This window comes from Acinetobacter sp. Ac_5812 (assembly GCF_013072695.1).
In the GTDB taxonomy this organism is placed as follows: Bacteria; Pseudomonadota; Gammaproteobacteria; order Pseudomonadales; family Moraxellaceae; genus Acinetobacter.
Genome location: NZ_LXUK01000008.1, coordinates 1 through 230686 on the forward strand (window position 1 = coordinate 1; position 230686 = coordinate 230686).

General features: G+C 42.1%; 212 protein-coding genes, 5 tRNA genes and 1 riboswitch (1 of these 218 cut by a window edge). Of the genes, 106 read left to right on the forward strand and 111 right to left on the reverse strand.

All coding sequences use genetic code 11. The features are described 5' to 3' along the window. Window positions 1–71: 71 nt before the first annotated feature. The 3 genes from A7P55_RS05980 to rlmJ are packed head-to-tail and all read right to left on the reverse strand — an operon-like array spanning window position 72 to window position 2879. Window positions 72–1133, reverse strand: a complete 1062-nt coding sequence (locus tag A7P55_RS05980) for a DUF6670 family protein (RefSeq protein WP_171551448.1) — start codon at window positions 1131–1133, stop codon at window positions 72–74. A gap of 16 nt (window positions 1134–1149) precedes the next feature. Then, window positions 1150–1983, reverse strand: a complete 834-nt coding sequence (gene pssA, locus A7P55_RS05985; protein WP_171551449.1) for a CDP-diacylglycerol--serine O-phosphatidyltransferase — start codon at window positions 1981–1983, stop codon at window positions 1150–1152. A gap of 38 nt (window positions 1984–2021) precedes the next feature. Then, the gene (rlmJ, locus tag A7P55_RS05990; RefSeq protein WP_004802589.1) at window positions 2022–2879 is read right to left on the reverse strand and encodes a 23S rRNA (adenine(2030)-N(6))-methyltransferase RlmJ; all 858 of its coding nucleotides are present in this window, start codon (window positions 2877–2879) and stop codon (window positions 2022–2024) included. A 442-nt stretch (window positions 2880–3321) separates the two neighbouring features. Here rlmJ and A7P55_RS05995 point away from each other — a divergent pair, with 442 nt between their 5' ends. Next, window positions 3322–3948, forward strand: coding sequence for a 2OG-Fe(II) oxygenase (locus A7P55_RS05995; RefSeq protein WP_171551450.1), 627 nt, complete (start codon window positions 3322–3324; stop codon window positions 3946–3948). Window positions 3949–4010: 62 nt separating this feature from the next. Next, complete coding sequence (locus tag A7P55_RS06000) at window positions 4011–4538, forward strand: hypothetical protein (protein ID WP_171551451.1); 528 nt, start codon at window positions 4011–4013, stop codon at window positions 4536–4538. Between the two features lie 22 nt (window positions 4539–4560). Here the strand turns inward: A7P55_RS06000 and A7P55_RS06005 are convergent, their stop codons facing one another. The 4 genes from A7P55_RS06005 to A7P55_RS06020 form a co-directional block, all read right to left on the reverse strand. Beyond that, the gene (locus tag A7P55_RS06005) at window positions 4561–4803 is read right to left on the reverse strand and encodes a DUF2789 family protein (protein ID WP_004802586.1); all 243 of its coding nucleotides are present in this window, start codon (window positions 4801–4803) and stop codon (window positions 4561–4563) included. 156 nt (window positions 4804–4959) lie between these two features. Continuing rightward, window positions 4960–5946, reverse strand: coding sequence for a malate dehydrogenase (locus A7P55_RS06010; protein WP_004655942.1), 987 nt, complete (start codon window positions 5944–5946; stop codon window positions 4960–4962). Between the two features lie 167 nt (window positions 5947–6113). After that, entirely contained in the window at window positions 6114–6782 is a 669-nt protein-coding gene (locus A7P55_RS06015; RefSeq protein ID WP_171551668.1) for a ribonuclease I, read from the reverse strand. A 45-nt stretch (window positions 6783–6827) separates the two neighbouring features. Beyond that, window positions 6828–8735: a lytic transglycosylase domain-containing protein gene (locus A7P55_RS06020; protein WP_171551669.1), complete on the reverse strand. Its 1908-nt coding sequence runs from the start codon at window positions 8733–8735 to the stop codon at window positions 6828–6830. 300 nt (window positions 8736–9035) lie between these two features. Here A7P55_RS06020 and miaB point away from each other — a divergent pair, with 300 nt between their 5' ends. From miaB to A7P55_RS06040, 4 genes are all read left to right on the forward strand, one after another. Further along, window positions 9036–10487, forward strand: a complete 1452-nt coding sequence (miaB, locus tag A7P55_RS06025; protein WP_171551452.1) for a tRNA (N6-isopentenyl adenosine(37)-C2)-methylthiotransferase MiaB — start codon at window positions 9036–9038, stop codon at window positions 10485–10487. A gap of 39 nt (window positions 10488–10526) precedes the next feature. Further along, complete coding sequence (locus A7P55_RS06030; RefSeq protein ID WP_004655946.1) at window positions 10527–11603, forward strand: PhoH family protein; 1077 nt, start codon at window positions 10527–10529, stop codon at window positions 11601–11603. A 67-nt stretch (window positions 11604–11670) separates the two neighbouring features. Continuing rightward, window positions 11671–12156, forward strand: a complete 486-nt coding sequence (gene ybeY / locus A7P55_RS06035; RefSeq protein WP_171551453.1) for an rRNA maturation RNase YbeY — start codon at window positions 11671–11673, stop codon at window positions 12154–12156. 11 nt (window positions 12157–12167) lie between these two features. Continuing rightward, the gene (locus A7P55_RS06040; protein ID WP_171551454.1) at window positions 12168–12467 is read left to right on the forward strand and encodes an antibiotic biosynthesis monooxygenase; all 300 of its coding nucleotides are present in this window, start codon (window positions 12168–12170) and stop codon (window positions 12465–12467) included. 72 nt (window positions 12468–12539) lie between these two features. Here A7P55_RS06040 and A7P55_RS06045 read toward each other — a convergent pair whose 3' ends face one another. Next, window positions 12540–14690: a TonB-dependent siderophore receptor gene (locus tag A7P55_RS06045; protein WP_171551455.1), complete on the reverse strand. Its 2151-nt coding sequence runs from the start codon at window positions 14688–14690 to the stop codon at window positions 12540–12542. Window positions 14691–14977: 287 nt separating this feature from the next. Next, the gene (locus tag A7P55_RS06050) at window positions 14978–15865 is read right to left on the reverse strand and encodes a TonB family protein (protein WP_171551456.1); all 888 of its coding nucleotides are present in this window, start codon (window positions 15863–15865) and stop codon (window positions 14978–14980) included. 240 nt (window positions 15866–16105) lie between these two features. Between A7P55_RS06050 and A7P55_RS06055 the strand changes: the two genes are divergently transcribed. From A7P55_RS06055 to A7P55_RS06065, 3 genes are all read left to right on the forward strand, one after another. Then, window positions 16106–16786, forward strand: coding sequence for a hypothetical protein (locus A7P55_RS06055; RefSeq protein WP_171551457.1), 681 nt, complete (start codon window positions 16106–16108; stop codon window positions 16784–16786). A gap of 195 nt (window positions 16787–16981) precedes the next feature. Beyond that, a complete protein-coding gene (locus tag A7P55_RS06060) occupies window positions 16982–17686 on the forward strand; it encodes a DUF3108 domain-containing protein (RefSeq protein WP_171551458.1) in 705 nt (234 codons plus the stop codon). A gap of 88 nt (window positions 17687–17774) precedes the next feature. Then, window positions 17775–18350 (forward strand): xanthine phosphoribosyltransferase, encoded by a 576-nt coding sequence (locus A7P55_RS06065; RefSeq protein WP_004655958.1) that lies wholly within the window; start codon window positions 17775–17777, stop codon window positions 18348–18350. A gap of 49 nt (window positions 18351–18399) precedes the next feature. Here A7P55_RS06065 and A7P55_RS06070 read toward each other — a convergent pair whose 3' ends face one another. Then, window positions 18400–19224 (reverse strand): YwqG family protein, encoded by an 825-nt coding sequence (locus A7P55_RS06070; protein WP_171551459.1) that lies wholly within the window; start codon window positions 19222–19224, stop codon window positions 18400–18402. A 159-nt stretch (window positions 19225–19383) separates the two neighbouring features. Between A7P55_RS06070 and thyA the strand changes: the two genes are divergently transcribed. The 5 genes from thyA (at window position 19384) to msrA (ending at window position 23069) form a co-directional block, all read left to right on the forward strand. After that, complete coding sequence (gene thyA, locus A7P55_RS06075; protein WP_171551460.1) at window positions 19384–20226, forward strand: thymidylate synthase; 843 nt, start codon at window positions 19384–19386, stop codon at window positions 20224–20226. A 25-nt stretch (window positions 20227–20251) separates the two neighbouring features. After that, a complete protein-coding gene (locus A7P55_RS06080; RefSeq protein ID WP_171551461.1) occupies window positions 20252–20761 on the forward strand; it encodes a dihydrofolate reductase in 510 nt (169 codons plus the stop codon). A gap of 18 nt (window positions 20762–20779) precedes the next feature. Next, window positions 20780–21835, forward strand: coding sequence for a DUF4105 domain-containing protein (locus A7P55_RS06085; RefSeq protein ID WP_171551462.1), 1056 nt, complete (start codon window positions 20780–20782; stop codon window positions 21833–21835). 125 nt (window positions 21836–21960) lie between these two features. Next, window positions 21961–22437: an META domain-containing protein gene (locus tag A7P55_RS06090; RefSeq protein WP_171551463.1), complete on the forward strand. Its 477-nt coding sequence runs from the start codon at window positions 21961–21963 to the stop codon at window positions 22435–22437. Window positions 22438–22544: 107 nt separating this feature from the next. Beyond that, window positions 22545–23069 carry a peptide-methionine (S)-S-oxide reductase MsrA gene (msrA, locus tag A7P55_RS06095; RefSeq protein ID WP_171551464.1) on the forward strand — a complete coding sequence of 175 codons (525 nt, stop codon included), beginning with the start codon at window positions 22545–22547 and terminating at the stop codon, window positions 23067–23069. A gap of 51 nt (window positions 23070–23120) precedes the next feature. Here the strand turns inward: msrA and A7P55_RS06100 are convergent, their stop codons facing one another. The 5 genes from A7P55_RS06100 to A7P55_RS06120 all read right to left on the reverse strand — a co-directional run bounded on the left by A7P55_RS06100 (window position 23121) and on the right by A7P55_RS06120 (window position 26798). Further along, a complete protein-coding gene (locus A7P55_RS06100) occupies window positions 23121–23525 on the reverse strand; it encodes a biopolymer transporter ExbD (RefSeq protein WP_004802569.1) in 405 nt (134 codons plus the stop codon). A 1-nt stretch (window position 23526) separates the two neighbouring features. Then, entirely contained in the window at window positions 23527–24147 is a 621-nt protein-coding gene (locus tag A7P55_RS06105) for a MotA/TolQ/ExbB proton channel family protein (protein WP_171551465.1), read from the reverse strand. A 42-nt stretch (window positions 24148–24189) separates the two neighbouring features. Then, the gene (locus A7P55_RS06110) at window positions 24190–24939 is read right to left on the reverse strand and encodes an energy transducer TonB (RefSeq protein WP_216077980.1); all 750 of its coding nucleotides are present in this window, start codon (window positions 24937–24939) and stop codon (window positions 24190–24192) included. Between the two features lie 208 nt (window positions 24940–25147). Then, window positions 25148–26011, reverse strand: coding sequence for a formyltetrahydrofolate deformylase (gene purU, locus A7P55_RS06115; RefSeq protein ID WP_216077981.1), 864 nt, complete (start codon window positions 26009–26011; stop codon window positions 25148–25150). Window positions 26012–26099: 88 nt separating this feature from the next. Next, window positions 26100–26798 (reverse strand): TetR/AcrR family transcriptional regulator, encoded by a 699-nt coding sequence (locus tag A7P55_RS06120; RefSeq protein ID WP_004802563.1) that lies wholly within the window; start codon window positions 26796–26798, stop codon window positions 26100–26102. A 121-nt stretch (window positions 26799–26919) separates the two neighbouring features. Between A7P55_RS06120 and A7P55_RS06125 the strand changes: the two genes are divergently transcribed. The 4 genes from A7P55_RS06125 (at window position 26920) to A7P55_RS06140 (ending at window position 30888) form a co-directional block, all read left to right on the forward strand. After that, window positions 26920–28374 carry a coniferyl aldehyde dehydrogenase gene (locus tag A7P55_RS06125; RefSeq protein WP_151715499.1) on the forward strand — a complete coding sequence of 485 codons (1455 nt, stop codon included), beginning with the start codon at window positions 26920–26922 and terminating at the stop codon, window positions 28372–28374. A gap of 168 nt (window positions 28375–28542) precedes the next feature. After that, entirely contained in the window at window positions 28543–28779 is a 237-nt protein-coding gene (gene rpmB / locus A7P55_RS06130; protein ID WP_004649871.1) for a 50S ribosomal protein L28, read from the forward strand. A gap of 12 nt (window positions 28780–28791) precedes the next feature. Further along, a complete protein-coding gene (gene rpmG, locus A7P55_RS06135) occupies window positions 28792–28947 on the forward strand; it encodes a 50S ribosomal protein L33 (protein ID WP_003654787.1) in 156 nt (51 codons plus the stop codon). A gap of 225 nt (window positions 28948–29172) precedes the next feature. Beyond that, the gene (locus tag A7P55_RS06140; protein WP_171551467.1) at window positions 29173–30888 is read left to right on the forward strand and encodes a cation:proton antiporter; all 1716 of its coding nucleotides are present in this window, start codon (window positions 29173–29175) and stop codon (window positions 30886–30888) included. 54 nt (window positions 30889–30942) lie between these two features. On the opposite strand, the gene A7P55_RS06145 is transcribed toward A7P55_RS06140, so the two are convergent. Together A7P55_RS06145 and A7P55_RS06150 are read right to left on the reverse strand one after the other, a co-directional pair. Next, on the reverse strand, window positions 30943–31221 hold the full coding sequence (locus A7P55_RS06145) for a hypothetical protein (protein WP_171551468.1): 279 nt from the start codon (window positions 31219–31221) through the stop codon (window positions 30943–30945). Window positions 31222–31324: 103 nt separating this feature from the next. Next, complete coding sequence (locus tag A7P55_RS06150; RefSeq protein ID WP_171551469.1) at window positions 31325–31828, reverse strand: DUF6586 family protein; 504 nt, start codon at window positions 31826–31828, stop codon at window positions 31325–31327. A gap of 190 nt (window positions 31829–32018) precedes the next feature. Between A7P55_RS06150 and A7P55_RS06155 the strand changes: the two genes are divergently transcribed. Next, window positions 32019–32363 (forward strand): EF-hand domain-containing protein, encoded by a 345-nt coding sequence (locus tag A7P55_RS06155; protein ID WP_171551470.1) that lies wholly within the window; start codon window positions 32019–32021, stop codon window positions 32361–32363. Between the two features lie 12 nt (window positions 32364–32375). On the opposite strand, the gene A7P55_RS06160 is transcribed toward A7P55_RS06155, so the two are convergent. From A7P55_RS06160 to A7P55_RS06200, 9 genes are all read right to left on the reverse strand, one after another. After that, window positions 32376–32738 carry an ASCH domain-containing protein gene (locus tag A7P55_RS06160; protein WP_171551471.1) on the reverse strand — a complete coding sequence of 121 codons (363 nt, stop codon included), beginning with the start codon at window positions 32736–32738 and terminating at the stop codon, window positions 32376–32378. Between the two features lie 6 nt (window positions 32739–32744). Further along, entirely contained in the window at window positions 32745–32990 is a 246-nt protein-coding gene (locus A7P55_RS06165; RefSeq protein WP_004802550.1) for an RNA-binding protein, read from the reverse strand. 64 nt (window positions 32991–33054) lie between these two features. Continuing rightward, on the reverse strand, window positions 33055–35034 hold the full coding sequence (locus tag A7P55_RS06170; RefSeq protein ID WP_171551472.1) for an ATP-dependent helicase: 1980 nt from the start codon (window positions 35032–35034) through the stop codon (window positions 33055–33057). A gap of 119 nt (window positions 35035–35153) precedes the next feature. After that, window positions 35154–35726 (reverse strand): HdeD family acid-resistance protein, encoded by a 573-nt coding sequence (locus A7P55_RS06175; protein ID WP_171551473.1) that lies wholly within the window; start codon window positions 35724–35726, stop codon window positions 35154–35156. Between the two features lie 178 nt (window positions 35727–35904). Beyond that, window positions 35905–36690: a hypothetical protein gene (locus A7P55_RS06180; RefSeq protein ID WP_171551474.1), complete on the reverse strand. Its 786-nt coding sequence runs from the start codon at window positions 36688–36690 to the stop codon at window positions 35905–35907. 1 nt (window position 36691) lies between these two features. Next, window positions 36692–37519: an NYN domain-containing protein gene (locus A7P55_RS06185; RefSeq protein WP_171551475.1), complete on the reverse strand. Its 828-nt coding sequence runs from the start codon at window positions 37517–37519 to the stop codon at window positions 36692–36694. A gap of 27 nt (window positions 37520–37546) precedes the next feature. Beyond that, complete coding sequence (topA, locus tag A7P55_RS06190; protein WP_171551476.1) at window positions 37547–40186, reverse strand: type I DNA topoisomerase; 2640 nt, start codon at window positions 40184–40186, stop codon at window positions 37547–37549. A 33-nt stretch (window positions 40187–40219) separates the two neighbouring features. Continuing rightward, window positions 40220–40669: a hypothetical protein gene (locus A7P55_RS06195; RefSeq protein WP_004802536.1), complete on the reverse strand. Its 450-nt coding sequence runs from the start codon at window positions 40667–40669 to the stop codon at window positions 40220–40222. 157 nt (window positions 40670–40826) lie between these two features. Next, on the reverse strand, window positions 40827–41189 hold the full coding sequence (locus A7P55_RS06200) for a winged helix-turn-helix transcriptional regulator (RefSeq protein WP_171551477.1): 363 nt from the start codon (window positions 41187–41189) through the stop codon (window positions 40827–40829). Between the two features lie 99 nt (window positions 41190–41288). Here A7P55_RS06200 and A7P55_RS06205 point away from each other — a divergent pair, with 99 nt between their 5' ends. Beyond that, complete coding sequence (locus tag A7P55_RS06205; protein WP_171551478.1) at window positions 41289–42299, forward strand: zinc-binding alcohol dehydrogenase family protein; 1011 nt, start codon at window positions 41289–41291, stop codon at window positions 42297–42299. 58 nt (window positions 42300–42357) lie between these two features. Here A7P55_RS06205 and A7P55_RS06210 read toward each other — a convergent pair whose 3' ends face one another. Next, window positions 42358–42603, reverse strand: a complete 246-nt coding sequence (locus A7P55_RS06210; protein WP_004656007.1) for a SlyX family protein — start codon at window positions 42601–42603, stop codon at window positions 42358–42360. A gap of 32 nt (window positions 42604–42635) precedes the next feature. On the opposite strand from A7P55_RS06210, the gene A7P55_RS06215 reads away from it, so the two are divergent. Then, window positions 42636–44537 (forward strand): ATP-binding cassette domain-containing protein, encoded by a 1902-nt coding sequence (locus A7P55_RS06215; protein WP_171551479.1) that lies wholly within the window; start codon window positions 42636–42638, stop codon window positions 44535–44537. Window positions 44538–44615: 78 nt separating this feature from the next. On the opposite strand, the gene A7P55_RS06220 is transcribed toward A7P55_RS06215, so the two are convergent. From A7P55_RS06220 to fae, 4 genes are all read right to left on the reverse strand, one after another. Next, a complete protein-coding gene (locus A7P55_RS06220) occupies window positions 44616–45977 on the reverse strand; it encodes an MFS transporter (protein WP_023270858.1) in 1362 nt (453 codons plus the stop codon). Window positions 45978–46101: 124 nt separating this feature from the next. Further along, window positions 46102–47541 carry an NAD-dependent succinate-semialdehyde dehydrogenase gene (locus A7P55_RS06225; protein WP_171551480.1) on the reverse strand — a complete coding sequence of 480 codons (1440 nt, stop codon included), beginning with the start codon at window positions 47539–47541 and terminating at the stop codon, window positions 46102–46104. 1 nt (window position 47542) lies between these two features. Then, window positions 47543–48571, reverse strand: coding sequence for an aldo/keto reductase (locus A7P55_RS06230; protein ID WP_171551481.1), 1029 nt, complete (start codon window positions 48569–48571; stop codon window positions 47543–47545). Window positions 48572–48582: 11 nt separating this feature from the next. Continuing rightward, window positions 48583–49098, reverse strand: coding sequence for a formaldehyde-activating enzyme (fae, locus tag A7P55_RS06235; protein WP_171551482.1), 516 nt, complete (start codon window positions 49096–49098; stop codon window positions 48583–48585). Window positions 49099–49326: 228 nt separating this feature from the next. Here fae and A7P55_RS06240 point away from each other — a divergent pair, with 228 nt between their 5' ends. From A7P55_RS06240 to A7P55_RS06250, 3 genes are all read left to right on the forward strand, one after another. After that, window positions 49327–50502, forward strand: a complete 1176-nt coding sequence (locus tag A7P55_RS06240; protein ID WP_171551483.1) for a hypothetical protein — start codon at window positions 49327–49329, stop codon at window positions 50500–50502. A gap of 190 nt (window positions 50503–50692) precedes the next feature. Further along, entirely contained in the window at window positions 50693–51580 is an 888-nt protein-coding gene (locus tag A7P55_RS06245; protein WP_171551484.1) for a LysR family transcriptional regulator, read from the forward strand. 128 nt (window positions 51581–51708) lie between these two features. Next, on the forward strand, window positions 51709–52644 hold the full coding sequence (locus A7P55_RS06250) for a lauroyl acyltransferase (protein WP_171551485.1): 936 nt from the start codon (window positions 51709–51711) through the stop codon (window positions 52642–52644). Between the two features lie 59 nt (window positions 52645–52703). Here the strand turns inward: A7P55_RS06250 and A7P55_RS06255 are convergent, their stop codons facing one another. Then, entirely contained in the window at window positions 52704–54248 is a 1545-nt protein-coding gene (locus A7P55_RS06255; protein ID WP_171551486.1) for a PT dipeptide repeat lipoprotein, read from the reverse strand. Between the two features lie 135 nt (window positions 54249–54383). Here A7P55_RS06255 and A7P55_RS06260 point away from each other — a divergent pair, with 135 nt between their 5' ends. Genes A7P55_RS06260 through A7P55_RS06270 form a run of 3 tightly spaced genes read left to right on the forward strand, consistent with a single transcriptional unit; the run spans window position 54384 to window position 57287 of the window. Continuing rightward, window positions 54384–55625, forward strand: coding sequence for a cupin-like domain-containing protein (locus tag A7P55_RS06260; RefSeq protein ID WP_171551487.1), 1242 nt, complete (start codon window positions 54384–54386; stop codon window positions 55623–55625). 49 nt (window positions 55626–55674) lie between these two features. Beyond that, on the forward strand, window positions 55675–56556 hold the full coding sequence (locus A7P55_RS06265; protein ID WP_171551488.1) for a DUF6502 family protein: 882 nt from the start codon (window positions 55675–55677) through the stop codon (window positions 56554–56556). A 2-nt stretch (window positions 56557–56558) separates the two neighbouring features. Further along, window positions 56559–57287: a hypothetical protein gene (locus A7P55_RS06270; RefSeq protein ID WP_171551489.1), complete on the forward strand. Its 729-nt coding sequence runs from the start codon at window positions 56559–56561 to the stop codon at window positions 57285–57287. 316 nt (window positions 57288–57603) lie between these two features. Here A7P55_RS06270 and A7P55_RS06275 read toward each other — a convergent pair whose 3' ends face one another. Further along, the gene (locus tag A7P55_RS06275) at window positions 57604–58728 is read right to left on the reverse strand and encodes an endonuclease/exonuclease/phosphatase family protein (protein ID WP_171551671.1); all 1125 of its coding nucleotides are present in this window, start codon (window positions 58726–58728) and stop codon (window positions 57604–57606) included. A 188-nt stretch (window positions 58729–58916) separates the two neighbouring features. Here A7P55_RS06275 and asd point away from each other — a divergent pair, with 188 nt between their 5' ends. From asd to truA, 5 genes are all read left to right on the forward strand, one after another. Then, the gene (gene asd / locus A7P55_RS06280) at window positions 58917–60035 is read left to right on the forward strand and encodes an aspartate-semialdehyde dehydrogenase (RefSeq protein WP_005200318.1); all 1119 of its coding nucleotides are present in this window, start codon (window positions 58917–58919) and stop codon (window positions 60033–60035) included. Window positions 60036–60176: 141 nt separating this feature from the next. Beyond that, on the forward strand, window positions 60177–61634 hold the full coding sequence (locus tag A7P55_RS06285; protein WP_171551490.1) for a FimV domain-containing protein: 1458 nt from the start codon (window positions 60177–60179) through the stop codon (window positions 61632–61634). 61 nt (window positions 61635–61695) lie between these two features. After that, window positions 61696–62949, forward strand: a complete 1254-nt coding sequence (locus tag A7P55_RS06290) for a FimV domain-containing protein (RefSeq protein WP_171551491.1) — start codon at window positions 61696–61698, stop codon at window positions 62947–62949. A gap of 44 nt (window positions 62950–62993) precedes the next feature. After that, window positions 62994–63962: an asparaginase domain-containing protein gene (locus tag A7P55_RS06295; protein WP_171551492.1), complete on the forward strand. Its 969-nt coding sequence runs from the start codon at window positions 62994–62996 to the stop codon at window positions 63960–63962. A 15-nt stretch (window positions 63963–63977) separates the two neighbouring features. After that, window positions 63978–64775 (forward strand): tRNA pseudouridine(38-40) synthase TruA, encoded by a 798-nt coding sequence (gene truA, locus A7P55_RS06300; RefSeq protein WP_171551493.1) that lies wholly within the window; start codon window positions 63978–63980, stop codon window positions 64773–64775. Window positions 64776–64822: 47 nt separating this feature from the next. Here the strand turns inward: truA and A7P55_RS06305 are convergent, their stop codons facing one another. Further along, window positions 64823–65830 (reverse strand): AraC family transcriptional regulator, encoded by a 1008-nt coding sequence (locus tag A7P55_RS06305; RefSeq protein ID WP_004656037.1) that lies wholly within the window; start codon window positions 65828–65830, stop codon window positions 64823–64825. Between the two features lie 229 nt (window positions 65831–66059). Between A7P55_RS06305 and infA the strand changes: the two genes are divergently transcribed. Beyond that, window positions 66060–66281: a translation initiation factor IF-1 gene (infA, locus tag A7P55_RS06310; RefSeq protein WP_001284370.1), complete on the forward strand. Its 222-nt coding sequence runs from the start codon at window positions 66060–66062 to the stop codon at window positions 66279–66281. A gap of 62 nt (window positions 66282–66343) precedes the next feature. On the opposite strand, the gene A7P55_RS06315 is transcribed toward infA, so the two are convergent. Next, window positions 66344–66715 carry a lysozyme inhibitor LprI family protein gene (locus tag A7P55_RS06315; protein WP_171551494.1) on the reverse strand — a complete coding sequence of 124 codons (372 nt, stop codon included), beginning with the start codon at window positions 66713–66715 and terminating at the stop codon, window positions 66344–66346. A gap of 175 nt (window positions 66716–66890) precedes the next feature. On the opposite strand from A7P55_RS06315, the gene A7P55_RS06320 reads away from it, so the two are divergent. Beyond that, window positions 66891–67289: a hypothetical protein gene (locus A7P55_RS06320; RefSeq protein WP_171551495.1), complete on the forward strand. Its 399-nt coding sequence runs from the start codon at window positions 66891–66893 to the stop codon at window positions 67287–67289. A 54-nt stretch (window positions 67290–67343) separates the two neighbouring features. On the opposite strand, the gene leuB is transcribed toward A7P55_RS06320, so the two are convergent. From leuB to leuC, 4 genes are all read right to left on the reverse strand, one after another. Next, the gene (gene leuB / locus A7P55_RS06325) at window positions 67344–68423 is read right to left on the reverse strand and encodes a 3-isopropylmalate dehydrogenase (protein WP_171551496.1); all 1080 of its coding nucleotides are present in this window, start codon (window positions 68421–68423) and stop codon (window positions 67344–67346) included. Window positions 68424–68469: 46 nt separating this feature from the next. Further along, window positions 68470–69045, reverse strand: coding sequence for a hypothetical protein (locus tag A7P55_RS06330; RefSeq protein ID WP_032859189.1), 576 nt, complete (start codon window positions 69043–69045; stop codon window positions 68470–68472). 136 nt (window positions 69046–69181) lie between these two features. After that, entirely contained in the window at window positions 69182–69832 is a 651-nt protein-coding gene (leuD, locus tag A7P55_RS06335; protein WP_171551497.1) for a 3-isopropylmalate dehydratase small subunit, read from the reverse strand. Window positions 69833–69844: 12 nt separating this feature from the next. Then, window positions 69845–71263, reverse strand: coding sequence for a 3-isopropylmalate dehydratase large subunit (gene leuC / locus A7P55_RS06340; protein WP_216077982.1), 1419 nt, complete (start codon window positions 71261–71263; stop codon window positions 69845–69847). A gap of 342 nt (window positions 71264–71605) precedes the next feature. Between leuC and A7P55_RS06345 the strand changes: the two genes are divergently transcribed. Both A7P55_RS06345 and A7P55_RS06350 read left to right on the forward strand, forming a co-directional pair. Continuing rightward, complete coding sequence (locus tag A7P55_RS06345) at window positions 71606–71812, forward strand: DUF2061 domain-containing protein (protein ID WP_004656050.1); 207 nt, start codon at window positions 71606–71608, stop codon at window positions 71810–71812. 53 nt (window positions 71813–71865) lie between these two features. Beyond that, window positions 71866–72729, forward strand: coding sequence for a LysR family transcriptional regulator (locus A7P55_RS06350; RefSeq protein ID WP_033133252.1), 864 nt, complete (start codon window positions 71866–71868; stop codon window positions 72727–72729). A gap of 8 nt (window positions 72730–72737) precedes the next feature. Here the strand turns inward: A7P55_RS06350 and A7P55_RS06355 are convergent, their stop codons facing one another. The 4 genes from A7P55_RS06355 to A7P55_RS06370 all read right to left on the reverse strand — a co-directional run bounded on the left by A7P55_RS06355 (window position 72738) and on the right by A7P55_RS06370 (window position 76623). After that, a complete protein-coding gene (locus tag A7P55_RS06355; RefSeq protein ID WP_171551499.1) occupies window positions 72738–73523 on the reverse strand; it encodes a hypothetical protein in 786 nt (261 codons plus the stop codon). Between the two features lie 72 nt (window positions 73524–73595). Then, complete coding sequence (locus A7P55_RS06360) at window positions 73596–74342, reverse strand: sporulation protein (protein ID WP_171551500.1); 747 nt, start codon at window positions 74340–74342, stop codon at window positions 73596–73598. A gap of 58 nt (window positions 74343–74400) precedes the next feature. Continuing rightward, window positions 74401–75834, reverse strand: coding sequence for a DUF2252 domain-containing protein (locus A7P55_RS06365; RefSeq protein ID WP_171551501.1), 1434 nt, complete (start codon window positions 75832–75834; stop codon window positions 74401–74403). Between the two features lie 138 nt (window positions 75835–75972). Next, a complete protein-coding gene (locus A7P55_RS06370) occupies window positions 75973–76623 on the reverse strand; it encodes an HAD family hydrolase (protein ID WP_171551502.1) in 651 nt (216 codons plus the stop codon). Window positions 76624–76806: 183 nt separating this feature from the next. On the opposite strand from A7P55_RS06370, the gene A7P55_RS06375 reads away from it, so the two are divergent. Both A7P55_RS06375 and ptsP read left to right on the forward strand, forming a co-directional pair. Further along, window positions 76807–77283: an RNA pyrophosphohydrolase gene (locus A7P55_RS06375; protein ID WP_004656060.1), complete on the forward strand. Its 477-nt coding sequence runs from the start codon at window positions 76807–76809 to the stop codon at window positions 77281–77283. Window positions 77284–77376: 93 nt separating this feature from the next. Next, window positions 77377–79671, forward strand: coding sequence for a phosphoenolpyruvate--protein phosphotransferase (gene ptsP / locus A7P55_RS06380; protein ID WP_171551503.1), 2295 nt, complete (start codon window positions 77377–77379; stop codon window positions 79669–79671). 78 nt (window positions 79672–79749) lie between these two features. Here ptsP and A7P55_RS06385 read toward each other — a convergent pair whose 3' ends face one another. Beyond that, entirely contained in the window at window positions 79750–80199 is a 450-nt protein-coding gene (locus A7P55_RS06385) for a hypothetical protein (protein WP_171551504.1), read from the reverse strand. Window positions 80200–80831: 632 nt separating this feature from the next. Between A7P55_RS06385 and A7P55_RS06390 the strand changes: the two genes are divergently transcribed. The 3 genes from A7P55_RS06390 (at window position 80832) to A7P55_RS06400 (ending at window position 83289) form a co-directional block, all read left to right on the forward strand. Continuing rightward, window positions 80832–82352 carry a catalase gene (locus A7P55_RS06390; protein ID WP_171551505.1) on the forward strand — a complete coding sequence of 507 codons (1521 nt, stop codon included), beginning with the start codon at window positions 80832–80834 and terminating at the stop codon, window positions 82350–82352. A 92-nt stretch (window positions 82353–82444) separates the two neighbouring features. Further along, a complete protein-coding gene (locus A7P55_RS06395; RefSeq protein ID WP_171551506.1) occupies window positions 82445–82885 on the forward strand; it encodes a DCC1-like thiol-disulfide oxidoreductase family protein in 441 nt (146 codons plus the stop codon). Beyond that, a complete protein-coding gene (locus tag A7P55_RS06400) occupies window positions 82882–83289 on the forward strand; it encodes a DoxX-like family protein (RefSeq protein WP_171551507.1) in 408 nt (135 codons plus the stop codon). The genes A7P55_RS06395 and A7P55_RS06400 overlap by 4 nt, the downstream gene beginning before the upstream one ends. On the opposite strand, the gene A7P55_RS06405 is transcribed toward A7P55_RS06400, so the two are convergent. Next, a complete protein-coding gene (locus A7P55_RS06405; RefSeq protein WP_171551508.1) occupies window positions 83276–84328 on the reverse strand; it encodes an MBL fold metallo-hydrolase in 1053 nt (350 codons plus the stop codon). The two genes, A7P55_RS06400 and A7P55_RS06405, sit on opposite strands and share 14 nt — an antisense overlap. Before the next feature lie 392 nt (window positions 84329–84720). Between A7P55_RS06405 and A7P55_RS06410 the strand changes: the two genes are divergently transcribed. Next, window positions 84721–85629: a LysR substrate-binding domain-containing protein gene (locus tag A7P55_RS06410; RefSeq protein WP_171551509.1), complete on the forward strand. Its 909-nt coding sequence runs from the start codon at window positions 84721–84723 to the stop codon at window positions 85627–85629. Between the two features lie 64 nt (window positions 85630–85693). Here A7P55_RS06410 and A7P55_RS06415 read toward each other — a convergent pair whose 3' ends face one another. The 4 genes from A7P55_RS06415 to A7P55_RS06435 all read right to left on the reverse strand — a co-directional run bounded on the left by A7P55_RS06415 (window position 85694) and on the right by A7P55_RS06435 (window position 88732). After that, window positions 85694–86302 carry a glutathione S-transferase family protein gene (locus A7P55_RS06415; RefSeq protein WP_171551510.1) on the reverse strand — a complete coding sequence of 203 codons (609 nt, stop codon included), beginning with the start codon at window positions 86300–86302 and terminating at the stop codon, window positions 85694–85696. A gap of 52 nt (window positions 86303–86354) precedes the next feature. Beyond that, window positions 86355–87053 (reverse strand): YafY family protein, encoded by a 699-nt coding sequence (locus A7P55_RS06420; protein ID WP_171551511.1) that lies wholly within the window; start codon window positions 87051–87053, stop codon window positions 86355–86357. Window positions 87054–87128: 75 nt separating this feature from the next. Further along, window positions 87129–87803 (reverse strand): HAD-IA family hydrolase, encoded by a 675-nt coding sequence (locus A7P55_RS06425; protein WP_171551512.1) that lies wholly within the window; start codon window positions 87801–87803, stop codon window positions 87129–87131. Continuing rightward, a complete protein-coding gene (locus A7P55_RS06435) occupies window positions 87800–88732 on the reverse strand; it encodes an RluA family pseudouridine synthase (RefSeq protein ID WP_216077983.1) in 933 nt (310 codons plus the stop codon). Before A7P55_RS06435 ends, A7P55_RS06425 begins: the two co-directional genes overlap by 4 nt. Before the next feature lie 432 nt (window positions 88733–89164). Here A7P55_RS06435 and A7P55_RS06440 point away from each other — a divergent pair, with 432 nt between their 5' ends. The 5 genes from A7P55_RS06440 to A7P55_RS06460 all read left to right on the forward strand — a co-directional run bounded on the left by A7P55_RS06440 (window position 89165) and on the right by A7P55_RS06460 (window position 95344). Beyond that, a complete protein-coding gene (locus A7P55_RS06440) occupies window positions 89165–89311 on the forward strand; it encodes a hypothetical protein (protein ID WP_004637771.1) in 147 nt (48 codons plus the stop codon). Window positions 89312–89520: 209 nt separating this feature from the next. Next, window positions 89521–92862 (forward strand): Rne/Rng family ribonuclease, encoded by a 3342-nt coding sequence (locus A7P55_RS06445; protein WP_171551514.1) that lies wholly within the window; start codon window positions 89521–89523, stop codon window positions 92860–92862. Window positions 92863–93056: 194 nt separating this feature from the next. After that, window positions 93057–94898 carry a long-chain-acyl-CoA synthetase gene (locus A7P55_RS06450; protein ID WP_171551515.1) on the forward strand — a complete coding sequence of 614 codons (1842 nt, stop codon included), beginning with the start codon at window positions 93057–93059 and terminating at the stop codon, window positions 94896–94898. 174 nt (window positions 94899–95072) lie between these two features. Next, a tRNA-Lys gene (locus tag A7P55_RS06455) sits at window positions 95073–95148 on the forward strand. Between the two features lie 120 nt (window positions 95149–95268). Next, window positions 95269–95344, forward strand: a tRNA-Lys gene (locus tag A7P55_RS06460). Window positions 95345–95466: 122 nt separating this feature from the next. Here A7P55_RS06460 and hemW read toward each other — a convergent pair. Further along, the gene (gene hemW / locus A7P55_RS06465; protein WP_171551516.1) at window positions 95467–96621 is read right to left on the reverse strand and encodes a radical SAM family heme chaperone HemW; all 1155 of its coding nucleotides are present in this window, start codon (window positions 96619–96621) and stop codon (window positions 95467–95469) included. 141 nt (window positions 96622–96762) lie between these two features. Here hemW and A7P55_RS06470 point away from each other — a divergent pair, with 141 nt between their 5' ends. From A7P55_RS06470 to A7P55_RS06485, 4 genes are all read left to right on the forward strand, one after another. Further along, window positions 96763–97224: a DMT family transporter gene (locus A7P55_RS06470; protein ID WP_171551517.1), complete on the forward strand. Its 462-nt coding sequence runs from the start codon at window positions 96763–96765 to the stop codon at window positions 97222–97224. A 30-nt stretch (window positions 97225–97254) separates the two neighbouring features. Then, window positions 97255–98613 carry an MATE family efflux transporter gene (locus A7P55_RS06475; RefSeq protein WP_354667318.1) on the forward strand — a complete coding sequence of 453 codons (1359 nt, stop codon included), beginning with the start codon at window positions 97255–97257 and terminating at the stop codon, window positions 98611–98613. Between the two features lie 197 nt (window positions 98614–98810). Next, window positions 98811–100103: an AarF/ABC1/UbiB kinase family protein gene (locus tag A7P55_RS06480; RefSeq protein WP_171551518.1), complete on the forward strand. Its 1293-nt coding sequence runs from the start codon at window positions 98811–98813 to the stop codon at window positions 100101–100103. A 578-nt stretch (window positions 100104–100681) separates the two neighbouring features. Further along, a complete protein-coding gene (locus A7P55_RS06485; protein ID WP_004656092.1) occupies window positions 100682–100936 on the forward strand; it encodes a type B 50S ribosomal protein L31 in 255 nt (84 codons plus the stop codon). 91 nt (window positions 100937–101027) lie between these two features. On the opposite strand, the gene A7P55_RS06490 is transcribed toward A7P55_RS06485, so the two are convergent. From A7P55_RS06490 to A7P55_RS06500, 3 genes are all read right to left on the reverse strand, one after another. Beyond that, on the reverse strand, window positions 101028–101357 hold the full coding sequence (locus A7P55_RS06490) for a DUF190 domain-containing protein (RefSeq protein ID WP_171551519.1): 330 nt from the start codon (window positions 101355–101357) through the stop codon (window positions 101028–101030). A gap of 16 nt (window positions 101358–101373) precedes the next feature. After that, complete coding sequence (crcB, locus tag A7P55_RS06495) at window positions 101374–101754, reverse strand: fluoride efflux transporter CrcB (protein ID WP_004802433.1); 381 nt, start codon at window positions 101752–101754, stop codon at window positions 101374–101376. A gap of 132 nt (window positions 101755–101886) precedes the next feature. After that, a riboswitch (Fluoride riboswitch) is annotated at window positions 101887–101953 on the reverse strand. A 79-nt stretch (window positions 101954–102032) separates the two neighbouring features. Continuing rightward, on the reverse strand, window positions 102033–102884 hold the full coding sequence (locus A7P55_RS06500) for a DUF2071 domain-containing protein (protein WP_171551520.1): 852 nt from the start codon (window positions 102882–102884) through the stop codon (window positions 102033–102035). 139 nt (window positions 102885–103023) lie between these two features. On the opposite strand from A7P55_RS06500, the gene A7P55_RS06505 reads away from it, so the two are divergent. Further along, window positions 103024–103356, forward strand: a complete 333-nt coding sequence (locus A7P55_RS06505; RefSeq protein WP_171551521.1) for a HopJ type III effector protein — start codon at window positions 103024–103026, stop codon at window positions 103354–103356. 67 nt (window positions 103357–103423) lie between these two features. Here the strand turns inward: A7P55_RS06505 and A7P55_RS06510 are convergent, their stop codons facing one another. Further along, complete coding sequence (locus A7P55_RS06510) at window positions 103424–104167, reverse strand: SDR family oxidoreductase (protein WP_171551522.1); 744 nt, start codon at window positions 104165–104167, stop codon at window positions 103424–103426. A gap of 212 nt (window positions 104168–104379) precedes the next feature. On the opposite strand from A7P55_RS06510, the gene A7P55_RS06515 reads away from it, so the two are divergent. Then, window positions 104380–105015, forward strand: coding sequence for a TetR/AcrR family transcriptional regulator (locus tag A7P55_RS06515; RefSeq protein ID WP_171551523.1), 636 nt, complete (start codon window positions 104380–104382; stop codon window positions 105013–105015). 74 nt (window positions 105016–105089) lie between these two features. Here A7P55_RS06515 and A7P55_RS06520 read toward each other — a convergent pair whose 3' ends face one another. The 5 genes from A7P55_RS06520 to A7P55_RS06540 form a co-directional block, all read right to left on the reverse strand. Beyond that, window positions 105090–105692, reverse strand: a complete 603-nt coding sequence (locus A7P55_RS06520) for a flavin reductase family protein (RefSeq protein WP_171551524.1) — start codon at window positions 105690–105692, stop codon at window positions 105090–105092. Between the two features lie 18 nt (window positions 105693–105710). Next, a complete protein-coding gene (locus A7P55_RS06525) occupies window positions 105711–106121 on the reverse strand; it encodes a GFA family protein (RefSeq protein ID WP_171551525.1) in 411 nt (136 codons plus the stop codon). Between the two features lie 117 nt (window positions 106122–106238). Next, window positions 106239–106898, reverse strand: a complete 660-nt coding sequence (locus tag A7P55_RS06530) for a hypothetical protein (RefSeq protein ID WP_171551526.1) — start codon at window positions 106896–106898, stop codon at window positions 106239–106241. A gap of 58 nt (window positions 106899–106956) precedes the next feature. Next, on the reverse strand, window positions 106957–108144 hold the full coding sequence (locus A7P55_RS06535; protein WP_171551527.1) for a TIGR03862 family flavoprotein: 1188 nt from the start codon (window positions 108142–108144) through the stop codon (window positions 106957–106959). Then, window positions 108137–108781, reverse strand: coding sequence for an SAM-dependent methyltransferase (locus A7P55_RS06540; RefSeq protein ID WP_171551528.1), 645 nt, complete (start codon window positions 108779–108781; stop codon window positions 108137–108139). The genes A7P55_RS06535 and A7P55_RS06540 overlap by 8 nt, the downstream gene beginning before the upstream one ends. A gap of 91 nt (window positions 108782–108872) precedes the next feature. Between A7P55_RS06540 and A7P55_RS06545 the strand changes: the two genes are divergently transcribed. After that, the gene (locus A7P55_RS06545; RefSeq protein WP_171551529.1) at window positions 108873–109064 is read left to right on the forward strand and encodes a DNA gyrase inhibitor YacG; all 192 of its coding nucleotides are present in this window, start codon (window positions 108873–108875) and stop codon (window positions 109062–109064) included. A 268-nt stretch (window positions 109065–109332) separates the two neighbouring features. After that, window positions 109333–111069 carry a hypothetical protein gene (locus A7P55_RS06550; protein ID WP_171551530.1) on the forward strand — a complete coding sequence of 579 codons (1737 nt, stop codon included), beginning with the start codon at window positions 109333–109335 and terminating at the stop codon, window positions 111067–111069. A gap of 53 nt (window positions 111070–111122) precedes the next feature. Here the strand turns inward: A7P55_RS06550 and A7P55_RS06555 are convergent, their stop codons facing one another. The 5 genes from A7P55_RS06555 to A7P55_RS06575 all read right to left on the reverse strand — a co-directional run bounded on the left by A7P55_RS06555 (window position 111123) and on the right by A7P55_RS06575 (window position 115562). Continuing rightward, window positions 111123–111767, reverse strand: a complete 645-nt coding sequence (locus A7P55_RS06555; RefSeq protein ID WP_171551531.1) for an MBL fold metallo-hydrolase — start codon at window positions 111765–111767, stop codon at window positions 111123–111125. A 29-nt stretch (window positions 111768–111796) separates the two neighbouring features. Then, window positions 111797–112813 (reverse strand): ferrochelatase, encoded by a 1017-nt coding sequence (gene hemH, locus A7P55_RS06560; protein WP_171551532.1) that lies wholly within the window; start codon window positions 112811–112813, stop codon window positions 111797–111799. Between the two features lie 70 nt (window positions 112814–112883). Continuing rightward, the gene (locus tag A7P55_RS06565; RefSeq protein WP_171551533.1) at window positions 112884–113912 is read right to left on the reverse strand and encodes a DUF4062 domain-containing protein; all 1029 of its coding nucleotides are present in this window, start codon (window positions 113910–113912) and stop codon (window positions 112884–112886) included. A gap of 95 nt (window positions 113913–114007) precedes the next feature. Next, window positions 114008–114895 carry a glutamate racemase gene (murI, locus tag A7P55_RS06570; protein WP_171551534.1) on the reverse strand — a complete coding sequence of 296 codons (888 nt, stop codon included), beginning with the start codon at window positions 114893–114895 and terminating at the stop codon, window positions 114008–114010. 43 nt (window positions 114896–114938) lie between these two features. Beyond that, the gene (locus A7P55_RS06575) at window positions 114939–115562 is read right to left on the reverse strand and encodes a DUF1285 domain-containing protein (RefSeq protein WP_171551535.1); all 624 of its coding nucleotides are present in this window, start codon (window positions 115560–115562) and stop codon (window positions 114939–114941) included. A gap of 186 nt (window positions 115563–115748) precedes the next feature. Between A7P55_RS06575 and A7P55_RS06580 the strand changes: the two genes are divergently transcribed. From A7P55_RS06580 to A7P55_RS06590, 4 genes are all read left to right on the forward strand, one after another. Then, window positions 115749–117461: an electron transfer flavoprotein-ubiquinone oxidoreductase gene (locus A7P55_RS06580; RefSeq protein WP_171551536.1), complete on the forward strand. Its 1713-nt coding sequence runs from the start codon at window positions 115749–115751 to the stop codon at window positions 117459–117461. A gap of 230 nt (window positions 117462–117691) precedes the next feature. Further along, complete coding sequence (locus A7P55_RS22550) at window positions 117692–118402, forward strand: hypothetical protein (protein WP_252727835.1); 711 nt, start codon at window positions 117692–117694, stop codon at window positions 118400–118402. A gap of 35 nt (window positions 118403–118437) precedes the next feature. Beyond that, the gene (locus A7P55_RS06585) at window positions 118438–118938 is read left to right on the forward strand and encodes a trypsin-like serine protease (RefSeq protein ID WP_252727836.1); all 501 of its coding nucleotides are present in this window, start codon (window positions 118438–118440) and stop codon (window positions 118936–118938) included. Window positions 118939–118940: 2 nt separating this feature from the next. Continuing rightward, window positions 118941–119378, forward strand: coding sequence for a hypothetical protein (locus tag A7P55_RS06590; protein WP_171551537.1), 438 nt, complete (start codon window positions 118941–118943; stop codon window positions 119376–119378). Window positions 119379–119447: 69 nt separating this feature from the next. Here the strand turns inward: A7P55_RS06590 and tusA are convergent, their stop codons facing one another. After that, the gene (gene tusA / locus A7P55_RS06595; protein ID WP_004656127.1) at window positions 119448–119705 is read right to left on the reverse strand and encodes a sulfurtransferase TusA; all 258 of its coding nucleotides are present in this window, start codon (window positions 119703–119705) and stop codon (window positions 119448–119450) included. Window positions 119706–119880: 175 nt separating this feature from the next. On the opposite strand from tusA, the gene A7P55_RS06600 reads away from it, so the two are divergent. Both A7P55_RS06600 and lnt read left to right on the forward strand, forming a co-directional pair. After that, the gene (locus tag A7P55_RS06600; RefSeq protein WP_004656129.1) at window positions 119881–120720 is read left to right on the forward strand and encodes a CBS domain-containing protein; all 840 of its coding nucleotides are present in this window, start codon (window positions 119881–119883) and stop codon (window positions 120718–120720) included. Further along, on the forward strand, window positions 120717–122276 hold the full coding sequence (gene lnt, locus A7P55_RS06605; protein ID WP_171551538.1) for an apolipoprotein N-acyltransferase: 1560 nt from the start codon (window positions 120717–120719) through the stop codon (window positions 122274–122276). Before A7P55_RS06600 ends, lnt begins: the two co-directional genes overlap by 4 nt. A 1-nt stretch (window position 122277) precedes the next feature. Here lnt and A7P55_RS06610 read toward each other — a convergent pair whose 3' ends face one another. Then, entirely contained in the window at window positions 122278–122616 is a 339-nt protein-coding gene (locus A7P55_RS06610) for a tRNA-binding protein (protein ID WP_023270886.1), read from the reverse strand. 244 nt (window positions 122617–122860) lie between these two features. On the opposite strand from A7P55_RS06610, the gene A7P55_RS06615 reads away from it, so the two are divergent. Further along, complete coding sequence (locus A7P55_RS06615) at window positions 122861–123124, forward strand: DUF2798 domain-containing protein (protein WP_016660484.1); 264 nt, start codon at window positions 122861–122863, stop codon at window positions 123122–123124. Window positions 123125–123179: 55 nt separating this feature from the next. Here the strand turns inward: A7P55_RS06615 and A7P55_RS06620 are convergent, their stop codons facing one another. The 3 genes from A7P55_RS06620 to gspF all read right to left on the reverse strand — a co-directional run bounded on the left by A7P55_RS06620 (window position 123180) and on the right by gspF (window position 125609). After that, the gene (locus tag A7P55_RS06620; protein WP_171551539.1) at window positions 123180–123524 is read right to left on the reverse strand and encodes a hypothetical protein; all 345 of its coding nucleotides are present in this window, start codon (window positions 123522–123524) and stop codon (window positions 123180–123182) included. Window positions 123525–123786: 262 nt separating this feature from the next. Continuing rightward, a complete protein-coding gene (gene gspG / locus A7P55_RS06625; protein ID WP_289847013.1) occupies window positions 123787–124386 on the reverse strand; it encodes a type II secretion system major pseudopilin GspG in 600 nt (199 codons plus the stop codon). 17 nt (window positions 124387–124403) lie between these two features. Beyond that, window positions 124404–125609, reverse strand: coding sequence for a type II secretion system inner membrane protein GspF (gene gspF / locus A7P55_RS06630; RefSeq protein ID WP_171551540.1), 1206 nt, complete (start codon window positions 125607–125609; stop codon window positions 124404–124406). 146 nt (window positions 125610–125755) lie between these two features. Between gspF and A7P55_RS06635 the strand changes: the two genes are divergently transcribed. From A7P55_RS06635 to A7P55_RS06660, 6 genes are all read left to right on the forward strand, one after another. Beyond that, on the forward strand, window positions 125756–127996 hold the full coding sequence (locus tag A7P55_RS06635) for a primosomal protein N' (protein ID WP_171551673.1): 2241 nt from the start codon (window positions 125756–125758) through the stop codon (window positions 127994–127996). 122 nt (window positions 127997–128118) lie between these two features. Then, on the forward strand, window positions 128119–129939 hold the full coding sequence (locus A7P55_RS06640; protein ID WP_171551541.1) for a cation:proton antiporter: 1821 nt from the start codon (window positions 128119–128121) through the stop codon (window positions 129937–129939). Window positions 129940–130056: 117 nt separating this feature from the next. Beyond that, window positions 130057–130932 carry an Hsp33 family molecular chaperone HslO gene (locus tag A7P55_RS06645; RefSeq protein WP_171551542.1) on the forward strand — a complete coding sequence of 292 codons (876 nt, stop codon included), beginning with the start codon at window positions 130057–130059 and terminating at the stop codon, window positions 130930–130932. 118 nt (window positions 130933–131050) lie between these two features. Further along, a complete protein-coding gene (locus A7P55_RS06650) occupies window positions 131051–131662 on the forward strand; it encodes a LysE family translocator (RefSeq protein ID WP_171551543.1) in 612 nt (203 codons plus the stop codon). Window positions 131663–131804: 142 nt separating this feature from the next. Continuing rightward, a complete protein-coding gene (locus A7P55_RS06655) occupies window positions 131805–132749 on the forward strand; it encodes a DnaJ C-terminal domain-containing protein (protein WP_171551544.1) in 945 nt (314 codons plus the stop codon). Between the two features lie 11 nt (window positions 132750–132760). After that, complete coding sequence (locus A7P55_RS06660) at window positions 132761–133087, forward strand: chaperone modulator CbpM (protein WP_005278624.1); 327 nt, start codon at window positions 132761–132763, stop codon at window positions 133085–133087. Window positions 133088–133114: 27 nt separating this feature from the next. Here the strand turns inward: A7P55_RS06660 and A7P55_RS06665 are convergent, their stop codons facing one another. From A7P55_RS06665 to rpsO, 4 genes are all read right to left on the reverse strand, one after another. Next, on the reverse strand, window positions 133115–134338 hold the full coding sequence (locus A7P55_RS06665) for a magnesium transporter CorA family protein (protein WP_171551545.1): 1224 nt from the start codon (window positions 134336–134338) through the stop codon (window positions 133115–133117). Window positions 134339–134478: 140 nt separating this feature from the next. Continuing rightward, entirely contained in the window at window positions 134479–135801 is a 1323-nt protein-coding gene (locus tag A7P55_RS06670) for a dicarboxylate/amino acid:cation symporter (protein ID WP_004802372.1), read from the reverse strand. A 260-nt stretch (window positions 135802–136061) separates the two neighbouring features. Continuing rightward, window positions 136062–138149: a polyribonucleotide nucleotidyltransferase gene (gene pnp, locus A7P55_RS06675; protein WP_171551674.1), complete on the reverse strand. Its 2088-nt coding sequence runs from the start codon at window positions 138147–138149 to the stop codon at window positions 136062–136064. A 254-nt stretch (window positions 138150–138403) separates the two neighbouring features. Further along, on the reverse strand, window positions 138404–138673 hold the full coding sequence (rpsO, locus tag A7P55_RS06680; protein WP_004656162.1) for a 30S ribosomal protein S15: 270 nt from the start codon (window positions 138671–138673) through the stop codon (window positions 138404–138406). Between the two features lie 240 nt (window positions 138674–138913). Between rpsO and A7P55_RS06685 the strand changes: the two genes are divergently transcribed. After that, the gene (locus A7P55_RS06685; RefSeq protein WP_171551546.1) at window positions 138914–140212 is read left to right on the forward strand and encodes a serine hydrolase; all 1299 of its coding nucleotides are present in this window, start codon (window positions 138914–138916) and stop codon (window positions 140210–140212) included. 698 nt (window positions 140213–140910) lie between these two features. Here A7P55_RS06685 and recD read toward each other — a convergent pair. The 3 genes from recD to A7P55_RS06700 all read right to left on the reverse strand — a co-directional run bounded on the left by recD (window position 140911) and on the right by A7P55_RS06700 (window position 150147). Next, window positions 140911–142662, reverse strand: coding sequence for an exodeoxyribonuclease V subunit alpha (recD, locus tag A7P55_RS06690; protein ID WP_354667319.1), 1752 nt, complete (start codon window positions 142660–142662; stop codon window positions 140911–140913). 99 nt (window positions 142663–142761) lie between these two features. Then, window positions 142762–146475, reverse strand: coding sequence for a UvrD-helicase domain-containing protein (locus A7P55_RS06695; protein ID WP_171551548.1), 3714 nt, complete (start codon window positions 146473–146475; stop codon window positions 142762–142764). A 3-nt stretch (window positions 146476–146478) separates the two neighbouring features. Beyond that, complete coding sequence (locus A7P55_RS06700; RefSeq protein ID WP_171551549.1) at window positions 146479–150147, reverse strand: exodeoxyribonuclease V subunit gamma; 3669 nt, start codon at window positions 150145–150147, stop codon at window positions 146479–146481. Between the two features lie 183 nt (window positions 150148–150330). Between A7P55_RS06700 and A7P55_RS06705 the strand changes: the two genes are divergently transcribed. Together A7P55_RS06705 and A7P55_RS06710 are read left to right on the forward strand one after the other, a co-directional pair. Next, window positions 150331–150837 carry a hypothetical protein gene (locus A7P55_RS06705; protein WP_005200454.1) on the forward strand — a complete coding sequence of 169 codons (507 nt, stop codon included), beginning with the start codon at window positions 150331–150333 and terminating at the stop codon, window positions 150835–150837. A 188-nt stretch (window positions 150838–151025) separates the two neighbouring features. Beyond that, window positions 151026–152318, forward strand: coding sequence for a tricarballylate/proton symporter TcuC (locus A7P55_RS06710; protein WP_171551550.1), 1293 nt, complete (start codon window positions 151026–151028; stop codon window positions 152316–152318). A gap of 28 nt (window positions 152319–152346) precedes the next feature. Here A7P55_RS06710 and A7P55_RS06715 read toward each other — a convergent pair whose 3' ends face one another. Beyond that, complete coding sequence (locus tag A7P55_RS06715; RefSeq protein WP_171551551.1) at window positions 152347–153765, reverse strand: phosphate--AMP phosphotransferase; 1419 nt, start codon at window positions 153763–153765, stop codon at window positions 152347–152349. A gap of 210 nt (window positions 153766–153975) precedes the next feature. Here A7P55_RS06715 and A7P55_RS06720 point away from each other — a divergent pair, with 210 nt between their 5' ends. The 17 genes from A7P55_RS06720 (at window position 153976) to A7P55_RS06800 (ending at window position 171533) form a co-directional block, all read left to right on the forward strand. Then, window positions 153976–154683 (forward strand): hypothetical protein, encoded by a 708-nt coding sequence (locus A7P55_RS06720; RefSeq protein WP_171551552.1) that lies wholly within the window; start codon window positions 153976–153978, stop codon window positions 154681–154683. A 205-nt stretch (window positions 154684–154888) separates the two neighbouring features. Beyond that, window positions 154889–155830, forward strand: a complete 942-nt coding sequence (gene ubiE, locus A7P55_RS06725; protein WP_171550398.1) for a bifunctional demethylmenaquinone methyltransferase/2-methoxy-6-polyprenyl-1,4-benzoquinol methylase UbiE — start codon at window positions 154889–154891, stop codon at window positions 155828–155830. 10 nt (window positions 155831–155840) lie between these two features. Continuing rightward, window positions 155841–156521: a hypothetical protein gene (locus tag A7P55_RS06730; RefSeq protein WP_171551553.1), complete on the forward strand. Its 681-nt coding sequence runs from the start codon at window positions 155841–155843 to the stop codon at window positions 156519–156521. 12 nt (window positions 156522–156533) lie between these two features. Further along, the gene (locus A7P55_RS06735) at window positions 156534–158153 is read left to right on the forward strand and encodes an AarF/UbiB family protein (RefSeq protein WP_171551554.1); all 1620 of its coding nucleotides are present in this window, start codon (window positions 156534–156536) and stop codon (window positions 158151–158153) included. Window positions 158154–158389: 236 nt separating this feature from the next. Further along, window positions 158390–158989 carry a cytochrome b/b6 domain-containing protein gene (locus A7P55_RS06740; protein ID WP_171551555.1) on the forward strand — a complete coding sequence of 200 codons (600 nt, stop codon included), beginning with the start codon at window positions 158390–158392 and terminating at the stop codon, window positions 158987–158989. A gap of 134 nt (window positions 158990–159123) precedes the next feature. Beyond that, window positions 159124–160440 (forward strand): NAD(P)/FAD-dependent oxidoreductase, encoded by a 1317-nt coding sequence (locus A7P55_RS06745; RefSeq protein ID WP_171551556.1) that lies wholly within the window; start codon window positions 159124–159126, stop codon window positions 160438–160440. A 12-nt stretch (window positions 160441–160452) separates the two neighbouring features. Continuing rightward, a complete protein-coding gene (locus tag A7P55_RS06750) occupies window positions 160453–160839 on the forward strand; it encodes a VOC family protein (RefSeq protein ID WP_171551557.1) in 387 nt (128 codons plus the stop codon). A gap of 39 nt (window positions 160840–160878) precedes the next feature. Continuing rightward, the gene (locus A7P55_RS06755) at window positions 160879–161301 is read left to right on the forward strand and encodes a hypothetical protein (protein WP_171551558.1); all 423 of its coding nucleotides are present in this window, start codon (window positions 160879–160881) and stop codon (window positions 161299–161301) included. Between the two features lie 81 nt (window positions 161302–161382). Further along, a complete protein-coding gene (gene hisIE, locus A7P55_RS06760; protein ID WP_171551559.1) occupies window positions 161383–162150 on the forward strand; it encodes a bifunctional phosphoribosyl-AMP cyclohydrolase/phosphoribosyl-ATP diphosphatase HisIE in 768 nt (255 codons plus the stop codon). A 9-nt stretch (window positions 162151–162159) separates the two neighbouring features. Continuing rightward, entirely contained in the window at window positions 162160–163662 is a 1503-nt protein-coding gene (locus A7P55_RS06765; protein WP_171551560.1) for a UvrD-helicase domain-containing protein, read from the forward strand. A 24-nt stretch (window positions 163663–163686) separates the two neighbouring features. Then, the gene (locus A7P55_RS06770) at window positions 163687–165069 is read left to right on the forward strand and encodes an AAA family ATPase (protein WP_171551561.1); all 1383 of its coding nucleotides are present in this window, start codon (window positions 163687–163689) and stop codon (window positions 165067–165069) included. A 254-nt stretch (window positions 165070–165323) separates the two neighbouring features. Further along, a complete protein-coding gene (locus A7P55_RS06775; protein WP_171551562.1) occupies window positions 165324–168176 on the forward strand; it encodes a monovalent cation/H+ antiporter subunit A in 2853 nt (950 codons plus the stop codon). Beyond that, window positions 168169–168537 carry a Na+/H+ antiporter subunit C gene (locus A7P55_RS06780; protein ID WP_004656199.1) on the forward strand — a complete coding sequence of 123 codons (369 nt, stop codon included), beginning with the start codon at window positions 168169–168171 and terminating at the stop codon, window positions 168535–168537. Before A7P55_RS06775 ends, A7P55_RS06780 begins: the two co-directional genes overlap by 8 nt. Next, window positions 168537–170348 (forward strand): monovalent cation/H+ antiporter subunit D, encoded by a 1812-nt coding sequence (locus A7P55_RS06785; protein WP_005314962.1) that lies wholly within the window; start codon window positions 168537–168539, stop codon window positions 170346–170348. The genes A7P55_RS06780 and A7P55_RS06785 overlap by 1 nt, the downstream gene beginning before the upstream one ends. Continuing rightward, complete coding sequence (locus tag A7P55_RS06790) at window positions 170348–170875, forward strand: Na+/H+ antiporter subunit E (RefSeq protein ID WP_171551563.1); 528 nt, start codon at window positions 170348–170350, stop codon at window positions 170873–170875. The genes A7P55_RS06785 and A7P55_RS06790 overlap by 1 nt, the downstream gene beginning before the upstream one ends. Next, complete coding sequence (locus tag A7P55_RS06795) at window positions 170872–171147, forward strand: monovalent cation/H+ antiporter subunit F (RefSeq protein WP_004656203.1); 276 nt, start codon at window positions 170872–170874, stop codon at window positions 171145–171147. The genes A7P55_RS06790 and A7P55_RS06795 overlap by 4 nt, the downstream gene beginning before the upstream one ends. 11 nt (window positions 171148–171158) lie before the next feature. Then, window positions 171159–171533 (forward strand): Na+/H+ antiporter subunit G, encoded by a 375-nt coding sequence (locus A7P55_RS06800; protein ID WP_004802326.1) that lies wholly within the window; start codon window positions 171159–171161, stop codon window positions 171531–171533. 52 nt (window positions 171534–171585) lie between these two features. Here A7P55_RS06800 and A7P55_RS06805 read toward each other — a convergent pair whose 3' ends face one another. The 9 genes from A7P55_RS06805 to tpiA form a co-directional block, all read right to left on the reverse strand. Then, window positions 171586–171987 carry a ribosome-binding factor A gene (locus A7P55_RS06805; RefSeq protein ID WP_004774100.1) on the reverse strand — a complete coding sequence of 134 codons (402 nt, stop codon included), beginning with the start codon at window positions 171985–171987 and terminating at the stop codon, window positions 171586–171588. After that, window positions 171987–174701, reverse strand: coding sequence for a translation initiation factor IF-2 (infB, locus tag A7P55_RS06810; protein WP_004802324.1), 2715 nt, complete (start codon window positions 174699–174701; stop codon window positions 171987–171989). The genes A7P55_RS06805 and infB overlap by 1 nt, the downstream gene beginning before the upstream one ends. A gap of 10 nt (window positions 174702–174711) precedes the next feature. After that, complete coding sequence (nusA, locus tag A7P55_RS06815; protein ID WP_004802322.1) at window positions 174712–176196, reverse strand: transcription termination factor NusA; 1485 nt, start codon at window positions 176194–176196, stop codon at window positions 174712–174714. Between the two features lie 37 nt (window positions 176197–176233). Next, window positions 176234–176758, reverse strand: coding sequence for a ribosome maturation factor RimP (gene rimP, locus A7P55_RS06820; RefSeq protein ID WP_004802320.1), 525 nt, complete (start codon window positions 176756–176758; stop codon window positions 176234–176236). 201 nt (window positions 176759–176959) lie between these two features. Then, window positions 176960–177036, reverse strand: a tRNA-Met gene (locus A7P55_RS06825). Window positions 177037–177123: 87 nt separating this feature from the next. Continuing rightward, window positions 177124–177200 (reverse strand) — tRNA-Met (locus A7P55_RS06830). Window positions 177201–177244: 44 nt separating this feature from the next. Next, window positions 177245–177329, reverse strand: a tRNA-Leu gene (locus tag A7P55_RS06835). 57 nt (window positions 177330–177386) lie between these two features. After that, on the reverse strand, window positions 177387–177716 hold the full coding sequence (gene secG, locus A7P55_RS06840; RefSeq protein WP_004802318.1) for a preprotein translocase subunit SecG: 330 nt from the start codon (window positions 177714–177716) through the stop codon (window positions 177387–177389). A gap of 12 nt (window positions 177717–177728) precedes the next feature. Further along, on the reverse strand, window positions 177729–178520 hold the full coding sequence (gene tpiA / locus A7P55_RS06845; RefSeq protein WP_171551564.1) for a triose-phosphate isomerase: 792 nt from the start codon (window positions 178518–178520) through the stop codon (window positions 177729–177731). A 371-nt stretch (window positions 178521–178891) separates the two neighbouring features. On the opposite strand from tpiA, the gene pilB reads away from it, so the two are divergent. From pilB to coaE, 4 genes are read left to right on the forward strand one after another with little or no spacing between them, the layout of a single operon-like run. Further along, window positions 178892–180604 carry a type IV-A pilus assembly ATPase PilB gene (gene pilB / locus A7P55_RS06850; protein ID WP_171551565.1) on the forward strand — a complete coding sequence of 571 codons (1713 nt, stop codon included), beginning with the start codon at window positions 178892–178894 and terminating at the stop codon, window positions 180602–180604. 24 nt (window positions 180605–180628) lie between these two features. After that, window positions 180629–181858 (forward strand): type II secretion system F family protein, encoded by a 1230-nt coding sequence (locus A7P55_RS06855; RefSeq protein ID WP_171551566.1) that lies wholly within the window; start codon window positions 180629–180631, stop codon window positions 181856–181858. Between the two features lie 12 nt (window positions 181859–181870). Then, a complete protein-coding gene (locus tag A7P55_RS22790; protein WP_171551567.1) occupies window positions 181871–182731 on the forward strand; it encodes an A24 family peptidase in 861 nt (286 codons plus the stop codon). A gap of 1 nt (window position 182732) precedes the next feature. Further along, window positions 182733–183338 (forward strand): dephospho-CoA kinase, encoded by a 606-nt coding sequence (gene coaE, locus A7P55_RS06865; RefSeq protein WP_171551568.1) that lies wholly within the window; start codon window positions 182733–182735, stop codon window positions 183336–183338. On the opposite strand, the gene A7P55_RS06870 is transcribed toward coaE, so the two are convergent. The 3 genes from A7P55_RS06870 to A7P55_RS06880 form a co-directional block, all read right to left on the reverse strand. After that, entirely contained in the window at window positions 183335–184246 is a 912-nt protein-coding gene (locus A7P55_RS06870; RefSeq protein ID WP_171551569.1) for a DMT family transporter, read from the reverse strand. The genes coaE and A7P55_RS06870 overlap by 4 nt on opposite strands. Before the next feature lie 30 nt (window positions 184247–184276). Continuing rightward, window positions 184277–185026 (reverse strand): 23S rRNA (guanosine(2251)-2'-O)-methyltransferase RlmB, encoded by a 750-nt coding sequence (gene rlmB, locus A7P55_RS06875; protein ID WP_004802304.1) that lies wholly within the window; start codon window positions 185024–185026, stop codon window positions 184277–184279. Between the two features lie 130 nt (window positions 185027–185156). Continuing rightward, a complete protein-coding gene (locus A7P55_RS06880; RefSeq protein ID WP_004802302.1) occupies window positions 185157–185483 on the reverse strand; it encodes a pyrimidine/purine nucleoside phosphorylase in 327 nt (108 codons plus the stop codon). A gap of 496 nt (window positions 185484–185979) precedes the next feature. Here A7P55_RS06880 and recN point away from each other — a divergent pair, with 496 nt between their 5' ends. From recN to ruvX, 3 genes are all read left to right on the forward strand, one after another. Further along, the gene (recN, locus tag A7P55_RS06885; protein ID WP_171551570.1) at window positions 185980–187638 is read left to right on the forward strand and encodes a DNA repair protein RecN; all 1659 of its coding nucleotides are present in this window, start codon (window positions 185980–185982) and stop codon (window positions 187636–187638) included. Between the two features lie 114 nt (window positions 187639–187752). Next, window positions 187753–188307, forward strand: a complete 555-nt coding sequence (locus A7P55_RS06890; RefSeq protein ID WP_004802298.1) for a YqgE/AlgH family protein — start codon at window positions 187753–187755, stop codon at window positions 188305–188307. Continuing rightward, entirely contained in the window at window positions 188300–188743 is a 444-nt protein-coding gene (gene ruvX, locus A7P55_RS06895) for a Holliday junction resolvase RuvX (protein ID WP_171551571.1), read from the forward strand. The genes A7P55_RS06890 and ruvX overlap by 8 nt, the downstream gene beginning before the upstream one ends. A gap of 110 nt (window positions 188744–188853) precedes the next feature. Here the strand turns inward: ruvX and A7P55_RS06900 are convergent, their stop codons facing one another. From A7P55_RS06900 to A7P55_RS06910, 3 genes are all read right to left on the reverse strand, one after another. Next, window positions 188854–189855 (reverse strand): HlyD family secretion protein, encoded by a 1002-nt coding sequence (locus tag A7P55_RS06900; protein ID WP_171551572.1) that lies wholly within the window; start codon window positions 189853–189855, stop codon window positions 188854–188856. A 65-nt stretch (window positions 189856–189920) separates the two neighbouring features. Continuing rightward, the gene (locus A7P55_RS06905) at window positions 189921–190127 is read right to left on the reverse strand and encodes a DUF1656 domain-containing protein (RefSeq protein ID WP_004802293.1); all 207 of its coding nucleotides are present in this window, start codon (window positions 190125–190127) and stop codon (window positions 189921–189923) included. Continuing rightward, window positions 190120–192213, reverse strand: a complete 2094-nt coding sequence (locus tag A7P55_RS06910; RefSeq protein WP_171551573.1) for an FUSC family protein — start codon at window positions 192211–192213, stop codon at window positions 190120–190122. The genes A7P55_RS06905 and A7P55_RS06910 overlap by 8 nt, the downstream gene beginning before the upstream one ends. A gap of 430 nt (window positions 192214–192643) precedes the next feature. Here A7P55_RS06910 and A7P55_RS06915 point away from each other — a divergent pair, with 430 nt between their 5' ends. Beyond that, on the forward strand, window positions 192644–193423 hold the full coding sequence (locus A7P55_RS06915; protein WP_171551574.1) for an IclR family transcriptional regulator C-terminal domain-containing protein: 780 nt from the start codon (window positions 192644–192646) through the stop codon (window positions 193421–193423). A gap of 216 nt (window positions 193424–193639) precedes the next feature. Here the strand turns inward: A7P55_RS06915 and pgsA are convergent, their stop codons facing one another. From pgsA to lpxO, 5 genes are all read right to left on the reverse strand, one after another. Continuing rightward, window positions 193640–194227, reverse strand: a complete 588-nt coding sequence (pgsA, locus tag A7P55_RS06920; RefSeq protein ID WP_004802289.1) for a CDP-diacylglycerol--glycerol-3-phosphate 3-phosphatidyltransferase — start codon at window positions 194225–194227, stop codon at window positions 193640–193642. A gap of 103 nt (window positions 194228–194330) precedes the next feature. Next, a complete protein-coding gene (locus A7P55_RS06925) occupies window positions 194331–195128 on the reverse strand; it encodes a thioesterase family protein (protein ID WP_171551575.1) in 798 nt (265 codons plus the stop codon). 104 nt (window positions 195129–195232) lie between these two features. Then, window positions 195233–197032, reverse strand: coding sequence for an excinuclease ABC subunit UvrC (gene uvrC / locus A7P55_RS06930; RefSeq protein WP_171551576.1), 1800 nt, complete (start codon window positions 197030–197032; stop codon window positions 195233–195235). Between the two features lie 103 nt (window positions 197033–197135). Then, window positions 197136–197555, reverse strand: coding sequence for a PH domain-containing protein (locus tag A7P55_RS06935; RefSeq protein ID WP_171551577.1), 420 nt, complete (start codon window positions 197553–197555; stop codon window positions 197136–197138). Between the two features lie 90 nt (window positions 197556–197645). Then, the gene (lpxO, locus tag A7P55_RS06940) at window positions 197646–198560 is read right to left on the reverse strand and encodes a lipid A hydroxylase LpxO (protein WP_004802281.1); all 915 of its coding nucleotides are present in this window, start codon (window positions 198558–198560) and stop codon (window positions 197646–197648) included. Between the two features lie 394 nt (window positions 198561–198954). Here lpxO and fadB point away from each other — a divergent pair, with 394 nt between their 5' ends. From fadB to A7P55_RS06955, 3 genes are all read left to right on the forward strand, one after another. Beyond that, entirely contained in the window at window positions 198955–201108 is a 2154-nt protein-coding gene (gene fadB / locus A7P55_RS06945; RefSeq protein ID WP_171551578.1) for a fatty acid oxidation complex subunit alpha FadB, read from the forward strand. A 12-nt stretch (window positions 201109–201120) separates the two neighbouring features. Continuing rightward, window positions 201121–202293, forward strand: coding sequence for an acetyl-CoA C-acyltransferase FadA (fadA, locus tag A7P55_RS06950; protein ID WP_004802276.1), 1173 nt, complete (start codon window positions 201121–201123; stop codon window positions 202291–202293). Window positions 202294–202461: 168 nt separating this feature from the next. Further along, on the forward strand, window positions 202462–203085 hold the full coding sequence (locus A7P55_RS06955) for a PH domain-containing protein (protein ID WP_171551579.1): 624 nt from the start codon (window positions 202462–202464) through the stop codon (window positions 203083–203085). A 51-nt stretch (window positions 203086–203136) separates the two neighbouring features. Here the strand turns inward: A7P55_RS06955 and A7P55_RS06960 are convergent, their stop codons facing one another. Continuing rightward, entirely contained in the window at window positions 203137–203646 is a 510-nt protein-coding gene (locus A7P55_RS06960) for a hypothetical protein (RefSeq protein WP_171551580.1), read from the reverse strand. A 241-nt stretch (window positions 203647–203887) separates the two neighbouring features. Between A7P55_RS06960 and A7P55_RS06965 the strand changes: the two genes are divergently transcribed. Both A7P55_RS06965 and A7P55_RS06970 read left to right on the forward strand, forming a co-directional pair. Beyond that, the gene (locus A7P55_RS06965) at window positions 203888–204604 is read left to right on the forward strand and encodes a hypothetical protein (protein ID WP_171551581.1); all 717 of its coding nucleotides are present in this window, start codon (window positions 203888–203890) and stop codon (window positions 204602–204604) included. Between the two features lie 81 nt (window positions 204605–204685). After that, on the forward strand, window positions 204686–205384 hold the full coding sequence (locus tag A7P55_RS06970) for a hypothetical protein (RefSeq protein WP_171551582.1): 699 nt from the start codon (window positions 204686–204688) through the stop codon (window positions 205382–205384). 41 nt (window positions 205385–205425) lie between these two features. On the opposite strand, the gene A7P55_RS06975 is transcribed toward A7P55_RS06970, so the two are convergent. Beyond that, complete coding sequence (locus A7P55_RS06975) at window positions 205426–207231, reverse strand: ABC transporter ATP-binding protein (protein WP_171551583.1); 1806 nt, start codon at window positions 207229–207231, stop codon at window positions 205426–205428. 56 nt (window positions 207232–207287) lie between these two features. Continuing rightward, window positions 207288–208037, reverse strand: coding sequence for a hypothetical protein (locus A7P55_RS06980; protein WP_171551584.1), 750 nt, complete (start codon window positions 208035–208037; stop codon window positions 207288–207290). 177 nt (window positions 208038–208214) lie between these two features. Here A7P55_RS06980 and A7P55_RS06985 point away from each other — a divergent pair, with 177 nt between their 5' ends. From A7P55_RS06985 to A7P55_RS07000, 4 genes are all read left to right on the forward strand, one after another. Beyond that, complete coding sequence (locus A7P55_RS06985) at window positions 208215–208910, forward strand: DsbA family oxidoreductase (protein WP_171551585.1); 696 nt, start codon at window positions 208215–208217, stop codon at window positions 208908–208910. Window positions 208911–209500: 590 nt separating this feature from the next. Further along, window positions 209501–210922, forward strand: coding sequence for a hypothetical protein (locus A7P55_RS06990; RefSeq protein ID WP_171551586.1), 1422 nt, complete (start codon window positions 209501–209503; stop codon window positions 210920–210922). 226 nt (window positions 210923–211148) lie between these two features. After that, the gene (locus A7P55_RS06995) at window positions 211149–212267 is read left to right on the forward strand and encodes a hypothetical protein (RefSeq protein WP_171551587.1); all 1119 of its coding nucleotides are present in this window, start codon (window positions 211149–211151) and stop codon (window positions 212265–212267) included. A gap of 134 nt (window positions 212268–212401) precedes the next feature. Beyond that, entirely contained in the window at window positions 212402–213298 is an 897-nt protein-coding gene (locus tag A7P55_RS07000; protein ID WP_171551588.1) for a selenocysteine synthase, read from the forward strand. A gap of 92 nt (window positions 213299–213390) precedes the next feature. Here A7P55_RS07000 and htpG read toward each other — a convergent pair whose 3' ends face one another. The 5 genes from htpG to A7P55_RS07025 form a co-directional block, all read right to left on the reverse strand. Further along, window positions 213391–215310: a molecular chaperone HtpG gene (gene htpG, locus A7P55_RS07005; protein WP_171551589.1), complete on the reverse strand. Its 1920-nt coding sequence runs from the start codon at window positions 215308–215310 to the stop codon at window positions 213391–213393. Window positions 215311–215424: 114 nt separating this feature from the next. Then, the gene (locus A7P55_RS07010; RefSeq protein WP_171551590.1) at window positions 215425–215775 is read right to left on the reverse strand and encodes a hypothetical protein; all 351 of its coding nucleotides are present in this window, start codon (window positions 215773–215775) and stop codon (window positions 215425–215427) included. A gap of 132 nt (window positions 215776–215907) precedes the next feature. Next, window positions 215908–216492 carry an OmpW family outer membrane protein gene (locus A7P55_RS07015; RefSeq protein WP_171551591.1) on the reverse strand — a complete coding sequence of 195 codons (585 nt, stop codon included), beginning with the start codon at window positions 216490–216492 and terminating at the stop codon, window positions 215908–215910. Between the two features lie 418 nt (window positions 216493–216910). Beyond that, window positions 216911–218332, reverse strand: coding sequence for a Na+/H+ antiporter family protein (locus A7P55_RS07020; protein ID WP_171551592.1), 1422 nt, complete (start codon window positions 218330–218332; stop codon window positions 216911–216913). Window positions 218333–218453: 121 nt separating this feature from the next. Further along, window positions 218454–219329 (reverse strand): alpha/beta fold hydrolase, encoded by an 876-nt coding sequence (locus A7P55_RS07025; RefSeq protein WP_171551593.1) that lies wholly within the window; start codon window positions 219327–219329, stop codon window positions 218454–218456. 113 nt (window positions 219330–219442) lie between these two features. On the opposite strand from A7P55_RS07025, the gene A7P55_RS07030 reads away from it, so the two are divergent. Further along, entirely contained in the window at window positions 219443–219928 is a 486-nt protein-coding gene (locus A7P55_RS07030; RefSeq protein ID WP_171551675.1) for a DUF4442 domain-containing protein, read from the forward strand. Between the two features lie 62 nt (window positions 219929–219990). On the opposite strand, the gene A7P55_RS07035 is transcribed toward A7P55_RS07030, so the two are convergent. The 6 genes from A7P55_RS07035 to rplJ form a co-directional block, all read right to left on the reverse strand. Continuing rightward, complete coding sequence (locus A7P55_RS07035) at window positions 219991–220350, reverse strand: YMGG-like glycine zipper-containing protein (protein WP_004802240.1); 360 nt, start codon at window positions 220348–220350, stop codon at window positions 219991–219993. Between the two features lie 384 nt (window positions 220351–220734). Then, window positions 220735–221100 carry a hypothetical protein gene (locus A7P55_RS07040; RefSeq protein ID WP_005200545.1) on the reverse strand — a complete coding sequence of 122 codons (366 nt, stop codon included), beginning with the start codon at window positions 221098–221100 and terminating at the stop codon, window positions 220735–220737. A gap of 163 nt (window positions 221101–221263) precedes the next feature. Further along, window positions 221264–225457, reverse strand: coding sequence for a DNA-directed RNA polymerase subunit beta' (gene rpoC / locus A7P55_RS07045; protein WP_171551594.1), 4194 nt, complete (start codon window positions 225455–225457; stop codon window positions 221264–221266). A gap of 154 nt (window positions 225458–225611) precedes the next feature. Further along, window positions 225612–229700: a DNA-directed RNA polymerase subunit beta gene (rpoB, locus tag A7P55_RS07050; RefSeq protein ID WP_171551595.1), complete on the reverse strand. Its 4089-nt coding sequence runs from the start codon at window positions 229698–229700 to the stop codon at window positions 225612–225614. Window positions 229701–230009: 309 nt separating this feature from the next. After that, a complete protein-coding gene (gene rplL / locus A7P55_RS07055; protein WP_004802232.1) occupies window positions 230010–230375 on the reverse strand; it encodes a 50S ribosomal protein L7/L12 in 366 nt (121 codons plus the stop codon). 48 nt (window positions 230376–230423) lie between these two features. Then, window positions 230424–230686, reverse strand: the 3' portion of a protein-coding gene (gene rplJ / locus A7P55_RS07060) for a 50S ribosomal protein L10 (RefSeq protein ID WP_004802230.1). 244 nt of this gene lie beyond the right edge of the window; the window shows 263 of its 507 coding nt (coding positions 245–507); the start codon falls outside the window, past its right edge; its stop codon occupies window positions 230424–230426.

Here is a 230686-nt window from a genome sequence, read left to right on the forward strand (position 1 = left end):
TGCATTCTACAGTATTTCAGATCCAACACAACCCCCTTTTTCAAATTATCTTAAATTATTAAATCAAACGATTATTTTTTACACAAATATGGCTGAAAATGTGCAACTTGGTCGATTATTTGCTCAGTTTTATTTTTTTCTTGCCAGTGTAAAGGCCGACAATCGATATATTCACAATATCCAGAACCTTGATAGCTTTGTTTGTTCCACAATAATTGATAATTAAAACTTCCTACATAACCCGCAGCTAGGCCAAATTTATAATCCCCTCGGCTTTGAGCGTGTAGTTGAAAGACCACTTCTCCCTTTTCTGAATATTGCCAAATAAATTCCCGCGGCAAATACATCTCCCGTCCATTTGGGGTCTGTACTTTCGGGTAAACACGCGTCACATCTAAAATGACTTGATGATCATAGAGTATTGAATTTTGCTCATTCGACTGAATTTCAATACGAGAAAAAATAATGTTATTCCACTGATTTCTAAGTTCAGACAAGATGATCTGAAAGTCTGCACTGACCTGAATAATTTGATAGGTAAAAAAATGAAAGGCGATAAAAGGTAAGTAGATCGCTCTGGCATGTTTCAAAATGCCCTGCGCTTGGATTTGATATTTTTGTTTTTTATAAATGATTTCACCTTCACATTGGCAACGCACATACCAATAATCCCCTACTCCCCATTGCAAAGCTGAATGGTTTTCAATGTCAGTTCCAATATTCACTTTGAGTTGGCAACTGAGTTCTTCATCATCACGCTGAAAATAATAATTGGGGAAATCAACCTGGATTTGATCTACATCTAAAAACTGATAACGATCTTGCTCTAATTGACACTGCTCTTTGGCGCTATAACTTTTGAGATGTCCGACTGTCGATAAGCTACTGGCAACTAAAACCGTCGCAGTATCAATTGCCGTCGTGGTAATGGCACTGGCGTTATAACAAATGGGGATACGAGGTTGGCCGATTAGACTAATGAAATTTAAATAATGAAACGGTTCAGGCAAATTAGGCAAGATCAAAGCTTGATAGACGATCTTAAATAAACCTTTAGGCGGGTGAAACGTTAAGGCATCTGACTTATTGAGGTTCAGCTGCTTTAATTGATTGTTATTCATCAATATTGGCATACTGAACCTCCGTATTTTAACTTGTTATTTTGGCATCATTTTTTTTGGCAAATAGTGTCGTCACAAATCCTGAAAGGACATAGAGGATACAGACAATCAGTATCCCTACAGGAATGTTGTACGTGATTGCAGCAAAAATCAAGACCACCGGTAACATCACGACGAAAGGTACACGCTTACGATCCATTTGTTTAAATGAATAGTATTTGATATTGGAAATCATCAATAAACCCACGGCAACCATGACCACTGAATTAATCACCTGAATCACAATATCTTGTAAATCAAAGATAAATGGATAATCACGACCGACCCATACCAATGAAATAACAGTCACTGCCGCAAGCGGGCTGGCGATACCAATAAAGTAGCGCTTATCCACCACACCAATTTGTACATTGAAACGAGCCAAGCGGAAAGCGGCACAAGCCGTATAGATAAAACAACATGCTAAGCCGATACGTCCAAGATCATGCAAGCTCCAGCTATACATCAAAATAGCGGGTGCAACACCAAACGCCAACAAGTCAGAAAGCGAATCATATTGCTCACCGAATGCACTTTGTGCACCAATGGCACGAGCCACACGACCATCCAAACCATCAAGCAATGCAGCCAAGAAAATGGCATAGATCGCTTGATTAAAGTTTCCATTCATACTGGCAATAATTGAATAAAAACCAGAAAGAAGTGCGGCTGTTGTAATTAAATTCGGCCATAAATAAATACCACGGCGTTTCACTTTTTGTCCTTCGTGCGTATGCTCTTCTTCTTCTACTTCAAAAGTGATTCCATCAAAAGAATGATCTTCTTTATTCAAATTAGAATCAGGTTTAAGAGAATTTGTCATTATTTTCAATTCCTCGAGAATATTTGGACATTGATGGGTTATTCACCCACCAACCAACGCACAGCAGCATGTCCACCATTTTCACTCATGCGCAAATGTGGAAACAACCATTGTAATGCTTGATCCGCATCTTCTGAGAACTTCCAAGGTGGGTTAATTACCAATAAACCACAACCATTTAATCCAACTGGTGTGTCATCTGGCCATACACAAATTTCACAAATGAGCTGACGGCGAATCCCCGTTTTCATCATTTTCTTTTCAAAACGCTCAATCATGGCGCGATCTTTAATTGGATACCACACAGCAAATACACCGGTTGGCCATTTTTTATGTGCGGCTTGGAGTATTTCAACCAATTGCGGGAAATCTTTACGCTCAATTTCGTAAGGAGGGTCAATCATGACCAATCCACGCTTTTCTTTAGGCGGAATGACACCCATCAAGCCTTCATAGAAATCACGCTCATGCAAACCCGCACGTTTATCGCGAATATTAAAATACAATTGCTGAAATACATCACGCTGCATTTCAAATATAGTCGCTTTATCAATATCACGCATGCCTTCAAGTGCAAACCAAGGTGAACCTGGATAAGCACCTTTACCCGAACCTGCACGCATATCTTCAACAATTTTAAGATATTGTTTTACACCTTCAGGCGCATTACGTTTAATCGAATCGTCAAGCTTGACCAAACGATGGATACCCGTTAAGAATTCACCTGATTTTTGTGCTTCCGACGTAGATAAATCATATTTACCTGCACCACCATGGGTATCGATATATCGATAAGGTTTATCTTTAGCATTTAAACGAGCGAGCAGTTGAAGCAAAAGTACATGCTTCATAACATCGGCAAAGTTACCCGCATGGAAATGGTGACGGTAATTCATGTTGACAATTTATTCCTCAATTCAGCAGGTAGTTTAACATGAAAATAGGGGCCGATGACATTTCACCTTGCGAGCTCTAGCTCTCATTGCGACTGTAGACATTTTTTAGCTGATACAAGGCATGGTTTACGAAATTTAGTATCCTAAATGAGAAAAACATAACGCTGTAGCAGCAAAAAATGTCACAGTCCTTGAGCTTCGCCTTGCGCTGCAATCAAAGCAATGCTTTGCTTTTGCTCAGGGTTATAGCTAAAACCACCCTAAACTTCGTTATGAAACTTGACAAGGGAATCGCCATTGCCTACGTTCCATGCCTCGTTTATGTCGTTTTAACTTATAACGCAAAGCATGGTTGAAACGTCAGCAGCCCCTAAATTATTCTTTAGCGTTGATGTGATCGTCTAAAATTGCCCTATAACCGAACCTAAGTCACTGGAGTACTATGCAAGCAACAACTCTCCCATCCGCATTAAATCTTCAGTCTTGGAATCTGGATCAAGTGCTGGATAATCTAAATGAATTTGGCTTTGCCTTGATTGATCAAGTGTATTCAGATGAGTATATACAAGCACTTGCACATGAATGTAGCACTCATCTTGCAGAATTCAGAGCAGCTGGCATACAAAATGGGGTGGTCAGCCATATCCGTAGTGATCATATTTTATGGATTGATGGGCAACTACCCATTGCACAACAGCATTTACAGACCTTAGAGCACCTATCTCAAGCGTTGAATCAGGCTTTCTATTTAGGCATTAAAGAAGTCGAAGCACATTTCGCCTGTTATAACGCAGGTGAGTTTTATGCCTTACACCGAGATAACCCACAGCAAAAAAATGATCGTATGATTTCGACGGTATTCTATTTGCATGAAAGTTGGCAAGAGGATTGGGGTGGTCAATTACGATTGCAGGATAAGCATGATCAATGGCATGTCATCCAACCGCAACCGAATCGTCTGGCGATTTTTCAAAGCGATATCTTGCACGAAGTACTGCTCTCTAAACAGCAACGTTTATCAATCACGGCATGGCTACGCAGTGGCAGTTCAATTTGGAATAAAGCTTAAACCCTTTAAATTCCTAAAAACACCCTTATATACCCCGCATAACTGACGATTTTGGATCCATAATGTCGAATGAAACTCAACAAGTGATTGCTCGAATTGGTGAAACAGACCAACTCTATTTAGACAGCAATACTCCCGAACTTGCTCTAGAGCGTGCTGACCTACGTTTGCAATTAGTGGTACTGAGTCATATTCGTCAGGAACAATTGCATTTCTTGCAAGAAGCAATCGTGCTCATTGAACAAGCTCGTGTTGAATATGATGAAATGCCATTAAGCTTGTATTTGAATTTGTCTTTATGTTTAGCCAAAGCCTATATGATTTACTTTGAGCTCACTAAAGAGCAGCGTTTTGCTTTAATTACACAACAAATTCTTAAACCTTTGGCATATACAGAACACTTAGATATTTATTTCTTCTTGGCTTACGCTTCAGCTGCTAAGCAAGAACTAGCACTAACACGGCATTGGCTAACGAAATACGTATCTTGCTTGGATCATGATTTAGAGTTATTACAACTCCACCCTGCATTTAATGCCATACGCCAAGAAGATTGGTTTAAAACCTTGATTCAAAAAAAAGCTCACTAATGTGAACTTTTTTTATATTTGACTATCTTGTGCTATCGACATGCAGTTGTTGATTCAACTCATCAATCACGATCGCCCACTCATCATCTTTATCCCAGTGACTTTTGAGAAAATCACGCTGTCCTGCACTCCAGAACTCAGCTTCATGTAACTTTTGATCAGCGGGTAGTTGGTGGGTTTTCACAAAGTTTTCGATTGCTGCCTCATCAGCCCCAAGCCCGAGTTGTTCAAATAAAAGCTCAAGTGTCGGTTGCTGTTCAAACATTGTTATTCTCCAAATCATGTCCTTTATCAAAATAATCTAACAGCAAATCACCTTGGTATGCAGCGATAGGTCTATCTTTTCTTGTTGTTTTTTGTGTTTATTGGCATAAAAAAAGCACTCTCGAGGAGAGTGCTTTCAATTTATCAAAAAGATAAATTATTTTACCATGTCAGCAATTGCTGCACGCTCTTCTTCAAGCTCATTCAGCGTGAAGTTAATACGTTCACGGCTGAACTCATCAATTTCTAAACCTTGAACGATTTTGTATTCACCGTTTTCAGTCGTTACAGGGAAACCAAACATTACGCCTTCTGGAATACCATAAGAACCATCAGATGGAATACCCATAGTTACCCATTTGCCGTTTGTGCCTAATGCCCAGTCACGCATATGGTCGATTGCAGCATTTGCAGCTGAAGCAGCTGAAGACAAACCACGTGCTTCGATGATCGCAGCACCACGTTTACCAACAGTTGGAAGGAACACATCTTTGTTCCATGCTGCATCGTTGATTTTGTCTTTTAAGCTTACGCCATTTGCAGTTGCAAAACGGTAGTCAGCGTACATAGTTGGAGAGTGGTTACCCCAAACAGTCATGTCTTCGATGTCAGAAACTGCAACACCTGCTTTTTGAGCAAGTTGAGTTAATGCACGGTTGTGGTCAAGACGTAACATTGCGGTAAAGTTTTTCGCTGGAAGATCTGGAGCAGATTTCATTGCGATGTATGCATTGGTGTTTGCTGGGTTACCAACAACCAATACTTTAACGTCACGGCTCGCAACTTCGTTAAGTGCTTGACCTTGGCCGATAAAGATTTCGCCATTCACTTTCAACAAGTCAGCACGTTCCATACCAGGACCACGTGGGCGAGAACCAACTAATAACGCATAGTCAGCATCTTTAAATGCAACTTTAGGATCATCAGTCCCGATCATGCCTGCCAATAATGGGAAAGCACAGTCATCAAGTTCCATCATCACGCCTTTAAGCGCTTGTTGAGCTTTCTCAAAAGGAACTTCAAGCAATTGTAAAATTACTGGTTGATCTTTACCTAGCATTTCACCGCTTGCGATACGGAATAATAAGCTATAACCAATTTGACCAGCAGCGCCTGTAACGGCTACACGAACGGGTTGCTTCATGTGATATTCTCCAATGAGATGCGTTTGCACGATTGAACGCTATTATTATTCAATCGAATTATCATAAACGGCAAAGATTGTACTCTAAAGCGAATACAGATGCATGTAAAAGAGAATGAATTTCAACGAAAGTCTAATAGAAAATACAAATCAAACTAGGTAAATACCTAGTAACTGCCTTTAATGGTAAATTCACTTGGACAGCCCGTCACAATATGGCTTGCGCATTGTTTATATTGACCATTTTTCTGATAACAAACGCGTATTTCAGTTAAGACTGAATCAAATCTCGATGACTGGCAAGTAAAGCGAATTCCATTCGGCGGTAATGAAGGATTGAGCTTGGTAAATTGCTGTCTTAAACTTTCCTTTTGCACTTCAATGGTATTCGGGCTGGTCAAATCTGCAGGAATTTTTAAGCGCTCTGCAAAGTTAATAACGGTTCTAAAATATTGACTGGCATTCATTGGCATACACCCACCCACATCCTGCCATAACTGCACACGGGCATTTTCATCTGGCATGACACGCGCCACCACCTTGGCTTGTAAAGGTGAGAGTTTGGCAGATGTTTTAGTTGAGCAATCTCGGTTGAGCGGTACTTCAGGCAATAAACTTGCAATCGTGAGGGAATAGCCTTCCAGACATTTACGTTGCTTTTGTCTTGATGAATCAAAAGAGCAAGCAGCAGGTGTCATTTGTACATGCATGACATAGCCTGCAACGTCTAGATTACTCGCAGCATGTAATGGAGCACTGAAAGAGAAGACCAAGTAACAAGCGAATGCCTGTAGCGATCTCATCAACTGCCCTTTGAGTAATTCGATTGGTTTCATCAAATGCAAAAACTTCATTGTTTCACTTAAACATCTTGCTGTGTCTTAAGGCCCACTACGTACAGGAATCGTGCTCATTCGCTTTTCTAACGATTGCGATCCCTGCCCTAATACCACACCATAATGTGTAGCGTTGGTCATGACATGTTTAACATAGTCACGTGTTTCCAATAATGGAATGGTTTCAGTGTATTGATCTGCTGCCATATTCTGAGCATCAGGTTGCCAACGGCGTGCACGATTTGGGCCCGCGTTATAACCCGCTGTTGCCAATACCGCATTACCACTCAACTGACTTTGAATCATTGAAAGATAATAGGTCCCGTATCGAATATTGGTGTTCATTTCACTCAATGCCGCAGGATTATAAGTTTCACCCATTTGTCTTGCGATCAGTTTTGCCGTGTTTGGCATAATCTGCATTAAACCACCTGCCCCAACATGGGAACGTGCAGAGGTGACAAAACGACTCTCTTGGCGCATTAAACCATAGGCCCATGCTGGATCAATACCTGCATTGTAACTATGACTGGTGACATTGCTACGATGTGGCGTGGCATAGCGATAAGTGTCGTTATGTCGAGACGTGGTACGATCCGCTGCATAGATTGCACGATCATACCAACCGACATCATGCGCGCGTTTCGCGGCAGCTAAAAGCAGACCATCGTCGTGTTGCAAATAGGCTTGGCGAACCGCCCAGTTCCACTCACGATTGGTATAATTGGCAGGTGCATTGACATCTCTTAATGCAAACGCACGTCTAAAATGGATATTTTGATTCAGGCGTTGAATATCCTGAGTACTTGGCTGTTCATTATATGGCTGATGATTATAACGTTCACCTAGGCGATCTTTCGCCAACAAGTTATGGTAGTCATCCCCAGCTTGTGCCAATTTGCGATAGATCTGCTGTGCAGCCTGTTTAGAGCCGCCATCTGAACGCTGTTCCGATGCACGTGCCAACCAATACTGCCAACGATCTTCCTGCTTTTGTGTCACCGACATCGCATCAATTGCACGAATCACACTTTCCCACGCCCCGAAACGAATCGCCTGACGCGCATAAATTTCAGCTTCTTCAGGGCTAAATGGATAACCATAACTTTGATCATAAGCATTTAACACTTCACGATTAAAGCCATTTTTCATCACAGTCGTACCGCCGACATAACCAATGGTGCGATATAAATATTGTTGTACGGGTTGTGGTACATCTTGAACAGCACGCTGCACATTGCCCAAGGCATTGGTTAAATCGCTATCTGCAACACGTCCCAAGGCAAAGATCAAATAAGCATAATCGGCATCATTCGACTTCGGTGCACTCCACAGATAACCCAATGGATTGGCTTGAATTTGGTTAAACTGTGCTAAAGAAAGGTTTAAGCCCATGGTTTGAGCGGTGGCAATCGCGGGACCAGATTGGCCTGCACGTAATTGTCCCCATAAGCGTTGTTGACGGTCTTGTGCAGTCATTAGTGGACTAGACAACATCAAACGCCCCAAACCATTACATGATTCAGGCTGAGAATTGGTTGCTAACCAAATGTCTTTATATTCTGCAAAAACTAGACTATCGCCTGTTTTTGCACGAACTTGTGCAACAGCACAGCTTTCTTCTTGATCTGGATTGGTGACATAACTCAGTACAGGCTTAGCATCAGCAAAGCTTCCGAGTTTGACTTTTTCTTCCACGTAATCGGCAGAGAGTTTTTCCGCCATCGCTGATTGTGGATAGCGTTGCGCAAAGCTAATAATCGAAGATGCAGGTTGAAAACCGAGATTGGTGTTCAGTTTCCAATATTCTGGATAATAACCCAAAGCATCATTTTGCATGTCAGATTGGTACTGATCGAGCAAAGCAGTATTGCTTGCATTGGCAGCACGCAAAGCATCATTAAATTGTTCATCTAAAGCATAGACAGACGAGCATGCGATCATTCCTCCCATTGCAATAAAACAACGGAAGCTCTTCTTGTTATTCAATTTATGAGTTACGGTTGTTCTAAAATCACGCTGCTTTTTCATCTTCATCAATATCTATGCCCAATTTTGCCCTGCCATTATAGTGTAATAAGTCTGGCCTTCCACTATTGTTGTGTTATGTAAATTACTGATTCATATTCATTAAAATTCACGCAATTTTATTCACAAACTGTCCATTTTTGTCAGTTTTTTATTCTCTGCGTTCGATCTAAAATACTGCTATAATCCGCCGTTTATTTAAATCCACCTTGTTTAGGAGCCTGCATGACGGTTCAAACATTCACTCCCAGTGCTGTAAAAGCTGCTTCAGAAAACACTGTTACCCAGCCAATGCACACCACTGATGTTTCGATCAAGAAATTGTTTATTGAAACTCAAGGGTGTCAGATGAATGAGTATGACAGTCATCGTATGGCAGATTTGTTAGGTGATTCACATGGCTATGTGCTCACTGACAATCCAAATGAAGCAGACATTCTGCTCATGAATACCTGCTCGATTCGTGAAAAAGCGCAAGAGAAAGTATTCAGTGGTTTAGGTCGCTGGCGCAAACTGAAAGAACAAAACCCAGATCTCATCATTGGTGTGGGTGGTTGTGTTGCATCGCAAGAAGGTGACAACATTCAAAAACGTGCGCCTTATGTGGATATGATCTTTGGCCCACAAACGCTGCACCGTTTGCCGCAAATGCTAGATCAGCATCACGCTCAAATTGAAAAACCAAAGAAAGAAAAAATCAAATTGGTTGATATTTCTTTCCCAGATATTGAAAAGTTCGACTTTTTACCAGAACCACGTGTGGAAGGCTTCAAGGCATTTGTTTCCATCATGGAAGGTTGCTCGAAGTATTGTTCATTCTGTGTGGTCCCTTATACCCGTGGCGAAGAAGTGTCTCGTCCGTTGGATGATGTGTTGGCAGAAATCGCTGGCTTGGCTGAAAAAGGCGTACGTGAGATCAGCTTACTCGGTCAAAACGTCAATGGTTATCGTGGCGAAACCTTTGAAGGTGAAATTTGTACTTTCCCAGAATTGTTGCGCTTAGTGGCAGAAATTCCAGGGATTGGTCGTCTACGCTATACCACTTCTCACCCGCTTGAATTCTCTGAAGATTTAATTCAATGCTACCGTGATTTACCGCAAATGGTTTCGCACTTGCATCTGCCCGTACAAAGTGGTTCAAACGATGTCCTTCAAGCGATGAAGCGTAACCATACGATTGATGTCTATATTGATAAAATTGCCAAATTACGTAAAGTCCGTCCAGATATGCATTTATCTAGCGATTTCATTATTGGTTTCCCTGGGGAAACAGATGCGCACTTTGCTGAAACCCTACAATTCATTAAAGATCTAGATTTCGATCACTCTTATAGTTTTGTTTACTCTAAGCGTCCGGGTACGCCTGCATCCGACTTACCAGACAGTACGCCTGAGCAAGTGAAAAAAGATCGTTTGGCTCAAGTACAAGAAGTGATTAAACGTTCGAGTATTGATAAAACGGATGCCATGCTCGGTAAAATTGAGCGTGTGTTGATTGAGAAGGTTTCTGATAAAGATCCAAATGTTTTGATCGGTACAGCAGACAATACACGTTTAGTGACATTTATCGGTGATGCCACGTGGATTGGGCGTTTCGCAGAGATTGAGATCACGGAAATTAAAACTTTAAATTTAGTTTACGGAGAACTCTTGAATCTTGAACCTGACGTGGCGTAATGTAAGGGTATTCCTACAGAGCAACAAAAAGGGTTTATCTTGACTGCAGCGATTCGACGTACAGTAACGTTCCCTGAGATTCAATTGGAACGTTTGAAAAGCATGCTCGGTGCGTATAACGGGCATTTAAAACAAATCGAACAACGTTTAGATGTCAAAATTACTCACCGTGGCGATGCCTTTTATCTCGATGGTGATATAGAAGCGGTCGAAAGAGCCGAAGCACTACTGCAACGGCTCTATCAAGAATCAGAAATTTCCTCACAAATTAGTGCCGATGTCATTCATTTGATGATCCAAGGTTCACAGACAGATCGTGAACTGATGGATGATTCAGATCAAGAACATACAGGCCTCGATAGTGTTTGGTTACAGACCCGCAAAGGGCGAATTAACCCACGTGGCGCTAATCAAAAACGCTATGTGCAACGTATTTTACAAAGCGATATTTCCTTCGGTATTGGCCCAGCAGGGACTGGTAAAACCTATCTGGCGGTTGCTGCTGCAGTTGATATGCTGGAACGTAACGAAATTCAACGTATCTTGCTGGTTCGCCCAGCGGTAGAAGCCGGCGAAAAACTCGGTTTCTTACCTGGTGACCTCACCCAAAAAATCGATCCCTACTTACGTCCACTTTATGATGCCCTGTATGAAATGCTGGGCTTTGAAAAAGTGGCTAAATTGATTGAACGCCAAGTGATTGAAGTTGCTCCGCTTGCCTACATGCGCGGACGTACCTTGAACCACTCATTCGTCATTTTAGATGAAGCACAAAACACCACACCTGAACAGATGAAGATGTTCTTGACCCGTTTAGGTTTTGGTTCACGTGCCGTGATTACAGGTGACGTTACACAAGTTGACTTACCGCGTGGACAGCAATCGGGTTTAGCACAAGCATTACGTGTACTGGAAAATGTTCATGAGATTCATATCACCCGTTTCCATTCACGTGATGTGGTTCGACACCAATTGGTACAAAAAATTGTTGAAGCTTACGAAGGTTGGGACAGTGAACAGCAACGCCTGTCTGCTGAAGCTCGTGCCGAACGTAAAGCCAAACAAGAAGCACTGATTGCAGAAAATGATTCTGCAGCAGATGCGCAACACATTTAGAAAAATCCCCCCACTCCCCTTAAGATGCTTTAGTCTCATCTTAAGGGGACGATTTTAAGGATCTATTTTGAAAATCAATTTAAGTCTTCAACAAGACTTTCAAGCTGCGGAATTGCCACTCAAACGTGGTCAAATCAAAAAAAATATCGAAACTGCACTGCGTCATGTCGGTTTTGATGTCAATTGTGAAATTGGAATTGCCTGTGTTGATCTCGCTGAAAGCCATGAGCTCAATCTGCAATATCGCGAAAAAGATAAACCGACCAATGTATTGTCTTTCCCAAGTGATATTCCTGAGGAAATGCTGAGCTTACTCGATGCAGAGCCTCTAGGTGACTTGGTGATTTGTATTCCTGTGGTTTTACAAGAAGCTGCAGAACAGCAAAAGACGCCAAGCGATCATTTCACCCATTTACTGGTTCACGGCGTTCTACATTTGCTTGGTTTCGACCATGAAACCAGTGAAACTGAAGCCGAAGAAATGGAGGCTTTAGAAATTGAGATTCTGAAAAAATTGGGGATCGCCAATCCTTACCAAGCCGACGAAAGCTAAACCAAGGTCCTATGTATATCGTTATTTTTAAAGCCACCATCAAACAACTTGATGCAACTTACTCAGAAATGGCACAAAAGCTGAGACATAAAGCCTTGAGCCAATTTAACTGCATCAAGTTTGAAGCGTGTAGTGAAAATGGTTTTGAAATTGCATTGTCTTACTGGCATGAGCTTGAAGATATCAAGCAATGGCAACGCGATGCAGAACATCTGGTTGCTCAGCGATTAGGCAAAGAAAAATGGTATCAGGATTTTAGTGTCGAAATCTGTACAGTTGAACGTGCTTATTCGAGTCAAAATGGCTTGTGAATAAGCGCGAACTTATCCACATGTTGAATAAAAAAACGGCTAAATTCAGCCGTTTTTTATTTCTCAAGAGAATTAGAATTGATAACGTAACGTCAAAGTCACGTTACGAGGTGATCCATAAACCATGCTGTTATTCCCGATGCCTGAATAATATCTTTTATCAAATACATTATTCAAATTAATCTGCGCTTTGATATTTGAATCAAAATCATAGCCCACCATTAAGTTTGTTAAAGCATACGCATCTTGGCTAATACGTTGACTGCCTTCTCCAGTATAAAATTTACTCTTATAGTTTAGCCCGCCACCAACACTCCATTGATCCCAGGTATATTTGGTAAAGAGATTGGCACTGGTTCTTGAAGACATGGTTTGGACTTCATCCCCTTTTGCATCTTTGGCATTGAAATGTGCAACACCAAAACTCAAGTTCCAGTTGTCTCTAATTTCACCGTCTAATTCAAACTCAACCCCTTTGCTTTCAACGCCATCTACACTACGGTAGGCTTTTTCAGTCGTTGGGTTACCATTGACATCAGGTACAAAAACACCATCAATCTCTTCTGCAACATTATCCTGCTGGGTTTTAAATACCGACAAAGCCGCATTCAATTTGCCGTCTAAGAACTCACCTTTTAAGCCAGTTTCATAGCTTTTACCTTCTCTTGGATCAAGATATTGGCGATTTGCATCTCGTTTATCTTCTGGTTTAAAGATACTGGTATAACTGGCATACCAAGAGTATTGATCCAGAAAATCAAAAACTAAGCCTGCATAGGGTGTAACTTCATTATTAAATTCCCGATTACCTTCACCATTGTCACTTTCATATTTCCAGTTTGATAAACGTACCCCTGTAATTAACTTCAATGGCTCCAATAAGCTGAACTTGCCTGCAAGATAAGCGCCTGTTTGTGTGGTCTTATTTGGAGGTTGATACAAGTTATTATTCTGAATTGCACCAATTAATGGAATATTGGGATGATCAAAATCGAGCACAGCACCTGATGCAATCGGAGGCGTTCCCGAGTACCATTTATCTTTCTTGCTTTGGTTATACATAAAACCTGCAACAACTTCCTGCTTTAAACCACCCAACATAAAAGGTGCTGAGAGATAGGTATCAATATTATTTTCTTTGGTCTGGGTGGCATCAGACCAAGTCATGAAAGAGCCGAGTGTATTGGTTGCTCTATCTAACTTCCCCCATGAATAGAGTAAAGCCGTGTCTTGTTTTACTTCTCGGTACGCATAGTTCACATTTAAATCGATATCGTTAAATAGATTCTGCTTCAATGTCGCAAACGCCGTGGTGGTATCGGTATTCCAGTAGGTCCAATCCGAACTCACCGATTTAGAACGATCGAAATGAGTCCGTGTGCCATCGGTGTAAAATGCGGGCAATCCGCCCCAACGTACCCCATCCCGCTCTAAATTCTGATAGCCTGCCCCCACTGAAAGGTACGTCTTGTCAGTAATATCTGCATCTACAACCGCATAGACAACATTATTGGTTTTTTCGTAGCGATCCATATAAGAATCCGTATCCTCGTGTTTCACCACGATACGACCACGGACACTGCCATCCGCATTTAATGGCGTTGAAATATCTGCAGAGCTTGACCATGCATTCCATGAGCCCAAAGAAGTGCTCACATTCCCCGTCAACTCTTTAGCGTTGGCATGTTTTCGAATCATGTTAATTGCAATTGCAGGATTCCCAGCACCTGTCATCAAGCCATTTGCACCTTTCACCAGTTCAACTCGATCATACATGGTTAAATCAGGATCATTGGCTTCCATCCCCACATTGCTTGGAACACCATCAAACAAATAATAGTCGACGTCAAAACCACGCGCTGTTGGATATTGACGTTCATCCCACTGATTCACAGTCACGCCCGTGACATTATTTAACATGTCCTGAAACGATGTAATATTGGCATCATCCAAATACTCACGGGTGAGAACTTTGACCGATTGTGGTGTTTCTCGAAGCGATAAATTGAGTTTGGTCGAGGTATTGGTACTTTTAGCGGTATAGCTTTTCTTTCCTTCCGTTACAGCCAGAGCCCCTTCTTCTGCTTTTACTGTAATCGTTGGCAATTTTGCATTTTGTTTAGCCTCATCTTCTGCAAATACCAATGTCGGCAACAAGATCGCAGCCATTGCCAATACGAGTGGGCGGGCTTTAAACAGATTTAAAGTTGGAGGTTGATGCATGAAATATGTCCTTATTGCAAGGGAGCGGTCTTGAAAACATGCACCTCATTCCCCCGATAAATTTTAAGAAGGATGCATTCATTTTCAAAAGGAGAGTTAACCAAAAACACATTGCAAATGATAATTGTTTTTATTATCAATTCAAGTTTTAAACAATAAATTTAGTTGACTGTTTTTATTGAATTTAACAACAAATCCTAGACTGCAAAAAAATAATTAAATGATTTTTATAAATATTTAATTTTTAGTTTATCCATCATTATTTTCCAATAAGAAGTACACCTTCATTAGTGCACTTCAAATTCAGCATCGACCGGATCAAAACGCCAAGTCCGAATGATACGTAACTCAGAGATTTCCTTTTTCATCGTGGCATCAAATGGACCAAAGGGTGCGCCACGGCGCACCGAAGCTTTGGCTGCCTCATCTAAAATCGCATGCCCAGAACTTTCAATGAGACGAATCGCTCGGATTCCTCCTTCAGCATTCAAAATCACCATTAAGCGCACTTCACCCGCCAAGCGTTGTTGTTTGGCTTGATCAGGATAATAGCGATTGCCGTATAACTCGACTTTTTGGCGAAATTTATCTAGGTACGCAGCAGATGCATCTTGTTTGGCCTGAATGCCATCGACCGTTTTAATCCGTTGTTTACGGCTAAAATTTTGTTGGCGTTGTAAATATTGTGCTTCTAAGCTTGCCACCATGGCAGCTTTGGCTTGAAACTGACTTTGTAGATCATCCAAGGTCTTTTTTCGTTCGCTCTGCTCGGCTTGCTTTTGCCAACTCAAAACCGTCATGAGCACTTTTTCTTCGAATTTTAACTCTCGTTTTTGCTGTATTTTTTCTAGGCTCTCTAACTCTTTTTCACCTGTGGTCGCATCGGCTTGCATCGGTGCAGGCAGATCGCTCGACATCCGATGTGCTTCACGGAAATCGCCCGAACCTTTTTGATCCGCTTGCGCCAAAAAGTCTGCATCTTTTACTTTTTCAGTACTTGGACGAACGGTGACGGCAATTTCTTTGGTGGAAGTGTCGGATGGTGATGGCATGGTAAATTGAATCGCCAACACAACCCCATGCAAAAGCATCGCCAAAGCCACTGCCCCAACAAAAATTGGATCTTGCCACCAATAAGGAGACAGTTCTGAACGAAAATTTATTTTATTCCACATGGTATTCAAGCGACAAAATGTCCCATCCCCAACGGCATAACCGTATAAAAACCCAACCAATATTCAAAATTTTACAAAAATGTGATCCACTTATAGTTACAGTGTTTCCATACCATCATTTTATGAAAATGTAGCAATTAATTTTGCTACACTGCAAGTCAGAAATTTATTTTTATTTTTAGTGAATACAAAGATTGTGGCATTGCTTTACTCATCAATTCACTTTCTGGAACAACTTTTATGCAAACGCTAATTTCATCTGTAGTTAAACGTCTACGTAAAGTTTACCAAAAAGCAGAAGAATTCATCGAAGAAGAAAGAGAGTTTTCACTTTCACAAGTGTTTGTGAATGCCACCATGGAACGTTATGTCACCGAAAATGTGGGCATTATGCAAGACCTGCACGCCGACCTATATGATGGTTGGTTACGCTTGTACACCACTCTCGATGTGAAAGGTTTGCACACCACTTTATCGGTTGATTTAAAGTTGATTCAAATGGAAATGAATCAAAATGTGCAACTGATGGTTTTTGAGCAAATCAGCAATACCCAAGTGATTGAAGCCAAATTCAAAAACATCTTTCAAAAATGGGGCTTTTATGTGGCAATTTGGTACTACCAAAAATTCCGTGAAGAAGATCCACTTGGCAAAATCCTAGAACATTTTGAAGTGGTCAAAGTTCAAGATGATTTACTTTATCTTGATTTAAATCGTTGGCTAGGTAAAAAAGCCAGCATTATCGAAACTTTGAGTAAAGTACATGTCAATCGGGCGCGTGTCCGCCCCGCCGAGCTGATTGTTTGGGGCAATGTCAATCTCGCCGCAATTTTATCTCCATCAACTGATGATGATTTTGATGAAGAGGATCTGGATGATACCGAAGTGACTCCGATTCAGCAAAAAGACAACAAAAGATAAATACATTCAAATCAGGCGGCATATCATTGTAAATGAGATGCCGTAGCAATACACATCTTCATGATTTATACGAAAAATTAACACGCGCTTAGTAAAAAACCTGATCTTTTCTTCATAATCTACAGGCATAATATCTCTAAATCGTAATGATAAATGAGTGGTTCACTTATCACATCACTCAAAGGATATAGTGTTATGACAAAGAAATTATTGAAAGTACTGGGTCTTAGTTCGGCTGCCATTTTCAGTGCAAGCATCTCTAGTCATGCCTTGGCCATGGCGCCTTTCCAAGCCAGCTATCAATTCAGCTACAACAATAAAAACCTCGGTTCAGCAACGCGTACACTGTCTCAACAAGGCAACAACTGGACCTATCAATTCAGTGCTAAAGCAGGTGGTATTGCTTCTGCATCTGAAACCAGTCAATTTAGTTTTGCCGACAACAAAATCAACTCACAGAAATTTAGTCGTAGCAGTAAAATATTGATTCACAACAATACTATGAGTATTAACTTCAATCCGAACACTAAGGTTGTGAACACCAAAAAAGATGACACGGCACGCTCATTTGCATGGCAAGCAGGTGCTTTGGATGAACTCAATGCTGAACTGCAAATCCGTGAGGATTTGAAGAGCAATTCATTGAAAACCAAGTATCTGATTGCAGATGCGAAAGCCATCGATGAACGTCGCTTTGTGAAACAAGGCACTGAGAACATCAAAACCCCTTATGGCACATTCAGTACCATCAAAGTGGTGATGCAGCACGATAAACCAGAGCGTAATACCGTGTTCTGGTTAGCCCCGAAACTCGATTACCTTCCTGTAAAAATGGCACATAATGATGGAAAATCATCATATGGTCTGCTATTAACAGGCTATTCGGGTAAAACAAACTAAGCATCTGGTCAATTTTGGCTTGCATTTTTTTCGATGCTTTTTAAAATATGCCTTTGCTTGAACAAGCATCCGTTTAGAGGATTCTCCCGTGTACGCTTTAGAACAGAAAATCTTAAATGAAGGTATCGTTCTATCTGATCAGGTTTTGAAAGTTGATGCTTTCTTAAACCACCAAATCGATCCTGTGTTGATGCAGTTGATTGGTAAAGAGTTTGCCGCTCGCTTTAAAGATGCAGGTATTACTAAAATTATTACCATCGAAGCCTCTGGTATTGCACCTGCAATCATGGCAGGTTTAGAACTTGGCGTTCCTGTTATTTTTGCGCGCAAATACCAGTCATTAACATTGAAAGACGACCTTTACCGTTCTAAAGTGTTCTCGTTTACCAAACAGACTGAAAGTACCATTGCGATTTCAAACAAGCACATTAGTTCAAGTGATAAAGCACTTGTCATTGATGACTTCTTGGCCAATGGTCAAGCGGCGCTCGGTCTCATCGACTTGATTCACCAAGCCAAAGCAGAAGTGGTTGGGGTGGGTATCGTGATTGAAAAATCATTCCAACCAGGTCGTGATGTGTTGCTTGAAAAAGGTTACCGCGTTGAGTCGTTAGCGCGTGTTAAATCTTTGGAAGATGGCAAAGTTACTTTTGTTACTGAATAAGATTCAGCACCGAGAAAAAAGCGGATGAACACTCATCCGCTTTTTTTATTTAACAACAATCCCAGTTATATAGCACTTTGGAAAAGTCTCGTTTCTTTAAATCTTCTGGATGAATAAAGAAATTCCCCACCCCTGAATCACCCCACATAATCTCGTTTTCCGCATCATCGGTATCAAGCTGAAAAAGCAGCACGTAATCTTGAACTTTTTCATTATATTGACGTGGATCAGTTTGAGTAAAATAAGGATAACCACCTAAACGATGCCCACTTGCGGAAGCCAATTCATCATAAGGCTCGATAAAATCATCTTCGAAATCCCCACCTTCAAATTGATCTTCAAAATCATAAAGGTCTTCAACCCCTAAAATTTTCGGTGCAAAAGCGAAATCACCCAAACTGATCGGCTGAGTGCTTAAAGCAAACTCAATCGAGTATTGTCCGGTAAATGGCAAATAATCATCTTCACTCAGCTGAACTTCAGAAAAGTCCTGTTTTAATTGTGAAGCATCTTCAATGACATGCTCGAAGTACAACACTTTAAATCCAGATTGCTGTTGTTGGTCATCAAAGTTCATTCCATACAGATCATCGGCCGCGATATAGAACTGTAAAATTCCTTGGTCTGGAAAATGAGCTAAATTGGGGATTTCGGCAAAATTAAACTGCGCCAATAAAGCCAACGGATTGCCATTCGAGTCAACTGGATAAGCAACATCCAAAGGCAAATAGGGTTGTCCCCCAATTTTACTTTGCCATAAAGTTAATTCATCACTCGGTGTTAGTTGCATGCTAACGGTTGGCAGAACAGTCGCTGAGATTTTTTCTAGGTATGGCTGCACACTGTTCGGCAAAGTTTCTGGTTTAAAATTCATTCTACTGGTTATCCCTCTACTTATTTATAGAATCTAATATAAAACAAGCAAATAAATTCAGATAGTGGCTAAACATCCTTCTGCGACAATAACTGACGCTCAATTGCAGCATTATTTCTGATAAGATGAGCCCAGGCAAAATCTGCGGTAGGAATGAGAATGCGTACATATTTAGACCTTTTACAACATATCCTTGACAATGGCGGCGACAAAGGTGACCGCACAGGCACAGGTACACGTTCAGTATTTGGTCATCAGATGCGTTTTGATCTTTCCAAAGGCTTTCCACTGCTCACCACCAAGAAAGTCCACTTCCGTTCGATTGTGATTGAGCTGCTTTGGTTCCTCAAAGGCGATACCAACGTTCAGTATCTCAAAGACAATAAAGTTTCCATTTGGGATGAATGGGCTACCGCAGAACAAACAGCACGTTTTGGCCGTCCAGAAGGTGAACTTGGTCCAGTTTATGGTCACCAATGGCGTAACTTTGGCGCAACCCAAAATGAAGATGGCAGCTATCAGCAAAATGGTTTTGATCAGATCAAATGGTTGATCAATGAAATTAAAACCAATCCTAATTCACGTCGTTTGATTGTGTCAGGCTGGAACCCAAATGAAGCTAGCAAAGTGGCATTACCACCTTGCCATACCCTGTTCCAATTTTTCGTACAAGACAACAAACTGTCCTGCCAACTGTATCAGCGTAGTGCAGATGTGTTTTTGGGTGTCCCATTTAATATTGCCAGCTATGCCCTACTGACCCATATGATCGCTCAAGTCTGTGGTTTAGGCGTAGGTGACTTTGTTTGGACAGGTGGAGATACGCATTTATATGCAAACCACTTTGAACAGGCGCAATTACAGCTTAGCCGTGAGCCGCTACCGCTGTGTCAATTAAAACTCAATCCTGAGATCACTGATATTTTCGATTTTAAATTTGAAGATATTGAAATTATTGGGTATGAATCACACCCAGCAATCAAAGCACCTGTCGCAGTTTAAATTGATTAGTTAGAGAGAATATAAAATGGCATGGCAAGGCACTGAAGTTGTCCACGTAGTTGCAATGGATAAAAATCACTGTATCGGTAAAGGCAATGCTTTGCCGTGGCATATCTCTGCTGACCTAAAGCACTTTAAAGCCATTACCCAAGGCGGTGTGGTGATTATGGGGCGTAAAACCCTCGAATCTATGGGGCGTAGCCTACCGAATCGTGTCAATTGGGTCATTACCCGTGACCCTGAATGGCATTTTGACGGGGTTAAAGTCGCGCATAGTATCGAAGATGCACTCAATGCTGCACTTACAGATGCACAACACGCTGAAAAAGCATCCTTATTTATTATTGGGGGTGGAGAGATTTTTACCCAAACGCTCGCTATTGCTGATCGTTTAGAATTAACTCACGTTGATCTCGATGTTCAAGGTGATGCGCATTACCCAAAAATCTCCGATGACTTTCGCAAAGTAAACTCGGAACAGCATACTGATGAGAAATCAGGGGTTAATTTTGAGTTTGCGACCTACCAAAAATAAAAATGGATCGCGCTTGCCATGCACAATATTGGATCACGTGAGTTTTTCATCGCTTTAGGCATCGGGCTTTTACACAGTCTGTTTACCTTGTGCGTGATCCTTTCAAGTGTCTGGCTCTGTCTTGCTTTATGGATTCAACAACCCTTAGGCAGTTTTTTCAGTCGAGCCGTCATTGCGCTATGGGCCTTATTTGCACTCAGCTTAATTGGCGTCTATGTCAGCGGCCATCTAGTGAGTCGCCGCACCGATATCATTATTTATTGTGTCGCCTTTGCGTGCGCCTTAGTCTGGTATTTTTCCTTAGAGGCAAGACAAGATCGGGATTGGAATCCTGAAGTTGCAGAACAACTGAGTTATGAAAAGAATGGGGATCTGGTCAAGCTGCATAATGTGCGAAATTTTGACTGGCATGCCGATGGCAGTTATGACATTCATTGGGAAGATCGCAGCATTGATCTGAATAAAATTACGGGCATCAATGTCATTACCTCCTACTGGATGGGTCCACAAATTGCCCACACCTTAGTGAGTTTCGATTTTTCTGATCAAAAACCGTTGGTGTTCTCGATTGAAATCCGTAAGGAAAAAGGCGAAGACTTTTCTGCAATTGGTGGCTTTTTCCGTAAATACGAACTCAGTCTAGTGGCTTCCGATGAAAAGGATCTGATCTATACGCGCAGTAATGTTCGTCATGAACAAGTCTATTTATTCCCGATTAGAATGCCTGCAACTGAGCGCAAAGCCCTGTTTATTGAATATCTGCATAAAGCAGATGAACTCCGTGCAGAAGCCAAATGGTATAACACGCTGACCAGTAACTGCACCACACTGGTCTTTGATATGGTTCAGGCAATTAATCCGCAGCGCTTACCCAAAGATTACCGCCTATTGGCCTCAGGTTATTTACCGAACTATCTCTACGATCTAAAAGCCCTCAATCAAAATTACAGCATGAATGAATGGTATCGCTTGGCACACATCAATCCACGTGCCGAACAATATGAACAACAGCCGAACCAAAGCAGTGAATATTTCTCTCAAATCATACGTTCAGGCCTTCCCAAAACTGAGTGATTTTTCCACTCATTTTATTAAAAACACCTGAACATTTACAAAAGGATACGCAATATCCTGCTCCAGTCCATGTTGTTTTACTCTAATACCGAGCATAGAAACACAATGATTTGGACTTAAATTTTATGTTAAAACCTTTTTTAACAACATGTACTTTGGCAATCGCCGTAGCAATGACCGGTTGTTCAACCACAGAATCTCTCCAAACCTCACCCAATGCGTCTCAAAAAGAAAGCATCAACCTCTATGGCCGTAACTGGATTGCTACTCATATCAATGGTGTCGAGGTCAAAAGCAATGATCTTTCTAGCAAGCGCCCTGCAATTCAATTTGATGCCAAAGGCAAACGTTTCTTTGGTGCAGATGGTTGTAACCAAATTCAAGGTAGCTTTGAAAGCCAAGGTTCTATCTTACGCCTCGGCCCAATTGCTTCAACCATGATGGCGTGTATTGGACAAGATAACAGTGCGCTCTCACGTCAATATAGCAATGCATTGGCAAGCACCACCAACTATGAACTCAAAGGCCATGAGCTTAAATTCATGGATGCATCTGGCAAAGTACTGGTCAGCTTCGCTACCGTAATTCAGCCGCTTCCGTAATTTACAGATCACAAAAAAGTAAAAGCTCGTTTCGAACACGGGCTTTTACTTTTTCAACACTTCGTTTACTTTAGTAGCATATTTAAAATTAAAAATTGGGGAGTCTCATGCAACAAGCACTCATTGGTGGTGGATGTTTTTGGTGTGTCGAAGCGGTATTTCTACAACTCAAAGGTGTAGAAAAAGTCGTGAGTGGTTATGCAGGTGGGATTAGCCAAAACCCAACCTATGAACAGGTCTGCCAAGGTACGACTCAACATGCTGAAGTTGTCCTGATTGATTTTGATGAGCAACAGATCAGCTATACGCAATTGTTAAATGTGTTTTTTACCACACACGATCCAACAACACTCAATCGTCAAGGTAATGATATTGGCACACAATATCGCTCTGTTATTTATTACTTCAACGAAGAGCAAAAGCAGCAGGCTGAACAGGTCATTCACAGTTTGGAAGATGAAGGACTGAATATCGTAACTGAGCTCAGCCCAGCACCCACCTTTTACCCTGCTGAGGAATATCACCAAAACTTCTTTGCACGCAATCCATCACAAGGTTACTGCAATTTCAGCATTCCTCCTAAGCTGTCTAAATTACGTGCTAAATATCTCGATCTCCTCAAAACTGACTAGGCATAAAAAAAGCAACTCTAAGAGTTGCTTTTTTCTTTCTAACACGCTGTTTTAGTTTTCACTGACAAACGCGATATCACTTAAGCCTGCTTCGCTGGCACGAGACATCACTTGTGCAACCGTATCGTATTTTGATTCTTTATCTGCACGTAACTGCACAGTCGGTTTAGTCGCAGCCTGACCCGCCTCTTGGAAACGCTTCTCTAGCTCTTCTAAGCTAATAATCTGCGCATCCCAAGCCACTTCACCTTTGTCATTAATACTAATGGTGATCGCTTTTGGTGGCGGATCGACAATTTCAGCGGTGGTTTTTGGTAAACTTAATGGAATTGATGGGTTAGCAACCGTTGCTGTGACTAAAAAGATAATCATCAATACCAACATAATGTCGATCAGAGGAATGAGGTTCATCTCATTCATGCCACTGTCGTGGTCTTCACCCAATTGAAAGCCCATTTTAAGCTTGACCTCCAACTAAACTTTGTTGAGTCGCTTTAGTTTCTGTCTTTGCTGCACTGTCTTGCTGCAACATGGTATCGATTAACAAGCTATGTGCTTGATCTTGTAAATCATGTGCCAAGCCACGATTAAAACGTACACAGATGTTATACGCCATCACCGCTGGAATCGCGACTGCAAGACCAAGACCCGTCATGATCAGTGCCTCACCCACAGGGGTTGCAACTTGAGCTAAACCAGCTTGACCACTTTTACCCACTGCCACAAGCGCGTGGAAAATACCCCATACTGTACCGAATAAACCCACAAACGGTGCAAGTGAAGCAATTGTTCCAAGAACTGATACACCTTTTTCTGCTTGCGATTTTTCAGCAGAGATTTGGCGAAGCAATGCTTGCTCAGCTACAGCTTTACGTTGTTCAAACGATAAAGGCTGTAACTTTGATTTAAGTGTAGCCAAAGCTTGAACAAGTTGAGTATAAGCTTGTTGTTTTAATTGGCGTGTTCCTAATAGGCGCAGAATGAAAATAGTCCACGTCGCAATCGACATTGCTAAAAGGATGAAATACAGTGTTTTACTTACTGCATCTGCATGTTGCCAATAAACTGAAAAGTTCATATACGAACTCCTGATTTAATCTGTCGCAAGGACTCAAATTTATTAAGGACTAAGATCAAACGGCTGCTCTGCTCGAATCGGGTAAGCAACACCATTTTCCATATACGGTTTAAATTTCGCACTTCTTACAGCACGTAAAACTTTTTCATCGAGATTCGGTATACCACTACTACGTGTAACACGCGCATTGGTAATTTTACCCTTCTCATCAGCTTCAATCAGTACCATCACTGAGCGTGTTTGGTTATCTAAATCTTTTGCTGTCACAGATAATTTCGGTGAACGACTCCATTGAACTCCTGAACCACCAATCGATACACGTTTTGGTGATGGATCAGCAGCAGGTTGAGGTTTCACGACTTCCTGAACAGGTTGCGGTTTTTCAACCACTTTTTCAGTTACAGTGGTCACGACTTTGGTCTCAACCTTAGGTTCAATTTTTTGTTCGGTTTTTTGAAGAACAGGTTTTGCTGCCTCTTTGACCTGTTGAACCTTTTCAATCTTTTTCGGTGGAGGTAAAGGTTTTTCAACGACCTTAACTTCCTTCACTTCTTTTTTAGGTTCAGGTTTCGGCTGTTCTTTTGGTTTAGGTGGTTCTGGTTTAGGTGGTTCCTTAATTTTAACGAACTTCACCTTAAGCGGTTCTTTTTCGATTGGTCTTAACTCAATCGTTTTCATGTGGCTAACCGCCCACAAAACTCCTACATGTCCAATCACAACGGCAGCTAATGCAGTGATGATTTTCTTTTTCATCGGGTGTGGCGTATTGAATGTGGCAGGAGATTGACTCATAAGAATCTAAGTACCTAATAGATGGTCAAACCTTTAAAAAAACGATTTCACTCATCGGATAGAACAATGAAAGTGCCGTAATAATAAATGAGAAGTGTTTTCATTTGCAACTGTTTTTTTATTGTATATTCGCTAACCATTGAAAAATAGGCATAAAAAAACATGCCTTTCGACATGTTCTCTTTACATACTGAAACAATGCGATGATTTAGAACACTACTGTTTTGTTTCCATCCACAATAATACGGTCTTCCAAATGCCATTTCACAGCACGTGCCAATACGTTACGTTCAACGTCTTCGCCTAATTCACGTAACTGCTCTACGTTGTAGTCATGGCTCACACGTTCAACATCTTGTTCAATGATTGGGCCTTGATCAAGATCAGCTGTCACATAGTGTGCGGTTGCACCAATCAGCTTCACCCCTTTCTCATAGGCTTGCTTATATGGGTTTGCTCCCACGAAAGCGGGCAGGAAAGAATGATGAATATTGATGATCTTCATTTCCCACTTGGCAACAAAGTCTTCACTCAAAATCTGCATATAACGCGCCAAGATCAATAGATCATTGCCCTGCATCATTTCATCAATTTGGGCATAAGCTTCAACTTTATTGTCTTTATTGACGGGTACAACATGGAATGGAATACCAAAGTTTTCAACCGATTCACGCAAATCTGGATGGTTTGAGATGACTTGGGTAATTTCACATGGCAATGAACCACGCGCATGACGCCATAACAATTCCAATAAAGCATGGTCCACTTTAGAAACTAAAATACCGACCTTTTTCAACTCACCAACAAAAGTCAGCTTCCATTGCATCTCATAACGTTCAGCAACATTGGCAGCAAAGGTCTGCATCAACGCTTCTTTACGAGACTGCAAATGATCAATCTCAAACTCAACACGCATGAAATAACGCCCGCCTGAAGCTTCTGTTGCGTACTGATCAAGTGCGGTAATGTTTGCTCCCTGATGATACAAAAAGCTCGATACGGCTTGCACGATCCCCGGCTTGTCTTCACAAGTAATCAGTAATCGCGCTGTGTGGGCTGTAGTCGTGTTCATTTGGTTAATATCACTTATTCGAATCAAATTAAAATCAAGCCGAGCATTCTAACCCTTTTTTGCTATTGACTAAATAGCTGCTGACGATCTATTCATCATCATTTTTAAGATTAGACAAACTCGCGAACAAGTCTGATGGTCCAAGTGATTTCAGTAACTGTTCATAGGTTTGGCGACTTTCACCCATTAAATATGGGCCTTCTAAGAACACCATTTGTCGCAAGGCTTGCCAAACCCACTTTTCTTCCAGACGATTGTTATCGCTGATATGGCCCGACATATATAAGAAGTTGGTCCAGTTAGTCAGCACAATCCACAAGTTGATGATCAAAGCTTCAATTTCTGAATCGGTCATTTTCATCAAACCCGCATCCACGAAGGCACGATAAATTCTTTGCCCCTGCTGCATCACCTGTCCAGCAAAACGTGGATAGATTTTTCGGAAGTCTTCATTATTTTCGACCAGATGATAGACATCACGATGAATAAAACGATAGGCCCACAACTGATTGCTGAGTACTTGGAAATAGCTAATTTTATCATTGGCATTTAATGGACGATCTGTTGGCAATGCCAACATTTCCAAGGTTTCAGCCTGATATTGCTGTGCCAGTTCTTTAATAATTTCCTGTTTGTTACGGAAATGATAATACAAGTTGCCTGGGCTAATCCCGAGTTCAGCCGCGATGTGGTTGGTTGTGACCGAACGCTCTCCACGCTCATTAAACAACTGCAAACTGATTTGCAGAATTCGATCTTTTGTTTTATTCGGTTTAGCGTGCGACATTGATTTTAACCATCTATAACATAATCAATAGGTTATAAAACAAACCTATAAAGCGACTTGACACTTTAGAGTATTTACTCTAAAAATTAAAAAATAATAAGCTTTCTTTTGGTCCACTCCTATGAACAGTCAAACAAAAACAACCGCTATGACACCTCATGTTGATGTGAAACGGCTACATGATTTGCTTGAGCAGCAAAAAGCAGCTTACCAACGCCATCCTGTGCCAAGCGCCAAAGAACGTATTGAACGCTTAGCTCGACTTAAAAACATCTTGATAAAGTATCAAGATCAATTTGCTAACGCAATTAGTCAAGATTATGGCAACCGTGCCATTATGGAAACCAAAATTGGCGAAGTTCTGACTTGTCTAGAACATATCAAATACTACAGCAAAAACTTAACTGAATGGATGAAACCATCTAAACGCCATATCAGCATGTTACACCAACCAGCAAAAGGCTGGGTAGAATATCAACCGCTGGGTGTGATTGGAGTGATTGCACCATGGAACTACCCTTTATTACTTTCAGTCGGTCCATTGATCTGTGCTTTGGCTGCGGGTAACCACACCATGATCAAAATTTCGAGTGCTTCTTCAAATTTTGGTTATGTGCTTGAAAATGCCCTTTCTGAAGCATTCCCACAAGAGTTGGTTGCTGTCGTAAATGGTGGTGGCGTTATTTCAGATGCATTCAGTCATCTCGCTTTTGATAAAATGATTTTCACAGGTTCAACCTCTGTCGGTAAAACTGTCATGGCAGCGGCAGCAGAGAATCTTGTTCCAGTGATTTTAGAGCTTGGCGGAAAATCGCCTGCATTGGTTCATTCAGCCATGAATATTCGCGATGTGGCACAACGTATTGCTGTGGGTAAGCTATGGAATGCGGGGCAAACCTGTGTTGCGCCAGACTATATGTTCCTGCCTAAAGGTAAAACAGCAGAGTTCACCAAGCACTACAACGACTTTGTGACCACCATGTACCCAAGCTTGCGTGACAATAAAGACTACACCTCTATTGTGAATGACAAGCAATATAATCGTCTGCAAGGTTATTTAGAGGATGCACGTGACCAAGGTGCAACGATTGTTGAACTAAATGCCAAGAATGAGTCTTTAACTGAAGTTCGTAAGATTGCGCCGACCTTATTAACGGGCGTGACCACTGAAATGGAAATTATGAAGAATGAGATCTTTGGTCCAATTCTGCCTATTTTAGAATACGACCATATCGATGATGCGCTTCAGTTCATTAATAGTCGTCCACGTCCATTAGCTTTCTATTACTTCGATATCGATAGTGCACGAGCAGATTATGTCGCAGGACGTACCCATTCAGGACATTTTGGTATCAACCAAGTTCTTACTCACGTGGCGCAGGATGATCTGCCATTTGGGGGTATTGGTGCATCAGGTATGGGCAAATATCATGGCAAAGAAGGTTTCTTTAGCTTCTCACATGAACGTTCAATGATGTCGAACCCAGTGAGCCCTAAACTTTACAGTTTAAAATTCATCCTACCGCCTTATAATAAAGCAACACATAAACTGCTTTTAAAAACACTATTTCGTTAAGCTGGTTAAGGCATGAGCTATCACACCAGTTCATGCCTTGTTTTTACCAAATTCGCTTGTCTTTTAATCGTATTTTTGGTATAAAACGCCCCTTGAATGATTTCATCCGTTTACTTGAATGGCTAGTTGCACGAAACAGTGCTATATAAACTAGCAATGGAGTTCACCATGTCTAAGGTTTGCCAAGTTACCGGCAAGCGTCCTATCGTTGGTAACAACGTATCGCACGCAAACAACAAAACCAAACGCCGGTTCGAGCCGAACCTGCACCACCACCGTTTTTGGTTAGAAAGCGAAAAGCGTTTTGTACGTCTTCGTCTAACTACTAAAGGTATGCGTATTATTGATAAATTGGGTATTGAGAAAGTTGTTGCTGATCTCCGTGCTCAAGGTCAAAAGATCTAAGGAGTCTGAACAATGCGTGATAAGATTCGCCTCGTTTCTACAGCTGGTACTGGTTATTTCTATACCACTACTAAGAACAAACGTACTATGCCGGAAAAAATGGAAATCAAAAAATTTGATCCAAAAATCCGTCAACACGTAATCTTCAAAGAAGCTAAAATTAAATAATTTTAGCTCTTTAAAAAAACGACTTCACTTGAAGTCGTTTTTTTTGGCCTAAAAAATGGTCATCATAAAAAAGAAAGGAAACGATGGTTTACATGATTTTTTTTGATAAATAAAAAAATTGTCATCAACAAATTCGATTTTACTTGTTACACTTTATTCGCTGTTTTCTTGGCATGTTTTATGCTCATTTATTTTTCCCTTAACCGCAACGATTAAGGAACCGCAATGCCACATGATGTTGATTTAATTATATTACTTGCTGTTGGTTTTGGTATGGCCCTTATTTTTGGCTATATCGCAGCACGTCTACGTCTCCCTCCTTTGATTGGTTATTTAGTTGCAGGCATTATTATTAGTCCAAATACGCCTGGCGTGGTCGGTGATATGCAGCTCGCCAATCAGCTGGCTGAACTCGGGGTAATGTTCCTCATGTTCGGTGTGGGAATGCATTTCTCCCTCAAAGATTTACTGCAAGTACGTCGTATTGCTGTGCCTGGCGCAATTTTGCAGATTGCGGTTGCAACCTTATTGGGGATCGCAGTTTCTATGTTTTGGGGCTGGAGCTTTGGCTCCGCACTAATCTTCGGCTTAAGCTTATCTTGTGCCAGTACCGTTGTTCTGCTCAAGGCATTGGGTGATCGTGGCTTACTGGACTCCGTGAATGGAAAAATTGCTGTCGGCTGGCTCTTAGTTGAAGACCTCGTGATGGTTTTAGCCTTGGTCCTTCTACCCGCAACAGCAGTATTACTCGGTGGACAAGCGCTACCTGGGACAGATACATCGCAAAGCATCTGGATCACGATTGGCATTACCCTGCTCAAAGTGACAGGCTTTATTGCCTTCATGCTGATTATTGGTAAACGACTTGTACCAATGATCATGCAATTCGTGGCACGTTTAGGTTCTCGTGAGCTGTTTACACTCACTGTTGTTGCAGCTGCAGTTTCGATTGCATACGGTTCTTACGCGGTGTTTGGCGTATCAATGGCGCTTGGCGCATTCTTTGCCGGTATGGTGGTAAAAGAGTCCGACTTTAGCCACCGTGCAGAAGAAGAAACTCTGCCATTACGTGAAATTTTCGCGATTTTGTTCTTTGTTTCAGTGGGTATGCTATTTGATCCGAGCATTTTGGTCGAAGAGCCGTTACGTATTCTGGCTGTCGTTGCCATTATCATGGTGGGCAAGACCCTAGCAGCTATGGCTTTGGTATTGTTCTTCCGCTACCCAATCAATACCGCCTTAACCGTAGGCGCAAGTTTGGCGCAAATTGGTGAGTTCTCCTTTATCTTGGCGACACTCGGCTTATCCCTCGGTTTACTCACACCTGATGCACAAAACCTGATTCTTGCAGGGGCACTGTTCTCGATTACCCTGAACTCATTTGTGTTCTCTGCGATTGAACCTGTGCAACGCTGGATTCGTGAGCGCTCGCATTTGGCCCGTATGTTAGAACGTAGTGGTGACCCACTGGCCATGTTGCCAGATGAGGTAGATCAAGCTTATCTACGCGATCAGGTGGTGATTATTGGCTATGGTGGTGTAGGCCGTCGTATCAGTGAAAACCTGATGGAGCAAAACATCAAAGTGGTGATTGCTGAAGAAAATCGTGAAATTGTTGAGAAACTACGTAGCCAAGGCATTGCTGCGGTCAGTGGTGAAGCAACTGAACCCAATGTATTGATTCAGGCACATATTCAACATGCCCGTTTACTGGTCATTTCACCGATGGATATCCTAGATATTCATCGTATCGTGGACATCTCCAAACAACTGAATCCTGAAATTCAGGTGCTTATTTGTGCAGAGAGTAAAGAAGAAGCGGTGGTAATACGCCAAGAAAATATTGGTGAAGTGTTCTACGCCAAAGAAGAAATGGCAAAAAATATGAGCCATCATATTCTCAATCAAATCGAACTGGCGCATCAATCCGAAGCCCACTAAATATGTTCAAAAATAAAAAAGCGTACTTAAAGTACGCTTTTTTATTTTGTGAGATTAACTCAAGTGTGGAGGTTGCTCATCGATGACTTCGGCTTGCCACTCGTTCATCTGCTTTTCTAACAGACCAAACAAAGCTGCTTGAATCATGTGCTGTGCGACAGTTGCTGTTTGATCACCAAGTATGGCTTTGACCTCATCACTAAACTGTATCTTAACTAAAGGCTCATTTTCAGAACCCGCATTGCGCAAAGCCAGCTCACCACCTTCGAGTTGAACCAACTCAAGAACTGCTTCTTGATTACCAAATAATTCTTTTAACTGTTGCATTGACATAAATTTTCTCCATGCTTCAACATGGTGGCAAAGTATTTTGCGCTCACGTCTTATTTATATAAGTACTGTTGGCATAGATTTCAAGTCGCTTTAAACATTCGACCTAGAACTCAACCATTTCATTACGGAAACCATCAATTAAATGACTCAATTCACGATGCCACTCACGTAAAATTTTGGCATCGGGCAACCAAGCCTGCGGGCTTTGGGTTACCTTGATGATCAGGTTTGAGGAAGTCTCATTTTCAGGTTCGGGTGCTGTTGGCTCAGGCGCATATTGACACATACGGTATGCACGCTTTAACTCTGCCACAAAACCCTCTTTGGCCAATTGTTGCAAAACTAAAACCTCAGGTGAAACCTGCCCTTTATCTGCCATATGCTCTTCAATCGATTTAAAGGTCGGCTGTAAATCATTGAGACGGTAATAACGCACTAGTTCCTGCAAGAAAGCTAAAATTGCACCATGCAAATGGAAAACCGCAGCTTCGCGATAAGCCTGTGCTTGCTGAATATGTTCAGTTTGCTCTGCTTGTTGACATGCGAGACGAGCAAAATATAGTTTTTGATTGGTGCGATCAGCATGATAACGAGCAACACGGGACATAATATTTTCCTTCAAGATCCTTTCGCTTGGTTTAGGGGCTATTGAGATTACACCTTACGAGCGATAACGCTGATTGTGCTGCGATCAAAGCAGTGCTTTACTCTTGCTCAGGGGTACAGCTGAAATATCAATAGACCCTACCTAAGATTAAATGCTTTAATGATAAAATCAATATCTTTTGAGCCTACCCATGCGTCATATTCAACAAGCCATACTGAGCTTAATATGCTGTATGGTCATCCCGTCCACTTATAGCTGTGAACCCGCTGGCTTAGATTGGGAAAAGCTCTATACCGATTACGATCTGAATCGTGATCAAATGATTGATCTAAATGAATGGAAAAAACTGATCCAGTTACAAGACCAACCCGTTGCTTGGCAAAAACAGGTCCTTACACTCGATTCCAAAAGAATAAAGATCTTTAAAGCCTTAGATCTTAATCATAATGGTTTGATCGATCAGCAAGAAATGATCAATATCTATCAATATTTTTCGAACCCTTGTCAGGGCTGGGGACAAACATGGGGTAAATAAGGTTGAGACAAGCTAATCGATGCCCAGTTCTAACAAATAGAGCTTTCGCTTGGCAATGACTTGAATCGGTGGATCAATCGGACGAATATTACGAATGACCCAAGCCAAATATCCTTCAGCCCAATACGTTGCACAAGCTGCGTCAACTTCATCAGATTGCCATGGATGCACTGATTCAATATCTACCAGTGCAACGGCAAAACCAACGTCTTCATCCCCATCATTCAAAAGAAAATTTTGATTCTCTACAATCATCAAATCTTTCAATGGCAACATTTCAGGTTGCCATGAGCGAACTTCAAGCGTTTTAATTTTCTTCGCTATTCGCCCAGCATTTGGCGCAACAATTGATAAAGCCGTATATTGCTTTAACATTGATAATTAAGCTTTATCATCCGCAGCTTTGACACGAATGCCCTGGCTTTTTACTTTCAAGGTATTTAAACCTTTAATCGCTTTAATCGCTTCACGCGGGTTTGGCATTTCAACAAAACCGAAACCTTTCGATTTCCCCGTTGCTTCGTCTTTGACCACGACACAAGACTCAACTTTTCCATATGCTTTGAATAAGTCGAGAATTTCCGCATCAGTCACATTACGGTCTAAATTACGAACTAAAATTTTCATGCTAAAACCTAAAAGATGATTCATTGTAGAATCAATGAATCAAAAGAAATTGAATCTGCCTAGTTTAATCGAAATCAATCCCAAAACCTAAATTGATTGCAGCAGCACGAGAACGATTGCTTTGACCATAGCCACGTGGAATATCTCGATGAATCTGAACATCGACTAAATGTTGAGGTAAATCATTGAGGAAGTAACTTTCTATTTTTCTTCCTAACTCATCATATTGCTCTTGTGACCATAAATTTAAATTCTGTTTGGTCAAAATCAATTCATCTTCTGCACGTGTTAAAGCCACATAAAGAACGCGACGTTCTTCTTCGACATCATCAAAATCGCCTTGTGCACGTGCATGAGGATATTGATTTGGAGAAACATGTGGGACATAACAGACTTTTTGTTCAGCACCCTTCGCTGAATGGATGGTAATCAGCGTCACTAAATCCTGGTCAGGCGTTTTATCAATTTCTGAGATCGAAATTGGATCAAGTACATATTCCTCCAAGAACTCCCCAAGAGCACTGTGTTTACGTGCCAATTGCTTGACCAAATCAAAGTCTTTAACACGGCGTGACCAATCTTTAGTTTTATAATTATTTTCCAATTGTTCATTCAACGCATCCAGTGCGAGGCCAATACAAGCTTCGACATGCTGCTGCAATACATCGAGCTGCATCAAAATTAAAATCGCTTGTTGCGGTACTTTGCCATGTCGCTCCAAACGTTGGCAACGGGCTTCGATATCAGGTAGTTGAATCAGTTCTTGCGCCAACTTACTGGCACCCACATCACCCACGCCATCCCAAAGCGTCAGGAAACGCATCCAGGCTAAATCATCCTGTGGGTTAACACTGACCCGAAGTAAGCTCAATACATCTTTAACATGTGCAGACTCAAGCAGTTTTACCCCACCAACAAAACGATAAGGAATATTGGCTGTAATCAAAGCACCTTCCAAATAACGTCCACTAAAACCTGAGCGCAGCAACACCATATGTTCTGCCCAAGCCGCACCTTGCATATGACGACGATTCAAATCCTGAATAATCCAATTGGCTTCTTCAAACTCATTACTCAAGATATGCAGTTGTGGCTTTAAACCTTTGCCCCGATAAGCCTGTAGATGCTTATCATATTCAATTTGGCTCTGCTCCAGCAGCCAATTGGATAAATCTAAAATACCTTGGGTCGAACGATAATTCATTTCCAAAGTCAACACTTCGGCATCGGGTACACGTTCTTTAAAATGATGAATATTTTCAAAATCTGCACCACGAAAGCCATAAATGGATTGTGCATCATCCCCTACGCAAAATAGTTTCACTTTGCCAACTAAAGGCTGAAGCAAAGCCCATTGCAGTGGATTGGTATCCTGCATTTCATCAACCAATAAGGCAGAACAAAAACCAGTGACCCATTTCACTAGCTCTGGCGAACTTTGCAAATGCACGGCAACAATAGACAGGATGTCATCATAATCCAGAAAATTGCGTTCTTGTTTGCGTTGCTCATAGGCTTTCATCAATTCAGCAATTTGAGCTTTATACTCCACCGCTTGGGGTAACTGCTCAACCAATGCATCCGACAATTTGGTTTTGGTATTCCGCGCATAAGAATACAGATCGCATAACTCCGCAGCCTTCGGCAAGACATTGCCCTTATCTTTACCACGCAATAGGCGGAACATCAGCAACTGATCATCTCGATCAATAATACTGAACTGGGTCAAACCAAAAGCGCGTGGGTTACGGCGCAATAGATACATACAAAAAGTATGAAAGGTTGATGCGCGTAAGCCCTTGGCCTGTGCCCCCATATGCTGCTCAACACGTGTCACAATTTCACTTGCTGAACGTCGGGTAAAGGTCAGAATCTGAATTTGTTGTGCAGCTAAACCTTGATCAATTAAGTATGCTGCTCTTGCCACGATGGTTTTGGTTTTACCACAACCGGCTCCAGCCAAGACCAGACAATTTTGTGCTGTCGTTGTGGCTGCTTGTTTTTGTTGTGGATTCAGTTCATCAATTAGCTTGGCAAGCGTCATACAATCGGTCAATTAAAAACGAAATGCTATTTTAGCAGACTCAAGCCATTGAAATGTTTCCGACTACAAAAACAAAAAGAGCATGTAGAATACATGCTCTCGCTCTCAGCCTTGACCCGTTAGACTGTAGTTGCGCTATGTGGTAACTGCTTAATTGCACCAGCAAAAGTTAAGTAATTAATGCCTTGGAACAAAATATCAATCGAAAGGAACATCCCCAATACCCAGAACGGCGAATCAGGTGATGACAGGATCAGAATCCCGGTGAATAGGGTTAATATGCCTGAAAACAGCACCCATCCCCAGCCTGAAATTGGTCTAAGGATAAAGGCGTTCACGGTACGGATAATCCCTGCAATAATTAAGGCAACCGCCAAGAAACTGGTGAGCACCACCGCGGTAATCACGGGTGTGGTAAACGCAAAGTAACCTGCTGCCAGATACAGCACACCAAACAAGGCCCACAACCAACGTGTGCCGCCTTTAAACACCATAAATGCGGCAACAAAATGCAAGATACCCCCCAACATCATCAACACACCGAACAACAACACGGCAGATAATGTTGCAAATGGTAAAGCCGCTAAAAGAACAAGGCCAAAAATAACCAATAACACGCCCAATAACAAATACCATTTACGATCAGCATGCAGCTGATTGCGAATCAGATCGTTACCCACTGTTTTCATCATTATTTACTCTTTTATCATCAATGTTATATCTCTATATTGATCGCGTTTTTCACTGAGTTCTGTATAAGGCATGTTGAAAATTAATGACGGAATGTCAGAAAATGGATGTTTTCTTTGATCTTTTTAAGTTGTGTCATTATTTTTTAAAGATATGGATAAGTCGGAACTTATCCACAATTTATTTGATCCAACCTATTTCTTGTGCGGTCAAGACACTGATTACTGTTTGTTCTAAATCGTTGGGCATTTTACTTTTGTGTTCGGACAATGGAATCCGTCCACCCATAATTTCAGCTTCGGTTTGCGGATACAGCGGCTGTTTATCTGCCTGTGCATAGCCAATCGGGAAAATAGGTTCACCATTGGCTAAGTTATATTTATCGGTCGCGCCAAAACCATGTAATAACTCATGTACCAATACCACATTGTTTTGCTGTGTCTGTTTAGCTGAGGCAAACAGATTGACTGAACCAATGCGTCCACGTTCCAGTGCAGTTGAGTGCTTGAGTTCCCGACTTTGCTTCGGATCATAGAAATTCAGATATAGAGTTAAACTCGGTGAACCATCAATCGATTGATGCTGCTTCCATGCATAAAATCGAAACTTTAGACTCCATAGAATATTATTCAGAATATTTGACTGCTCAGACATCTTCGGCGGTGCTTGCTGCAGTTCCCGCCCAATCTCGATCATAAAGTAACTGCTTTGCCCTCGATATTGCTGGCTATTTTTTTCCAGATAGTGCTTCACCTCAGCAAAATCATCTTGCTGTAATTGTTGAATATACTGCTGTGTTGTAGGCAAACTATCAGCATTAATCGGATGCAACAGCACATTAATCGGCTGATTCCAATCCTGATTTTGATCACGATAAGCATTGATCGCAACGATCAACAACACCAGTAGTAAGCAAGCGACTCGGATATTTTTCCAAAATGATTTTTTTTGAGAGGCTTTAGCCATTTCATGTACCCGTTTTCTTCTTCTTTTTTAAATACATCTGACTATCCTCTATTTTTGTTTCAAAGAGGTTTAGCATCTTAATTAAACCAGATAGTTTTGCACGCCCATAATTTCTAGAATCAAAATCTGGTTTAACAGCCGTAATATATTGTCCAACTATTGATAAGTTAGCCCAACCATTATCTTCAGTATTATCTTTCACAGCTTTATAAATTAGGTTTAAAGTAGCTCGATCAATGACAGAAACATCTCTTTTTTCATCAGAGTTAGTGATTATTCCAGTAGGAATAACTTCTTCTTTTTGAATATTATTCTGCTTGTTGTTTTGTCTAACGATTAAATCAGAAGTTTCCAAACTAGCTTCAGTATTACTTCCAACACGTTCCTGCTCATCAACTAAATTTTCTACATAAATAAATTTATCACATGCTCGAATAAATGCCTCTGGGGTTTTACTACGTCCAAAACCATATACTATTAAGCCACTTTCGCGAATTCTTGAAGCTAAGGGCGTAAAGTCACTATCACTGGATACAATACAAAAACCATCTAATGCACCACTATATAGCAAGTCCATTGCATCAATGATAAGGATCATATCCGTAGCATCTTTACCTTTTGTATAGGCAAATTGCTGTACTGGTGTTATGGCATGAGGTAACAATACATCACGCCATTTTTTTAAAGTATCACTACTCCAGTCACCATAAACCCTTTTTACACTTGCAATACCATACTTTGCAACTTCCTCTAGAACTGATTCGATTGAGTTCACCGAGGAATTATCCGCATCAATAAGCACTGCAAGTTTTTTAGGTTTTAAGTCCATTTACTTAACCTTTGGTCAAAAGATTATTTAGCCTTCAACCCATTTCCCATCTTGGAACACCAGACTCCACTTGGTTTGTTTCCCTTCAGCGGTCTCAGAACCCACATATTGTGCTTGGTTCTTACGGCTAAATTTCACTACCGTTGGATTGCCTTCAGGATCGACATCTGGTGCTTCTAACAAGAACTGGTATTTCGGATCAAGCTGCTCAGCAACACTGCGTAATTCAGCGACTTTCGGTGCACGCGTCTCACGAATTTTAGGGAATTTGCTGGCAGCCAAGAACAAACCAGCCGCACCATCACGTAATACAAAGAAGTCATCGTGTTTGGCTGAACGTAGATGTTCCATTTTGATTGGATCAACACGCGGCGGCGCGGGTTGACCGCTCTTTAATACTTTACGGGTATTGTCACAGCTTGAGCAGGCAAAGTAAGGACCAAAACGACCTGTCTTTAACTGCATTTCGCCATCACATTTATCACATGGAATGGTTGGACCGTCATAGCCCTTGATCTTGAACTCGCCTTCCTCGACTTCGTAACCATCACAATCTGGGTTATTACCACAGACATGCAATTTACGACCACCATCGACCACATAACTGTCCATTGCTGTACCGCATTTAGGACAACGGTGTTTCGACATCAAATCAGCAGTTTCAGCACCATCATCATCCGACAAAGCCGCCAAAGACTCGACTGGTGTTAAGTTGAGTGTGCCTTTACAACGTTCTTTCGGTGGCAGGTTATAACCTGAACATCCTAAGAATACACCCGTTGTTCCAGTACGAACTTGCATTGGGCGCGAACATTCAGGACAAGATACATCCGCCACTTCGACAGGCTGATTACGGCGCATGCCGCTTTCACCCTGCGCATTGGTCAAACGTTTCTTGAAATCGCCATAGAAGGTATCCAGTAACTCTTTCCAGTTCCGTTCACCCATTGCAACACGGTCTAATTGACCTTCTAAATCAGCGGTAAAAGCATAATTCATCAGGTTATTAAAACTTTCATCCAAACGGTCTGTAACAATCTCACCCATCTTCTCTGCAAAGAGACGACGGTTTTCGAGCTTCACATAACCACGTTCTTGAATGGTCGAAATAATTGCAGCATAAGTCGATGGACGACCAATCCCTTTCTTCTCTAATTCTTTTACCAAAGACGCTTCAGTAAAGCGTGCAGGCGGCTTGGTAAAATGCTGACTCGGATCAAGTTTTTCTAACTTAAGCACTTCACCAACTTTCACCGCAGGCAATAAAATATCATCATCAGATTTATTGGCACCACGAACACGGGTAAAACCATCAAATACCAGTGTGCGGCCTTTCGCCTTTAACTCAACATTTGACGCTTCAACAGTCAACGTCGAAGATAAATATTCTGCAGGTGTCATTTGACAAGCAACAAATTGACGCCAAATCAAATCATATAAACGCTGTGCATCACGCTCTACGCCCGCAAGTTTATCGCCAGTCAAACCAACATCTGAAGGACGAATCGCTTCATGGGCCTCTTGTGCACCCGCTTTATTGCCATAGCGATTTGGCTTGGCAGGGACGTATTTTTCACCAAAATTTTGTTGAATATGGTTACGCACCATATTCACAGCGTCATCACTCAAAAAGGTAGAGTCTGTACGCATATAGGTAATAAAACCACCTTCATACAAACGCTGCGCCAGCATCATGGTTTTCTTCACAGAAAAACCTAAACGCGTACTCGCCGCTTGTTGTAAGGTTGAAGTGATATACGGGGCGCTCGGATTAACTTTGGTTGGTTTATCTTCACGCAACGCCACTTTATATTCAGCATCTTTCAATACACTGAGTAAGGCATCAGTTTCGGCTTTATTTTTAAGCTTAAGTGTTTTACCTGCTTGCTTAACCGCTTCTAAGCGAATGTCTTCTTTCTTTGAAATGGTATCTGCAAAAACTTGCCAGTATTCTTCTGGAATAAATGCACGGATTTCACGTTCACGTTCAACCACTAGTTTTACAGCAACGGACTGCACGCGTCCTGCCGATAGACCACGGGCAATCTTTTCCCAGAGTAATGGCGACACCATAAAGCCAACCACACGGTCGAGGAAACGACGCGCCTGTTGAGCATTAACACGGTTCAAATCAAGTCGTGTTGGCTGTTTAAATGCTTCTTGAATAGCATTCTTGGTAATTTCGTTAAAGACCACACGATGGTAGCGACTATCATCCCCACCAATGACTTCTCTCAAATGCCAAGCAATCGCTTCCCCTTCTCTATCCAAGTCCGTTGCGAGATAGATTGCATCTGCATCTTTGGCGAGTTTTTTCAGTTCGGCAACCACATGTTCTTTGCCCGGAAGCACTTCATAGTGTGCAATCCAATCATGCTCTGGATCGACACCCATACGATTGATCAGTGCAGACTGTGCTTTTTCGGCTTTCTGTTGATCCGTTAATTTGGCACGGGTTGCGGGCTTCTTTTCAGTGGATTTCGCCCCGCCTCCTGTCGGTAAATCACGCACATGACCGACAGATGACTTCACCACATATTGTGAACCCAAATATTTATTAATTGTTTTCGCTTTTGCAGGCGACTCCACAATCACTAAGGCACGTTTCTTTGCAGCAGATGCGGAAGCTGCTGTGCTTTCTGAAGCAGAGCGTGGAGTATTCGCCATAATAAATCGTTTTTCCTATGATCAATCAGAGAGTTAGCGCTGTGCTAAATCATGTAAATAAGCTTTTATCTGTTCAAGCTGTGTGGCTCTTAGGTCAGTTTCTTCATCCCAATACAGTCCGACACAGTTTGCCTGCATATCAATAGCATAAACTCCTTTTAATGCAATGGTTAAATCATTAAATTTCTGATCCCCTTGCACAACCTGAAGCTTGCCATCCACCACCCGCGCGCGCATTAACGCCAAGCGAGCATCTGGAATCAGCACACTATAATAAGCCACCATACTGGCACGTTTTTCCGATGCCATTGGAATCTTGGTCCATTCTGGCGCAACAATTAAACGCGGATGCAATCCCATTTTGCGCGCCTGATCACGCATCATACCCAATGCCTTTTCTCGTGGACTGACACGCAAGCCAAAAATCGAGCCAAGTACAAACAGTACAATCGCAACCGTGATCCAAATTCCAATATTACTCATAAAGTAGCCCAAAACTTTCTTTTATTAGCGTTACATAAGTTGAATCCAAAAGGCAAGTTTCAACGTAAAAAATAATCTTGTATTCAACTGTACCCTTTAAAGCACCCCTTTTCAGACTCTCAAAAGCATAATGCCAAATGCTTTTAACCCACTTACTTTATTCAACTAGGGTTAATTTTCCGAATTGATCAAGATGTGTATCGCCCCAATTCTTTAATGCAACAATAATCTGTTCCAGACTACGACCTAAATCAGTTAAACAATATTCAACTTTTGGAGGAACCTGAGGATAGACCTCTCGATGCAGAATGCCATCTTGTTCTAATTCGCGTAGCTGATTGGTGAGCATTCTCTGGGTAATATTTGGTATACGCTTACGAATTTCATTAAATCGCAAGGTGCCCTCATTCAATAAATGCCAAAGAATGACACATTTCCATTTACCATCAATCAGACTGATCGCAGCTTCAACTGAACAGCCAGGGGAGCAATCAAAACTCGAATGTCGCATTTTTGCCATTTTACAGTATCCTTTTTGACACTATGAGCGTTATTTGTCTGTAGTCACTAAAATTAAGCTTAAGTTATGCTGAGATTCCAATCAAGTGGAAGCAAAACCATGAAAGCTGTGGCATATCAAAAGGCAGGTGCAATTCATTTAGACGATGCGCTTGTAGACATTGAGATCGACTCACCTGTTGCACATGGACATGATTTACTCGTTCGTGTGCAAGCTGTTTCAGTCAATCCAGTCGATACCAAAATCCGAAACAATAAAAGCGCAGAAGATCATAAATGGAAAATTCTGGGCTGGGATGCGGTTGGTGTTGTTGAGGCGATTGGTGAACACGTCACTCAATTCAAAATTGGTGACCACGTCTGGTATGCAGGTGCACTCAACCGATCAGGCAGTAATAGTGAATTACAATTGGTTGACGAGCGTATTGTCGGACATAAACCCAAGTCACTCGATGCTAGCGAAGCGGCAGCGCTCCCTTTAACCGCAATTACCGCATGGGAAATGCTGTTTGATCGATTACAAGTTCCGCGAGCTGCGGCTCAGAACACTTCGATCCTCGTCATTGGTGGTGCTGGTGGGGTGGGTTCAATCACCATTCAATTGCTCAAACAATTAACCAATTTAACCGTTATTAGTACCGCATCTCGACCAGAGACTTCTGAATGGGTAAAACAGCTGGGTGCTGATTATGTCTTAGACCATCGCCAAGCTTTAGCCCCACAAATTCAGCAGCTCGGCTTAAATGCGCCTTTATATGTGTTTTCAACCACACAAACCGATCAGCATCTCGCTGATATTGCAGAACTGATCGCAGCACAAGGCCATTTCGGTTTAATTGATGACCCTGAGCAACTTGACATTAAGCCCTTTAAATCAAAGTCTGTTTCGGTTCACTGGGAGTTTATGTTCACGCGCTCTATGTACCAGACTGAAGATATGATCCAACAGAGCCAACTTTTGAATCAAGTTGCAAGCTTAGTTGACGAGGGAAAGATTAAAACCACAGTGAGTCAGGTACTTTCGCCAATCAATGCAGAAAACCTAAAACGTGTACACCAACAAATTGAAAGTGGCACGACCAAAGGAAAAATTGTCCTGCATGGTTTTTAAATGCAATTATGCAACCTAGATCTTGCAGTCATGCCACTCAGCATTGCTGCAAGATTTATTAATAATGCGGTGGTTTATCATTTATCGGATCAAAAGCTGCAATTCCTTCGGATAAATCTGAAGATTCAACCCGACGATATAAAAATTGCATTTGTTTTTTTAAATCAGCAATTTCCTGCGTTTGAATTGCCAGTTGCTGATTCAATTGTTCAACTAAATCATCTAAAAATGCAATTCGGACTTGCAAATCTTCAATGGGTGCGGAGAATGACGCGTGATTATCAAAATTTTGTGGTTTAGTCATTTCAGACCTCATCTGAACTTTTAGGAAACATTATGGCCTATATTACTTTAAGGGATGTCCATCTCGCATTTGGCGGACCTGCCTTACTCGACGGCGCGAACTTTAACCTGGAACGTGGCGAGCGAGTCTGTTTAATTGGTCGTAATGGCGAAGGTAAGTCTACTTTATTAAAACTGATTGAGGGAAGCTTGTTACCCGATAACGGTGAAGTTTCGATTCAAAATGGTTTAACTGTTTCAATGTTAGCCCAAGATGTCCCGATGGACTCGGGCAAAGTTGCAGATATCGTTGCCGATGGTGCAGGCGAAGCTGCCGCTGTCTTGAAAGAATACCACGAAGCAAGTGATGCCTGTGTCTTAGGTGATATGGATGCTTGCGACCGCATGGGCATGCTACAGCACAAACTCGATCAGTTGGATGGTTGGGCATTAGAAAACAAGGTCAACTCAATTCTGAGTAAAATGGGACTTGATCCCAATGCTGATCTAGCTGATCTCTCTGGTGGTCGTAAACGTCGTGTACTCTTGGCACGTGCCCTACTGACTCAACCAGATGTGTTGTTACTGGACGAACCAACCAACCATTTGGATGTGGAAAGTATCGAATGGCTAGAAAAGTTCCTGCTCGATCAAAACAATCTGACTTTATTGTTTATTTCGCATGACCGCTCATTTGTCGACAGTATCGCCACCCGTATCGTCGAGCTAGATCGTGGTATTTTACGTGGCTACGAAGGTAATTATTCGCGCTATCTCGAACTGAAAGCGCAGCAAATGGAAGCTGAAGAAAAACAAAATGCTTTATTTGATAAAAAGTTAGCGGAAGAAGAGGCTTGGATTCGTCAAGGCATTAAAGCGCGCCGTACCCGTAACGAGGGTCGTGTCCGTGCTTTAAAAGACTTACGTGAACAATCTAAAGCACGTCGTTCACAACAAGGCAAAGTCAGCATGGCAACGCAAGAAGCCAACCGCTCTGGTAAGATGGTGTTCGAGATTGAAAACTTAAGTGTCGGCTACGACAACAAAGTTCTGATTAATGATTTCTCTGCAATCGTGTTACGTGGCGACCGTATCGGTTTAGTCGGTGACAACGGTGTCGGTAAAACCACCTTGATCAAAGCCATTTTAGGCGAGATCGAACACGGCGGGACAGTGAAAACTGGTACGCAGCTAGAAGTTGCCTATTTTGATCAGTTGCGTAATGCACTCGACTTGGAAAAAACCGTGATGGCCAACGTGTCTGAAGGTTCCGACTTTGTTGATGTGAATGGTAACCGTCGTCATATCTATAGTTATCTGCAAGACTTTTTATTCTCACCAGAACGTGCCCGTACACCGGTTAAAGCTTTATCAGGCGGTGAGAGAAACCGTATTCTGTTAGCAAAACTGTTACTCAAGCCATCAAACTTGATCGTGATGGATGAGCCAACCAATGACTTGGATATGGTGACACTTGAGTTGCTTGAAGAAATGCTGTCTGACTACAAAGGCACGTTGTTACTGATCTCACATGACCGTGCTTTCATGGACAATGTCGTGACTTCAACTTGGGTGTTTGATGGTAAAGGTCAGATTGATGAATACATCGGTGGCTATCAAGATTACTTGGAACAGCGCCCTGACCAAAAAGTGGTTGACCAAAAAAGTGATGTAAAAAAAGCGCAAGCCAAAGCTGAAGCAGCGGCTGCCGCAGCAGCACCGAAAAAAGTGAAGCTCAGTTATAAAGATCAGCGTGAGCTTGAACAACTGCCTGCTGAAATTGAAAAACTGGAAACTGAACAAGCAGCATTATCAGAAAAATTGGCGGATGGCTCATGGTTTGTTTCAGATGCCAATGCTGCAACTGCAGCCAGCCAACGTTTAGCAGAAATTGAAGAATTGCTGTTGGAAAAGCTAGAGCGCTGGGACATTTTAGAAAATATGTCGAAAGGCTAAATATGCGTAGATAAAAGGCTCCTAATGGAGCCTTTTTCTTATTCAGTATCATGTAAAATCCAATCGAATAGACTGCATTTATCGTAGCTCTTTTGAAGCCGTATAAGTCTTTATTTCATCAACTTCGGATGCCTCGACCAAAGATAGATTCTTGGTTTCAGGGGCCCATAAAATCGAAATAATAGTTCCAAACACAAGAATACACACCAGTATTAGCATCGTGGCAGTCATGCCGATCTGCAACAGACTGATCGGAAGAATAAAGGTACTTGCTGCCGAACCAAAGCGACTCACCGCTGTGGCGATCCCAATCCCACTAGAACGCACTTCGGTCGGAAAACTTTCTGCGGGAAAAACACCAACTAAATTACTCACTGCAGATAAAATCATCGTAAAAGCAGCGAACAAGAGTACCAAGGCCCAATTCAAACTTGCAGGCAATATTGTAATCAACAACAAACTGACTGAAAGCAGCACAAAGGCATAGATTAAAAAACCGCGGCGGGAAAATTTGTAGGTACAGTAAATACCGATCACGGCACCGAGTAGCAGCATCAAATTGAGGATCGTTTCAGTGGTGAAATCATTAGATAACTGCATTAACTCTAAAATCATCGGCAGAAAGGTATAGATTGCAAAATACGGCATCACAATGCAGGTGAAAAAGATGCAGTTAAACAAGGTCCGTTTAAGGTATTTTTGACTAAACAATAATTTAATACTGGAGAAATTATTTTGCTGTGCCACCTGATCTGTTTCACTCTCAATCGTGACATGTGCTCCAAAATATTTATGCACAATGGCTTGCGCTTCTTCTTTTCGTCCATGTTGCATCAACCACCGCGGCGATTCAGGTGTGCCGATTCGCGCAATTAAAATAATTGCAGCAGGGATAGCTGTCGAGGCGAGTAAATAACGCCATGTGTCAGGTCCAAGATCTAAATCAATTACAAATTTTGCAATGAATGTTGCCAATACATAGCCAAATGTCCACACCACACTAAATGAGCCTAAAATTGCACCACGACTTTGTTTAGGTAAAAATTCCGCCAACAATGCATGTCCAACGGTATAGTCCCCACCCAGCCCAATCCCCATGAGCACGCGACACAGAAACAGTTCTAAAGGCGTAGAAGCATAGAACTGGGCAATCGAACCAATCAGAACTAAAATGAAGCTAATACAAAAGATCTTCTGCCGACCTAATTTATCTGAAATAAATCCAAAAAATAAACTTCCGACAAATAACCCAATTAGAACAGCACTTCCGATTGCCCCCTGCCAAAAGGAATCTAGCTGCATCAGTGGGGTAATTAAAGTGAAAACCATTCCAATCAAACCAATGATATAACCATCGGTTAAATGTGCGCCGAAAGTTAAAGCCGTTATTTTCAAATGAAATTTGTTCAATGGCACATTATCAATATTTACGGTATTCATATACGCTCCCATTCCATGGAGTAAAATTGAATAATTCTTCTATCCAAACATTTAAAAAGTGATGCTGACTCCAGCAAAGCTAGATCCCAATCCAATTCGATTGAGTTCTAGCCTGATGAGCTGATCAAGCAAGGCCACCCAGCAAGATGTACTTGATGTTTTGATATTCTTCTAAACCATACTTTGAGCCTTCCCGACCAAAGCCAGACTCTTTTACACCACCAAAGGGTGCTACCGCAGTCGAAATAATGCCCTCATTAATGCCCACCATACCGACTTGTAGTTGCTCGGCAACCCACCATGTTCGTTTCAGATCCTTGGTATAGAAATATGCAGAAAGTCCATATTGAGTATTGTTGGCCAGAGCAATCGCTTCTTCATCTGATGCAAAGGAGAAACATACTGCGACAGGCCCAAAAGTTTCCTCATGCGCAACCAGCATTTGGTCATTGGCATGCTGAATAATCGTGGGTTCATAAAAGAGCCCACCGAGCTGATGTGGCTTACCTCCCGTCACAATTGATCCACCCTTAGCAACAGCATCATCAATATGACGCTGTACTTTGGTAATCGCAGCCTGATTAATTAATGGCCCTTGCGTTATCCCCTCTGCAAAGCCCTGACCGACTTTGAGTTTCTGAACCTCTGCCGTGAGAAGTTCAATGAAAGATTCATAGACCTTTTCATGAATATAAAAGCGATTGACACAAACACAGGTCTGCCCCGTATTTCTATATTTTGATGCCATTGCACCCTGAACCGCCGCCTCTAAATCAGCATCTTCAAACACAATAAAAGGTGCATTTCCACCAAGTTCAAAAGAGGTTTTCTTTAAGGTATCTGCTGCTTGGCGCATGAGTAGCTTTCCAGTCGCAGTTGATCCTGTAAAACTAATTTTCTTCACTTTTTCTGAGCTTTGTAAGGTTTTCCCAATCTCTCTAGCATCACCAGAAACAACATTAAATACGCCTGCTGGAACGCCTGCTTGCTCTGCCAAAACAGCAAGTGCAAAAGCTGAAAGCGGTGTTTCTTCCGAAGGTTTTAAAATCATGCTGCATCCTGCTGCCAATGCAGGAGCGACTTTACGCGTGACCATGGCCAAAGGAAAATTCCAAGGGGTAATCGCGGCGACCACACCGACAGGCTCCTTGGTGACCATGATTTTGGTTTGTGCCTTAAATGTGGGGATAATATCGCCGTAATTACGTTTCGCTTCTTCAGCAAACCACTCAAAGAAACTGGCTGCATAGGCAACCTCACCTAAAGCCTCAGCCAGTGGTTTGCCTTGTTCTTCAACAAGAATCTCAGCCAATGGCTGTCGATATTCAAGCATCAATTCGCCCCAGCGTTTCAAGACCTGAGCACGTTCGGCAGCCAATGTTATTTTCCATGTCGCCAAAGCTTGGTCAGCCGCTTGAATCGCTTGTTGCGTTTCTTCTGCTCCACAATTTAAAACTTGGGTAATGCATTGTGCAGTTGCTGGATTAAAAACGGGATAACTATTCGCTTGACTCGCTAACCATTGACCATTAATAAAACTGGTATTTTTCTTTAAATTTAGCATGTTAGACCCCTGCATCTACAAAACAACCTTGAGCCGCACGCGCAATACGTGGAATCCGTTTCTCACTGGTATAATCATTAATCAGATCGCAAGGGGTGTAGTTACGATCAATTTCATATAATTCATCTTCGTTAAATTGGGTCTCTAAGGCTTGGATTGCGGTTTTAAATTGATCCACGTTGTCGGCTCCCACCAGCATGCTATGGATACCACGGCGCTGCAGTACCCAAGCCTGTGCAACCTGTGCCATTGTTAAATTCTTGTTTTGAGCCACTTTGCTCACCGATTTTACAATTTCAAAGCTTACAGCGTCGTTATACATCTGCTGGGTAAAGAAATCGGTGCTATTGCGGGTTGAACTCATTTCACCACTTAAAATGCCACGGGCTAAGGGACTGAATACTGAAACGCCAATCCCTTGATCAATACAGAAAGGAATCATTTCCCGTTCTTCTTCGCGATAGGCACAATTCAATTGCAATTGCATATTGATCGGTTTGACAAAACCATTGCGTTCACATGAAATCAAGATTTTTGCCAACTGCCCAACCGTCATGGTTGAAACACCAAAATAACGTGCTTTTCCAGACTTGATAATTTGATTCATGGCAGCAAGCGTTTCATCTACTGGGCTATCGACATCAAAAAAGTGCAGCATATAAATGTCGACATAATCCGTACCAATGCGTTTTAAAGATTGATCGATACTACTGAGGATATTCTTTCTAGAATGTCCTGTTTGATTGATGCCCCCACCTGTTCCATAGCCAACTTTTGTGGTGATCACCACCTCATCACGATTGACCAGTTTATGAATAATTCCACCAACAACTTCTTCGCCTTTTCCTGCCGAATAAAAATCAGCAAGATCGATAAAATTGACCCCTGAATCCAGCGCATATTTAATAATTGGAGCACTTTGCTCAGCATTAAAAATCCAGGGTTTCCAAGAAGATGAACCCATATTCATGGTGCCTAAACATAGGCGCGAAACTTTTAAACCTGAATTGCCTAAATTGATATATTCCATGGTCTTAAACCTTAATTTTTAGGGGTATAAAATGGATTTTTGATTTCTTTAAGTACGACTAAATCATTCTTTAGCGGTAAATGATTCAATGCGGCATGAATGGCCCGAGCACAGGCCTTGTAATTATTGCGATACACTTCATCCAAATCATTGCAGTTTGGATTGACCCAGTTCGCAGTGATAATGGCCCACTCATCTTCAGCTTCTACAGGAAAAACGCCTGACAAAAGTGCTTCATTGATGGCCTTAGCAATCCCTGCCTGTGAGGCGCCCCATGTTGCATTTGCATGAATGTCCCCTTGGATTTCCGCTTTATTGACATACAAGGTCATCGGTTTTACGGGGATGTTCGGTTGTGCAATCACCATAAATGGACAATGACCTTGAGATGGTGAAGACAGACTATTTGCAAAAGCCTGTCCCACAGGACCACCACGCGGACCAATTAAAATATTGATATGTGATGCATTGACTCCATCACCTTCAAATCCCTCACCGATATAAACCTCAGCAGTTAACTTATCCATGTACTTTCCTTGAGCAAATAAACTGCTATTACCATCCCTTGTTTTAAATAAAAATAAAATGCAAATTAATTCACAGTACTATTAAAAAATCTAATATCAAAAAAACTCACACCGCTGTGAATTAACTTCATAGCAAGCATGCAATATTTATTATAAATAACAGTAAAAATATGATTAATTAATCCAAAACAAGGAAATTAAAATTTAATTTATTTTCAAGGATAGAAAATGTTAAAAATAAAATCAGCACAAATTAAAACCCTACTCTTTATAGGTAGTTTAGTGCTAAATCAAACCATTTATTCTGGTATAAAATTTGGCGAACCCACTTCGAACTTGGGGCAGTTAAATATTGGTGGTGCAATCCGTGGTAAGTATGTCTATGACCATGACACCAACCCGAGTAGTAGTAAATTTTCTTTTAGTGATGTCATCTTACGTCTTGATTATGACTCGCCCAAGCTCATTGGCGCGCTAGATTATCGCATCTATGAATATTATGGTCATGTTGGTGATGCAAGCTGGTTAACGGATGCTTGGATCGGATACAAACTAGACCATCACCACAAGATCATTGCAGGTTTGAATCCAGTCCCATTTGGATTGGATCGGTATTGGGGAAATACCTTTTTTCTTGGCATTGCCAACGTGATGGGGCTGGAAGATGTCCATAATGTTGGAATAAAATATCAATTCAAAACCGATAAAAATCAATTGTCTTTGGCTTTCTATCCAATCGATGGCGGCAATTTTAGAGGACATTCAAAAGATGCGCGACGCTTCAGTATTAATATGATCAATGCAGATGATTATGTTGAGAATGGAACCAATACCCAAGAAAAAAATATGGTCATGACGCGTTATTCGCATCACTTTGACACTGAACATTTAAACGCTCAAATTGGTGCATCACTTTGGTATTCAAGCATTGAAAATAAAAATTATTCCAGCACAGGATCACGTCAAGTATGGTCTATTTTTGGCGATTTTAATTATCAAAACTGGAATAGCAAATTGCTGTTTGGTCATCAAGATATTGCCAATAAAGACCGCTTGAGTCCTGATCATATTAGCTTAGGCGGATTTGACTATTCCTATAATTCAGCAACGCAAGGAGACTTTTTTTCTACAGAATTGAGCTACTTATTCCCATACAGTTTTGAATATGTACAATCCATTCGCCCCTATCTCAATATCAGTGGTTATATCAATAAAAAGTATAGCGATACTGATAGTTATAGAGTTATCTCAGGTATTTCATTTAAACTTAAAGACCTTAGCATTCAAGCAGAGCATTTAGTCGGCAAATATGATCCCTACCTTGGTGATCAAAATGGTTTAGCACAAGGATCAAATAATAACTGGAATCAAAAAACATATATTTCACTTGCTTATTATTTTTAATTAACCAACATAATATGCATTCCTTATTTAAATTATAAAAATTATTTTTATAGCTAAAAGCACCTCATACAAAATATACGCTATGCTACACTGAGCACAATAAATTGTGATGAATATGAAACACCTCTTCAGGACAAGAGTGGTCGTATTCATCTGATAAAAATCAAGGATATGATAAAAGGACGTATGGATGCGACAATTACCTCCCATGAACGCTTTACGCATCTTTGAAGAGGTGGTTAAGCATTTAAATTTCTCTCGTGCAGCCCAGTCGCTCTGCCTAACGCATGGGGCTGTCAGCAGACAAATCAAATTACTAGAAGAATATTTAGGCGTTCAGCTTTTTCTGAGATCGCCCAAAGGAATCGAACTCACCTCTCATGGCCTCGAGTTCGCAAATGATATGCAGATTGTGTTTGATCAAATTGAAACATCCGCACTCAAATTTAGAGCAAAAAACATCCGTAAAAAACTCAATCTTGAGGCCCCACCAACATGGTGTAATCGAATTCTCTCGCCAAATTTAAAAAACTTTTTGCTCACCAACCAAGACTATTCATTTACAGTGAACTACACTCAGGATGCTGAAAGTCATGAAGTTGCTGTAGATACAGATATTCGAATTCGCTTTGGTCTCGCCCCCTCCAACCATTGTCAGAGCAGTCTACTTTTAAAAGAAGACTATGTGATGGTGGCCAGCCCACAACTCTTTAAAGAGGGGCTCGCCCCGAATATTCAAGATTATCCGCTCATTCATGTCTTATATAATCGTAAAAGGCTAGATACATGGCAGATCTGGTTACAGCAAAACCACGCTGTTAATTTAATCGATTCACATTGCGCCATTGAGTTTTCAACCACAGAGCAAGTTATTCAAGCTGCTGTTGCGGGTTATGGTATCGCCATCATTGATAAACCCATGATTCAAAATGAACTGCATACTGGTCTGCTCAAGGCAATGATCGAGACTGGAATCCAAAGCAAATATGGTTACTGGATTGATATTCCCTTGAACAAAGCCACTCTTCCCAAAGTTCAAATTTTCAAATCTTGGTTAGAAAAGTTATTGATGCAATAAGTTTCCAAGCCATTCTAACGGCGACGCTTTATTGCTAAACACCCTATGTTTTATTTTAGTTTTAAAGTCGCCACCTACACTTCATGCTACACTGCTGCAAAATTCAACGTTATTCATTTTTCGAATTTATGAGTCAAAAACAGCCTTATACCTCTGGCGAGTTTCAATGGAAATTTCTATTACCCAAATACTGGAAAATTTGGATCGCCATTCTCTTTCTTATGCTATTGGCTATCTTACCTTGGGCCATTCAGTGGCGCTTGGCACATGGTTTAGCCGCTTTATGCTGGCACTTGCTCAAATCACGCCGCAAAACCACACTTCGGAATTTAGAGCTGTGTTTTCCAGAGTGGTCGCCTGCCGAGGTTGAAGCACAAGCCAAACAAGTTTTTGTGGATATGATGCTAGGTGTGTTTGAAACCCTCAATGCTTGGTACTGCCCGAAATGGTTTAAAGGCCGCCATAGTATTGAAGGCTTAGAACATCTCACCGATGCAAAAGCACAAGGTAAAGGCGTGTTATTACTCGGCACCCACAGCACCTTACTGGATGCAGGCGGTTATATCTGTTCTCAATATTTTGAACCCGATGTGGTGTATCGCCCACAAAACAATCCGCTGTTGGATATGCTGATTTATCGCTGTCGTGCCACCATTTATCAACATCAAATTGACCATGATGATATGCGTGGTTTGATCCGTCGACTCAAAGATGGCGGTGCAATCTGGTATAGCCCTGATCAAGATTTTGGTTTAAAACAAGGGGTGATGGCGCCCTTCTTTGGTGTTCCTGCGGCAACCGTGACGGCCCACCGTCGTTTACTCAAAATTTCGAAAGCGGTTGCAATCCCGTTGTATTTCTATCGTTATGGCGATGTTCGCAATCCACAATATAAAGTACTGATTGAGCCAGTTGTGGACAATATGCCAAGCGAAGATGAAGTCGAGGATGCGATTCGTGTGAATAAAATTATTGAAGCTCAACTTCGTATTGCACCTACGCAATGGATGTGGTTCCACCGTCGTTTTAAAACCCGTGCTGAAGGTTACAACAAAATTTATTAAGCTAAAAAAGCCGCCTCATTAAAGAATGAAGCGACTTTTTTCTAAAGCAATAACAACAATTAATTCGGGAAAATCACCCCGGTGCTTAAGTCAAAATAAGTTGGGGTATTACTATACACAGAACCCAATTTAACATTAATGAACCAGCCTAAATTGCCCTGATCTTGTAAACGGTTTTGAATCTCGCTCGGTAGATCAAGCTTATAGATCGCATCTTCTTTAAAGACTTTTGATTCGATACTGGCTGTACTTTCACTATCACGTTCAAATAAATAACCTTGTTGTAGCACACCGAATCCAATCGAATTATCTTTATCAATCAAATGATAACCTTCAGCAGCTTGCTGTTTCAGCAACGCATCTAGTTTGGTTGGATTATCCTCAAAAAATCCTGCTTCCGTTTTTGGCATATCAAAATAACGATAGCTATAGGTTCCATTATGGGTGCTGCTATTTACACAAGTTGGGATGTAATACATGTCATCCTTAGTGCCATTGGTTGTGAAGTCTTCACCCGCAAAGATTAATTTACAACCTTGTGCGCCGAGCTCATTGAATGCAGCAAGAATACTTGCTCTGGTTTTATTGGTTAAGAAACGATTGTCATAAGTATAGGTTGCGGGTTTCTTATCATTTTTCACAAATAAATATTTATAGGTATTGCTTGGATCCTCTCTCAAGAACGACTTATAAATAAAGCCAGACTGACCTTGTTTTTTCATTTCAGCTAATTTGAGCACATATCTATTTGCAATCACATTGGTGGTGATGTCAGCAATTTTATAGCTATAGGTATCGGTTGAAGCATTATTTTTTACATATAAGTTTTTAGGTTCAGGGAAATCGCTATTGGCTTTTTTCACATCCAAAGAACTGCCCGCTAAGGCAAAACCTTGACTACCCTGCTCATTGGCTTGCGCCAAGAAATTGGCCCAAGACGTTTGATTATCGAGTAGACGATAACTTGCCGTTGCTTTACTCACAGTCGGCTTCAATAAGCTATAGCCTTCGACATTAGTACGGGTATAACAAGTGACAACTTTAGATGGATCGACTGAATCCATATACGTTTGAATATCTTTGATACTCGCTGTTTCACTCACAGCACACATGCCATCGCCTTTAAAGGCATATGCTGAAGCAATCCCATTTGGTCGATAGCGATCACTATATTTCACTCGGTTGGCCGTGGTTGTACCGCTGGTTTCAGTCGCTGCAATCTCGCTAATCAGTGCATCATCCGATGCAACATCGTAATTTTTAATGATTGCACCGGTACAATCCTCTTTTTCAAATTGACGGGTTTCAATGGTAAAGCGAACGCTGTTTTCGGACGCTTTGTGTACCGTTAAATTGGTTCGTGCTCCCTTATGGCAGAAGCCACCCAACCATGAACCCACAAAACGATCAGCCACGACCGGAGTTGGTGTAGGTGTTGGAGTCGGTGTAGGGGTTGGAGTCGGTGTAGGGGTTGGGGTCGGTGTAGGCGTAGGAGTCGGCGTAGGCGTAGGAGTCGGTGTTGAATCTGAATCATTATCAGATCCACAGCCCACCAAGATTGCGCAAGTTACGCTAAGTGCTAGTTGAGTCCATATATTTTTCATTGCATCACCCTCTGTGTGATTTTTTCACATATTTGTGTATGTGAAAATTTAACACTTTTATTCTTGAGTGCAAATATGTTTATGCGTAAATTAATAACGAAAGGTAAAATCATTTTTTATTAATGGTTCGAAGGTATGGATGCTCAAGAAAACTTAGCAAGACAATTCAGTGCTTTACCGAAAGAATGGCAGGCATGGTTAGAGGAAAATTTAGAGCGCGGTTGTGCTCCAATTGATTTAGCCAATATTCTGTTGCGTGAAGGTTTAATTGACCTGAATAAAGATTTTTCTGCTCCGATATACGCTGAAGAACAACACTACCGAGAACTTGAACAGGCAGCAGTTGTAAAACAAGCTCAACACAGCAGTACATTTACGCCAGAACAAAAAAAATGGTTGGCTCACATGCTACTGGATGGTTTAAGCAAAGCTGAGATTTATCAGTCATTGATAAAGCAAGGATTAAATGAAATCGATATTGCATTCGAATGGGTACAATTAAAGCAGCATCCTTATTTTCAAATCGCCGAAGAGCAGCACTTCCTGCTCAAAAAACGTAATTGGCTGCTGCATACTTTAGATCGTTTTGCCCGTTTAAATCCTGAATATCAGCAGATTAAGCGAATTTCAAAACCTGATTTTGCAGATTTTATCCAACAGTATTACAGCCGAAATTTACCTGTGATTTTGACTGATGCTATCCAGCATTGGCCTGCTTTACACAAATGGTCACCACAATATTTCAAACAGGCTGTCGGTACACAAGAAATTGAAGTTCAGTTCAATCGTGAACAAGACCCTTTATTCGAACGTAACTCGATTCAACATAAAACCAAAATGCGGATGAGTGATTTTGTTGATTTAATCGAACAAACCCCGTATTCCAATAATTTTTATATGACAGCGAACAATGCCAAGGCCAGCCAATCCAGTCTGGCTGCATTGTTTCAAGATATTGATCATTTTCATGGCTATACTGACCACGCCCAAGTCTATGATCGTAGCTTCATCTGGTTTGGCCCTAAAGGTGCATTTACCCCCTTACACCATGATTTGACCAATAACTTTTTAGTACAAATTTATGGACGGAAAAAAGTCACCCTGATTCCTGCAATGCAAACGCCACACCTCTATAATGATGTCGCCGTATTTAGTAAAATTGGCGATCCTCATCGTCCTGATATAGTGAAATCATTTCCAGATTTTGCCCATAGCAGCAAAATCGAATGTATCCTGAATGAAGGCGAGGCCTTATTCATTCCGCTAGGCTGGTGGCATTGTGTCGAAAGTTTAGACATTTCCATGAGTGTTTCCTTTACTCATTTCAATATCGACAATGCGGGCGCTGAATCCTTTCCTTCACTAAGCGGGCATTAAAAATTGTGTCAGCCAATGACTTAACCGAATCCGTTCTTAAGGTGTTCTAATGGTAAAACCAACAGACCAAGTCATCATCAACACAGCGTCATCTGAATTGAATGCACAAGGCGTGATTCCGCAAGATGCAGAAACCACATTGGATAGTATTTATCCCATGATGCAGCATATCGCACGTTGGTTAATCCATTCAGGTGTTGGCTATACCGATTTCGTGGCTGCGCTAAAACCAATTTTTTATGAACAAGCCTTGGTTGAATTAGAACGAATCAAACAGAATAAAACCGATTCAGCAGTCAGTTTATTATCGGGACTACATCGTAAAGATGTCAGCGCTTTTCGACAGCAAGCCAATCAAGTCACCAATGAGGCTCCTAATTTTGCCATTAGTGTGCCTGCCCGTGTCATTGCCCGCTGGATTGCCCTTGATCTCCCCCATCAAATTCCTGTTTCCGGTGAGGAAAATAGTTTTGAAGCCTTGGTTAAACATATTTCAACAGAAAAACATCCGCGCTCGATTTTGTTTGAATTACAGCGTTTAGGTGTGGTTGTTCAAATCGATCAAGAGGTCGTATTACAACAACATAGCTTTACCCCGGATAACCAAATGCAAGAAAGTAAAGCCCTCTTTTCTGCCAATCTCAGTGACCATTTGGCTGCAGGGATTGATAACTTTATCAGTGAAAAACCCTTTACCCATCTCGAACAAGCGGTACATGCTGAAAAATTAACAGCACAATCTGTTGAGGCACTTCGGCAGTTGAGTATTACACTTTGGCAAGATATGGCAAAACAACTTTTAAATGCCGCGATTCAGCATTGTGATCAAGACCAAGAAAAAGATGATGCACATTATCAATTTCGCTTTGGTGTCTACCAGTACGATACTCAGATAAAACTACAAGTGCCTTATATTTTTAAGGATAAATAACAATGAGAAGCTTATTGCTCGCGACAGTTTCTTTCATTTCAGTGGTTGTCTTAACCGCCTGTGGAGAAAACTTTTCTGTTGCCAATGTGAGTCTAGGTGGTAGTGGCTCTGGAACACAAAAACCATTACCCGGTGGGGGAAATCCACCTGTCACTGGCGATAAAGGTAAAGATGATGAGGAGGAAGATCAATATGATTATTTTGTTACCTTCCCTGATGCCGTAAATGATGAATGTACTGGAATACAACGTAGTATCTATTTCATTGATGCTGGGACTAAGCATCCTCAGATTGTTGGAGCCCAGCAAAATAGTCCCTCACAAACCGTTCAAATCAACATTAAAAATACAACGCCAAATTATATATTTGAAAAAATTCCTCAATGTCATCAAGTAGAATTTTGGGCAATGTCAGGGAAATTACATTTCCTTCCTGATCAATATTTAAGATGTTCGGCAGAGCAATATACTGTGCAAGTTTTACAACCTTATGAAGTTAAAACTTATGAGTTTGACTTTAAAATTCCACAAGGTGATGACATTTTATTGCTTCGCTACCCAACACAATACTCATCTAATTTGCCCGATGCCCAAACCCATTGGAGCAATTGTCCAACCTTAGACATACATCTTCCAGTCACCCAACAGTTGATCCCTAAATCAGGTGAAAAATTACCACCATCAAAACCAGATCTTAGCGAACTACCCTCTGGCGGAAAGCCACAACAATAAGTCATATACAATCGGGCTAAAAAATTAAAACCCGAGTTCTGCATCCTGCAAAACTCGGGCAAATGAGGTTGTGCTTTCAAACTACTTTTATTATCCTGCGTCCATCGCATGCATCATATCCATGATGACTTTTCCATCTCAGCGTCGCTATCCTTAAGCGGAAATCCATTCCTGCGTCCTTGTGCTGATGTATTTAGAATAAACCTTTTAACGATGTCCGACTATTCGTTGCAGACTTAAATCTATGTACGAAATAACGTACATTGATTAGGTAAACTTTAAAATCAACCAATTGCGCACACATCCTCTTGCTGAATCAGTTTTCCATTTGCTGTTTATGTGGTTGGGCTAAAGGATCAGTTACCGCTTTCTCTTCCTGCTCAGCCTTTTCAATGCCCTCCTGTATTGCTTCTTGAGCTTCCTGCTCGTCCTCAACAGTCTGCTCTAACGCTTGCTGCTGCTGTTCAAACACCCGTCCTGTTTGTAAGACCACATACACCGGAAAATGATCTGAACCTATATGAGCCACGCGTTTCATTTCCACCAAGCCAAAATCAGTGCTATGAAAGATATGATCCAATGACCATCTTAAAAGAGGATAATCCGCATGAAAGGTATTCATAAAATAGCGCCCGACTCGTGGATCAAGCAAACCACTAATGCGCTGAAATAAACGCGTTGTTCTCGACCATGCCACATCATTCAAATCCCCCATCACGATACAGCTCTGATCAATATCTTTAATCTGATCCCCTACAATCAGCAACTCTGCATCTCTTAAAGTTGAGTCTTTGGCTTCTGTTGGACTTGGTGGTTTGGGATGTAAACAATACAACTGCACTTGTACGCCAGAAAGTAATGTCACTGTGGTATGAATCGATGGAATTTCATCACTCAGGATAAATTTAACTTCAGTATCATTTAAGGGCAAACGACTATACAGATGCATGCCATATAGATTTTCTAAGGGTACTGCCACACGAAAGGGATAATCTGCTTCAATTGGGCTCAGCGCTTGCTGCCATTCAGCATTCGACTCCAGCGTAAGCACCAAATCTGGCTTTAAAATTTCAATCTGTTCCAGTAACAGATGATATTTGTGATTAGGCGTCAATACATTCGCAACCAATAAGGAAATTTGTTGCTCAGGATTGAGTTGCGCCTTTTTGACTGTTTTGACTTGCTTGCGCCATAACGGCGTATAAGGCAACACCATTTTAAGCTGATAGGCAATTGCCGCCACTAAGCCTATGAACAGCAACTCGGTACTCAAGCTCCAATCGGAAAGCACAAATAACATCGCAAAAAATGTGATGATCCCGAGTGCTAATATTTGTAATCTCGGAAAGTCTGCACCCCGAAACCACCATTCATCTCTGGGGATCAAAGACCAAAATGAAAGCCATATCACCAGCGCTGCGCAAATCTGAATCCATATCATGTTCATTTTTCTCTTTGGGGTAGCATAGATTTACAATAAAGTTTTCGCTTTATCAATTTTCTATCTAATATAAACAAGATATTCCACTCAATAAACGCACTGTTTTATTTCAGTAAAGCTTGCAGTTGTGGGCACTTTTGATACACTCAAACCCCTTTAAATTTTTTTACATACCGAGGCACAATGACATGAAAGTAGGTCTGGTCGGTTGGCGTGGGATGGTTGGTTCTGTCCTGATGCAACGTATGGTTGAAGAGAATGATTTTGCTCATATCGAGCCATTCTATTTCTCTACCAGTAATGCAGGTGGCGAAGCACCTTCATTTGGTGGTAAGACTGCCCCAGCACTTATGGATGCAACAGACATTAACAGTCTGAAGCAAATGGATGTCATTTTAACCTGCCAAGGTGGTGATTATACCTCTGAAGTTTTCCCAAAACTTAAAGCTGAAGGTTGGGATGGTTATTGGATTGATGCTGCATCTACGCTACGTATGGCAGATGACGCAATCATCGTTCTTGATCCAGTCAACTTAAACGTGATTAAAGATGGTTTAGTCAACGGTACTAAAACTTTCGTTGGCGGTAACTGTACCGTTTCATTGATGTTGATGGGCTTAGGTTCACTGTTCCAAAATAATTTAGTGGAATGGGCGACTTCAATGACCTATCAAGCAGCGTCTGGTGCGGGTGCGCAGAACATGCGTGAACTGATCACTGGCATGGGTTATTTGTATAACAATACTAAAGCGTTATTGGATGACCCTAAATCTGCAATTCTTGATATTGACCGTCAAATCGCAGAATTACAACGTGGCGAAGGCTTCCCGAAAGCAAACTTTGGCGTGCCATTGGCGGGTTCATTGATTCCGTATATCGACAAACAACTCGAAAGTGGTCAATCGAAAGAAGAATGGAAAGGTCAGGTTGAAACCAACAAGATTTTAGGTAATCAACAAATCGTTCCGATTGATGGTCACTGTGTGCGTATTGGTGCAATGCGTTGCCACTCTCAAGCAATCACATTGAAATTGAAAAAAGATGTACCACTTGATGAAATCGAAGACATGATTCGTAACTCTAGCCAATGGGCAAAAGTAGTTCCGAATACTCGTGAAGCCTCTATGACAGATCTTACCCCTGTTGCAGTCACAGGGACATTAACTGTTCCTGTTGGTCGTTTACGTAAGCTCAATATGGGTAAAGAATATCTTGGCGCATTCACTGTGGGTGACCAACTGCTTTGGGGTGCTGCTGAGCCATTACGTCGTATGCTTCGTATTCTGGTGGAATACAAGAACGCTTAAGCAAAAATTCCTAATAATCAAAAGCCGATCACATTTGATCGGCTTTTTTATTGCGATGAAAGATGAATAATTTACAATTCATTTACATCACGGTAATGTATACTTTTTCCAGACCATAACATCACTTTTTCATGGATCGAGATGACTGTTTATAACAAATTAAAAATTGCCATTTTAGCCATCATTTCTTCGCAACACCTTTATGCAATTACGCTTGATCCAATTCAAATCCAGTCTGCGCCTGGTGAACTTCTTTATGCCGAAATGAGTTTCCACCAAGCCGATGCCAATTCCAAATTAGACGTCAGTTTGGCCACGCCTGAAGATTTATTGATGCTTGGCGCTGCACATCAGCCCCCCGCTAATCTTAATTTTTTTACACGCCGGAACAATCAAGGTGAAGGCGTGATTGTGATCACTTCATCACGCCCCATGACCGATGCTGAACTGAATATTATTTTAAAAATTCAGGAAAACGGTGCATCACATTTAAAGCATATTCGCCAACCAATGCGCCAAGTCGCGAAAGCACCTTTAGCGAAGAATGCCAATGAAAAATCACTAGCACCCAAGTTTATTGTCAGTGAAAAAGATATCGCTTTAAATCTACCTGAAAGCACACGCTTTAATGCTACAAATGCAAATTCACAAGGGCAAAACTTAAAACAAGAAACACTCCTCAATGCGCCGTTTACCCTTCCACCGGTATTAGAAACATCAAAGCCAAGTACGACAACAACAGCTGCCAGTGCAGTTTCAATCGCTCCGCCCGTGAAAGTAGAAACAGCAGCAGCGACCTCAGTTCCACAGCCGGCAACGCCTATCGCAGAAAAAGGACCACAGCAGCCAAAAACAGTGCCTGTCAAACAGGAAAGCACTCAAACTGTGAATACAGCCACGACTAAGCAAAGTACTGCATTGGATGAGGAACTAAAAGTAGCTGAACTTAAACCGATTGAAACCAAAGAAAAAGCCAAAACACCTGATCCAGCGAAAGAAACAGCCCAAGCGGCCAAAAAGAAGCTCCCGACAAGAACAGCAGTAAACGACGACAAAGCCCAGCAGCATGTGGTGCAACGTAATGAATCCTTATGGAGTATTGCACAACACATTGCAGGGCAAACGCAGCAGCCCGTTGCTCAGGTCATGAATCAAATCAAAGCACAAAATGAACATGCCTTTATTGGGGGGAACGCCAACCGCCTTAGACAGGGTTCACATTTAAACTTTAATCTTACGGCAACGTCCGCGCAGCAAAATAAAAATACCCAGCAAATTGCGGCGCAAACACAACGTCCTGTCACAGGAAAAGCCAAATATCGTTTGCAGCAAGCTGAAATGTCTCTGGTGGCTGAGAGTAATCAAGATTCCAGTACTGGAAGTGCCAAAAAAGACACATTACAGCAAAAAACCAGTGCCGATTTATCATTAAAAGTTATGACAGCACGAGAAAAAACCGTTACATTACAAAGAAACGTAACACAGTTAGAATTGGCACTACGTCAGAAGGAACAACGTATTCAGCTGTTAAATGCTCGGCTTGCTGAACTGCAAGATCAGCTGAAAGCGCAACAGGACACTAAAAAGCCAACACGCTAGGTTACGAGAATATTCTCATAAATTTGCATAAAAGCGGCTCTATCTTTAAGGGGTATAGATCATGTCAACTATAATCATTGTACTGCTGGTCATTGTACTGATTGTCGCCATCGTTTTAAAAAAACGTGAAAGCAATCAAGCCAATGCTGCACCGAAAAAAGGTGCCAGCAAAACGGCAAAAAAAGCAGCGACACGATCTGCTTCACGAACCACATTAGTCCGTGAGGAACAGGAATATGCCCCTCCAACCACGACTGAAATTTCTGAAAGTTTGCGCCAGAAACTTGAACAACAAATTCAAAACGGTAATTTCCAGTCTGCCGAAGCACAAATCAATCAGGCCCTAAAGCAAGATAACGCTCAACACGAACTGTATCTGTATTTACTTGATATTCATTTAAAGCAAAAAGATGATTTGGCAATTGATCAATTGATCAAACATATTCACGCCTTGAAACTTGAAGATATTGCCCAAGCAGCTGAAGCTAAACATCGTGAATACGAACAAAATAAACAACCTGATCCCATTGATTTTAATTTAGCATCTCATCATTTTCAGCAACCATCTGCAGCTGCTGAGCCTCAAATTCAAAATAATGTTGCGGACTTTGATGCACTGGTTCAAGCCCCAGCGGCACAATCATTTGATGACTTGCAATCAGAATATGCTGCGCCGACAGAAGAAGCTAAGCCTGTAGAAACTGCAGCTGAAGTTCAACCTTTAGACTTTAATTTCTCGTTTGAACAAAAACCTACGGATGACACTGTACCGTCTCCTGCCCCAGTTGCAACACCTGAGAGCAAAGAACAACAGCCACCGCTTGAGTTTTCGTTTAACTTAGAACCAACACCAGCAAGCATTGAAGAAGCAAAAACTGAAGACCTAAAACCTGAGCTTGACTTTAACTTTACTCATTTAGAAGTTGCATCTCAGCCCGTTGAAGAAAAAGCACCTGTAGAAGAAGCGGCACCAAGCTTAGATTTTAATTTTGAACCTACCGTAGAAAAAACTGAACAACCTGCACCACTTGAAACCACAGCGTTTTCATTTGACATTGCAGAGCCAGCTGCAGTTGAAACACAAGCTGAATTGATCACTCCTGCTGCAACAGCGATTACAATTCACGACCCATTGGCCCAGTCTTTCCCAGATCTGCAACAACTTGATGAAGCACAACTGAATTTAGAACTTGCAGAGCAATATATTGAACTAGGTGCCTATGATTCTGCACGTGAGTTGTTAAAAAACAATCAGGCATTCAATGCAGAACAACAACAACGTTCAGAAAATTTACTGAATAAAATAGCTTCCTGAATTTGATCAGTCTAATATAAGCAGTCTCTCAGGCTGCTTTTTTTATGATGAAAACAATCGCTTTAATTTATATGGGTGGGACGTTTGGTTGTATTGGTGAACCATTGATACCAATGCCAGAACAGGATTTTTTACCTTTATTAGCGAAGGTGATTCCACCACATTTACAGGTTGAATGTTTCGCTGCCGCTAGCATTAAAGACAGCAGTGCCTGTACCGCAACCGATTGGTTAATGCTGGTGCAGCAAATACAACAATTACAACTCAATGGCTTTCAGCATTTTGTCATCATTCATGGTACGGATACTTTAAGCTATGCCGCTGCAACGCTAGCACGTTTTTTAGGCCATTCTTGCCACGCCATCATTACGGGCAGCCAATACCCATTATTGAATATTGAAGGCAATGATACCCGCGAATTCACCGATGCAATCGGCAATCTGTATTTAGCGCTGGAACAAGTCCTTGCTTTGCCAAGTGGTGTTTATCTTGCCTTCCATGAGCAAGTCTTTCATGCACAAAGCACTTTAAAAGCTCATACCACTGAATTAGATGCCTTTGTTGGTATTAAAGCAGACCAAAGCTGTGACACTACAGCAGATGCGCTTATTGTCCAAAATGAACAGATTGATCAAGCCGCTCAACTCAGTGTCTTGAATTTGATGTTACAGCCGATTGCGAAACAACAATTCATTTTACAATTAAAAAATCTTCTACTTAGCCCTCCTCACTTTTTGGTTCTACAAGGCTTTGGTACAGGTAATATCGCAGTCAATGATGAAATTCTGGCCCTGTTTGAACAACTTTATCAAAAACAATGTTTGCCGATTATCAGCACTCAAGTGACCTTTGGGCAACTTGATCAACGCTATGCGGTTAGCTCATGGATTCAATCTGCCAAAGTTTTAGTCAATGATTGTCATAGCCATGCCGATTTATATGCAAAAGTCTTGCAAATGTATTTAAAATATCCGACCCACGAACAATGGTTCGCGCATTGGCATCAACATTAATTCTGAGGTTAGAACATGCAACGTTATGCAATCGGTATTGAATTTTGCGGTACTCAATACCGTGGTTGGCAAACCCAACAGGCTGGCGTTATCACTGTTCAGGAAACCCTAGAAAAAGTGCTAAGTCGTATTGCCAATCAGCCGATTATGTTACATGGTGCTGGACGAACGGATGCTGGTGTCCATGCGACCAATATGGTGGCACATTTCGACACCGAAGCCATTCGCCCAGAACAAGGTTGGATTCGTGGTGCCAATAGTCAATTGCCCAAAGACATTTCAATCCAGTGGATTAAATGTATGGATGAAAATTTCCATGCCCGTTTTAAAGCTGTGGCTCGTCGTTATCGCTATGTGGTGTATAACGCCCCGACTCGCCCTGCCTTGTTATATAAACAGGTCACCCATCTTTATCAAAAGCTTGATGTGCAAAAGATGATTACAGCAGCGGCAAAATTCGAGGGTACGCATAATTTTGAGACTTTTCGTGCCGCAGCCTGTCAATCGAATCAACCTATACGCCATGTAAAACACTGTCGCTTATTCGAACATGGCCGTTATCTGGTCTTAGATATTCAAGCGGATGGCTTCTTGCACCATATGGTACGTAATATCATGGGCTGCCTGCTTGAAATTGGGCAAGGGCAGTATGAAATTGACCATATTGATACCATGTTTGCCGCAGAAGATCGCACTGCTGCTGGCATTACCGCCCCACCTGATGGTTTATACTTTATTCAATCTTATTACCCAAATGAGTTTGACTTACCGCAGTTGCCTTTGGGTCCACACTGGTTGAATTTAGCTGAATAATAAAAAAGCCTTATCACGATGATAAGGCTTTTTTTACTTAGAACCAATTAACGCTGTTTACGCTTGCGATACTCAACTGGCGTTTCATTGGTCCAACGCTTAAAGGCACGATAGAAAGTACTTGGTTCAGAGAAACCTGTTAAATACACAATACGCTCAACACTTTCATTGGTATTCGCCAACAGCTTTTTCGCTAAACGGCAACGATAGTCCGAAAGAATTTGTTGGAAGCTGGTATTGGCCTCACTGAGTTGGGTTCTTAAACGACGTGGCGTGATATTCAACTGCGCCGCGACCGTCTCCAGCGTCGTTTCACCACTTTCGAGAGTTGAGCCAATGGCACGGCGAACTTCACCCACCAGATCATAACGCGCCAGTTCTTGTAATTTTTCAATCGCCAATTGCTCATGCAATTGCAGTAATTCAGGTTCTGCTTGCCATAACGGATAATCCAGTACGGCTGCATCAAAATAAAGGCGGGTTTCTTTTTGCCCCAAACTCACTGGGCAACCATAGACTCTAAAGTATTCGTCATCGGCAGCACCCTCATTGAAGTTAAAATCAATATAAATCGGGTGAAACTGACCTTCGGTAATGAATTTAAAGAAACGTAAAATGCCTGACATGGCGCATTCAGAGAAGTGACGGTTGACCAGATTATCCGGCCAATACTGCTCGCCATTGCTCAAGTAACAACGACCATCTTCAATCACCAGTTTGGCATCGAAAGCATCACTAATCAGACGTTGATAAGCCAAGGCACGCTTTAAGCCTTCACCAAAGGTTTCACTACTAATAAATAAATGTTCAATCACTTGCCCACGATAAAGTGGTAAATGTTCACCGAGATGAAGTCCGATATCAGGATCGTTACTCACATCCTGTGCAGCGATCCAGAACGCATTTTGTGCACTTAGTGGCGTTCTTGCATTGGTATCCACTTGATTTAATGCCACGCCGGCCTTTGTTAAAATCTCTTCAGTTGGTAATCCTGCTTTACGAATTGCCTGATAACCAAAGCGCAATACAACTGATGCATCTGTTAGCTGACCCACGCTGTGCCCTTCCCTGTAGATACGTTATTATGACAATGAACAACAATTTTAGATTAACGTTGATTGACCAAACTGACAACAATATTCTGCTTATTTTGTTAAAAAAAATCGCGAATTGTCTGACAGTTCCTTTCGGTTAATATCTGACAGCCTCGAACAGACTTGATCTTGTAAATTTTAAATAAATTGACTATAATTTGCGCCTTCCCAATTTGATCTCAGGTAGGCTATGGCCAATAAAGAGGAACTCATTGAGTTCGAAGGCGTTGTCACCGAAACGCTTCCTAATACGATGTTCCGTGTACGTTTAGAAAACGGTCACGAAGTTATTGCTCACATTTCTGGTAAAATGCGTAAACACTATATCCGTATTTTGACAGGTGACAGTGTTAAAGTTGAAATGACACCTTATGATTTAACTAAGGGTCGTATCACTTATCGTGCGCGCTAAGTCAGATTAGTGAATGCAAAAAAGCCACATTATGTGGCTTTTTTTATTGCTCAAGCGAAAGTCTATTCACTCAGGCGTGTGGTTTTACAGCCCACCGTCTGACATTCACGGATACGCTCTTGCAGCCAGTTGTTGCGTTCTTGCGTTGCATTCAATTGGCATTGCACATAAACCGTACTCTTGGAATCATCACTACATTCTGCATCACGATGACGAATCCACGCCAGTTGTGATTTTTTTAAAATTTTTTGTTGTGTATCGCTCAGCTGTTTGCGTAATTGCTGATAGTTTTTATTTAAATCAGCATCTGCACTGGCAAAAATTTTATTGGTACAATAAATATCATCATAAGTATTACGGGCATTTTCGCAGTTATCCGCATAGCTCAACGTCGCCATTGCCCCACAGATCAAGCCAAATATTATTTTGTGCATGAAGTTGTCCAAATCGCTTAATTATCACCATTATCTAAGCATATTTTTCTGGGCTTGAACATTGTCCAAAAGTAGACAAGATTGTATATTTTTAGCAATTCACATAAATGCTCTCGACACCCCTGTACTTTTACCCTTGAATAAAAAAAGATCAAAGAGATAAAGGATGATCATAATGAAAAATTATAAGTGCCTGTTGTTCTGTACGCTTCTCGGTTTACAAAGTTGTGCGACATCAAACCAACCAAATATCAGCCTGCCCGACTATCTACAACCGTTTATTGGGCAATCAGCGAACACCATACAGCAACAGCTCGACTTAAAACCCTTAGGTTTCCAAACACAGACCCAACCAGTTAAGCAAAATAATCAACTGATTTATACCGTGATTCGTCCCGTTCGTATCCCGATTCCGATAGCACAATCAACCGAACTTGGCGCTCAGAATATTCCGATTCAAAGTGCGGGCAATGCAGGCAGTGCTTATGATCTGAACTTAAAATGCCATATTATTTTTGAGCTGGATCAACAACAAGTTGCGCAATCAATTCGTTATGAAGGTAAGGCCTGCTAAGCCATCAAATAAAAAAACGCAGCTTATGCTGCGTTTTTTTATAGCCTGCAATGCTTAGTTCAATGCTGCTACCACAGCCTCACCCATCGCATCTGTACCGACCTTATTCATGCCTTCCGACATAATATCGGCAGTACGTAAACCTTGGTCTAACACCTGACCAACCGCATCTTCAATTGCCTTCGCAGCAGCTTCTTCACGGAAGGTATAGCGCAACATCATCGCCACTGAAAGCACTGTTGCCAATGGATTGGCAATATTCTGACCTGCGATATCTGGCGCTGAACCATGACATGGTTCATACATGCCTTTGCCATTTTCATCTAAAGACGCAGATGGCAACATTCCGATTGAACCTGTCAACATCGCTGCTTCGTCAGAGAGGATATCACCGAACAAATTACCGGTAACGATCACGTCAAATTGCTTTGGAGCGCGAACCAATTGCATTGCCGCATTATCCACATACATATGCGACAACTGAATATTTGAATACTGTGCTTGCTGCAAGTCAGTGACCGTTTGCTTCCACAACTCCGTTACTTCAAGAACGTTGGCTTTATCCACCGAACAAACCTTACCACCACGCAATCCAGCTAACTCGAAAGCGACTTTGGCGATGCGTTTGATTTCACTTTCTGAATAGACGTCAGTGTTATACCCCTGCTTTTCACCATTTTCGAGTTCACGAATACCACGTGGCTGACCAAAATAGATCCCCCCCGTTAATTCACGAACAATTAGAATATCAAGACCAGCAACGATTTCAGGTTTTAAGCTCGATGCATCCGCCAATTGTGGATACAAAATCGCAGGGCGTAAGTTCGCAAATAAATTGAGTTCACTACGAATTTTTAACAAGCCACGTTCAGGACGAATTGAACGCTCAATGCTATCCCACTTCGGACCACCCACTGCACCTAATAAAATTGCATCAGCTTTTTTTGCCTGTTCACTGGTCACTGTTGGGTACGGTTCGCCATGCGCATCAATTGCAGAACCACCAAGCAAACCATGTGCCCATGTCAAACCTAAATTAAATTTATCATTGACCTTGGTTAAAACCTTTTCAGCAGCTGCTACGATTTCAGGACCAATGCCATCACCCGCTAAAATTAAAATATGCTTCGACATTTATTTTTCCAATTTTCCTATGTGCAGCGATAACACTGCGAGCCAATTAAACCTTTTTCTCAACAAACTCACCCAGACCTGTACTGACATCAAATGGACGACAGAAACGGCGAATGGTGTGTTGCTCTTGCTGTAAATCTACGCACAATGGATCAGGTACAGAAACATTAAGTAAACTGCCTGAACGACGTGTTCGGTCTCGGTACATTTTAAAGGTATAGCGCACATGCGGTTTAAATGCATGAATCACATGGAAAGTTTCGGAACGGTCAGGAGAAATCGGATAAAAACGAATGACGACTTCATATTGCTTGGCTGGCACACTTAAATAGACCTGCTGTTTGCGGCTAAATACTGAACCATGTAAGCGTACAATGCCGCGTTCCATCGCCTGTTGGCTAATCCGATGAGTTTTTGCGTCAATGACCGCAATATCACCAATTCGTTCAAACTCACAATTCTCAACACCTGAACAATATAAAGTTGTGTTGTCCGCCTTACTTTCCAATGTGTTCTGTGCAATACGAACCTGATCCACCACATTGGGTGCATTTTGACACGCAGTCAAAGTCATCGTAGCGCCTAGACACAGTAAAATACTGCGAGCGAGTCTTCTTTTCATTATTCAAGCCCAGTCCTCATGTCTTGTTAACATGTAAGCAAAATATTATCCGCTAGCATGTTAACAAGAGTTCAATCTCTGCGCTATGCCTATGTTAAAAATGTCTAAAACCCAATCTGGTTTCTTGCACCCAAACTTATGCTTGGATGTCTTGAAACACCCAAGGACGCGCTTGTTTCGCCTTGGCTTCAAAAGCGCGAATATCATCTGCCACTTGTAAAGTTAAGCCGATATCATCCAAGCCATTCAATAAGCAATGTTTACGGAATGGGTCAATTTCAAATTTAAATGCTTCACCTGTTGGAGTACGCACTTCCTGAGCCTCTAAATCGATGGTCAGTTGATAACCCTCATTCTCAGCACATTCCTTAAATAACTGATCCACCACCTGTTCAGATAAAATCACAGGTAACATGCCATTTTTAAAACAGTTATTAAAGAAGATATCGGCAAAGCTTGGCGCAATGACGGTACGAAAGCCATATTCATTCAATGCCCAAGGCGCATGCTCACGGCTAGAACCACAACCAAAATTGGTCCGTGCCAATAAGATACTTGAACCTTGATAACGCGGTTGATTCAACACAAAATCAGGATTTTTCAGGCGCTTGCTAATGTCTTGACCTAAATAGCCTTCATCCAAATAACGTAACTCATCAAATAAGTTATCGCCGAAACCTGTGCGTTTAATCGACTTTAAGAACTGTTTTGGAATGATTAAATCGGTATCGACATTGGCGCGGTCTAAAGGTGCAACAACACCTTGCTCTACAGTGTATTTTTCCATGATATTGCTCCCTTAGAATGAACGAACGTCAACAAAATGGCCTGCAATTGCAGCTGCCGCTGCCATCGCTGGGCTGACCAAATGGGTACGTCCGCCGTTACCTTGACGACCTTCAAAATTACGGTTCGAGGTCGAAGCACAATGCTCACCCGGCTGTAATTTATCTGCGTTCATCGCTAAGCACATCGAACAACCTGGTTCGCGCCATTCAAAACCTGCTGCCAAGAAAATTTGATCTAAACCTTCTTGTTCAGCTTGCTGTTTCACCAAGCCCGAACCCGGCACGATCATCGCCTGTTTGATGCTCGACGCAACCTTACGGCCTTTTACCACATCGGCTGCTGCACGAATATCTTCAATCCGCGAGTTGGTGCATGAACCAATAAACACACGGTCTAACAGAATATCAGCCAAAGCTTGACCCGCAGTTAAGCCCATGTATTGATAAGCACGGGTCCAGTCATTGCGTTGTACATCATCTTTGGCTTGTTCTAAGGTTGGTACAGCCTGTGAAACAGGAATAACCATTTCAGGAGAAGTTCCCCAAGACACTTGAGGCTCAATCTCTGCACCATTCAAGACCACTACGGCATCAAATACGGCATCTTCATCCGAATGCAAGGTATCCCAGTATGTGACTGCTTGATCCCACTGCTCACCTTTTGGTGCATAGTTACGGTCTTTTACATAGGCAATGGTTTTGTCATCGACTGCAACCATGCCCACGCGAGCGCCCGCTTCGATCGCCATATTACATACGGTCATACGACCTTCAATCGACATATCACGGAACACTTGGCCACCAAACTCAATGGCATAACCTGTACCGCCTGCGGTCCCAATCTTGCCAATAATGGCTAACACCACATCTTTTGAGGTCACGCCTGTCCCTAATACGCCATCAACACGCACCAACATGTTTTTCGACTTCTTCTGTACCAAGCATTGTGTAGCCAATACATGTTCCACTTCTGACGTCCCGATACCATGTGCCAAACAGCCGAAAGCACCATGTGTTGCAGTATGTGAATCACCACAGACCACAGTCATACCCGGTAAAGTCAAACCTTGCTCTGGACCAACCACATGGGCAATGCCTTGACGGATATCATTAATCCCAAACTCAACGATATTAAAGGTTTTACAGTTGTCATCTAAGGTTTGTACTTGAATACGAGAGGTATCATCTTCAATCCCTGCAATACCCTGTTCACGCTCTTTTTTAGAAGTTGGCACGTTATGGTCAGGTGTTGCAACGTTAGCACTTAAACGCCAAGGTTGGCGATCGGCAAGCTGTAAGCCTTCGAAAGCCTGAGGACTGGTCACTTCATGTAATAAATGGCGATCAATATAAATTAAGCTCGAACCATCATCGCGTTGTTTTACTAAATGGTCATCCCATAATTTGTCATATAAGGTCTTGCCTGCCATGTCTTCGCCCTCCATCGTGCTTGCCATTGGTCTGGGTATTTTTCATCTTGAATTGATTATAGCAATCGCTTCACATAAATCTAATTTATCATTTTTATAAATTAACAAACTTTTAGGAATGATAAATTGAAATTTTAGATCTTGATCATCTCATTAAATTAAAAAAATTTAAATCATCTTCGCTGAGCACATTTCATACGCACTCTGGCTTTGAGCAGCTGATGTTAAATTAATCACCTCACGATTTATAAATCCAATCGTGCTGAATTGAAATTTCCTTTTTACATTTTAAATGATAATGATTATTATTTAATTAAATAGAGATTTTGTAGGGTGAAACAGATGTCAAATATTCAACAATTCGTCATGAACAATAGTCGGACTTTGAAAAAAACCTTGAGTTATTACATCATGCATATTAGTGTTGCGATGATCGTTGCTTACCTTATTACAGGCAATTGGCTCATGGCAGCAACCTTAAGTTTAATTGAACCAACGGTACAAGCCTTTGCTTTTTTCTTTCATGAAAAAGTATGGAATTATTTCTAATTCAAACATACTGCTTATAAAACTAATTTTAAAATCTCCTTGGACAAGCTTGTATGAACCTCGCTGCTTTTGAAGCATTTGTAAAAGTGATGGAAACCGGTTCAATTTCCATCGCAGCAGAACAATTATTTATTACCCAACCCGCGGTCACGAAACGGATTCACAGCTTGGAAGACTACTTTGGGGTTAAGCTGTTTGAATCTGCAGGTCGGGGCATTCAACCTACTCATGCCGCACATTCTCTATTACCTAAAGTCCGGACTTGGCTGAATGAATTAGGGGAAATTCATCATACTTTGAGTCATGAACAAGCACAGGTCCAAGGCCGCTTAAAGATTGGTACCAGTCATCATATTGGTTTGCATCATTTGGCTGAACCGCTGAAAAACTTTGTGCAGCATTATCCTCAAGTGACCTTGGATGTGCATTTTGTCGATTCAGAACAAGCCCATGAACTGGTTTTGGCCGGTGAGCTGGAACTGGCATTTTTAACCTTACCGCCAGCTGGGGATGATCGCCTGAATTATGTGACCATCTGGAATGATCCATTGGTGTTTGTGGCTGCGCCCTTCCACCCTTTGGCACAGCAACCCCAACTCAAACTTGAAGACCTGATTAGCTACCCAAGTTTGTTACCTGCTGCACAAACCTATACCAGTCAGATCACTTTGTCTGAATTTGAGCGGAATGGCTTAAAACCGAAAATCACGATGAGCAACAACCCTTTGGAATCCATTCGAATGTTGGTCTCAATTGGTCTCGGCTGGTCAGTGTTGCCAAAAACCTTGGTCAATCAGGATTTAAAACAGCTCGATTTAAAACTGGATATGCAGCGTCAACTCGGTATGGTTTGGCATCCTGCACGAATTCAGTCTAAAGCGGCTGAGGAATTGATCCGTATGATGCATGTCGGTTAATCTCAGGATTAGTCTCCCCCACCGCCACCACAACTGCTGCAACTACTACAGCTATTGCTACTACTGCTGCAACTTGAAGAGGATGACGAAGATTGTGCCTGTATATATTGCGCATAATCCTTGGTCATCAATTCTAAATTAAAATACTGCCCATCCTGCCAGTTTAAGGCCTGATCAATGGCAAATAGTCTCGGTAACAACGTGGTATTCCTTGGCTGATAGGCATGTAAACCACAACTGTTTCGCCACGCCGCAAATAACTGTTGTGTTTGCTGCGTGGACGTTGTACTGGCATCATAGGGACTATGCTGTAACTGCCGACCGAGTATCTGTTCACATAAGTCTTGATACTGCTTTGGAAACTCCAGCATGACATGCCATAACGAATCAACTGCATGTGAAGGCATGGCATAGGCTTGTTTTTGCATGACATGCAAAGCCAAGTAATCCTTAAATCCAGCTTCGATCAATTGTCGTTGTTTTAGACCCAGTTCTGGATAATAGAATCTGAATTTATTCCAAAAAATCGGATCGAATTTGAATTGCTCAATCTTTTGTAATTTTTTAGATTTAGAACGCGCAATCAGGGTCAGATTCAGCACAATCACTGACCATATAAAGGGCAAGATCACCCAAGCAGTAAACAGCTGTTGCTGCCAACTGTACATCAAAATCAATAGCAAGATCGGGAGCGCGATCCATCGCATTTTGATCATCGGTTGTTGTCGTTTTAATTGCAATAATGTATCGAGCAAGATGGAAGTCTGAGCTTCCTGATTTATTTTTATTTTCATGGTTTGATCTTAAAAATAAATGATGACAGTAATATGACAAAAAAACCTCCCCAAAGGGAGGTTGAATCTGACTTATCCAATCTGCAATAAACGGCGAATTTGCTGGGCCATCTGAGCGACATCTAAGAGATGATGCGGAATGGTCATCGACAATAACTGATCTGAGCGGAAACGACGGTCAATCTCAAGCATGACATGGGTTTGATGCGCTTCAGCAACAAAAGACACTTCCACCTCATTAAAACCACTGAACATAGTTGAAGATACAAACTCTAGTTCTTGGTAGCAGCCAATCGTCGATCTAAAGTTCTGTGCAGTCAGTTGGCCTTTTTCTACATCCACGGTGGATAATACAAATCCGCATTGCTGCATGGCTTGTAAAAACATTTGCATGGCAGGTGTTGGCAAGATTCTTAAATAATCACGATCCGTTGCATCCACGCCCCAATCCACATCCAGACGGGTATTGATCCAGACCCGTGTTGCATTACGGCGGCAAGAAACTTCGGTAATCGGTGTTTCATGTGGGATTTCCATGGTGAAAGGAACATGGTGCGATTGATGTGCCGGCAATGAAAAATTAGAACTGATTAACCATTGATCCAAAACCAACGGTTGATTAAATTCATGATCGCCGGACTCGACCTCCGCCATGGTCATCAGTTGCAAATACAGACCTTTAATTTCTTTATCGGTTGAGCCACCTTTAAAGTTAATCTCGCCGCGTAGCGTTTCCCCGGCTTGTAAGGTTGAATTAAACAAACGAGTTTCAACAGTGGCACCTTGCAGGCCCAAACCTGACATAATTTTGCTAAACATTTTGTCTTTTTTCTCTCAAATCATGACTATTTTTATGTCTGTACTCACAGACCAATTATTAAAGGGCATCATCGCCAGCGAGCTGAATCTTAGCATCTGCTACCGCATTCATGAATTGCTGATAGTCATTTAAATTACGCTCAGCTGACTGAGTCGCATAATCCTGTAAAACCTCAACGATGGTACTGCCTTCACCTAAATAGCCCATCAATACATCGGCATTGCCGGCTTTGGCATGTGCATGGGCTAAAGCGAGACCGCAACTTTCCGCATATTCATAGAAATATTCATCATCCATATCGGCAAGATCAACCGAAATTTTCATATCTCGTAACTGACGCACATGGAAATCCTGTTGCAAGCTGGAAAAGCCCAAAAAAATATCGCTGGCCGCTTGCATCAGTTGTTGACCATGAATCACTCGCTCACCTTCGTGCTGAACTTTGTCTTTAAACAGCGGGCTCAAAATCGAAGGATTGGCTTCTTTCATTTGTAAGATTAATGGTTCACGGTCTGCATCTTCAAATAAAGCAATTGCTGAACGGGTTCCAACACTGCCGACCCCTACCACTTTCAGTGCCACATCGGTACGCTGATAGCGATCAAACAATACCTGTCGATCAAATTTCAATGAATCGCGATAGTGTAGAAAGAATTCATCGACTTGCTCAGCAAAAGGCTCATCCGCTTTGGGGTGCCACAGTAAAGGCGCATCATCAATAAAATGTCTAAACCCAGTTTCAGCATCTTGTTGGGTTAGCTTGGGTAACACCGAATGCGCATTGCGCTTTTGGGCTGAATCTAGATGCTTGGCACGTTTCTTTCTGAGTTTCCGGCATTCGGTATTTTCTAATAAGGTGCTGGCATCGACCTTTTCATACCACACCTGCAATGGGGATAAGGCCATATTTTCAAGCAAGTGTTTGCGATAGCTATTCAGCATGGTTTTAATGGCTTTTAAGCCGCTGCGCTCTCCCAAGCCAATGTCTTTGGCCGCAATCACAAAACTGGTCACTAAACGTTTTAAATCCCACTCGAATGGCGCAACCAAGGTTTCGTCGAAGTCATTAATGCCAAATAACAGGTTACGTTCAGGACTGGCAAAACCACCAAAGTTGCTTAAATGGCAATCGCCACAAATTTGCTGAAACAAACCTGAGTTGTGTTGTTCCCATGCTTGATCAAATAGCATGAGCGCGGGCATACCACGATAGAATGTAAACGGCGAGACACTCATCCGCTTGGCACGAATCGGCTGTAATTGTGCTAGGCGTCCTTGATTGCTCCAATCATAAAGCGTTAAGGCCGTGGTACCTTTGGGACGTACTGAAAGTTGAGCCAAGTTTTCACGTGGAACTTTTTTTCGTTGTGTCTTACCTAATTGAAAGCCTTCGCTTTTGCTCAATAACTTGCCTTGATAGCGATGTCGTGTGAGATCAATACTCTCTGCGGTCCAGAGTTGTTTTGGTAATTTGATTTGTTGTTTTGTCATAACACCCCCTATAAATCCAGTAGTGTTATAGCAATAATTTGAGTGAATAGGATAATGATTTTTTTAATTTTTTAGCGTGATGAAAGCACTGCCAAATATTCCATTTCAGCCGGACATATTTGGCAGCAAATCAAAACTTTAAATCGACCAGTCTTGAATATCCCAAGCCTGTTCCTGCGCTAGCTTTTCTAAACGATCATCTGGATTGACCGCAATCGCATGGGTGGCATATTCCAGCAAGAAACGATCATTGATTGAATCAGAATACGCCCATGACTCAGTCACTGATCGGCCAGCCAACCACTGATCCAGACGCGCAAGCTTGCCTTTTTGATAGCATGGAATCCCTGTGACCTTGCCCGTATATTGTCCATCAACCACTTCTGCATTGGTGGCAATAATCTCGGTAATGCCAAATTCACGGAAAATCGGTGCGGTAATAAAATCACTGGTCGCTGTAATTCCAACCAGCTCATGCCCTAGCGCTTGATGCTTTTTAATCGCCTCGAAACCTTTAGGACGCATCTGCGGACGGATAACCTTCTGCATAAACAACTGATGTAACTCAGTTAAATAATGATTATCGTGCTTGGTCAAGAATTGAAATACAAATTCATTATAAGCAATCGGGTCAAGTTGCCCTGCTTTATAGTCTTCGTAGAATTTGTCATTCATTTGACGATGATGAACTGGATCGACTAAACCTTCATTGACTAAAAATTCACCCCAAGAGTGATCAGAATCAGTATTTAACAGGGTGTGATCTAAATCAAACAAAGCCAATTGCATAGAATTTCTCGTTTAAACTGAAAATTAAGAAAAAAAATGTAAATCTATCACCGCTAGTCGATAGAAATTCGTTAAGATCATAGCAATTTTAAACATTTTACTTTGACCTTTTTCGAGTTGGACAAGAAGAGTGACTGTCCCCGAGATCAAAGTCAACGATATAGACAAAATTTAGGTAGCCAAATGATCGACTCAGAAGGTTTCCGACCCAACGTCGGGATCATTTTGGCAAACGATGACGGACAAGTTTTATGGGCAAAACGCATTGGTCACAATGCTTGGCAATTTCCACAAGGAGGAATCCAATTTGGAGAAACCCCTGAACAGGCACTTTTTCGTGAACTGAGAGAAGAAGTCGGTTTATTGCCCGAACACGTCCAAATTATAGCGCAAACAAAAGGTTGGCTGCGTTATCGTTTGCCACATCGGTACATTCGGTCAGATTCAGATCCGGTATGTATTGGACAAAAGCAGAAATGGTTTTTACTGAAGTTAACGGCCTCGCCGCATCATATTCAGTTAAACCTATCAGACCCACCCGAATTCGATGAATGGCAATGGGTGAGTTACTGGTACCCATTGGGTCAAGTGGTCAACTTCAAACGCGATGTTTACCGTAAAGCTATGATGGAATTATGTTTACAACTACCTCAGCGCTAATTGTCATGAAATCATCATTTTAAGCAATGATTTTTGGCAACAGAGCTGTTATAACTAGGCCTATAACGATTCAATAAATTGGAGTAAACATCCATGTCAAACATGCAACTCGACACGCTTAGACGCATTGTGCAAGAAATCAATGCGTCCGTCAGTTTGCATGATTCCTTGGACATTATGGTCAATCATGTGGCCGATGCCATGCATGTGGATGTCTGTTCAATTTATTTATTGGACGAGCGTAATCGTCGTTATGTACTGATGGCGTCTAAAGGATTAAAACCAGAGGCGGTTGGCACTGTATCGCTCAGTGTTGGTGAAGGTTTGGTTGGCTTGGTCGGTCAACGTGAAGAAATCGTCAACTTAGACAATGCCCCTAAACATGAGCGCTTCGCCTATTTACCTGAAACAGGTGAAGAGCTGTTCAACTCCTTCCTTGGCGTTCCAGTGATGTATCGTCGCAAGGTAATGGGGGTGCTGGTTGTTCAAAATAAAGAGTCTCAAGACTTTAGCGAAGCCGCTGAATCATTTTTGGTCACACTTTGTGCACAGCTCTCAGGTGTAATTGCTCATGCACATGCTGTGGGAAATATTGATGTGTTCCGTAAACCCAGCAATGGCCCAAGCTATAAAACCTTCCAAGGGGTGTCTGGTGCAGGTGGTGTGGCCTTAGGTCGTGCCATCGTGTTGTACCCTCCTGCTGACCTTGCTGCGATTCCAGATCGTGAAGCCGAAGACATCAGTGACGAATTAGAATTATTAGATCAAGCCATTGCTGCAGTACGTTTAGAGATTCAGTCCCTAGACGAAAAAATGCAAGATTCACTCATGTCGGAAGAACGTGCCTTATTTAGCGTGTTTTTACGTATGTTAGATGAAAATGCGCTGCCGAGTGAAATCAAAGACCATATTCGTGCTGGCAGTTGGGCACAGGGTGCGGTACGCAAAGTCATCGACAAACATGTCGCGTTATTTGCACAAATGGAAGATGACTACCTGCGTGAACGTGTTTCTGATCTGAAAGATCTTGGGCGCCGAATCTTGGCTTGCTTGCAAGAAAACGATACCAGTCATCGTGAACTCAGCCCAGACAGCATTTTGATTGGCGAAGAGATCAGCACGGCAGCCTTGGTGGAATTGCCCGTGGATAATATCGCAGCGATTGTCACTTCAGAAGGCGCCGCCAACTCCCATATGGTGATTGTTGCACGTGCTTTGGGCATTCCAACTGTGGTCGGGGTCACCGAGTTACCCATCACCACACTAGATGATATCGAAATGATTGTGGATGCCTATCAAGGCCGTGTTTTCGTCAATCCACCGCGTCGTCTACGTCAACGTTATAAAGAAGTGCAAAAAGAAGAAGAGCAAATCGCCAAAGATTTGAAGCAATACGAAACCAAAGATGCAATTACCCCAGATGGCATCTCTATTCCTCTATTCGTCAATACCGGTTTGATGATTGATGTGGTGCGTGGTGTACAACGAGGTGCCAAAGGCGTTGGCTTATATCGTAGTGAAATTCCGTTCATGCTACGTGAGCGCTTCCCTGGCGAAGAAGAACAACGCGCCATCTATCGCCAACAACTCAGCCATTTTGCCAACAAGCCTGTGATTATGCGCACCCTCGATATTGGTGCGGACAAGGACTTACCGTATTTCAGTATTGAAGAAGAAAACTCAGCATTGGGTTGGCGTGGCATACGCTTTACCCTTGACCATCCTGAAATTTTCTCTGCGCAAATTCGTGCGATGCTCAAAGCCAGTATTGGTCTAAATAATTTGCATATCTTGTTGCCAATGGTGACCAGTGTCAGTGAAGTTGAAGAAGTGCTGTATCTGTTAGAACGTGACTGGATTGCGGTACAAGAAGAAGAGCAAGTCAAAATCACCAAACCTAAAATCGGGATTATGGTTGAAGTACCAAGTGTACTTTTACAGATTGATGAATTTGCCGAACTGGTTGATTTCTTCTCGGTGGGCTCAAACGATTTAACCCAGTATTTACTGGCTGTAGATCGGAATAACCCGCATGTGGCTAACGTCTATTCGCATTTCCATCCATCGGTACTACGTGCACTAAAACGTTTGGTTCAAGACTGTCATATCCATCAAAAACCAGTCAGCGTCTGTGGTGAAATGGCGGGCGACCCATTGTCTGCAATTTTATTGATGGCGATGGGTTTTAACACCCTTTCGATGAGTTCAAGCAACATTCTCAGAGTACGCAAAGCGATTTGTCATGTCCCAATGACTGATGCCAAAAAACTGTTGGATGATGTGCTGCAAATGAACAACCCACTGGTGATTAAAAGTTGGCTTGAACATTATTTCAAGACCCACGGTCTTGCCGACATGGTCAAATCCAATCGTATGCTGAATGTCTAAACGAGACCTTTCGATATAAGACCAAACATAAAAAAGGGCGATACTTTCAACAAGATCGCCCTTTTTCAATACATATGCTTATTTTGCTGAGCGCAGGTAAATCTGTTGTTTGCCGCCATTCAACGTCACGTTCGGAAATTGACGATCATAATCAATCACAATCGCATCTTTGCCAGTTAAATTCTTGGCATCCGATTCCCAAGTCACATAGTATTTGATTTTCGCATCATCCCGAACCGAGGGCTGAATAAGCTTACGGTGATCTGCAGGCACAGTAAAATCAACCACAAATGGGACCTGAGAGATTTGAACTTTTTTCTGCTGAATCAAAGTCGCTGGAACATCCGCGATCTGGCTGTCCACGGCATATAAGCTTACTGTACCCTGTTGTTGCGTTACCGCATAATTTCCTTGCCCAACAAACTCAACCTTCAAGGAATTTGCTTTAGTCTCATCTTTTTGTGGCATGGACGTACAACCTGCTAAAACAGTTAAAGATAACCCGAAACTCAACGCTAACTTTTTCATTTTTTTAATCTCTTCAAAGATAAGCACAAAATAACATAGCAAGCGTAAAAATCTTAAGGGCTTACATATTTACTACTGAGCATCTGCTTTTAGATAACAAGAAAAGTATGCTGAATAAATTCAGTCGTTTTCACTGTGCTCACTGAGTACATTCATCAATTTTAAGACACATCAAAAACCATGAGAGAAATCAATTTAGGACTCTTTACAGAACTCCAACAGGTAAAAACAGGCCCTTTTATACAAGAACTGATGTCTTTCTCACTTTCCAAAACAAACACTAGATTCAATTTCAACTAAAACCGAGCAAAGCAGTAAGTCTTTATTTTTTCGTTATCTTTTATCTTTTTTTAACAAATCTAACATTCAAAAAAGTACAGTTCATGTTTAAGATTTAGACAGCTTCAATCGAATAAAGCATTTATGACATCAACTTTAATCCATTGGAAAAAAAGCTTTCATCAACCTAGAGTAAAAATACAAAGGATGTGAACTTGATCATTATAAATCGCACTTAGGCATCCGAAATTTCGATACCCAATTTGCGCATGAGACAGTTAAACATTCATATCTTTGAACGGTCAAACAGTTGAGGTGACCTCACTCACGGGTCATCTTGATGGAGATAGAATATGAGCCAAGACGATAAAAAATGTCCTTATAGCCACTTAACCACTGATTTTGGTGCACCTGTGGTTGATAACCAAAATAGTATGACCGCTGGCGCTAGAGGACCGTTATTAGCCCAAGATTTATGGCTAAATGAAAAACTTGCCAACTTTGTCCGTGAAGTCATTCCTGAGCGCCGTATGCATGCCAAAGGTTCAGGCGCATTTGGTACATTCACCGTGACCCATGATATTACTCAATATACCCGCGCTAAAATTTTTAGCGAAATCGGTAAAAAAACTGAAATGTTTGCTCGCTTTACCACAGTTGCAGGTGAACGTGGTGCAGCAGATGCGGAACGAGACATCCGTGGTTTTGCTTTAAAGTTTTATACTGAAGAAGGTAACTGGGACATGGTCGGGAACAATACCCCTGTGTTCTTCTTACGTGATCCACGTAAATTCCCAGATTTAAACAAAGCGGTAAAACGCGACCCTAAAACCAATATGCGTAGTGCAACCAACAACTGGGATTTCTGGACATTACTTCCAGAAGCATTACACCAAGTGACGATCGTGATGTCTGATCGTGGTATCCCTTCAAGCTACCGCCATATGCATGGTTTTAGTAGCCATACTTATAGTTTTATTAATGCTGCCAATGAACGTTTCTGGGTAAAATTCCACTTTAGAACTCAGCAAGGGATTAAAAATTTAACCGATGCAGAAGCGGGCGAATTGGTGGGCCAAGATCGTGAAAGTCATCAGCGTGATTTATTTGATGCGATTGAACGTCAAGACTATCCAAAATGGACACTTTTTGTACAAATCATGCCAGAGCAAGATGCAGAGAAAGTTCCGTATCACCCATTCGATCTAACCAAAGTATGGCCTCACGGTGATTATCCACTGATTGAAGTTGGTGAGTTTGAACTAAATCGGAATTCTGAGAACTTCTTCTTGGATGTTGAACAATCTGCTTTTGCACCAAGCAACTTGGTACCAGGCATTAGTGCTTCACCAGACCGTATGTTACAGGCACGCCTGTTTAACTATGCCGATGCTCAACGCTATCGCTTGGGTGTGAACTATCAACAGATTCCAGTCAATGCTGCACGCTGCCCTGTACACAGTAATCACCGTGATGGCCAAGGTCGTACCGATGCCAACTATGGCGGCTTACCACACTACGAACCAAACAGCTTTGGTCAATGGCAAGAGCAACCTCAGTACAAAGAGCCCCCATTGAAAATTAATGGCGATGCTGATTTCTGGGATTATCGTGAAGATGACAATGACTATTTCAGCCAACCACGTGCATTGTTTGAATTGATGACACCTGAACAACAACAAGCACTGTTTGGTAATACTGCACGTGCGATGGGCGATGCTTTAGACTTCATCAAGTATCGTCATATCCGTAACTGCTATGCCTGCCACCCAGCTTATGGTGAAGGTGTTGCCGCCGCACTAGGGCTTAGCGTTGCGGATGCTCAGGCAGCACGTGAAACCGATCCAGCCCGCCATTTACCAAGCTTCCTATAAGCTTTGAAATGCTAAAACAAAAGTCATCCTCGGATGGCTTTTTTTATGCAATTGGGTGACAATTTATTCAAAACAACATCAGAAAAATAACCATGCCAAAACCATTACAGCAGTTGATTCAAAGCCATGACATCATCTTGTTTGATGCTGAGTGTGTGCTGTGCTCAGCATGGGCTGACTTTATGATCAAACACGATGTTGAGTATCTGTTCAAACTGGTCTCTGTTCAATCCAAGATTGGACAGCAGCTCCTCGCCTATTGTCATCTCCCTACTGATCATTTTGAAACCATGGTCTTACTGGAAAATGGTCAATGTTATACCGAATCGACCGCCTTTCTACGCATCGTTCAACGTCTAGACTCCCCTTATGCCAGTTTAAAATATGCGCGTGTTATTCCTAAAGTGATACGTGATTTTGCTTATCGTCGTATTGCGCTTAATCGTTATCGCTTATTTGGTCAAACCGAACAATGCTATCGAGTGACACCTGAAACTCAACAGCATTTTCTATTGGATGAGTTCTTAACATGAATGGAGAGAACCAGACGATTCAACAGATATTAAGATTTTGTCAGTTAATTATTGCCATTCTTTGGATTTATCAGGGGTTGATTCCCAAACTGATATTTCAGGTTGAAGGTGAATACTATGTCTGGCAACAACTCAATATTGTAGCCCCCTATATTCCGTGGATGATTTCACTGTCGGGCATTGCCGAGATCATTTTTGGTAGTTTATTTTTATTTTTAACTCACAAGTATTTACATTGGCTCAGCATTATCAGCCTGATTGGGTTATTTATTTTCGTTTTGTGTATTTATCCCAATCATATCTATCAAGCCTTTAATCCTGTGGTCATGAATATTGCACTTGCGAGCCTGTCTGTGATTTCACTGTGGTGTATCAAAGCACTACAACATGCTAAGCCCGAATAAAGTGCCCCTCGCGAATACAATAAAACGGATTCACCAATTTTGAAGAAGACTTCATGGCCTGCTGCAGTTCATGTTCAGGCGCATCGCGATCTTCATCGGTCAGCTGGAAAGTTCGGTAATGTATTGCCAAAGAACGATGGGCGTGCAAATCTAAATGCGCATGAAAAGCATCTTGCGGATTCATATGCACATAGCGCATCAGCATGCGTGGTTCATAAGCACCTATCGGCAATAACGCTACACGCGCATCGCCATAACGCTCATGGATTTGTTTAAAGTGCGTGGAATAGCCCGTATCCCCAGCAAAGAAACAATGGCCTGTTTTAGCAAGCAAGGAAAAACCGCCCCACAGTGCTCTATTTTGATCACGCACTCCACGTCCAGAAGTATGCTGCGCAGGTGTATACGCGATCTTCAACTCATCATGAAACGGAATCTCCTGCCACCAATCCATTTCAATCACATGTAAGTGCTTTGGCAGATAATAGCCATTGCCTAAGCCCGTATAAATTGGCATTTCAAACTTTTGATGTAACCATTCTAAAGTCGCCAAATCCATATGATCATAATGATTGTGGCTCAATAACACCCCATGAATGGTTGGAAGATGTTCTAGGGCAATTCCCGCAGGACAAACACGTTGTGGACCATTGCCCTGCTTCGGACTGACATATTCACACCAAACTGGATCGGTTAAAAAGTTATAAGGACCGATTTGAATGAGAACCGTTGCATGACCCACAAACCAGATTTGCCAATCATTCATATCTATATGCGGACGGTTCTGCGGAAGTTCCAACATGTGATTCCGCATATTCCATTCATGCGAACGATCGACCGTCCACGTCGATGATTGTCGTGTCGCCAGCCATTTGAGCAAACCTTTACGATCAAATGGTGTTAAGGGTTTCTGTAAATTATAAAAACGGTCAATGCCACAATGATCAGAAGCCTCATGCGGAAAAGGAGGTTTCCCCCAAGTATGGCTCAAGCAAGATTGTGTCGGCAATTGGTAGGTTAATGTCGGCTTATCTTTCATGTAGGTCTTCTTTGGTGGAATCTCATCGCATGAGGTGAATGGTTTGGTATACCGTTTAGGTCATGGACTATTTTTTAATGCGATCGCCTTTCAAATCGTAATGATTTTTTTAGGATTCTCGTCTTATTCCAAATCACTATAATCGGTCTTTGATCCTAACATAAGCTTGTTAGTTATGCTGATTTTCTCTGGCAGAGTCAACACAATTTTACCGAACTAATAACGCACAATGACAATTCAAGCCAAGGGCTAAACCTCAGCTTTTGCGCTATTTCTTATATTTTAGAAAAAAGCATATTGTATATAAAATAAGCTCAGATATAATGCGCCAACAACATGATATTCCCATCATGATAACTAAAATAATAGTAAGACACTCTTGGATCAGTCTTATGGAATTACGTCATTTACGCTATTTTATTACCGTTGCTGAAGAGCTCAGTTTCAGTAAAGCGGCACTTAAATTACACACGTCTCAACCTTCACTCAGCCAGCAAATTAAAGATCTCGAAGATGATGTGGGTGTACAACTATTGCATCGGACCAAGCGCAAAGTAGAGCTAACTGACGAAGGCCAAGTTTTTCTGGAACAAGCACGTTTAACCCTCACTCAAGCAGACAAAGCTATTACCATGGCGCGACAGGTTGCTGCAGCCAAAGTACAATGTTTAAAAATTGGTTTTGTGCCCTCTGCTGAAATTCGCATTTTCCCTTATATTTTGCCGCGTTTAAGAGTTCGTCTACCCAAACTGCAAATTCGTACGCTTAACCTTAAAGAAAGTGATCAAATCAATCTGCTGAAAAAAGGTGATTTAGACCTGATCTTTATTAATCAAAAATTTGAAAATGAAGCATTTACAAGTCAATTGATACTCAAAGAACCCTTAGTGTTTATGCTACCGAAACAGCATCCTTTGGCACAGCATGCACAGATCAACATTGCCCAATTACAGGATTTACCCCTGACCATTTTAACCCACAAGCTGTCTCAGCCTTTGGCACGAATCATTACCCAATACATTAAACAGCAGCAGATTCATTTTCAAAGCATTGATGAAGCCAGCAATATTGCAGATGCGATTCAAGCAGTACATTCTGGGCATCGTTGTGCCATTTTACCTGCCTATATCCAAGCCTTAGCCACCGACCAAATTGTCGTCAAATCATTAAATTATCCGCTGCCCTGTCTCGATGTTTTTATGGGTTACCCAAAAAATGAATCGAACCTTGCCACACAGCAATTCCTGGAAGAAATTCGACATATATTCGGCTTAGATAGCGCCCATTTGAATTCGCACTGAATTCCTCATAAATAAAAAAGCCGAATCAATCGGCTTCCTTATTCTTTAAGTAAAGCCTATTGGCTTAGGCATTACTAAAAAATTCAGCAAATTTCTGATAACTTGGTCGCTGCTTAATGTTTTCTAAATAGCGCTCAATCGCAGGATGAGACTGAATATCTCCCATCTTCAGCTGCCAAAATAACATCGCAGCAACCGTGACATCCGCAGCAGTAAACTGCTCACCACATAAATAGGGATCAACATCATTGAGACCTTGCACAAAGGCGTTATAGGCATCTTGATAATCACCATACCCCACAGAGCCTTTCTGATCGGGCTTCACCTCAACACCGAGCATTTTATTGGTTGAAGCCGCTTCCCAAGGCCCAGAAATAAAGAATAACCAACGATAATAAACACCACGTTTTGGATCATTCAGTGCAGGTGCCAAGCCTTTGTCTGCAAATTTATCAGCCAGATAAGCACAAATTGCATCCAGTTCATAAACCACAATATCGCCATCGACCAATACGGGTACTTTGCCAAATGGATTGATTTTTAAATACTCAGGTGCTTTCATCTCAGTTTGAAAAGCAACCTCAATACGTTCGCATTCAATGCCAAGCTCGATCAGCAGCCAGTCAACAACGACGCCACGCGAAAAACTATTGGTATAAAGTTTAAGTGCCATTTTGATATTTCCTTGGTGAGTTATTCTTATTTCAATGTAATTGTTTTGATTGTCAGTTTTTGTCAGTAGTCTCACGGCACATTTCCTGTGCCCACCATTGTTGAAATAATTGCTGTTTGAATTGCGGATACAGCTCCTGACTCAAGCTCAACGCTCGAATCCGATCAATACGGAAGTGACGAAAACCTTTACGTAGCTCACACCATGCCGCTAACACAATCCGATCATTAAAATAACCTAGCGCAAATGGCCACAAAATACGAGAACTTACCCGTTGTTGTTCGTCGGCATAATCTACGGTAATTTTTAACTGCTGACGGATGGCCAAACGCACTTGTTCCACCAAAGTTTCATCGACAGGTAACCAGACATTGATGGATCTTAAAGTGGTATGTTCAAGTTGATGCTGACAATGCTCAGGCAGTACCGCATTGAGCTTTGCCAACACCGAAGTTGAAGCCGATTTCAAAGCCAAATCAGGAATATCGCTCAACCAATTCAGCGCTAAAAAAATTGCTTCGATCTCGGTTTCATTCAGCGTCATCGGCGGAAGCAGGAAATCTTGTTTCAGTTGAAACCCTAATCCAGCGGCAGCATCAATACAAACACCCTGCTCACGCAAGGTTTCGATATCACGATAGACACTGCGCTGACTAATCTGTAAACGCTCTGCCAACACCTGCGCGGTCACAGGATAGCGATATTCTCTAAGCAGCTGTAATAGATTAAGCAAACGGATTGAACGACTCATAGTGTCCCTATTGTTATTATGGATGATGGGAATGCAAACACTCCCATCATTGTCGTTTCGTATGATTTGAATTGATTAACTCTCGGTTAAGGCATCCATATTCAGCACACTTTGCAAATAAGCATGTAGATCCTGCACATTGTGCGCAATGGCCAAGGGTTGATATTGCTGCAAGGTTTCAATGCTATGCACACCATAACTCACCCCAATACGCGGCATATTCAGATTTTGAGCCATTTCTAGATCATAACTGGTATCCCCCACCATCACAGCACGATCAGCAGCGACATCCAGTTCAGTCAAAATTTCCTGCAACATCAATGGATCAGGTTTAGATTTGGTTTCACTGGCTGCACGGGTAATATCAAAGATTTCATCGCTATTGGTTTGTGCCAAAACCCGATCTAAACCTTTACGACTTTTGCCTGTTGCCACAGCAAGCTTTAAACCTTGCTGTTTTAAATCAGCGAGCAACGCTGCAACACCGCTAAACCACGCATCCCCTTTGGAGTTTGCCACATAGTGATCCGCATAACATTGCAAAATATCTTGCTGTAAATGCGGAACTTGTGGAAACAAGATTTGCATGACTTCAGGTAAACCTAAGCCAATAATGCTTTTTGCAGCTTCATCCGTCAGGGGTTGTTCAAATTGCTGTGCTGCATATTGCAAGCTTGCTACGATTTGCCCAACCGAATCGAATAAGGTGCCATCCCAATCAAAAATCACCAGTTCGATATTTTGACTCATTTCTGCTTTCTCAACTGATCGATCACCTGTTGCATATCTTCAGGCATTGGCGCTTCAATGCTTGGATAGTTGGGAATGTCTAAACGCATGGCATGTAGGCACAAACGACGTGCTTCAGGGCCTGTATATGCCGTATTGTGTCCATATTTATCATCCCCAACTAAAGGATGACCAATACTGAGACCATGTACACGGATTTGATGGGTTCGGCCCGATAACGGTGATGCATGGACCAAAGTCGCGGCTTTAAAACGTTCAACCACTTTCCAATCAGTTTTACTCGGCTTACCGTCTTTGGTGACACGGACACGACGTTCGCCATTGGCCAGTTCATAACGCAATAAGGGTGCATCAATCAATTGCTGATCCAAACTGACTTGTCCTTTGACAATCGCCGTATAAGTTTTTTGAATTTTGTGCTCACGCAGTAAATCCTGTAGCAGCTTTAAAGTACTGCGCTTTTTACTGATCATGACCAAGCCTGAAGTATCACGGTCAATACGGTGGATCAGTTCCAAGTATTTTTTACCTGTCGCAGCACGCAAGGCTTCGATTAAGCCATAGGCCACACCACTACCGCCATGCACCGCAATCCCTGACGGTTTATTAACGACCAATAGCCCTTCATCCTCATACACCACACGGCTGAGTAGACTTTGTGCCACACCATCACTCACTGGTGCCGCGGTTTCATCCTTTTGTTCATAGCGGATTGGTGCGACACGAATCTGGTCGCCAATCTTCAAACGTGTCTCTGCTTTTATTCTTTTTTTATTAACGCGTACTTGTCCTTCACGAACCAAACGGTAGATTCGACTCTTTGGTACACCTTTTAATCGGGTAAATAAAAAATTATCTATTCGCTGCCCGTCTTGATGCTCATCCACGTCAAACCAAGTGACACTTTGCCATTGTTGTGTAGAATTCATACGCTCGATTAATCCAAGATTTGCTAAATATGATTAAAAAATGATCATTTAGCTAAGTTATTTCACAAGAAACCTAAACTTAGCCCATAGGCAGATGCCGCAAGGTTTGATATATTCAGCGCACGGATACCACCGTAAGTGAGCATCAAATCAGAAATTTTATTTAGATAAAATTTTTAATCGATGAGATATTCACCAACAACTCGGATAGGTCCTAAAGAATTATGCCGACGCCGAAGGCTTATTATATCGGCAAAATGGCAAACTGTTGCGTTTAATTGTGCATATGCACATACAGTTTGTTCAGAAAAAATATGTCGCCAGCAATTTGCTGGTTATTAAACGTAAACTGATCCACATCAGACAATTTGCTCCCTGATGTCGCATTCAGGCTAAAGCGTTGATGCATTGGAACTGCTAAGCAGAGATACGATGATCATTCCGTATCAAGACTTCCAGATGGATCGACTTCAATGCTTAATGACAGTGAAAGTCACCATCCAATGCACCGCTCACCCGCCAGTGAAGCGTACAGGAAACTTTGATTATGTCGGATCTAGTGATATTTCACAGATGTAAGACATACATGAAATATCAACGGATTCAAGATTGAAGCAGTATTGCCGACATCGAAATAACCGTATCAAAACCCCAGCTGGATATTTACAGTCAGTGGTTTCAGAGCTTCCTACACAAAGTTGCTTCTGAGTTTTGATCGCGCCAATTTGATGTTTGCTCAAAAATATTGGGCTTGTTGTCTGTGTGCATCACTATTAGGTGTCACACCCATGAAACGTATGTTGATTAATGCAACCCACGCCGAAGAAGTTCGCGTTGCACTTATCACTGGTAATCGTCTTTACGATTTCGATTTAGAGAATCGTACTCGCGAACAAAAAAAATCAAATATCTATAAAGGTCATGTCACTCGCGTTGAACCGTCTTTAGAAGCGGTTTTCGTTGAGTACGGCGCACAGCGTCAAGGCTTTTTATCGATGCGAGAAATTGCAAACTCGTATTTCAAAGCAGACCCTCGTCAAACTTCAAATATTCGTGAACTCATCACTGAAGGCACTGAATTACTGGTTCAAGTTGAAAAAGAAGAACGCGGCAACAAAGGTGCTGCCCTGTCTACTTTTATCTCACTTGCGGGTCGTTACTTGGTCCTCATGCCAAACAATCCAAAAGGTGGCGGTATCAGCCGTCAAATTTCGGGTTCAGTGCGTGAAGAACTGAAAGAAATTTTAGCTTCGTTAAATGTACCGCGTGGCATGAGCGTGATCGTTCGTACCGCGGGTATTGGTCGTACCCAAGAAGAGTTACAACTCGACTTACAACACTTACTCGACCTTTGGGCTCAAATCCAAGGTTCAGCAGGTTCTGGTCCATCACCAATGTTGGTTCATCAAGAGGCTGGTGTGGTAACACGTGCAATCCGTGATTATTTACGTGATGATGTGGCTGAAATCCTGATTGATAGTGAGCAAGCCTATAACGAAGCCTATAACTTCGTAAAAGCAGTGATGCCACGTCAGTTAGACAAATTAAAAACCTATACCTTGAATGAGCCACTATTTGCTCATTTTGGGATTGAAAGCCAGATCCAAACGGCTTATGAACGTGAAGTGAAACTTCCTTCTGGTGGTTCAATCGTCATCGACCAGACCGAAGCTTTGGTTTCAATCGATATTAACTCGGCGAAATCAACCCGCGGTCATGATGTTGAAGAAACGGCGCTCAATACCAACTTGGAAGCAGCCGAAGAAATCGCACGTCAACTTCGTTTACGCGATATTGGTGGCTTAGTGGTAATCGACTTCATCGACATGACCAAAGACCGTAACCAGCGTATGGTTGAAGCGAAATTACGTGAAGCAACGCAAAGTGATCGCGCACGTATTCAGTTCGGTCAACTGTCACGTTTTGGTCTGATGGAAATGAGCCGTCAACGTTTACGCCCTTCGTTAGAAGAAGCGACTGGCTACGTTTGCCCACGCTGTCATGGCACGGGTATGGTGCGTGACTTACGTTCACTATCACTTTCAATTATGCGTAAGGTTGAAGAAATTGCTTTACGTGAACGTCAAGGTGAAGTTCAAGTCGAAGTGCCTGTTGAAATCGCAGCCTTCTTATTGAATGAAAAACGTCACAGCCTAGTTTACTTAGAGCAAACGTCGAATGTACGTGTCACTGTGCTGCCTCACCCGCACTTGGAAACACCACATTACCAAATCCAGTTCAATCCAGATGGTTTCGCCCCTTCTAGTTATGAACGTACTGAAGCCACCCGTTCTAGCGAAAAAGAACTGGGCTATGAATCTTCAGACTGGCATTTAGAAGATGCAGAGCATCACCATGCACCTGCTGCACAAAACCAAGCTGCTGCACCACAGAAGAAAGCGGCTCAGCAACATGCTGCGCAAGCTAAACAAACTCAAGCAAGCACACAAAAGTCAGCAAGTCCTTGTGCTTGGTTAGAGAACTTATTTGTTCAAAAACAAGCACAAACCACCGATCAATCTCGTTCTGCACAAAATGCAGCAGCCGCGATTGAACAAATGGTGAATAACGGTGCGGTGAGCCGTGGTCAGTTTGGCCAAGTAAATACACCAGCAATCGCTGAAGTTACTGCGCCAACTGCAAACAATGCTTATATTTCACAGAACCCTGTGAAACAAGAAACACGTGAAAGCTTTGAGAAAGACGAGAAATCACATCGTCCAAACCAAAACCAGAAGAAGCGCAAGCACAAAGAGCAACGTGAGCAACATGCACATGCGCATGAACAACAAGCTCAAGTGCATGAAGAAGTCGTTCAACTATCACGTCAAGAACAGCGCCATGAGCAACGTGAGCTAAAACGTCAACAAAAACGTCAACAGCCACAAGAATCTCAAAACCAGCAACAGCATCATGATGCTGCTCAAGGCAATGAGTCTGCGCCTTTACCACGCCGTGACCGTAACCAACAACGTCCAAATCGACCAAACCGCCATCGTGACCAGAGTGTGTTAAATGAAGCACCGACGGCTGCACCTGAAGCTGTGGTAAATCCACAACAAGTCAAAGTGGATGTAGTCGATGCACCTCGCAGCGAACCAATGAACACAGCGCTCGTTGTGAATATTGATCAAGGTCAAAGTGAAATTGTTGCATTAAATCCACAACAGACAACAGCGCCAGCTGCTAAAGCAGAAAAAGCAAAACCTGTTGTAGAAAAAGTTGAAACACCTGCGCCAGCTCCAGTAGAACAAGCGACTACTGAAAAGGTAGCTGTTGAAGAAACTGCACAAGCACCTGCACAACGTGCCAGCAATGATCCACGTTCACGTCGTCGTCAGCGCAACCACCAAACTGCACCGAAAACGGCTACAGTAAAAGTTGCACTGTCGCAAACACCTACGTTGGGACAATATACGTTGGGCAGCTTGATTCGTCATGTCTATGGTGATGATTGCACAATCCTGATAGAGCAATTCGGCTTAGTCACCACCTTCAACCGCGCTTTACAAAAGTTCGCTGAACAATATGCAAGTAGTTTAGTGACTGAAACCGTCGTTAAAGAAGACAAGCGTCCTGTCACACGTGATGCTGAACTTCCGACTCAGAAGCCAACTGAAGAAGCTGAACCTGCACCCGTGTTAGCATTAACACCACCGGATGCAGCGGCAGTTCGTGTTGCTAATGACCCGCGTGAACGTCGTCGTTTAGCAAAAATGGCTGCGGAGCAGGCAAAAGAAGCACATGTTGCCTCAAATGCAACGCCAGCTCCTGTAGAAACGACTGAATCGAAAGAAGAAGTGAAACAAGCAGATGATGCGGTAGTCGTTGAAGCAGCAACTGCACCAGAGCAACAACCTTTAGAACTTGCCAGTACAGAGACTGTAGCAGAAGTTGCACCAGTTGAGGTTGAAGCAGTCGAACCTGCTGTGGTTGCTGAAGTTGAAACCGTAACCGAAGCTGTTGCAGAAGTTACTGAACCTGCTCAAACTGTTGAAAAAGCTGAACAAGCGACAACTGCGACAGAAGCAGAATTGGATGATGAAGCAGCGAAAGCGGAAAAAGAGAAATCAAACCGCCCGCCTCGCCGTCCACGCGGACGTCCACCAAAAAAGACCACAGCTGAGTGAGTAATTTGCTAAATTGCACTCAATAAGGCGAAGCCTAGTCATTTCGATGACTAGGCTTTTTTGTTATTTTGTCAAATTAGGTTGATTGCTCTAGGCACTTACCATTACAAAACAGCATTAACAAAATGGTGTGAATGGTTGTGTTCTAACGGATAGCCATTTCTTGGATTGATCGAAAAATAAATAGGATTGATATGAGCCAAACTACGCAGACCGATATTATTACCCTTGGTGATGTCGCTACTCGACTTCCTAACTTCATCACTAAAGTACCTCATATCCTCAATGGTCTTAAACAAGCATATTTGCGAACGCCAACATCTCCTGCTGGTTTAGGCATTGCCTTTGAAAAAGCAGTCAAGCGTAACCCTCAAGGCATCGCATTGTTATTTGAAGATCAAAGCTATAGTTACCAGGCACTCAATGAGTGGGCAAACCAGATTGCACATTACTACTTATCGCTTGGGGCAAAGAAAGGTGATGTGATTGCAGTGATGGTTGAAAACCGTCCTGAACTGATTGCCTCGATCGTTGCTTTGGCAAAAATTGGGGTCACGATTGCGCTTGTGAATACCTCACAAGTCGGTAAGGTACTTGCACACAGTATTAATCTGGTCAATCCAATTGCGGTCATTGCAGGTGAAGAAGTTCGCGCTGCAATTGATGAAGCGCGCCAAGATTTAAAGGTCGCTCAAGATCGTTTCCACTGGTTTGCGGATCAAGAAACGCGTAAGCATGCAGGTACAGCACCGCAAGGCTATGTGAATCTTGCCCAACAAATTGACCAGTTTCCAAAATTCAATCCATCCACCACACGTACCGTGACAGGTAAAGATGGACTGTTCTATATCTATACCTCAGGCACTACGGGCTTACCAAAAGCAGTTATTTTCACACATAGTCGCTGGACGCTCGCTTATGGCACCTATGGTCATATCCTGAATCTAGGCAAAGATGACGTGATGTATGTCACCCTTCCGCTTTACCATGCAACAGGTGTCGTCGTGTGCTGGTGTGGTGTAATTGCAGGCAGTGCCACACTTGCGGTACGTCGTAAGTATTCAACCAGCGCATTCTGGAAAGATGTACAGAAATTCAATGCCTCTGCGATTGGTTATGTCGGTGAACTGTGTCGTTACCTCATCGATGCACCCGTGACCGAAGAAGATCGTGCACATCGTGTGACCAAGATGATTGGTAATGGCATGCGCCCAAATATCTGGGGAAAATTCAAAGAGCGTTTTGGTGTTGAAGAAGTACTTGAACTTTATGCATCAAGTGAAGGCAACGTTGGTTTTAGCAACATCTTCAACTTTGACAATACGGTTGGCTTCTCTCCAACGCCATATGCGATCGTTGAATTCGACAAAGAAAAGAATGAACTGGTCCGCGATAAGAAAGGTCACTGCAAGAAAGTAAAGACCGGTGAAGTGGGCTTGCTGATTGGCAAAATCACCAGCCGTTCACCTTTCGATGGCTATACTGACCCAGAAAAGAACAAATCGGTGATCTTGAAAGATGTGTTTACTCAAGGTGATTCCTATTTCAACACCGGTGACTTGGTTCGTGATATTGGTTTCCGCCATGCGCAGTTTGTGGACCGTCTGGGAGATACTTTCCGTTGGAAAGGTGAAAACGTTTCAACCACAGAAGTTGAAAATATGGTCTGCGAATATGAAAAGATCGTAGAGGCTGTAGTTTATGGCGTGGAAATTCCAAATACCAATGGTCGCGCAGGTATGGCAGCGATTACTTTGGTTGATGGTGCAGAACTCAATGAAGTAGATTTAAGCGACATGGTCAATGTGTTTAAAAAGTGCTTACCGTCTTATGCCATTCCTGTTTTCTTACGTGTTCAAGAGAAAGTTGAAACCACAGGTACATTTAAATACCAGAAGAATAAACTGAAAGAAGACGGCTTTAATCCAAGCAAAACTTCTGAACGTTTACTGGTTTTATTACCAGGTGCAAGCAGCTATAGTGATGTAAATACTGAGATCTTTGATAATATTCAAAGCTATCAATACCGTTTCTAGTTTATTTTTTAGCTAAACAAGAGGAAATCGTGCTTTTTATAAACAATCATGCACATGTTTTTAAATTTCCTCTTGTGTTAGCTGAATAAGTTGCTAGAATACGCAACATCAAAACGAAGACGCATTTAGAACAAATTAGTTTTAATTGTGTGGCATGTTTAAACACTTGCTTATGGGTCGTTAGCTCAGCTGGTAGAGCAGCGGACTTTTAATCCGTTGGTCCCGCGTTCGAATCGCGGACGACCCACCATATAATGTTTTGATAGTTTGTAAAATGTATTTTACAAATGCCTGTAAGAGGTTAAGCTACAGAAAATCATAGATTTTCTCTTGCGCTCAGGTAAAACGTTGTTTTACTTATCCTCGCTCAGGGTCGTTAGCTCAGCTGGTAGAGCAGCGGACTTTTAATCCGTTGGTCCCGCGTTCGAATCGCGGACGACCCACCAAATTCTAAAAAGCCTCATCATTGATGAGGCTTTTTTATTGTCTGCTCAATTTCTTTCAGAAAAATGACAGACTCATTTGAATTGCTTTAAGCATCCTTGCTTAAAGCATTACAATCATTTAATTATAAAAATTTCTCTAAAACCGAGTTTAAAAAGATATGCCCCTGCTCAGTACAGGCAATTCGATTCATATCTGCCAGCAATAATTTTTTCTCACGTAACTGATCCAGTGTATCGCTCAAATCATCCAATTCAAGTCCAGTGCGCTGAGTATAAGTGTCAGCAGCTACACCTTGATTTAAACGCAAAGCATTCATCATAAATTCAAAAGGCAATTCATCTGCTTCAATCCGTTTCATTTGCACATGTTCAGCAGGCACTTTGGCTAAATAATCTTTCGGTAAACGGGTTTTCTGAAAACGATAAATCCCGTCTGGTCGGGTGACTTTGCCATGCGCCCCTGCACCAATCGCCAAATAATCACCAAATTGCCAATAATTTAAGTTATGCGCCGATGGCTGTTCTTTGCGCCATGCTGAAACTTCATAATTCACATAACCATTGGCTTTTAAATATGCTTCACCTTGTTCTTGAATATGCTCCAAAACTTCGTCTTGTGGCAATACTGGTTGTGTTCTAAAGAAAACAGTATTCGGTTCAATGGTCAGTTGATACCAGCTAATATGCGTTGCACCCTGCTCCACAGCCAATCTCAGATCGGTTAAGGCCTGTTCTTCACTTTGTTGGGGTAAACCATGCATCAGATCGACATTAACGCGCTCAAAGCCCGCCTGACGCGCCTGTTGAATTGCATCCAGTGCATTATTGGCTGAGTGGATACGACCAAGACGCTGTAAGTGGTCTGGATCAAAACTTTGCACGCCCAACGATAAACGATTAATCCCCACTGCCAGATAATCGGCAAATGGATCATGTTCCACCGTACCCGGGTTGGCTTCCAGTGTAATTTCACAGTCGGCTTCAAAGTCTAAACGTGCTTTGAGTTGATCAAATAACCATTGATAACCTTGTGCAGAAATCAGTGACGGCGTACCCCCACCAATAAACACACTATGAATCGATCGGCCTTGTGCCATTTCAACCTGTGTCTCAAAGTCAGCCACCAGTGCAGCCAAATATTGCTGTTCCAAATCCAGTGATAATTGCCCATCAGGAACGGCGTGCGAGTTAAAGTCACAATAAGGACATTTACGTACACACCACGGCATATGGATATACAAGGACAGTGGGATATTTGCAGGATTTAACAGACTCAAAATACAAGCTCAATGATAGAACCTGACTATTTTAACATGACTCGACTCGGTACAGTTGCAGCTTCAATACGGGATACAACTTATCATCCCCTACGGATTCAGTTAGACTGAAAAAACATAAAGAACAATTAGACCGATAATATGATGAAAATTTCCAGCCAATTGCTATTTATTCTGCCGCTTGCTTTAGGGATTGGAATTGCAATGGCCTTTCAAACGGCAATCAATGCACAACTTCGCGAGTATCTGAATTCTCCCCTACAAGCCGCCTTACTTTCCTTTTTGATTGGGACGATTATTCTAGCCCTGTTGGTTTATTTCCAAGGTGCAGAAAAACCCAGTTTAACTGAACTTTCACAAATTCCATGGTTTCTCTGGTTAGGCGGATGTCTTGGGGTTTATGCAATCAGTATGAGCATTTATACTGCACCCAAACTCGGATTTTTAACTTTTTCAGGTTTAGTGATTTTTGGACAATTGGTGATTTCCATGCTCATCGACCACTTTGGCTGGTTAGGTACAGACAAAACACCAATTAACTGGCAACGCCTACTCGGTAGTATTGTGATTTTTATTGGTGTGTTATTCACACTACAACGCTAATTCTCCCTCATTTTAATAAGAGTATTTTTTGTGTCCCATGCCACAACCAAGCGCTTTGAACTCAAACAGCTATTTCATTTGATGTTTCCAATTCTAATTACACAGTTTGCCCAAGCTGGATTAGGTTTAATCGATACCATTATGGCAGGTCATCTTTCTGCTACGGATCTGGCTGCGATTGCAGTCGGTGTTGGATTGTGGATTCCCGTCATGCTGCTCTTTGCTGGAATCATGTTGGCCACCACACCTTTGGTTGCTGAGGCGCGTGGTGCAAGAACACCCGAAAAAATTCCAACCATTGCCCGTCAGTCTTTATGGGTTGCGGTGATTCTCGGTATCGTTGCGATGCTAATTCTACAATGTATGCCCATGTTTCTCCCCCTGCTTGGTGTGCCTGAAAGCTTAATCCCGAAAGCAAGTCTGTTCTTACATGCGATTGGCTTTGGTATGCCTGCAGTGATGATGTATGCCGCACTACGCAGTTATTCTGAAGCATTGGGGCACCCACGTCCTGTCACAGCCATTAGCTTGATTGCCTTACTGGTCTTGATTCCGCTGAACTTTATCTTTATGTATGGCTTTGGGCCAATTCCTGCACTAGGCAGCGCAGGTTGTGGTTTTGCAACAGCAATCTTGCAATGGTTGATGTTTATCACTTTGGCGATTTATATTTCCAAAGCCAAAGCCTATCAACAGGCGCCGATCTTCACCAAGTGGGAAAAACTTGATCCCGAGTGGATCAAACGCATTTTAAAACTAGGTTTACCGATTGGCCTCGCCGTATTCTTTGAGGTCAGTATTTTCAGTACTGGGGCGATTGTACTGGGTCCGCTCGGTGAAAATGCCATTGCAGCCCATCAGATTGCCATTTCAGTCACCTCACAGCTGTTTATGATTCCGCTGTCCTTAGCCATTGCCTTGACGATTCGTGTTGGCATGTATTATGGCGAACAAAACTGGCACGCGATGCGACAAGTACAAATCGTGGGATTGATCACCGCTACGATCTTTGCTGCCTTCACCATGACCTTGATTGCGCTTGCACGTCCCTATATCGTGGCGATTTACACCACGGATATCGATGTGATTCCAGTGGCGATGTATCTGCTTTGGTTCGCGATGGCTTATCAGCTGATGGATGCTTGGCAGGTCAGTGCCGCAGGTTGTTTACGTGGCATGCAAGACACGCAAGCGCCAATGTGGATCACCTTAATGGCGTATTGGGTGGTAGCCTTCCCGATTGGTTTGTATCTGGCTCGCTATACGGCTTGGGGCGCTGCGGGTGTCTGGCTCGGCCTGATTATCGGTTTAAGCATTGCCTGTGTACTGCTAATCGGCCGTTTATATTTGAACAATAAACGTTTGGCACAGCGTGCCCTCAATACATAAAAATTAACTCGCATTGAGCGTTATTGATTCAGGGCAGCATGGATGCTGCTCTCAAACTCATCCTCTCATTCAATACCTCCATTTCCCCCCTTCACAGCATACTTACATCACTTAACATTTTGGTATAGGCAATTTAAGTTTTGTCGCCTATGATCAAAGCATCACGTTGAAACTGGATCACCCGAGGTCAAGTCCATATGGCAAAACATGCAAGCTCTCCCAGTAAGCGTTTTTTAAAACTGGCTGGTATGACCGCAAGTATTGCCAGCAAAAGCGTTGCCAACTCCATTCGTAATCTCACCGCAGATGAAGAACAAAAAAATGCTGCTCGCAGCAAATTGTTCCAAGACATCGGCTTACAAATTGCCGACACCTTAGGTGAGATGAAAGGTGCGGTGATGAAAGTCGGGCAAATTGCTTCGCAATATAAAGACATCTTCCCACCAGAAGTCGCGAAGGCGATTGCCAAACTGCAACGTCAAGCCCCTGCCATGCCTTTTGCTGCAATTCAGCAACAAGTTGAAAAAGAGTTGGGCAAACCGTTAAACCAGATTTTTAGCTCGTTTGAGACTGAACCTTTTGCTGCTGCCTCGATTGGTCAGGTGCATCGTGCAGTACTGCCAGACGGTCAGGCTGTGGTGGTGAAAGTGCAATATCCTGGGGTGGATCAAGCCTGTGAAAGTGATTTAAAACAGGTTCGTCTGGCTTTACGCTTAATGGGTGTATTGAAGATTGATAAGAAGCTGCAAGATCAATTGTTTCAGGAAATCCAAGACAGCTTATCGGCCGAACTAAATTATGAAATCGAAGCACAAAACTTAGAAGTGTTTAAAACCTTCCATGAAAAGCTGGATGATCAGATCATCATCCCAACTGTCTATAAAGACTTTTCATCACGTCGGGTACTCACGCTCAGTCTTGAACAGGGTGAATCGATTGAAACTGCCAGCACATGGTCAGTTGAAACGCGTAATCAAATTGGTCGTCGTCTGATTCGTGCTTTAGGACAGGAAATGTTTTTCTTGAAACGTTTCCATTGTGATCCACATCCCGGCAACTTTGCGTTCCGTGAAGATGGCAGCGTGATTATTTATGATTATGGCAGCGTTAAAACCCTTTCACCTGAAATCATTCAGCACTTCAAAGCACTGGTCAATGCAGCCCGCCAAGAGGATATTGCTCAGGTTGAAGATCTACTGGTCGAACTGCATTCGATTGCTGAGAAACAAAAATTCCCAACTGAACTGTATACCCAATGGATTGAAATCCTGTTGCGTCCATTAAGTACCCATTATGACTTTGCCAAGAACTCATCACATCACGATGGCATGCTATTAGTGAAAAAATCCCTGAAATACTGGGATGTGTTTAAGCCTTCTCCAGATACCTTAATGGTTAACCGAACCATTTCAGGACATTACTGGAACCTGATTCACCTCAAAGTGCATGACAATCTCAACGATTTATTTGAAGAATTGGTCCCGAACTAAATGTCATAACAATGCCAATCAAATGATTGGCTTTTTAACTGTTCATCTATGTTTAGTTAGTCAATTTGCACTGTATAAGGATAATCTGCACTCTCCTGATTTTCATCCACGTTAAGGATGACTTTTCCCTTGTCCTTTTCACCATACAATTTCAAATGATAAATGTATGTATTTTTAGTTTTATGGTCATTAAACAGAACTGTAGATTTATAGATTTTATAATCTGTGATATGTCCAAATTTCGCTAAAATCTCAAGATCATTTTTAAGGATAGGCTCTATTCGATTAATATTCGATTCAGAGTAAGTACATTTATACATTAAAGCGAAAAATGCAATAAAAACAATGAATGCGGGAATGAAAAAAGGCGAGTCAGAATTAATCCTCATTGTTATTTTTGCTCATACTCGATATCTCCCTGCTAATTTAACAAATCAAATGGCTTGTACAAAGCTCCATTTTCCATACTCGCTGATACATTGCTTACAAATAAATTCCAAAAAAACTTGAAATGAATAAGATTGACGGCATATATTGTTATGTTATAACATTTCTATTAATAATAGGAGTCATTCAAAATGCGTAAAGATATCCACCCGGCTTATCAACAGGTCTTGTTTCACGATACCAATGCCGATGCTTACTTCTTGATTGGTAGTACGCTTCAAACCAAACAAACTAAAGAATATCAAGGTCAGGTCTATCCTTACGTTACCCTTGATATTTCCAGTGCTTCGCATCCGTTTTATACAGGTGAAGTTCGTCAAGCCAGCAATGAAGGTCGTGTCGCAAGCTTTAACAAACGCTTTGCACGCTTTAACCGTAAAGCTTAATTTTCATTTAAGTTTCACACATTAGGCTGTAAGCATTAGAAGTCTAAGGCTATCTCTCCTCCACTTAGACTTCTTTTTTTATGCCTCACTTTCAAGAATCCGGCTTGGCCTGCCCCACCACCCCAAATTCAATCGGTGTTTTGACATAAAACAAAGAAATTTCTTTGTCATTTAAATAGTCCAATAGTTCAGTCGCCTGTTGATTGCTTACCGCAAACTGAATCTGCACAGGTCGATCCGCCAATTCAAAAAAACTAGCCGAATGAAATAAGCCGTGATGATCAACTCCTTCCATGCCTGCCAATACTGTCGCACCAAGTAAATTCATCTGCTTCGCCACGGCCAACAACCATTCACTCATCGGTTGTCCCTGATAAGTCCGATTTTGTGCCGTATAAAAACTCAGTAAAAATCCATTCATTGTCATCACTCCAAAGCTATGCAGCACTCAGCCATTGATGCAAGCTCATGCCTAAAATGGTAAACAGTAATGAGCCAATCACATGAATCAGAATCGCTGCACAGGCATAACCCAACTTACCACTTTGTAATAAAGCAATAATCTCGGCAGAAAAGGTCGAAAAGGTGGTTAATGCACCGCAGAAGCCTGTAATCACAAATAGTTTGTAATTTGGACTCAGTGAACTTTGAGAAAAATAAGAAATTGCAAAACCAATAATAAAGCCACCAACAAAGTTAACGGTGACTGTACCTAAAGGAATATTGGGAAAAATTGGATTGAGTTTTAAACCCAAGAACCAACGCAACCATGCGCCGAGAACCGAGCCAAGCGCGATTGAGAGTAAAGGATAATACATGGCTTACTCCACACATCGCGCAGGAGATAAAGCGACATTTAACATGGATAGATCAACGTTTTTTTGATTATTTTTCATCTGCGAACTCCAAAATTGGAACAGAGCACGCACGAACCTACGCCCCCTGTTCAGGGTAACGTAGGCATCATTAGCCACAGTGGCGGTTTGTAATAGGAGGAATGCCATCTCCTTTGTTCTAAAATAACATAATTTTTAGACAACTCAACTGCGTTTTTAAGCTGCAAGCAACTGTGTATAAACATAAAGTTATCCACAATTTATATCGTTTTAAATAAAACTTGCTCGCCAAGCACATCAAAATCCAGTGCTGGAATCACAAAAGCAAAAGCTTCTGCATCATGATCTAAACCGAATTGTTGCAACAATTGAGGAGCCTGCAAGCTCAAAATCTTAGCCGCTTGAATGTGCTGGAACTGTACAGGCATCTGAATATCTCCCTGCGACATTCGAGTTGGTTGGTCCACCCATTCCGCCCATGCATGGTCTTGATCGACCAAGAACTCAACAGCATCATCCCAAGAGCAAAATAACGGCTGCCATGCATCAGGTAATTGCTTTTCCTTGATCATCTGCACATCACTGCTCAAGGAATAATCCTCATCAACACTCATTTCAGTATGAATCAGGTGCTCTGCCCGTTGATGCTGAAATGTCGATGCATATTGTGCTGGCATTACATCGCTGGCCAGACGACCACCGAAAACATACAATGCTTGGTCAACCATGACCTGTTCAAAGATCACGGTCTTTGGCTGTGAGTGATCCAGATAAAAACGCCAGTTACTTTGTCTGGGTGAAGGCATTAATTTACGTAATTTGCCCAAGAAACTGAATCCAAAATGCTGATGCTGATAAGTCAAAATGGTAAAGATGGTTTTTCCCTGCTTTTCCCATAAAACAACAGGGCTTGGATAACGCTGCCGGACTTGTTCGACATCGACCAACCAAGATAAATACACCACATTGCGGACCTGACTCTGTAAGCGCAGAAAAGGAAGCCGTCGCATGATCATACGACGCAGTCGTAACAGCAAACCACAACTTAAAATAGGCGCTAAAAGGCGAAGTAAAGCGTTGGAAGTTGATAACTTTAAACGATGTCTATTCATTATTATTCAATAGATTAATGTTCTGTTTGAGCATAAACCGCTGAGTCGACGACGTCTAGTTCAAATCGCTCCCAGCTTCTATTCTGTAGTTTCAATGTTATGATGCTGACATTGATACACTCAACATGGAATTTTAAAAATGGCTCAAAGCTTATTGGCACAACTGAAAGATGGCACGGCAAAATTTGCAGATGTATTGGCATTTATCGAAGCACGTTATCAACATACGCCAACCGCCTTTCAGAATGGCGCACAATTGAATGCTGCGACTGAAAATCAAGGCAGTGCCAAAGTACTCAGCTTTGCCAAAATTGAAGGCTTGAATCAAGCGGATACGCTCAGTTTATTTGCGGAGCATTATGCGTCTGTATTGGCAACGCCAGAAGCCACCGACCATCAAAATATCCGCCAGTTTATGCAACATGGCTGGAATGGCGTTAAGTTTGAAGGTGAAGCACTTACTGCAAAATAAGAAAAAGGAGGTTTAACCTCCTTTTTTTATCGCTTTGATTTATCAAAATTCTTTCTATGTCGCCTGTTCAGGCATTAAAACCCCCATCCACATCAATCACTGCACCTGAAATATAACGCCCGCTTTCACCCACCAGATGAAGCACAGTTGCGGCAATATCATCGGGATGCCCATAATCAGCCAATGCCAAAGTCGCTCGTGCGGCGTCAGCATGTGATCCATCAGCAGGATTCATATCGGTATCGGTTGGTCCTGGTTGGACAAGATTGACTGTAATGCCGCGCTTGCCCAGATCTCGTGCAACCCCCTTAGTCAAACCCACCAAGGCAGCTTTACTGGTTGCATATAAACTGATCCCTTCACGACTTGCCCTTGATGCAAGACAGCTGCCAATCGAAATAATGCGCCCATCATCAGGCAAATACTTGCTTGCCTGCATGGTCGCAGCAAACACTGCACGTAAGTTGACAGACATGGTCTGGTCATAATCATCAAGTGTGAGCTGATCAATCTGCCCCGTCAGAAAATTACCCGCGTTGTTGACTAGAATATCCAATCGTCCAAGTCTGCTCACAGTGGTATCAACTGCAGCTATAACCTGTGTTGCATCAACGGCGTCCGCTGTAATCACTTCAGCACGTCGACCCAATGCACGAATTTCTGTAGCGACAGCCTCAGCTTGTTGCTCCGAACGACTATAAGTAATCGCCACATCTGCACCGTGTTTCGCAAGCATACGAGCAATAGCTGCACCAATACCTCGACTTCCACCAGTAACCAGTGCAACTTTTCCTGTGAGTGTCTTATTCATTATGAAAATTCCTATTTTAGGGTTAAACGGGGATTCAGCGATCTACAAACTCATTGATATCAATCCACAAGCACCAAAAGCACCAATGAGATTAAAAGACCTAAGCACCCACCAACATATGTATCGATCGATATAAATGTAAGCCTCCCTAGAAACCTTGTCAACGACTTTTGTATCGACTAGTATATATATCATTAAAAGAGGAGTTCCAAATGGCACAAATGGGCCGACCTAGGACCTTTGAACGTGATCAAGCAATTCAGCAGGCCATGCATCTATTTTGGCAATACGGATATGACTCGACATCCTTAGCCCTACTCAAAGCCAATATTGGCAGTGGTATCAGTGCTCCTAGCTTCTATGCTGCCTTTGGTTCCAAAGAGGAATTATTCCGAGAAGTCATTGAGTATTACATCGCAACGCATGGTCAGGTCACGAACAGTCTCTGGGATGAAAGTCTTGCAGCAAGAGAAGCAATTGAACGGACCCTGCGCCAATCCGTGAAAATGCAAACTGAATCCAGTCATCCAAAAGGTTGTTTATTGGTTGTTTCAACGGCGACCTGTTCCCCCGAAAATATCCATATTCAACAACTCTTAACCCAGCATCGCCTAACAACTCACGATAGATTTACGCAATGCGTTCAACGTGCTGTGGATACAGGTGAATTAACAGCTGATACGAATATCGATGCTTATGCGACTAGCCTATATAGCTTTTTACTTGGCATATCCGTACTAGCGCGTGATGGAGTTTCTGGTGATTGTTTAGATGCAGCAGTAACAGAAATCATGTGTCACTGGGATTCACGCGTTGTCACATCACAAGTCAAACTTCATCATGATTAAGTCTTTAGCTAAAGCGATTATTACAAAATAAAAAGGAGGCTTAATACCTCCTTTTTTCTTTCATTTTTTAAGATTCAAGGACGCGACAATTTTCGTAAATCTGTCGTTAAACTATAAAAATCTCCACCCATTTTGCCGACACTCTGAAGTTGCTGCTGATCAATCATTTGACCATTCCACAAACGGTCATCGACATAAATTGATTTCACATCCAGCAAAGCCACTGTTCCACCTAATGGAAGCGTACTCAGTTGAATGACTTCCCTTAACTGGCATTCGTAGCGAACAGGCGCATGCTTTACCGCTAACGCTGCAACTGCATGGCTGGGTTCAGATTCAATCTCAGCAAAATCAAATTCGCTTTGCTCAGGGGGCAATAAAGCACAGGATAAATTCATCTGTTCCAATAAGGCTGTATTGGCAATATGCACCACACATTCTTTGGTCGCAATTAAATTTCTGATGGTATCTTTATCCTGCCCATTTCTTGGATTCACTTGTGAATACCACAGAATAGGTGGATTACAGCTGGCCACATTAAAGAAGGAATATGGGGCAATATTGGCAACCCCATCTGTCGACAGGGTACTGATCCATGCGATCGGTCGAGGGGTAATCCCCCCAACCAACAAGCGATAGATTTCATTGGCATCTAAATCAGACGTTTCAAAAATCATGATAACAACACGTCCAATTTAGGGACGTTCAGCATATTGCGGTAAATCATCGGCAATACAATCCCATTCGGCTTTAGAAGCCGCAAAAATATGCATGCTCGGTTTTTGCTGCAAAGGCGTATCCAGAGTCCCGATTCTTAAACGATGTAATTCTGGCTGCGCATCCCGCGAACTGATCAGCGGGGAGCCACATTCGCCACAAAACCAGCGATACACGCCCGATGCAGCAAATTTTTTAACTAGATGCTCACCCTGAGTAATTTTAAAATCTGCACTACTGATTGGTGCATTGGTTGCATAAGCCGTACCATTGGCTTTACGACAGCGCTGACAATGGCATTGTATGATCTCACCGATTTCACCATGAATTTCATAATGAATCCCATCACATAAGCAGCTACCACGATATACGGGTGAAGCTTGAGACATATCCCTATTCCAAATGAACATTTACTCAAAATTAGCATTTTTAAACGCTGCATAACAAGGCAAATCTGCTTAAGAAATATGACGAGATTTGAGGAAAATTACACAGCCCTTTTCAACTCAACTGATGAGGGCAGTAAATGCGCCAATGATTAAAATATAGAAAAAGATCGGCAGACCTAAAAACCAAAACTTTGCCCATCCATTGGTAAGAAACACTTGTGTAGCCCCGTGATAACTCACCCAACACGACAAGAATAAAAATGGAACTGGAATAAATCCTAAAATTGTAGATTGGTTATAGGCTTCAAAATAATTTGGATATAAAAATGTTTGGATCGCCGTTGTAATCACAATCGGCAATACAAAGACCAAGGATTGCAGTACATACACGTGTCGAGCAAGTTGTGGATCAGCCTCTTTGGCACCTGAAAACTGCAATCTTTTTTTATACCACCAACCCTGAATCAACCACGCAATCGCTGCTGAAATAATACCGGCAACCAACACCCATAACCAGTAACTCAACCATGATTCCGTAATCCAGTCGATCAATGGCCTAATGCCACTTGTTTCTGCATTTAATAATTTTTGATCTACCCGATCCATGACCGCAACGATACCAATCAGATAAGCTGCAAAAATAATACTTCTATGATGGTAAACCGTAGACTGAGAAAAGAATTTTTTCGGTTGAAAAAACAAATGAAATAAGTTGCTCAGTTGAAATGGTTTGATGATCTCGTTGTCTTTTGTTTCTACAGTCGGCTCAATATTCATATGCCCTCTTCATAAATTAATTTAGATTATTTTTATGCAAGTATTTTAACTAATTTTATCATTTGATAAATATATTGACCCCTTCTCCCGCTGCACGCCCCGTCGCGAAACAAGCCGTCAGCAAATATCCCCCTGTTGGTGCATCCCAGTCCAACATTTCACCACAGCAAAAGACATAAGGATTGGACTGCAATTGCAGTTGTGGTGATACAGCGCTTTGCTTGACCCCACCTGCACAGCTAATCGCCTCTTCGATTGGACGGAAGCCATCTAAAGCAATACTGAGTTGCTTCATCTGCTGTGCCATGTATTTGGCATCAGACCATAGGCTTTTTGCAACAACTTCACGCAGCAGATTAATTTTGACCTGATCTAAACCCGCTTTACGCCAAAGATTGGTGAGAGATTGCTTTTTATTGCCCTGTAATTTTTGTTGTAATTGTTCAATACTGACATCGGGCAGTAGGTCCAGATGTAATTGTAGATTCCGCTGTTGCGACAATTGTGCTCTTAAATCACGACCGAGTTTATAAATCACACCACTTTCTAAGCCGTAGTGAGTAATGATGATATCGCCATGTGTTTGCTGTTCGGATTGCACCCATGCATTGACTCGCTTCAGCGGCTGACCGAAACACGCTTGCATGAACGGCGACCATGTTTTAAGCACGCCAGCATTACTGGCTTGGAAAGGCTCAATCGCACCTGAAGCCAGCCATTGCTGCCATGCACCATCACTGCCTAACTGCGACCATGATACTGCGCCACAGGCCAAAATAATCGCATCATAAGCTGCACTAAAGCGCTGGGTTTGGTTCTCAATCGTGAGTTGATTTTCAGATAAATCCACACAACGATGACGATAGTGGAACTTCACCCCATCGGTCATTAAGCGTTTTAACCATGCACGAAGTAAGGGTGCAGCTTTCATTTCAATCGGGAAAATTCGACCAGAGCTACCGATATAAGATTCGATCCCAAGTCCTTGCATCCAGTTCTGAATCCACTGCGCATCCCATTGCTTCACCCAAGGACCCAGCCATTCTGCCTGATCATAACGTTGTATAAACCTATCGACAGGCTCAGCATGTGAAATGTTTAAGCCTGTTTTGCCCGCCATTAAAAACTTACGTGCCGCCGAAGGCTTTTGTTCAAACACATCAATTTCATAGTCATATTGGCTTAGAACTTCAGCAGCCATTAATCCTGCTGGGCCTGCACCAATAATCGCAACACGCTTAGGCATCAGCTTGCTCTTGAGCGTTTTGACCTTGTAACGGTTCAAAATCATCAAAGCGGGTTGCATAGCCTTCTGGTTTTCGAATGATCAACTGTTGGCACAACTCACCGCGCTCTAAATACTTAATTTCAAAATGCGTTCGGGCAGAATCCGCTGCAATTTTTTGCTTTTCATGCGGTAGTTTCCACAATTCAATCAACTGCTGTTCCGCTTCATCGATATATTCAGGGATATTACTTGCCAGTGTAATCGTACCATTCGGTTGAAGACGGGAAAGTAGAAACTCGAAGAAAGGCATATTGAGCCAACGCTGCGCTGGATTATGCGGTTCTGGATTTGGATAGAGAATAAAAAATTGTTCAACTTGTGCAGGGAATAAGGCATGCACTACCCAAGGGAGTGCATCTGCATGAATCGGATTTAAATGCTCGCGTGGTTCTAATTGATGCTGTTTCTGCATTGCCACAAATTTTTCTTTGGTTCGCTCAATTGCATACAACGTGGTGTGCGGATTTTGCCCAGTAAACATTAAGGCATGTTTACCTTTTCCTGCTCCAATCTCAACGCAAATCGGCGAATTGGGAATGGCTATAAAATCACGAGGGGCTTGCATACGTTGTGCTTGAAATTGACGAATCGACATAATCTCATCAAACTATCTAGAAATCGGCATAAGTCTAACAACTCACCTTACTTTTGCCTAATCTATTTGCTCTTTGTTCTAGGAATTTTCTATGCCACGTACATTCCCCTGCCCGCGTTGCGCTGAAGCCAGCACTTGGGAAGGCAATCAATTTCGTCCTTTCTGTTCAGAACGCTGTAAGTTGATTGATCTCGGTGCTTGGGCCAGTGATGAATACAAACTCCCGACTCAGGATGCGCCACAAGCAGATCAAAAACGCAATGAAGATGATTATGAGGATTAATCATCTTCATTCTTTCCACCATTAGAAAGTTTTCCCCCAATCCAGATTGATGCATTTTAATAAAAATTTACACATTTTAGATATGTGAATTACATCACAGTAATTTACTTTTTTTTGACCTTATGCAAACCTTAATCCAAACATTGTAATGAATAAAAATAGCAAATAACTCACGACAACTTATATCTCATACTGGTCCAACCTTAATCAAAATTTTATAGGGATCAGTTTGTTTAATAAAAATATTTAGACTTACTAGGATGTAATAATGAATCAATCTATTCCTTATCAGCTCAGGGTTTTAGTCACTCAAATAGATCCAAATTTAGATGCCAATTGGCAGCTAAGTTTACAAACACTTTTTTCCACCTGCGTTGCTGAAGACCGTGAAAATATCTGTCAGCAGATTTTGCAACTCAAAAAGATTCACTGGAATCGAAAAGAGCAAAGTTTTTCTTATCTTGCCAAGCATGACATCCACCTATTGGCAGAAAAAATTCAAGATGCACCCATGAAAGTGTTCGTCAGAACCATTGCCAATTCTTTGGAAAAATTAGAACAATACCAAGATATTTATGCCATCTCCGACTATTTAGAGAATATGCTCGGTCAGATTAACTGCATCAATACAGAAGATGATTTTGATCTACAAGAACAGAAAAAACAGGTGTTAAAAGAATTTATCTATGCCTCTGCACAAATTATTTTACAGAAAGAAATTATTCAATTGCCTGCCAATCAAAGACATATCAATACGGGTGTCATCAAAACCTTTATTACTGAAGTATTTTTGAAACAACAGCTACTTAAATATTCCTTTAACATTATTCGTTCTCATCAGTTACGTGAAGAAAAGCCACATATTCTTAAATATTTTTTATACCAACAGCAAAAAACAAAACAACTTGATATTGTTAAAACGTCTCAATATATCTTTGCACTCGCACCGAGCAAAGAAGGTATCGCAAATACTTTTTCGATTCGACGCTTTTTGCAGGAAGAAAAATTTGAAGCCTGTGAAAATATTTACTTCAATGCTGCTTTTTTAGCTTTAGAGCAAATCGAAGATGAATCACAGCATCAGCAATTCCGATGGCAAATGGATCACATCATTACTATTGATAAACAGGTCAATCACTATGTCTCTGATATTGTTCGTCATATCGAGCTTTATGTCAATAAAACCCTGATTCCCTTTTTGATGGAACCGCTCAATCCCCACGGCGTCTTTATTGAAAAGCTCATTGAACAACGACTGATTGATTTTGAACAGAAACTCTGTCGCAATATTCTTGAACCGATCGCAGATGCGTTAAAACATGCAGTACATCATAGTGATGAATGTCATTACCTTTACATTAGCGTCAAACAAACCTTGGATGATCTGATTAGCCATTTTATTGCCTTTCAATCACAACCTTCAATTATCTTAAATAAACAGGTCAATCTATTTATCGCGCGACTTAAATCCTACGCCACCTTATTGCAAAAACGCCATAGCGATGTATTTACCGTGTTTTCTTATGATGACTGGAAAAAGCACCATACAGCAGCACTAGAGCCGACCAATATCCTCAAAGACTTAAGCATTAGTTGTTTGCAAGAATATAAAGATGCATTTTCAGAGTTAAAAGAGAATCAGCGTCAACTGAAACAAAGCGTGTCTTTTCTCAGTAAGCTACTCAATAAACCACAGAAAATAAAAGATAATATTATTCAGTTAAAAGAGAAAACCTCACAAATCAAAAGACATGCGCATCAAGAAATTATTCGCATTCAACGGCGCTTTCCATCATTGATTATATATTTAGAATTTGAATCACTGATTTCAATCAATCATAAAGAACGGCACTATGCCTTCCCGACAGGAGACAATGGTATTACCCGTCTACCGATTTTGATTCAGATTCCAGAAGATAAAGCATCTTTTGATTTACAAAGTATTTGTAATAGTTTGAATTTTGATGTGAATCTTGCCAATCAAAAATGGCTAGAAGCAATTTAAACTGCAAGCTTCTGTATAACCGCGAATACTTATACAGAAGCTTAAATCAAAGATTAACCCGCTTTGCTTGCCACAAAAGGATTGAATTGCTTTTCATAACCGATGGTGCTCATCGGTCCATGACCTGAGATAAATTGCGTTTCATCTGGCAGGCTAAAGCATTCGCGTTGAATCGAATCTAACAGCTGTTGGTGATTGCCTTTTGGAAAGTCAGTCCGTCCAATCGAACCTTTAAACAGTACGTCACCCGTCCACAACAAGCCATGCTTGGCGTTATAGAACATCACATGCCCTGGGGTATGACCTGGGGCAAAACGAACCTCAAATTCATCCTCACCCAGCTTTAATACTTCGCCACCTTCAAGCCATTGATCAACTTTTACAGGCTGTGGGATTGGAAAACCATAACGTGCCGAGACTTCCTGAATCATATCCAACCAGAACTGATCTTCTTTATGTGGACCAATGACTGGTATTTTCCATGTCTCCGCCAACTCACCGACTGCACCGGCATGGTCAAGATGTCCATGGGTTAACCACAATGCTTTGACCTTTAAGCCCAAGGTTTCTACTTCTTTTTTAAGTACCGCAGCATCACCACCCGCATCAATCAAAATCGCTTCTTTGCTTTCACTGTCCCACAGGATTGAGCAGTTTTGGGCAAATGCAGTAACAGGGACAATTTTGACTTGTAGCATAGAAACCTCTGGCGAAATAAAGCGTCGATTTAACGATGGGCTAAGGTATGAGTGAGTGCATCAAGATTAGCCTGAACCAGACTGGCAAGCAAATCTATATGCGCCTGATCTGCATTCAAGGCAGGAATATAGGCATAGTCGCCACCACCTGCATGCTGGAAAATCTCTTTATTTTGCATTGCCAACTCTTCCAGCGTTTCCAGACAATCGGCTGAAAATGCAGGGCTAATTACTTGTACTGACTGTACTTTTTGCTCAGCCCATTGTTGTAATAGCTGGTCGGTATACGGTTTGACCCACTCTTGCTTGCCAAATCTTGACTGGAAGCTAATCGCCCATTCATGCTCTTGCAGATGTAAAGCCTCCGCAACGAGACGCGCGGTCATTCGACAACGATCAGCATAAGGATCACCTTTATCGGCATAAGGCTGGGGAATACCGTGGAACGACATGAGTAATTTTTCAGGTTTCCCATGCTGCAATTGATAGTTTAATACGCTATCTACCAATGCCTGTATAAACAGAGGATGCTGATAATAATCCTTAATCAAGGTCATGCCGGGCAGATGACGTTGCTGTGGAATCCATTTGGCAAAGGCATCATATAAAGGTGCAGTTGAAGTCGCAGAATATTGTGGGAACAATGGTAGTAAAATGACGTGCTCTTGTGGTATTTGCGCCAGTTGATCAAGTACATCATGAATACTGGGTTGACCATAGGTCATTGCAGGGACAACGGTCAGCTCAAACTGATGATTTTCTTCTTGTAGACGCTGCTTAATCAGCAGTGTTTGTTCTAATACAATTTCACGCATGGGCGAGTCATTTGACCAAACCGAAGCATAAGCTTCAGCCACACGTTTTGGACGGAAAGTCAGGACAAATAAGTGCAGGATGATCCACCAAAGTAACTTGGGAATCTCAATCACCCGCGTATCTGACAAAAATTGCTTTAGAAAGCGTCTTACTGCTGGCACAGTGGCTGCATCTGGTGTACCAAGATTGGCCAGAATCACAGTCACTTTTGGTTTTTGTGTCGCTAACATAGACCGCATCCGCTTTTCATTGAGTTCATTCAATTACTTTAGCAGTTTTAAGGCTTTTTTCTAAATTGGATTAATGCATGGTCTTAAATTGAAAAACCCGATTACTGTCCAAAACATTACTTTCCAATAATTTCTGCCCTTTTGCCGTCAATTGCCACAGCATACGCTGACGATCATCGCGTCCAGTCGGCATGATCCATTCATTTTGACGCATCTGCAATTTAATCTCATGCAATGCCCGAATATTGACTTGAGCACGAGAAACCGCATGTGCTCTTGGCATCTCTTTACGCGCATCCTCCAAACCCGTTTCATTTAAATATTCATTCATGCGTTTAGAAAAATATTCTTCAGGTGTTGGGATAACAAAAGCCGAGCCCAATACATTCAGTAATTGTGCCCACGTCATTTTACGATGCGGTTTAACTTCTTTGAAATTACCATCCTGATAAGCATGCATGCGATACTCAAAAGAGTACAGTTCATGCATCGAGACTTTAGCAACATTGGTCAAAGGATCTGTTTCACGATTACCAAGCTCTGTTTCCAGCTGTTTGACTTTGGCTCGCAATGCATCAATTTCATCGCGTAGTACCTGTGTGTTTTGCGGACGTACCCAACCCACGACAGGATAACGCTCTAACATCTGCGGCATACTTGAACGAACAGCGAGTTCTAAATCTCTTAATGTGCGATAACAAAAGACTTGATCGACTTCATGTTGAAGCTGTTTTCTAAACTCTTTAAATTTTTCTTTTAATTCAGATTTGTGATCATGTAGTTTTGCATCACGTGATTCGGGATCTTCATGCATAAACACAATCACGGGCTTCTGTTTGGTCATCGCATATATGTATTCCAGATGCATATAACCCACACCTGAAACCGACTGCTCGCCATATTGGCTACCCAAAAGAATCACCACATAATCACAATCATCAATTTGACGACGGGCAATTGATGTACTTAAAGGCGTACGTTGCTCTAAACCCCAAGACAGGAATCCCATTCCCACAAGAGTTTGTGCCAAAACCGCTCGCTCTGGTTGCATTTCATTGCCAGAGGTAGAAATAAAGACTTGATAACGAGTATCTTGCATAGGCGAAGCCCCAATTCATTTATCAATAATATCAAGTATGCATCTTGATTTTTATTAACAGCTAACCCCAATAAAATATATAAAACTGGCTCAATTTAGATATGAGAGACACCTAGATCGTCCAAATTTCTAACTTTCCATGTTAATTGTTCTGGTATAAGGTGCTGAAGGACTGGTTGCAGCGCGACAGCATTGTTACCACTGACATAACATTCAATACGTGTAATATTATGACGCAATTTGTCACATAATAACCCATTTTTAATTAAAATATAGGTTGTTTGTCGTGCAACTGCTTGTCCAGAATCAATTAATTTTAATTTTTCTGCAAAAATCTGATGAATCGCTTGTTTTAGAAATGGATAGTGCGTACATCCCAACACTAAATAATCAGCTCCCTGCTCAACCACAGGTTGAAGTATCTGTTGCAAGACATTTAAACACGCCTGACTCATCTCCTGACCTGCTTCTACAAACGGCACCAATTCTAAATTTGTCACTGTTAGAACATTAACCCCAGCAGGTTCCGCAAATTTAGAGATGACATCTTTAATCAACTGACCGCGAAAGGTTGCAGGTGTCGCCAGTACTGCTACAACTTTTGACTGGGTTTGAATCACTGCGGGTTTCAATGCAGGGACTAAACCAACAATTGGAAACCGTTCACCATAATGGTCACGTAAATAATCCAAGCTAAATGCCGAAGCTGTATTACATGCGACAACTGCAATTTTGCAGCCTTGACGATACAACCATTCAATCGCTTGAGCCGTGAGCTGGCGGATTTCCTGATCACTACGTGCCCCATACGGGACATGTGCCGTATCTGCATAGTAGATAATCTGTTCATTGGGTAAATGTCGGGCAATCTCCTGCGCGACCGACAATCCACCTACCCCTGAATCAAAAACACCAATTGGAGCATCTGATGACGCATGTGGCATAGGATTGAGTAAAAGAGGCATCGATTGAACAGCTGTCATACACACTTAGGCATTGGTTTATTCGCTCTTTTAAGCTTAAACCTCAGGTGCTCAAATGCAAGACCAAATCACCACTTTTTAGTGTTAAAACCGTCTCACCCTGCGCATTTTCAGACAAACTGCCGTAGTTCACGAGATGATAAAAACTCTGACGCTGAATCAAGGCATTCATACCAAAGCGAACATGCACATAGGGTCTTAACTCACCGCCATATTCACGCATAAAAATGGGATGTTGCTCATCAACAATCACCACATCCTGATTGATCGTCGTCAGTTGTAAATAGGTTTTACCCTCTATTTCCACCTGATCTGCCTGATTAACGAGCAAAGGCTCATCTTCGACTTCAATTTCAATCTGTTCAACAGGGGTTTTGAGATAGAATTTACCATCTTCTTTCCACAAGACTTTGCTAAACAGGTCGAGTAGCGCTTGTCGTTTGACCAATTGACCTTCGTGCCACCATTCGCCATTGGCTTTTATGCGTAGATCCATTTTACCGCAATGCTTTGGATGCCACTGGTCCAATGGGGGAATTGACCTTTTGTGACTTTGCTGTACATCTTTTATGTATTGTGCAATGTCGATTAAGTTTTTATCATCAGAAAACATGATTTTTCCCTGATTTTCTAAAGGGTTTTGTGGAGAATCATTTTCATTTATCATAGTTTATGCCTTGATGACGAGAAAATATGACCGCTCAGCCAATTGGCGAGACCAAGGTTTAAAACTATACTAGCCCAAACGTTTGCGAGCACATACTACCATTTGTGTTCGGCAATTCAGAACACTCATGGCAGCACCGAATCGCAATATTACGGTTGCCACCCTTAAAAATATGAGGAGTCCTACATGGAACACATCGAACGTGAAGCGATGGAGTTTGACGTAGTGATCGTTGGCGCAGGACCTTCGGGTTTATCTGCTGCGATTAAAATTCGTCAATTAGCGATTGAAAACAACCTACCTGATCTTTCTGTATGTGTTGTTGAAAAAGGCTCTGAAGTAGGTGCGCATATCCTTTCCGGTGCTGTACTTGAACCACGTGCCATGAACGAATTATTTCCAAACTGGAAAGAAGAAGGTGCGCCACTGAATGTCCCTGTAACGGGCGACGAAACATATTTCTTACTGTCTGATAGCAAAGCACAAAAAATGCCGCATTGGATGGTGCCGAAATCAATGCACAACGATGGAAACTATGTGGTTTCTCTTGGTAACGTTGTTCGCTGGTTAGGTCAAAAAGCCGAAGAACTTGAAGTTTCAATCTTCCCGGGTTTTGCTGCTGCTGAAGTGCTTTATCATGAAGATGGTACGGTAAAAGGCATCCAAACAGGTGATATGGGGATTGGCAAAAATGGTGAGCCAACACATAACTTCACGCCTGGCTATGAACTACATGCCAAATATACTTTATTTGCTGAAGGCTGCCGCGGTCACCTCGGTAAGCGTCTGATTGCCAAATATAATCTAGATAAAGATGCTGATCCGCAACATTACGGTATCGGGATTAAAGAACTTTGGGAAATTGATCCTGCAAAACACAAACCAGGTTTAGTGATGCATGGCGCTGGTTGGCCTTTGTCTGAAACAGGTTCTACTGGTGGTTGGTGGTTATATCACGCAGAAAACAATCAAGTCACCATGGGCATGATCGTCGATTTATCTTATGAAAATCCACACATGTACCCATTCATGGAAATGCAACGTTGGAAAACACACCCAACCATCAAGCAATTCCTTGAAGGTGGCAAACGTATTTCTTACGGTGCTCGTGCAGTAGTCAAAGGCGGCTTTAATGCATTGCCTAAACTCACTTTCCCAGGCGGTTGCTTGATTGGTGATGATGCTGGTTTCTTGAACTTCTCAAAAATCAAAGGCTCACACACTGCAATGAAATCAGGCATGTTGTGTGGTGAAGCAGTGTTTGAAGCGATTGCAGCGGGTGTTGCCAAAGGTGGTGATCTTGCGATTGCACGTGTACTTGAAGGCGAAGACCACTTTGACAAAGAGCTCACTGCTTATACCGATAAATATAACAATTCTTGGTTAAAAGAAGAGTTATATAGCTCGCGTAACTTTGGTCCAGCGATGCACAAATTCGGTCAATGGATTGGTGGTGCATTTAACTTTATCGATCAAAACATCTTTAAAGTGCCATTCACGTTGCATGATCTTAAACAAGACTTTGCCGTGCTTAAAACGGTGGATGCTTCAACGTTTAAACCAAACTATCCAAAACCAGATGGCAAGTTGACTTTTGACCGTTTATCTTCAGTCTTTATCTCAAATACCGTACATGAAGAAAATCAGCCAGCTCATTTGAAGTTGACTGATCCATCTATTCCAGTGGATGTAAACCTACCAAAATGGGATGAGCCAGCTCAACGTTACTGCCCTGCTGGTGTTTACGAAATCATGGAAAATGATGATGGCTCTAAACGCTTCCAAATCAACGCAGCCAACTGTGTCCACTGTAAGACTTGTGATATCAAAGACCCATCACAAAACATTACGTGGGTAACGCCTGAAGGCGGCGGTGGTCCGAACTATCCGAATATGTAATTCCTTGCGACCCACTAAGACACTGTTTTGGTGGGTTTTATCTTTGGGGCTTTAGCCACTTCAATATTCAAATATATTTTAAGCATCAGATATAACTGACAAGGCCTGAAATAAAACAATAAATATTTATAAAATCGGCACCATATGATTAAATTTAATGTATAAAACGTAAAATAATTAAAATCTTAATATGATAGTTTCAAACCTTAAAATAATTTTAAAGGTTAAATATGAATAATTTTAAGAAGTGTATATTTTTACCATTTATAGCTTTATGCTCTTTTCATACTTATGCAGCTAATTCTCCATTAGCCCAGGAATTAAAAGCACAATCGAATGAGTATATAAAAGATCATCGTGTAAGCTTACAAGAGGCTCAAAAAAGGTTAGCAATACAAGATGCAAAAGCTCCTTTAATAGAGCAAATAAAACAAAACTATAAAGAACGTTTGGCTGGGATTTATGTTGAGCATGACCCAACCTATAAAATTATTGTTCGACTAAAAGGTGGACAACCTGTACAAAATTTTAGAGCTAAAGTACAAAGCACTCTTCCTTCTTTTATTAATATAGATTTAAGTATCCCTATTGAGTTTCAAACAGGTGCTAATGAGACTCTTGATGAAGGCTTAAGTAGATTAAAAGCGAATATTCCTAGTTTGAAAAAAATTTTCCCTGATTTACAAGCAACTTGGTATGATGAAAAAAGTGGAGAAATTGGTTTATTAGTTTATACAGATGGAAGTCTTAATAAATCCATTTTACAGCAGAAGTTAGCAACGCTATCAAGTAAAAATAATGGTTTACCCTTTAACATAGAGTTTACTAATCAAAAAATGTCTGATGCTGCAAGTATTCGAGGCGGTGCTTATATCTCTTCTCCCTCATCCTACTGTACGTCAGGTTTTGGTATAAAAACAGTGCAGGGACCAGATTTATAACAACAGCTGGTCATTGTGACAATAACTTAAAGGATATGGATAGTGGCGTAGCACTTAATTTTGTTAATGAAGCACGCAATGCAAATCAAGATGTACAATGGCACTCTGTTACTTCTGGAAATACTGTTGTACCAGAGTTTTATGCTGACTCTCAAACAACCCCTCGTACTTTAACAGGCCGAAGAACACGAGCAAGTACGACTCAAGGCGATAATGTTTGTCATCAGGGTAAAACGACTGGATATAGTTGTGGTTATGTAGCTCAAACTAATTATGCCCCCACTTATTCCAATGCATGCAATGGTCAAACCTGTAACCCTGTCTGGGTAAGAGTAAAAGGCACTGCATCAGGAACAGGAAATGGAACGTTAAAATGTTATCAAGGAGATAGTGGCGGTCCCGTTTTCGCATCTCAAACCGCATTTGGCTTGTTAAAAGGGACACTAGCTTCTGGTACTGGCTCAGGCGAATGTACAGAATATTATTATATGTCTACGGATGAACTTTATAACCTAGGATTTTCTTTAGTCTATTGATCATGAATAAAAAAATTAAACTATTTAGCTCATTCATTGGGTTCATCTGTATTCTTTATGGATGTAACAACCCTAACCAAGAGACTAAAAGCTCTCAATCTACAGTCATTATTCCTCAAATAAAATATACCGGTGAAGGAGACAATGCAAGTTATAGCGAGGCAACTATAAAAATTGAAGGGTCATGTTTATATTTTGAGAATAGGGAAAATAGAATTCTTCCTATTTTCGCAACTCAGGAAGCTTATTGGGATTCTAAAAAAAATGTTTTAGTGGTTGATGAAAAAGAATACAAAAATAGGGAGTTAATAGCATATGGAAGTGGAGAGCCTTACGCTATTGATCTTAATACCGACAAGTGGATTATTAAACCAGCAAATTCTTGTAGTTTAAAGAAAGGCATTATTATTAATAAATTAATAAAACCTTTAATTAAATAGCTTAAATCACGATAACGTTAATAAAATCAATTTAGTCGTGATTTAAGCTTTTATATTTAAAAATGATCCTTAACCCTTCTGGACCAAATAACGATATTCCGTATTGCTGTTTTCATCCAAACTTTCTTCTTTTAATACCAACTCGTGTCCGAGATGCATACAAAATTTTGGAATATCCCATGAGGTAGACGGATCTGTGGCAAGCACCTCAACAACATCACCTGACTTGGCTTTGCGAATAGCTTGATGCAGCATCATCACAGGTTCAGGGCAACGTAAACCTCGCGTATTAATTTGAACAGCGGGAAGTTTGGGTTGTTCAGACATCATTAAACTCAAATATTCGAATTGTCATATTTTAGCATAAACGGCTCAGATGAAAATCATCAGCAGCATTTTGAAAAACTGTACGTTTTTTACATAGTTTTATTGATGCATATCCGCTTTATCTTCGGTATGATGAAAATCATCTAATTGATATAGAGAGTCTTTAGGAAAGATCATGGTCGAGGAATCCAGTCCGTCGTGGGGTATGCGTGGCTTAAGAAAATGGTTAGGCACCGCACCTGAAACCCGCGATGAATTACTCAAGTTAGTTCAAGACTCACGTCGCTTTTTAGAGCCAGATACTGTTGCTATGCTTGAGGGTGTTCTCGATCTGCCAGCAACCAAGATTCGAGAAGTCATGACACCGCGTACAGCGATTATCAGCTTACAGGAAGACGATCAATTACTTGATATTCTGCATGTACTGATTGATTCGGCACATTCACGCTTCCCTGTATTTTCAGCAGATCAAAGTGACAATGTGGTCGGCATCTTATTGGCGAAAGATCTTTTGCCATTTTTAACTGAGCGCAATGTCAAAGTCGATATTCGTTCATTGATGCGTCAGCCTGTTTTCGTACCTGAAAGTGCACGCTCAGACCAAGTGCTACGCATGTTAAAAAATACCCAGACCCATATTGCCATCGTGATTGATGAATATGGCTCAACCTCGGGTTTGGTTACCCTCGAAGACATTCTTGAAGAGATTGTGGGCGAAATTGAAGATGAGCACGATATTGCAGATGAAGAAGCACTGTATATCGTACCAGACAATGACCCAACCACAGCCAATACTTGGATAGTGCAGGCACTTACACCAATCGAACACTTCAACACTATTTTAGATGCAGATTTTTCTGACGATGAAGTTGAAACTATGGGCGGCTTACTGCTGCAAGAGATTGGTTTAGTGAGCGATTTACAAGGTCAAACCATTGAACTTGGAGATTGGCAATTTACCATTATTGAAGCAGATGCACGCACTATTCATCTGATTCGAGCTGTCCGTCAATGAGAACCTATTTTGAGAAGCTGCTAAATCCATCTCAAGCACACACTCAGCTTCCTTTTATATTTCCCCTTTTGATTGCACTGATTTCAGGTGCAATCTTTAGTTTGGCTTTAGCCCCATATTATTTTTGGTGGCTCGCGATTTTATCGCCTGCACTATTGTATGCGGTATTACGTCAACGTAGCCCACGCCAAGCCTTTGCGCTGGGTTGGGCATATGGTTTTGGTTTATGGTTTGTCGGCGCGTTCTGGCTCTACACCTCGATTCATACCTATGGCGATACCAATGCCTTTCTAAGCATTTTGATGATTGTCTTTATGGCAGCCGCAATGGGCTTATTTACGGCGTTTCAAACTTGGTTGTATCGTCGCTTCTTCCCAGAAACACCATTAACTTTCGCGCCACTTTGGGTACTCTTTGAATGGGCCAAGACATGGGTGTTCACTGGTTTCCCATGGTTGTTTGCAGGTTATGCCTTCACTGAACGTCTGCTCGATGGCTATGCGCCGTTATTTGGCGTTTATGCCGTTTCATTTGTCGTGATTGTGCTGGCCTGTGCTTTAGTTGAGATTCTAAATCGTCGCTGGTTCTGGGCAATTCCATCTACCCTACTGATACTGGGTGCTTGGGGCGCTGGATTGATTCAATTCGTTCAACCTAAAGCAGCCAAACCACTCAGCGTTTCCTTGGTTCAGGGCAATATTCCGCAAGACTTGAAATGGCTGACCGAATACCAGATCAAAACCTTAGAGATTTACGCCACACTGACTCGTGCTGAATGGGGGCGTGATCTGATCGTCTGGCCTGAGTCATCTATTCCGATGTTCCAGACCGATATTCCAGAATTCTTGGATGCGATGGCCGCGCAAGCCAAGAAAACCGATACTGCTTGGGTCACAGGTATTCCTTATTGGGATCTACCTAAATCACAGCAAGTGGGTGAGCCGTTGTATTACAACAGCATTATGGCATCGGGTAGTGATTCCTTTGGCTTGTATAAGAAACAACGTTTAGTACCCTTTGGCGAATATATTCCATTGTCAGGCATGCTGAAATGGGTACTTCCCGCCATGCAGAATGATGTCAGCATGAGTGGTTTTTCACGTGGTGAAGCCGATCAAAAACCGCTTACGGTGAAAGGTCATGCACTGGCAGCCGCCATTTGCTATGAGGTGGCTTATCCAAACCTAACCCGTCGTAATGCATCTAATAGTGACTTCTTAATCACCGTGTCGAATGATGCATGGTTCACGGGGACGGCTGGACCTTGGCAACATCTGCAAATGGTACAGATGCGTGCCAAAGAAAATGGTCGTTGGTTCATTCGTGCAACCAATACAGGTGTGACCGCATTTATCGATCAGCATGGTCATATCGTTAAACAAGCGCCAATAGATCAAGAAGCCGTGTTACGTGGTGAATTACCTGCCATGCAAGGGCAAACACTATACAATCGTTTAAGCGATTACCCGATCTTGATTTTCTCATTGCTTTTATTAATCGTAGGCTGGATCTATCGTCCACGTAAAGTTGATATCAGCTTCAAATCACGTCGATAAATTACAGTAACTTTGTGCCCAGAGGAACATCAAACTCTGGGACACAAAGCGCGACATCTCCGTCTGCATTATGAAAACCCGTCACCAGACATTCAGACTGAATCGGCCCGATCTGCTTTTTCGGGAAATTCACCACAGCAACCACCAATTTTCCAAGCAAATCTTCAGGTTGATATAGCTTGGTAATTTGCGCACTGGATTTTCTGATCCCCAGTTCTTCACCAAAATCTACCTGCAAAATATAAGCGGGCTTTCTCGCTTGTTGAAACACCTCTGCCTGAATAATTCTACCCACACGTAATTCAACCTTAGTAAAATCATTCCATTCGATCTGTTGCATGCTTTTTCCTTTTTGCTCTTTTAAGCCCAGTTGCAGCATAGCGAATCTATCCAACTCAATAAATACGCTTATTTTTATTTTCTATTTAGCGACTTCATGCTAAATTAATTGTGCTGATTATAAAGCCGTAAACGTTTACGTCAATCAACGTGCCAACATATCTCCAACAAGGCTTGGAGCTATTTTATCTAGATATTTTTATCTTGGATAAGGCACTGGCGTTTGTTGGTTTACGGAGTCAAAAATGCAGAATTCAAAATCTTCTACTTTTAATTTTCAGAAAATTCCAAATCGTTACGCATCCATTGTTTTACCCTTCTTTTTATCCATTATTATGACTTTCATCGTGTCTTGTATAAGTACACTGAGAAGTATGGGTTTTGAGCAGTTCTCTTTCGCAACGTGGATGTCAGCGTGGGGAATTTCATGGCTAATTGCTTTCCCTGTGCTGCTCTTGGTCTTGCCTGTCGTGCGTAAGTTAACCCTGCTCTTGGTTCGACCAGTTTAACTGCAGACCATAAAAAACGTAGATCTTTGGTCTACGTTTTTTGAATATCTTCGGCTTAGAAATTAATCGATAATTGCACCGATAAATAAGCCACCAGACTGGATAAAAACAGCATCGGAATATATCGATAGGCTTTAAATACAAGCTGCTCATATTTAGAAATCAGTTCTTGGTTATCCCAGACACTGGTTTTTAAGGCACTTAAAAAACACAATACAAGCCATGCACTCAACATACTCAGTGCAAAAAAGCCGATCATGATTTGACTGCTTCCTTCTGAAGCTTGCCACAAGCTTAAAGCACCTTCACTAAAGGGTAATAGGCTTAAGATGAGCAATACAGATTTAAGCATTGCCCAATGAAACTGATTCAGTTCATCCAACATAAAGAATGCTTTCATCTGATTTCTCCACATCTTTTTTTCAATGGCTTGAATTTATTATGCAAAGCTTTGATCTAAAGAAATAGTCTATTTTTCTGCATAATTTCTTTTTCTTGTAACTATCAAATATGGGAATAATTCTTATTATAACTCTCACATATTCAATATTTTATTCATTTTATATTTTTCAAATAGTTATGTTGTTTTATTGAATTAAGAAACATTATCACTTCACTCTCTATTTATTTAATTCAAAAGTGAAGTGATATTTTATTCAACATTATGGCTGATAATAAATATCCGCATCATTGCCTTCACCACCTTCTTTACCATCCGCACCAAACGAATATAAATCAAATGGACGACCTTCACGACCTGGGATCACATATTGTAAATCATTTTCCCAACTGTCTTTTGGATAGCCACCTTTGACATAACCACCTGGTAACCAGTTTTTAGCTGTTGCGGGTTGGTTCACCAATGCATCTAGACCACCATCTTGCATGGATGGGTAACGACCATTGTCTAGCTTATACTGATCCAACGCACCAGCAACCCCTTTTAAGGTAATACTGGTGGTATCGACTTTGGCCTTTTCACCACGGCCCATCACATTCGGAACAATCAGTGCTGCCAAAACACCAAGAATTACAATAACAACCATCACCTCAATGAGTGTAAATCCTGAGGCACGATTCATTCGAGCAACGCTCGAACGTGCCGCAAGAGAAGAAGCTAGGCTTCGAGTGCGAGGATAAGCGCAAGACGAAGAGCTATGCTCTGAGTTGCAAGATTCCACAAGAGAAGAAGCTATGCTTCGAGTACGAGCATTCAAGCTACGTCCAACATTTTGTTTATCCATTGAATTATTCATATTCATCTCTTACATGTCACTCATTAGATCATATTGTTCATATTAATAATTGGCAACATTACTGCAATAACAATCACCAATACAATTGCTGCCATAAAAATCAGCATCAAGGGTTCGAGTAACGCCAGTAATGTGGAAATAAAGGTGGTGACCTCACGATCTTGCATGGTGGATGCGCGATCCAACATACGATCTAGCTCGCCTGATGCTTCACCGCTTCGAATCATTTGTACCATCATTGGTGGGAAATAACCGCAACGCTCTAACTGTGTTGCCAAATTACCACCTTCTGTTACACGCTCCATCGCCACTTCAATCGCATCACGAATCACCCAGTTATTACTGACTTCAGCACCGATACGGAGAGCTTCAACCAAAGGCACCCCTGAACGGGTCAGAATCGATAAGGTACTGGCAAAACGTGCCGCATTTATACCACGCGAAAGTTTACCAAATAGTGGCAATCTGAGTGTTAATCGGTCAAATGCATAATGTCCCGCGGTGGTTCTTAAAAAACGGGTAAACAAGATCACCGCGATAAAGGCCAGAATGAGCATGCCCAACCACGTATGTCGAATAAAGGCACTGGCTTTCATCAAAGCAACTGTGATCCAGGGCAAGGCTTCTTTGCTTTGTTCAAAGGTCTTTACGATTTCAGGCACGACGTAGGTCATCAGCCCCATCACGATCCCGAAAGACATCAACATCAGTACGATCGGATAGATCATCGCACCCTGCACTTTCTTCTGCATGGCAAAACGGTTTTCGGTGTAGTCCGACAACTGATCTAAGATTAAATCAAGATGGCCTGAGCGCTCGCCTGCTGCAACTGTTGCAATATACAGTTCGGGAAATCGTCCCGATTGCTGCATACTTTTTGCCAGTGAATGCCCTTCCAAAACCTTGGACCGTACCGCGATTAATAAGTTTTGGACATGTGATTTTTCACTTTGTTTACTCACTGCACGCAGTGCTTCTTCAAGTGGAATACCTGCAGCGACCAAGACTGAAAGCTGTCGGGTCATCAAGGCCAAATCATAGGCACTAAAGCTTTTTTTAAACCATGAGCGTTGTTGCTGTTTGTCTTTTTGCTCAACCGCATCGACCGCAATGGGTGTCCATGCTTTATCGCGTAACTGTTGACGAATTTGGCGTGCAGAATCCCCTTCCAGCACACCTTTATGTTGCTTTCCTGAGGCATCAAGCGCGGTAAATTGATAAGCAGGCATGGTTCTGTTCTAATTGTCCCAAAATAGTTGTTGTTACAGTTGCATCCGTGTTTGAAGTGAAACCTGAGCGTTTCACAAGAAATTCATCGACATAACACTTCGCACTTTAGCATAATTCCATGACATACAGTCATGCCATTTTACCCATGAATGAAGCCTATATGCCTACCGAAAATTCTAACGCTATTCTCTACCGTATTCGAGTCGCGATACCCGTCTATGTGTATGACACCTTTGACTATACAGTCAGTGCTGAGCAATATGCACAGGCACAAATCGGTGCACGCGTTGCCATTTCTTTTGGGCGGCAAAACCTCGTGGGAATTATTACTGAAAAAGTAGATCCTAACGAAGTATTTATAGGACAATTCAAACTTAAGGCCATCACAGAATTACTTGATCAGGAAACGATTCTAGACCAACAAGTTTTAACTTTGTTGACATGGTCAGCACAATATTACCAATTCCCGATTGGTGAGGTCATGCAAAGTGCCTTGCCTACCTTATTAAGACAAGGGCGTGCCTTAGATATCCTATTTCATTTATGGAAAATCACACCGCATGATGACCCCAATGCCTTATTAAAACGTTCACAAAAACAATATGATGCTTATCAGGTTTTAAAGCTTCATCCTCACGGTGCTACTGAGAATGTGCTCAATCTCAGTGGTGTAGAAACCTCAACTTTAAAGGCATTAGAAAAAAAGGGCTTGGTTGAATGCTGTCTAGAACCGCATGATTTCACCCCAACGCCTGTGCAACTGGCACAAGTCCCTTTGACGCCCAACGAAGATCAAAAGAAAGCAATTCAACAGATCCTCAAAGCACAGTATCACTATCAGGCATTTTTACTCGATGGTTTGACTGGCAGTGGCAAAACTGAAGTTTATTTGCAAGTCATGCATGAGGTGTTAAAACAAGGCAAACAAGTATTGGTACTGGTGCCTGAAATTGGTCTAACCCCGCAAACGGTCGCCCGTTTTAAGTCACGGTTTCATTGCGATGTGGCCTTGCTTCATTCCGGTCTAAACGATTCGAAACGCTTACAGGCTTGGCAACATGCGCAAACGGGCAAAGCTTCCATTATTATTGGTACACGCTCTGCAATCTATACCCCACTGCCGCATCTAGGCTTAATCATTCTAGATGAGGAACATGATCTCTCCTTTAAGCAGCAAGAAGGTTTTCGTTACCATACCCGCGATGTGGCTTTATATCGTGGTCATTTACAGAACTGTCCTGTCATTCTCGGTTCAGCCACCCCAAGTATTGACAGTTATCACTTGGTGGAATCGGGCAAGTTACATCTGCTTGAGTTGAATCAGCGTGCAGGCGTCGCTGTACTGCCGAAAATGTATGTGGTGGATTTAAAAGTCGCAAAAAAGAAGCATGGTCTGAGTCAAACCCTGATCGAACAGATCAAACATACTTTAGAACGTAAAGAACAGGTGCTGATCTTTTTAAATCGACGCGGTTATGCACCCATCCTGATGTGTGAAAGCTGCGGTTGGCAAGCCAACTGCCCACATTGTGATGCGCATTTTACTTTGCATTCACAGCCCTACCATTATTTACATTGTCATCACTGCGGCACCATCAATCGCCTGCCTGATCATTGTCCTGCCTGTCAGAAGCAAAGCTTAAAAACCATTGGTGCAGGTACAGCAAAACTTGAAGAACATTTACAAGAGCTGTTCCCACATAATGAAGTTATTCGAGTCGATCGGGACAGTACCAGTCGAGTCGGTAGCTGGCAAAAGATCTATGATCGCATTCAGCAAAATAAGCCGAGCATTCTGTTGGGTACGCAAATGCTGGCCAAAGGTCATCATTTCCCGCATGTCACTCTTGTTGCGATTTTAGATATTGATGCTGGCTTACTCAGTGTCGACCCACGTGCACCTGAGCGAACCGCGCAGCTGATTGTTCAGGTCGCCGGACGTGCTGGTCGTGGTGAGCATAAAGGCAGTGTTTATTTACAAAGCCTGCGCCCTGATCACCCGATGTTGACCACCCTGATTGAGCATGACTACCGTACTGTCGCAAAACAAATGCTGGCTGATCGCAAAGTTGCCCTGCTGCCGCCTTATCGTTATGCAGTATTGGTTCGGGTCGAATCTAAAGATCGCGACTATAGTCAGCAATTCTTAGCGGATATTGCACAACAATTACGGACAATGGCTGGCGAGATTGTCGACATTTGGGGACCCATTCCTGCACCGATGGAGCGTAAAGCAGGCCGTTATCGTGCACATATGGTGATTTTGTCTAGCGATCGAGCAAAACTGCATTTTTATTTACGCCAGTGGTGGCAACACGTCGTACACTTACCTCGCCAGCATCTACTGAGGCTATCGATTGATGTTGACCCGCAAGAGTTTAGTTAGAAGCTTAGCCTGAGCTTGTTCAAGTTATCGAACGTTTTCCAATATCATCTGTTAAGATCATATTTTTACAGACGACTCATTTGAGTTAGTCTAGACAAAATAGAAAAAATTTGAGGCATTCAATGTCTTTACTGCTACCGATTATTTTTTTAATGGCTGCGACTTTAATTTTTGTTCCATTAGCAAAACGTTATGCCGCCAATACTGTTCTGGGTTATCTGATTGCAGGACTTTTACTTGGCTCCAGTGTTTCGGGCCTGATTGAAGACCCTCAGCTCATCAAGCAGTTGCTACATTTTGGTATGATTGCAGTCATGTTCTTTGTCGGTTTTGCTTTTCGTCCCCAACAACTTTGGCTCGAGCGTAGAGGCATTCTAAAAAACAGCGGATTACAACTGCTAATCATTACTCTTGTTCTGATTGGCGCATGTTTTTTACTGTTTAATGATGTGCTAACCAGTCTGATTCTCGGATGTGCTTTAGCGCTTTCCGCTGTGATCTTACCGCAACAGCTTTTACAACAAAAACAGCAACTCAACAGCAAACTAGGACAAGCGACTTTAGCAACCTTACAATTTCAAGCCTTTGTTGCCGTCATCTTGATTGTATTATTTCCATTACTCGAAGACACGGCTTCTACACGGCATGGCATTGCCTATTTTGCAGCCATCATCGCGACGTTTTCAGGATTATTCTTAGCCAGCCGTTATTTAGTTCGTCCAGCATTCCGTTTCTTAGCACGGAAAAATAGTATCCACCTCATTGCTGTACTCAGTTTATTGGTCTTAGTTTCTGTCATCCTCATCATGGATATTTTAAATATTCATATTCTAATTGGTGCATTTCTGGGGGGCTTATTACTCGCAGAGACAGAATTTAAAAGTGAAGTTGAACGCATTCTTGAACCCTTTAAAGATGCTGCAACAGGACTATTTTTTCTGGCCATCGGCTTGGGTCTTTCACTGCAACCACTTGTCCAAACACCATTATTGATCATTACATCAATCTTTGGTTTAGTTGTTATCAAGGCCGTTGTGATTGGTGCAATCAGCTATTACCAACAGCGCCACGCCAAACTCAGTACCCTGTTTGCAATTACCTTGGCGCAAAGCGGCGAACTCAGTTTTATTCTGCTTAAGCTGGCAGAAAGCGAAAATTTACTCGGCAAAGACTTATTAGAACCAGCCTTTCTCATTATATTCGGGTCGATGCTTTTAACTCCGCTCCTGTACGAACTATTTGATCGAAAAATTTTGCCAATACTGCTAAAGAATAAAGTCGCTGTAACTGATGCTGATGTCCCACAACATCCAATTCTCATCATTGGATTTGGCCGTTTTGGACAAGTCATCGCACGGGCCTTACACGCTCAAGGCAAACAATTCAGTGTAATTGATAGCAATCAACCCGATGCTGATTTTATCGAACAATATGGACATCGTTTCTTTGATGCCGATGTGACTCAAGTCGAGAACTTACGTGCTGCAGGCATTGAATATTGCAAATTACTGATTGTTGCAATTGATGATGTTGAAGACAGTATGAATCTGGCGCGGCATCTACGTTTGAACTATCCAGACTTAAGCTTATTCGTCCGCGCCCGTGACCGCCATCATGCGCATTTACTCAGTGATTTAGGGGTACAGCATATTTGGCGTGAAACCTATGCTTCATCGTTAAATATGGCACAACAGGCTTTGATTGAAACAGGCCTCTCCATTAAAGACGCACATATTCAAATTGAGCGCTTTAAACAGGAAGATGAACAGCTACTCATGCAGCAACAATGGGCACACGATCAACAAGAAATACTTGAAAGCTATCCAAATGCCATGGCAGAACTTGAGTATTTATTTGCAAATGCCAAAACTTTGCATACAGATCGTGTGAGCAATGATCAAAACACACAAAGTGATGCAAATTCACCCAATGAAGCATCTTGAGTTTTGGCAAATTGACACCATTATTGACTGCATACTTGCACCTTTTTATAAAGCCCGAAGTGCTTTTCAAAGCAAGCTATTGCTTTGTTTCCCCTTAGAGGGGTACTGGAGAAAAATATGTCTGATTTACGCCAACGTTTTTTTATCGAAGACTGTCCTGTACGCGGTGAAGTAGTGCATTTGGAAGAAGCGCTTCAAACCATTTTGGCGCAACGTGAATATATGCCTGCGGTACAAAGCCTGTTGGGTGAAATGCTCAGTGCAACAGCCTTACTTGCCAGTACACTCAAGATTCGTGGCCGGATTAGTTTACAGATTCAAGCGACAGGTACATTCAAATGGGCGATGGCTGAATGCAACCATTTAGGTGAAGTACGTGCCTTGGCCGATTACGAAGAAGATCCTCGTTTCGTTGAAGGTGGCGACAGTCGTACTGTGCTTGCGGCTTTAAGCAATCCAGTGCTGTTCATCAACATTGAACCTGAACACGGCGAACGCTATCAAGGGATCGTCCCACTTGATCAACCGACCTTGGCAGGTTGCTTGACACAGTATTATGATTTGTCTGCACAGATCCCAACCCACATTGTATTGGCAACCAATAACCAACGTTCGGGTGGTCTATTGATTCAGCTACTTCCTCGTAATGATGAAGAAGAGCAAAAGTTGGTTGATGAAGATCTATGGCCTCGTTTGACCATGCTCACTGAAACCCTGAAACCCGAAGAGTTAACCGATCTTCCTGCAAATGAAATCCTCTATCGTTTGTATAACGAAGAAGAAGTGCGCTTACCTGAAGTTGAGCAGTTAAAGTTTGGCTGTACGTGTTCTAAAGAACGTTGTGCCAATGCCTTGATCCAAATCGGCGTGACTGCCGTTCATGAAACACTGGAAGCTCAAAACCCAATCCAAATGGATTGTCAATTCTGTAATACACGTTATGAATTTACTGCAGAAGAAGCTTTGGGCTTGTTCGGTGAACATTTAAGTTAATTGACTAAATGTTAAAAATAAAAAAAGACGGGCTTCCGTCTTTTTTTATTTTGTATTAAGGTCTATGCGATAAAACAATTTTCAAATCTCCCAAGAACATAGACCTTAATTTTGCCTTATGAATTACTTCGAATACTTGCTGTTTATCGTCAGTGTAGTTGTACTGATTGCTACCCCTGGTCCTGTGATGATTTTGGTGGCCAGTGCTGGCCTTAAGGGAGGCTATAAAAAAGCACTAGAGACGATTTTTGGAACCAACTTCGCCTCTTTAATCCTGATTTTTATTTCCGTACTGATTCTCAAGGGTTTTCTCACCATTGATGAAAACTACCTCAAAGCCATTCGTATATTCGGTTGCCTTTATATTGCTTATCTGGGCTATAGCATTATTAAAGAAGTGCTTCAGGCACCACATCCAACCGCCATCCAAACCGTGTCTGCACAAAGTAGTGGCTTTAAAAAAGGCTTTTTGGTGGGAATTTCCAATCCGAAAGATATTATTTTCTTTTCGGCTTTTTTCCCGCAATTTATTAACATCTCACCGAGTATCAATTTCAGTTTAAGTCTACTCACAGTGACCTGGATTATTTTGGACTTTCTCACCTTGTCTTTGGTCTATCTATTCTTCCGCAGCCTTTCTCAAAGCCGTATTTATCCAAAGATTCTTGGTCTATGTGGTGTTTTATTGGTCTTGATTGCGCTCTATGGACTGGTCGATACCTTTATCTAAAATCGACCTCAAGTCCACATTAAAAGCCATAGCGACCTACATTTTTAGCCAAACAGAACAAGTCTTATACAATCGAATCCATTGAAATCTCTTGGATTCGTTTCATAATGAAATAAACACATCATTATATTTATTATAGATCATGGCAAAAAATTATTATGAAGAGCTTGGTGTTTCAAGAGACGCCACAGCAGATGAAATCAAAAAAGCCTATCGTAAATTGGCACGTAAATACCATCCTGACATTAGCAAAGAAACTGATGCTGAAGCTAAAATGCAGGCGATTAACGTCGCCTATGACACTTTGAGTGACAGTACTAAAAAAGCAGAATATGACCAAATGCTGGATCATCCTCAGGGCTTTTCTAATGCGGGCCAAGGCCAGCATAGTGGTTTTGACGGTTCACAGTTCTATCGTCAAAGCTCAGGTGATGGCGCTGACTTTAGTGGCTTTGAAGACTTATTTGGTCGCTTTGGCTCAGGCTTTGGTGGCGGGCAACAGCGCTCTCAACGCCAGCAACGCAGTTATCGTGGTGAAGATCAGCACGCCAGTATTCAGGTCGATGTAGACATTGCCTACCATGGCGCAACTCAACAGATCACCTTACAAATTCCGACCTACAATGTGTATGGTGAACCTGAAGTGCAACGGAAAACCCTAGAGGTTAAGATTCCAAAAGGCATGAAGGAAGGTCAGCAAATCCGCCTCAATGGTCAAGGTCAAAGTGGTGTTAACGGCGGAGAAAATGGTGATCTGTATATCGAGATTCAATATAAAGATACCGAACGTCTTCGAGTCGAAGGTGCTGATGTCTATCAAACCATTGATGTCAGCCCTTGGGAAGCTGGTTTGGGCCAAAGCATCGAGCTGAGCACGCCTGCTGGGCAACTCAAAGTGAACTTACCGAAAAATGCCAAGAATGGGCAACAGTTACGCTTAAAAGACAAAGGCATTCCCAACAAAACTGCCGGGCAGTTATACCTGATTATTAATATTGTTTTACCACCCGTACATAATGAGCAAGAGCAACAGGCTTATCAACAATTTGCCGATGCCTTTGCTTCATTCCGACCTCGCGCCTCATAAGGAGTAAGATCATGACAACCATTCAATACAAAGAAATTCAATATGACGGTCACAGCCAAGTTGAAATCATTGATGAACAATTGGCACTTGATCTCGAGCACTTCGCTGAGGCATGCGGTCAAAGCACCGACTGGGTGTTAAAACTGATTGATTATGATATTTTGCAGATCACGGTTGAACCGCAAAGCTATCAGTTTATTGGTGAAGATGTGAGTCGGGCTAGGCGTGCTTACCGTTTACAACGTGACTTCGATGCAAGCTTATCTGCTGTAGCGGTGATGTTGGATTTAATCGATGAAGTGCAACAGCTGCGTAAACAGCTGAAACATTTTCATTAAACCATCCTGCAAATGACCAAGCCCATACTATTTCAGCTTGGTCATTTTCTCCACTTCTTTCAGCGTTTGCTTAATCGGTTCATAATCCAAAAACCACAACAAATTAAAATTACGCTGCCGATGCTGCTGGGCCAGCAAATCAATCACACTGCGTTCGCCACGCCCGACCAAATGCTGTCGATAAAAATAATACAGTAAAAATACTGTGCTCATCAGCATCACACCCAGCATAATCCAGAAGCCAACTGGTGATTTCAGTCCTGGAATAAACTCAAAGTTCATCCCATAGACCCCTGTCAGCAAGGTCAGCGGTGCAAAGATGGCAGTAATAATCGCCAAGATGCGCATGTTTTCATTGGTTTGATTGGCAATAGCAGAGAAATGCAAATCGATGGCCGATTGAATCGCATTTCTTAAACGTAGCGTATGCTTTTGTACCCGTTCTACATGACTCATCAGATCGTTTAGACGTACCAGTAAAATATCTTGTGCTTTATGCTTATGTTCACCCACCACATGATGATAATTATCGACCAGTTCATCTCTAAATTCTTGCAAGGTTTCGATCTGCTCCTCACAGAGATTTTCGATTTGCTGAAAAGCCATATCCTCATGGAACAATTGATGCCACTGCTTAAAACGACGATTGCCCTGTAACAGTTGTTGTTGCCAATATTCGACACGGCGAGTTAAGGGCGTGCGTAAATTCAGATAACCATCAATCATGCTATTCAATAAGCGTAAACATAAATCTGCGGGGGTGCTGGCTAATTTACGTGGTTTATTCTGCTCAGTACTCGGTCGTCCCATAATGGTCTGAATACGCTGAATATAACTCTCTACCGCCTGATTGCCCTGCTCTCTCACACTCACCAAAATGGTGGGTGTTAAGATAAAACTCATGGGCGTGGTTGCCAAACCAAAAACACTTTCATGTGATTCTGAAGCACTCTCATTTGCCAAAATCTGATCATCTGGGCTAATCAGTTTGCGAAACACCAACAGGTCATATTCCTCCACTGTATCAAATGCGCAAGGATGCTCAATATTCAGTAAATCCCGCAAATGGAATTCATTCAGTACCAATCCTGTATGCTCATAAATATTCTTCTGCCAAGCCTCTGTATGATTCACCAGATCTTGCCTAAGACTATCGACCCATAAAAACTCAAGCGTATGTTCTGTTTGTTGTTCCGCACTGATAAAAATCGTATTTTCACTGTTATGACGATAAAAATAATAAAGTTGCATAGGACAATAGACATTAGAATGGCAAGAGAAATGCTGCCACGAAGCCAGATAAAAAGCTACGGCTATTACAGGACTGAAACCACATCCAATAAAAAAGCCTCACATGCACAGCATGGAGGCTCTTCCGAATATCAGCAAGATTACACTTCTTTCTTCTCAACCACACCATATTTAAGGGCTTGATCAAGTTGTTCTTTATCCAATGCATTATCCCATTTTGCCACGACGATTGTCGCACAAGCATTACCCACCAAGTTGGTTAATGCACGGCATTCTGACATGAAACGGTCGATACCAAGGATCAATGCCATACCTGCGACAGGAATTGCAGGGACAACCGACAGTGTTGCAGCCAAGGTAATAAAGCCTGCGCCTGTGATGCCTGCTGCACCTTTAGAGCTCAGCATCGCGACCAATAGAATCGTGATTTGTTGTGTGAGGGTTAATTCAATATTACAGGCTTGAGCGATGAACAATGCCGCCAATGTCATGTAGATATTGGTACCATCAAGGTTAAATGAATAACCGGTTGGAATCACCAAACCAACAACTGACTTTTCACAGCCCGCTTTTTCCATTTTTGCCATCAATGACGGTAATGCCGCTTCTGATGAGCTTGTTCCGAGGACTAACCAAAGTTCGTCTTTAATATAACGAATCAGATCAATAATCGAGAAACCATTATAGCGTGCCACTGCACCCAAAATAATAATGACAAACAGTAAAGCGGTAATGTAGAAGGTCGCAATCAATAACATCAAATTACCGATTGAACTGATCCCATAAGCACCAATGGTAAACGCCATGGCACCGAATGCACCAATCGGCGCAAACTTCATCAACATACCCACTAAGGTAAATACTGGCGTAGTGAGCTGCTGTAGAAAATCAGTGACTGGACGACCTAAATCACCTGATTTTGCCAAAGCCAAACCAAACAACACCGCAACAAACAGGACTTGAAGGATTTGACCTGATACAAATGGACTGACCAATGTATCTGGAATAATATTCATCAAGAAGCCCGTAATCGTCGACTCGTGCGCTTTTGCTGCGTATTCATCAACTTTGGTGCTATGCAAGCTACTTGGATCAATATTTAGACCATGACCAGGTTCAATTACATTTCCGACAATCAATCCTACGATCAAGGCCAATGTTGAGAAGGTCAAGAAGTAGATCATTGCTTTAGCGGTCACACGACCAACGCTACCAAGATTTTTCATGCCTGCAATCCCTGTCACAACGGTCAGGAAAATTACAGGAGCAATAATCATTTTGACTAATTTAATGAAAGCTTCGCCCAATGGCTTTAAGCTTTCACCAAGTTCTGGGAAGAAATGACCTAACAATATCCCCGCGACAATCGCGAAGATCACTTGCACATAGAGAATCTGATAAAACTTTGGTTTCTTTGGAGGCTGTTGGTCATCTTGACCTGTGGCGACATGATCGACAAGCATGTGCGATATTCCTTCATATTGAGATGAACAAATAGACTTCCGACTGTCTATTTAAAACCACATAAACACAGGCAGGCACGGAAATTTGGGGAATTCTACGTTAATTGTGGGGCACACAATTAAAGCATTAGACTAATGTCTAATATCAAGAAATTTTATGTTTATAGTTTTTAATTTTTATGTCTTTAACAATCATTTACTTAATAAAAAAGCGCATTGTTAAAACAATGCGCTTTTTTTAAGCAAAATGCTTGCTAACATTAAGCTTGTTCAATGTCTTTCATTGTCAACTTGATACGACCACGGTTGTCGACATCGGCAACTTGTACTTTAACGTCCTGACCTTCTTTTAGAACGTCAGTCACATTCGCAATACGCTCATTTGAGATTTGTGAAATATGAAGCAAACCGTCAGTACCTGGCATGATATTGACGAATGCACCAAATTCAACGATACGAATGACTTTACCTGCGTAGATGGTACCAGGCTCAACTTCTGCAGTCAGCGCTTGGATTTTCGCAATCGCAGCTTTCGCAGCCGCTTTGGTCTCACCAAACACGCGTACAGTACCGTTATCTTCGATATCAATCGCCGCTTTAGTCTCTTCAGTAATCGCACGGATGGTTGCACCACCTTTACCAATCACGTCACGGATCTTATCAGGGTTGATATTAATCACTTCAAACGTTGGCGCATGTGCATTGATTTCTGAACGTGCACGTGAAATAACTTTGTTCATTTCATTCAAGATGTGCATACGACCAGCAAATGCTTGGTTTAATGCAACTTCCATGATCTCTTCAGTGATCCCTTCGATCTTGATGTCCATTTGAAGTGCAGTAATACCGTTGGCAGAACCTGCAACTTTAAAGTCCATATCGCCTAAGTGATCTTCATCACCTAAGATGTCAGAAAGAACGGCAAAACGCTCACCTTCTTTTACTAGACCCATTGCGATACCCGCAACTGGCGCTTTCAATGGCACGCCGGCATCCATAAGTGACAATGAAGCACCACATACAGAAGCCATAGAAGATGAACCATTAGATTCTGTAATATCAGATACGATACGAATCACGTACGGGAAGCGGTCAGCCGCAGGAAGAACGGCTTGAACACCACGACGAGCCAAACGACCATGACCGATTTCACGACGCTTAGGACCTGATTCACGACCTGTTTCACCTACAGAATATGCAGGGAAGTTGTAGTGCAACATAAAGTTGTCAGTTTTGGTACCAGAAAGCGTATCAACCATCAACGCATCACGAGTATTACCCAAAGTCGTTGTCACTAAGGCTTGAGTTTCACCGCGTGTGAATAATGCAGAACCGTGCGCACGACCTAATACACCTACTTGTACATCGATACCACGAACAGTTTTGGTATCACGACCATCAATACGTGGCTTACCTGACAAGATATTGTCACGTACAGTACGGTATTTAAGATCTTCAAATAATTCGTTTACTTCATCCGCAATACCAGTTTCGTCATTTTCAGGAACAAACTGAGCAACTGCTTCTGCATAAAGTGCATCAAGTGCTGCATAACGATCTTGCTTTACTGCAATAGTATATGCTTCAGAAATTTTCGCTTCAAAAGCAGTTTTTAATTGCTCAAGAAGTGCTTCGTTTTTGCTTGGCGCAACCCAAGTCGATTCAACTGCACCCGCTGCAGCAGCAAATTCTTTAATTGCTTGAACCGCAATTTGCATTTCGTCATGACCGAAAAGCACCGCACCCAACATTTGATCTTCTGAAAGTTCTTTCGCTTCAGATTCAACCATAAGCACAGCTGACTCTGTACCCGCAACCACGAGGTCAAGATCAGATTGAGCAAGTTGTTCAAAATTCGGGTTAAGAACGTATTCACCGTTGATTAAACCAACACGTGCACCCGCAATTGGACCACGGAACGGCGTACCCGCAATCGATAATGCAGCTGAAGCACCGAGCATAGCAGCAATATCAGCATCCATCGTCTTATCCGAAGAAACAACTGTTGCTGTTACTTGGATTTCGTTGAAATAACCTTCTGGGAACAACGGACGAATTGGACGGTCAATCAGACGTGAAATTAAAGTTTCAGCTTCAGAAGCACGACCTTCACGCTTGCCATAACCACCTGGGATACGACCAGCAGCATATTGTTTTTCTTGATAGTTAACAGTTAACGGGAAAAAGTCTTGACCCGCTTTAGCTTTAGGCTGAGCTACAACAGCAACGAGAACAGTCACGCCACCCATGGTAACTAAAACTGTATTTGCTTGACGTGCAACACGACCCGTTTCTAAAACAACTTGGTATTGACCAAATTGAAATTCTTTACGAACAATATTAAACATTGACATGTATTGTATTTTCCTAATTTTATTCTAGTGAGACCCCTAAGGTTTGGCATTCAGACTACAACTGCTGTGTAGATAAATGACAAAGCTTAGAAGCCATCACACTAGACCAAATATTTAAAAAGTTAAACGCAAAGAAGGAGCGAACAAGCGCCCCTTCTAAAAATCATCTAAGGTAAATTAGATGAAACTCTCTTTTCAGCGATAAAGCATTGCAACATGCGAAATAGCGAAAACAAAGTAAAATCGAATTAACGACGTAAACCTAATGCGCCGATCAAAGCAACATAACGACCGTGATCTTTACCGTTTAAGTAGTCAAGTAATTTACGACGTTGGTTAACCATACGGATCAAACCACGACGGCTATGATGGTCGTGTTTGTGTTCTTTAAAGTGACCTTGCAAATCATTGATTTGAGCAGTCAATAAAGCAACTTGTACTTCAGGTGAACCAGTGTCGTTTTCAGCACGAGCAAATTTAGCGATGATCTCTGCGCGATCAGTGTTAGTTAAAGCCATTCGATTTCTCCGAGATGCTTACAAAAATAAAATGATAATGATCAGTTGAAACCAACCGACTGCCGTGCATCACTACAGCAAGGCGCTTATTTTAAGTGATCTATCGCTATATTGCAAAATTGTTTTATATCCGCTGGCAATTCGGCAGCTGACAGCGCTGTACAAAATAGGCACACTAGCCTGATTCTGTTTTCAATTTATGACAGAGAAGAAAGAAAACGAAAATATTGCGAGGGAATCGTGAAAATTTTATCAACCAATACCTGTTATGTACCGCATGACCTAAATCAAGTGATTCGCAGCAAAGATGAAATCTCGGCTGAATTGGGCGGCATGACCGAACGACAGATTCAAAAGATATGGAACAGTGTTGAAAATCTATACAAAACGGGGAATTATCCACTCATTACTTTATGTTTACGTCGTCAGGGGCAAATTCTTCTCAATCGCAGTATTGGCTATGCGCAAGGGAACTCCCCAGATGGCTTAGCAACCGATGCCAAAATCGGCAGCCCAGATACACCAGTCTGCCTATTCTCTGCCTCCAAAATGGTCACGGCGATGTTGATTCATATGTTGGATGAACGTGGCGAGCTCAATTTACTTGATCCGATTAGTTATTACATTCCAGAATTTGGCGTGAATGGTAAACGTCGTGCCACGATTTTCCATCTACTCTCCCATCGTGGTGGTATTCCACGTATCGACACTGAAGTCACACCAGAACTTCTTTTTAACCAAGATGATATTTTAAAACTGCTCTGTGCCGCCAAACCGGTTTCTCCTTCAGGGACTCATCTTGCCTACCATGCGGTTACCGCAGGTTATATTCTGGGTGAAATCGTGCAACGGGTGACAGGTCAAAGCGTTCGAGAGTTTTTGGCTGAACACATTGAAAAGCCAATGGGCTTGGATTATTTCAACTATGGTTTAAAACCTGAATATCGTGCCGATGTTGCCTTGAACTATGCGACGGGGATTCATCCAAGTTTAGGCACAGATCATTATCTCAATCATGTACTGGGTGGCGGTCTACAGCTTGCAGTGGATGTCACCAATGATAGCCGCTTTATGGACACCATTTGCCCCGCTGGCAATATCTATACCAGTGCTGAGCAGGCAGGGCGGTTTTTTGAAATGCTGCTCAGTGGTGGTGAGTATCAGGGCAAACAAATTATGAGTCCTCAAACGGTATTCCGCTCCACCCTGCCCACTTCTGGGATTAGCTTAGACCGAACCTTATTGGCACCGATGCGTTATGCATTGGGTCCAATGCTTGGTAGCAACCCTGTGGGTCTATTTGGTCCAATGACCGGACAGGCTTTTGGCCATATTGGCTTCTCTAATATTCTGTGTTGGGCTGATCCAGAGCGGGATATTAGTGTATCGCTATTGACGACTGGAAAATCCGTGGTGGGAACGCACTTGCCTGCACTGGCAAAAACGCTGTACCAGATCTCCACAAATTGTCCGAAAATTGCGAAGAATCAACGCCGTTCGCTGTTTGCAACAGATCGTACTGAAACTGATCTCGTTTAAGCATCAGCCACTAGAAGTCCGCGCACAAAAAAGCCCAAGTTAAACTTGGGCTTTTGCGCTTAGATTTATCATTGTTCTTTTTTGTTGTTTTTTATTTTTTTTTCTTACACCATTCAAACCCTCTGAATGCTCATCACCCATCCTTTTCTTTATTATTTTTTAACACATATTCGCTTTCTCTATACCGACTATTCTGTCAGAATCAATTGTGGAGAGAAATAGCATTTCTCTTATCTCTGTGTAAGAAAAAACGTACAAGTCTGTATAACATTTAACTTAATAATAACAAAAAATTGTCAGACAAGAAGATTTCTATTTCTTCCTTTTATTTGAAGATATAAATGAAGTAAAAGAATGCAGATTTGTTAAAACGTGAATTTTCACCTATTTTCAAAAACCCTAAATATGATATGGATTATGTTGATTTTATAGTGAATTTTGCGGTAAAAATAAAAAAGCCCTGTAGTCTCTCCCAAAACTACAAGGCTTAGCGGCTGTAAGTTTCCTCTTTTATCACTTACTTCACTGTAAGTTCGCTGTCATACGACGTTATTATTATATTTTTGCGATTTACCTAGCTTTCCATGCTAGGCTCTTTGTGTGTACATAATCTCAAAAACCTTGCGCTTGCTCTAGCGACAATATCTCGAATCCTTGTAAGCTTTTACTTACAAAATAGTGAATTCTAAAGAATAAGTTCACAATCTGTTCAAATTGATCTTTTGCACTAAACCACTGCGTCGAACAGTCCGTATCGTTAAGGCCTGCTGTAATGCAGGTGCGTCAGCCAAAATACTCACCACTTTTTTAGCACGGGTGACTGCGGTATAGATCAATTCCTGACTCAACAGCTTCTCGGCATGCGCATCTAAAACAATCGCGGTATGGGTAAATTCCGAACCTTGTGATTTATGAATGGTTAAAGCAAAGGCGGTTTGCATACTGCGTGGCAGTCGATGCGCTGCAATCCATTTATTTAAGCTCGGGAAAAAGACTTCGAATTGCTGTGACTGGGTGCGATGTTTAAAACAGATCCCGATATCACCATTAGAAATCCCAAGCTGATAGTCATTATAGGTCATCATTACAGGACGTCCGATATACCAATCTCCGACAGCGATTTGTTTGAGTTGCTGATTGAGCCAATGCCCCGCATAACGATTCAGTTGCTCGATTCCCAACGGCCCATGTCGAACTGCCGTTAAGATTCGATAATCATCAAAGGCTTGAATCACGTTCTGGATGTGCTCAGTAGGTTCATCTGCCTGTATATAATGTTTTAAAGCTTCAATATAGGCTTGAAATCCAGCCATTAACTGATGTTGATAAGGTTCAATATCCACCTGCTGCTGCTCGGGTAAATATTCCAGCTGGATCAGGTCAGGCATATCTTTATTCAAACAAATGGCTTGTAAAGGTGCAGCCTGAACAATTTCCGTCTCTAGTTTTGATAAGACTAAATCGGGGTCGCTTAGATGTTGCTGTGCCTGAATAAATCGTGCGAATTGTCCAATCTTGGCTTCACCAGAGAAACGACGGCTGGTCTGTAGCTGGACTCGATTTTCAGCCAATGCCTGGACTTGCTGTAAATCAGCCAAAACCGAGCCGACATCAACCGAAGCCAATTGATTGGCATCACCGAGCAAAATAAGTCGACATTGATCTGGGACAGCTTCAAATAACAGGGTTGCCAAATTCAAATCCAGCATTGAGGCTTCATCCACCACAATCACGTCATAGGGTAGAGGCTGTTTGGGGTGAAAGCGTGGTATTTGTCGATTGCCCATGCCCAGTAGACGATGCAAGGTCAGCGTGGTTTGATTGCGCAACTCATCAGTGACGAGCCCTGATTGTAATAATTTTGGATCATTAAAAGAGTTTTGTAATGCTTCCTGCATACGCTGTGCGGCTTTGCCTGTCGGTGCTGCCATAGCAATACGAATATCGGGAATGGTTTGGTTGAGGGCTGCAATAATACGCGCCAAGGTATAGGTTTTCCCTGTCCCTGGCCCGCCGGTAATAATGCTCAGGCCTTGTTGCAACACCATTTTCAATGCAGTCTGCTGGTGTTCATCACTGAGCAAGTCTTGATAATGTTCGGCATCAACAACCTGAATCGTTTGTCGCTTTAATCGACAAATCTGTTGTGCAAGGCGTTGCTCTAGATGCCAATATCGGTATAATGCCAAGCCCTGCTGATCATAGACACATGGGGCAACCTGCGTGCTTGCGATTTCACTGGAAACAGCCAAATCCGCCAATGCCGCAATCTGACTTGGCTCAACCTCAATACAACTGTCGCCTTGTAAACTGGCTTCAACCAATTGTTGTAATAGTTGTGCAGCGCTAACTGCTTGAGCAGATTGAGAAAATGGTGCTTGTGAGAGATAGTCACTCCACATATTTAACCACGTCATTTGCGTTGACTGATCATCAACTTGTTTGTCCACAGAGTTATCCTCAAACTTACCCACACGCTTGTCCACAAGGTTATAAACAGAGTTATTCACAAGCTAAGCTTTTGTTTAATTTAAAATCACACACTTTATCTACACCATTTTTCCAGCTTTATCCTCAGAAAAATATCCAAGTATTGCATCCAGACGTAAGATAAACTCATCCTCAGGCTTCCAGTAGAAACAGCCTTGCTGCACCTGCCCATTCATGCCGCGTAAATACAGATAAGATGCACCACCCAAATGCTGCTGCATCTCATAATCCTGCAATTTGACTGACAGATAACGATGTAGCGCCACCAGATATAATGCCGCTTGTAACCAATAACTCGACAACGACATACTTTCTGCAATCTGAGTAGCCTGATAATCCAGTTGCTCTGCCCCTAAATAATTACTCTTATAATCGGCAATATGGTAACGCTGACCATCGAAGTAGACCAAGTCAATGGAGCCATTCAAGTAACGGGCAGATTTCGCTTCAAGTAACTCAGGCATTTCGATACTATATTCCTCAAACAACTGCTGTACACGCTGCATCGCCAGCACTCGATCCGATAAAGCCAGATAGAATGGACATTCAGACAAGTATTGTCCTGCAGCTAATTGTTTTAACTGAAAGCCCTGATTGAGTGGCGTATGTAATACTTCACCAAGCCAATCAGCAATCCATTGATAGAGCTGTTGCTCGCCATTTTCTTGTTCTGGGAAATGCAGTTGATACTGTTGTAACAGCTCTAACCATAAGCCTTGATAGGTATTTTTAAAACGACGGCGAATGTCTTCTACCCAGGTTTGGGGTTGCTGAAAATCAATCTGCTCAAAAATCTCATGCAGGAAATTACCAGCCAAAGTCCCTTTCGGGAAATATTGTTTAATCCAAGCAATTGGCTGAGCCGTGGCGATTTTTTCCGTTTCAGCAAAATTTAATTCATCTTCTGCTTGCTCAAAATTGGTATCGATATTGGCCAAACGATCCGCCCGAGTGGCCTTATGCTTTAGATGCTGTGCCAAATAACTAAAGCTAGTTTTTCCGCGTGCATAAAAACGTTGTGTCGGCAACGCTTGAGCCAACAGTGCAATTTGTTGTTGGTTTTGCTGCATCTGTAAGGCTTGTGGTCGCTCTAAGATGAGCGCAGCATCGGTACTGTAGGGATGTTGAAAGTGATCGCCTTGATTCTTCCAAAAAGCCAAACCGGAAAATTTATTTTTATCGCCTTTTTCTGGTTCAAACACCGCATAGACCCGATGGCTGGCACGTGTCAGCGCCACATACCACAACCGGTTTTGTTCTGCTAAAGCACGTTGTTGATGTTGATCCAGCTCAATCTGCTGTAAAAAGTTTTTATCCGCCACTGCCACGACACGTTGAGTACGCGTCTGACCTGTCTCGGGCAACTGGATTTCAGTGGTAGAAAAATTCAGTGTTTTCTGCACTTCAGCAAAGGCCTTATTCGCCCCCAGTAAAAATACGATTTTAAACTCCAAGCCCTTGGACTGATGAATCGTCATCAGTTGCACGCCCGCTTCACTGGATAGTTTGTGTTCAAGCTCCCAATCGCGATCACTTGGTGAATTTAATTGTTTTAAATACCAGTGATACAGGTTTTGCATCCCTTGTACATGTTCACTGTGCTGGCTCAAGAGATCAGTGAGGTGGCGTAGATTCACCACAGCACGTTCATTGTCTTTACTTTGTGTTGCCACCAGTTGTTGCCAAAGACCAAACTGATTTAGGCAACGCTGCCATGCTGATAAAAAGCCCTGATTCAGCCACATTTCACGTATGTCATCAAACTGCTGAATATAAGCACTCAAACCTTCTGCACTTTGTTCTAAGGCCAATAATCGAGCAAGATCAAAGCCAAATAAACGGCTGAGCAAAGCTCGTTTGAGCTTGGCTTCATCATAAGGATGAAGCAACGCCGTGAGCAGGGCTCCCACATCCTGTGCAATGCTGGAATCAAACACACTGCGTTTCGAAGGTCGGTTGACCCGAATCCCCATACGTTCCAATACATATTGCACTTCATCCAGTTGGCGATGGCTACGTGAAAGAATGGCAATATCATCTTCATCAATCGCAGTCGGAACATCACCCTCTAAGTACAATTGCTTTAAATAGGCTTGGTTGAGTAAGTGCTGAATCTGCCACGCCACCTGTGTGGCCTGTTCATTGCCTTCTTGCAAGTGCAACCAACGTAAAGGCATTAGATTGGGTTGGGCATTTTCAATCAATGCGGGGTGTGGACGTGAACCCGCTTGAATCGGGTCATAGCTGACCTGCTCACCAAAATCGATCTGGCGCTGAAACAGCAGATCCACCACTTCCACCAGCTCTTTCACCGAACGGTGGTTATGAATCAACTTATACTCACGCCCCTGTTTGGCCATAATATCCTGATAGGCATTCAGGAAGGTCAGCATATCTCCACCACGGAAACCATAAATCGCCTGCTTACGGTCGCCGACCATGATCATGCAACCTTTTTGGTAACGCTGTGGATGACGCCAGATATTGGCCAACATATCATCTTGGTCTTGGTTGGTATCCTGAAACTCATCGACCAGAATCAATGGATAGCGTGACTGTACAAATACGGCGAAACGTTGTCCTTGCTCGCCTTTTAAAGCTTCAGACAAGGTCTTGATTTGCTGAGCAAAGGTGGTCTCCCCTTTTTGCTGCAACACTTGCGGTAGGCGTTTTTTGACTTCCACACAGAGATAAGCTTTTAAATAGACCTGTAATTGCTCAAATTCTTGCTGAGTCTGCTGCACAGCTTGAAATAGCTTTTGCAGTTGCAACACGCATGGATGTTGATAGAAGCCTTCGGCAATTTCAGCAGGACATTTCTTAAAAATTTTTTGTGCTTCGAGTTTGTCTAAAAACTTAAATACCGCATCTCGCGCATCGGTAAAGTAGGCATCAAAGATCTGTATATTCTCTGGGCTATTGAGCGCAGTTAATAATGGTGGCAAGGATTCTGTAAACAGTTTATGAAAGGCGTTGTTGCGGAAAGAAGCACCATTAATATGCCCATAATAGACACCTTCTAACTGAAAGTATTCCGCCAAGCTGCTCAAGTCAATCTGCTGTGCTTGCTGTTGCCACTGTTGCAACTGAGCTAACTCAATTTCAGGCATAGCAGGCAGTTTAAATTGTGCCGAACTAAAATTCAGTGAACTTTCGACCATCCCAACAAAATGATCGACACTTTTTAGCCCACCCACACTATACATCGCATTGATCACTTGCTGGGGTTGGGTCTGAATCCATTCCCGCAACACATCATGAATCAATTGACGGGTATAGCTTTTGGCATCTTCAGTGATTTCAGCACGTTCGATTTTGCCACTCTCAAAGGCAAACTCACGCAATAGCTTTTGGCTAAAACTATCCAAGGTTCCAACAAACAATTCATCCAATTGATCGATGACCAATTTTAGCCGTTCACAGGCATAGGCAATCCGCGGTGCAAAGTTTTGTAAAACCTGTTGTTTTAATGGATCAGACTCTTGTAATGCCTTGGCCTGAATATCTTGTTCCAATACATCACGAAAAGGTTCTAAAAACTCAAGGATTTCAACCAGACGTAGACGGATACGCGTTTTAAGTTCTGCGGCTGCAGCACGGGTAAAGGTGGTGGCAATCACCTGATTAGGCAGATATTTTTCTAAAAAAATCCGTACCATCAAACTGGATAGCGTATAGGTTTTACCTGTCCCCGCTGAGGCTTCAATCAGATGCAAGCCTTCAAATTGAATATCGCCAATCGGCTGATAAGACACTGGTTTCTGCGTGCTCATGTCTTACGCCACCCGTAAAAATTCAAAAATCGGTTGAAACAACACATAGGAATAATGATCACAGGCATACTGTAATAAAGCGGTTGCATCTTGCTCTTGCAAAATGAACTGCCAATCGCGGTGCAATTTACAGGCTTCATTCTGAGTCATATCAAAACCCGAGAAATCCCCCGTATCATTCCAGTCCTTCAATACTTGCTTTTGACTCTCTTCAGTTAAAACCTGAGTTGAATCCAGCTCAATCCACTCATATTGTTTGCCTTTTTCCAAAGGCTTTAACACTAAGGCAGCAGGCAAGACCACAGGCTGCTGCTGTGCATCGCGCCAAAGCTTTAACCATGCATTTAAATAATGCTGTGCCTGTTGTGAACTTAAGCCTTCACAAATCACCGTCTGATCGCTAAACACCACAATTCGGCGCTTCGCTGTGGCAGTGTCACTCTTGATTAGCGCCAGCCAAAGCAGATATTCCAGCCAGACTTTGGCAAAGCGCTTGGCACGTGCACTGGATGCATCCAAACTGACCCAATCTTGGCTCAGTTGTTTCGGGGTCACACAGGCGATTTGTAATTGTTTCGAGACGCGCCAAACCCGTTGCGTGGTTTCAGTCGGTGCTGGGGCATATTGCTGCAAGCGCTCCAACAAGCGTTGCTGCTCTAAGCGACTTTGCTGCCAAGCACTGTGCTGAACTTTGCCAACGGGCAGCTGATCTTGCAACAGACTTGGAGAGAGCTGCTCATCCTGCTGCTGTAAAAAATGCCGAATGGCATATTTACCCAAACCATCAAGTAATAACGGTTCAGATTGATCGACCAAGGCTTGTGCGGTTAAATTTTCCACACCTAAGGTTTTTAAATACAATCGCGCAGGGAAAGTAACATCCTGAATCCATTGCTGACTCTCCAAAATAATCATTTCATTCTGTTCAACAGGATAGGCGATATTGACCCATGCTTGCCGATCACCTTTCATCTGTTGAATCTGTGACGCGACCTTAAACCATTGGTCTTGGAAGCGCACAGGACGATTCGAAACAAAGCCGAGTGGATCGAACGGTTGGAGACGATGTAAATGATACAACGGATAAAGCTGTGCGGGGATTTGTAATGCCTCCAATCCAGCTAAGTCCGCTTCGGATAAAGGAAGACTGTCTTCAAATGAAGTCTCCCTTTCTGGGAGAGATTTAGAGGGCGCTGGTTTGACAATCAAAGCCAAATGATCACGGAAGCCCTGCAACACACTAGATGGCTCTCTGACTTCGCCATCATTGAGATCAAAGCCATTATAAAACAGCCAAACCTGTTCTTGTGCCAACAACACGGTATCTAAAAATGCACCTTGATCGTCTTCCAAACGAGAACGATCACCCAATTGCTGACGCAGTGCATCCATCAAATCAAACGGAATATGACTGTCCCGATTTGGAAATTTTCCTGTATCCAAGTTCAGCAACACAATCAGCCGATAAGGAATCGGGCGAATCTGTCCAATCTGACTAAAGGTAATTTGCCCAGTCGGCTCCACTTGTGCGGACTGACTTTCTAAAGCACGTTGAATTTCTTCGATGATATAAGGCAATGGCAAAGAAATTTGGCGCAATTGTGTTTCAGCATCTTCGTAGTAGCTGGCCAAGGTCAGCATCCGCTCTTGTTTCTGAATAATTTCACGAATTGCTTTTAAAGCAACCACATCGGCTTGCTCAAACTCTTGCACATCCTGTTTGATGCGCTGTAGCCAAAACTCGACCGGCAAACGTTGGCCTTGTTCATGTGCCAGCAGCCAATCACGTCGTTGCGCTAAATCGCGATAGATCTGAATCAGAATCCCAATCAGTTCAAAATCACTTGGCTGTACCAAGGCATAACTGAGCATCTCCTGCACCATCACATGCGCAGGCACGGCAATCCCAAGTGCCAAACGATCGAGGGCAAATTTAAAACTATAACGATAGTCTTGATCGTCATCACTGAGCGTTTGTTTTAAATGCTCAGCATCCAAACCACGCTTAAAGCCAGCATCATCGAGTAAACTCAGAATCCGTTGTGCCTGCGTATAATCTAATCCATAACGTTGTTGCGTCGCAGACAGATTGAGCCAATCAGCAAAGTCATCCTGCGTAAAACGACCCTGTGTCAATTGCAAGCGTCCAAGTACAGCACGCCATGCATTTAACGCATCTAGCTGCGCCACCCCTGCAATTTTTACAGGTAAGAACACCTCATGCTCATGGGCCAGCGCAGGAAAAACACTACGAATCAACGGCTCAAGTTCAGCTAGGTTCGGAGTCAAAATCAGCACATCACTCGGACGACGTGGACTGCTATCTGCTTGAGACAGCCAATGCAGTAACTGTTCTTTTAAGACTTCGAGTTGCCGCACACTGGAGTGGCAAACATGGATCTGAATGGATTCATCCTCAGGTGCAAGTTCATATTGCTGGGGCTGAGGTTCTGCCAAATAGAAAATGTCCGACTGAATTTTACCGAGTAACGTTTCAGGGAAATAATCCTCAAACGCGTCCACCCATTTGCCCTCTTCTCCTGTTGCCAGTTGTGACAACAGCGAAAAGTGGTCACGCGCTTGCTTACCCAAGCGGGTCAGTAAGGGATGCCGAGATTCACGGTTTAAGGCATTAAAACCCAAACTAAAACTGTCAAAAAATGCAGCAATGTCTGCATCACTGGCATGGGGATGTTTGGCGATATAACGCTCTTTCACGCCGAGGTCATAACGCTTTTTCCAGAGGGGATCAACACTGTCGGCCCAATATTCCTGCGATGGGTTATAGTGCAGAATCACCACATCTAGATACTGTCCCAAACGACGTAAAAATTGCAGCTGACTCGGTGGTAAATCCAGAATCGTAAATACAACCACCTGACTCGGCAGTTGTGCCAAAGCTCGTGATCGTGTCTGCTCATTGTCTAGCAGCTGCCAGAAATCAGCATCGATGCTTTGTATTTCAACAAAATCATCATGAAAATAGTTTTGCCACAACCAACGCTGCCAAGCTTCTAATTGTTCGGCTTGTTGTAAGCTAAAGGCTGAAGTTTGTTGATCCGTATGCGCAATCAGTTGTTCGATATTTAAGGCTTTATTCTGTCCCCAAGTCGCTAGCCAATTCCCCACACAGGTACAATTGCTTTGGCAGCCGCGTTGACAATGACCACGATAAATCATGTAGTTGTTAAACAGTTGTGAAACCTGCTCCGCCACCCAATACAACATGCTCTGTTTTTTAAGTTGTTTTTCAGTGCCTTGTTGCAGTTGATCGGCGCTGGCATAAATCCGTTGCACAATTGAATATAAAGGGTGCTCATTCGCAACAGTATTCTGTTCGGGTTGAATAAAAGGCTGTAAAGCTTGATGAATACGCCACTTTAAAATCAAACGTGGAATATTGGCTTTCCGAACCTGTTCTTTATTCTCCAATACCTGTTGATAGGCATACCACTGAAAACCACGAATACGTTGATGAAATTGATAGTTGGCGGTCATGCCTTGTTGTTCGGCAATTTTTTGCGTCAACCATTGTTCTTGTGCGGGACTTGGGACAATAAAATGCTGGGTTTTAAACACCTGAAAGGGTGAATTACTCGGCTGAGTGATTGATGCCATCACACCTTGCAATAACACGTCAAGGCGTTGACTTTGAATAACATGAATACCCATGCGTTAATATAACCCCATCAATAAATCACCATTTTGCTCTACCAAAATGTCTATCATCATCACTATACAACTTCAGATCACTATGTCACGCTAAACACACAATCCAATAAAAAAATTGTTTTGAATTTCACCACTCAATACGATTGAATGTACTATCAAGGGATAGACTTTAGGTATAACTTTATGAAAATTGAAAAAATTCCTGATGCAATTGACCCAAGTTTGAACTTGGAACAGATTCGTGATGAATGTTTGGAGCTCGCCAAGAAGCGTGCCTATTGGTCAGCGGGTGCAGCGATTGTACCGATTCCATTTTTTGATGTTGTGGTCGATTTAGGTATGCTGACACAAATCATTCCAGATATTAATGCACGTTTTGGCTTAGCACCTGAACATATCAGTGTTTATGATCCTGAAACCAAAAAAGTTCACTGGGATGAACTACGTAAACGTGGTTTTGAGTTCTCGGGTTTTGTGGTGGCACGTACTGCCATGAAAAAATCATTTAATGGTTTTTTTACCAAAATCGCCACTAAACAAGTGACTAAATTTATTCCTTTAGGCGGGCAACTTGTTGCAGCCAGTTTAGGCTATTTCATGATGCGTAAAATCACTGAAGCACATGTGCAAGATTGCTATAACCTTGCTAAACGTATTCAGCAAAAAAGTCGCAGTAGCATTGTAGCTTAAAGTTACAATGCTTAGTTCGACCTCCCCTTCTTCTGCATCATTGTAAAATGAAGATGTTTACAGTGATGCAACAGATCCATAAAAAAACCACACAAATACGTTAATATTCACTTAATTTTTTAAGCTTCAATCAAGATTGTATTTTTAATCTCCACATCTCGATGATAAATAGATGATGGAGCGTCGTTGTGCAAACTAGCCAATCTCCTTCTCGGGTCCGTTCAATTTTTAACGTGACCAGCGGGAACTTCCTTGAACAATACGACTTCTTTCTGTTCGGACTCTATGCACAAGCCATAGGTGAAACCTTTTTCCATTCAGACAGCAGCTATGCCGCACTGATGAAAACCTTCCTCGTATTTGCTGTCAGTTTTCTGATGCGGCCAATCGGTGCCTTGGTGCTTGGCCCTTATGTCGATCGCATCGGTCGTCGCCGTGGTCTGATGGTGACCCTGAGTATTATGGCCTTCGGTTCATTAATCATTGCCTTCACACCCAGTTATGCCAGTATTGGATTTGCCGCAACCGTGCTGATTTTCGTGGGTCGTTTGGCCCAAGGCTTTTCCGCAGGCGTTGAACTGGGCGGTGTATCTGTTTATTTAGCTGAAATTGCAGAGCCACATAACCGTGGTTTTATTACCAGTTGGCAATCAGCCAGTCAGCAAGTTGCTGTCATTTTTGCAGCCGTTTTGGGTTATATCGTCAGTGTGATGTTTACCAAGGCTCAGGTCGATGCTTGGGCATGGCGGATTCCATTCTTTGTCGGCTGTGCCATCATTCCCTTTATTTTCTGGCTGCGTAAATCACTGGCTGAAACAGAAGCCTTTGCCTCACGCAAAGAACATCCAACCACACGACAGATTCTGAGCACCTTAGCAGCAAACTGGAAAACTGTATTGGCTGGCGTGTGTATGGTTGCCACCACCACGACCATGTTTTATTTCATTACCGTTTATACCCCAACCTATGGTAAAGAGGTTCTAAACTTAAGCCGTAGCGAAAGTTTAATTGCCACCATTATGGTCGGGCTGAGCAACTTTATTCTGTTACCGATTGGTGGGCATCTCTCGGATAAATTTGGTCGTAAACCGCTATTGATCGCAACAACTGTATTGATTTTTATCAGTGCCTATCCACTACTGACTTGGTTGACGCATACCATTAGCCTGTCGCATATGCTGATGGTGTTATTGTGGTTCTCATTACTGTATAGCTTCTATAATGGTGCTCTGGTGGTTTCGCTGGCCGAAATGATGCCAAGTTCAGTGCGAATTGCAGGATTCTCAGTTGCCTATAGCTTCGCCACCTCTATTTTTGGTGGGCTCACGCCAATGATTGCGACTTATCTGGTACAAACATCAGGCAATAAGAGTATGCCTGCCTTTTGGTTGATGTTTGCTGCAATCACCAGTTTGATTGCCACTTTAATTATTTTCCGCCAACAACGGCGTACAGCTCTACAATTGGTAAATAACCATTAATTTAAATGCAGCAACAACTGAAGGCAGATTAATCCGCCTTGAGTTGTTTTAGAATCGCTTTTAATACTTCAATTCGTGCTGAATACTTATCATCGGTTGCAATTACATACCACGGTGCATAATCCGTATTGGTTCGTTTAAACATATCTGCTGCGGCATCCAGATAATCATCCCATTTGTCACGGTTACGCCAATCTTCTTCAGTAATTTTAAAACGCTTATGCGGTGTTTGTTCGCGTGCTTTAAAACGTAGCGCTTGCTCATCTTTACTAATTGCCAACCAGATTTTAACAATCACGGTTTGGCTATCTACTAAGTTTTCTTCAAAGCGGTTAATTTCGTTATAAGCACGTTGCCACTCAACTGTAGAAGCAAAACCTTCAATCCGCTCAACCAATACCCGACCATACCAGGTACGGTCAAAGATGGTGATCTTGCCACCATCATTCAATTTGCTCCAGAAACGCCACAAATATGGACGGCGTAACTCATAACGCTCAGGGGCTGCAATGGTATGAATTTCATATTCTCTAGGGTCGAGTTTTTTCACGATGCGCTTAATCGCGCCGCCTTTACCCGCCGCATCCATCCCTTCAAAGGCGATCACCACTTTACGCTCGTCATAACGTAACTTATCTGCCACTTTTTTGGTGAGCTTACTTAACTCGTCTTTATAGTCATCTTTTTCTAAACTGGCTTTTTCAGGTTCAAGTAAGGCTTTGGGTATCGTAGCTTGCTGCCATTTCTGCGTGACTTTGGTTTGATGCTCAGGCAGCTCTTGCAAAGTCTGTAGTAAATACTGAGCAAAACATTGATCACGGTGTTTTTCATCTTCACCATCGACAATATACCAATCATCGGTAAAGCGCTGACTCAAACCTTGTAAGGTGTCGTACTGCTTTTTGTTGCGCCAATCCAAACCATGCAATTTATGCCAACGCTGCTCAGAAGCGTCTATCTGATCCAAACGCTTTTGTAGCGATTTCCAAGATAAATCAAACCAGACTTTGACGATATGAACGTGGTTATTTTGCAGATCATGTTCAAATGCCCGCATCTGCTCAATGTAAGCATCAAATAAATTTTCATCCAAAGGGTTGGACACATGCATCGCGGTAGTTAATAGGTCGCTATACCAGTTACCAAACATCACCACGATTTGCCCTTCCGCAGGAATAAAACGGGTATAGGACTGCCAAAAAGTTTGATTATTTGACAAGAGCTGAGGAGCATCCGCTTTGACACGTAAATAACGAGGATCTAACCATTCTCGTAATTGTTTAACCGCCTCACCTTTACCAGCAAGCTCAATTCCACTCACTAAAACCAGTACACTTTTGGCATTTTTCTTATCACGGCTATTTTTTAAGGTGTATTGTGCTTCAATCAATTCTAAAGAAAGTTCATCTTCATCACGCAATTCAAATACTGGCTGTTGTTTACTCATATATTGCTCTAAGCGGCTTATTATTAATATTAAAAATGAGTATAGCCAAAACTAGGTTGATCCCAGAAAAACCCTTGTACAGTTTCTGTAGATTCATTTAGGTGTACTGTTATAGTGACCAATTATTAAACATTTAGAGTTTATGCTGTCATGGTTCTCCGTTATGATGCAGCCTATGATTTTACTGTTTTATTTTAATTAAGTTTATATATGTCAAAACTCTCTGCCTTTGATGATCTATTACTCCAATACAAAGCTTTTAATTATCATAATGATGCTGTGCTTGAACAACGTTTACATGAAGTTCAAACCTGGATGAAAGAGCGTATTGCGCATACTCACCAAGAATTTTTTGCTCGCCCTAAAAACCAATTGATGGCACAATACTTCCTCAAACGCCTCTATGGTGGACCCGATTTCGATGCTTTGGCACAACAAATCGAACGTTTATTAAAATTCGCACATAAAGTCGAAAAGTTTGTCCCTGAAAATGGGATTAAGACAGGAACCAAATCCGTTAGTCTGGCTGTGTTAGCGACTGAATTAGATGAACAAGTTGCACAGCAGTTATTAGCCGACTATCCTGCCGATACGCCACTTACCGATCAGATCATGCGCGATACGTTGGTTAAACTTGATCAAGGTGAAGCACGCTATGAACAATTACGTTTACTCGATGAGTTGGGTGTAACACTCGATAAATATATGCGTTCAACCATGATGTATGCGACCTTTAAAATGTGTAAAGGCTTGGCACATAAATATAAATTCGACGGCATGTACGAGTTTATCCAAGAAGGTTTCGATGCAATGAAACCAATGAAATCAGCTGCTGTCTTTATTCAAACCTTTACTGAAAAAGAGCGTGAGATCATTGATCGCGTTCATGCAGGACACCCGAATCCATTCCGCAATTAATACATGTCTCACTCTCTGAGCTATTCTCAAGTAGCTCAGAGCACGCTATTTTTTCAAATCAACAACGCGATTAAAAACACTTTTGAGAAAGTGACTTTCTGTATATTATTCATAACAATTACATGCGAAAGCCTGTAAAAAAATACAAAATCTGTCATCATGCTTGCTGATTCGTGCCGCTAGAGCGAAAGTTTAGGAGAAAACTATGTCTAACGAAAACCAACAGCCTACCCCAGAAGTTGAGCAAAACCCAAGTTCAGACAAAGTCAGCCCTTTCTTAAACACGCCCCTTCCACAAGGCACACCACAAGGTCAGCAGCAGCCTATCCAACAAGGTGCAGCACAGACCTCAACAGCTTCAATCCCCAAATATAACTTACCGCGTGGTGCCAATACCGGCAACGTAGGTGCAACCACACACTTTGGTTATCAAACCGTAAATAGTGATGATAAAGCACAAAAAGTTGCAGAAGTGTTCCACTCGGTTGCTAGCAAATACGACATCATGAATGACCTGATGTCATTTGGTATCCATCGTATTTGGAAACGTTTTGCCATTAATATGTCAGGTGTTCGCCGTGGTCAACACGTGCTGGATATTGCAGGGGGTACAGGCGATTTAGCGAAAGTATTTAGCCGTGAAGTCGGTCCACAAGGTCATGTGGTTCTTTCAGATATTAATGAATCCATGTTGAATGTGGGCCGTGATCGTCTTATTGATGCAGGCTGTACCAATGTTGATTTCGTACTGGCCAATGCTGAAACCCTCGAACCATTTGCAGACAACAGCTTTGACTTATTAACCATCAGTTTTGGTTTACGTAATGTGACCGATAAAGATGCGGCACTCCAAGCCATGTACCGTGTCTTGAAGCCAGGTGGTCGTTTACTCATTCTCGAATTCTCCAAACCTGTATTTGAACCATTTTCAAAGCTCTACGATCTTTATTCATTCACCGCATTACCAATTATGGGCAAATTAGTTGCCAATGATGCTGAAAGCTATAAATATCTTGCTGAATCAATTCGTATGCATCCAGACCAACGTACCCTCAAAGGTATGATGGAAAATGCGGGCTTCCAAAGCTGTGATTACCACAACTTAACTGGTGGTATCGTTGCTGTTCACCGCGGATTCAAACTTTAAGGTTTAAGATATGTGGTCGATTTTAGCACTCGGTGCAGTCGAACGTATCATTCATCATGTGATTGATTTGGATGCGATCACTCGTATTCAAATCAATCAGTTACAAGGTCAATTATTACGTGTTGTGATCGATAGTCCACAACTCTCGGTTGATGTGTTTTTTGATGAAAATAGAGTTCGCCTAGAACCGACCGTGACGGGACAGAGTCAAACTTCTTCTATTTTTGAACAACGCCCATTTGATCCTCAACATAAAATCACGGATGCAACTGCAACACTCCATGTTGAAAATGTAGTGGAACTGGTTAAATTATTGCTCAGTGATATGGATCAAATTGGTAATATTCCACTGCAAGGTGATTATCACTTATTGCAAGATATTCAAAAAATTATGCAACAGGCTGAGCCTGATCTCGCAGCGCATTTATCGCCATGGATTGGCCCTCAATTGGCACATGAGTTGGGTAAAATTCAACGTGTGCCGAAGCAGTTGAAACGTTCACTACAAAGTCATTTATTTTTTGTTGAAGATGCCTTAAAAGAAGATAGCGGTTTATTTGCCCCACGTTGGCAGATGGACGATCTCAATCGCGAGACACGTCAACTCAATCAAGAGCTTGATCGTCTACAGGCAAAACTTCAACAACTCAATGCTCAATTCAATCCATCCAAACACCCCACACAAGACTAGGTAAGACTTTATATGATTCCGCATGTTACACGGTTACTCGAACTCTGGCGTATTGCAGCACACTATCGCCTTGATACCTTGTTCCCTGCGGAAGAATTACCAGTAAAAGCACGTCATGCATTAAGCCTAATTAAAATGCATCCTGCGGCTTGGTCGAGTCGTGAGAAAAAGAATCCGCTTAAGCTGAAAGAAGCCTTAGAGGATATGGGGCCCTTAGCGATTAAGCTCGGCCAATTGCTGTCTACGCGTCGTGATTTGATTCCACCTGAAGTATTATCACAGCTGGTATTATTGCAAGATCGCGTCAAACCTTATGACACTCAACTCGCAAAACAGCGCATTCAAGAATCGCTCAAAGCAGATGTATCAACCTTATTCTCACGCTTTGATGAGCAACCGCTTGCCGCAGCCTCGATTGCCCAAGTACATACCGCCGCTTTACATGATGGCCGTGAAGTGGTGGTAAAAGTCACTCGTCCCGATATTCGCAGTCAAATTTTGCAAGATTTTGAAATCTTGGCGTGGCTAGGGGATTGGCTAGAGAATCGTTTAGAAGCAGCGCGTGCGCTGCATCTGACTGAAATTATTCAAGACTATCGTCAAATCATTTTAAATGAGCTTGATCTCAGTTTAGAAGCGGATAATACCCGCCGTATGCGCCATTACTTTACGGGTTCAAGCATGATGTATGTGCCTGAAGTCTATATGGACAGTAAAGATGTGATGGTGGCTGAGCGTATTACTGGGGTCCCTATTTCTGATACGGCCACTTTTGATCGTTTAGGTATGGATCGTGCGGATCTGGCTGAAAAGGGTTTAACCATCTTCTTCACCCAAGTGTTCCGCGATAACTTCTTCCATGCCGATATGCACCCAGGCAATGTCTTTGTTGAAACCATTAACCCAAGCAATCCACGCTTTATTGCGTTGGACTGTGCCATTATGGGTGAATTGTCCAAGCATGATCAAATGACGATTGCGCGGATGCTACTGGCAGTGATGAATAGCAACTTCATGCAACTGATTCAAATTGTGCATCAGGCAGGCTGGATTCCACCGGGTACAGATCAAGATGCCTTATCACGCGAAATGCGCCGTACCGTTGGTCCAATGGTATCCAAACCAATGGATCAACTCGATTTTGCAGGCATTTTGATCCAAGTGATGGATATTGCTCGTCGCTTCCATTTAGAAATTCCACCGCAATTGATGTTATTGCTGAAAACACTGGTACACGTTGAAGGTCTAGGGACTGATCTCTACCCGCAACTGGATATCTGGAAACTGGCAAAGCCGATTCTAACCGAATGGGTCAAAGCCAATATGAACCCCGTCAAAAACGTAAAAGAACTGGGGCAGCAGATTCCAGACCTGTTACTCGGCGCCCAAGATATTCCAGGTTTATTGATTGACAGCTTAAATGGTCTAAAAAACCAATCAGCTTGGCATGACAAACAACTTCGTGAAATCCAACAAATGCGCTTACAAATGCAACAACAGCAACGTCGTAGCTGGATATTTGGTAGCACGATGCTTATTTTGTTGACTATCGCGATTATTAGCCCATGGTTTATCTCCGTCATTCTGATTGTACTAAGTAGCTTGATTGCACTGTGGCGCATTGCTAAATAAGTAGATATACACAGCAAAGGCCGTATCCATCGATACGGCCTTTATTTTTATGTAATTGAACATTTCTAGCTAACACTTTCGCCCATTTACATACTTTCTGAAATTTTGGCAGAACCATTACATTTTAGGCGAGATTTCCATCCACATCAGGCAAAGACTTTTCATCTTTAACTAGATAGACGATCATCGACTTAACATTGAGGTGCATCAACACAGATTTTTAAAGGAAGAGAAGCGTGAGTTTAAGAAATAGCATCAATAACTATGGCTCCATTGCAAAATGGCTACATTGGACAACCGCAATCCTGTTTTTACTTGCTTATTGTAGTGTTTACTACCGCCAGTGGTTTACCGAAAAAGGGACACCTGAGAACTGGACGGCTTTACAACTTCATCTTTCTGTCGGTATCAGCATTGCCGTGATTATTAGTCTGCGCATTATCTGGCGTTTGACCAATCCACAGCCCCATTTAGAACCTGCCAGTCCCTTGGCAAACTTTGCGGCACATGCAGGACATTTTGCCCTGTATGCCATCATGATCATTGCCCCGCTCACAGGTTATTTAGGCACAGGCGTCAATACTGAGTTTTTCTTCTTGTTTGAGATTCCGAAATTTGAACATACAGCCCTGTTCCAGAGCTGGGTGGCACAAGGCATGGGCCTAAGTTTTGAACAGTTCGAGAAACCGATTGATTTCATTCATAAGCAGATTCTTGGAAAATGGCTGATCTGGATCCTGATTTTAGGGCATGCAGGTGCGGCACTTTATCATCACTATGTTAAAAAAGATCGTACCCTGATCAAGATGACCACGGGCAAAGATCAGTTAAAATAATCTACTCTGACGTTTACTCAATGCCTATAGGATGAACATGAGCCTTGTATCGCGATAGATTTCATTTAAAAAAATCCCTGAGATCAGTTAAGATCATGATTGACTGATCTATAAACACTTTAAAAGAACAAAGAATGAAAACACCTCATTTCGCCATTGTTGGCGCTGGCACCGCAGGATTGGCAACCGCAATCCTGCTTGCACGTACAGGCAATCGTGTCACTATTTTTGAACAAGCGGATCAACTTTCCCCTGTCGGTGCAGGTCTGTTGTTACAGCCTGCCGGCTTAGCCGTTTTTGAACATCTCGGTGTACTTGAACATGCTTTAAAGTTGGGTGCCAAAGTCACAGGATTGGAAGGTCAACTTCCCAATAAAAGACTCTTGGTGAATAGCCATTATCATCAGGCAGGCAGCAATCTCTATGGCCTCGGTATTCATCGTGCTACCTTATGTCATGTGCTGACCCACAAACTGGCTGAATATGCCAGTCATGTGACATGGCGAATGGGTCATAGCATTGAACGTATTCAAGAACAGCAAAATGAAGTTCGTCTCTTCGGTTCTCAGCAGCAACAAAATTTTGATGCCTGCTTCGATGCTGTATTAATTGCCAATGGTGCACGCAGTCAATTACGCCCACAGGCATGGGTCAAAGTTGATCAAGCCTATCCTTGGGGGGCGGCATGGAGCATCGTACCTGAATGTCCAACGCTTGATCCTGCAATCCTACATCAGTTCTATGACCGCTCTAAAATCATGATGGGTATATTACCTACAGGTGCAATCCCAACCGCACCGCAACAACGACTTTCCAGTGTGTTCTGGAGTTTGCCAAGCTCACAACTACAATCATTCTTAACAGATGAGTCAGCTAAACAGCAATGGTTAAAGCAAGTGTCAGATCGTTGGCCTGATGTCGCAGAATGGTTCAAACAGCTGTTGTCGAATCAACATCATCAGCCACACTGGTTATCTGCTCAATATCGGGATGTGGTGATGTCTCAATTTGGACAAGGCCGAATTGGTGTCATCGGTGATGCTGCCCATGCCATGAGTCCTCAACTGGGCCAAGGAGCCAATATGGCTTTGTTGGATGCATGGGCCTTTTCACAGTCACTACACGCAGCAAAACAAAATCAGCAAATTGATTGGTCAGCACTGTGGCAGCACTATCATCAACATCGTCGTTCCTCGACCCAGTTCTATCAATTTTTAAGTCGCCTACTCACTCCGCTGTATCAATCTGATCATTGGTGGGCAGGTGGCTTACGTGACTTGACCTTTCCGTGGATGTATCAAATCCCCTATTTTCGTAAAGAAATGGCAATCACCATTTCAGGCTTAAAAACAGGTCTGTTTGAGCAACTTGATTACCAACAAGTGGCGCAATATGCTGAGAAAGATCATGCTTTCAATGCTAAAACTGCATCTCTACCTGAATATGAATAAGAGCGGTTTAATATGAAAATTCGTCATTTAGATCATTTGGTGTTAACTGTAGCCGATGTTGAAATCACCTGTCAGTTTTATCAATCTGCCCTGAATTTTGAAGTAATTACTTTTGCTGAAAACCGCAAAGCACTGCAATTTGGCAATCAAAAAATCAACCTGCATCAAGTAGGTAAAGAGTTTGAACCTAAAGCTCTACAGCCAACAGCGGGTTCAGCAGATTTATGTTTTATTGCCGAAACCCCATTAGATCAGGTTATTGCCCATCTTCAAACGCAGAACATTGACATCGTTGAAGGTCCAATCGAAAGAACTGGTGCGATGGGGAAAATTTTATCGGTTTATTTAAGAGATCCCGATCAGAACCTGATTGAAATTTCGAACTACATCAATAGTTAAAGAAAATCAAAATTCATCAATAAAAATAAGACACATAATATGAAATATCGTTTTTTATGGGCTTTGTATCGACAGAATAAAGGCAAGGCAATTCGCAAAGGCTGCTGGTTCTTACTCCCTAGCCTTTTTAACCTGCTTTGTTTTCTAAATTTTCACCATCATTTTATTGATTGGCAAGTCAATCCCAAATCAACAATAGGAAGATTGATTATTAGTCCTCAATTTCTATGGGTGATCTTATGGGATAGCCTCCCTTTCTTATTGCTGTTATTGATTCATCAAAAATATTTAGCTCGCAGTTTAAATATTTGGGTCTCTATCACTGCTATCTATTTCCTGATTGATGCATGGTATTGGTCAAGTTATTCTAGTGGGACACTACTCATCGTTGCTTGGGCATTGCCCTTTTTAAAAATAGAAAATACTAATTTGATGGGAACGTATATTCAACCCAGCTCCTAAATCATTTTTTACCCAACAAGCATAGCCAACCCTTGCCACAACCGCTACACTAGCTGCTCTCCACTCAATGGATTTTCACTCATGTCAAACTGGTTAGATGAAGTTAAATTTGATTCCAATGGTCTTGTTCCTGCCATTGCACAACATCATCAAACTGGTCGAGTGTTAATGGTTGCTTGGATGAATCGTGAGGCATTACAACTGACGGCTGAAAAAAATCAGGCCGTATATTACTCACGTTCACGTCAAAAACTCTGGCATAAAGGCGAAGAATCAGGACACTTTCAAACCGTGCATGAAATTCGTCTGGATTGCGATGCCGACGTGATTATTCTACAGATCGAACAACATGGCGGCATTGCCTGCCATACGGGTCGTGAGTCTTGCTTCTATCGCAAACTCACCCCACAAGGCTGGGAAATTGTTGATGCTCAACTGAAAGATCCAACGGCGATTTATGGCGCAGCGGCAAAAACCGAAGCACATGATCATGGTCAAAGTGAACAAGTCGATGTACTCAGCTATTTAGGTCGCTTAATGCAAGCGCGTAAAACAGCTGAATCGGATAGTTCTTATATCGCCAGCCTGTATAAAAAAGGCATTAATAAAATTTCAGAAAAAGTCGGTGAAGAAAGTATTGAAAGTATCATCGCAGCCAAAGATTATGCCGTTCTAGCTTCACTGGAAAATAAACATGACCTGATTTATGAAGTCGCAGACTTATGGTTCCATAGTATTGTGATGTTGGGTTACTTCGATCTTGAGCCACAAGTGGTTCTGGATGAACTCGCACGTCGTCAAGGTTTATCAGGTTTAGTTGAAAAAGCTAACCGTAGCAAAGAAGCGTAATCAGAGCCTGTGTCAAATATAGAAAAACCCAAAGCCACTTATGAGCAAGCCATTGCGATCGACAATGCCCGTCTCGGTCAATCCTTTAAAGTGATTGCCTATGCTGGCACAGGTAAAACCACAACGCTACAAATGATCAGCGATGCCATGCCTGAACGGCGTGGCATGTACTTGGCATTTAACAAAGCGATTGCTTCGGAAGCACAAAATAAATTTCATGGCAATGTAAACTGTCGAACCTTCCACTCGCTGGCATTTCGCAGTGCACCGCGTGGTGTGACCGACAAATTACGCTTACCGCGCTTAAGCCCAAGCTTCATTGCCAAAGAATATCGACTGGAACCGATAACGCTACGTCGTCTCATGGGTGGGCGTTATGAAAAATATGTGCTGATGCCGAGCCGTTTGGCTAGCTTAGTTGCCAATGCCGTGAGCTACTTCTGTTCAACCAGCTCACAATATCCTGCTCCTCGGCATATTCAGGCACCAAGCTGGTTACATCTAGACGATATTGAGGCCTTGCAACAGCATCTCTACCCGGCGGTGGAACGCCGTTGGCTCGAATCAATTGATCCCAATCATCAAGCAGGTATTGGGCATGATATCTATTTAAAGCTTTGGGCTTTATCGGAACCGAATATTCCTGCCGATTATGTATTGTTTGATGAAGCACAAGATGCCGATCCATTGATGCTTGGTATTTTACTGCGTCAAAAAAGCACCCAAGTGATTTATGTCGGTGACGCACATCAGCAAATTTATGCATGGCGTGGTGCAATCAATGCCATGCAACAAATGCCATTGCCTGAAAGTCGTTTAACCACCTCTTTCCGTTTTGGCGATGCCATTGCAGATGTCGCCAACAGCTTGCTTGGCGCATTAAATGAAACTGTACCTCTACTTGGTAATCCAAACCAAAAATCTAGTGTGGTGAATAAGCCACATACCAAGATGCGCGATGCAATTCTATGTCGGACTAATGCCCGTGCAATGGAGTTATTACTTTCTGGTCTGGTCAATGGTGATAAAGTCGGCTTACAAGCGGACCAACAGAAATTGAGTCGTTTTGTCGATGCTGCAAGTCTATTGAAACAAGGTAAACGAATTACCGATGTTCCTGAGTTGGCGTGGTTTAACTCTTGGCATGATGTACACGAATATTGTGAAACCAATGATGGCAGTGATATCAAACCTTTAGTCAAGTTAGTTGATGATCATGGTACCGATCCACTGAAAAAGGCACTGGCAAAAATCACGCCAATTGAACAGGCAGATTATGTGATTTCAACTGCACATAAAGCCAAAGGTTTAGAATGGAATCGTGTGCATATCGAAGACGATTACCAATTTAAAATAAATGGACTAGAACATAAAATTACAGATGAAGAGCTCAGACTACTTTACGTGGCTTGTACGCGTGCTAAAGTAAGTTTAAATATTCATCATTTATACGACTTAATACAACAATTAAAACGGTGCGCCCCCGCAAGTCTTCGTCAGTCAGCAGGTTAAAGCGCTTATGATTGAGGTCAGCTTATGCAGCTTGAATCGGTTCTATTTAAACACATCGGGATGTTTCGGGATTTAAATCTCGAATTTCAACCTCAGCGATCTCCTATTACCCTGATTTTGGGTGATCAAGCCACAGGCAAAAGTACGATTTTAAAAAATATCTATCAAAGTCTGACTTGGTTTTCTGCGCGCTATAAGGATATTCGTACTGCAGGCGTAGTAATTGCTGATCAAGATATTATGCTGAATCGCTTACAGGCAAAAATTCAAATTCAGGTCCGCATGAGCAGTGAATTGAGTGGCTCTTTGGCTGAAAGTAGCTCATCACAACAGACCGACACGCAAACTTGTGCATGGAAGCTCTATAAAACATTTAACAGTCAAGGCGTTGGGATTAGCCAAGTGGAGACCCAACAGCTTGATCAAATGGTCACGCTATATCAGAAAACAGGACTGCAGGATCCTTTATTCGGACTTCCACTGATTGCCTATTATCCTGCCGAACGCTTCGTGCAAGACATCAACTTACAAAGCAAAAATACCCCAGGAACATTACAGGAAATTTCGGCCTATGATTTAACTGCTGTACCCTATACGACGTTTGCCCGTTTTTTTGAGTGGCTACGTGAAATCAGCGATGTCGAAAATGCACATTCAGCCCATATCGTTAGGCGCTTGATGGGCAATGATTTTAATCAACAAAATCAATCAGAAGTACTGCAAGAATTACAACAAGAACTGATTAATCATCCGAAGCAACTCTCTGCACCCAATCTTTATGCTTTGAAAAACAGCTTACATACGATTTTCCCTGAATTAAGCGATATTTATATTCAGTATGTGCCAAAGTTACAATTAATGGTGCGTTATCACGATCAGTTGATTCCTTTTCAACAGTTATCTGCTTCACTCAAAACTTGGATTGCATTAGTTGGAGACATTAGTCGTCGGCTTTGCTTGCTGAATCAGCATTGCTTTGATCCATGTTTAGAAGGTGAAGGGATTTTGCTGATTGATCAAGTTGACCATCAACTCGATCAGAATCACTGTGCGGAAATTTTGGAGCGCCTACATCAAGCTTTTCCACGTCTACAAATCATCGTCACAGGCAACCGAGATGCCTTGCTTGAGCATGCATTACATTACCAGTGTTTAAAATTAGATCAAAAAGGTGTTTACCAACTCAACTTAGAGGCATCTCAACAACAGCTTTCAAATTTATATCAAGGCCTCACCCAGACCGAAACAGCACATTCCGTGCAAGCGCAAACCTTGCTGCAAGCCGATCCACTGACCAGCAAAGTCGATGATTTATTCCAACAAATTCAGGATTTAAACGAACAAGAAAAGAACAATTTACTCAACCTGCTCAAGATAGATGATACGCCGCAAGAAACCCCGTTATAAACGCGTATCAAAAAACAGAAATTGAAATGTTTTCAATCAAATGATGTTGTTTGTTTCATGTAATAACATCAGATTTTTGCTGATATTTTATAGTAAAATAAACCGTATTTTTTATTTTCAAGTTGTGCAATACAACTTGCTGCCTCCGTTAACTTGATTGGGCTTCAAGATTTAAAGTTTTTGGTATTCTCTTTGAGTGCCTGTAAGTCTTGAAAGAAAATTCACCCCTTAGGTCTTCGACCTAAATCATCGACATGGATACCAGTGTGCTACCGATTATTATCTTATTACCGCTCATACTCGGCACCACCCTTGTCTCACAATTACAGCGTATTTCGCGTGGCGTGACGGCACTTGGGGCGATTGGCATCAGCCTTAGTTGTTTTATTTTACTTTTAACTCAGGCAGAAACGGTTCTGCAGGGCAATACCCTGCAACAAAGCTGGGACTGGCTTCCACAGCTTGGAATTAATCTGAGTTTTCGCCTAGATGCATTAGGTTTATTGTTTGGTCTGCTGATTAGCGGTATCGGCACCCTGATTTATATTTATGCCTATTACTATCTCAGCCCTAAGAACTCTCTGAGTAAACTCTACCAATTATTAATGCTGTTTATGGCAGCCATGCTGGGGATTTCGCTCTCAAATAACCTGATTATCTTATTGGTGTTCTGGGAGCTAACCAGTATCTCCTCTTTCCTATTGGTGGGTTACTGGAGTCAATACGAGGCAGCGCAACGTGGCGCCCGTATGGCTCTCACCATTACAGGCATGGGCGGTTTGGCCATGCTGGGTGGATTTGTGCTGATTGGACAAATCACTGGCACTTATCAGATTGATGAATTGGTGTTGATGAAGGATACCATTCAGCAACATGCGCTATTTGTTCCTGCATTATTGCTGATCCTATTAGGTGCATTCACCAAAAGCGCCCAGTTCCCCTTCCATTTTTGGTTACCGAATGCGATGGCAGCGCCGACCCCTGTGTCAGCCTATCTACATTCTGCAACTATGGTCAAAGCAGGGATTTTCTTGTTGGCGCGTTTAGCTCCTATTTTTATTGGTGCTGCGCTGTATCACAATATCGTGACTTTTGTCGGTCTGTTCACCTTGTGTATGGCCGCAGGTTTTGCAATTTTCAAAGAAGACCTGAAAGGACTTTTGGCCTATTCAACCATTAGTCATTTAGGTTTAATCGTATGTTTACTCGGTATTGGCTCGCCATTGGCGGTTGCTGCCGCAATTTTCCACATCATCAACCATGCCACCTTTAAAGCGGCATTGTTCATGATTGCCGGGATTATTGACCATGAAACTGGCACACGCGATTTACGCAAGCTCAGTGGCATCTGGCAACTGCTTCCATTTACAGGCACTCTCACCATGATCACCGCTGCCTCAATGGCGGGTGTACCACTGACCAATGGCTTTATCTCGAAAGAAATGTTCTTTACTGAGCTATTGGCCAACTTGTCTGGTCCAGTGATGGTGATTTCAGCCATCGTCGCAACCTTAGCCGGTATTTTCGCAGTCAGTTATTCAATTCGTCTCGTTCATGGTGTGTTTTTTGATGGCCCGATTGGCAAACACGTACCGAATAAAGAGGCACACGAACCACATTTAGGCATGCGCTTACCTGCCATTATTTTGGCAACCTTATGTATTTTAGTGGGTATCCTCCCTGCCCTATTTGCAGGGACAATGGTCAACAGCGTCACTCGTGCAAGTTTGGCACAGCCTGAATTTGAAGGCGTTCATCTTGCGATTTGGCATGGCATTAACGCCCCACTCATCATGAGTTTGATTGCACTAATTGGTGGATCAATCTTCTACTTTGCACTAGCAAAAGATGGGCGCATTCGTAAAATCGACTTAGATCCTTATCTTGGAAAATTCCAAGGCAAGATTCTGTTTGATCTATTCTTGAAAAATTTATTACTCATCAGCCGCAAGATTAAGCAAAAGACCGAAAATGGTTCTTTGCAAAGCTATATCCTCTGGATTGTGTTGTTTAGCATCATCATGGTCGGCTTACCGCTATTCAACCAAGGTTTAACCACAGGCACACGTGAACTCACCCATGCACCTTGGGTGGCAATTGTACTCTGGTTGACTCTGTTCTCAGGTTGCTGGATGATGCTGTGGTTCCATCACGAACGTATCAAAGCAGTCTTGATCAGTGGTGCAGTCGGTTTGGTGGTCACGATGGTTTTTGTTACCCTCTCTGCACCCGACTTGGCATTGACCCAAATTACGGTTGATGTAGTCACCACTGTTTTATTACTGATGAGTTTGTCTTTATTACCGCAACTCACGCCTTACGAATCAAGCCGTTCACGTCGTTGGCGAGATGCTAGCCTTGCCATCGCAGGTGGTTTAGGTATTGGTTGGATTACTTGGTTGTTGTTAACCCGCGATCATAACTCAATCTCATGGTTCTTTTTACAACAGGCGATTCCGCTGGGCGGTGGTTCAAATGTGGTCAATGTAATCTTGGTTGACTTCCGTGGTTTCGATACCTTCGGTGAAATTACCGTACTCGGCATTGCCGCCATTGGTGCACTGTGTCTGATGGATGGTATGCGTGCACATGGGACCACCATGACCCAAGGCTTAACCTATCGTTTTAATCCTTCACCGTTGATGTTCCGTATCACGGCATCATGGATCTTGCCATTGGCATTGGTGGTCAGTGTCTACATCTTCATGCGTGGGCATAATCTTCCGGGCGGTGGCTTTATTGCAGGCTTGATTACCTCAATGGCACTGATTATTCAGTACATCGTATTGGGGCAAGATCAAACCGAGCAGATGATCAAAGCCAAATCAGGTCGTCTCTATGAGTTATGGATTGGTTCTGGTTTAACCATTGCAGGTCTCACCGGTATTATCGCGTGGTTCTGGGCTCGCCCTTTCCTCACCAGTGCACATATTTATGTCGAAGCACCATTGCTTGGAAAAATGCATCTTGCCTCTGCAGTCGCATTTGATACAGGGGTCTACATTACCGTTGTGGGTGCCGCCATGTTGTTGATCTCCGTACTCGGAGACTCTCGTCACTCTAGTATGGCTGGTCCGATCCCAGGTGGAGATAATCAAAATGATTAGTATTGAATTTTTACTCGCGTCAGGGATTGGCCTACTCACGGCAACAGGTATTTATTTGATTCTGCGTGCCAGAACATTTCCAGTGGTCCTTGGTTTAGCCATGATCGGCTATGCCGTGAACTTATTCCTGTTTGCCATGGGCCGCCTGCAAATCAATGCACCTGCCGTGTTGACTCAGGCCACCAAAGTGACCGATCCACTCCCTCAAGCACTGGTATTAACGGCGATTGTGATTGGCTTTGCCACCACCGCCTTTATCGTGCAACTTGCCTTACGCAGTCGTTATGAATCTGGTACAGACCATGTCGACTCGAAAGAAGAACCCACTTTGACTTATGACCCACGTGAGGATGAGCCATAATGTTTGATTTTTACAGTTTCTGGCACGCTCACGCTCCAATTATCAGTATCTTAATTCCAGCATTCACCAGTTTTATTCTGGTGTTATTGGGCAATCCGGGTTCAGGTTCTTTAAAGCAAGATTGGCGTCAACCTTGGCGTCGCGGGATTAGTATTGCTTCGGCAGTTTTAGGCTTAATCACGGCAATCAGTTATCTGAGTATTGCTAGCACGGGCCAAATTACGGTTTATCAACTCAGTGAATGGTCGGCACCATTTGGGATTGTGTTAGTCCTTGATCGCCTCTCCGCTTTTATGTTGGTACTAACCTATATTCTTGCAGTGCCTGTGATTTGGTACGCCAGCGAGAACTGGGATACGCGTGGTCGTTATTTCCATACCATGGTGCATTTCCTGCTCATGGGAATCACGGGCGCATTCCTGACAGGCGACTTATTCAACTTATTCGTATTCTTCGAAATCCTGTTGATGGCTTCCTATGTGCTGTTATTGCACGGTCAAGGTCGTCCACGTTTCCAGCTTGGGGTGCATTACGTCACCATCAACTTGCTGGCCTCGGCTCTGTTTCTGATTGGTCTAGGCATGATTTACGGCAGTGTCGGCAGCTTGAACATGGCAGATGTCGGTCGTCTGGTATCAAGCTTAGATGGCGATCAGCACAAACTTGCCGTTGCAGGTGGACTCCTGCTGTTTGTGGTGTTTGGTATTAAAGCCGCGATGTTGCCTGTTGGCTTCTGGTTGCCGAAAACCTATGCGGTTGCAAGCACACCTGTCGCTGCGATTTTCACCATTATGACCAAAGTAGGTATTTATGCCATTTTGCGTGTGAATGGCACTGTGTTTGATGATGCCATGGCACAAAGCATTTTCAAGAACTGCTTATTGATCATCGGCTTGGTGACTTCCCTTTATGGTGTGATTGGTGCAATTGGCGCTGAACGCTTACGCCGTTTTGTTGGATTCATGGTGTTATCATCGATTGGTACTTTGCTGATTTCGATTGCCATGTTCAATACACAGGCATGGGCCGCAGCGCTGTATTATTTAGTTCACAGTACCTTGATCGCAGCAGCTTTCTATTTGTTCTGTGGCTGGATGACCTCGCAACGTGGTGCTTTTAAAGATCATTTAAAAGTTGCACCACGAATCAAACAGGAAAAAGCGGCTGCTTTTACTTACTTTACCATCGCCTTAATGATGGCAGGCTTACCCCCATTCAGCGGCTTCCTCGGTAAAGTCTTTATTCTGCAAGCCACTGCTGAGACACCATATCAAGGCTGGATCATCGCAGTGATTCTGATTGTGAGCTTGCTCAGCATCATTGCCATGACACGCGTTGGCTTTATTTTGTTCTGGCGTGCAACACCACCGGAAGAAGATCAGAAAGAAGCGGCTTATGCTGAGTATCAAGCCCTACCCGAGCTTGCACCGAAGCGTAATGATACTGCGATCTATATTTTACTTGGCGCATTAATGCTTTATGTGGTTTGTGCTGCACCGATTCAGAACTATACGCTTGCAACAGCACAGCAAATTCAGAATCATGCGCTTTATAACCAGACCATTCTGAAACATGATGCACAAGGTCGTCCGATCAGCGTACAGCCTTATGATCCAAGCTATTTACCTGAAACCAAATATGGCGGTGAGGTTGAAGATCCGAATGCCTTGCTGATTCCAGATATTATTTCTAAGCCAACCCTACAAGGCGAACATATTTCTGAATATAAGCAGCGTCAAATTGCGGAGCAAGTCCTCGAAGCACCGACTATTCCGAATAGCACACAGTTAAAGCCTATGGAGGATCACTAATGCAAAAATTATCTTTGCTTGAGCGTTGGTTCCCCCATCCATTTGTGTCTGTTCTGATTTTTTTAAGCTGGTTGATGCTGGCACATAGTCTAGATCTGACTGACATCTTAATGGCAGTGATTCTGGCAGTGGTGATTGCCCGTTTAGTCAGTCCATTTATTGCCAGAACGCCACATATTCATTGGCTTCCTGCCATTAAACTGGTCTTTGTCGTGCTGTGGGATATTGTCATTTCCAACTTTCGTGTGGCCAAAATGGTGCTTGGTCCAATGGATCAATTACACCCTAAATGGTATCGCGTTCCATTGGAAACTGAACATGAACAAGTGAATACTTTGCTGGCGATGATTATCACCACTACACCCGGAACAGTTTCAGCAGGAATTGATCAGGAACGTGGGGATATTCTGGTGCATGCACTCAGTTCAGATGATAGTGAACTGGATATTCAAGAGATTAAAAAACGCTATGAAACGCCTTTAATCGAAATCTTTGATGTCAAGATTACAGAAGGAGCAAATAAATGACCATTTTGCCTTATGCATTGGGTATTGGTTTAATTGCCATTACCATCTCTATGTTTCTGTGCTTGATTCGCCTAATTGCAGGCCCTTCAGTGATTGATCGACTCTTGGCACTCGATACTTTATTTCTAAATGCGACCTGCCTGATTGTAGTATTAGGCATCTATTGGGTCAGCACTAATTTATTTGAAGGTGCACTTTTGGTTGCCATGCTTGGCTTTGTCTCTACTGCTGCACTTGCCCGTTATTTCACAACGGGCCATGTAATTGATTAAGGAGCAATGCCATGCAACTGATTCTTGAGATTGTCGTTTCATTTTTTGTGGTGTTTGGTGCGTTCTTTATGCTGATCGGTTCGATTGGCATGATCCGCCTACCCGATTTATTTATGCGCCTGCATGCACCGACCAAATCCAGTACTTTAGGTCTTGGTAGCTTTCTGATCGCAGCCATGATTTTCGCTGCAATGCATGGTCGTTTTGGTTTTGCTGAGCTTTTAATTACTCTATTTGCATTTATCACAGCCCCTGTATCAGCAAATTTGATGGCACAAGCAGCCATTCACTTACGCTTACGCTCAACCAGTGGTGATGTACCAGAAGCTTTAAATCGCCCATTGCCTTGGCAACGTTATCGTCGCCATCCATTGAAAAAAGATTAATCGCATTAAGCCATAAAAAAAGCCACCCGAAGGTGGCTTTTTTTATATGTATTTACTTTTGTTCATCTTGCTCTTGTTCAGGCAAATCCTTAACCGCTTCAGCAATCAGACCAAACATATAGTTACCATAGGCATTGGTCTTATCGTAATGGAAACGCAATCTTGGCGTAATACGTGTCTTGATACGACGACTCAATTCATGACGCAAGAAGCCAGACGCTTTATTCAAAACATCTAAAGTTTCTTTATTTGCTGCTTCACTTTGATCATCACCCAGTTCACGACCCATTACAGTGACATATACTTCAGCATATCCCATATCTGCACTGACTTTCACGGCTGAGATGGTCACAAGACCACCCAGACGTGGATCTTTAAGCTCCTGACGGATAAGCTCAGACAACTCGCGTTGTACTGAATCCGCCATGCGCTTTAAGCGTTGGCTACCCGCCATTAAAGACTCCGTTTAATCAATTGAACATCATACACTTCGATCTTATCTTGTGCTTTGATGTCTTTATAACCCTTAACTGCAAGACCACATTCCATACCAGCACGAACTTCTTCAACCACTTCTTTATAACGACGAAGAGATTCAAGCTCGCCTTGGAACACAACCACATCATCACGTAATACGCGAATTGGTTTGTTACGGTGTAATACACCTTCAAGCACCATACAGCCCGCTGCTGCACCAAACTTGCTTGAGTGGAATACTTCACGTACTTCAGCAACACCCAAGATCGTTTCACGATGTTCTGGTGCAAGCTTACCGCTCATTGCAGCTTTCACATCATCAATTAAGTGGTAAATGACGCTGTAGTAACGAATATCAATACCATCTTGATCAGATTTTTGACGAGCAGTGTTATCCGCACGTACGTTGAAACCTAATAATACCGCTTCTGAAGACTCAGCTAAAGTGACATCTGACTCGGTGATCGCACCAACACCAGAACCGATTACACGGACTTTAACTTCATCAGTAGAAAGCTCATCAAGCGCAACATGTAACGCTTCCAAAGTACCACGTACATCAGTTTTGAGTACGACATTCACATAAGGAATATCTTTTTTACCCATAGATGCCATGATGTTCTCAAGACGCATTGCACTCGCACGCTCTAGACGTTTATGACGTTCACGGTCAGAACGAGCATCAGCAACTTCACGTGCTTTCTTCTCATCATTCACCACAAGAACTTCATCACCCGCCATTGGCGCATCAGGTAAACCTAAAATTTCAACTGGAATCGAAGGACCTGCAGAAGTAATACGTTGACCATTTTCATCAACCATCGCACGAACACGACCATAAGATGAACCGGCAAGTACCAAGTCACCAATGTTCAATGTACCGTTTTGTACCAGAATCGACGTTACTGCACCGCGACCTTTGTCGACACGTGCTTCGATTACAACACCTTGTGCCGCACCTTCAGCTGAAGCTTTAAGCTCCATCAATTCAGCTTGGATCAAGATTAAATCAAGTAAGCCATCGATACCTGCACCAGAGTGTGCTGATACTTTTGCAATTGGCACATCACCGCCCCACTCTTCAGGTACGATACCTTTGGTGGTCAATTCGTTTAATACACGGTCTACATCAGCTGATTCTTTATCCATCTTGTTGATGGCAACAATAATCGGCGTACCTGCAGCACGTGCATGGTCAATTGCTTCAGCTGTTTGTGGCATAACACCATCATCAGCAGCAACAACAAGGACCACGATATCAGTCGCTTTTGCACCACGTGCACGCATTGATGTAAACGCAGCATGTCCTGGTGTATCGAGGAAGGTGATAATCCCTTTCTCAGTTTCAACGTGATAAGCACCGATATGCTGAGTAATACCACCCGCTTCACCCGCAGCCACTTTAGAACGACGGATACGATCCAGTAACGATGTTTTACCATGGTCAACGTGCCCCATGATCGTTACAACTGGCGGACGAGTTGTTTGCTCACCACGTGCTTCTTCAGCAGCAACCAATAAGTTATCTTCGGCTTGCGTATCCGAAACTAAAACTGGATTGTGGCCCAATTCTTCAACGACAAGTACAGCCGTATCTTGATCAATGGCTTGGTTCTGAGTAACAAGCTCACCCATCTTCATGAGGGTCTTGATCACTTCACGAACTTTAACCGCCATTTTTTGTGCTAGATCAGCAACGATGATTTTCTCACCGATCTCAACATCATAAATTTGCTTTTTAACTGGTTTTTCAAAACCATGTTTATTGGCTTGGCTGGTTTTCAAACCACGCTTATGATGGCTCTTGCTAAAACTTTGTTCAGATTGAGCATCGCCACCACGACCGCCTTTCTTACCAGCACGTGGATTTGCAGTTGCACCACCACGTTTGATTTCACGGTCTTCCTTATTAAAGGAATCTTCATACGCTTGGCCAACAAGACCTGCGGCTAAAGGCGAATCATCAATCACACGAATCGTTGCAGTCGCATCATCATTTGAATATTTTGATGCCATCTGACGCATTTGCTCAAGTGTACGTTGCTGCGCTTCTTCAGCTGCTTTACGACGTACTGCTTCTTCAGTCGCTTTCAACTGAGCAGTTTGCTCTTCACGTGCTCTTTTTTGCTCTGGTGTTTCTGTCGGGCGAATAACAGGGGCTTTAATCACCTTGTCGCTATTACGCTTTTTCACCACAACAGCAGTTTTTGCTGGTGCTTGAGCTGCATTATCAGAAGTATGCGCTGCACGCATTGCTTCTAAAGTTGCATTGGCTTTTTGTTCAGCCGTATGACGTGCAGTTTGCTCAGCATCATTACGTACTTTTTGCTCGGCACGTACTTTTGCATCTGCTTCTACACGCGCTTTTGCTTCAGCTGCAAGTAATTCTGGATTTGGTTTAGCAAAAACTTGTTTCTTGCGAACTTCAACATTAATGCTTTTTGCTTTACCTGAAGTACTTGTAACTTTAGCAGTACTCGTTGTTTTACGTTTCAACGCAATTTTTCCTGTGTTACCACTTTCCTGACCATGTACTTTTTTCAAGTGATTGACCAAAGTATCTTGCTGTTCAGTGGTAATAATGTCATCTGCTTTACGCTGTGGTAGACCTGCTTCGCGAACCTGCTCTAGGAGTTTCTCTACAGGACGTTCTACGCTGAGCGCTAACTCTTGAATCGACTTGTCCGTCATCTATTATCTCCTAGTTAAACCATGATTCACGTGCTTTCATGATTAACTGACCCGCTTTGTCATGACCTAAACCTTCGATATCAGAGATATCATCAGTTGCTTGGTCTGCCAAATCATCAACAGTAACCACACCACGCGCCGCCAATGCATACGCAATCTCAGTCGTCATACCTTCCATACCGAGAAGTTCTGCACTTGGCTCTTGAATATTTTCTTGCTGTTTCAATGCATCCGTCAAAGCAGCTTCTTTCGCACGACTTTGTAACAGTTCCACTAAATCTGCTTCAAGCTCGATTTCGTCGAATGTTTCAGCTGGTACATAAGCAATCTCTTCGAGTGAAGTAAAGCCCATTTCTACCAATGCCATTGCCAAGTCTTCCTCAATATCCAGACGTGTAACAAACATATCTAAATATTGTTGTGCTTCATTTTGCTGACGAGCACGATACTCTTCTTCTAACATCATGTCGAGTTTATAACCCGTCAATTCCGATGCTAAACGAACATTTTGTCCTTGCGAACCAATTGCACGCGCTAACTGATCATTGGTTGCAAAGATAATATCTGCACTACGTGCATCTTCATCCAAAACAATACCTGATACATCAGCTGGCTCTAATGCACTTGCAATATATTGTGCTGGGTCATCAGACCACACCACCACATCAATACGCTCACCGTTCAACTCTTGTTGCACCGCTTGGATACGTGTACCACGCATACCAATACATGCACCCACTGGGTCGATACGATGATCATTGGTTTTCACTGCAATTTTAGCACGAACACCGGGTTGACGCGCCGCCGCTTTAATTTCGATAATTTCTTCAGAAATTTCTGGAATTTCTTTTTTCATCAATGCAATCAGCATTTCAGGACGTGCACGAGACAATAATAATTGTGCGCCACGGCCTTCACGATTCACGTTATACAAAATCGCATTGATACGTTGTTTAGGACGTAAAATTTCTTTGTGGATGGTTTCTTCACGCGCTAAATAAGCTTCAGCGTTGTCACCCAGATCAATGATAAAGCCATCTTTAGTTTGCTTTTTCACTTCACCGTAGATCAACTCACCGACTTTAGACTCATAAGCATCCGCAACCAGTGCGCGTTCTGCTTCACGAATCTTTTGTACGATGACTTGTTTTGCAATTTGTGCAGCAATACGACCAAATTCAATTGATTCAACTTCCAACTCACGCACGTCACCAATTGACCACTGAGCAGGGTCTAAATCAGAAATCGCGTCTTGGCATGCTGGCATTTCATGATCTTCATCCGCAACCACAGTCCACTGACGGAAAGTACGGTAATCACCCGTTTTACGATCAATCTCAACACGGAGTTGAGCTTCTTCTGAACGTGTACCTTCGTAAAACTTTTTCTTCGTTGCCGCAACAAGTGCTTGCTCTAACGCTTGGAAGATCGCTTCACGACTAACACCTTTTTCATTACTAACCGTTTCTGCAACGGTAAGAATTTCGCGGCCCATAAGTCACCTACCGATTTCTTATAAAATTAAGTTAATATTAGTCTTGATAGATTAAATTTGCTTTATCAATATTATTACTATCAATTTCAAGCACATGATTACCTTCAACTTCGACTTGAATCATTTCATTTTCTAAGTCTACAGAAAGTAATTTGGCTTGGAATTTACGACGGTTCTCGACAGCAGCAATTAATCGTAAAGCCACTTGTTGCCCGATATAGGCAGGCAGTTGGTTCAATTGGAAAAATGGACGATCCCAACCTGGTGAAGAAACTTCTAAAGCATATTCACCCGAAATTGGATCATGAACATCAAGCATTGCACCCACTTGTTGTGTCACTAAGACACAATCTTGAACACCAATACCACGCCCGAGTTCAACTTCACCATCTTCTGTTAAGACAGGTTCAACATTCTCATCGACCGCTTTATCAATATAAATACGTAATAAAGAACGTTTACCTTGTGGCAGGAATTCAATTCCCCACAAATCTACACCACACGCAGCTACAGCTGGTGCAATTAGATCATGCAATGCTTGAGATTTATTTGATAATTTCATTTACTCTCGTCGCTCTCATACGAGCCAATCAATCTTAACCGTATAGTGAAGCACGACTATTTGACCAATTGATGTCGAACAACTACACGATATAGCTAAACAACCAATAAAAAAGGGCGTAAATCGCCCCTATGTTACACAGAAAAGCAATGCCCACTGTGCAAAAAGGCCCACCTTATTGTGAGCCTCTTTTTAGAAACTTGGTAGCGGGAGCTGGATTTGAACCAACGACCTTCGGGTTATGAGCCCGACGAGCTACCAGACTGCTCCATCCCGCATCAACGTGCAAAAATTATATACAAATATGAAAAAAAGTCAATTTAAGTTTTTTCATATTTGCTTGATTAAGTTGCACCTTAATCAAATGGTAGCGGGAGCTGGATTTGAACCAACGACCTTCGGGTTATGAGCCCGACGAGCTACCAGACTGCTCCATCCCGCAACAATACAAACACTGCACACACCAAACTTACTGGTTATTAAGCTTGGTGCGGAAGGGGGGACTTGAACCCCCACGCCCGAAAGCACTACCACCTCAAGGTAGCGTGTCTACCAATTCCACCACCACCGCAGTATTGTGGGACGCATTCTATTCCCTTAAACGCAAAAAGGAAAGTGCTAATTCAACTTATTCAGTTGTTTTTGGTGCAGTTGGTGAAGTTTCAGGCGATGTCGCTGGTGCAGATGTCGATGTCTGAACAGTTTTTAAACTATATGCATCTGTCGTTTGTTTTTTAGCAAATACGGCGAGCGTTAAACTAGTGACAAAGAACAAAGCGGTAAAAATCGCGGTTAAACGAGTTAAAAAGTTACCCGCACCCGAAGCACCAAATACGGTAGCAGCACCACCACCACCAAATGATGCGCCTGCTTCTGCACCTTTACCTTGTTGTACCAGAACCAAAGCAATAATTAAGATTGCCAAAATGATGTGTACAACGAGTATAAAACTATACATCTCAATTCCTCGTTATTTGCTTTGTGCAAATGCTTTTGCGATTTGGTAAAACGATTGCGCATTTAAAGATGCACCACCGACCAAAGCGCCATTAATATCTGGACATGCCGCCAATTCAACTGCATTTTCAGCTTTTACACTGCCGCCATAAAGAATCGCCATCTCAGCACCAAATGCCGTGATTTGCTTTAGACCTTCACGAATTTTTGCATGCATGGCTTGAGCATCAGCAGGAGAAGCCGTCTTCCCTGTTCCGATTGCCCAAATAGGCTCATACGCTATCACAATATTTTGCCATTGTTCAGTTTTTACTACAGCTGCCATATCACAAATTTGTTGTAATACCACTTGTTCTGCTGCACCCTGTTCACGTTGCTCTAAGCTTTCGCCCACACAATAAATAACAGTCAAACCAGCAGTTAATGCATTTTGTAATTTAGCTTTTAAAATTTCGACATCATCGCCAAATAATTCACGACGTTCAGAATGCCCAATTAAAACAAATTCAATGCCACTGTCTTTTAACAGTTCGGCGCTCACTTCACCTGTATAGGCACCTGTACCTGCGACACGAGAAACATCTTGCGCAACCGTATAAATCGTTCTCACTGCATCTTTAAATTGTGTCTGAATGCCGCTTAACGCGATTGCAATTGGCGCAACACCAATATGACATTGCTCAGCTGCAATATCTTCCTGTTGTAATAACTGTTTAAATTCTTCTACTAATTGGAAAGCATTCGCATGCATTGGATTCATTTTCCAATTGCCAACAACCCAAGGAGTAATGCTCGAGTTCGACATACTTCGCCCACCCACTGTTAATTTCTCAAAAATGCTGCATATTTTACACGGATTTTTATAAAATTCAGTTTTTTCTTTTACTGGTGTATAAATGACTAAAAATCATGAAGATCAGTAAAAGCTGCTATCCTACCGTCATAATATTATGGTGTTTCAGTGTAAAATTTAAAGCTTGCCACAATTGAATTGATTTGATTATTGGCAAGATTTAATTCAATGAAAGAAAATTAATTTGCAAAAAACTCGATCAGTTCAAAGTTTTCGCTATGAATCAAGGCAAAAACAACACTTTCTGTAGTAGTATTTTTGCATAACAAAAGTATAATTTTTAGAATACATATTATAAACATTTATTGTCATAAGGCGGACAGATGTCAGGATTACATACGTCTCCAAAGTTTTCGGGGTTTATTCGACGGTTAGTTGAAGATGGACACATGTCCACCACAACTATGCAAACCGCAATTGACGCGGCTAAAAAAGCACAACAAGACATCGTTGTACATCTGATTGAACAGCATCGTTTATCTCCCCTAACCATTGCTGAAACGATTGCAGCCGAATTCGGTGAACCACTTTTCGATCTGGCTGTATACGATACGGCTTTGCTACCTCGCGATCTGGCAGACAACAAACTCATTCAGAAGCATAAAGTTGCGCCATTACTACAACGTGGGCAAATTTTATATGTCGCGACCAGCAATCCCACCAATATTGAAGCGTTAGATGCCATTCGCTTTAATACCAAACTCAATATTGAGCCCATCATTGTTGAGCACATAAAACTCGAAAAACTGATTGAACAGCAGTTTGGAGATTCTGGTAGTTTCGATTTTGGTGAAAGTGAAGACTTTGATCTCGACATTGATGTAAGCCAAGATCCAAACAAAGAAGAGGATGACACGCCACAAGGCGATGAGTCTCCGATTGTCAAATATATCAATAAGCTGTTGATTGATGCGATTCGTATGGGTGCATCCGACTTACATTTTGAACCTTATGAAAAAATGTATCGTGTCCGCTACCGTGTTGATGGTGTACTCCGTCAAATCGCCAACCCACCCTTACAAATGGCAACCCGTCTCGCCTCACGTTTAAAAGTCATGTCTCAAATGGACATTTCTGAAAAACGAATGCCACAAGATGGGCGTATTAAACTTAAACTTTCCAAGACCAAATCCATCGATTTCCGTGTCAACTCACTGCCAACCTTATTTGGTGAAAAACTGGTACTTCGTATTCTCGATCCATCCAGTGCCATGTTGGGTATTGAAGCGCTCGGTTATGAAGATGAGCAAAAAGCCTTATTTATGGATGCCCTAGATAAGCCACAGGGCATGCTCCTCATCACAGGTCCAACGGGTTCTGGTAAAACTGTCTCTTTATATACAGGTTTAAATATCCTAAATACCGAAGACACTAATATTTCGACCGCCGAAGATCCAGTTGAAATTAACTTGGAAGGGATTAATCAGGTCAACGTCAATCCGAAAACAGGACTTACCTTCTCTGCAGCGCTGAAAGCGTTTTTACGTCAAGATCCTGACGTGATCATGGTCGGGGAGATTCGTGATCTGGAAACGGCTGAAATTGCCATTAAAGCCGCACAAACGGGTCATATGGTGATGTCAACCCTGCATACCAATAGCGCACCAGAAACCCTAACCCGTTTACGTAACATGGGGGTGCCTTCTTTCAACATTGCAACTTCTGTCAATCTGGTGATTGCGCAACGCTTAGCGCGTCGTTTATGTAATCAATGTAAAGAAGCCATTGAAATACCAAGACAAAGTCTATTGGAGCTTGGGTTTACTGAGCAAGACTTGGCGAACCCTGAGCTTACAATTTTTCAACCTGTCGGTTGTGCTGAATGTCGCGAAGGTTATAAAGGCCGTGTGGGGATTTATGAGGTGATGAAAGTTACACCTGAAATTTCCAGATTGATTATGGAGGATGGTAATGCAATACAAATTGCAGCAGCATCAGAACAAGCAGGCTTTAACAATCTCCGTCGTTCAGGTTTGAAAAAAGTCATGCGAGGAATTACCTCTTTGCAGGAAGTCAACCGAGTGACTAGTGAATAAAATTAATAAAAAGGATTAATAATCATGGCAGCTAAAAAAGCGCAAATGATGCCAACTTTTGCTTATGAAGGGGTCGACCGGAAAGGAGCAAAAATTAAAGGGGAATTACCAGCACGCAATATGGCCTTGGCAAAAGTCACTTTGCGTAAACAAGGCGTGACCATCAAAAACATTCGGGAAAAACGTAAGAATATTCTCGAAGGTCTGATGAAGAAAAAAGTCACCACACTCGATATTACGATCTTTACCCGCCAATTGGCGACGATGATGAAAGCGGGTGTCCCATTAGTTCAAGGTTTTGAAATTGTGGCGGAAGGATTAGAAAATCCATCCATGCGTGAGGTGGTACTCGGGATTAAAGGCGAAGTCGAAGGGGGTAATACCTTTGCTGGTGCACTGAAAAAATATCCACAGTATTTTGATAATTTATTTTGCTCTTTGGTTGAGTCGGGTGAACAGTCGGGCGCGCTTGAAACCATGTTAGATCGCGTCGCGATTTATAAAGAGAAAAGTGAATTACTCAAGCAAAAAATTAAAAAAGCCATGAAATATCCAATCTCGGTGATAGTCGTGGCTGTGGTGGTGACAATTATTTTGATGGTCAAAGTGGTCCCCGTATTCCAAGATTTATTTAGTTCTTTTGGTGCTGACCTCCCCGCTTTTACCAAAATGGTGGTAGAAATGTCAAAGTGGATGCAAGAATATTGGTTCATTTTGATCATCGTCATTGGTGCGATCATTGCCGCTTTCATGGAGGCAAAAAAGCGGAGTAAGAAATTCCGTGACTTATTGGACAAAATGGCACTGAAAGCGCCTATTTTCGGGGATTTGGTCTACAAAGCCATTATTGCCCGCTATAGTCGTACGCTTGCGACGACATTTGCCGCTGGGGTTCCGCTGATTGATGCACTTGAATCTACTGCTGGCGCAACCAATAACGTCGTTTATGAAGAAGCAGTGATGAAAATTCGCGAAGATGTCGCAACAGGTCAACAACTGCAATTTGCGATGCGTGTTTCAAATCGTTTCCCCTCTATGGCGATTCAAATGGTGGCAATTGGTGAAGAGTCAGGTGCTTTAGACAGCATGCTTGATAAAGTCGCAACGCATTATGAAAATGAAGTCGACAATGCGGTGGATGGCTTAACTTCAATGATGGAGCCTTTAATCATGGCGATTCTTGGTGTACTAGTGGGTGGTCTGGTGATTGCGATGTATTTACCAATCTTCCAAATGGGCTCAGTTGTCGGATAATTTGGTACTTAAATGCAATCTTTATTTTCTTATTTTATCGAGAACCTAACTGCACTTTACCTTGCAGTTGGGCTTTTTAGTTTATGTATTGGCAGTTTTTTAAATGTTGTCATTTTTCGCACCCCTCGTATGATGGAACAGGAGTGGCAGCAAGAATGTCAAATGCTGTTACACCCAGAACAACCCATCATCGATCAAAGTAAACTGACTTTAAGCCAACCAGCCTCAACCTGTCCAAAATGTGACTCGCCCATTCGTTGGTATCAAAATATTCCAGTGCTCAGTTGGTTAGTACTTCGTGGCAAATGTGGGACTTGTCAGAATCCAATTAGTATTCGCTATCCACTAATTGAATTACTCACGATGGTCTGTTCTTTGGTTGTGGTCGCCGTATTTGGTGCAACCATCCAAATGCTGTTTGGCTTAATCTTAACGTGGGTACTGATTGCCTTAACTTTTATTGATTTTGATACCCAACTTTTGCCTGATCGTTTTACCCTACCCTTAGCCGCGTTAGGTTTGGGAATAAATAGCTATGCGATTTATACTACAGCCGGCGCCGCAATTTGGGGTTATTTAATTGGTTTCCTATGCCTTTGGATTGTTTATTATATTTTTAAACTAATTACAGGCAAGGAAGGTATGGGCTACGGTGACTTCAAACTCCTCGCAGCCTTAGGCGCTTGGATGGGGCCAATGCTGCTGCCTTTAATTGTGCTACTCTCTTCAATGCTTGGCGCAATTATTGGTATTATTTTGATAAAAGTGCGCGGTGAAAATCAACCTTTTGCATTTGGTCCTTATATTGCGATTGCAGGTTGGATTGCCTTTTTATGGGGTGATCAGATTATGAAAGTTTATCTAGGTGGTTAATATGCGTTTTATCTTGGGTATTACAGGCGGTATTGGAAGTGGTAAGTCGGCAGCCACACAATGGTTTGAATCCCAAGGAATTACCATAGTCGATGCTGATATCGTAGCACGAGAAGTGGTTGAACCCGGCCAACCGGCCTTAAAGTCAATTCAAGATGCTTTTGGGGATTGGGTCTTATTGGAAGATGGTAATCTCGATCGGCGTGCCCTGCGTGAACATATCTTCCAATTTCCAGAAGCACGTCAAGACCTAGAAAAAATTACCCATCCGGCCATTCGTCAGTCGATTATTCAGCAATTACAACAAGCTGAAAGCCCATATGTGATCTTGGTTTCGCCCCTACTGTTTGAAACCAATCAGCATGAACTGGTCCAACATACTTTACTGGTCGATGCTGATGAGCAAACACAACTACAACGTGCCAGCCAACGTGATGGGCAAAGCGAAGAACAAATCCGAAAAATCATTGCTGCGCAAATGTCGCGTACTCAAAAACAACAATTGGCAGATGATATCGTGATCAATGATGGACTATTAGAACATCTCCATCAACAGCTCAAACCTTTGCACTTCAGTTATTTACAACGAGCAGAACACGCTTTTTAGCCTTGTTTCTGTTTAGCGAGTTGAGTCGCTAAGGTGTCTTTACGCAGCCATCGCCATGGTTGCAGTGCACCGACTCCCATTCCGATCAAGCCACACACAATCGCAGCATTCAGCGGCTCGTTCAACAATGGGACTGCCACAACAGCAGCAATAAACGGTGCCAATGTGACAATACTGCCCGTCTTAAATGCACCCAAACGCTCAATCGCAGCCACATAAGTCAAAGTTGCTACGATCACTACCAAGACACCATGAAACAGCCCTTGAATCAATAAATGTACAGGTGCTGCATCTTGAAAATGCTTAGGAATAAATAAAATATAAATCGGTAAATAAATAATCGCCGACCAAATCACCACGCCAGCGGTTGCATGCCAAGCAGATAGTTTCCACTGCTTTAAGAGTACCGTGAAAATCCCCCACCATATCGCACTAATAAAAAGCAGTAGATCTCCAACACCCAATGCTGAAGCTTGCTGATGTAGCATCAAATAGCTCATCAGCATCAAAGCCGCCATCATAATCAATAGGCTTAACCAAGTGTGTTTATCAAAAGGCTGTCTAAACAACAGATAAGCCGCTACAGCGGTACACAAGGGAATACAGCCATTAAGAAAAATAGCGGCATGGGCTGCAGGCGCATGTAAAAAGGCGGTATAGACCGTTAAACAGTAAACCAAGCCGCCAATAAGCGCCAAAATAACAGGACGTGGATGCCATAAGAAGGCAAAATCTTTTTTATAGATTAAGACTGGGAGTAGAATCAAAGAGGCAATTGCAAAGCGCATTGCCACAAGATCCCAGACACTGATATGCCAATGTGCATTGAGACGGGAAAAAATGGTAAATCCGCCCCAAATACACATGGTAATAAAGACAAAGAAATAGCCTTGCGTACGGATGGTCATCTGAGTTTACATTGCCAACATTTGGCTAAATTATACAGCACTACGCTGACGACACGCCTCATAAAGTGCCATACCTGTTGCCACACTCACATTCAGACTTTGTAGATCACCAGACATTGGAATATAAACGGTATGATCACATTGTGACTGAGTAATTGGACGAAGGCCTGTATCTTCTGCACCCATAACAATCACTACAGGACCTTTGAAATCACATTGTTGTATCGGCAATGCTTTCTCATCCAGCATCGTCCCGATCACACGGGTATGGGTCGTGTCTTTTAAATGCGCTAGGGTTCGAGCGAGGTTAGTGACTTGAATAAATTTGACTTTTTCAGCGCCGCCTGCTGCAACTTTACGTGCTGTCGGGGTTAAACTGGCTGAACGATCACGGGGAACAATCACCGCCTGAACGCCCATCGCAGCCGCAGTACGAATACATGCGCCCAGATTATGCGGATCAGTCACTTGGTCAAGTGCTAACAACAATGCATCTGGCGACTGTTGCATGATCTCATCCAAATCTTTTTCATTTAAGGTTGGATGTGGACGCACAGCAGCCACTACACCTTGATGAAATGGTAGCCCTGCAAGCTTTTCTAAGCTATCACGACTGGCTTTTTGTACGCTGATACCAAAAGGTTCTGCCAACTGCAAAATTTTTTGCAAACGCTGATCATCACGACCCTTCAATGTAAATAAAGTCAAAACGCGTTCAGGCTCCAACTCCAACAATGACTCCACTGAATGAACGCCATAATAATATTCGGGTTTTGCCATGAACGACCTCGTTTAGAAGCTCCTCTTTTATCAAGAGGATATTAGGGAATTTTAAAAAAACAAAAATCCTGCAAAGCAACTTTACAGGATTTTCTTTGAGCGTAGTGTACTCGATTTAAGAAGGAATAGGTTAACCTTCTAAATGGCAAACATAATCGAGTACTTCATCTGCTTCAATGTGAAACATGCTGTTTCCAGGTACATAAAAAGACTGACCTGCGCGGAATAATTCACTTTCAGTGCTATCTGCGATTTTGACACGGCATTCACCAGAAATAATTTCCATACGCTCTGGAACATGTGTTTCGAACGTTAAAGCTTGTTCAGTAGGTAAAATAACCCCTAAAGTCTTTTTTGTACCATCTTCAAATTGTACAGTATGGCTAATACACGCCCCACCAAAATACACATTCGATTTCTTAATGACCGTTACATGATCAAATTGCACTGAACTCATGCGTACTCTCCAAATAATGCCGCATTTATATTAGATTATGCTGGACGTAGTTTAATTGTGCCGTGACAACTAATCAATCCATTTTCTAGGCTAAACATAGCAATTTTCATACCTGAGCCCAGATTAACAAAGCATGAGAAGCATCGCTTCGCAAGGTCTGGGCGCAAGACGAACAGTTATGCTGCGAGTGCGAAGATCAGCAAACATCAATAATGTTTACCTGAGTGCAAGACCTTGCGCCATATATGGCTCATATGCTGCGAATGGCGAGGATTAACAAAGCTAAGCATACCAACTGTTTACTTATCGCAATGGCTAAGCATAAGACCAACCACTTTTCTAGTCACGATTAAGAAATACAAAGTGAAACTTTCTCTTAAACTTACAAACTATCAGTAATTCCTCAGTAAATCAGGAAAATCCTGTATTCCGCTCTTGTCGTCACTTTAAAACTTCTCTATCTTTAAGCAAAAGATTCCGTGCATTGGATGCGTTTATGCTCACCCATTTAACTTTAATTAATTTTGCACTCGCCGACCATCTGGCTTTAGACATTGAACAAGGCTTCAATGTGCTGACTGGTGAAACTGGTGCGGGCAAATCATTACTGTTAGATGCACTTTCAGCGTGCTTAGGTGAACGCACTGATACCAATTATGTGCGTTATGGTGCAGACAAAGCCGATGTTACCGCTGTGTTTAGTTATCAGCCCAAAAGTGCGGAAGCACATTGGCTCACCGAACATGAATTGGATGATGATTCTGGTGAAATCCATTTAAGACGTGTGATTTTCGCTACTGGCCGCAGCAAAGCGTGGATTAATGGACGTCCGAGTAGCTTAGCCGAACTGAAAGAAATTGGACGCTTGCTCGTCCAACTCTATAGTCAACACAGTCAACAACAGTTACTCGAACCGCCTTATCCGAGACGCTGGCTAGACCGTTATCATAATTTCGCAGAACCTTCACAAGCAGTACGTGAAGCGTATAGCACATGGCAACGAAATATTCGTCAACATCAAGCCGCTTTAGATGCGCAAGCGACACGTATTCAAAAAATACAAAGCCTAGAGTCCCAAATAGAAGAGCTTGAAGAGGTTATTCAAACCGATTATCGCGAAACAGAACAAGAGTTTGATCGTCTCAGCCATCATGAACATATCATGCAGGACTGTAGTTATAGCCTCAATGTCTTGGATGAAGCGGAACAAAATATCACCCAAGAAGTTGCCTCAATCATTCGTCGCTTAGAATCTCATGCAGGTCGTAGCGAACAGTTAGCCAGTATTTATAACTCTTTATTAAATGCACAAAGCGAAATAGACGATGCAACCGCAAGTTTGCGTCAGTTTATTGATCGTCAAAGCTTTGACCCTGAACGCATGGAACAGTTGAATGCAACCCTCGAAGTCTTCCATCGTCTAGCACGTAAACATCGCACTCAACCGGAATTACTGAAACAAGAATATGAAACTTGGCAGCACGATTTAGAGCAACTCCATCAACTAGAAGATCCAGAAACACTGGCCGAACAAGTTGAAGTTTCCTATCAGGCATTTATACAAGCTGCACAACATCTGGATGATATTCGACGTGCGGCCGCAATTCCATTGGCGAAACAACTGACTGAACAAGTTAAACCATTGGCACTACCTGAAGCACATTTTGAATTTAAATTTGAACCACAGGAACCTAATGCAGAAGGTCTGAGCTTTATTCAGCTTCTCTTTACTGCAAATAAAGGGATTCCACCGCAACCATTGGCACGCGTTGCATCAGGTGGTGAGTTATCTCGTATTGCACTGGTCATGCAAGTGATGAATGCAGAGAAAACAGATGCAGAAGTGCTGGTCTTTGATGAAATTGATGTGGGGATCAGTGGTGGCACAGCAGAAGTGGTGGGTCGCTTACTGGCTGATCTGGCACAACACGTCCAATTATTGTGTATCACACATCAGGCGCAAGTTGCAGCACAGTCAGATCAACATTTATTGGTGAAAAAACAACAGACTGATCCAGCCAGCAGTACCATCATCGAGTTGGGAGAGGAACAGCGTATCCTCGAATTGGCCCGCATGTCTGGCGGGGTCGAAATTAGCGAAACCACCTTACAGCATGCACGCCAACTGCGTCAGCTTAAGTTCCAAACGGCCTAATTAAAGCGATAAAATTTCAGAAAAAGATTGGCGAAATCCGATTAACTCTTGTATGTTGATAAAAAGAACCTATATAGATAAATCAACACAATACATTGATGGAGAATCGCCTAGGTGACGAAACAATATTTAACTCACCGTTGTCTCATCGCTCCACCAGACATGGCAGATGACTTTTTTGCCAATACAGTCATCTATATTGCTCGCCATGACGAAGACGGCGCTCAAGGCATTATTATCAACCGACCTTCAGACTTACAAATCAAAGAATTACTCAATGATTTAGAGATTGATGCAGATAACGTACATCCTCATGCTGTATTGCAAGGCGGTCCTTTGCGCCCTGAAGCTGGATTTGTGCTGCATACTGGTCAGCCGACATGGCATTCATCCATTGCGATTGGTGAAAATGTCTGTATCACCACCAGTAAAGACATTTTGGATGCAATTGCACATAACGAAGGTGTAGGGCGTTATCAAATTGCTTTGGGTTACGCCAGCTGGAGTAAGAATCAGCTCGAAGAAGAAATGATACGGGGAGATTGGCTGATTTGTGAGTCGGATATGGATTTAATTTTTAATTTGCCTTATCACGATCGTTGGGATGCCGCTTACAAAAAAATTGGGGTAGACCGCACTTGGTTTGCTTCTGAGATTGGTCATGCCTGATATACAAACACCCCAATCCATCATGGCATTTGACTTTGGTACCCAAAAAATGGGGATGGCGATGGGTCAATCCAGTATTGAAAGTAGCAATCCCCTACCATTATTTCCGATGAAAGATGGCATTCCAGACTGGGATAAATTATTAAAGATTGTCAAAGAATGGCAACCTAATTTATTTATCGTGGGTTTACCACTGAATATGGATGATAGTGAATCTGAACTGTCTGCTCGGGCGCGAAAATTCGCCCGTCGTTTACGCCACCAAACCAATATTGAAACATGGATGGTGGATGAGCGCTTAACCACACGGGAAGCCAGAGAAGAACTCGAATTTTATCAAAGTAAAGGTCAGGCAAAACGTTTATCGGCTGATAGCTTTGCAGCGGCGCTATTGATTCAGAGCTGGTATCGCGACCCAGTTGGAATTACCCCTTAAAAATATCCCCCATAAGATTCAATCGCCTAGTGCTATGAATACCACTAGGCGATGATGTCAAACTCAAAGCACGTTTCACGAATAAAATAAGATTTTTAACCTTAATTGAATTACTTCTCGATAATTCTAACTGTTGCCGTACGTCCAGAAACAAAGGCCAATGGATTTTTCGGCTGCTCATCCAATACAATTTTCACTGGTACGCGCTGTGCCAAACGCACCCAGCTAAAGGTTGGATTCACATTGGCCAATAAATTCGAGCTGCCAGAACGTTCACGATCTTCAATCCCCGTTGCTATGCCTTGTACATGGCCCCGAATACGTTGCTTATCTCCCATCAACTGTACGGTTGCAGCATCACCCACATGAATACGGTTCAGTTTGGTCTCTTCAAAATAACCAACGACATAGAGCTGATGACGGTCTAATAAAGCAGCAACCGCCTGTCCTACCTTCACATAATTACCCACCCGTAAGTCAAAGTTTGACAAGGTGCCATCCGCAGGTGCAACCACTTCAGAACGATTAAGATTCAACTCAGCCAAATGTAAGCTGCTGGTTGCCACTTCGATTAATGCTTGCTGCTGTTGAATGGCTGCATTGGCTTGCTCAATACTGGCGGTGAGCTGCTCACGCTCAGCAACAGCTTGATCACGAGTCGCAAAAACCTGATCTTGCTCTTGTTTAGAAATCGCACCATCCATCAAGCTGGCATAACGTGCTGCATTTTTCTCAGCCAGTTTCATATTGGCTTCAGTTTTCACTAAGCTCGCTTTAGAACCTGCTAAATTTGCATGTGCTTGTGCTAAACCTGCTTTGGCTTTGGCAAGATCTGATTTGGCTTGTTCAACATCCAAAGCCTGACGTGCCACATCAATCTTGAACAGCACCTGCCCTTTTTTTACCGTCTGGTTATCTTGTACCAAGACTTCAGTCACTAAACCATTCACATCAGAAGCAACTTGAATCACATCACCACGTACACGCCCATCACGTGTCCACGGTGCTGCATTGTAGTAATTCCATAAATGCACGATGGTGTAAACGGCAATCACAACTGCAACCAGCAATACAATTGGACGTATAACTTTTCTTACATCAAATGCACTCATGTTTATTACCTCTACCACCTTTCTTTAAATCATTAAATTTTAGAATGAGCATTTCGTCCAAGACCTCAGGCCCACAGCCAAACAAACAGACAATGCACCAGTAGCATCAAACCCAAGTAAAAGCACAAATTGAAAATACTGGGCAATGCAATCCAGCCTTTGATGACCAAACGATCAACTAAGGGGCTGAGTAGCTTAAACAGCACATAAGCAACAATGGCTTGTACCAAAAGGATTGGGATATAAACCCCATAAAGATTCATTTCACCCATGAGATAACCCTAAACCATAGCTGTCCGAATACATCTGTTCGATTGAAACATGACCAATACTTTCACAAATATTATTCAGTGAAATGAGCAGCCGTTGCCGCAACTGCACATCTTCAATCTGTTGAGAGATGTCTTGTAAACGTTCTATTTGTTGCACAATCTGAATCGGAAAATGATGAATTGAAAGTTGCTTTTCTTGGCTCTGAAAATAATCTGCCAACTGCTGTTGTAACTGGTTCAAGCCATTTTGTAGTTCCAATAACTGTGGCAATTTTTGGCTAATTTCTTGCAAACGGACTAAATCAACAATCGAACTACTTTCAACCAATGCATTGTGAATCGCTGTTTTCACGTCTGGATTTTGTACCATCTTGGTATTTAATACCCCAACACGGTCCAACATACTACGTAAATGAATTTTAAAATCAGTGCCATAAGACAGATGTAAAGCTTGGCGCATCGCCTGATAATGCAAAGCTAAAATTCGCGTCGCGCTGGTATCTGGTGAAACAGCACGGACTAAATCAATCACAATCAGGGAGACCAAAACGCCTAACACCATGGCAAAGGAACTATCCAGATAAGAGACAGCATCCATGGTATATTTGTTGTGTAGGTTCAAGCCCATCATGGTATTAATCCCGAGCACCATCCCCACAGGCATCAGCATTTGATTGGCCATCATGGTCACAGCAACAAGGAATACTGGAAATAGTACCAGTGCCAATTGCCAGAAATGAGTGATATGTGGAAAGATTCCAAAAGCATAGATGAAAACTAAACCCGCCGAGACAATACTGCCCCAGATAAAAATACGTAATACAGGCACTGGATTATCCAAGGCCGTTAAGATACAGGCAGTAATCGCCCCCATTTGAGCCATCATAAAGCCTGCTTTCCAACCCGAAAGAATCCAAGCTGCGGTCACAATAAAGGTAATTAACACCGCACTGATGCCGCCACGAACGGCAATGCCATGATCCCGATGCAAACTCGGATACTTGGTGGTGATTGCAGTAATTTCAGCTGGAATCTCTTTGTTGCCTTGCTGAATTTGCTGCCAAATCAATTTCACCGCCAACATATTGGCAATAAAATGACGAACATCCATCTTCAAGGCACCCAATACAATTTGTTGTTCGGCTGTGGCTTGCGCAATCAGCTCGGCAAAATCTTCTTCGAATTTTATCGGTAAACCCTGCAAAGCACTGGATTGAACAATGCGCTCTTGCTTTAAAAAAGCCAAGGTATCTTGGCGGATACGATTTAAATGCGGCCTAAGATTACTGAGTTGCATTTGTTCCAATTGTTTCACCCGTTGCGATAGAGCCACAAGATTGGCGACCACCAAAGACACCTGATGCAGCATTTCCTGCAAGGTTTTGGTCATGCCCTTTAACTCACCTTTTTCATAAGCCAAATGTACGGCTAAAGCATGAATATCAGCTGTATCACGGGTAATCACCGACAAAATTTGTGTATAGTCTTCTGGCGTTTCTTGAACAGTAATCAGCTTTTCAAAAGTACTTTCCAAATCATTCAGGGTTTTATTGACCCGCTGTTTAATCATTGCACCGACATGCACAGGGAAAAAGGTTGCTGAAACCACGGCGGTTGAAATCACCCCCACGGAAATTTCAAGCACACGCGCCAAGGCAATATCAAAAATATTATAGCTGTCAATATAGGTAATCGCGTTATACACAATCATGGCGGTTGAATAACCCGCTAGCATGAATACATAACTACGTGGTGTCCGGTCGAGCAAAGAGACATAGAGTGCAAAGCCCACCCATAAGGACAAAATAATGGTAAACAACCAAGGGGTATTAATAAAATGAGGGGTCAAAAACAAGGCAATCATAGCGCCTGCGACCGTTCCGACCAAGCGATACACACATTTTGAAGACACCATACCCGAATAGGGACTGGCAATAATCAACACCGTACCAATCGACCACATCGGATTAATCAAATCCAACTCAAACGAAATAAACAGTGCCAGCATACCTGCTACAAAGGTTTTGCAGGCAAAGATGAGGTCAAGTCGACTCGGTCTAAAAGCCAACAGCTGTTTAAATAGCATGAATATGTCTCAGTTCAGCGTCAGTTTAATCACGCATGCCATCACTAAAAAAGTGACAAGCTGTCCAGACTGATTTGAAAGCATTCAGATCAGGGCAAGTGCGATGAGTGAAACTGGATATAAGGAGTGATCTGCAATACTTAGCATTTTTAGGCATTTTCACCTAAAAATAATTATCCACATAAGACATTGCATAGCTTATTTTTTCAAAATCGAGTAAATTAGTCAACACAAATTATCACCATTTGATAATTTTTCATTTTAATTTAAAATAATCACTATAAAATTTATCATTTTTCTCAGTATTCATGCTAAACGATTGATCTCGGATGATCAGATTTAAAAGTACATACACGACCTTTCGCTTTTCTGTTATAAAGCAATAAAAGTTCGGTTTTCACGTTATTTTGTAAGGAGTAGGCGTCCCATCATGGCCATTTCGAGTTTTGGTAAAATTCTTACTGTGCTGGATTTATTTTCAGTTTCACGTCCGATTATCAATGTCGATATCATTTGTGATGAGCTTGCGCTATCCAAACCTACCGCTTATCGTTATCTCAAAGAACTGGTTTCGACGGACATCTTAAAGCGGATTAGTGGCACATCGGGTGACTATACACTCGGCTCTAAAATTGCCGTTTTAGATTATATTTCTCACAGCACTGACCCACTGATTCAAATCAGCATTCCCTTTATGCGCGATATCGTGGAACGTACCGAACTGTGCTGCTTATTAACCTATTTAAATCATGATTATTGTATCGATCTACATCATGAGACCTTTAAAGATGCCGAATTACTCTCTTTTGGCCGAGGTTGTCCACGACCCGTTTACGTCGGTGCTTCGCCCAAGATCGTGATTGCGCATTTAAGCAAGCAACGTATTCAAGCCTATTATCAGCAGTTTTCAAAAGAATTGGCACAAGTTGGATTTGCGCAGACTCAGGATGAATTCATCCAACACATGCGGAAAATTAAAAAACAGGGATTCTACCTATCCCAAGGTGAAATCGATCCTCAACTGTGCAGTTTGTCTGTGCCGATCCGTTTCTCCAGCAAAGAGGCCCCAATTGCACTCACATTAGTGGCTTCAAAGAATCGTTTTGACTTCATCAACATTCAAAAGTTAATTGAAATCTTGCAAAATAATGCGGCTCAAATTGAACATAAATTTGCAACACTGTCTGAGAGTCAAGGTAACCCGATTTGAGAATATTAAAAAACATTTACATTTTACATGGTTGTAAATTTCAGTAAATTCTCATATGATGATTATGTTCTTCAGCATACTCTCCCAAAAGAGCATGGCTTTCCTCAGAGAACTAAGCTCATCGTTGTATGGGCTTTTTTCTTGTCTAGCCACTCATCCGGCAATAAAAAAGCCCTCTTTATAGAAGGCTTTTTAAATATTAGCTTTGTAACACGATTAAGGCTGTTTTAAGTACGGCCATGCTGCTTTCAAATAAATAAACATCGACCATAGGGTGAGAATCACTGCGGCATACAGTAAAGCATAGGCCCAGATTTCCAATGGTTTCCAGTTCAATAAGAACACACTAATCGCAATCATTTGGAAAGCTGTTTTGTATTTTCCAACAGTTGAAACCGCAACACTGGTACGAGCACCTAACTCTGCCATCCACTCACGTAGCGCAGAAACGGTAATCTCTCGCGAAATAATTACAATCGCAGCAAAAGCCATTGAAATATTCGGCTGCCATTGCACCAAAACAATCAGTGCGGCGGCAACCATCAACTTATCTGCTACTGGATCAAGGAACCGCCCAAAAGCAGAGCTTTGATTTAAAGTTCGTGCCAAATAGCCATCCAACCAATCTGTCACCGCAGCAAGTACAAATACCGCTGTCAGTATCAGATGACGCATCATTCCCCCATGATGCTCAGCAATTCCAATTGCCGGTGGCCAATAAGCAATCACCAAGAAAACAGGAATTAGGGCAATACGTGCCAAAGTTAAAATATTAGGAATGTTCAGGATTTGCCCTGTACTCATAAACACCGCCATGTTGTTCGCATCAAATATGCATGTCGCACAAAGGATGTGCCGAGATTATCCATGTGTAAGCAACTTTATACGAAATGCACCGCAGTGTCGACTAGGCAAAAACGGCAACTGTCTGTCTAAGTACCGCAATTAAGCGGTTTTCACGATCCCAGATATACGCATATTCCGTTGAATAACCATGTTCTGCATATTCAGTCACGACTTTGTATTTAAACCAATCTTGAATTTGATCCACAATCGGCTGCAAATAGGTAATCTGCCAACTCAATGAGCTCGCTGGTGCAGGCGTTTTAAACATCGGTAAAACCCCTGGTGGCCAGACATCCATCAGTGCAAACAGATCTGCCAATTGCATGTTACGGTTTGGGTGCAAACTAGGTGCAAACCGCCCCCAACCACCAAAATCAGGCACCTTACTGCCTGCCATTGGATAACTCCCTTCTGCCCAACACAACTCAAATTGCTGTAAACATTCGGGCATTAACCCCTCAATATAGAAGGTTTTATCCAGTTGTTCGGCCGTTGGATAGTCTGGAACTGTAGGTAAGTTTTGCACATGAATCCGCGATTCACGTTGTAGGCCAAAACTGGCCACCAAAATACTTTGTACCGCATTATCCTGCCAGAGTCGGATTTCTAAAGTCGTGACTGATTTTCCTTCACGTAATATTTCAGCACTGAGTCTGGCCCGTCCTTGTTGCACTGGGCCGACAAAAGTGATGTTACAGCTCAACAGTTGTTTGGCCGCATCTTGTACCGTACTCAGCGCCTTTTGGATCATCAGTCCGGCAATCAACCCGCCAAACACTGTTCGGCCTTGTAGCCAACCTGATGGAATATCGATCCATTCTTGTTGTTCAACCTGTTGATAGAGCGGAAGCAAGGACATCATTTTTCCTTTATCATCGAAATACACTATCTTTGAATGTTTTTCGCCATTTGTGAATGATCGTTTACACCGCAATACAGGGAAGATTGTGTCAATCGGTCAAATTACTCATGTAAGATTTTATAAATCGTCCGTGCCAGAACCGCACCCAACCCCGGGACTAACATCAACTCTTTTTCCGATGCTCTGAGTACCCCTTGTATCCCACCAAAATGCGTCAATAAGTCGCGACGACGCTTTGGTCCAAGTCCGGGAATGGCTTCTAAGACTGAGCTACTGCGACGTTTATCTCGTTTGGCACGATGCTTGGTGATCGCAAAACGATGCGCTTCATCACGTACCTGTTGAATGAGGTGTAGCGCTTTATGATCTTCTGGAAGCTGAATCTTGGTGCCATCGGTAAAATGTAGTGTTTCCAATCCCGGCTTACGACCTTCACCTTTAGATACCCCGATCATAAAGGCATCCAGCTCTAGCTCTTGCATAACCTCCATCGCCATATGCAATTGCCCTTTACCTCCATCAATGAGCAGAAGATCAGGCAACATATTCTTTTTATAGCGACGGATCAGAGCTTGCCGCATGGCAGCATAATCATCGCCCCCCGTAATATCCTGAATGGCAAATTGACGGTAGTCTCTCTTTCGTGACCCACCTTGATCGAACACCACACAGGAAGCAATGGGTGCTTCGCCCATGGTATGACTAATATCAAAGCATTCAATCCGATCAATCGGACGTCCCACCACCTGTTCAAGCTGATGAAAACGTTCAGTTAACTCTAAATGATTACTGAGCTTACCTTTAATCGCATGTTGTACATTCATTTGAGCCAACTCTAACCATTCGGCTCGAGTCTCACGGACTTTATGTTTAATCTGTACCCTTTTATTAAAAGTTTGCTGTAACGCTTCTTCCAATTGTTTTTGATCTGGCACATCAACATTCACAATCAACTCTGTCGGCACTTCATCGGCAACTTGGAAGTAAAAGTTCGCCATAAAGTCACTGAGCATCTGTCCCAAATCATCACTCAACATATCTGGGAAATAACTTTTACCACCGAGCATGCGTCCATTACGCACATACATAATCTGGACGCAAGTCACCCCAGCTTGATAAGCAATCGCCAGAATATCGGCTTCACCTTTGATTTTAAACACCGCTTGCTGTGCCTGTACTTCACGAAGTAAAGACAAACGATCTCGATAGAACACTGCCTTTTCAAATTCCAGTGCTTCTGCGGCCTGCTCCATTTTCCCAATCAATTCTTGATTCAGCTCTTTGGTATCGCCCTGAAGGAACCTAATCGAGTTATCAACATCTTCTTTATAGTCGGCTGGGCTAATCAGTCCCACACAAGGTGCTGTACAACGTTTAATTTGGTATTGCAGACACGGACGTTTGCGCTGTGAAAAATAGCTGTTCTCGCATTGGCGAACATTGAACAGTTTCTGCAACACCAATAAGGTATCGCGCGCACTATAAGCACTTGGGTATGGCCCAAAAAACTTACCAATTTGATGCTTGCCCTTACCTCGTCCGCTGGCGATTCGAGGATAGGGCTTGTCTGAGGAAACAAAGATATAGACGTAGGATTTATCATCCCGCAACATGATGTTATAAGGCGGGCGATGTAGCTTAATCAGATTTTGTTCAAGCAATAAAGCTTCGGTTTCAGAACGTACCACCAAGCTTTCAATATCATAGATACGAGCAACCAAGGCCTGTGTTTTTGGATGCTCGATGGTTTTTACAAAATAGCTCGACACACGATTTTTTAGATTTTTGGCTTTACCGACATACAGTAACTCCCCATCTTTACCCAGCATTTTATAAACGCCAGGTAACTGAGTCATATGCGTCAGTATTTTTTCAATGTGTTCTCGAGCGTTTGGGTTCACGACATGCCTATTCTCTCTATTTACATCACATGATGTGATGTTTGCTTAATTTTTTTCAAGCCTTAAATGTGAATATCATGTAAGCGCTAAGTTTATAAGTGATTTAATGCTTCGAAAGGGTTTGATTTAAGGCCTTGCAAAAAGCTTGCTTATTCTTAGGTGACACCAGAATATGACTGGCAACACCATCTTTCTGATAATCAATACGTAAACGATCTAAGGATAAAGCAGGAGATGAAATTAAATTATGGCTCGCGGAGATTTTAGTAATATCTGACTGCTTGATCTGCCACTTGAATAACATCGAATGAATCGTTAAGTGTTGTTCGGTCACCAGATAGCGGGTATTGAAAATTGGCCACCATAATAATGCAATGGTCAGAAAATATAGGACGGCATGTTCAGGATACTCCTGCATGGTGCCTTTCACATACATCGTCCATAAAAATTGCAGTAACAAGCCTGTTGTTGCAATCACGATCCCCCAGAACCACCAATCAATTTTAGAACGAAACGTTTGCATAGATTTTCAAAGTGAATGTTATGAATTAAAAATATTCTAAGCCAAATTCCATAAAAAAAACGCCCTTTCGGGCGTTCATATTATTCAAACTTAAAATACATAAGGTCTTATAAAAATCAGGAAAAATAGACCGAGCATGATGAACCACTTCAAAAAGTAATACAGGGAACGGTTCGATTTCTTCAAAGCTTTGGCTTTAATACGAATCTGATAAATATAACCAAATGCTTTGTTTAAACCACCTGTTTGGTCACCCGCTTCATTGGGTGAACTCGCAGCCGTCATCACACTTTTACCAAACCAGTGATTAAATTTCTCCATAAAGCGGGTCTTTAATGGACGCTCTACATCTGCGAAGAAAATAATGCGGTTTTGGTCTGTGGTATTTTCAGCATAATGGATATAAGTTTCATCAAAAACTACACTCTCACCATCACGCCAAGAATAGCGCTCACCATCAACATCGATAAAGCAGCGATCATCATTCGGTGTGATTAAACCTAAGTGATAACGTAATGAACCTGCATACGGGTCACGGTGACGAACCAAACGACTATCTGGTGCCAGCTCAGTAAACATTGCTGCTTTAATCGTTGGCAATGTCTTTAACAAAGCTGTTGTTTTTGGACAAAGTTCGGCCGCTGATGGATGTGCCGAGTCGTACCATTTCAGATAGAATCGCTTCCAACCTGTTTTAAAGAATGAGTTAAAGCCCAAGTCATCATAGCTACTTGAAGCTTTAATACCACCTTTGTCGTACAACGCTTTAGCTTCATCACGAATCATTTCCCAATTTTCATCCAGAACTTTTAGATCCTGAAAATGCTGGGTGTCGATATACGGCTGATTCGGCACTTTAGAAAACATGTACATTAAAAAGTTAATGGGTGCGAGAATCGTAGAATGGTCAAAAAACTGACGATAAAACGAATGCTTTACTTTACCACGGCGCTGAATATACAACGCAGAAATGATAAAAATCGCTAATATGATCCACTTAATCATAGATTACTCTATCTTCTTAGCTGAAAACCAAATGCCAATTTGATAACCAAATCTCAAAATCGCACTCAAAACAAGCTGGCTATTCTAGCAAATTTGTCCACTTAAATACCAATTTGCTTTACCTAAATCGGACAAAAGCGCTTTTCAGTTTTCCCATCACAATCAAAGAGTAAACATTCTATTTTTCCCAAAAAATTTATTTTTATTCATGCTTTAGCAATTCAAGTCTAAGCTTACAATAAATTGATGACCCTAGCGTCACGGCTTGATACAACTTGTTATGTCCTTTTTGGATATAGTTATCGTAAGATTAGCGAAGCATTTTTTGTGTGCTGAACTGCACATACGCTTTATGACATCCACTCAGAATCCTCCACAACAAGGGAGATCAGGCATGATCCACGCTGGCAATGCCATTACCGTCCAAATGCTTGCGGACGGAATTGCAGAATTCCGCTTTGACTTACAAGGTGAGTCGGTTAATAAGTTTAACCGTGCAACCATCGAAGACTTCCAAGCAGCGATTGCTGCAGTGAAAGCCAATAACGATATTAAAGGCTTAGTTGTAACCTCTGGCAAATCAACCTTCATCGTTGGTGCTGATATCACTGAATTTGGCGATAACTTCGCTGCGGGTGAGCAAGCGATTGTTGATTGGCTTATGCCTGTACATGATGTCTTCAACAGCTTTGAAGATTTAGATCTACCTAAAGTTGCTGCTATCAATGGTACAGCGCTTGGTGGTGGTTTTGAAATGTGCTTGGTGTGTGACTATCGTGTGATGTCAGAACAAGCACAAGTTGGCTTACCAGAAATCAAACTCGGTATCTATCCTGGTTTTGGTGGTAGCGTACGTTTAAGCCGTGTTATTGGTATCGACAATGCCGTTGAATGGATGGCGATGGCGAATCCTAAAAAACCAGCTGCTGCACTAAAAGATGGTGCGGTAGATGCGGTTGTTGCTGCGGACAAACTTCAAGAAGCTGCTGTTGATTTAGTTAAACAAGCCATTGCTGGTCGTTTGAACTGGAAAGCAAAGCGTCAAGAAAAATTAGATGCGATTAAATTGAACCCGCTTGAACAAATGATGGCGTTCAATACGGCGAAAGGTGCGGTCCTTGCAAAAGCAAATCCTGCACAATACCCTGCTCCAAAGCTATTGCTTGATTCTTTACAAGCAGGTGCAAGCTTAACACGTGATGACGCATTAAAAGCTGAAGCACAAGGTTTTGCTAAAGCGGCAATTACACCACAAGCGGGTGCATTGATTGGTTTATTCATCAATGACCAAGTGGTGAAGAAAACTGCGAAGAAATATGAGAAAGGTGCTCATCCTGTTAACCAAGCAGCTGTATTAGGTGCGGGTATCATGGGTGGTGGTATTGCTTACCAAGCGGCAAGCAAAGGCACACCAATCATCATGAAAGACATTGGTAACCCACAACTTGCATTGGGTATGGCAGAAGCGAATGGCTTACTGACCAAGCAAGTTGAACGCAAGAAAATGAAACCTGCACAAATGGGTGAAACACTGGCTCGCATCCGTCCAACTTTAAGCTATGACGAGTTTAAAGAAGTGGATATCGTGATCGAAGCGGTGACTGAAAATCCAAAAGTTAAAGAAATCGTACTCGCTGATACTGAAAAGCATGTTCGTGAAAACACGATCATTGCATCTAACACATCGACGATTTCAATCACTCGTTTAGCGAAAGCATTACAACGTCCTGAAAACTTCGTTGGCATGCACTTCTTTAACCCAGTACACATGATGCCATTGGTTGAAGTGATTCGTGGTGAGAAGACTTCTGAAGAAGCAATCGCAACAACTGTGGTACTTGCTCAAAAAATGGGTAAAACACCAATCGTTGTTAACGACTGCCCAGGTTTCTTGGTTAACCGTGTATTGTTCCCTTACTTTGGTGCATTTGACCTGCTTGTAAAAGACGGTGCAGATTTCCAACAAGTGGATAATGTAATGGCGAAATTCGGCTGGCCGATGGGCCCTGCATACCTGATCGATGTAGTTGGTATCGATACAGGTGTTCATGGCGCAGAAGTGATGGCAGAAGGTTTCCCTGACCGTATGAAGCCAGACTACAAAGGTTCGATCGAAGCGATGTACGAAGCAAAACGTCTTGGTCAAAAGAATGACGTTGGTTTCTACAAATACGTGTTAGACAAGAAAGGTAAGAAAGCGAAAACTGTTGATCCAACAGCATACGAAATTATTGCACCGTTCGTGACTGGTGAAAAACGAGAGTTTGATAGCCAAGAAATCATTGACCGTATGATGCTTGCTTTCTGTAACGAAACAGTTCGTTGCTTAGAAGACAACATCGTTGCAACTGCTTCTGAAGCAGATATGGCGATGATCATGGGTGTAGGTTTCCCTCCATTCCGTGGTGGTCCATGCCGTTACATCGACCAAACAGGTGTTGCTGAATACGTTGCACTTTGCGACAAATATGCACACTTAGGTAAGGCTTATGAAGCGCCACAAATGTTGCGTGACATGGCTGCTAACAACACAAAATTCTACGGTTAAGGAGCGACGTGAATGGCTACTTTAAATCCACGTGACGTTGTGATTGTTGATGGCGTTCGTTCTGCCATGGGCAAATCACGTAACGGTATGTTCCGCAATGTACGTGCCGACAGTTTATCTGCTGAATTAGTACGTGCACTTGTTGCTCGTAACCAGTTTGATACCAACGAAGTTGAAGATGTAATCTGGGGCTGTGTCAACCAAACTTTAGAGCAAGGGATGAACATTGCTCGTAACATTGGTTTATTGGCTGATATTCCAAAAACTGCTGGCGGCCAAACAGTCAACCGTCTTTGTGGTTCTTCTATGCAAGCAATCCACACGGCTGCTGCACAGATTGCAACCAACCAAGGTGATGTGTTCATCATCGGTGGTGTAGAGCATATGGGCCATGTAGGTATGATGCACGGCATCGACCTTAACCCAGAAGCATCTAAACACTATGCCAAAGCATCGAACATGATGGGCTTAACCGCTGAAATGTTAGGTCGTATGAATGGCATCTCTCGTGAAGAGCAAGATGCGTTTGGTGTTGAATCTCACCGTCGTGCTTGGGCTGCAACTCAAGAAGGTCGTTTCAAAAACGAAATCGTGGGTGTTGAAGGTCATGATGCTAATGGCTTCAAAATCCTTTGCGACATCGACGAAGTAATTCGTGCTGATGCCAACCTTGAAGCATTCAAAGCATTGAAACCAGTGTTTGATCCTAAAGGTGGTTCAGTCACAGCAGCAACCTCTTCTGCGCTTTCTGACGGCGCATCTGCAATGTTGTTGATGTCTGCTGAACGTGCTCAAGCGCTTGGTTTAAAACCACGTGCCGTGATTCGTTCAATGGCAATTGCAGGTTGTGACGCTGCGATCATGGGTTATGGTCCAGTACCTGCAACTCAAAAAGCGCTTAAACGTGCGGGTTTAACCATGGCGGATATCCAAACCATCGAGTTAAACGAAGCATTTGCTGCTCAAGGCTTATCAGTCATGAAAGGCTTAGGCGTTTATGACAAACAAGACATCATCAACTTGAATGGTGGTGCGATTGCATTGGGTCACCCATTGGGCTGTTCTGGTGCGCGTATCACAACAACCTTGTTGAACGTGATGGAACAACAAGATACGCAAATCGGTCTTGCGACCATGTGTATCGGTCTTGGTCAAGGTATCGCGACCATTATCGAACGTGTTTAATCGACACTGAGATAAAAAGAAAATCCCCGTGCTAAGCGGGGATTTTTTTATGTGATAGAAATTCGTTTCATGGTTGTATCAAATTTTTAAAATACAAATGCCCACTGTAGACAGAACAATACACGGCAAATTATGATCGCTATTCCAACAAATAATAAGGTTCTAACAATGTTTAAAAATATGGCAGCCGATCTAATGGGAACCAGTGATATCGGTAAGATTATTGAACCTCAAGATTATGATAAAACTGATATTGATGACTATATTTTCCATGAAGACAATGAAAAAATCTTCTTCCTCATCAAAGCAAAAACGGATGAATACTGCTTTACCAACACCGCATTTATCCATCTCGATGGTACCAGTGCCGTGAGTAAGAAAAGAACCCTAAATCGTTATCCTTATAAACACTATCAAATCAGCCGAGTGCTGCTTGAAACCGCAGGAACCATTGATCGCGATGTTGAAATCAAGTTCCAGTTGGGTGGTGCAGCCTATTCGATTGATATTGAGAAAGCACAAATCGAGAAAGTGCGCGACTTATATAAAGCCTTGTTTAGTATTGGCGAAGCATGTAAAGAAATCGAGCGCCAATACACCACATTGGTTCAAACCCAGCAAGCCGTAAACAGTATGTTCTCGCTGCGTGAACTGCCAGAACAGGTATTATTGAATTTACCAGATATTATTTCGCAGACTACTCTTCAGGTTGAGAACAAATTTACCGAGCGACGTAAACAAATTGAAGACTATGATTTTTCGACTATTTTTGAACGCTATCTGAAGCAATAATAAAAAATCCCCGCATATTGCGGGGATTTTTAATTTATTCAATCAGATAATTTAATATGGCTGTTTAAAGCCTCTTAGCCCATCTTGAATTTGCTGCTGTAATCGCAAAATATCATCGGCATTCAGCTTAATCGTACCATTACGAATTCCATCAATATTATTTCGATTAATATTCAATGGTTCTAGCATTTTAAAAATGCCATTGGTTGGGTCCGAAGACTGTAAACCCGAAGCAACCGCTAAAATATATTGTTGTAATACTGGTGAAAATTGAGACAGATCAGGCTGTGCTGCCATAGGTTGGTAATTCACGACCAATGGACTTTCACTTACACCTGCATTCTGCATATCATTGTGAATTTTATAGACACGATGCTGCAGTGCTTGGCGGACTTGCTTATCCTCCTGGTAAGGCACAAATCCCACTTCTTCACGCAATTCAGATTCTGCCATCACACGAATGGTCGGTAATGAAGTAACTTCTGCTTCATCCGCATAGGCCATCGGCAAACCTGTAAAAGCCAATGTAGCGATCAGGACGGATCGTTTTAGAAAATTCATCTGTTGCTCCAAATATCCCTCATCCATAAGAAGATTGAGTTAAATAAAAGCGTCTACTGAATAGGCTACAGCAAAGTGATGTTTGATTCAGTAGAGGTCAGATAAACGGTAAAGATCATCCAAATCTGGATTCAGTCCATAGAATATTTTACCAGTCAGACAAATTTAAGCATGTTGTTCATATTCCCTAGATTTCTGTTTATAGTGGTTTTTCTCATCCAACCAGTTCCTAAAAGAAAGAATGAATTTTAAAATATTGAATCATAAAATGTTTATTTGCTGTTTATTATCTGGATTAGTTCTTACAGGCTGTTCAAGTAATCGAGTCATTGGTGAAACCACACGGGATTTATTCACTAAATATGAATCTGGTCATCAATGGACAACATTAATCGAAGATGATGTGATTGCCTTTGGTAAACCCGCTATTGCCCTGCCCAATGAACCGACGGATAGCATTATCATTGCAGGAAAACAATATAGCTATGTGATTAACAAAGGCGGAGCCGAATTTGTGCAATTGCTTAACCAGCTTAATCCTCAGTATATTCAGATCAGTCGTGATTTAGATTTTATTGCATCTACTCCCGATAGCAATCGTTTTAGAGGCCAATTTAGATTTACGTATGCGCCACCAAATGGAAATCTCAGTGAAAAAGAGCAAGCACTATTTAAGCAATATGGGATTGCCCCCTGTAACTGTATTGACACGCAAAAACCGCATAGCTTTGAACTCGGCCTTGAAGGCACTGTGTATCCTGCAGTGAGTAACCTTAAATCACTACAACCACTCTCCAAGCCTTACCGAGTTAAAATTCAATATCTTGACTATCAAAGTGCTAAAGTTCAGTTATCGACTAAAGAAAAACTGGCTCATTTACCGCTGCTTCCCTTTACTTTAACGCTTGATGCAATTGTCTTGCCTTCTAAAGTTCTGGGTATTATTTATCAGCCTTAACAGGATCAATCCTCAGCCTAGAATAATTACACGACAAATCAAAGACACAGATCTGAGCTTTAAAATGACAGGAGTACACGGATGTTAACACCACCGATTAAAACCCTCATCAGCCTATGCGCAATCACGGTACTCGCAACAGGTTGTGCCACCTCAACCCTGATCAAGAAAGACAATCGAAGCTATACTCGAACCACAAAAGTAACTTTGATTGAAGACAATGTGGTGGCTTTTGGCCGACCTGCACAAAATGCTACCAACTTGCCTAAAGACAGCATCGTGATTGCAGGCCAACAAAAAAGTTATATCCTCACTCAGGGCGGGACTCAGTTCGTTACGCTGATCAGTAAGCTTGATCCTAAAAATATTCAAATCACCCGTGATCTCAATTTCTATTCCGAAAAAAATGATGGTCATTTTTCAGGTACTTTGCCGCTTTCCTATGTGAAACTCAAAGAAGACTTAAGCAAGAAAGACCTTGAGTTTTTTATTGAAAATGGTGCCAAAGAATGTTCTTCCTCCAGTGATGAGCGTATGCAGGCACAACGCTTCTGTTTTGATATCAAGCTTGCAGGTGTGGTCTATCCTGCGGCGAATAATCTCAGCTCGTTAAAGGCATTAAGTAAACCCTATCAAGTCACCATTTATACTCAGAAAGAGGAAAGCTATAAATCCAAATCAGGCTTAAATCCTCTCGAAAAACTGGTGCTTTTGCCTTTTGCAGTCGCGATTGATGTGGTAAGCCTGCCGTTCCAAGCCGCAGATAAGATTTTTGATTAATCCTGAGCTAAAACCATTTCAAATCGCATGATGAAGAGTAGCTAACTATGAGTTTCCTCTTCATCATCTCCCTCAAAAGTCTTGGAAATTTTTTCGATATTGAGACTCTTGGCCATCGCATCAAAGATATCTTTATACACCCCTTGTTGCTGATAAAGCTGATGGTGCTCACCATGTTCCACGATCCTGCCATCCTGCATCACATAGGTATAATCGGCATCAATAATCTGTGACAAGCTATGTGAAATGATAATCACCGTCCGCCCCTGCTTGATCTCATCCAGACTATGCTTGATCTGTTCGGTTGCAATGGCATCCAGACTTGCCGTCGGTTCATCCAGAAAAATAATCGGTGGGTTTTTCAGGAACATGCGGGCAATCGCAATACGCTGTTGCTGTCCACCAGAGAGTAATAACGCATCAGATTGATAGGCCAATGGTAATTTTAGAATCTGCTCATGAATCGAGGCTTTCTTCGCCGCAAGGATAATTTCATCCTGTGTTGCCTCCATCTTGCCGTAACGGATATTCTCCTCAATCGTACCCTGAAAAATATGATTCTTTTGCAGAACTAAACCAATATGATCACGTAGATATTGGGTATCAATTTCCGTTAACGAAGAGCCATTCAGTAGAATCTCACCAGACTGCGGTAAATAGAATTTGTCCAGTAAGCTGATCAACGTTGATTTACCCGCACCAGACAAGCCCACCAAGGCCGTAATTTTATTGGGTTGTATGGTGAGGTTGATGTCTTTCAGCGCATGGAAACCGTTCGGATAGAAAAAGTTCACCTGCTTAAGTTCAAACTTGCCTGTCAGGGGTTGTGGTTTCAGTTCTCCAGAAGTTTCAATTTCATCATCAGCTTCTAAAATTTTGAAAAAGCTTTCTGCATAAATCATCGCATCATTCACTTCATCATAGATGCGATGTAGCGAGCGAATCGGTGCTGAAACATTGTTGAATAACAGAATATGAAACATGATCATACCAATGCTCATATCACCGACCAGAACAAAATAAGCCGTTAAAATAATAATAAAGACCACGCCGATCTGTTCAATAAAGGTTTTTAAGCCATCAAATAGAAAACTGAGTTGACGGGTTCGCATCTGGTCATCGGTCAGTTGTTTTTGTAAGGTCAGTTGTTTTTCTGCCTCAATTTGCTCACGGTTAAAGGACTTAATCACCGTGATCGACTGAATAATACTTAAAGTGCCCTGACTTTTACGTTCTCGACCATCACGTAAATTACGTCGTGTGCCACTGAGTTTTTGTGCTTGTTTAAAGGTAATCCAGAAATAAATTGGCACAATACTCAGCGCCACCAAGCCAATCCAGAAATTGGCATAGAACATCAGACACAGGGCAATGATGGCACTGCTAAACAAGGGAAAAATATCAATAAAGAAGATTTGCACCAACCGGGTAATCGAACCAATCCCCCGATCAATCCGAGTCTGTAATTTCCCTGCTTGGTTATCATCTTGGGTAAAAAAGGCCAGACGGTATTGTAGAAACTTCACGATGATCGACTGCGCCACATCCTGTGAGATCAAAATCCGTAATTTCTCGCCAAAAAACTTTTGTCCAAACTGAAGAAAAATATTCAGCACTTCTTTGCTCAATAAAATCACACTGATGGTAAGTAGAATATGCCAGCCTGCATTTAAGCCCTGCCCTGACTCAACCACCGCATTGATCTGATCGACTGCATATTGCAAAGTCAGTGCATTCACTTGTGCGGTTAATGCGCCAATCAAGGTCAGCACCAAAGTCACTGCAACCAGCCACTTATAGGGGAGCACAAATGGTTTTACTTTATGAAACAGCTGCCATAAATTCATAGTGTTGAGGTCTACCTCTTCGATGCCTACACTGAAAACTACCTGATCGATCTTGATTACAGCTCTTCTTCTAAAACCTCCGCATTATTCTGTTTAATCTTCTCCATCTTGGCATTCAGCTTTAACACATCTTGATAGAGTGCGTTGAATTTTTTCACTTGAACCGTCTCGCGGAACAAGATCATTTTATCCTTCCTCTGCCACTGATATTTCTTCAGCATATCGAACATGGCCTGTGCTTTTTCAATGATTTGCTGCTCGATTGGGAAAATATCATGCGCTTTATCTGCTTTCAGATTATTCTCCAATTTGGCTTGGAGCGAACTTCTCATTTCATTCTGGATTGCCAGACTTTTTGCCTGCTGCATAGCACTGGTCTGGATTTGTTGCCGTGCCTGCTCATATTCAGCGGATGCTTTACGCACCTGCACAAACATCTGCTCCGTGTCCTTATAGTTCTGCTTACGGTCCTGATCCAAACGCTCAACATCTAAAAAGGTATCCCAATTGGCGGCTTTGAGTTCACGTAAATAATGATTACGCGCTTCTACATTTTGCATCCAGTAGTTCAGTAGAAACTCAGACATCAATTTATAATCGCCAGATAAGCGATCATCATGAATATCTAGTTGCACAGGCGTCGACCAGTCTTGTGCCTGATCATAAAGTTCGCGCATTTTCTCAGACATAACCACCTCAAACATCTGCTGATTATTGATGGCACGCTGTTTCAGGCTATGCTGATAAAAGAAAAATGAACCAATACAAAGGACTACAACAGCCACAAAGATTAAAAAACGGCGCATATTGCCTCCAAGTATCATTATATTTTTTATGTTCTGAATCTGAGTTTAATTGATAAAACACATGCAGTTATAGTCCTTTTTATTTCACTTCTCGTAACGGAGCATTACATTTTCATCGCTTTAAATTCTACACGTTCGCCCCTATTATCTGTTTAACGAGAATTGAAGAGATCCACCATGCGTGTAGATATTTGGTCAGATGTAGTCTGTCCGTTTTGTTATATCGGTAAAAAACGTCTTGAACATGTGGCTGAGGAGGCTGGTATTGAGCTGGAAATTCACTGGCATAGCTTTGAACTGGATCCAAATGCACCTGCTAAACACGACACCTCAAATACTGAACGCTTAGCCAAAAAGTATGGTCGTAGTTATGCTGAAATGGAAGAAATGGAACGTAATGTTGCAGCCATGGCCGCAGTAGAAGGTATCGACTTTCAATGGCAGAAAGCCAATTCAGGCAATAGCTTCAATGCACACCGCATTATTCACCTTGCACAAAGTAAAGGTTTAGGAAATGAAGCGAAAGAAGCATTCTTCCATGCTTACATGACCGAAGGTCTGGCGATTGGTGAGCGTGAAGTGGTTGAAGAAATTGCCTCACGTATCGGTCTAGACAATGCCGAAGTGGAATATGTACTGGACTCGGATGAACTTGCAGATTTTGTGCGTCATGATGAGCAAATTGCCCATGAACAACTCAAAGTGACTGGCGTACCATTCTTTGTCTTTGATCAAAAACTGGCACTTTCAGGTGCTCAACCTCGTGAGATTTTCTTACAGGCGATGCAGCAAGCACAGTCAGAATCAACTGAGGAAATTGAGCAAACCGATGCAGCTCAATGTCATGATGATCAATGCGAAATTAAGCCTTAAGCTGGATTAAGCCTAAAACCGTTTTCACCTCTGTATGAAAGCGGTTTTTAATCTTTAAATTTTCACATTCCCCTTTGGTTTCAGTCTTTTATCTTTGAATAAATACCGTTTATCGACAGTCATGATTATTTCAATAATGACATATTTTCATTTGCTGAGCTTTTCACCAATAGATATGTGAAAGTGATCACAACTCATCCATAAATTTATAGATAATTTTTTATCTTATGATCTATTTATTCGATTCATTATTTTAAAATGTTTTTATTTTCAAAGAGAAACCATGATCTATATCTCGATTTAGAATACGTAAATGAGATTTTATACTAACTTGACCGCTATAGATTTTACCTCCTTTTCTTCTATAATCGTCATAAAGTGACAATCTTTTGTGATGAAAATGTTGTGTGGCGATCTCTTTTAACATAGGTCAAATTACAAATAGATCCGAAGATCAAAGTACTTGTCACACGTATAAGACAGCATACTTTATCGACTATAACTGATTACAACCTGTTTGAAATTGCTGTCACTTTGTCCTAATTCATGATTTAAAAACAGGCTCAAGCCTATCTCTAAGGAAACAATCGATGGACGTATTAGAGAAAGCACTCTTGGTTGATGAGCTCAAAACCCTCGTCGACGGGCTGAATGATGATAAAACATCACTTTTTGAAATTGCGAAGTCAAAACAACGCATCAAAGACATTTGCGCATCTTGCGACGATCCTCACTTTCAGGATCAGCTCAGCCCATTTAAAGAATTTATTCTGAATGAAGAATTCTCTGCCGATGACTTAGCGCTTTATGGCTACACCTTGACTTACCGCGGTACTTATAACTTTATGGGACGCGTAGAAAATGCCTTGTTTGCTTCGGCAGATATGGGCTGGGCCGCATTACGTCAAGCACAGCATTGGCAAGTTTGGGTGATTCGCCCTGCACTTTCATTCCTGAAAAGCCCTTGGCTCAACTCATCTAAAGATGCCTTACAATGGTTACAGAGTCATGCCAATGAGTATGTTAAAACAGACGACGAATTACAGAATTTAATCCCAATATTAGACCCCATTCAAGCTGATGATGCTGAAAAAGCTGCAAATAAAGATAGCCTATCTATTATTAAGGAACAAACAGCTCAGTTTCAGTCGCAACTCAATGCCATTATTCAAGAAAAAATTCAACCGGCTCAGATCACACCTTCTGCTCAAGCCACAGCACGTGTCAAACCAAGTTTTAGACAAAGTCCTGTTGCTTCTGCACATCTTAACAAAGCCAAACCATTGGCATTGAATGATTTTAGTTTAGATGGCTTACTCTGTAGATTGGAGCGGATTGATGCACGCACCTTTCCATCGCTATATCGGGTCGATCTGCATAACGAGATAGATCAGAATATAAAAATTGATTGGCTCTATCTCAAAGCTGAGAATGAAGCACAACCACTTTGGGGGTCAGCACAAATTTTTATTGCTGAGCAACTTTATGCACAAGGCCAATTTTCACATTACGTGGTCTTAGTCGGAACGCATAGTGTTGAATATGCAACCACGATTTTACAGGCCTATACCGATCAACGTCATACTCGAACCAGTTCTATTCATCAAACCAGCTGGAATAATTTTAAACAACATTATCATCAACATGAGACCTTGTTTAATGAGTGCATCATGAATGGCACTTTGGTCTGGCAGCGTGATCAACGTGTCTATCCATATATTCCGGCATCCTTTATTAACATACAGAAATTCATTCCCTTCGATGAAACTGCTGCGACCTTCTTTACGCCCGTGATTTTGCTACGAGAGCGACAAAAAATACGTGTCATCCATGGCTTAGAACGTGTGAAGCTGTCCAATGAAGATCAAGCCTATCCATATCTATTACTCGATCGTACCGATGGCTATACATGGCAGTTGATTCGTCAAGTCATTAGCCGTTTACCGCAACCCATTTCGGTACATGACCTGTATCAGGCACTCGAAAATAGCGCTCTGCCTGAATCATCTTAAACAAGGCATAGCTATACTTTTTAATTCAGGCAGTCTTATGCTGTAACTCGACTATTGGCTGTTTTTTCCAAAAGGATTTGGATCAGCTAGTCTACTTTTATTTCACTAAGCCCTTATGATTTCTAGCATTTTTATACAGCTAAATTGCTGTTTTTTGTTTCTAATACTTGATTTTATTGCCTTAATCATCAAAAGTTAACATAAGAACAATATATAAGTCTTTATTATGAATAATTTACAGCAAATGGTGCCATCGCGTATCTTTTTTGCTTTGCTCACACTGTCAATTGGCTCTTTAAGTGTTGCAAATGCAGAAACCAATGCTCAAAAGCAGCAGACCCAAACTGTAGCAGATAATGCTGAAAATGCCCTAGACTATATTCCACGCTGGGTCGATGCCACGCCAACGATCTTTCCCGCGCAATCCAATCAATCCACGGTCCCAGCGACTGCCGAAACTGAAGACAAAACTTGGGCGGATAAAAAGCAACGCAGCATCCGCGAGTGGGCGGATCGTACTTCAGTCAAAATTGATGATTGGTTTGGTGATGTCGATCCTGAAAATCCGGCCTCAGCCACCATTCGGGTGATGCTAGATAACTACTGGAATGAGCATGATGGTTATGAAGTTAAGCCACGTATTCGCGGTAAAATTAAATTACCAACCTTAGAGAAAAAAGTCAGCGTGGTATTTGGGGATGACTCTTTAGACGATGAGTTTAAAAATAATGTTGCCAATACCAATAACCAGCCCAATTCAGATCCGGATAAAAAGTTTGACTCCAAACAAACCCGAGACAGTAACGGCTCCTTAGCCTTACGTTGGTCAAATTTTTCCAAGAAGCTGCCTTTTGAAACTGATGCTGACCTTGGTATTCGTTCAGGCAGTGATATTTATGCCCGTCTAAGAGCGGAAAAACATTGGGATCTACGCAATGATTTCCGCTTTAATGCAGAACAAATTTATCGCTATGGCAGCAAAAGTGAAAATTATCTGCGCACCAATTTAGAGTTGATCCACGCGCGTCCAAATCAACCCTTTATCTCCAATCAGTTCAGTTTGACCTACGCGGATAAACAGGATGATGACCTATGGTGGGATAACCGTCTTTTCCGTCAACACCAGTTCTTTGCGCATAACAACTTCAATTATGGCATTTATACCGGTGGCTATTACAACAAAGATGAACTCCGCTTAAACAGTTGGGGACCTTTTGTGTCCTGGCGACAACCGCTTTGGCGTGAATGGTTCTATGTACAAGGCGATCTGAATTATTTTAATGATCATCGAGAGGACCGTAATCATTTTGTGAGTACATTCGTTCGGCTCGAGACTTTATTCTAGTACTGAAATGATCTGGCATGATGCCCAGTTGGAATTCCGATTGGGCATTTTTCTTTAAAAAAATTAAGTCCAGTAAATAAATGATTAAGCTTAAACTGCTATGCTTGTTTTCTTTTATTTTTCTTCACTTTAACATGGATCAACGATACGCTTTGGCTGTGTATTTATTGATTGTAGGCAATCTTTGCCTCGGTGAGCTACTTACACCCTTCTTTCCAATGTTCTTACCGCTCAGCAGGCATTTCACCCGCGCATCACATGTATTTTTAGATCAAAAGACTTGGCATCCTCACACTCAAATGCAAGCTAAAAAAACGCTTACTTGTAATGTTGCAACAGAAAGACCTGAAGATCAGCTTAGTGATGCACAACTAAGCCAGGAATTGATGGCCGTTTTTGGTGAAGACTCATTATGGCAACGTGCACAACAGCCGCCACCCCTAAAAAAGCTTGGTAAAACCAGCAAGCACCCATCGCATAAAAATATCAATACGCCCAATCCCGTCAGCGCGAGTTGGAGTACGATTTCAAGCTGGTTACCCTTTAACAATGATCTGGACTTAGGTTCGAACTCCAATACTGATATTTATGTGCAATTTCTTGCCAAGAAGCAATGGGACTTACATTCAGGACTGAATCTGGATACGGCGCAAATCTTTCGTTATGGCTCAAGCAGTAAAAACTATGCCGAAACCAATCTAAATTTAACCCAGAAGTTTCAGCAACAAGCACTATTTTCGACTCAATTCAATCTGTCGAAGACCCAAGATGAAGACTACACTTGGCGTAATCGGACTTTCCAAAAACTGCATTTTCTCTCCAAAGACAACCTCAGCTATGGCATTGTCAGTGAAGGTGATTATGAAAAGAAAGAACTTCGCGTCAATCAATGGGGACCTTATTTTTCTTGGAAACGTCCGATTTGGCGTAACTGGCTGTATATGCAAAATGATCTGAATTATTTAAATGTTCCTGCCGATAAACAGGACAATCATTTCAGCTATCAAATGAGCTTTGAAGCGAACTTCTGATGAAAATAACAACATAACTGTGGATAACTTTAAAGTTATCCATACACATAAAAAACCTCCGCCTAAGCAGAGGTTTTTTGTGATCAAAACACTTATTTCAATAACAAGCTATTAATACGTTTAACATAAGCTGCTGGATCTTCTGGTAAGCCACCTTCTGCAATCACAGCCTGATCAAAGATCACATTGGCCAAATCATCAAACTGCGCTGAGTTCTCTAATTTTTTCACCAACGGATGCTCAGGATTGATTTCCAAAGTAGGCTTAATTTCAGGAACAGCTTGCCCTGCTTGCTTCAACATACGAATCAGCTGTGGTGAAAGCTCCCCTTCACTGGTGACTAAGCATGCAGGAGAATCCACCAAACGCGTGGTCACACGAACTTCTTTGGTTTTGTCTTTTAACGATGTACTTAAACGATCCACCACAGGCTTAAACTGTTCAGCCGCTTGCTCTAAGGCCTTTTTCTCTTCAGCATCTTGTAGATCACCAAGATCGACTGCGCCTTTAGATACGTTCTGCAATGGCGTACCATCGAACTCAAATACAAAGTTCATGGCCCACTCGTCAACACGGTCCGCCATCAGTAACACTTCAATGCCTTTTTTCTTGAACACTTCAAGTTGTGGCGAATTTTTCGCAGCCGTTAAATTATCCGCAGTCACATAATAAATCGCTTTCTGCCCTTCTTTCATGCGTGACTTATAATCAGCAAAAGAAGTACTGATCTCATCATGATTTGAAGTTGCATAACGCAATAATTTTAAGATACGTTCACGATTGCCCGTGTCTTCACCTAAACCTTCTTTCAATACTGAGCCAAATTCAGTGTAGAAGGTTTTAAATTTATCTTGGTCTTTCTCATCTTCCGATTTTGCTAAACCATCCAGTAAGGTCAATACACGGCGCGCATTACCTTCACGAATAGTTTTCACATCACGGCTTTCTTGTAAAAGTTCACGGCTGACGTTCAGCGGTAAATCCGCACTGTCGACCACACCTTGAACAAAACGTAAATAATTTGGAATCAGATTATCAGCTTCATCCAAGATAAATACGCGTTTTACATACAGCTTGATGCCTGCTTTTGCTTCTCGAGTAAATAAATCCTGTTTGGCCTGACTTGGAATATACAGTAACTGGGTATATTCGGTGCTACCTTCGACACGATTATGCGCCCACGCCAAAGGTTCTGCAAAATCGTGGCTCAGGTTTTTATAAAACTCGATGTATTGCTCATCAGTGATTTCACTCTTGTTACGCGTCCATAACGCACTGGCAGAGTTAATCGCTTCCCATTCATCAGTCTTCACCATTTGACCGCCTTTCGGTTCTTCACCTTCAGCGACCTCTTCCTCTTGCCACACTTCTTTTTGCATTTCGATTGGCAGGCTGATGTGATCAGAATATTTATTGATGATTTGTTTAACTTTCCACGACTCTAAATAATCCAGTGCATCATCACGTAAATGCAAGATGATGTCAGTACCACGCGTTGCTTTCTCAATCGTTTGAACTTCAAACTCACCTGTACCACCACTAATCCAACGCACAGCTTCAGCTGCATCCAGCCCTGCACGACGCGATTCAACGGTAATTTTATCGGCAACAATAAAACCTGAGTAGAAACCAACACCAAACTGACCAATCAACTGGGCATCTGACTTTTGGTCACCTGTCAGCTTAGACATAAAGTCTTTGGTACCTGACTTTGCAATGGTCCCTAAGTTATCAATGGCTTCTTGCTGGCTCAGACCTATCCCATTATCTGAAATAGTTAAGGTTTTATGGTCTTTATCTAGACTGACGCGAACACGTAAATCTGGATCATTTTCATAATATTCAGGGTGATTAATCCCTTCAAAACGTAACTTATCGCAAGCATCTGATGCATTTGAAATCAATTCACGTAAGAAAATTTCAGGGTTGGAATACAGTGAATGGGTCACTAAATGCAATAACTGAGCAACCTCAGCTTGGAAACTATAATTCTGTGCGACTTGCTCACTCATAAATCACTCCTTATCTGTGCTTATATCTTTGGAATGATTTATGAATGGTGCATATCTTGGATTTTTCAATCCTTGATGCTTATTTTTAAGCTAAAAATCGCACAAAAGTTACAATTAGAATGGGCCTTGGCTCAAGACGCGTGTTTGTAGAAGTTGATCTAACTGTTGCTGTCTTTGTGCATAAGCACGCTTCAGACAAGGGCTATTGGCAGCACAGGAATTACGTTGTTTTAGCCATTTAAATTGTTGATCTTTCTCTGCATCACGCCCCCCCATAGGTAAAGCATGCAGAATAATTTGGTAGGTCGTCGCAAGTTTTACATCGGCATCGTTTAAACTGCGGTCATTGCAGATCTGCTGCTCAGCTTTTAGCTTGGCAGCCTGACAAGAGAAACTGGCTGCCTGAGCTTGGGACAAAAATAATAAGGGTATTAGTAATAATGCCGTCGTTATCAATTTTTTCATCATGAATCATTCACTTTTATTTAAGCTTATGTCTCAGCATACAAAACTCAAGTGTTGAAGCCTGTATCGGTTTTATATTCAAATTGCAAAAAAAACCTCACACATGGTGAGGTTCTTCAATCATTCACTGACTTAGAATTTGTAGCTATAGCCTAATGTATACACCACTGGATTGAGATCTAAATCAAACTTAGTACCATCCACCAAGGTCACTTCTGGACTAATGTCTGCATAACGAACATCGACATAAACACCCCAGTTTTTAGCATCTGCAGGTTGGAAGTTAAAACCCAGCTGACCAGCAAAGCCAAATGCTTCTTTCACATCTTTCGCTACGCCCTTTTCATTCCACGGAATGAAGGCTGTACCACCCACACCGATGTAAGGTGTAAAGCGAGTTGAATTTTTGAAATTATATTTTGCTGTAATCGTAGGTGGTAATTGACGAACACTAGCAACTTTTTCACCATTTAATAATACGTCATGGTTAATTGGAGTTGCTAATAATAATTCCGCTGAGAACGGTGTTTCACCAAAAAAATATTCAACTGACGGTGTAAATGCAAACTCACCATCACCTTTAACCGTTGCACCTGGAGCCAACGTTGTATCCGCAGTCGGGTTAATAACACTCGCACCCACTTTAACTTGAAAACCCCCTGCAAATGCAGTTGAAGATAACCCCAATAATGCAACAACCAATACTTTCTTTAACATTTAAACAACCTCTTTAACAATTTATGTTCTTGTTCAACATAATAGGCACGGGTTTTTACATTATGCAATACTTATTAATTCCGACCTTTTAAATCTATTTTGTAATATATTGAATATTAATAAAATATAATTGTTAAAATATGTAATATTCATTAATTCAGACCATTCTAGTCTACTTAAACCACTATAAAACCTAGTATTTTGATCAGAATACTCTAATGAAAAATATTAAATAAAGTTTTTAGAAAAATTCTATTTAGATGAATTTAAAAATATAATTACGCAAAACTTAATATTAAAAATACATTATAAAATTAGATTAAAAAAGAGACAAAAAATGTCAAATACTGGTATTTTTTATATTTTAATTACTAAAATAATTATGCATAAAAAAATGGCTCTTAACGAGCCATTTTCATTATAAAATCATTGCGGCAATCCAGCCAAAAATAAGCAATGGGATATTAAAATGTATAAAAGTCGGCACAACCGTATCCCAAATGTGATCATGTTGACCATCTACACCTAAACCAGCTGTAGGTCCTAAGGTCGAATCAGATGCAGGTGAACCCGCATCACCTAATGCCGCAGCAGTACCAATTAAAGCAATCGTTGCCAATGGTGAGAAGCCGAACTGTACGCACAAAGGAACATAAATCACGGCCAGTACAGGCACACTTGAGAAGGATGAACCAATACCAATCGTGACAAATAAGCCAATAAACAGCATTAAGAATGCAGCAAGGGCATGGTTATCACCAATGATATGTACCACACCATTGACCAGATGCGTGATATCACCTGTATGGGTCATGACTGAGGCAAAACCTGCTGCAGAGATCATGATAAAGCCCACAAGCGCCATCATACGCATCCCTTGTACAAATACGTCATCAGCATCTTGCCATTTAAAGATACCTGATGCTGATAGCACTGCAAAACCCACCAAACCACCGAGAATCATGGAACCTGAGTACAACTGCGCCACCAAGGTTAAAGCAATCGCCAGCACCGCCATAAACATGGTTTTCTTGGAGATATACGGTACATTCTCAGCTTCTTGTTTAAGCTCTTCAGCATCAGTTTTGAGATCATATTCTGCTTGGGTAGTCACTTTCAGTGGCTTATCTAGGTCAATGGTTTTGACTGGCGTAATTGAACGATCCACATAAATACGTGGCTTACGATAGCTAATAAATACCGCAACTAAAGTACCGATGACCATCCCTAAGACTGGAATCGCCATACCGATTGGCATCATGCCCCGTTCCACATGCAAGCCGTAAGCTGCGCCAATCTTGTTGATATTGCCCATCAGAATCTGTTCAAGGAAGATCGCGCCGAAACCAACAGGCAGGAAAATATAGGTTCCCACCAAACCCAACGTCATCACACATGCTGCCGCACGTCGATCCAGCTTTAAATGATTCATCACTTTTAATAACGGTGGAACCAAGACTGGAATAAACGCGATATGTACAGGAATCAGGTTTTGAGAGAAGATTGCAGCAATCAGCAGAATGGTTAATAACAGATATTTCACTTTTTTCTGTTGATTTTTACCTGCTTCCATTCCTAATAAACCAATCAGTTTATGCGCCAGTAAATCTGGTAATCCAGACTTTGAAAGTGCCAATGCAAATGCACCTAATACTGCATAAGCCAAAGCAACTTCAGCACCATCGCCCAAGCCAGCATTAAATGCTTCTACAGTTTGAGAAAGACTTAGACCAGCGACCAAGCCTCCAATAATGGCTGAAATCACCAAAGTGAGAACAACAGAAACTCGTGCCAGTGACAAGATAAACATCACGGCAATCGCAATTACGACAGCATTCATGAACAAATTCAGGAGCAAAGAAAAGGCGATATTCTAGCAGATTCATGATCATGAAGCTGAAAATATCGCCGAATTGTGCTGCATCTCAAGTGATTTTTAGCTTAATAAATCCACTAAAGCATTAAGCAGCTTGGCGTTGCACGAATTGACGGATCAGTTCAGCAATTTTTTCTGGCTGACTCAATACTGCCCAATGGTTGGCATCGAGTTCAACATACTCAAATTTTTCCACCCATTTTGGCATCGATTCCGTAATGTACTCTGGACTCACAAAAGCATCACGCTGTAACACGATCGCTTGTACAGGGCATTGCGCATAGCGTTGACGTGGTTGAGTCAATGAAGGAATAAAATTGGCGCGATACAGGTTAATACCGTATTTACCATCCGCCACAATATTGGCATTCAGAGGTAAATCTTTCTTCTTTTCCAAACCACTTAAGATCTTGCCCCATTTCTCAGGACTAAAAAATGTCCATACCGTTGGTGCAACTAAAGGTAAATGGAAAGCACCGATATACCAAGATTTGGTCAGCATTTTTAATACATTGCTTGGTGCTGATTTAAATTTTTCACGCAGATACAAAGAAGCATGATCTAAACAAGGACCTGAAATCGTCGTATAAGATAATAAGCGACCTTTTAATTTTGGTTCAGTCGCAGATTCCCAAGATTGTAACGAGCCCCAATCGTGCGCTGCCATATGAAAGTTACGGCCTGGGATCACAGCATCAACCACTTCTTGAAGGTCCAATGACAAACGTGGCAGACGATAATCTTTTATGCGTTTAGGAATCGAAGACAGACCTGCACCACGCACATCATAAGTCACCACATAGTATTCATTGACCAGGTTTTCAATGATGGGTTCCCACACTTCCTGATTATCAGGATAGCCATGCACTAAAACCAAAGGCGTTTTTTTCTCATCTCCCCATATTTTGACACATAGTGTTTGCTGATCCGATGTTGTGACTGTTTTGACTTGTGCTTGCATAATTTTTTCCCATTTTGTTTTCTATCGGCTGTTCATAAAACAGCCATTGCCAGCGATGCAATAAAAATGATACTTATGGAGTATGAATAGAGTTGCAAGAAAAAAAATTGACCATGAAAGACTTTTTCAAAAAAATTCGAACCATTCCCGCGATATCCAAATTTATGCTGAATCATTACTCACCTTATCGCGGTGCAGGCATTGAGATTGAAACCATTGATCTGGATGATTATTACATTCGAGTCAAAATGCCCCTGACTCGACGTAATCGAAATATTGTCGGAACACATTTTGGCGGTAGTCTATATTCGATGGTCGATCCCTTTTATATGCTGATTCTAATTCATCATTTAGGGCATAAATATATTGTCTGGGATAAAAGTGCCACCATTAATTTTCTCTCACCGGGGCGTAATACAGTGTATGCTGAGATTCAACTGAGTCGCGATGAAATCATTGAAATCAAGAAGTTGGCTGAGAACCATGAGCCTGTTCTACGCCATTACACATTAAATATTGTGGATGATGCAGGAACACGAATCGCAGAAGTCGAAAAGGTTCTGTATATCCGTCGTAAAAAACCCAAAGCCAGTGCTTAGCTCCATTCACATAAAAATGCCTGCAATCATTTGCAGGCATTTTTAAATCTGATGATCAAAAATTATCTCTTTTTCTCTTGGATTGCGGCACCAGCACCACCACCAATTGCACCACCAATTGCAGCGCCTGAGTCACCACCAAAGATTGCTTTACCCACCACAGAACCTATACCAGCACCAATCGCACTACTGGTGGTAGAGCTGCTATTCGCGCCTTTCGCATTGGCACCTACACCCGCACCCGCAGCTGCACCAACACCCGCACCTAATCCGCCACCAACATGGTTACCTAGACCGCCACCGACAGCACCACCAAGGGCTGCTGTACCAATACGCTGATCAGCGGCACTCATATTTTGACAGCCCGTGAACATTACCGCCGACAACACTAAAGTTGAAACTAAACCAATTGTTTTTTTCATGACTATACTCACTTCTATACGTTCTATAGAAAAGCATAATCTTCTTTTATGGGAAATTTGATCACATTGTGTTATCGCTATGTCCCAATCGATTGATATTTTGTAAAGGTAGATGGTCGGCTCCAGCCAATTAAAGCGGCTTAGCACTGGGAAATACATAAAAGTAGAAATAATTTGGATATACTGAATTAAAAATTTGGTGTATTCAGAATGCTTAAAAAATAGCAAATAGACTAGATAAATACTAAATATTTCTGCTTAAAGCTCTCTCAGCAATCTTAGTTTCATCACTGAGAGAGGCGCTTTTAAAATGACAGCGATAGAAATAACCTGATTTAAATCGTTAAATCGGCAGCACTGTCATCAGCAAGTTTAAGCTCAGGCTTAGTATTTGCCTTTTTTCTCACCATAAGCAGATCCAGCACTACCACCCAATGCGCCGCCTACCGCAGCACCAGAGTCACCACCCAATACTGCACCACCAATCACCGCACCTAAGCCAGCACCGATCGCACTGTTTCTGGTATTTTTACTATTTGAGCCTTTGGCATTCGCAGCAACACCCGCGCCAATTGCAGCACCAAGACCTGCGCCCAAATTACCGCCAACGTGCTTACCTACCGCACCGCCTGCGCCACCACCAATTGCAGCAGAACCAATACGTTTGCTTTCTGGACTCGCATTCTGGCAACCAACAAACAAGGTTGAAGACATTAAAGCTACACCAGCAATCATCATCATTTTTTTCATTCGTACTACTCCTCTCTCAGATGTGCATAGGATAGTATTGTTTAATGAACTGTTTACTTTGATTAAGTAATCAAATACTGATGCTGTAATGTGTTTTTGTAACAACTGCTGTATTTTTCCACAAAAAAAGGCACCCGAAGGTGCCTTTTTAATTCGTTAAGACTTAGAACTGGTCTGAGTTCAACGCTTGACTAAATGCTTGGTCAACTTCACTGAAATCGTTATGAAGTTCAAATTCAGCAGCTTCTGATTCTTGACGACGACGCTCTAAGTGATACGCAAGACCTGTACCTGCTGGGATCAAACGACCCACAACAACGTTTTCTTTCAAGCCACGTAAATCATCTTCTTTACCTGTTACAGCAGCTTCAGTTAACACACGTGTTGTTTCCTGGAACGATGCAGCAGAAATGAACGAGTCTGTAGAAAGCGATGCTTTGGTAATACCCATAAGCAGACGTTCAAACTTCGCAGGGAACTTGTTCTGAGCCAAGACAGCTTGGTTCTCTTGAACAACGCGGATGTAATCCACTTGCTCACCCTTGATGAAGCTTGTATCGCCGCCATCAGTGATATCAACTTTACGCAACATTTGACGTACAACAACTTCAATATGTTTATCGTTGATTTTTACACCTTGGAGACGGTAAACGTCTTGAACTTCATTCACGATGTAGTTCGTTAACGCAACTTCGCCTTTCAAACGTAAGATGTCATGTGGGTTTTGTGGACCATCAGAAATGGTCTCGCCACGGTTCACATGCTCACCTTCGAACACGTTGATCGTACGCCATTTTGGAATTAACTCTTCATAAATCTCAGAGCCATCATCCGGACTGATCACTAAACGGTTCTTACCTTTGGTCTCTTTACCGAAGCTTACAACTCCTGATACTTCTGCAAGAATCGCATGTTCTTTCGGCTTACGTGCTTCGAACAAGTCAGCTACGCGTGGAAGACCACCGGTAATATCACGGGTACGTGAAGTTTCTTGTGGTACACGACCAAGTACATCACCCACACCAATCGTTGCGCCATCACGGACAGTAACGATCGTGTTTTGTGGTAAGAAGTAGAACTGTTCGCCGCCATCGGTTGTATCTAACACGATTGCAGGACGTAAATCTTTACCAGAAGCAGGACGAGCTGTTACAGGCAAGATTTCAACAGTCGTCATACCTGTTGCATCATCAGTTTTAGATGTTGCAGTTACGCCATCAGCGATTTGGCTGAAACGTGCTTTACCAGCAACTTCTGTTACCAATGGATGTGTATGTGGATCCCAAGTCGCTACGATACCGCCAGCTTCTACAGCTTCACCATCTTTCAACAAGATGCTTGCACCATAAGGAAGTTTATAACGCTCACGCTCACGGCCTAAGTCATCCGCAATACCAATTTCACCTGAACGTGAAACAGACACCAAGTGACCTTTAGCATGTTGTACAGTTTTCACGTTGTGGAAACGTACAGTACCTTTGTTACGGACTTGCACACTGTTTGCAGCAGAAGTTCGGCTCGCAGCACCACCTACGTGGAAGGTACGCATTGTTAACTGTGTACCTGGTTCACCAATTGACTGTGCAGCCATTACACCGACAGATTCACCTGGGTTCACCAAGTGACCGCGTGCAAGGTCACGACCGTAACAACGTGCACACACACCGAATGTAGATTCACATGCGATAACTGAACGTACTTTAACTTCATCGACACCCGCTTCTTCAAGCTGAGCAGCAATTTTTTCGTCAATTAAGGTACCGCGTGGAAGTACCACTTCATCATCAGATGCACGACGTACATCTTCAGCAGTTACACGACCTAATACGCGATCGCGTAATGGTTCGATAACGTCACCACCTTGAATGAATGGTGTCATCACCAAGCCACCAGCTGTACCACAATCAGATTCAGTAATCACTAAATCTTGTGCTACGTCTACAAGACGACGAGTCAAGTAACCAGAGTTCGCAGTTTTCAATGCAGTATCGGCCAAACCTTTACGTGCACCATGTGTTGAGATGAAGTACTGAAGTACCGTCAAACCTTCACGGAAGTTTGCTTTAATTGGTGTCTCAATGATCGAGCCATCTGGCTTAGCCATCAAACCACGCATACCAGCAAGCTGACGGATCTGCGCCGCACTACCACGGGCACCCGAGTCAGACATCATATAGATTGAGTTAAATGACTTCTGTTTCTCGTCTTCACCTTGCTTGTTCTTCACAAGTGTATAAGACAAGTTGTCCATCATTGCTTTCGCAACTTGGTCATTGGTACGTGCCCAAATATCGACCACTTTGTTATAGCGCTCACCCGCAGTTACGAAGCCTTGTTCAAACTGTTGTTCGATTTCACGAACTTCAGTTTCAGCTTTGTCGATAATGGTGTGCTTATTTGGTGGAATAAGCATGTCTTCCATACCTACAGATACACCTGAACGCGTCGCTTGACGGAAGCCCAAATACATCAATTGGTCAGCAAAGATAACAGTATCTTTTAAGCCCAATTTACGGTAGCAAGAGTTGATTAACTTAGAGATGTTTTTCTTGGTCATCTCAAGGTTGATCGATTCAAAGCTTAAACCTTGTGGAACCACTTCCCACAACAAGCAACGACCTGGTGTTGTATCAACAATAATAGTTTGCTTTTCGCGCTGACCATTTTCATCGATTACAGTTTGGTGTACACGTACTTTTACGCGTGCATGGATCGCAACTTTACCCGTCGCTAACGCACGGTTAACTTCGTGTGTATCCGCAAACACCATGCCTTCACCTTTGGCATTTACCGCATCACGTGTGATGTAGTAAAGACCCAAGACAACGTCTTGAGAAGGAACGATGATTGGCTCACCGTTTGCAGGTGACAAGATGTTGTTGGTCGACATCATCAACGCACGCGCTTCTAACTGTGCTTCAAGTGTCAATGGAACGTGTACCGCCATTTGGTCACCATCAAAGTCGGCGTTAAACGCAGCACAAACGAGTGGGTGAAGACGGATCGCTTTACCTTCAATCAGAATAGGTTCAAATGCTTGAAGACCTAAACGGTGAAGTGTTGGCGCACGGTTCAACATGACTGGATGTTGACGAATCACAGAAGCAAGAACGTCCCAAACTTCTGGCGTCTCACGCTCAACCATTTTCTTCGCAGCTTTAATGGTTGTTGCTTGGCCAGAGGCTTGTAGTTTCGCGAAAATGAATGGCTTGAATAACTCAAGTGCCATCTTCTTCGGAAGACCACATTGGTGAAGACGTAAAGTAGGACCAACGGTAATGACCGAACGACCAGAATAGTCAACACGCTTACCTAACAAGTTTTGACGGAAACGACCTTGTTTACCTTTGATCATATCTGCCAAAGATTTCAATGGACGTTTGTTCGAACCTGTAATCGCACGACCACGACGACCGTTATCAAGCAATGCATCTACAGACTCTTGTAACATACGTTTTTCGTTACGTACGATAATGTCTGGTGCAGCAAGGTCAAGAAGACGCTTCAAACGGTTGTTACGGTTAATCACACGACGATATAAATCGTTCAAGTCAGAAGTCGCGAAACGACCACCTTCAAGTGGTACAAGCGGACGTAAGTCTGGTGGAAGTACTGGCAGTACATTCATCACCATCCATTCTGGCTTGTTGTTCGAATCGTTAAAAGCTTCCATCAATTTCAAACGCTTAGACGATTTCTTAAGTTTCGTCTCAGAGGTTGTTTGAGGAATTTCTTCACGTAAACGCGCAATCTCTGCTTCAAGATCGATATCTTTCAATAGATCCTGAATTGCCTCTGCACCCATTTTCGCAGCGAATTCATCACCGTGTTCTTCAAGTGCATTGTAGTATTCTTCGTCTGTTAAAAGTTGATACTTTTCAAACGGAGTCATACCAGGATCAGTAACAACATAAGATTCAAAATACAATACGCGCTCGATATCACGTAATGTCATATCAAGAAGTAAACCGATACGGCTCGGTAATGATTTCAAGAACCAGATGTGTGCAACTGGAGAAGCAAGCTCGATGTGACCCATACGTTCACGACGAACTTTCGCAGTTGTTACTTCAACGCCACATTTTTCACAAATGACGCCTTTATATTTCATACGCTTGTATTTACCACACAAGCATTCGTAATCTTTTACTGGACCAAAAATTTTGGCACAGAACAAACCGTCACGTTCAGGTTTAAAAGTACGGTAGTTAATGGTTTCAGGCTTTTTAACTTCACCGTGAGACCATGACTTAATCATCTCTGGCGACGCAAGACCAATACGGATACGGTCAAATTCAACAGGTGCATGACCTTCTGAATCCGTTTTCTTACGCATGATATCGAGCAAGTCTTTCAATTTTTTTCTCCGTGTGTCGGGAAGCTAAGCTCACCCGACTGGGTCACAAATATTGTTTTTACTGAAATTTGGGAATCTATAATCCCCCCTAAATCCCCCGTTACAAAGGAGGACTTTCTCCCCTCTTTCCTAAAGAGGGGTTGGGGGAGATTTTTTAGTCACCATTTTTCAGTTCAATGTTGATACCTAAAGAACGGATCTCTTTGGTCAATACGTTGAACGATTCAGGCATACCCGGATCCATATAATGGTTACCATCTACAATATTCTTATAGATGCGTGTACGACCTTCGACGTCATCCGACTTCACAGTGAGCATTTCTTGGAGTGTGTATGCTGCACCGTAAGCTTCAAGTGCCCATACTTCCATCTCACCGAAACGCTGACCACCGAATTGTGCTTTACCACCAAGCGGCTGTTGAGTCACAAGTGAGTAAGAACCTGTTGAACGCGCATGCATCTTGTCATCAACCAAGTGGTTCAATTTGAGCATGTACATGTAACCTACAGTTACAGGACGATCAAACTGCTCACCTGTACGTCCGTCAAACAATACCGTTTGACCTGTACGTGAGATGTCTGCTAATTCAAGTAAGTCTTTGATCTGGCTTTCTTCAGCACCATCAAATACAGGTGTTGCTAATGGAACACCGGCACGTAAGTTACCTGAAAGCGCCAAGATTTCTGCATCAGTTAAGCTATCAAGCTCTTCTTGCTCACCACCGACCTTGTTATAAATCTTGTCTAAGAAGTCACGTAGTTCTAAAACCGTACGTTGTTCTTTCAACATTTTTTCAAGTTTATCGCCAAGACCTTTGGCCGCCATACCTAAGTGAGTCTCAAGAATCTGACCCACGTTCATACGTGACGGTACACCCAATGGGTTCAATACGATATCGACTGGTACACCATTCGCATCGTGCGGCATGTCTTCAACAGGCAAGATGTTTGATACAACACCTTTGTTACCGTGACGACCCGCCATCTTATCACCAGGCTGGATACGACGTTTAACAGCAAGATAAACCTTAACAACTTTCAATACGCCAGTGGTTAATTCATCACCTGTAGAAAGTTTACGCTTCTTCTCTGCAAACTTCTCATCAATTTCATAGCTCTTCTCTTTCAAGAACACTTGAATTTGAGTTAGACGCTCTGCAATTGCTTCATCAGTCGGTTGGATTTCAAGTAAATCAACAAGCTCTAAACCAGACAATACGTCTTCAGAAAGTTTATCACCGCGTTTAGTTGAACCACCACCGTTAGACTCTTGACCTTTCAACAAACGAACAATACGTTCACGTGCTGCCTCTTCGAAGATTTTGTATTCTTCTTTCAAGTCTTTGCGGTATGCGTCAAGCTGAGCTTTCTCAATTGCTTGAGCACGTTCATCTTTTTCCAAACCATCACGTGTGAAGACTTGAACGTCAATCACCGTACCTTTAGTGCCAGATGGAACGCGTAAAGAAGAGTCTTTAACGTCAGCTGCTTTTTCACCAAAGATTGCGCGAAGTAGTTTTTCTTCTGGTGTTAATTGAGTTTCACCTTTAGGCGTTACCTTACCAACAAGAATGTCACCTGCAGTCACTTCAGCACCGATATAAACAATACCAGACTCATCCAACTTAGACAGTGCAGCTTCACCAACGTTAGGAATATCGGCAGTAATTTCTTCTGCACCTAACTTAGTATCACGCGCTACACATGACAATTCTTGAATGTGAATCGAGGTTAAACGGTCTTCTTGAAGTACACGCTCAGAAAGTAAGATCGAGTCTTCGTAGTTATAACCGTTCCATGTCATGAACGCGACGCGCATGTTTTGACCAAGCGCAAGTTCACCCATATCAGTCGATGGACCATCAGCCAAGATATCGCCACGAGCAACTTTGTCACCCAAGTTTACGATAACGTTTTGGTTGATACATGTATTTTGGTTTGAACGTGTGTATTTGATCAGGTTATAGATATCTACACCTGCTTCACCCGCGATCATTTCATCTTCGTTGACACGAATAACAATACGAGATGCATCTACATATTCAATCGCACCACCACGGTCAGCAATCACACACACGCCTGAGTCACGTGCTACGTTTGCTTCCATACCTGTACCAACAAGCGGTTTGTCAGCACGTAAGGTAGGCACAGCCTGACGTTGCATGTTCGAACCCATCAATGCACGGTTCGCATCATCGTGTTCTAGGAATGGAATCAATGATGCAGCAACAGAAACAACCTGTTGAGCAGAAACGTCCATATGTGTTACGCGCTCAGGCGACATACGTACGAATTCACCTTGATGACGTACAGAAACCATTTCTTCAGTCAGGTGACCATCTTTATCAACAACAGAATCGGCCTGTGCAATGACAGTACCTACTTCTTCAATTGCAGATAAATATTCAACATCATCAGTTACACGGCCATCAACAACTTTACGGTAAGGTGTTTCCAAGAAACCGAAATCGTTTGCTTTTGCATAAACAGAAAGCGAGTTGATCAAACCAATGTTTGGACCTTCAGGCGTTTCAATTGGACAAACACGACCATAGTGAGTTTGATGTACGTCACGTACTTCAAAGCCCGCACGTTCACGTGTCAAACCACCAGGACCAAGCGCAGATACACGACGTTTGTGTGTAATCTCAGACAATGGGTTGTTTTGATCCATGAACTGAGACAACTGGCTAGAACCAAAGAATTCTTTGATTGCAGCAGCAACTGGTTTTGCATTGATCAAATCTTGCGGAGACAAGTTATCTGTTTCTGCTTGGCTTAAACGCTCTTTAACAGCGCGTTCAACACGGACTAAACCAACACGGAATTGGTTTTCTGTCATTTCACCAACAGAACGTACACGACGGTTACCCAAGTGATCGATATCATCGACTTCACCTTTACCGTTGCGGATTTCAACCAATGTACGCAGTACATCAATGATATCTTCGTGCGATAAAATACCTTCAACTTCGCGTGACTTCTGATCCGTACCCACTTCGTAAGGACGACCCAAACGACGGTTGAACTTCATACGACCCACTGGAGAAAGGTCATAACGCTCAGAAGAGAAGAACAAGTTGTTGAATAAGTTTTCAGCAGCTTCTTTTGTTGGTGGCTCGCCTGGACGCATTACTTTATAGATTTCAACAAGTGCTTCTTCACGACCTGTTGTTGTATCTGCACGTAATGTATCAGCAACGAAAGAACCACGATCGATGTCATTCGTGAATAGGATGTTAAACTGTTTAACACCACCTTCAGCCAACTTCACCAAGATTTCATGGCTAAGTACAGTATTCGCAGCAATTACATCGCCATTTTTCAATGGAATGTCTTCAGCTGTAATACGCTCATATAAATATTCATCAGGTACAGAAAGCTTCGCTAAGTTAGCAGCTTCCATTTGACGTACATGACGCGCATTAATACGTTTACCTTGCTCAACGATCGCTTTACCATCATTATCTAAGATATCAAACTGCGCCATTTCACCACGTAAGCGATCTGGAACAAGGTCAATCTGATAGCTGCCCATATCAAGATATACAGGCACTTTTTCGTAGAACAAATTCAAGATCTGTTCATTGCTGTAATTCAAGGCACGTAAAATCACCGTTGCCAATAATTTACGACGACGGTCAATACGTACAAAGACTAAATCTTTGGCATCAAATTCAAAGTCTAACCATGAACCACGGTAAGGAATAATACGTGCTGAATACAACACTTTACCACTTGAGTGGGTTTTACCCTTGTCATGGTCAAAGAATACACCTGGTGAACGGTGTAATTGAGATACGATTACACGCTCTGTACCGTTGATAACGAAAGTACCGTTATCTGTCATGAGTGGCATTTCACCCATGTAAACTTCTTGTTCACGAACGTCTTTAATTGATTTCGTTTCACGATCTTTAATGATCAAACGAATTTTTACGCGCATTGGTGCTGCATAAGTTGAACCACGTAAAATACATTCACGTACGTCAAACTCAGGCTTACCAAGACTATACTCAACAAATTCTAAAGCAGCATTGCCAGAATAACTTTCAATAGGAAAAACTGAACGAAATGCGGCTTGGAGACCGATATCTTCGCGATTTTTTGGAGTTTTACCGCCTTGTAAGAATGTACGGTACGAATCGACCTGAATCGAAAGTAAGTACGGTGCTTCCATTACGTGGGGCAATTTACCAAAATTCTTACGGATCCGTTTCTTTTCGGTATATGAGTATGCCATCTGGAGTCCTCGGAAAGTAAACTAAACCCGCCTGCAGAACGGGTCTAGAAGGAATTACGCAGGCCGATATGGCCACCACTGTTTACAAATGCTGCAATTTTTAGTGGTATTAAAACGCTTAACAATATTTTTATAAGCAAAAAAATATTGGTAAGCGTTTGATTTTATGTGTTTTGCCTAAATAATACGCACGTTAAACGTAAAACTAACAAAAAACGAGCCGATTATTGTAACGCAAAAAGGCTGATGACCCAAGAGCCATCAGCCATTTTTTGGAGCCGATTTTCAAAAAATCGACTCCCTACAGCATTACTTAAGTGTAACTGTAGCACCAGCTTCTTCAAGCTTCTTCTTAAGTTCTTCGCCTTCTTCTTTAGAAACGCCTTCTTTAAGAACTGCAGGAGCGCCTTCAACAAGATCTTTAGCTTCTTTAAGACCAAGGCCAGTAGCTTCACGAACTGCTTTAATTACAGCAACTTTGTTAGCACCGAAAGAAGTCAACTCAACGTTGAATTCAGTTTGTTCTTCAACAGCAGCAGCAGCTGGACCAGCAGCAACAGCTACAGCAGCAGCAGATACGTTGAATTTTTCTTCGAAAGCAGAAATAAGTTCAACAAGTTCAAGAACAGTTTTTTCAGCAACTGCGTTTAAGATTTCTTCGTTTGTTAAAGCCATGAGAGTAACTCCAAATGGATATTGAATGGTGTGAAAGTAGATTTAAGCTTAAGCAGCTTCTGACCCGTTTTTCTCTTGAAGCGCTGTAAGTAAGCGACCCAATTTCGAAATAGGAGCTTGAAGAACAGAGGCAAGCATAGTAAGCGCTTTTTCTTGGTTCGGAAGATTCGCGATAACGCTAACGTCAGCACCTTGATAAAGTTTGCCTTCAAATGCAGCAGCCTTTAATTCAAATGCTTTATTAGTTTTAGCAAATTCTTCGAACAAGCGTGCAGCTGCACCCATGTCGTCTTCAGAAGTTGAGAATGCTA

Coding starts and splice junctions, on each gene's coding strand:
- A7P55_RS06060 (WP_171551458.1), top strand. CDS start 16,982: ATGACAAAGAAATTATTGAAAGTACTGGGTCTTAGTTCGGCTGCCATT.
- A7P55_RS05980 (WP_171551448.1), bottom strand. CDS start 1,133: ATGCCAATATTGATGAATAACAATCAATTAAAGCAGCTGAACCTCAAT.
- A7P55_RS06695 (WP_171551548.1), bottom strand. CDS start 146,475: ATGAGCACGCAGAAACCAGTGTCTTATCAGCCGATTGGCGATATTCAA.
- A7P55_RS06285 (WP_171551490.1), top strand. CDS start 60,177: ATGACTGTTTATAACAAATTAAAAATTGCCATTTTAGCCATCATTTCT.
- A7P55_RS06365 (WP_171551501.1), bottom strand. CDS start 75,834: ATGACAAAACAACAAATCAAATTACCAAAACAACTCTGGACCGCAGAG.
- A7P55_RS06150 (WP_171551469.1), bottom strand. CDS start 31,828: ATGTCCCGTGTTGCTCGTTATCATGCTGATCGCACCAATCAAAAACTA.
- ptsP (WP_171551503.1), top strand. CDS start 77,377: ATGTCAAACATGCAACTCGACACGCTTAGACGCATTGTGCAAGAAATC.
- A7P55_RS06405 (WP_171551508.1), bottom strand. CDS start 84,328: ATGAAAGATAAGCCGACATTAACCTACCAATTGCCGACACAATCTTGC.
- A7P55_RS06505 (WP_171551521.1), top strand. CDS start 103,024: ATGGCTCAAAGCTTATTGGCACAACTGAAAGATGGCACGGCAAAATTT.
- fadB (WP_171551578.1), top strand. CDS start 198,955: ATGATCCACGCTGGCAATGCCATTACCGTCCAAATGCTTGCGGACGGA.
- rlmB (WP_004802304.1), bottom strand. CDS start 185,026: ATGGCAAAACCCGAATATTATTATGGCGTTCATTCAGTGGAGTCATTG.
- A7P55_RS06530 (WP_171551526.1), bottom strand. CDS start 106,898: ATGAATATTGAGCCGACTGTAGAAACAAAAGACAACGAGATCATCAAA.
- A7P55_RS06705 (WP_005200454.1), top strand. CDS start 150,331: ATGAAAATTGAAAAAATTCCTGATGCAATTGACCCAAGTTTGAACTTG.
- nusA (WP_004802322.1), bottom strand. CDS start 176,196: ATGGGCCGCGAAATTCTTACCGTTGCAGAAACGGTTAGTAATGAAAAA.
- A7P55_RS06320 (WP_171551495.1), top strand. CDS start 66,891: ATGAAAAATTATAAGTGCCTGTTGTTCTGTACGCTTCTCGGTTTACAA.
- A7P55_RS07030 (WP_171551675.1), top strand. CDS start 219,443: ATGAAAGACTTTTTCAAAAAAATTCGAACCATTCCCGCGATATCCAAA.
- A7P55_RS06105 (WP_171551465.1), bottom strand. CDS start 24,147: ATGAACTTTTCAGTTTATTGGCAACATGCAGATGCAGTAAGTAAAACA.
- fadA (WP_004802276.1), top strand. CDS start 201,121: ATGGCTACTTTAAATCCACGTGACGTTGTGATTGTTGATGGCGTTCGT.
- A7P55_RS07010 (WP_171551590.1), bottom strand. CDS start 215,775: ATGAAAAAATTGATAACGACGGCATTATTACTAATACCCTTATTATTT.
- A7P55_RS06400 (WP_171551507.1), top strand. CDS start 82,882: ATGAATGGAGAGAACCAGACGATTCAACAGATATTAAGATTTTGTCAG.
- msrA (WP_171551464.1), top strand. CDS start 22,545: ATGCAACAAGCACTCATTGGTGGTGGATGTTTTTGGTGTGTCGAAGCG.
- A7P55_RS06000 (WP_171551451.1), top strand. CDS start 4,011: ATGTCGAATGAAACTCAACAAGTGATTGCTCGAATTGGTGAAACAGAC.
- A7P55_RS06870 (WP_171551569.1), bottom strand. CDS start 184,246: ATGACCATCCGTACGCAAGGCTATTTCTTTGTCTTTATTACCATGTGT.
- crcB (WP_004802433.1), bottom strand. CDS start 101,754: ATGTATTATCCTTTACTCTCAATCGCGCTTGGCTCGGTTCTCGGCGCA.
- A7P55_RS06145 (WP_171551468.1), bottom strand. CDS start 31,221: ATGTCAATGCAACAGTTAAAAGAATTATTTGGTAATCAAGAAGCAGTT.
- A7P55_RS06090 (WP_171551463.1), top strand. CDS start 21,961: ATGTTAAAACCTTTTTTAACAACATGTACTTTGGCAATCGCCGTAGCA.
- leuD (WP_171551497.1), bottom strand. CDS start 69,832: ATGGAAAAATACACTGTAGAGCAAGGTGTTGTTGCACCTTTAGACCGC.
- hisIE (WP_171551559.1), top strand. CDS start 161,383: ATGTCAAACTGGTTAGATGAAGTTAAATTTGATTCCAATGGTCTTGTT.
- A7P55_RS06545 (WP_171551529.1), top strand. CDS start 108,873: ATGCCACGTACATTCCCCTGCCCGCGTTGCGCTGAAGCCAGCACTTGG.
- rpoB (WP_171551595.1), bottom strand. CDS start 229,700: ATGGCATACTCATATACCGAAAAGAAACGGATCCGTAAGAATTTTGGT.
- purU (WP_216077981.1), bottom strand. CDS start 26,011: ATGAACACGACTACAGCCCACACAGCGCGATTACTGATTACTTGTGAA.
- A7P55_RS06070 (WP_171551459.1), bottom strand. CDS start 19,224: ATGAATTTTAAACCAGAAACTTTGCCGAACAGTGTGCAGCCATACCTA.
- A7P55_RS07000 (WP_171551588.1), top strand. CDS start 212,402: ATGGATCAACGATACGCTTTGGCTGTGTATTTATTGATTGTAGGCAAT.
- A7P55_RS06995 (WP_171551587.1), top strand. CDS start 211,149: ATGAATAATTTACAGCAAATGGTGCCATCGCGTATCTTTTTTGCTTTG.
- rpmG (WP_003654787.1), top strand. CDS start 28,792: ATGCGTGATAAGATTCGCCTCGTTTCTACAGCTGGTACTGGTTATTTC.
- A7P55_RS06935 (WP_171551577.1), bottom strand. CDS start 197,555: ATGCAAACGTTTCGTTCTAAAATTGATTGGTGGTTCTGGGGGATCGTG.
- lnt (WP_171551538.1), top strand. CDS start 120,717: ATGAGAACCTATTTTGAGAAGCTGCTAAATCCATCTCAAGCACACACT.
- A7P55_RS06670 (WP_004802372.1), bottom strand. CDS start 135,801: ATGCTTGTCGATCATGTCGCCACAGGTCAAGATGACCAACAGCCTCCA.
- A7P55_RS06980 (WP_171551584.1), bottom strand. CDS start 208,037: ATGCGCCGTTTTTTAATCTTTGTGGCTGTTGTAGTCCTTTGTATTGGT.
- leuC (WP_216077982.1), bottom strand. CDS start 71,263: ATGGCAGGCAAGACCTTATATGACAAATTATGGGATGACCATTTAGTA.
- secG (WP_004802318.1), bottom strand. CDS start 177,716: ATGTATAGTTTTATACTCGTTGTACACATCATTTTGGCAATCTTAATT.
- asd (WP_005200318.1), top strand. CDS start 58,917: ATGAAAGTAGGTCTGGTCGGTTGGCGTGGGATGGTTGGTTCTGTCCTG.
- A7P55_RS06045 (WP_171551455.1), bottom strand. CDS start 14,690: ATGCATCAACCTCCAACTTTAAATCTGTTTAAAGCCCGCCCACTCGTA.
- A7P55_RS06510 (WP_171551522.1), bottom strand. CDS start 104,167: ATGAATAAGACACTCACAGGAAAAGTTGCACTGGTTACTGGTGGAAGT.
- A7P55_RS06520 (WP_171551524.1), bottom strand. CDS start 105,692: ATGATTTTTGAAACGTCTGATTTAGATGCCAATGAAATCTATCGCTTG.
- A7P55_RS06800 (WP_004802326.1), top strand. CDS start 171,159: ATGCAACTGATTCTTGAGATTGTCGTTTCATTTTTTGTGGTGTTTGGT.
- A7P55_RS06265 (WP_171551488.1), top strand. CDS start 55,675: ATGGTAAAACCAACAGACCAAGTCATCATCAACACAGCGTCATCTGAA.
- A7P55_RS06975 (WP_171551583.1), bottom strand. CDS start 207,231: ATGAATTTATGGCAGCTGTTTCATAAAGTAAAACCATTTGTGCTCCCC.
- A7P55_RS06620 (WP_171551539.1), bottom strand. CDS start 123,524: ATGAAAGCATTCTTTATGTTGGATGAACTGAATCAGTTTCATTGGGCA.
- A7P55_RS06790 (WP_171551563.1), top strand. CDS start 170,348: ATGCAAAAATTATCTTTGCTTGAGCGTTGGTTCCCCCATCCATTTGTG.
- A7P55_RS06290 (WP_171551491.1), top strand. CDS start 61,696: ATGTCAACTATAATCATTGTACTGCTGGTCATTGTACTGATTGTCGCC.
- A7P55_RS07020 (WP_171551592.1), bottom strand. CDS start 218,332: ATGAATGCTGTCGTAATTGCGATTGCCGTGATGTTTATCTTGTCACTG.
- A7P55_RS06720 (WP_171551552.1), top strand. CDS start 153,976: ATGTCAAAACTCTCTGCCTTTGATGATCTATTACTCCAATACAAAGCT.
- A7P55_RS06600 (WP_004656129.1), top strand. CDS start 119,881: ATGGTCGAGGAATCCAGTCCGTCGTGGGGTATGCGTGGCTTAAGAAAA.
- A7P55_RS06415 (WP_171551510.1), bottom strand. CDS start 86,302: ATGGCACTTAAACTTTATACCAATAGTTTTTCGCGTGGCGTCGTTGTT.
- tpiA (WP_171551564.1), bottom strand. CDS start 178,520: ATGTCGAACTCGAGCATTACTCCTTGGGTTGTTGGCAATTGGAAAATG.
- A7P55_RS06645 (WP_171551542.1), top strand. CDS start 130,057: ATGTCTGATTTACGCCAACGTTTTTTTATCGAAGACTGTCCTGTACGC.
- A7P55_RS06655 (WP_171551544.1), top strand. CDS start 131,805: ATGGCAAAAAATTATTATGAAGAGCTTGGTGTTTCAAGAGACGCCACA.
- A7P55_RS06005 (WP_004802586.1), bottom strand. CDS start 4,803: ATGTTTGAACAGCAACCGACACTTGAGCTTTTATTTGAACAACTCGGG.
- A7P55_RS06590 (WP_171551537.1), top strand. CDS start 118,941: ATGAATAAAAAAATTAAACTATTTAGCTCATTCATTGGGTTCATCTGT.
- A7P55_RS06660 (WP_005278624.1), top strand. CDS start 132,761: ATGACAACCATTCAATACAAAGAAATTCAATATGACGGTCACAGCCAA.
- A7P55_RS06785 (WP_005314962.1), top strand. CDS start 168,537: ATGTTTGATTTTTACAGTTTCTGGCACGCTCACGCTCCAATTATCAGT.
- A7P55_RS06170 (WP_171551472.1), bottom strand. CDS start 35,034: ATGACGCTTGCCAAGCTAATTGATGAACTGAATCCACAACAAAAACAA.
- thyA (WP_171551460.1), top strand. CDS start 19,384: ATGCGTACATATTTAGACCTTTTACAACATATCCTTGACAATGGCGGC.
- A7P55_RS06550 (WP_171551530.1), top strand. CDS start 109,333: ATGAATCAATCTATTCCTTATCAGCTCAGGGTTTTAGTCACTCAAATA.
- A7P55_RS06295 (WP_171551492.1), top strand. CDS start 62,994: ATGATGAAAACAATCGCTTTAATTTATATGGGTGGGACGTTTGGTTGT.
- rpsO (WP_004656162.1), bottom strand. CDS start 138,673: ATGGCTTTAACTAACACTGATCGCGCAGAGATCATCGCTAAATTTGCT.
- murI (WP_171551534.1), bottom strand. CDS start 114,895: ATGACAGCTGTTCAATCGATGCCTCTTTTACTCAATCCTATGCCACAT.
- A7P55_RS22790 (WP_171551567.1), top strand. CDS start 181,871: ATGCAATCTTTATTTTCTTATTTTATCGAGAACCTAACTGCACTTTAC.
- A7P55_RS06435 (WP_216077983.1), bottom strand. CDS start 88,732: ATGAATTCTACACAACAATGGCAAAGTGTCACTTGGTTTGACGTGGAT.
- A7P55_RS06985 (WP_171551585.1), top strand. CDS start 208,215: ATGCGTGTAGATATTTGGTCAGATGTAGTCTGTCCGTTTTGTTATATC.
- A7P55_RS06275 (WP_171551671.1), bottom strand. CDS start 58,728: ATGATATGGATTCAGATTTGCGCAGCGCTGGTGATATGGCTTTCATTT.
- pnp (WP_171551674.1), bottom strand. CDS start 138,149: ATGTTTAATATTGTTCGTAAAGAATTTCAATTTGGTCAATACCAAGTT.
- A7P55_RS06080 (WP_171551461.1), top strand. CDS start 20,252: ATGGCATGGCAAGGCACTGAAGTTGTCCACGTAGTTGCAATGGATAAA.
- infB (WP_004802324.1), bottom strand. CDS start 174,701: ATGACGGACAAGTCGATTCAAGAGTTAGCGCTCAGCGTAGAACGTCCT.
- A7P55_RS06010 (WP_004655942.1), bottom strand. CDS start 5,946: ATGAAGCAACCCGTTCGTGTAGCCGTTACAGGCGCTGCTGGTCAAATT.
- tusA (WP_004656127.1), bottom strand. CDS start 119,705: ATGTCTGAACAACCCAAACTTCCCGCTGTTCAAATTAATACGCGAGGT.
- truA (WP_171551493.1), top strand. CDS start 63,978: ATGCAACGTTATGCAATCGGTATTGAATTTTGCGGTACTCAATACCGT.
- A7P55_RS06230 (WP_171551481.1), bottom strand. CDS start 48,571: ATGGAATATATCAATTTAGGCAATTCAGGTTTAAAAGTTTCGCGCCTA.
- A7P55_RS06745 (WP_171551556.1), top strand. CDS start 159,124: ATGAAAACACCTCATTTCGCCATTGTTGGCGCTGGCACCGCAGGATTG.
- A7P55_RS06250 (WP_171551485.1), top strand. CDS start 51,709: ATGAGTCAAAAACAGCCTTATACCTCTGGCGAGTTTCAATGGAAATTT.
- A7P55_RS06195 (WP_004802536.1), bottom strand. CDS start 40,669: ATGAGTAATATTGGAATTTGGATCACGGTTGCGATTGTACTGTTTGTA.
- A7P55_RS06175 (WP_171551473.1), bottom strand. CDS start 35,726: ATGATGAAAACAGTGGGTAACGATCTGATTCGCAATCAGCTGCATGCT.
- infA (WP_001284370.1), top strand. CDS start 66,060: ATGGCCAATAAAGAGGAACTCATTGAGTTCGAAGGCGTTGTCACCGAA.
- A7P55_RS06610 (WP_023270886.1), bottom strand. CDS start 122,616: ATGCAACAGATCGAATGGAATGATTTTACTAAGGTTGAATTACGTGTG.
- A7P55_RS06210 (WP_004656007.1), bottom strand. CDS start 42,603: ATGACTAAACCACAAAATTTTGATAATCACGCGTCATTCTCCGCACCC.
- A7P55_RS06140 (WP_171551467.1), top strand. CDS start 29,173: ATGCCACATGATGTTGATTTAATTATATTACTTGCTGTTGGTTTTGGT.
- A7P55_RS06485 (WP_004656092.1), top strand. CDS start 100,682: ATGCGTAAAGATATCCACCCGGCTTATCAACAGGTCTTGTTTCACGAT.
- A7P55_RS06640 (WP_171551541.1), top strand. CDS start 128,119: ATGTCTTTACTGCTACCGATTATTTTTTTAATGGCTGCGACTTTAATT.
- A7P55_RS06165 (WP_004802550.1), bottom strand. CDS start 32,990: ATGAAAATTTTAGTTCGTAATTTAGACCGTAATGTGACTGATGCGGAA.
- hemH (WP_171551532.1), bottom strand. CDS start 112,813: ATGTTAGCGACACAAAAACCAAAAGTGACTGTGATTCTGGCCAATCTT.
- A7P55_RS06015 (WP_171551668.1), bottom strand. CDS start 6,782: ATGAAACCAATCGAATTACTCAAAGGGCAGTTGATGAGATCGCTACAG.
- A7P55_RS06775 (WP_171551562.1), top strand. CDS start 165,324: ATGGATACCAGTGTGCTACCGATTATTATCTTATTACCGCTCATACTC.
- A7P55_RS06535 (WP_171551527.1), bottom strand. CDS start 108,144: ATGCCTAAGCGTGTTGCGATTATTGGTGCAGGCCCAGCAGGATTAATG.
- A7P55_RS06925 (WP_171551575.1), bottom strand. CDS start 195,128: ATGTCCTTGCTTCCGCTCTATCAACAGGTTGAACAACAAGAATGGATC.
- recN (WP_171551570.1), top strand. CDS start 185,980: ATGCTCACCCATTTAACTTTAATTAATTTTGCACTCGCCGACCATCTG.
- A7P55_RS06970 (WP_171551582.1), top strand. CDS start 204,686: ATGTTAACACCACCGATTAAAACCCTCATCAGCCTATGCGCAATCACG.
- A7P55_RS06665 (WP_171551545.1), bottom strand. CDS start 134,338: ATGCAACTTTATTATTTTTATCGTCATAACAGTGAAAATACGATTTTT.
- A7P55_RS06050 (WP_171551456.1), bottom strand. CDS start 15,865: ATGTGGAATAAAATAAATTTTCGTTCAGAACTGTCTCCTTATTGGTGG.
- A7P55_RS06055 (WP_171551457.1), top strand. CDS start 16,106: ATGCAAACGCTAATTTCATCTGTAGTTAAACGTCTACGTAAAGTTTAC.
- A7P55_RS07040 (WP_005200545.1), bottom strand. CDS start 221,100: ATGAAAAAAATGATGATGATTGCTGGTGTAGCTTTAATGTCTTCAACC.
- A7P55_RS06770 (WP_171551561.1), top strand. CDS start 163,687: ATGCAGCTTGAATCGGTTCTATTTAAACACATCGGGATGTTTCGGGAT.
- A7P55_RS06910 (WP_171551573.1), bottom strand. CDS start 192,213: ATGCTATTTAAACAGCTGTTGGCTTTTAGACCGAGTCGACTTGACCTC.
- miaB (WP_171551452.1), top strand. CDS start 9,036: ATGACGGTTCAAACATTCACTCCCAGTGCTGTAAAAGCTGCTTCAGAA.
- A7P55_RS06085 (WP_171551462.1), top strand. CDS start 20,780: ATGCACAATATTGGATCACGTGAGTTTTTCATCGCTTTAGGCATCGGG.
- A7P55_RS06020 (WP_171551669.1), bottom strand. CDS start 8,735: ATGGGAGGAATGATCGCATGCTCGTCTGTCTATGCTTTAGATGAACAA.
- htpG (WP_171551589.1), bottom strand. CDS start 215,310: ATGAGTGAGCAAGTCGCACAGAATTATAGTTTCCAAGCTGAGGTTGCT.
- A7P55_RS06385 (WP_171551504.1), bottom strand. CDS start 80,199: ATGAAAAAGTTAGCGTTGAGTTTCGGGTTATCTTTAACTGTTTTAGCA.
- A7P55_RS06370 (WP_171551502.1), bottom strand. CDS start 76,623: ATGCAATTGGCTTTGTTTGATTTAGATCACACCCTGTTAAATACTGAT.
- A7P55_RS06205 (WP_171551478.1), top strand. CDS start 41,289: ATGAAAGCTGTGGCATATCAAAAGGCAGGTGCAATTCATTTAGACGAT.
- A7P55_RS06125 (WP_151715499.1), top strand. CDS start 26,920: ATGAACAGTCAAACAAAAACAACCGCTATGACACCTCATGTTGATGTG.
- A7P55_RS06040 (WP_171551454.1), top strand. CDS start 12,168: ATGTATATCGTTATTTTTAAAGCCACCATCAAACAACTTGATGCAACT.
- A7P55_RS06355 (WP_171551499.1), bottom strand. CDS start 73,523: ATGAAAATAAAAATAAATCAGGAAGCTCAGACTTCCATCTTGCTCGAT.
- A7P55_RS06915 (WP_171551574.1), top strand. CDS start 192,644: ATGGCCATTTCGAGTTTTGGTAAAATTCTTACTGTGCTGGATTTATTT.
- A7P55_RS06470 (WP_171551517.1), top strand. CDS start 96,763: ATGATGAAAATTTCCAGCCAATTGCTATTTATTCTGCCGCTTGCTTTA.
- A7P55_RS06350 (WP_033133252.1), top strand. CDS start 71,866: ATGAACCTCGCTGCTTTTGAAGCATTTGTAAAAGTGATGGAAACCGGT.
- A7P55_RS06855 (WP_171551566.1), top strand. CDS start 180,629: ATGGCAGCTAAAAAAGCGCAAATGATGCCAACTTTTGCTTATGAAGGG.
- A7P55_RS06730 (WP_171551553.1), top strand. CDS start 155,841: ATGTGGTCGATTTTAGCACTCGGTGCAGTCGAACGTATCATTCATCAT.
- A7P55_RS06360 (WP_171551500.1), bottom strand. CDS start 74,342: ATGTTTAGCAAAATTATGTCAGGTTTGGGCCTGCAAGGTGCCACTGTT.
- ruvX (WP_171551571.1), top strand. CDS start 188,300: ATGCCTGATATACAAACACCCCAATCCATCATGGCATTTGACTTTGGT.
- rlmJ (WP_004802589.1), bottom strand. CDS start 2,879: ATGAATTACCGTCACCATTTCCATGCGGGTAACTTTGCCGATGTTATG.
- A7P55_RS06255 (WP_171551486.1), bottom strand. CDS start 54,248: ATGAAAAATATATGGACTCAACTAGCACTTAGCGTAACTTGCGCAATC.
- A7P55_RS06525 (WP_171551525.1), bottom strand. CDS start 106,121: ATGTCTCAAGCTTCACCCGTATATCGTGGTAGCTGCTTATGTGATGGG.
- A7P55_RS06220 (WP_023270858.1), bottom strand. CDS start 45,977: ATGAATACCGTAAATATTGATAATGTGCCATTGAACAAATTTCATTTG.
- A7P55_RS06345 (WP_004656050.1), top strand. CDS start 71,606: ATGTCAAATATTCAACAATTCGTCATGAACAATAGTCGGACTTTGAAA.
- A7P55_RS06650 (WP_171551543.1), top strand. CDS start 131,051: ATGAATTACTTCGAATACTTGCTGTTTATCGTCAGTGTAGTTGTACTG.
- A7P55_RS22550 (WP_252727835.1), top strand. CDS start 117,692: ATGAATAATTTTAAGAAGTGTATATTTTTACCATTTATAGCTTTATGC.
- A7P55_RS06445 (WP_171551514.1), top strand. CDS start 89,521: ATGAAACGTATGTTGATTAATGCAACCCACGCCGAAGAAGTTCGCGTT.
- A7P55_RS06490 (WP_171551519.1), bottom strand. CDS start 101,357: ATGAATGGATTTTTACTGAGTTTTTATACGGCACAAAATCGGACTTAT.
- A7P55_RS06555 (WP_171551531.1), bottom strand. CDS start 111,767: ATGCTACAAGTCAAAATTGTCCCTGTTACTGCATTTGCCCAAAACTGC.
- A7P55_RS06795 (WP_004656203.1), top strand. CDS start 170,872: ATGACCATTTTGCCTTATGCATTGGGTATTGGTTTAATTGCCATTACC.
- A7P55_RS06260 (WP_171551487.1), top strand. CDS start 54,384: ATGGATGCTCAAGAAAACTTAGCAAGACAATTCAGTGCTTTACCGAAA.
- A7P55_RS06960 (WP_171551580.1), bottom strand. CDS start 203,646: ATGAATTTTCTAAAACGATCCGTCCTGATCGCTACATTGGCTTTTACA.
- A7P55_RS06245 (WP_171551484.1), top strand. CDS start 50,693: ATGCGACAATTACCTCCCATGAACGCTTTACGCATCTTTGAAGAGGTG.
- A7P55_RS06185 (WP_171551475.1), bottom strand. CDS start 37,519: ATGGACTTAAAACCTAAAAAACTTGCAGTGCTTATTGATGCGGATAAT.
- A7P55_RS06425 (WP_171551512.1), bottom strand. CDS start 87,803: ATGAGTCAAAATATCGAACTGGTGATTTTTGATTGGGATGGCACCTTA.
- A7P55_RS07025 (WP_171551593.1), bottom strand. CDS start 219,329: ATGCAAGCACAAGTCAAAACAGTCACAACATCGGATCAGCAAACACTA.
- A7P55_RS06330 (WP_032859189.1), bottom strand. CDS start 69,045: ATGAAAAGAAGACTCGCTCGCAGTATTTTACTGTGTCTAGGCGCTACG.
- rplL (WP_004802232.1), bottom strand. CDS start 230,375: ATGGCTTTAACAAACGAAGAAATCTTAAACGCAGTTGCTGAAAAAACT.
- rimP (WP_004802320.1), bottom strand. CDS start 176,758: ATGAAATTATCAAATAAATCTCAAGCATTGCATGATCTAATTGCACCA.
- gspG (WP_289847013.1), bottom strand. CDS start 124,386: ATGAATATGAATAATTCAATGGATAAACAAAATGTTGGACGTAGCTTG.
- A7P55_RS06155 (WP_171551470.1), top strand. CDS start 32,019: ATGCGTCATATTCAACAAGCCATACTGAGCTTAATATGCTGTATGGTC.
- A7P55_RS07015 (WP_171551591.1), bottom strand. CDS start 216,492: ATGTTAAAGAAAGTATTGGTTGTTGCATTATTGGGGTTATCTTCAACT.
- pilB (WP_171551565.1), top strand. CDS start 178,892: ATGTCAGGATTACATACGTCTCCAAAGTTTTCGGGGTTTATTCGACGG.
- A7P55_RS06395 (WP_171551506.1), top strand. CDS start 82,445: ATGCCAAAACCATTACAGCAGTTGATTCAAAGCCATGACATCATCTTG.
- A7P55_RS05995 (WP_171551450.1), top strand. CDS start 3,322: ATGCAAGCAACAACTCTCCCATCCGCATTAAATCTTCAGTCTTGGAAT.
- A7P55_RS06955 (WP_171551579.1), top strand. CDS start 202,462: ATGTTTAAAAATATGGCAGCCGATCTAATGGGAACCAGTGATATCGGT.
- A7P55_RS06905 (WP_004802293.1), bottom strand. CDS start 190,127: ATGGGTGAAATGAATCTTTATGGGGTTTATATCCCAATCCTTTTGGTA.
- A7P55_RS06585 (WP_252727836.1), top strand. CDS start 118,438: ATGGATAGTGGCGTAGCACTTAATTTTGTTAATGAAGCACGCAATGCA.
- A7P55_RS06515 (WP_171551523.1), top strand. CDS start 104,380: ATGGCACAAATGGGCCGACCTAGGACCTTTGAACGTGATCAAGCAATT.
- A7P55_RS06700 (WP_171551549.1), bottom strand. CDS start 150,147: ATGGGTATTCATGTTATTCAAAGTCAACGCCTTGACGTGTTATTGCAA.
- A7P55_RS06750 (WP_171551557.1), top strand. CDS start 160,453: ATGAAAATTCGTCATTTAGATCATTTGGTGTTAACTGTAGCCGATGTT.
- A7P55_RS06900 (WP_171551572.1), bottom strand. CDS start 189,855: ATGAGTGCATTTGATGTAAGAAAAGTTATACGTCCAATTGTATTGCTG.
- A7P55_RS06500 (WP_171551520.1), bottom strand. CDS start 102,884: ATGAATAGACATCGTTTAAAGTTATCAACTTCCAACGCTTTACTTCGC.
- A7P55_RS06990 (WP_171551586.1), top strand. CDS start 209,501: ATGGACGTATTAGAGAAAGCACTCTTGGTTGATGAGCTCAAAACCCTC.
- A7P55_RS06780 (WP_004656199.1), top strand. CDS start 168,169: ATGATTAGTATTGAATTTTTACTCGCGTCAGGGATTGGCCTACTCACG.
- A7P55_RS06755 (WP_171551558.1), top strand. CDS start 160,879: ATGAAATATCGTTTTTTATGGGCTTTGTATCGACAGAATAAAGGCAAG.
- A7P55_RS06615 (WP_016660484.1), top strand. CDS start 122,861: ATGCAGAATTCAAAATCTTCTACTTTTAATTTTCAGAAAATTCCAAAT.
- pssA (WP_171551449.1), bottom strand. CDS start 1,983: ATGACAAATTCTCTTAAACCTGATTCTAATTTGAATAAAGAAGATCAT.
- A7P55_RS06390 (WP_171551505.1), top strand. CDS start 80,832: ATGAGCCAAGACGATAAAAAATGTCCTTATAGCCACTTAACCACTGAT.
- A7P55_RS06805 (WP_004774100.1), bottom strand. CDS start 171,987: ATGGCGGGTAGCCAACGCTTAAAGCGCATGGCGGATTCAGTACAACGC.
- A7P55_RS06440 (WP_004637771.1), top strand. CDS start 89,165: ATGATCATTCCGTATCAAGACTTCCAGATGGATCGACTTCAATGCTTA.
- A7P55_RS07035 (WP_004802240.1), bottom strand. CDS start 220,350: ATGAAAAAAACAATTGGTTTAGTTTCAACTTTAGTGTTGTCGGCGGTA.
- fae (WP_171551482.1), bottom strand. CDS start 49,098: ATGGATAAGTTAACTGCTGAGGTTTATATCGGTGAGGGATTTGAAGGT.
- A7P55_RS06270 (WP_171551489.1), top strand. CDS start 56,559: ATGAGAAGCTTATTGCTCGCGACAGTTTCTTTCATTTCAGTGGTTGTC.
- gspF (WP_171551540.1), bottom strand. CDS start 125,609: ATGCCTGCTTATCAATTTACCGCGCTTGATGCCTCAGGAAAGCAACAT.
- A7P55_RS06540 (WP_171551528.1), bottom strand. CDS start 108,781: ATGTCGATTCGTCAATTTCAAGCACAACGTATGCAAGCCCCTCGTGAT.
- A7P55_RS06965 (WP_171551581.1), top strand. CDS start 203,888: ATGAATTTTAAAATATTGAATCATAAAATGTTTATTTGCTGTTTATTA.
- pgsA (WP_004802289.1), bottom strand. CDS start 194,227: ATGAGTACAGGGCAAATCCTGAACATTCCTAATATTTTAACTTTGGCA.
- A7P55_RS06575 (WP_171551535.1), bottom strand. CDS start 115,562: ATGATAAATGAAAATGATTCTCCACAAAACCCTTTAGAAAATCAGGGA.
- A7P55_RS06580 (WP_171551536.1), top strand. CDS start 115,749: ATGGAACACATCGAACGTGAAGCGATGGAGTTTGACGTAGTGATCGTT.
- A7P55_RS06240 (WP_171551483.1), top strand. CDS start 49,327: ATGTTAAAAATAAAATCAGCACAAATTAAAACCCTACTCTTTATAGGT.
- A7P55_RS06420 (WP_171551511.1), bottom strand. CDS start 87,053: ATGAGTCGTTCAATCCGTTTGCTTAATCTATTACAGCTGCTTAGAGAA.
- A7P55_RS06180 (WP_171551474.1), bottom strand. CDS start 36,690: ATGGCTAAAGCCTCTCAAAAAAAATCATTTTGGAAAAATATCCGAGTC.
- A7P55_RS06880 (WP_004802302.1), bottom strand. CDS start 185,483: ATGAGTTCAGTGCAATTTGATCATGTAACGGTCATTAAGAAATCGAAT.
- A7P55_RS06225 (WP_171551480.1), bottom strand. CDS start 47,541: ATGCTAAATTTAAAGAAAAATACCAGTTTTATTAATGGTCAATGGTTA.
- A7P55_RS06410 (WP_171551509.1), top strand. CDS start 84,721: ATGGAATTACGTCATTTACGCTATTTTATTACCGTTGCTGAAGAGCTC.
- ubiE (WP_171550398.1), top strand. CDS start 154,889: ATGTCTAACGAAAACCAACAGCCTACCCCAGAAGTTGAGCAAAACCCA.
- A7P55_RS06450 (WP_171551515.1), top strand. CDS start 93,057: ATGAGCCAAACTACGCAGACCGATATTATTACCCTTGGTGATGTCGCT.
- rpmB (WP_004649871.1), top strand. CDS start 28,543: ATGTCTAAGGTTTGCCAAGTTACCGGCAAGCGTCCTATCGTTGGTAAC.
- A7P55_RS06120 (WP_004802563.1), bottom strand. CDS start 26,798: ATGTCGCACGCTAAACCGAATAAAACAAAAGATCGAATTCTGCAAATC.
- coaE (WP_171551568.1), top strand. CDS start 182,733: ATGCGTTTTATCTTGGGTATTACAGGCGGTATTGGAAGTGGTAAGTCG.
- A7P55_RS06200 (WP_171551477.1), bottom strand. CDS start 41,189: ATGGCAAAAATGCGACATTCGAGTTTTGATTGCTCCCCTGGCTGTTCA.
- A7P55_RS06480 (WP_171551518.1), top strand. CDS start 98,811: ATGGCAAAACATGCAAGCTCTCCCAGTAAGCGTTTTTTAAAACTGGCT.
- A7P55_RS06160 (WP_171551471.1), bottom strand. CDS start 32,738: ATGTTAAAGCAATATACGGCTTTATCAATTGTTGCGCCAAATGCTGGG.
- leuB (WP_171551496.1), bottom strand. CDS start 68,423: ATGTCGAAGCATATTTTAATTTTAGCGGGTGATGGCATTGGTCCTGAA.
- A7P55_RS06315 (WP_171551494.1), bottom strand. CDS start 66,715: ATGCACAAAATAATATTTGGCTTGATCTGTGGGGCAATGGCGACGTTG.
- topA (WP_171551476.1), bottom strand. CDS start 40,186: ATGGCGAATACTCCACGCTCTGCTTCAGAAAGCACAGCAGCTTCCGCA.
- A7P55_RS06100 (WP_004802569.1), bottom strand. CDS start 23,525: ATGGGCTTTCAATTGGGTGAAGACCACGACAGTGGCATGAATGAGATG.
- A7P55_RS06375 (WP_004656060.1), top strand. CDS start 76,807: ATGATCGACTCAGAAGGTTTCCGACCCAACGTCGGGATCATTTTGGCA.
- A7P55_RS06735 (WP_171551554.1), top strand. CDS start 156,534: ATGATTCCGCATGTTACACGGTTACTCGAACTCTGGCGTATTGCAGCA.
- A7P55_RS06215 (WP_171551479.1), top strand. CDS start 42,636: ATGGCCTATATTACTTTAAGGGATGTCCATCTCGCATTTGGCGGACCT.
- A7P55_RS06635 (WP_171551673.1), top strand. CDS start 125,756: ATGAATGAAGCCTATATGCCTACCGAAAATTCTAACGCTATTCTCTAC.
- A7P55_RS06110 (WP_216077980.1), bottom strand. CDS start 24,939: ATGAGTCAATCTCCTGCCACATTCAATACGCCACACCCGATGAAAAAG.
- A7P55_RS06565 (WP_171551533.1), bottom strand. CDS start 113,912: ATGCAAGATACTCGTTATCAAGTCTTTATTTCTACCTCTGGCAATGAA.
- A7P55_RS06715 (WP_171551551.1), bottom strand. CDS start 153,765: ATGAGTAAACAACAGCCAGTATTTGAATTGCGTGATGAAGATGAACTT.
- lpxO (WP_004802281.1), bottom strand. CDS start 198,560: ATGATTAAGTGGATCATATTAGCGATTTTTATCATTTCTGCGTTGTAT.